This window comes from Delftia deserti (genome assembly GCF_042653485.1).
In the GTDB taxonomy this organism is placed as follows: domain Bacteria; phylum Pseudomonadota; class Gammaproteobacteria; order Burkholderiales; family Burkholderiaceae_C; genus Comamonas; species Comamonas acidovorans.
This window is the reverse complement of sequence record NZ_JBHSIH010000001.1, coordinates 2,719,597-2,947,106: the sequence shown is the minus strand read 5'-3', so window position 1 is coordinate 2,947,106 and position 227,510 is coordinate 2,719,597. Positions and strand designations below refer to the sequence as shown.

Genomic DNA, 227,510 nt, shown 5'->3' with positions numbered 1-227,510 from the left:
GCTGGTCAGCGACGTGACCCTCACCCCCATCGAGGGCGACGTGGTCGAGCGCAACAACATCCGTCCCTTCTTCGGCTCCAGCGGCAGCACCCTGGTCACCGAATACCAGAAGGTGTCGTTCTCCGTGGAATTCGCGGGTGTGGCCGCAGCGGGCGAGCGTCCCGGCGTGACCGACCTGTTGCGTGCGTGTGCCGCCAGCGCCAGCACCGAGACTGGCGTGAAGACAGTCTTCTCTCCCGTGACCGACGGCATCCAGAGCGTGACCATCTACGGCAACGTGGACGGCACCCTCTACAAGATGCATGGTGCACGCGGCGAAGTGGAATTCAGCACCGATGCCAAGGCCATTCCCAAGTGGAAGTTCGAGTTCACGGGCTCCTTCGTCCCCGCCGTGGATGAGGCCCTGCCGGCAGTGGACTACAGCGACTTCGTCGCTCCCCTGGGCGTCAACAAGACCAACACCCAACTGACCCTCGACGGCCTGGCGGTGGCCTGCAGCGCCTTCAGCTTCAAGTGCGGCAACCAGGTGGTCAAGCGCGACCTGATGAATGTGGACACCGTGGAAATCACGGACCGCAAGTCCACGGGCAGCGTCACCTTCGAGAACACCAGCGTGGCCACCAAGGACTGGATCGGCCTGGCGCGTGCCAGCGCCATCGTGCCCGTCACGCTCAAGCATGGCCCCGGCACCACCAACACCGTCAGTTTCAAGAGCGCGCGCGCCCAGATCGGCAAGCCGACCTACAGCGACAGCGATGGCGTGCAGATGATCACCATCCCCCTGTCGTTCATTCCCTCCGACGCGGGCAACGACGAGTGGTCCATCGAGATCTGACGCCTCACCTCCCTGCCTGACAACTACACATCCAAGGATCACCATGGCCGTCAAGATTTCCGGGCTCAAGCCCACCATCTCCGTTCCCGCAACGCTGTACCTGCCCGTCGATGAGGGCAGGTTCGGAGCCCATCACTTTGCCGTCGTGTTCAAGCGCCTGGGCAAGGCGCGGCGTGACGAGATCAATGAACTCATCGTCGTCGGCAAGCCCGCCACGCAGCCTGATGGCTCGCAGGAGGTACGGCGCATGACCATCCCTGAACTGCTCGACGAAGTGGTTGTGGGCTGGGAGGGGATGCTGGGCGACGAAGGAACACCCGTGCCCTACAGCCGCGACGAGCGCCTGGCGGCCGAGGAGGCCTACCCGGGACTGGAGCAGGCCATGGCCGTGGCCTGGTTCGACGGACTCAACGTGCACCAGCGGGATGCCGCCACAAAAAACTCCGTGGCGCTGTCCGGCATCACCTCGGCCTCGACGGCGCAGACCGCTATCTCGTAGACGACGAGCTGCGCGCCCAGTGCGCGCAGATGGGGATCGACCCCGACCGGATGGTGCCCGGCGATCTGCAACGCCAGCATCCCGAGGACTACGAACTGTGGCCGGAGCATGCGATGGCCTGGAGCGTGTACCTCGGCTGCTCCACCCAGTGGTGCAGGACGGCCACGCCCTGGGGCCAGTGGCACTGGGACGGGCTGGACTACGCCGGGGTCGAGATCGTGATGCGCCGCTACGCGGTGCCCGCCGCGCAGCGCGGCGAGGTGTTCGCGCAGTTGCAGGTACTGGAGGCGCAGGCGCTGCGCCAGCTCAACCGGGGCTGAGGCATAGGGGCCTCGGCTCCGGCCTTTCAAGACAAACACAAGCGGTCAAGCATACCGAACAGAGATCAGCATGAGTACAGCGGTCAAAAGCATAGGCATCGCCGAGACGCCCAGCCTGAGCGAGCTGCGTGCGCAGAATGCCCAGTTCTCCCAGGAGCTCGACAAACTCCACGGCAAGCTGCAGCAGGCGTATGCCGACATGTCGCAGTTCGCAGGTGCCTCAACGGATACGGGACTTGTGTCGGCGCGTGCCAGCATCGATATCGAGAGCCTGTCTACTTCCATGGGCAAGATTGCCGGCCGTGCCAATGCCATGCTGGAGGTGGCGGGTTCGGCGGCCAAGGTGGGAGAGGCCCTCTACACGGCCAGTGCCCAGACAGAGAATCTGCGTACGCGACTGGATCTTGCCACCGGCGGCAAGGGCGCGCAGGAGCTGGCCTATGTCACGGCCCTGGCCGATCGGCTGGGCCTGCAGCTCAACGCCACCGGCCAGGCCTACGCCGACTTCGCCACCAAGGCGCGTGGTACGGCGCTGGAAGGCGCGCAGGTGCAGACCATCTTCACGGGGATTGCCTCGGCCAACGCGGCCATGGGCCTTTCCGTGGAGCAGGGCAATGCCTCGTTGGCAGCCGTACTCGACCTGATGGGCAAGGGGACGATAGGCGCGTCGGACTTCAGCGAGAAACTGGGACATATCCCGGATGCGGCGCTGGTCGGCGCTCAGGCCCTGGGTGTGACACAGGAGCGGTTCTCCCAGATGCTGCAGACCGGCGAGATCGTGACGCAGGACTTTCTGCCCCGTTTCTCGCAGGCGCTGCAAAGCTCCCTGGGAGAGGGGACCGACAAGGCGGCGGACAGGCTGGATGCCGGCACTCAGCGCATGGCCAACGCCTGGGACAAGCTCAAGTCCGCCGTGGGTGATTCCGGCATCAGCCAGATGATCTCCTTTGGCATGAATGCAGCGGCCAACGACATGAACGCCTTTTCGGAGTCCATGTCGCGCGCGCGTGACAACGGGTCGGGCTTCCTGGGCCAGATCAGCAGCGGCCTGGGCAACATAGCCGGGCGCGCGGTGGGCTTGCAATACATCAGCACGGCCTTCCAGTCGAATGCGGAAAAGGCAGCCTATCTGGCCAAGGAGCTTCCGCGCGCCAGGGCTGAATTGGAGATGCTGCAAGCCAAGGGGGCAGCGACATCGCGCAATGTGTGGGTGCGCACGGCCCATGACGATGCCCAGCGCCTGGTCGAGAAGCTTCAACAGGTGCAGCGCGAGTTGATGGCTGCACAGGGTCAGCGCAATGCAGGCGGCGGCCGCGGGTTCATCAATCCGCCACTGGTGGGACAGCCACAGCCGCAGGAGCAAAGCAAGAAAACCGACGCGCCTGCGCAGAAGAAAGAGCCGCCTGCGGTACCCCGGACCGTCAGCTACGCGCCACCGGCCGTGCCAGCCAGAACGCAGCAGGACAATGAGGAGCTCAAGCGCGACCAGGAACTGCAGAAAAGGCAGCAGGAGGTGGCGCAACTCGTCAAGGAGCACCAGACCAAGGCCGTACTGGCCGAAAAGAACCTGGACCTCGCCCGGCAGGAAACGCGCGCGATCGGCCTGACCGGGGAGGCGCTGGGACAACTGCGCCAGGAGCAGGTCGAGAAGACCATCGCGGAGCTGGAAGACAACGCGGCCGGGCAAGAGAGTGTCCGCTGCTCCAGGGAGGTCGCCGAGGCCGTTGGCAAAGAGGTCGAGGCCACGCGCGAACTCGCCCGAGTCAAGGGCTACAACGAGTCTGCCAGCAAGGTGGACGAGTACACCAAAAGCGTGAAGGCGGCCAGTGAGGCGGTGCAGTTCGAGCAGTCTCTGGCAGCCATGTCGGAACGCGACCGCAAGATCGCGCTGGAGCAGTACCAGGTCGCGATCGAGCTCAAGAAAAAGCTCGAAGACATCTCGGCCAAGAATCCGGATGATGCGGCTGGCGCCCAGAAACTCAAGGACGACGCCACGGCCGCAGCCAACCAGGCCAAGGCCAATGTTGCCGAACGTGTCCGCATGCAGGAGACTCAGAAATCGGTCGACCAGATGGACGAGATGTTCCGCAAGGGCTTCACGGACATGCTGGCCAACGGCACCGAAGGCTGGCGTACCTTCACCAAGAGCCTGAGTGCGACGTTCAAGGCCTCTGTGGCCGATGAGATGTACAAGGCGTTTGCGCGGCCGTTTCTCGTGCCTGTCTTCGCTCAGCTCAGGGGGTTCGTCGGCAACTTCCTCGGTCAAGGCGGTGCTCCGGGAACAGCGGGCGCTGGTGATGCGCAGGGCACGGGCCTGGGCGGTGGATTGACGGACTGGTCCACCTGGGGAACCTCGGCGCAGAAGTACCTGAATGAATCCGCACTCAAGCTCATGTCCAATGGCTGGAACATCGCCGGTGAAGCACTGCAGGACCTGGGCAAGACCGTAGGCCGGTTCGACACCTGGCTGAAAGACATTCCCGGTTTCCAGGGAGGGATTGGCTCTGCTGCCGGTTACCTGGGAAGCCTGTACAGCCTGTCCCAAGGACAGTACGGAGCCGCTGTGGGTCAGGCGGTGGGAACCTGGATTCTTCCGGGCATCGGTTCGATGATCGGCAGCTTCCTCGGTGGAGCGCTCGACAAGGCCTTCGGCTCCCGCGGCGCCAACCATGGCGGCGCGGCTTACAGCACGGCCGGCATTGGCAATGACAAGGCGGCCGAGCAGCTGTTCGGCCGCGCGGCAGGCGACTGGTACGACGATCTGACACGCCGCCACAGCGATGGCATCGAAAAGCAGCTCAAGACCAGTCTGGACGGACTGGCCCTGGTCTACGGATCCCTGGGCAAGTACGCCACGGGCGGAGTGCGCGACATCGACTTGGTGGGCGGCTTTGCCGCCAACGGAAAGTACACCGACGAGGACGCCTACGGCTACGCCAAGATCATCGACAAGACGACCGGCATGATCCTGGCCGGCTTCGAAAACCGCTCGCTGGGCAACAACCCGGAAGAGGCCTACAAGGCCTTCCTGGGCCAGACCGGTTCACTGCTGGTGTCCGAACTCAAGAAGGCGGACCTGCCCAGCTGGATGCGCACCACGCTGGACTCGCTGGGCGAAGCACCCAATGTCGAGGCGTTGCAGGCCGCCTTCCAGACCATCGACCTGATCGGCCGCTCCTTCGAGGAACTGGGCAAGAAGATCACCGGCTTTGCCGACATGACCGACCTGGCTTTTGAGGCCCTCATCAAGGCCTCGGGCGGGATCGAAGCGCTCAACGCGAATACCAGCAGCTTCTACCAGAACTTCTACAGCGAAGACGAGCGCAAGACTGCTACCAAGAAAGAACTGGACAAGCAGCTCAAGGATCTGGGCGTCAACATCGATCTGGATGCCGACGACGCACAGGCGCAGTTCCGCAAGCTGGTGGAGGACAAGCTCAAGGCAGCCAGCTCCGAGGAAGCGAACTCGAAGGCGCTGGCTGAAGTCTTCTCCAAGGGCGGTGGCGCTGAAGGACTGAAGGACCTGGCCGCGACCGGCGCCTTCAAGGACTGGGCCACATCGACTGTGGGCGAGGGCACGGGAGACATAGGAAAGCTGACGGCCGATATCGAGAACCTGGCCAATACCAGCACGTCGCTCACCGAGTTCACCGAAGGCATCGACAAGCTGGTCGGCACCCTGGGTGGCACGGGCAAGTCCTCGGCCGAAACAGCGGCCGAGCTGCTCAAGCTCAACAACACCTTCAAGGCCGTCACCCGCACCACCGAGGAGGCCAAGAAGACGGCGGAAGATGCGGCCAAAGCGAAAGAGGAAGCGGCGAAGAAGGCCCAGGAAGAGGCAGAGCGGACAGCCCGTGCTGCCACGGACAAGGCCTGGGCTACGCTGGAGCGCGCCATTGACGCGGAGCGCACGGCCGCGCAGGCCCGCGTGGACGCGGCGCAGGAGCGCGTCGATGCAGAGCGCGCCCTGATGGATACCTTGCGCGAGCAGGTCAACGAGCTGCGTGGCCAGGTCGAGGCGACCCACCGCATGGCCATCGACCGCGCCGACCAGGTCATCGACCAGGCGCTGCAGACTTACCGCACCACGGGCTACCTGCCGGAGGCTGCGGAAATCGGGGAAGCCGCGTCCACCGCACGCGGCGGCATCACCACGCAGGGATACCGCTCGCGCCTGGACTACGAGGCCGCGCAGCTGATCCTGGCCAACAAGCTGGAGGTGCTGCACGATGCTGCCGGTGAGCAGCTGTCCACCGACGAGCTGATCCTGGAGCAGGAAAAGAACCAGGTCGACTATCTGGACCGTCTGCTCAAGGCCGAGAAGGAGGCACTGGACGTTGCACGCGGCATCGACACGCGGCTGCTCACCTCCGAGCAGGCCTGGGCCGAGTTCCGCGCGGCGATCATCAAGGAGAAGACGACCACCGACGATGGCAACGCGGGCACAGGTGGCAAGGGGGGCAGCTCGGGCGGCGATCTGGGCCCGCCATCCCTGCATGGCGGCTCGGGCGGGTCGGGCGCGGCCGCCAGCAAGTACAAGGTTCCCGTGGCGAGCATGGGCGATGGCGAGGCCATCTACCAGTTCGAGACGGACAAGGACAGGATCGCCCACCTGGACAAACTCGCGCCGACCTTCCACAAGTACGACGGGACGGGCGACCTGGCGGGCCTGGCGCGCGACATCAAGGCCGCCGGCGGCACGGCCAAGGATCTGGCCTACCTGTACGGCTACACGGAGAAGGACGTCAACGCGGCTCTGGATCAGTTCGGCATTCCCCGCTTCATGGGTGGTGGTGACCACTTTGGCGGCATCCGCCTGGTCGGCGAGGACGGTCCTGAGCTGGAGATTACCGGCCCCTCGCGCATCCACAACGCTCGGCAGACCCGGCAATTGCTGGCAAGCCTGCAGGGCGACGGTGGCGGCTGGTCGGAGGTTGTCCGGTCGGTGCAGGGCCTGCAGCAGCTGCTCTATGACATCGGCCGCCAGCAGCTGGTGCTGCTGCACAGCATGGAAAGCCTGGCGCGCAAGAACGACGCCCTGGGCGTCAAGCAACGGGAGTGCGCATGAACGGCGATTTCACCCACGGCATGGGATTTTTGCCACCGCTGCCGGTCTCGCTCAGCAACATGACCACCAATGTGGCAGCCAGCACCTTGCTGGCCTGGGTGGCCGGCAAGACCTACGCGCTCAACGACGAGATCATTGATGCAGACCGCGTGATCTGGCGCAGCATGGCCGACGCCAACACCGGCAACAACCCGGCCAGCTCGGACGGCAAGTGGCAAAGGCGCGGTGTCGAAAACCGCCTGCGCATGTTCGACGCCAGCCTGGGGTCGTTCACCGAGGCCGACGACATGATCGAGGTGGTCATCAAGCCTGGCCGCGTCGTTACCGACGTGATGCTGCTGGGCGTGCAGGCCCATGACGTCCAGGTGTCGATGGTCGATCCCGTCGACGGTGAGGTGTTCGACAGCGGGCAGCGCCTGATGCTCAGGCCTTCGGGCAATTCCCACTGGGGCTATTTCTTCAACCCTATCGAACGCCAGCGCAAGCTGCACATCAGCGGCCTGACAGCCTATACGCAGGCCAGCATCACCATCCGCATCCGAAACCAGGGCGCCAAGGCGCGCTGCGCCGAAGTCGTCCTCGGCCGCGCCGTGTGGCTGGGAAATACCCAGTGGCGGCCGTCCATCGGCTTCGACGACTGGAGCCTCAAGAAGCGCGACGACTGGGGCGGCTGGATGGCAGAGCCTGGCGCCTACAGCGATCGCTTAAAGCTGCAGGTCCTCGTCCAAGGCACGCAGTACGAGCGCGTGCGCAACGAAATCCTGGCGTATCGCGCCAGACCGGTCGTCTGGATAGGTGCGCGCGGCTACGGCGTGCTCACCACCTACGGCTATATCACGGGCTTCGACCAGGTTCTGGTAGCCCATGGCTTCTCCGATTGCAATCTAACCATTGAAGGACTGGAAGACGATGAACTTCACCCCCCCGCCTAGTGCGCCCGAGGAATCGGTGGCGATCCCGAATCGCCGCACGGATCCGCAGGACGTATTCGACGTCAAGACGGATGTCTATCTGAACTGGCTGACCGGCTTTCGCAACTGGACGGCCGGGCTGGTGACCTGGACGGTCACGCACCTCGCTGAAATGCTGCAGGCCATGCAGGCGGTGGAGGGCAACAAGAATGCGGCCCAGATAGCCGCTGCAGCGGCAGAGGCCAGCGCCCAGAATGCGGCCATCATCGCAGGCGCCCAGCGCTGGGCACCAGGCAACTACCAGCAAGGCGCGACTGTCTGGTCGCCTACCTCGCTGCTGACCTATCGGCGCGTGCCTGCGGGCATCACCGCCAGCGCCACGGACCCTGCGCAGGACCCCATGGGCTGGCGCCTGACCGGATCGCCGTTCTCCATGCCCCAGCAGGAGCTGACCACCACCGGCCCGCACACGCTCGTCGTCGGCATGCACTACCTGGTCAAGCATCCGCTGTGCGAATGCCTGATGCCTGCCGGCGCCGCGCCACAGGAGCAACTGCGCCTCTCCAACCAGTCGGGAGCCAACACGCCCATCCTGCGCCGCAACGGGGGCAAGTTCCTCGGCATCGAGGACGACATGCGCCTGGACAACCGCCGCGCCGACAAAGTTTTCACACAATCCGCAACCCAGGGGTGGATCTAATGCTCTCCTACAACATCCTTTTTGGAGGCGGCGCGCCGCTGCGCAGCCGGACTATCTACACTGGCCCAGACCGGCGTGTGCCCAGCTACGTCACGGCCCGGATACGGCCCTTCAAGCTGCGCCCCAAAACCAATCCGGCCTCCGTGGAAGCCTATTCCATTGCGCACAACGGATCGGTTTACATGCTTGTTCCTACGCGCCCGACCAGCAACCCGCCGTTTCCCGTGGACTACTACACGGGGACCGACACAACCACGCTGACCGTTCGCTCTGGTGACAGGGTGCAGTTCAGGCGGGTCACAGCGCTGGGCACCTTGTTTTTTGCTGAAGGAGGCGCGGGCGATGGTATCGCCCGCGTCTATCGGTCCACAGACAACGGCGCCTCGTGGACCATGTCCTGGGACTACGTCCGGAACGTCCAAGTCGCTGGAGGCAAAGCATTTATGGCTGCGTCGCGCACCGACCAGGCCATGTCGGTGTACAACGCCAGCACCGGCGCATGGGATGCCCGCGGTCTGCCAGAGGCGCCGCTCGGCGCCTGGATGGGCGTTGCCCACAACGGCACCGTGTACTGCGTGGCTTCCCCGAGCAGGGCCGCTGTCAGCACGGATGCTGTGTCCTTTTCCGTCAGTACGGGTTTCGCGGCCGTAGCAGCTGCACTGCCAATTCCCGTGTCAAGGCTCTACACCTTCGGCTCCCGGTTTATTGCGGTGGGCTTCAGCGCCAAGCACATCGTTGCCATGGTCTCCGAGGACGGCCACCTATGGAGTCAAACTGCCGCGTACCCCCTTTTGGACGCCACCTCGGCGCGCACCATCCTCCAGATTTCCTTTGTGGGTGCTGATCTCGATGGTGTGCTCTACATCGGCATTTCGTACCTGGAGAGTGCCAAGTACATCACGGGCCTGATAAGCACGGCAGACGGCAAGGATTGGCAGGTGTTTCCTGACCTCATCTCCGCCAGCGCCACCTCTTTGAATCCCCCGGAGCTTTTCGTGCGTCCTGGCACCAGCACCATCATGCTGGGCGGCACGCTGATTGATACCGACGACACTGGCGTGGAGTTGTTCTATGAACTTTGAATTTGACCTGGGCGGCTGGTTTTGCGGCACTGCCGACGATGCTCACATTCGCACGACCCTGATTGCGCCCGATGACATGTCCACAACAGTGGAGCCGGGCGCCATGCGTTCCAACTGGACCGGCACCGGCTGGGTAATGCTGCCCTACGCGCCGCTGCCGGATGTCTCCGATGTCCAGGCGCCCGAGATCGTGATCACGGACATCCAGTCTGACGTTGACAGCTTTGTGCATGCCCAGGAATTCACCGACGCCACGGTCCCTGTCGGCGGCACATTGCGCTTCACGGCCCAACTGCGCCAGGCTGGGGAGGTTCTGCTCCTGGATGACTCCTTCCGGATGCCCATCTGGTCGCGCGATGGCCGTGAGCGCGTGGTGCTGGCCTCCATGGCCCAGGGCATCATCCGCTTCTCCGTCCATTTCGAGGAGAGCCGAGTCTGGGAAGTGACCGAAGCCATGGTCAATTCCGACCTTCCTCCCGAACGCCACATGCGCTTCAAGGGCATCAAGATATTTGCCGTGGAGGCATGACTTGCTCTGAGGCATGACAAGCAACCAAGCCGGCCCCTGCCGGCTTTTTTTCGCCTGCCCGCTGGCTAGGTGTTTTCCCCCGCATGTCTTCGCCGCGACAAGCTTTCCATGCAAAATAGCACGAACGTTCGTTTTAACAAGAATTTCGCATGTCCAGCGTTTCCGCCCCACGCCGCACCACCCGTTTGACCGCTGATGCCACGGCCGATCCCAAGGCGGGCTCTTCCGCGCACGAAGCCGCTGCGCCCGCGCCGCGCCGCGCGCTGCACAAGGGGCAGCAGACCAAGGCCACCATTGTGGAGGCCGCCCTCAACCTGGCCACGCACATCGGTCTTGAGGGCCTGTCCATCGGCGCTCTGGCCGAGCTGACGGGCATGAGCAAGTCGGGCGTGTTCGCGCATTTTGGCTCGCGCGAGGAGCTGCAGATTTCCGTGGTGCATGAGTACCACGATCGTTTCGAGCAGGAAGTGTTCTTTCCCGCGCTTCAGGCGCCGCGCGGCGTGGCGCGTCTGCGGGCGCTGTTCGACAACTGGATGAAGCGCACTTCGATCGAGCTGGACTCGGGCTGCATCTATATCAGCGGCGCCGTGGAGTTCGACGACCGCACGGGGCCGGTGCGCGATGCGCTGACGGCCTCGGTCCAGACCTGGCACGCAGCCATGCGCCGCACCATCGTGCAGTGCCGCGAAAGCGGCGACCTGCGTGCCGACCTGGACGAGAACCAGCTGCTGTTCGAGATCCACGGCCTGATCCTGGCCCTGCATTACGAAGCGCGCTTCCTGCGCAACGAAGGCTCCATGCAACGCGCCATCGACGGCTTCGAGAGCATCCTGGCGCGCTACGCCCGCCCGGCCTGATTTTTCCGCTTCCACCGTTTTCACCGCATCCACCGCAAACCCCGCCATCACAGGAGAAGACAAATGCCCAGCTACAACCCGCCCCTGCGCGACATGCAATTCCTCATGCACGAGGTGTTCAAGGTCACGGACGACTACCAGCAGATGACGGCGCATGCCGAGGTCGATGCCGACACCATCAATGCCGTGCTCGAAGAGGCGGGCAAGTTCGCGGCCAATGTGACGTTCCCGCTGAACATCAGCGGCGATGCAGAGGGCTGCGTGCTCAACAAGGAAACCCACGAGGTCACCACGCCCAAGGGCTTCAAGGAGGCCTACCAGAAGTATGTGGAAGGCGGCTGGCCTTCGCTGTCCTGCGACACGGCCTATGGCGGCCAGGGCCTGCCCTTCGCGGTGAACTCGGCGGTGTACGAAATGCTCAACAGCGCCAACCAGGCCTGGACCATGTACCCGGGCCTGTCGCACGGCGCCTACGAGGCCCTGCATGTGCATGGCACGGAAGAGCAAAAGAAGCTGTACCTGCCCAAGCTGACCAGCGGCGAGTGGACCGGCACCATGTGCCTGACCGAGCCCCATTGCGGCACCGACCTGGGCCTGCTGCGCACCAAGGCCGAGCCCGTGGCCGGCGCGCCCGAGGGCACCTACAAGATCACCGGCAACAAGATCTTCATCAGCGCGGGCGAGCACGATTTCACCGACAACATCGTCCACCTGGTGCTGGCACGCCTGCCCGATGCGCCGGCCGGCTCCAAGGGCATCAGCCTGTTCGTGGTGCCCAAGTTCGTGGTCAAGGCCGATGGCTCGCTGGGCGAGCGCAACCCCATCTTCTGCGGTGCGCTGGAGCACAAGATGGGCATCCACGGCAATGCCACGGCACAGATCAATATCGACGGCGCCGTCGGCACCCTGGTGGGCCAGCCGAACAAGGGCCTGCAGGCCATGTTCGTGATGATGAATGCCGCCCGCCTGGGCGTGGGCAACCAGTCGCTGGGCCTGACCGAGGTGGCCTACCAGAACGCCCTGGCCTATGCCAAGGACCGCCTGCAGATGCGCAGCCTGTCGGGCACCAAGGCCAAGGACAAGCCGGCCGACCCCATCATCGTCCATCCCGATGTGCGCCGCATGCTGCTGACGGCCAAGGCCTATGCCGAGGGCGGCCGCGCCCTGGTGACCTATTGCGCCTTCCTGATCGACAAGGAGTTCAACCACCCCGACGAGAAGGTGCGCAAGGACAGCGCCGAGCTGGTGGCGCTGCTGACGCCCATCGTCAAGGCCTTCATCACGGACAACGGCTGGACGGCCACCACCATGAGCCAGCAGGTCTATGGCGGCCATGGCTTCATCACCGAATGGGGCATGGAGCAGTTCGTGCGCGATGCGCGCATCAACATGATCTATGAAGGCACGAACGGCATCCAGGCGCTGGACCTGCTGGGCCGCAAGGTGCTGGGCAACCAGGGCGCATCGCTCAAGAAGTTCGGCAAGCTGGTGGCGCAGCTGGTGGAGGAAGAGGGCGTCAACGAGAAGATGGCCGAGTTCATCAACCCCATCGCCTACCTGGGCGACCAGATGACCAAGTTCACCACCGAGATCGGCTTCAAGGGCATGCAAAACCCCGACGAGGTGGGTGCCGCTTCCGTGGACTACCTGCGTGTGGCGGGCCACCTGGTGTTCGGCTACTTCTTCGCCCGCATGGCCCAGGTGGCACTGCGCGAAATCGCCAAGGGCAACACCGACCCGTTCTACCAGGCCAAGCTGCAGACCGCGCGTTTCTACTTTGCCAAGCTGCTGCCCGAGACCGCCACGCTGATGCGCACGGCCCGCGCCGGCAGCAAGTCGCTGATGGACACGGACGCGGCGCTGGCCTGAACGGCTTCACTCCAACATGGGAGCGCGGGCTGTGCGCATCAGCGTGGCCTGCGCGCCTTTCTAGGCGAAAGGGGTTTGAAATGAAGGCATATCAAGCACTGGCAGCAATGGTCCTGGGCCTCACGGCCGCCGCAGCGCAGGCGCAGATGACGCCCGTGGGCCTGTGGAAGAGCGTGGACGACAAGAGCGGCGAGGCCAAGTCCGAGATCCGCGTGGCCGAGAACGACGGCGTGGTCACGGGCCGCATCGAGCAGATCCTGCGCAAGGGTGCCGATCCGGCCGCCACCTGCACCGAATGCTCGGACGACCGCAAAGCCCAGCCGCTCAAGGGGCTGGAGATCATCCGCGGCGCCAAGAAGGCCGAGGGCAAGGACGTCTGGGAAGGCGGCAAGATCCTCGACCCCGAAAACGGCAAGACCTACACGCTGCGCCTGACGCCCATCGAAGGCGGCGCCAAGCTCGAGGTGCGCGGCTCCATCGGCCCCTTCGGCCGCACCCAGACCTGGGTGCGCGTGCAGTAAACCAATCCGGGAGGCGGCCGCAGCGGCCACCTTCCTCCCACTTGTGGAACATCCATGTCCCGATTCAATGTGAAGAAAGTCGCCGTGCTCGGCGCTGGCGTGATGGGGGCGCAGATCGCGGCCCATCTGGTCAATGTCAAGGTGCCCGTGGTGCTGTTCGACCTTCCCGCCAAGGAAGGCCCGAAAAGCGGCATCGCCGAGCGCGCCATCGCCAACCTCAAGAAGCTCAAGCCTTCGCCCATCGGCGTGGCCGAGGACGCGGACCTGATCCAGCCCGCCAACTACGAGGAGCACCTCAAGCTGCTCAAGGGCTGCGACCTGATCATCGAGGCCATTGCCGAGCGCATGGACTGGAAGCTCGACCTGTACACCAAGATCGCGCCCCATGTGGCCAAGCACGCCATCGTGGCGTCCAACACCTCGGGCCTGTCCATCACCAAGCTGTCCGAGGCGCTGCCCGACGCGATCAAGCCGCGCTTTTGCGGCATCCACTTCTTCAACCCGCCGCGCTACATGCCGCTGGTGGAGCTGATCGCCACGCCGACCACGCAGCCCGTGGTGCTGGACCAGCTCGAAGCCTTCGTCACCAGCGGCCTGGGCAAGGGCGTGGTGCGCGCCAAGGACACGCCCAACTTCATCGCCAACCGCATCGGCATCGCCGGCATGCTGGCCACGATGAAGGAGGTCGAGAACTTCGGCCTGACCTTCGACGTGGTCGATGACCTCACCGGCAAGAAGCTGGGCCGCGCATCCAGCGGCACCTTCCGCACGGCCGACGTGGTGGGCCTGGACACCATGGCCCATGTGATCAAGACGCTGCAGGACAACCTCAGCGCCGAGACCGATCCCTTCTACGCCAGCTTCGGCACGCCGCCCGTGCTGGCCAAGCTGATCGAGCTGGGCAACCTGGGCCAGAAGGCGAAGAAGGGCTTCTACAAGAAGGTCGGCCGCGACATCCTGCAGTTCGAGCTGGACAGCGAGGACTACGTGCCCGCAGGCGGCAAGGCCGACGAGGTCTATGGCCGCATGCTCAAGAAGCCCGCGGCCGAGCGCCTGAAGCTGCTGCGCAATGCCGAGGGCGCGCAGGGCCGCTTCCTGTGGGCCATCCTGCGCAACAGCTTCCACTACGCGGCCATCCACCTGGAGAGCATTGCCGAGTCCGCACGCGACGTGGACCAGGCCATGCGCTGGGGCTTCGGCATGAAGCAGGGCCCCTTCGAGTTGTGGCAGGAAGCCGGCTGGCTGGAAGTGGCGAAGATGGTCCAGGAGGACATCGATGCCGGCAAGGCATTGAGCAAGGCACCTCTGCCCAAGTGGGTCTTCGAAGGCCCCGTGGCCGAGGCCGGTGGCGTGCACACGGCGCAGGGCTCGTGGAGCCCTGCCAAGGGCCAGTTCGTGCCCCGCCGCGTGCTGCCCGTCTACGAGCGCCAGATCTTCCCCGAGAAGCTGCTGGGCGAAGACAGCCTGCCCGACTGGAAGACGGCCGGCACCACGATCGCCGAATCCAGGGCGCTGCGCACCTGGACGCTGGACGGCCAGATCCTGATCGCCAGCATCAAGAACAAGATGCACGCCATCAGCCCCGAAGTCATGGAAGCGCTGATGGAAGCCGTGGACGTGGCCGAGACCGACTTCCAGGGCATGGTCATCTGGTCGGGCGATGCGCCGTTCAGCGTGGGCGCCGACCTGGAGGCCACCATGCCGGCTTTCGTGATCGGCGGCGCCGACGCCATCGAAAGCGTGGAGCAGGAGCTGCAAAACCTGATGCTGCGCATCCGCTACGCCCAGGTGCCCGTGGTTGCGGCCATCCATGGCATGGCGCTGGGCGGCGGCTGCGAGCTGGCCGTCTACAGCGCGCGCCGCGTGGCGCATATGGAAAGCTACATCGGCCTGGTGGAAGTCGGCGTGGGCCTGGTGCCCGGCGCGGGCGGCCTGACCTATATCGCGCGCCGCGCGGCAGAGAACGCCGCCACCAGCACGGGCAAGGACCTGCTGCCCTTCCTGACCGAAGGCTTCACGGCCGCGGCCATGGCCAAGGTGGGCACCAGTGCCATCGAGTCGCGCAAGCTGGGCTACCTGCTGGACAGCGACCTCATCGTGCCGCACAAGGACGAGCTGCTCTTCGTCGCCATCAACGAGGCCAAGTCCATGGCCGCAGGCGGCTGGCGCGCGCCGCTGCCGCGCAGCTTCCCCGTGGCGGGGCGCAGCGGCGTGGCCACCATCAAGGGCTCGCTGGTCAACATGCGCGACGGCGGCTTCATCAGCGAGTTCGACCAGCATGTGGCCAGCCTGATCGCCAACGTGGTCTGCGGCGGCGACGTGGATGCGGGCACCCTGGTGGACGAGGCCTATCTGATGAAGCTCGAACGCAAGGCGTTCTGCCACCTGATCGGCCATCCGAAGACCCATGAACGCATTCTCGGAATGCTGAACACCGGCAAGCCCGTCCGCAATTGATATGCCCCCCCTGAGTCGCTTCGCGCCTTCCCCCCAGGGGGACGACAGCCTCGCGGCGGGGCGGCCCTTGCTTGCTGTCCCTGACTTGGGACATGCGTGCGTTGCGGGCCACGAATAACTGAGATCTAGGAGCAATCTCCATGAAACAAATCCAAGACGCCTACATCGTCGCCGCCACGCGCACGCCCATCGGCAAGTCGCACAAGGGCTTTTTCCGCAACTACCGTCCCGACGACCTGCTGGCGACCACGCTGAAGGCCGCGCTGGCCCAGGTGCCGGGGCTGGACCCGGCTGCCATCGAGGACATCATCTGCGGCTGCGCCATCCCCGAGGCCCAGCAGGGCCTGAACGTGGCGCGCATCAGCGCCGTGCTGGCGGGCCTGCCCACCAGCGTGGGCGGCATCACCGTGAACCGCTTCTGCGCCTCGGGCCTGTCGGCCGTGGCCATGGCGGCGGACCGCATCCGCGTGGGCGAGGCCGACGTGATGATCGCGGCCGGCGTCGAGAGCATGAGCATGGTGCCCATGATGGGCAACGCGCCCTCGCTGTCGCCGTCCATCTTCGAGCGCGATGGCGACGTGGGCATTGCCTATGGCATGGGCCTGACGGCCGAGAAGGTGGCCCAGCAGTGGAAGGTCTCGCGCGATGCACAGGACGCCTTTGCGCTGGAGTCGCACCGCCGTGCCCTGGCCGCGCAGCAGGCCGGCGAGTTCAAGGACGAGATCACGCCCATCGAGGTCACCGACCGGGGCCTGGACCTGGCCAAGGGCGAGCCCGTGGTGCGCACGCGCACCGTGGAGCTGGACGAGGGCGCGCGCCCCGACACCAGCCTGGAAGGCCTGGGCAAGCTGCGCACCGTGTTCGCGGCGCGCGGCTCGGTGACGGCCGGCAACAGCTCGCAGACCAGCGATGGCGCAGGCGCGCTGATCCTGGCCAGCGGCGCTGCCGTGCAGCGCTTCGGCCTCACGCCGCTGGCGCGCTTCGTGAGCTATGCCAGCAAGGGCGTGCCGCCGGCCATCATGGGCATCGGCCCCATCGAGGCCATTCCGGCCGCGCTGCGCTATGCGGGCCTCAAGCAGGACGACATCGACTGGTTCGAACTCAACGAAGCCTTTGCCGCCCAGTCGCTGGCCGTGGTCAACACGCTGGGCCTGGACCCCGCCAAGGTCAACCCCATGGGCGGCGCGATTGCCCTGGGCCACCCGCTGGGCGCCACGGGCGCCATCCGCTCGGCCACCGTGGTGCATGCGCTGCGCCGCAAGCAATTGCGCTACGGCATGGTGACCATGTGCGTCGGAATGGGCCAGGGCGCCGCCGGCATCTTCGAGCGGGTCTGACCGTTGCTCAAAGCCCCGTTCGCGGGGCTTTGTTTTTTCCGCTCATCCCATCCTTTCCCATCCATGCGAGCCGGCACAGAAACGGCACCGACCAGGAGACAGCCATGGAACAACACCAACTCAGCAGCGACGGCGCCACGCTGGCGCTGCGCGTCTACACGCCCGCTGGCCCGCCGCGCGCCAGCGTGGTCATCGGCGGGGCCATGGGGGTGCGCCAGGCCTTCTACGAGGCCTTTGCCACCTGGCTTGCTGGCCAGGGCTATCGGGTGACCAGCTTTGACTACCGGGGCCATGGCGATTCCCTGCAAGGCTCTTTGCGCCAGGTGCGTGCCGACCTGTGCGACTGGGCGCGCGACTACGAGGCCGTGATCGCCCATGCCAAGGCGCAGTTGCCGGAGCAGCCGCTGTTCCTGGTCGGCCACAGCCTGGGCGCCCAGCTGCCGGGCCTGCTGCGCTCCCCGCAGCTGGTGGACGGCCTTTTGAGCATTGCCGCCGGCAGCGGCTACTGGCGTGACAACGCGCCCCGCCTCAAGCGCATGGTTCCCTATTTCTGGCATGTGCTGGTGCCCGTGGCCACGCGCCTGTGCGGCTACTTTCCGGGCCGGCGCCTGCGCAAGGTGGGCGACCTGCCGGCCGGCGTCATGCTGCAGTGGCGCCGCTGGTGCCTGAATCCGCGCTACAGCGTGGGTGCCGAGGGCGAGGCCGCCGCGCGCAGCTACGCCGCCGTGCGCTTTCCGGTGATGGCGCTGTCCATGAGCGACGACGAACTCATGACCTGGCGCGGTACCGAGCACCTGTTCGCGCTCTACGCCAATGCCCCCAGCCGCATCGAGCGCATCGAGCCCCAGGCGCTGCAACTGCGGCGCATAGGGCATTTCGGCTTCTTCCGCGCCGATATGCGCGAAGCGCTCTGGGGCCGGGCCGTGGACGTGTTCTCGGGCTGGGCCAGGTCGCCGGCTGCCGCTGCCCACCCGCGCTTTCCCTCACCCGCAGAGTCGCCGGCTTGACGGACGCGGGCCCCGCTTGCCATCACACTCTTTTGCCATGAGCACAGACATCCATCCTCTCGACCGGGCCGTGGCGCTCACGCCCACCGGCGCCGTTGGCCACTACCAGGGCCAGACCACGCAGGACTACTGGAACATGGTGGGTCCCTACGGCGGCATCACCGCAGCCGCGCTGGTGCAGGCCATCCAGCAGCATCCGCTGTGCCTGGGTGATCCGCTGTCCATTACCGTCAACTACGCTGCCGCGCTGGGCGCGGGGCGCTTCGATATCGAGGCCAGGCCCGTTCGCACCAACCGCTCCACCCAGCACTGGCTGCTGACCATCACCCAGCCTGACCAGGATGGCGATGCCCAGGTCGTCACCACGGCCACCGCCGTCACGGCCGCGCGGCGCAGCACCTGGGGCGGCACCGACCTGGCCATGCCCGAGGTGCCTGCTCCTGCCACCGTGCCGCGCGTGCCGCCGCTGGGCGGCGTGGAGTGGCTCAACCGCTACGACATGCGCTTTCTCGACGGCATCATTCCCCAGACCTGGGATGGCCGCGAGACCGACAGCCTCACGCGCCTGTGGGTGCGCGACGAACCGCCGCGTGCACTGGATTTTTGCGCGCTGGCCGGCCTGGCTGACGTATTCTTCCCGCGCGTGTGGCTGCGCCGTGCACAGCGCACCCCGGCGGGCACGGTGTCCATCACCGTCTACTTCCATGCGGGGCGCGAGGAACTGGCCGCGGCAGGCACGGGCCACCTGCTGGCCCAGGCGCGCGGCCAGGAGTTCCGCAACGGCTTCTTCGACCAGAGCGCCCAGCTGTGGAGCGAAGCCGGCGTGATGCTGGCGAGCAGCCACCAGATCGTGTATTTCAAGGAATAAAGCCAAAGGGCACAGACCATCATGAGCGAAACCACCCAGGACATCCTCGTGCACACCGAAGCCGGTGTCTGCACCATCACCTTCAACCGCGCCGACAAGAAGAACTCCATCACCGAGGCCATGTACGCCAGCATGGCCGATGCGCTGGCCCGGGCCGGCGAAGACGCCGCCGTGCGCTGCGTGGTCTTCCAGGGCGACATGGCCATCTTCAGCGCGGGCAACGACATTGCCGACTTCCTCAAGCAGTCGGCCGGCGGCGCCGCCAGGCCGGAGGGCGAGCAGCGCCCCGTCTGGCGCTTCCTGCACAACATCGCCGCCTTTCCCAAGCCCGTGATCGCCGCCGTCTGCGGCCCGGCCGTGGGCATCGGCACCACCTTGCTGCTGCACTGCGACCTGGTCTATGCGGGCGACAACGCGGCCTTCTCGCTGCCCTTCGTGAACCTGGGCCTGTGTCCCGAAGCGGCCTCCAGCCTGCTGCTGCCGCAGATGCTCGGCTACCACCGCGCGGCCGAGGCCCTGCTGCTGGGCGAGCCCTTCCTGGCCGAAGCCGCTCTGGAAGTGGGCCTGGTCAACCGCGTCGTGCCGCCCAGCGAATGCAATGCACTGGCGCAGGCACAGGCCAGGAAGCTGGCCGCCAAGCCGCTGTCGGCCCTGATCGAAACCAAGCGCCTCATGAAGGCCGGCCAGTCCGGCCTGGTGCGCGAGCGCATGGCCGAGGAGGGCGCGAGCTTCGGCAAGCTGATGAGCGGACCTGCCGCGAAGGAGGCGTTCACCGCGTTCATGGAGAAGCGCAAGCCGGACTTCAGCCAGTGCTGAAATCCACGAAGGCCTCTGCGGCGCCCGTTCAGTTCGAGCCCGAGTTCGTCGCCGGGCTGCGCGAAGTGTTCGAGCGCCAGATCGCCTTCAACCAGGTGCTGGGACTGCGCATCACCGAAGTGCTGCCCGAGCGGGTTGAAGGCCGCATCACCATGCGGCCCGAGCTCGTAGGCCATGCGGCCTACCAGCGCATCCACGGCGGCGTGATCAGCGCCGGCCTGGACTCCATGGGTGGCCTGGCCGTCATGGCGGCCATCGGTGCCAGGCACATGGAAGATGCGCCGCTGCAGCGCCTGCACCGCTTCTCGCGCCTGGGCACCATCGACCTGCGCGTGGACTACCTGCGCCCCGGCATAGGCAGCGAATTCATCCTGCGCGCCGAGGTGCTGCGGCTGGGTTCGCGCGTGGCCAATACGCGCATGGAATTCCTGGGGGCCGATGGCAGCTTGCTGTCCACGGGGACGGCGGCGTACATCGTTTCTTGAAGCATGGCCCGCTGACTGCGGGCCTTCTCTTTGCGTTTCTTCACCCCCAGCGCGCGCGCCACACGGCCCAGGCCGTGCCTGCGCCATAGGCGGCCATGGCCACGGCGACCAGGATGAACAGCGACTGGGCGCTGCCCAGGCCGCTGGACATGAGCCAGCCGCCGCCCACCACCACGATCAGCAGACGCACCGTGCCGGCCAGCACGGGAGCCCAGACGCGGCCTGCGCCCAGGGACGCGAAGTACAGCACCAGTCCCAGGCCGAACAGCCCGAAGGCCGGGCCCACGGTGCGCAGGTAGAGGTCGGCATAGGCGCGCACGGCCGGGTCGCTGGTGAAGATGGCAGACCACAGCTGCGGCCAGGCCATGACCACCAGGCCCAGCACGCCCAGCAGGGCGGCGGCCATGGCGCCGCCCGACCAGGCCACGCGGCGCGCGCGTGCCACCTGGCCGGCGCCCATGGCCATGCCCACCATGGGTACGGCGGCCATGCCCACGCCGAAGGCCATGGGAATCAAAAGAAACTCCAGCCGCTGGCCTATGCCGTAGCCGGCCAGGGCCAGCGGGCCCAGGCGGGCGACCATGCCTGTCAGCAGCAGCGCGGCCAGCGCCGTTTGCACGGGCGACAGGCAGGCCAGGGCGCCCACGCGCAGGATGTCGCGGAACATGGGCCAGGCCAGGCGCGGCGTGCGCCAGTCCAGTTGCAGGCGCTGCTGGCCCCATTGCAGGTAGGCCAGGAAGGCCGCCACGGCCAGCACCATGGCCACGATGTTGCCCACGGCCACACCCGGCATGCCCCAGCGCGGCATGGGCCCCAGGCCCAGCCCCAGGGTGCCGCCCACCACGATCTGTACCAGCGAGGCCGCAAAGATCACGGCCGAGGGCATGCGCATATTGCCCGTGCCCCGCACTACCGAGGCCAGCGTATTGCACAGCCACACCAGGATGGCGCCGCTGAACAGCACGGCGCCAAAGCCCGTGGCCGCTGCCAGCACCTCGCCGCGCCCGCCCAGCCAGCCGTAGAAGGTGGCGCCGCAGAGCACGAAGATGAGCGAGTACAGCAGGCCTGCGATGGCGCCGATCACGATGGCGTGCAGGGCCAGTGCCGAGGCACGCGCGCCGTCGCCCGCGCCCAGCGCGCGGCTGATGGCCGAGGACACGCCGCTGCCCATGGCACCGTTGCTCATCATCTGCGTGAGCATGGCCAGCGGAAACACCAGGGCCATGGCCGCCAGCGATACGGTTCCCAGCTGCCCCACGTAGTAGGTCTCGGCCACGGCGACCAGCACCGACATGCTCAGCGCCACCATGTTGGGCACGGCCAGGCGCACCAGGGTGGAGGCGATGGGTCCGCTGACCAACGGATGCGCGGACCCGCTGGCCGCAGCGCCAGGGGCTGCGGAGGGCAGGGCGGCGCTCATTCCGCGCTCTCCTGCGTGGCGGTTTCCAGCACGGGCAGCATGCCCAGCACCAGGCTTTCGAGCGCGCCGATCTGCTCGCTGCCGCACAGCTCGCGCACGCGCTGCTGGGCCTGGCGCCACAGGGCGGCGGCCTCGCGGATGCGGGCGCGGCCTTCGGGCGTGACCACCACGCAGCGGCTGCGCGCATCCGCGCCGGGAACCAGGTCGATGAAGCCGGCCTGCTGCAGCGTGCGCAGGTTGCGCGTCATCGTCGTGCGGTCGGTGTGCAACTGCTCGGCCAGGGCCGAGACGGTGGGCTGGCCGTCGGGCGCATTGCGCGCCTGCACCAGCAGGCTGAACTGCGTGCCGCGCAGGCCGCTGGGCGCCAGCGTGTCGTCATAGAGCTGGGAGATCTTGCGCGACAGGCTGCGCACCATGAAGCAGGTGCAGACCGGACTGGCGGCGCTTGAGGTGGAGGAGGTCATGGGGCGTGGGGCAGGTGGCCTGTAATGGAAATGAGTGTAGATGCACCTATTGATTTGCGCATGTCCGCTGCGCGACCTGTGCATGCGCGGTGTGTGATCGAGAAAGGCTTGCAAGCACATGAAACGGGAGAACCATCTCGTTACCGTTATTGCGAGATGCCGGCATTTGTTGCCAGTTCGTGTGCGTAGCATCGGATTTTTCCGAAGGAGACCCACCCATGGCTGTTCAGAACCCGTTCTTTGGCAAGCGCGACAACGATGCTTTCACCTCCCGCAACACCCTGGGCAGCGGCACAGGCGCTGCCAGCACGGGCGGCAGCCCTTCGGGAGCCGTCATGCCCAGCTCCAGCGTGACCAGCCCGGCATCCACCCAGCGCCAGGCCTCGCCTGTGTCGCAGGACTCCCCGGGCAGCAAGCTCACCGTGGGACCGAACATCAAGCTCAAGGGCGTGGAGATCACCGATTGCGACACGCTGGTGGTCGAAGGCACGGTGGAGGCCACCATGGACTCGCGCGTGATCCAGATCGCCGAGCAGGGCGCCTTCCATGGCACGGCCGAGATCGACATCGCCGAGATCCATGGCGTGTTCGACGGCACGCTGACCGTGCGCGAGAAGCTGGTCATCTACGGCACGGGCAAGGTCAGCGGCAAGATCCGCTACGGCAAGGTGGTGATCGAGGAGGGTGGCGAGCTCACGGGCCAGATCGAGGCCGGTTCCTCGCCGCGTTCATCTTCGGGTTCGGCCGTGGCATCCAGTGCCTCCAGCCTGTCCTCTTCCTCGTCGGCCGCCTCCAGCGACAGCGCCGCCAGCAGTTCCGCTGCCCTGGCTGCGGCCACCGCAGCGGCTTCGCTGCAGCCGCGCGTCACGCCGTCGCTGGCATGAGCCATCTCTGCTGCCGGAAATGAAAAAGCGACCTGCGAAGGTCGCTTTTTTCATGGCTGCAGAGGCGCAGGCGGGTTCAGCCGGCCTGCTGCTGCTTGCGTTCTGCATTGCGCTCGGCCGATGCGCGCCAGGAGCGCACCTGGTCGTTGTCCGGCAGTGACTGGGGCTTGCCCTGGCCGTCGATGGCCACGTAGGTCAGCAGGGCTTCGGTCACCTTGACGAAGCGGCCCTGGTCGGCAAAGCGCTCGGCATAGACCTCGACATCGACCGTGACCGAGGTGCGGCCCACGCGTTGCACGCTGGAGTAGAACGACAGGATGTCGCCCACGCGCACGGGCTGCTTGAAGATGAACTCGTTCACGGCCACGGTGACCATGCGGCTCTGGCCCAGGCGCGAGGGCAGCACGGAACCTGCCAGGTCAACCTGCGCCATGACCCAGCCGCCGAAGATGTCGCCATTGGCGTTGACATCGGCGGGCATGGGAATGACCTTGAGAACCAGCTCCTTGTCTGCGGGCAAGGGATGGGGCGGGAGGTCGGGGCGGGGTGGCATGGGCACAATCGGGTCAATATAACAACCGAGAATTGTCTTTCATGCGACGCGAGAGCGCTTCCCCTACGGATTTACCCTTAGTCCCAACCCCGGCACCGTCGCGGGACTGGAACGCGCTGCGGCGCCTGCTGCCCTACCTGTGGCAATACAAGTGGCGCGTGCTGGCGGCGCTGGGCTTCATGATCGGGGCCAAGCTCGCCAACGTGGGCGTGCCAGTGCTGCTCAAGCACCTGGTCGATGCGCTGGATCTGAAGGCCGGCGACGCCCGGGCCGTGCTCGTCGTGCCCGTGGCCCTGCTGCTGGCCTACGGGCTGCTGCGCTTTTCCAGTTCGCTGTTCACCGAGCTGCGCGACCTGGTCTTTGCCAAGGCCACGCAGGGCGCCTCGCGGGCGATTGCGCTGTCCACCTTCGAGCACCTGCATGCGCTGAGCCTGCGCTTTCACCTGGAGCGCCAGACCGGCGGCATGACGCGCGACATCGAGCGCGGCGTGCGCAGCACCGAGTCGCTGATCTCGTATTCGCTCTACAGCATCCTGCCCACCTTCATCGAAATGGCGCTGGTGCTGGGCATCCTGGCGCTGCGCTTCGATATCTGGTTCGCGGTCATCACGCTGGCGGCGCTGGTGTTCTACATCACGTTCACGGTCACGGTGACCGAGTGGCGCACGCGCTTTCGGCGCGAGGCCAATGCCCAGGAGTCGGCGGCGCACACCAAGGCCATCGACTCGCTGCTGAACTACGAGACCGTCAAGTACTTCGGCAACGAGGGCTTCGAGGCGCGGCGCTATGACGAGAACCTGGAGGCGCTGCGCCGCGTGCGCCTCAAGAGCCAGACCACGCTGAGCATGCTCAACTGCGGGCAGCAGCTGATCATCGCCACGGCCCTGGTCGCCATCCTCTGGCGCGCCACGCAGGGCGTGGTGGACGGGCGGCTGTCGCTGGGCGACCTGGTCATGGTCAATGCCTTCATGATCCAGCTCTACATCCCGCTGGGCTTTCTGGGCGTGATCTACCGCGAGATCAAGCAGAGCCTGACCGACCTGGAGCGCATGTTCACCCTCATGGACAAGGAGCGCGAGGTGGCCGACGAGCCCGGCGCCCGGCCCCTGCCGGCCGACGGCGCGCCGCCCGAGCTGCGCTTCGAGCATGTGGACTTCGCCTATGACCCCGAGCGGCCCATCCTCAAGGACGTGAGCTTCACCATTCCGGCCGGCAAGACCGTGGCCGTGGTCGGCCCTTCGGGCTCGGGCAAGAGCACGCTGGCCCGGCTGATCTTCCGCTTCTACGACGTGCAGTCCGGCCATGTGCGCATCGCCGGGCACGACCTGCGCGAGCTGACCCAGGACAGCGTGCGCGGCGCCGTGGGCATCGTGCCGCAGGACACGGTGCTCTTCAACGACACGGTGGAATACAACATCGCCTACGGCCGCCCCGGCGCCAGCCGCGACCAGGTGGTGGCCGCCGCGCGCGCCGCGCGCATCCACGACTTCATCGAGGCCACGCCCCAGGGCTATGCCACGCGCGTGGGCGAGCGCGGCCTCAAGCTGTCGGGCGGCGAAAAGCAGCGTGTGGCGATTGCGCGCACCCTGCTCAAGGACCCGCCCATCCTGATCTTCGACGAGGCGACGTCGGCGCTGGACTCGGCCAACGAGCGTGCCATCCAGGCCGAGCTGCAAAGCGCCGCGCGCAACAAGACGGCGCTGGTGATTGCCCACCGCCTGTCCACCGTGGTCGATGCGCACGAGATCCTGGTCATGGACGCGGGCCGCATCGTCGAGCGCGGTACCCACGCCCGGCTGGTCGCGGCGGGCGGGCGCTATGCGGACATGTGGGCGCTGCAGCAAAGCGGGGAGCCCGCCGTGCTGTAGCGCTGTGCGGCCGGGCGACCGGGGGGCCGGGCGCCTGGACGGCTTCAGGGCTTGAGGTGCGTGACCAGGAACTGCTCCATGGCCTCGTAGAACTCGAACTTGTTCTCGTCGTTGTGAAAGCCGTGGCCCTCGTTGTCCTTGACCATGTACTGCACCTCCACGCCGCGCTCGCGCAGCGCCTTCACCACCTGGTCGCTCTCGTCCTTGTTCACGCGCGGATCGCGCGCGCCCTGGGCGATGAACAGCGGCGCCTTGATGCGCTCCACATGCAGGGCCGGCGAGGTGGCGGCCAGGCGCTCCCTGTCGCGCTCGGGATCGCCCACCATGGCGTGCATCTGGTCCAGCAGCGGCTTCCAGTAGGGCGGAATGGTCTTCATGAAGGTGAACAGGTTGGACACGCCCACATAGTCCACGGCCGCCGCATACAGGTCGGGCGTGAAGGCCACGCCGGCCAGCGTGGCATAGCCGCCATAGCTGCCGCCGTAGATGCCGATGCGCGCAGGGTCGGCAATGCCCTGGTCGATCAGCCAGTGCACGCCGTCCGTGATGTCGTCCTGCATCTTCAGGCCCCACTGGCCGAATCCCGCTTCCCAGAACGCGCGGCCATAGCCCGTGGAGCCCCGGAAGTTCACCTGCAGCACGCAGAACCCCCGGTTGGCGAGGAACTGCACCTCGGGGTTGTAGCCCCAGCCGTCGCGCGCCCAGGGGCCGCCGTGCGGGTTGATGATGCAGGCCAGGTTCCTGGGCTCGCGGCCGGCCGGCAGGGTCAGGTAGCCGTGGATGGTCAGGCCGTCGCGGCTGGTGTAGCTGACGGGCTGCACGCGCGACATGGCGGACTCGGGGATGGCCGGGTTGATGTCGGCCAGCTTGGTCAGCGCATCGGCGGCCGCGTCGTAGATGTAGCGCGCGCCCGGCGTGCGGTCGTTGAAGGCGGCGACGATGAACTTGTCCTCGGCGCGGTTGGCGCCCTGGATGGCGAAGTCGTAGCCCGGCAGCTGCGCGGCCAGCCGGCCGTACAGGGCTTCGGTCTCGGCATCGAAGAAACGGTACTGCGGCTTGTCGGTCTGGTAGGCGGCCAGGGTCAGCACGCGGCGCTTGCGCGAATAGGCCGCCGCGCCCAGATCGACTTCTTCGGGCACGAAGATTTCCTCTTCCTCATCGGGCCGGGCCGGGTCGATGACCACCAGGGCCAGCTTGTCGCGGCCCCGGTTGGACAGGGCGTAGAGCTTGCGGTCATCGAAGGTGAAGAAGGCCGGGCTGACGCTGGTGCGGTAGTCGGTGGTGATCAGGGGCTGGAACTCGCCGGCCTCGTCGTCGCGGTAGAGCAGGGCGCTGTTCAGGCCGTCGCTGGCCACGGCGGCCCGCACGCGGCCCGCATGGTCGGTCTGCCAGCCGACGATGTTGCCGGGGTTCTGCGCCACCAGTTGCGCCGCGCCCGTGTGCACATTCACGCGGTACACGTCGAAGACCTCGGCATCGCGCCGGTTGTGGCTGATCAGCACATGGTCGGGGTCGTCTTCCAGGTCGTCCTCGATGCTGGCGCGCACGCCGTCCCAGGGCGTCAGGTCGGTGGCTTCGCCGCTGCGCGCGTTGACCGCCAGCACGTGGAAGTTCTCGTCGCCGCCGAAGTCCTTCTGGTAGAGCACCACGTCCGGGCCCTTCCAGAAGAAGTTGCTGATGTCGCGCTCGGTCTCGGCCGTGATGCGGCGTGGCTCGCCCACAGGGGTGCTGCCCTCCAGCGCCTGCACATGGATGTTCATGCGCGCCGGATGGCCGTCCACGCCGACGGGCTGCATGAAGCCCAGCGTCTTTCCATCATCGGCCAGGCGGAAGAAGCCGCGCTCCGGATTGCGGAAGAAGTCCTTGATCGGATAGGCCTGCGGTGCCTGCGCATCGGCGCTGGCATCCCGTGCCAGGTTGAGGATGTGGGCGGCCATGGCGGGGTGTCGGGAAAACGTCGGCAAGGGTGACCTCCTGGGTTGCAGCGGCAGGGGAAAAAGGGAGCCGGCCATGATGCCATGGCGATGTATACAAACAGGCGGGTCACTGTCTTTGCTGGGATTGGTTGTATACATTTGATTGGTGTTTTCCCGTGTTTTTGCGGAAAAATGCGCCATGAATCGCCTTGGATGTATACATTCACCCCATTCCATCCAGACAAAGCCCCATGAGCCCCCAGCTTGCCCCCGCCGCCTCCGAAACGGAAAGCCACTCCCAGGTCATCAAGGCCCAGCTGCAACTGCGCGAGATGATTCTTGCGGGCGAACTGCCCGCAGGCGAGCGCATCGCCGAGCTGACCGTGGTGCAGCGCCTGGGCATCTCGCGCACGCCGGTGCGCGCCGCGCTGATGCGGCTGGAGCAGGAAGGCCTGCTCGAAGCCATGGCCGGCGGGCGCGGCTACCGCGTGCGGCTGTTCTCCGAGGCCGATGTGGCCGATGCCATCGAGCTGCGCGGCACGCTGGAAGGCCTGGCCGCGCGCTGGGCGGCCGAGCGCGGCGTGGCCGAGCCGCTGCTGGCCCAGGCCGGCCGCTGCCTGGATGCCATCGACCGTGTGCTGGAGGCGCCCGACTGGGGCGATGAGGCCTTCTCGCGCTATGTGGCGCTGAACTCCGAATTCCACGACCTGCTGCACTCCATGGCCGGCAGCAGCGTCATGCAGCGCGAGCTGGAGCGCGTGGTGCGCATGCCCTTCGCCTCGCCTTCGGGCTTTGTGCTGGCGCGGGCCGAATCGCCGCGTGCGCGCCACAGCCTGATGGTGGCCCAGGACCAGCACCGCCAGGTGCTGGACGCCATTGCCGCGCGCGAGGGCGCCCGGGCCGAGGCGCTGATGAAAGAGCACTCGCGCATTGCGCGCCGCAACCTGCGCGAGGCCGTGAGCGAGCCCGGCAGCCATGCGGTTCCTGGCGTGCAGTTGATCCGAGCCTGATCCGCGCTTGATACGTGCTTGATACGCGCCGGCGGCCTCGGCCGCCCGTGCCCCAGCCACCGCAGCGCCAAGGACTGCGGACCCCAACCATAAAGGAGACCCCATGAGCACATTCCCCAAGAACACCTGGTACGTGGCCGCCACGTCCGACGAGATCCAGGACAAGCCGCTGGGCCGTCGCATCTGCGGCGAGCGCATTGCGTTCTACCGCGCGCAGCACGGCGTTGCCGCCGTGGAGGATTTCTGCCCGCACCGCGGCGCGCCGCTGTCGCTGGGCTTTGTCTGCGAGGGCAAGCTGGTCTGCGGCTACCACGGCCTGGAGATGGGCTGCGACGGCAAGACTATTGCCATGCCGGGCCAGCGCGTGCGCGGCTTTCCCGAGATCCGCAGCTATCCCGTCGAGGAGCGCCACGGCTTCATCTGGGTCTGGCCCGGCGACAAGGCGCTGGCCGATGCCGCCCTGATCCCGAAGCTGCCCTGGCACGACAACCCCGAATGGGCCTACGGCGGCGGCATGTTCCACATCCAGGCCGACTACCGGCTGATGATCGACAACCTCATGGACCTGACGCACGAGACCTACGTGCACGCCAGCTCCATCGGCCAGGCCGAGATCGACGAGACGCCCTGCAAGACCGAGACGCGCGGCGAGGGCGCCGATGTCGAGGTCGTCACCAGCCGCTTCATGAACGACATCCCCGCCCCCCCGTTCTGGAAGATGGCGCTGCGCAGCAACGGCCTGGCCGACGAGGTGCCCGTGGACCGCTGGCAGGTCTGCCGCTTCACCCCGCCCAGCCATGTGCTGATCGAGGTCGGCGTGGCCCATGCAGGCCACGGCGGCTACGACGCGCCCGACGAGCACAAGGTCTACAGCATGGTGGTGGACTTCATCACGCCCGAGACCGAGGAATCCATGTGGTACTTCTGGGGCATGGCGCGCCGCTTCAATCCGGGCGATGCCGAAGTCACCGACCGCATCCGTGAGGGCCAGCACAAGATCTTCAGCGAAGACCTGCAGATGCTGGAGCTGCAGCAGCGCAACCTCAGCGCCCACCCCGACCGCAAGCTGCTCAAGCTCAACATCGATGCGGGCGGCGTGCAGTCGCGCAAGGTCATCGACAAATGGATTGCGCAGGAGCAGCAGGCGGCGGCGGTGGCCGCAGCAGCGGCCCAGCCTGCCGCCGCCGTGGCCTGAGGCTGCCGGCATGGCCAGGCCAGCAGGCGCGGGCGGCGCCGGGGATGGGGTAACCTCGGCGGGCTTCAACCCCAGGGCCGCAAGGCCTGCCGCCACCGATGGTCCACTCCGCCTCCGATCCGCTTTCCATCGACCTCTACGACCAGCCGGGCCACCTGATCCGGCGCGCGCAGCAGATCGCGGCGCAGCTGTTCCGCGACGTGCTGGGGCCGGACGTGACGCCGGTGCAGTACGCCATCTTGCGCATGCTCCAGGAAAAGCCGGGCATCGACCAGGTGACGCTGGCACGGCTGGTGGCGCTGGACAACTCCACCACGGCCGACATCGCTGCGCGCCTGGAGGCCAAGGGCTGGGTGCTGCGCGAGATCCTGCCCCGGCGCCAGCGGCGCCTGACGCTCACGGCCGAGGGCGAGACCATGCTGGCCGGCTTCGTGCCCAATGTCCACGAACTGCACGAGCGCATGCTGGCCGCGCTCGAACCCCAAGAGCAGGCCGAGTTCAAGCGCCTGCTGCGCAAGTTCGTGCAGCTGCACGACGTGCGCGAATCCACGGAAACATCGTCCGCCGACTGAGGGCGGCCTGCCGGCTGCGCGCATGGCGCGCCGACCCTGATCGGGGGAAACCCGGTATTTGACGCACATCATCATTCAGTAAACTGAATCACGTTCAGCATACGTAATGAACGACTGAGAACGGCCGAAAGCGGCTGAAAACACAAGAAAGCTCGGCCAGAGCTTCCACCCCAAGGAGACCCACGATGACTGCCTGCCTGCTTGCCCCTCGCTTGCAGCGGCCCCGCGCCGCCGCATCTTCCATCCCCTTTGCGTGGGGGCTGCAGCCATGAGCGCCGATCTGCGCGCCAGCGTGGACCAGCGGCCCATGACACGCTTCCAGTGGTCGGTCATAGCCCTGTGCATGGTGCTCAACATGATCGACGGCTTCGATGTGCTGGTCATGGCCTTCACGGCCTCGGCCGTGTCGGCGCACTGGCAGCTCAGCGGCGCCCAGCTGGGCTTTCTGCTCAGCGCGGGCCTGTTCGGCATGGCGGGCGGATCGCTGCTGATCGCGCCCTGGGCCGACCGGCTGGGCCGCCGGCCGCTGATCCTGGCCTGCCTGGCCCTCTCGGGCGTGGGCATGCTGGGCTCGGCCTTCAGCCACAGCGCCATCGAGCTTGCGGCGCTGCGCGTGCTCACGGGCCTGGGCGTGGGCGGCATCCTGGCCTGCAGCAACGTGATCGCCAGCGAGTACGCCTCGCAGCGCTGGCGCAGCCTGGCCGTCACCCTTCAGTCCACGGGCTACGCGCTGGGCGCCAGCATCGGCGGCTCCATCGCGGTCTGGCTGCTGGGCCGGCATGACTGGCGCGCGGTCTTCCTGTTCGGCGGCTGCGTGACGCTGGGCGTGCTGGTCCTGGCCTGGTGGCGCCTGCCAGAGTCCATGGATTTCCTGCTGGCGCGGCGCCCGGCCGGCGCGCTGCAGCGGCTCAATGCCCTGGTGGTCCGCCTGGGCCTGCCCACGCTGGCGGCGCTGCCGCCTGCCGCGCCCTCAGCGGCGGGGCCTGCGCGGCGTGGCCCGCTGCAGCTGTTTGCGCCGGGCCTGCGCCGGCCCACGCTGCTGGTCTGGCTGTCCTTCTTCGCGGTGATGTTCGGCTTTTACTTCGTGATGAGCTGGACGCCCAAGCTGCTGGCCGCCTCGGGCCTCACGCCCGAGCAGGGCGTGACCGGCGGCGTGCTGCTGAGCCTGGGCGGCATCCTGGGCGCCACCTTGCTGGGGCTGCTGGCGGCGCGCTATCCCGTGCACCGCGCACTGGCCGGCTTCATGCTGGCCACGGCCGTGCTGCTGTGCTTCATCGTGAGCAATCCGGGCTCGCTGCTGCTGTCCTATGCGCTGGCCTTCCTGATCGGTGTCTTCGTCAACGGCTGCGTGGCGGGGCTCTATGCCATCGCGCCCATGGTCTATGGCGGCGAGGTGCGCGTGACCGGCGTGGGCTGGGGCATAGGCATAGGGCGCATCGGCGCCATCGTCTCGCCCATGGTCGCGGGCTCGCTGCTCGACGCCTCCTGGTCGGCCAGCCAGCTGTACGTGGGTTATGGCGCGGCCTTCGTGTTCGCGGCCTGCATCGTGTCGCTGCACCGGCTGCAAGGGCCCGAAGCCGGCTCGCCCGCAGCCACGGGCCGCACGCTGTCGGCGCATTGAGCGCGACTTGCAGACAAGAAGGAGAACCCCATGACCGAATGCACCACCATTGCACCTGCCTCCACGCCAGCCCCCACACCCTCCTCCACGCCCGCCTTCCCGCTGGACCAGTGGTATGTCGCCGGCTTTGCCTGGGAGCTGCAGGACGCGCCGCTGGCGCGCACCCTGCTGGGCCGGCCCGTCGTGCTGTTCCGCACGCCCGATGGCAGTGTCGCCGCGCTGGAAGACCGCTGCTGCCACCGCGAGCTGCCGCTGTCCTGCGGCACGGTGGAGCCTCGCGGCCTGCGCTGCGGCTACCACGGCCTGCTGTTCGACCGCGCCGGGCAGTGCCTGGAGATTCCGGGCCAGCAGCGCATACCGCCCAAGGCCTGCGTCAAGTCCTTCGACCTGCGCGAGCGTGACCAGATCCTCTGGATCTGGATGGGCGCCGCGCCCGATTCCGTGCCCGCGCAGGAGCCGCCCGCCTATCCCGTGCACGGCGATGCGCGCTACCGCTTCGGCGGCGATGTCTACCACTACGACGCGCCCTACCAGCTCATCCACGACAACCTGCTGGACCTCAGCCACCTGGGCTATGTGCACCTCAAGACCATTGGCGGCAATGCCGGCATCCATATGAATGCCGAGCTCAAGGTGCGCCAGGAGGGCGACAGCGTCACCGTGCTGCGCTGGATGCCCGACTCCGACCCGCCGCCCACCTATGCGGCGGCCTGGCCCTTCGCCGGACGCATCGACCGCTGGCAGGAGGTGGAGTTCCACCCCTCGCATGTGCGCATCTGGACCGGCGCCATGGATGCAGGCAGCGGCCAGCTCGACGATCCGCAGCGCGAGGGCTTTCACATGCGGGGCTTTCACGGCGTGACGCCGGAGACCGAGCATTCGGCCCACTATTTCTGGACCATCGCCACCAACCCCCATCCGGACATGCAGGACACCACGCGCCTGGTGATCGACCAGACGGCCGCCACCTTCGAGGAGGACAAGGTCGTCATCGAGGCCCAGTTCCGCAACCAGCAGCGCTTTGGCGCGCGCCCCGTCATCGACATCCACGTGGACGCGGGCCCCAACCGCGCGCGCCGAGTGATCAGCCGGCTGCGCGAGGCCAGCGCCCGTGCGCTGGCGGCGGCCTGATCTTCCGAGCCCCTTCCTTTCCGCGTTATTCCCATGCAAGCCAACCCCATCCTCCAGGTGCGCGTCGCGCGCAAATGCGCCGAGGCGCAGGACATCTGCAGCCTTGAACTCGTGCCGCTGGACGGCCAGAGCCTGCCCGCCTTCACGGCCGGCTCGCACATCGACCTGCACCTGCCCGGCGGGCTGGTGCGCCAGTACTCGCTGTGCAACGACCCGCAGGACACGGGCCGCTACGTGGTCGGCGTGCTGCGCGAAGCCGCCTCGCGCGGCGGCTCTGCCGCCGTGCACGAACAGGTGCAGGAAGGCCAGCAGATCGCCATTGGCGCGCCGCGCAACCACTTCGCGCTGCATGCGGGCGGCCCTGCGCGGCATCTGCTGCTGGCCGGCGGCATAGGCATCACGCCCGTGCTGGCCATGGCGCGCCAGCTGGCGCGCGAGGATGCCGACTTCGAACTGCACTACTGCGCGCGTTCGCGCGAGCGCATGGCCTTCACGGCCCTGCTGCAGTCCATGCCCTGGGCCGACCGCGTGCACCTGCATGTGGATGGCGAGGGCGCGCTCGACATGGCGCAGCTGCTCGGCGCCCCGCAGGCGGGCCTGCACCTGTATGTCTGCGGCCCACGCGGCTTCATGGACGCGGCGCTGGGCCTGGCACGCACGTCGGGCTGGAGCGAGGACAGCCTGCACTACGAATTCTTTGCAGGCGAGGCCGTGCAGCGCGAAGGCGATGCCGGGTTCGAGATCGAGATCGCCAGCACCGGCCAGGTGGTGCGCGTGGCGCCCGAGCAGACCGTCGTCCAGGCGCTGGCCGGCATCGGCGTGGAGGTGCAGACCTCGTGCGAGCAGGGCGTGTGCGGCACCTGCCTCACGCGTGTGCTCTCGGGCGAGCCCGAGCACCGCGACATGTACCTGACCGAAGACGAACAGGCCGCCTGCGACCAGTTCCTGCCCTGCTGCTCGCGCGCTAAATCCGCCCGGCTGGTGCTGGACCTGTAGGGCGGCACCGCGCAGGGCCCCTGGCGGGTGGACAATGGGTTTCCCCTTGCCCACAGCCCGTTGAAGCCGCTGATTTCCCCGCGGCAGCGGGCGCCGCTCTTTCGCCATGCAACCTGCCCTGCTTGTCCTGAACTTCAATACCGAAGGCCATCTGCGCCAGATGGCCCAGGCCTTTCCCTCCTTCGAGGTGCTCTACGCGCCCGACGCCAGCCAGTGCGAGGCAGTCATCGCCGAGCACGGCGCGCGCGTGCAGGCCGTGCTGACCATAGGCTCCATCGGCCTGTCGGCCGCGCAGATGCTGCGCATGCCCGCCCTCACGCTGGTCTGTGCGCTGGGCGCGGGCTACGAGAACATCGACGTTGCCCATGCGCAGGCCCATGGCATTGCCGTGGGCAATGGCGCGGGCACCAATGACGACTGCGTGGCCGACCACGCCATGGGCCTGCTGATCGCCTCGATGCGCGGCCTGGTGCGGCTGGACCGTGCCACGCGCGACGGCGTCTGGCGTACTGCGCTGGCGCTGCCGCCCAACGTCTCGCACAAGCGCCTGGGCATCCTGGGCATGGGCGCCATCGGCGCCAAGATCGCCCAGCGCGCGCTGGGCTTCGAGATGGAGATCGGATACCACAACCGCAGCCAGCGCAGCGAGCTGCCCCACCGCTACTTCGGCGACCTGCTGTCGCTGGCGCAATGGGCCGATGTGCTGCTGGTCGCCACGCCGGGCGGCCCCGGCACGCGCCACCTCGTCAATGCCCGGGTGCTGGACGCGCTGGGCCCGCAGGGCCACCTGGTCAACATCGCGCGCGGCAGCGTGGTCGATACCGCCGCCCTGGCCGCCGCCGTGCGCGAAGGCCGGCTGGCCGGCGCGGGCCTCGATGTCTACGAAAGCGAACCTGCGCCACCGGCCGAACTGCTGGACCTGGACGCCGTGGTGCTCACGCCCCATGTCGGCGGCTGGTCGCCCGAAGCCGTGCAGGCCTCGGTGGACCGCTTCATCGCCAACATGCGCTGCCACCTGGAAGGCCGCCCGCTGGTCTCGCCGGTCACGGCCTGAGGCCGGATTCAGCCCTGTGCCATCCCGGCAACTGCTGCCAGGTGCAGCAGTCCCATGACCAGGCAGATGGCGGAGGACACGTGCCAGAAGCGGTCGCTGTTGTCCGGAAAGCGTGGTTTCAGCCACGGAAAGGCCATGGCCCGCGCCACCAGCACCAGGCCGGCCCCGGCCAGCACCGGGCGCATGAAGGGCAGGGGACCCAGCAGGCCCGCGCCTGCCAGCCCATACCCCGCCAGCAGCGACAGCACCACGCCGATGGCCGCCGACACCAGCGGCGGATACCAGTGCCCGGCCTCGGCCATGCGCGCCATGCGCTCGCCGGCACCCATGAGCCGCAGTCCACGTCCCCCCCAGACGATGCAGGCGAAGTGGGCCAGCGCGGCCGCCGTGTCGAACAGGGCAGCGGCCAGGGCCAGCAGTTGCACGCCCTTCACGGCAGGGCTTCCCATGCGCCGGTGTGCTGATGCTTCTTCATGGTGTATTCCTTGGGATTTGCTGCAATGGCCGGTCACTGTAGTGCTTAAACTCCGGGCCGAAAACTCGCCTTGTGCTCAGGTTCTTCCGCATGACCTCCAATACCCCCCACACCGCTGAATCCCAGAGAAGAAGGCAGCCCGTGCAGGCGCGCGGGCAGCGCACGCTCGCAGCCATTCTCCAGGCAACGGCTCAGATTCTGGTCAAGGAGGGCGAAGCCGCGCTCACCACCAACCGCATTGCCGAGCGCGCAGGCGTCTCCATCGGCACGCTCTACCAGTACTTCCCCGACAAGCAGGCCGTCTTCCGCGCCATTGTCGATGGCCAGCGCCGTGCGGCCGTCGCGGCCATCGAGGCCTGGCTGGAGCAGGCGTCGGAACAGGGCCTGCCGCGCGAGGCCGTGGCGCGCGGCGTGGTCGCCTGCATCGTCGAGGGCTTTGCGGGTCGCACGCCTGCGCGGCGCAAGCTGGCGCGCTTTGCCTGGCGGCAGGATGGTGACGAGCGCATTGCCCTGTCCATGCGCGAGACCGCCGAGCGCATGGCCGCCCACCTGCAGCGCTGGGGTGGCCCCTCGCTGTCCTATGCGCGCCTTTACGTGGCCACGCGGGCCGTGCTGGGCACGGTGCGCTTCGCCTCGCTGGAGGCCTCGCCGCTGATTGCCTCGGGCGCACTGGAGGAGCTGCTGTGCGAGATGGGGACAGACATGTTGCTGGGTGGCGTGCAGGGCGCCGGCGCTGCTGCCTCATAGAGGCTGTCCCATTCGCCGAGGCCATCATGGGGGCATGGCGTTCGTTGATGGCGTGCCGGAGGCCCAGGCCGTTCCTGCGCAGCAGGATGGTGACCCGTCCTGCCATAGGTTGACACCTATGAAGGACACCGATCCGGCGTAATCCAGCCGGCCAGAGACGCCCGATGAACCTCATCGGGCGTTTTCAATTTTAGGGACAGGTGCGGTCTTTCCTGGTTGTAGATCTGCACGGCCTGCTGGACCATCCGGCTGGCCTGGGCCAGATCGGCAGGCCGATGCAGCAGGAACTCCATCTTCAAGATCCCGTTGACGCGCTCGGCCAGCGCGTTCTGATAGCAGTCGTAGCCGTCAGTCATCGAACAGGCAATGCCGTGGCGCCGATGAATCTCCTGATAGTCATTCGAGCAGTACTGGATGCCCCTGTCCGAGTGATGCACCAGCATTTGCTGCGTCTGGCGGCCGTTGAGCGCCACCTTCAGCGCCCGGCTGACCTGCCCGGTGTGCAGGCTGTCGTGCACATGATGGCCCACGATCTTGCGCGACCACGCATCAGTGACCAGGCTGAGATAGACGAACCCCTGGTCGGTGGGCAAGTACGTGATGTCGGCCACCCACACCTGCTCGCTGGCAGTCGCTCGGACTTGATGCGGCCCCTCCTTGAGCAAGTTGGGATGGCGTCGAAACCGATGATGGCTGTCGGTGGTTTTGTGATACGCCCGCTTCGGCGCCACCAGCATGCGCGCCTCGCGCAGCACGTCCAGCAACGCATCGCGCCCCAGGCTCGCGCCGGCGTGCTGCAGCGGCTGCGCGAGCAGATGGTGCAGCTTGCGCGCGCCCAACCGGGGCTGACGCAGGCGCACGTCGCGAACGAGCTCGATCACGGTGTCGGCACGCGCACAGCGTTGCTGCTGATGCTGCAACTGCTGGTAGTAGGCTTGGCGGCTGACGCCCCAATGGCGGCAAGCCCTCGCCACGCTCAGCCCCGGGAGGAGCTTTTGCGAGAGGACTTGCCCAAAGGCTTTTTTACGATGCGCACCCCGTAGTCCTTCTTCAGGACATCGATCACCGCCTCGAACAGTTGGGCCTTCTCGTTGGCTTCGCGAAGCTGGACTTCGAGGGCCTTGATCTTCTGCTCGGGAGTCAGCGGTGCAGCAGGTGCAGATGAGGGCTTCTTGATCGGTACTGGCATGGCAAGCCCGGATGATGCCGAACTCCAGTTTTGGCGACCATGCTTGCGCAGCCACACCAACACGGTCGAACGGCCCTGGATGCCGTAGCGCTCCTGGGCCTGTTTGTACGTGAGATCGCCTTTTTCCACCTGATCGACCACCGACAGCTTAAAAGCCAGCGTGTAGTCCCGCTGCGTGCGTTTGACCCTTGATTCCATTGACTTGCCTTTTCTGAGAGGAAAAGGTGTCAACCCAGGTCAGGACGGGTCATGGCGAAAAAAAAGGCCCCGCAGAGCGGGGCCTTTTGCTTCTACCGGAGTGTGCGATCAACCGATAGCATTCTAACGAGTTCGCGCGGCAATGGCTTTCTCCGCCACATCCACCAGGTCGGCGCCGACCTGCTGCTTCCACTTGTCGTAGACGGGGCGCGTGGCCTTGACGAAGGCTTCGCGCTCGGCCGGCGTGAGCTGGGTCACGGTCACGCCATTGGCGGCCAGGTCCTTGAGCAGGGGCTTGTCGGCCTCGATCATGCCCTTGCGTGCGATCACGATCTGCTCCTTGGCCGCGTCCACGGCGGCCTGGCGCACGATGTCCTGGTCTTCCTTGGTCCAGGTGGCCCAGATGTCCTTGTTGACCACGAAGATCAGCGGATCGTTGATGTAGCCCCACAGCGTCAGATGCTTCTGTCCCACGGACTGCAGCTTGGCGGCCATGTAGACCGAGACGGGGTTTTCCTGGCCGTCCACGGCGCCGCTGGCCATGGCGGGCTGGGCATCGGCCCAGCTCATCTGCGTGGGGTTGGCGCCCAGCGCGGTGAAGGTATCCAGGAACAGCGGCGAGCCCACGACGCGGATCTTCAGGCCCTTGAGGTCGGCAGGGGTCTTGATGGCGTGCTTGGAGTTGCTGATCTCGCGGTAGCCGTTCTCGCCCCAGGCCAGCGGCACCACGCCGGCCTTTTCCAGGCGCTGGAACAGGCGCTTGCCGGGCTCGCCATGCGTGAGCGCATCGGCGGCCGCATAGTCGGGCATGAGGAAGGGCAGGGCGAACAGGTTCAGCTCCTTGATCTGGGGCGACCAGTTCAGCGTGGAGCCCACGGCCATGTCGATCACGCCCTGGCGCAGCGCGCTGAATTCGCGCGTCTGGTCGCCCTGGATCAGGGACACGCCCGGGTAGAGCTTGATGTTGATGCGGCCGTTGGTGCGCTCGCGCACCTTGTTGGCCCAGATCTCGCCGCCCTTGCCCCAGGGAAAGGCCGTGCCCAGCACCAGCGACATGCGGTACTCGCTCTTGTACTTGGCCTGGGCATGGGCCATCAGGGGCGCAGAAGACAGGGCCAGGGCCGCTGCTGCGGCCAGGCCGCTGGCGAGGAAGCTGCGAAGTTTCATTGCGAAGGTCTCCTTGTGAAATTGGAATGATTTGTAAGTCAATGGCACCGAAAGCGATTGCCAGTCTATGCAACTGGCGCGTCCCAAGCCAGGGACGCCTAGCAAGGGCCGCCCCGCAGCGAGGGTGTCGTCCCCCTCCCGCGCAGCGAGAGAGGGGGAAGCTGCGTAGCGGCTCAGGGGGTGCTCAATAACCCAGACGGGCGGGCAGCCACAGGGCCAGCTGCGGGAAGGCGATCACGGCGATCATCACCAGGAACATGGCCAGCAGCATGGGGCCGACCCAGCGCACGGTGGACTCCATGCGCACGCCCGCGATGCGGCAGGACACCATCAGGTTCACGGCCAGCGGCGGCGTGAACTGGCCCAGCGCCACCTTGAGCGTGAGGATGACGCCGAACCACACCGGGTCCCAGTTGTAGTGCTGCATGATCGGCAGCAGCAGCGGCACGAAGATCAGGAAGATGGAGATGCCGTCCAGGAACATGCCCACGGTGATCAGCAGCAGGATCAGCAGCGCCATCACGCCGTACTCGCCCAGGCCCGAGTCCACGATGGCCTTGGCCACCGGATCGATCACGCCCAGCGTGGACAGCGAGAACGCGAAGATGCCGGCCAGCGATACCACCAGCAGGATCACGGCCGACAGCTCGCCGGCCTCGCGCAGGATGGGGTAGAGGTCGCGCAGCGTGATGGTGCGGTGGATCACCATGCCCACGAACAGGCCGTAGAACACGGCCACCACGGCGGCCTCGGTGGGGGTGAACCAGCCGGCGCGCATGCCGCCCAGGATCAGCACCGGAGCGGCCAGGCCCCAGGAGGCCTCGCGCAGGCTGCGCCAGAACGGCGGGCGCGGCATGGACGATTCCAGCGCACCCATCTTGTGCTTGCGCGACATCCACACGGCGGGAATGATCAGCGCCACGCCGGCCAGGATGCCGGGGATCATGCCGGCCGCAAACAGCGCCGGCACCGAGGCGCCGGGCACCAGCACCGAGTAGATGATGAAGGCCACGGACGGCGGGATCAGGATGTCGGTGGCCGCAGCCGCGCCCACCACGCTGGCCGAGAAGCTGCCGGGATAGCCGGCGCGGCTCATGGCCGCGATCATCACGCCGCCCACGGCGGCGGCATTGGCCGGACCCGAGCCCGAGATGCCGCCCAGGAACATGGCCACGGCAATCGCCACCAGGGGCAGCATGCCGGGGCCGCGGCCCACGATGGCCACGGCGAAGTTCACCAGGCGCAGCGCCACGCCCGAGCGATCGAAGATCGAGCCCACGAGCACGAACATCGGAATCGCCAGCAGCGGGTACTTGCCCAGGCCCGCATAGAAGTTCTGCGGCACGGCCAGCAGGCCGTACCACTGCGTGTCGGGGCTGGCCAGCGCGATGGCGGCGGCACCCGCCAGGCCCAGGGCCGCGCCGATGGGCACGCCCAGGAACATCAGGCCCAGGAAGGCGATGAAGAGCAGGGTCGCGATCATGGCGCCTTCTCCTCGTCCACGAAGGCGCCGGGGCGCCCCTGGCGCTGGAACAGTTGCAGCGCGCGCAGCGTGATCAGTGCCGAGCAGATGGGCAGCCACATCGAATACCACCACTGCGGCACGCCGATGCCGGGCGAGGTTTCCTCGAACCGGTAGTCGTCCCAGACCACGCGCACGCTCAAGGCGGCGATCACGGCGAACAGCAGGGCCACCATCAGCGTGCCGAAGCGTGCCAGGCGCTTCCTGCGCAGGGCGCTGCCGCCTTCGGCGAAGTACTCGATGCGGATATGGGCGTTGCGCGCCACGGCCGCCGAGCCCGCAACCATGGCCAGCAGGATCATCAGGAAGACCGAGATTTCCTCGGTCCAGGCGAAGGAGGAGGAGGTGAAGTAGCGCACCAGCACATTGGCGAAGGTGATCAGGGCCAGCAGGGCCATGATCACCACGGTGAGCCAGTCCTCGATGCGCAGCGAACGCGGCTCGTCCGGCTGCGAGGGCGTCTCAGCGGCGCCGTTTTCGGTGGGAGGGGATGACATGGACGCGGGGAGTCAGAAAATTACACATGGCGGGGCAGATGCAGTCACTGAGCTTCCTCGGCGTCGTGTGCCGGGGGCCGTGAGGGAAAAATGTCACATTGGGTAAATGCGGCGAAGCGCCATTATGTGCGCATACGAGCGCCGCATCAGATGGCGGTTTCCTCAGTGTGGCGGCCCATGCTGGACGTTGATACGGGCACGCCCCCGCGTGGAGGCGCCGAGGAAGGGCCGCCCCGCACCGAAGGTGCCGTCCCCCTCCCGGACAGAGAGGGGGTGCCTTCCATCACAGCGGATAATGGCGGCCATGGAAACCAAATGGCTAGAAGATTTCGTCAGCCTGGCTGAAACACGCAGTTTCAGCCGCTCGGCCCAACTGCGCCATGTGACGCAACCCGCGTTCTCGCGCCGCATCCAGGCGCTCGAAGCCTGGGCCGGCACCGACCTCGTGGACCGCAGCTCCTACCCGACCCGGCTCACGCCGGCCGGCAAGACCATGTACGACCAGGCGCTGGAGATGCTGCAGTCGCTGCAGAGCACGCGCACCATGCTGCGTGCCCATGTCAGCGCGGGCAAAGGCATGGTGGGGTTTGCGGTGCCGCATACGCTGGCCTTCACCTTCTTCCCGAACTGGGTCTCCAGCGTGCAGGCCAAGTTCGGGCCCTTCCGCAGCCGGCTATTCGCGCTCAACGTGCACGACGCCGTGATGCGCCTGGTGGAGGGCGGCTGCGACCTGCTGATCGCCTACTTCCATCCGTCCCAGCCCTTCCAGCTTGACCCGGCGCGCTACGAGATGGTCAGCCTGGGCCACGAGGTGCTCGCCCCCTACGCCAAGCCCGACGCCGACGGCCTGCCGCTGCACCAGCTGCCGGGCCGCCAGGGCCAGCCGCTGCCCTATCTGGGCTATGCGCCCGGTGCCTACCTGGGCCGGGTGACGGAGCTCATCCTCAAGGAAGCCGCCGAGGCCGTGCACCTGGAACGCGTCTACGAGACCGACATGGCCGAAGGCCTCAAGGCCATGGCGCTGGAAGGCCATGGCGTCGCCTTTTTGCCGTTCAGCGCTGTGCGCAACGAGCTGGAGGCCGGGCGACTGGTCAGCGCCGCGCCTGCGGGCGACAGCGGTTTCCGCATGGACATGGAAGTGCGCGCCTACCGTGAAAAACCCGCCAGCAAGGATGCGCCCCAGGGCGTGGCCGGCGCGCTGTGGAACTTCCTGCTGGAGCAGGGCGAGACCATCGGCTGACGCGCCAGGCGGCACGCATGAGGAAAAAAAGGGGCTCTCGCAGCCCCTTTTTGCTGCACGTTGGTGCAAGCGGGTGCCCGGCAAGAGCCCGACTTGGTGCACGGGTTATGCCTAGGGTAAACACCTATTATGCATTGCACGCATAAGGGCTTTTGCAAACGGCATTGGCTGTGCCACCGGCCCTGGCATTAGAGTGCGCGCACAGCAACCACGCCGTGTGCAGGACCGCAGGTGCGCTGGATCGGGCAGGAAACGCGTGCCATGGCACGGCAGTTGCTTGCCTGAATCCGGCTGACGTGCTGGAAAGCCCTAGCACGTGTCGGTGCTCCGGCACCGTGCGTGATTGCACAATATGTGTCACATCGTTGATAGTTCGAGCCAGCCCACAAGGCGACTCGACCGTTCTCATCAAGACCGTTTTCGTTCTCATCTCAGGAGACCCGTATGAAAAAGCATTTGTTGGCCATCGCCGTGACCGCCCTGGCTGCAGGCAGCGCTTTCGCGCAGGCTGGCGACACCCTGGCCAAGATCAAGTCCTCCGGCGCCGTGACGCTGGGCGTGCGTGAATCCTCCGGCCTGGGCTACACGCTGGGCAATGGCAAGTACGTGGGCTTCCATACCGAGATGGGCGAGCGCGTGCTGGCCGACATCCAGAAGCAGCTGGGCCTGGCCAAGCTGGACATCAAGTACCAGCCCGTCACCTCGCAAAACCGTATCCCCCTGGTGACCAACGGCACCGTGGACATCGAGTGCGGCTCCACCACCAACAGCCAGGCCCGCCAGAAGGATGTGGCCTTTGCCGTGACCACCTACGTGGAAGAAGTGCGCATCGCCGTCAAGGGCAACTCCGGCATCACCGGCATCAAGGACCTGAACGGCAAGACCATCGTCACGACGACGGGCACGACCTCGGTGCAGACCCTGCGCAAGAACAAGCGCGCCGACGGCCTGACCTTCAAGGAAGTCATGGGCAAGGACCACGCGGACAGCTTCCTGATGCTGGAAACCGGCCGTGCCGACGCCTTCATCATGGACGGCTCCATCCTGGCCGCCAACATCTCCAAGTCCAAGGCACCTGCCGACTACAAGATCGTCGGCGAAACCCTGTCGGTCGAACCCATCGCCTGCATGCTGCGCAAGGACGACCCCGCCTTCAAGAAGGCCGTGGACGATTCCATCAAGCGCCAGATCGCCGACGGCTCGCTGGCCAAGCTCTATGACAAGTGGTTCATGCAGCCGATTCCCCCGGCCAACGTGAAGGTCGGCCTGCCGCTGTCCGACGCCACCAAGGACGCATGGGCCCACCCCAACGACAAGCCCATGGAGTCGTACGAAGTCAAGTAAGCACCAGCTGAATGCCGCCCCTTCTGCCATGCGGTTGGAAGGGGCGTTTTTTGTTGCGTCGCCGGTTTTCTGCCGGCACGCATTTCGTGTTTTGAATGAAGGGGTGCTCCTATGAGTTGGGATTGGCAGGTGTTCTGCCAGGACACCATTACCCAAGAGGTCGGTCAAAGCTGCTTCGGCAAGAACGGCGATATCACCTACCTGGACTGGATGCTGTCGGCCTGGGGCTGGACCATTTCCGTGTCGCTGCTGTCGCTGGTGATCGCACTGGTCGTCGGATCGCTGATCGGCACGCTGCGCACTTTGGAAGGCCGGCCGTGGATCGTGCGGCTGGGCAATGCCTGGGTGGAGCTGTTTCGCAATATTCCGCTGCTGGTCCACATCTTCATGTGGTACCACGTGGTGCCGTCCTTTGTTCCTGCGTTGAAGTCGCTGCCGGGCTTCGTGCTCGTGGTGCTGGCACTGGGTTTCTTCACCTCGGCGCGTATCGCCGAGCAGGTGCGTTCGGGCATCCAGGCGCTGCCGCGCGGCCAGCGCTATGCGGGCATGGCGATGGGTTTCACCACGTTCCAGTACTACCGCTACGTGCTGCTGCCCATGGCGTTCCGCATCATCATCCCGCCGCTGACCAGCGAGACCATGAACGTGTTCAAGAACTCGTCCGTGGCCTTCGCCGTGTCCGTGGCCGAGCTGACCATGTTCGCCATGCAGGCGCAGGAAGAGACTTCGCGCGGCATCGAGATCTATCTGGCCGTCACCGGCCTGTATGTGATTTCCGCCTTTGCCATCAACCGCATCATGGCCTTCATCGAGAAGCGTTCGCGCGTCCCGGGTCTGATCGCTGCCAGCGGCGGAGGACACTGACATGAACCTGCAAATCGACTGGTCGTTCTTCACCTGGGACCTGTTCAGCAACTTCGTGCTGAAGGGCCTGTACTTCAGCCTGACGCTGACCGTCATCGCCACCATCGGCGGCGTGCTCTTCGGCACCGTGCTGGCGCTGATGCGCCTGTCCGGCAAGAAGTGGCTTGATGTGCCCGCCACGCTCTACGTCAACGGCATGCGCTCCGTGCCGCTGGTGATGGTGATCCTGTGGTTCTTCCTGCTGATGCCGCTGATCATCGGTCGGCCCATCGGCGCCGAGGTCTCGGCCATCATCACCTTCATCGCCTTCGAGGCGGCCTACTTCAGCGAGATCATGCGCGCGGGCATCCAGTCCATCCCGCGCGGCCAGGTCTCCGCGGGCCAGGCCATGGGCATGACCTATGGGCAGAACATGCGCCTCGTGGTGCTGCCGCAGGCCTTCCGCAACATGCTGCCCGTGCTGCTGACACAGACCATCATCCTGTTCCAGGACACCTCGCTGGTCTATGCCATCGGTGCCTACGACATGCTCAAGGGCTTCGAAGTGGCGGGCAAGAACTATGGCCGTCCCATCGAATCCTATCTGGCCGCTGGCGTGACCTACTTCGTGCTGTGCTACTCGCTCTCGTGGGCAGTCAAGCGCCTGCACAAAAAGATTGCCATCATTCGATGACACACCACCCCCTGAGTCGCTTCGCGCCTTCCCCCTTCAAGGGGGACGACGGCCTTGGCTGCGGGGCGGCCCTTGCTGGCCGTCCCGCCCCCATGACCGCGCCCCTTGTCGGCGCGGCGATGGACAACTGACACGAGTCGGAGTGAACCAATGATTGAACTCAAGAACGTTTCCAAGTGGTACGGCAGCTTCCAGGTGCTGACCGACTGCTCCACCAACATCCAGAAGGGTGAGGTCGTGGTGGTCTGCGGCCCTTCGGGCTCGGGCAAGTCCACGCTGATCAAGACCATCAACGCGCTGGAGCCCTTCCAGAAGGGCGAGATCTTCGTGGACGGCGTGGCCGTGCACGATCCCAAGACCAACCTGCCCCAGCTGCGCAGCCGCGTGGGCATGGTGTTCCAGCACTTCGAGCTGTTCCCGCACCTGTCGGTGACCGAGAACCTGACCATCGCCCAGATCAAGGTGCTGGGTCGCAGCCCGGACGATGCCAAGAAGCGCGGCCTGAAGATGCTGGACCGCGTGGGCCTGACGGCGCACAAGGACAAGTTCCCGGGCCAGCTGTCGGGCGGCCAGCAGCAGCGCGTGGCCATTGCGCGCGCGCTGTCCATGGACCCCATCGTGATGCTGTTCGACGAACCCACCTCCGCGCTGGACCCCGAAATGGTCGGTGAAGTGCTGGACGTGATGATCGGCCTGGCCAACGAAGGCATGACCATGATGTGCGTGACCCACGAAATGGGCTTCGCACGCAAGGTGGCCAGCCGCGTGATCTTCATGGACGTGGGCGGCAAGATCCTGGAGGACTGCTCCAAGGACGAATTCTTCGGCAACCCGGAAGCGCGCCAGCCCCGGACCAAGGAATTCCTCAACAAGATCCTGCAGCACTGAGCAGGCTCGGCCCCCACGGGGCATTGCAGGGAAAGGGCGCTTCGGCGCCCTTTTTTCTTTTCTTTGGCCCGGCCTAGGCTTTCCTGGTTCTGGCGCGGGCAGCGCCCGTGCGCGGCTCGGCCTTGATCAACTGGTGGTTGAACTCCCGCCACAGGCCATCGCGCCGGGCCAGCGCCTCGGACACGTCCTTGTGGCGCAACTGGGCCACGGCCGAGACCAGGGCATTGCACAGGTAGAAGGCGGCCGTGTAGGAGTGGAAGGGCGAGGCATTGGCCGTGCGCACCTGCAGCCAGTGGTGGGCCACGGTGGCCAGGGGGGCCGTGGGGCTGTCGGTGATGGCCAGCACCCGGGCGCCGGCTTCCGAAAATCGCTGCGCCACCTCGTAGGTGCCGCGTGAATACTGGCTCACGCTGAAGGCCAGCAGCGTGTCCGCAGGGCCTATCCAAAGCAATTGGTCGGTCGGCGCGATGGCGCCCGCGTCCAGCTGCTGCACGCCGGGGCGGCACATGTTCAGGTGCAGGGCCAGCCAGGCGGAGACCGGCGAGCTGTTGAGCTGGGCCAGCACGAACACGCGGCCCTCGTCCTGCGCAAGCTTGCGGGCCATGGCCTCGAAGGCCGCCATGTCCAGCCCTTCGCGCGTGGCCTGGATGTTGTGCTGGTCGTGCAGCAGCGCATCGTCCACGCACTCGCTCAGGCTGCGCTGCGCGCCCAGCAGCACGGGCGCGCGCTGGGCGGCCGTCTGCAGCAGCGCCGTCACCTCGCCGCGCGCCTCGCGCTGGGCCTCGGCATAGCTGGCATAGCCGAGCTTGGCGAACAGGCGCACCACGGTCGAGGCGCTGGTGCCTGTGCGCGCTGCCAGGGCGGTGGCCGATTCCAGCAGCGCATGCGGGTAGTCGCTGCCCAGGGTCTGGGCCAGCGTCTGCTCGCTGGCCGTCAGGTCCGCGCCCTGCTGCGCCAGGCGCTGCGGCAGCAGCAGCGCGGCTTTTTGCAATGGTGATTTCATGTTTTTCTTGTATATGCAATGTGTATTGCAAAATAGGGGGTCGCGTGCAACACTGCATGCACTCTGGAGATTCCACCATGCACGATACCCTCGAACAAAGCCGCGTGCAGCAGCGCGCGAGACTGCTGGACTGGCTGGGCGGCCAGCAGCAGGCCATGCAAGACCTGTTGCACAGGATTGTCGATATCGACAGCGGCAGCCGCGATGAAGCCGGCATCCTGGCCGTGGCCCAGGCCCTGCGCGAGCGGCTGGAGGCGGCCGGCGTGGCCGTGCGCTTCGAGGACGTGCCCGGCTACGGCGTGCTGCTGCATGCCGACGTGTCCGGGCCCGGCGAGGGCGCTCCCATCTATCTGATGGGCCACATGGACACCGTCTTTCCGGCCGGCACCGTGGCGCGCCGCCCCTTCCGCGTGGAAGACGGCCGGGCCTACGGTCCCGGCGTGGCCGATATGAAATCGGGCCTGGTGCTCAACGTCTTCGTGGCCGAGGCCTTTGCGCGCTGCGGCGGCCTGGGCGCGCCGCTCAAGCTGTTCTTCTCGTGCGACGAGGAGATCGGCTCGCCGGCCACGCGCCAGACCATCATGGACACGGTGCGCGGTGCGCGCGCCGTCTTCAATGCCGAGCCGGGCCGCGCCAGCGGCAACCTGGTGACCAGCCGCAAGGGATCGATGGCCGTGGAGTTCGAGGTGCAGGGCGTGGCCGCCCATGCGGGCATCAACCACGCGGCCGGCGCCAGCGCGCTGGAAGCCATGGCGCGCAAGCTGCTGGCCCTGCATGCGCTGACCGATCCCGCCACGGGCACCACCACCAATGTGGGCGTGCTGCAGGGCGGCATCGTGCCGAACATGGTGGCGCCCCACGCCAAGGCCGAGCTCGATGTGCGCTACACGGCCCAGACCGATCCCGATGCGCTGATGGAGCGCATCCGCGCCATCGTGGAGGAAGAATCCGTGCCCCGCACCCAGGGCCGCGTCACCGCCGTGCGCCGCACCCTGCCCATGGCGCCCACGCCTGATGCGCTGCTGCAGTTGTACCGTCGCGGCGCGCAGTCGCTGGGCTTTGATGTGCAGGGCGAGTTCACGGGCGGTGCGGCCGACAGCGGCCTCACCGCCTCGGTGGGCGTGCCCACGCTGTGCGCCACCGGCCCCGTGGGCGGCCATCCCCATACCGAGCGCGAGTACTGCGAGCTGGCCACCTTCGTGCCGCGCGCCCAGGCCGTGGCCCTCGCCATCTTCGACCATCCTTGACTCCGCTGATACCCATGAAAAACCTGTCCGTGAACGCATCCCTCCCCACCCGCCGCAAGCTGCTGGGCGCAGGCCTTGGCCTGGCGGGCCTGTCCGCGCTGGCGCCGCTGGCCGCGCGCGCCGATGACAAGTACCCCTCGCGCCCGATCACGCTGGTCGTGCCGTTTCCGCCCGGCGGCTCGGTGGACATCATGGGCCGCCAGTACGCCGAGCCCCTGTCGCGCATCCTGGGCGCGCCCATCGTGGTGGAGAACCGGCCTGGTGCCGGCGGCTCGGTGGCCACGCAGTACGTGTCGCGCGCCAAGCCCGATGGCTACACCCTGGTCGTGTCCTCGCAGAGCAGCCACCTGGCCAATCCGCTGACCCAGCCCAAGATCGGCTACGACCCCATCAAGGACTTCGAGAACATCGCGATCCTGGGACGCCAGCCCAATGCGCTGATGGTGCATTCCAGCCTGCCCGTGAAGAACTTCCAGGAGTTCATCGAGTACGTGAAAAAGCGTCCCGGCCAGGTCAACTACGGCAGCGCCGGCATCGGCAGCATGGGCCAGCTCAATGTGGAAATGCTCAAGGCCGCCACGGGCATCTTCGCCACGCACATCCCCTATCGCGGCGGCTCGCCGCTGGTCACGGCGGCCATCGGCAACGAGGTGCAGTTCATCCTCGACAACCTGGTCTTCATGCTGCCCCACGTGCAGTCGGGCAAGGTGCGCGCCCTGGTCGTGGCCTCCGAGCAGCGCCTGCCCATGCTGCCCGACGTGCCCACCATGGCCGAGGTCGGCTATCCCCAGCTCAACATGAGTTCCTGGACCGGCATCGCTGCGCCTGCGGGCACGCCCGACGCCATCGTCCAGACGCTGTACAAGGCCATCCGCCAGGCGGCCACGGCGCCGGCCATGGTGGCCAGCCTCAAGGAGCGCGGCGTGGTCGCCCCCGAGGAGATGAGCCCCGCCGCCTTCGAGAAGATGATGGCCGAGCGCCTGAAGCTCTTCGGCGAGGTGGTGCGCAAGGCGCATATCGTCGCCGAGTGAGCCTGGCCCTCCGAGGGCCTGCGGCTCAGTCCAGCTGCACGCCCACCTCGCGCACCAGCCGCCCCCAGTCCGCCAGATCCTGGCGCAGCGTGTCGGCGAATTGCGCGGGCGTGGTCCGGGGCAGGTCGGTCAGGTTGAGCTCGGCCAGCTTGCCGGCCGTGGCCGGGTCCTGCAGCAGCTGGTTGATGGCGGCGTTGAGCTTGTCCACGATGGGCTGCGGCGTCCTGGCCGGCGCGAACAGGCCGTACCAGGAATAGTTGTGGAACGGGTAGCCCGCCTCGGTCAGGCTGGGCAGGTCCGGCTGGCTGGGAATGCGCTTGTCGCCGCTGTGCGCGATGGCGCGCACGCGGCCCGCACGCACCAGCTCCACGGTGGACGAGGTGTCCGCAAACGCGGCCTGCACCTGTCCGCCCAGCAGCCCCTGCACGCAGGGGCTGCTGCCCTTGTAGGGCACATGCTGCATTTGCAGGCCGGCCTGCTTGAGCAGGAATTCCATGGTCAGGTGCCCGCCCGAGCCCTGGCCCCAGGAGCAGTAGCTGAGCTGGCCGGGCCGTGCGCGTGCATAGGCCACGAACTCCTTGAGGGTGTGCACGGGCAGCTCGCGCGAGACCAGCAGCAGATTGCCCGCGCGGCCTATCTGCGCAATGGGGGCGAAGTCCTTGATCGGGTCATACGGAACCTTGCGGTAGAGGCTGGGGTTCACGGCCATGGACGCCGTGTAGGTGAACAGCAGCCGGTAGCCGTCCGGCGCACTGCGCGCGGCCTGCTCCACGCCGACAAGGCCGTTGGCGCCGGGCCGGTTGTCCACCACGAAGGGTTGCCTGAGCAGCCGGGTCAGGCCTTCGGCAAACACCCGCGCGATGGTGTCCGTGCCGCCGGCGGCGGCCGTGGGCACGATCAGCGTGACGGGGCGGGCGGGGTAGTTGCCGGCATCCTGTGCCGGCTGGGCGTGGCCTGTACAGGCCATGGCCAGCAGCAGGGCCCAGGCCATGCCGTGCTTCTTCATCGTCTTCATGCACTTGTCTCCTTGTGTCGCCTTGTGTCGCCTTGCCTGTGCGCGGCCCCGTCAGCGCAGCCCCAGGCGCGCCTGCCGGCCCTGCTCGATCATGTCGGCCCCCACGCGGTAGAGGTTGCGCGAGACATAGCTGTCCACCTCGCGCGCACGCTCGCGCAGCCAGGCGGCCTTCAGGCGCCGGGCCTGGGCGATCTCGGGCGCGTCGCCATCTGCCGTGGCCAGCACGTCGATCACATGCAGGGCCAGCTGCCACTGGCCCGCGTCTGCCAGCGCCTGGGCGCTGGCCACCAGGCCGGGCTTGTCGGTGATGGCATCGGCAATGGCGGCGCTTGCGGCTTCGGGCGGGGCCGGGTGCAGCGTGGTCGGGTTGCGGTCCCACCAGCCGTTTTCCGAACGGTAGATGTCGCGCACGATGTAGCTGGGGTCGCCATAGGTGGGCTTCATCCACTCCACGCCGAACAGTTCCTGCGGATAGTCCATGGCCGCGAGCACCTGCTGCTCGTTCAGGCCCTCGTTCATCAGGCGCACGACTTCGGCGCGCAGCCAGCGCAGCGCCTGTGCGGTGTGCAGCAGCACCTGCTGCACGGCCTGCTCGCCCTCGATCACGGGGCCGAACTCGCGCACGGCCTTGAGCGGGCGCAGCGCGGCCATGGCCAGCAGCGTGTCGGCCCAGCGCACGGTGTCGCGCAGCGTGCGAAAGGGCGTGCCGATGTTCGGGATGGAGTCCAGCAGCGCCGCGCCGCCGTACAGCACGCGCTGGCTGGGGCTCCACAGCGCGATGGCGTCGTCGGTCTCGGACGGCGCCCAGAACAGCTCGATGCGGCTGTCCCCGCTGCCTATCTCCAGCCGTGTGTCGAAGGTTTCGGTGGGCTCGTGCATGTCCAGCCGGTGCTCGAAAAAGCCCGCGCTGCGGTTGAACTGGATCTCGGCCATGCGGTGCTGCAGCGCCCGGGTCTCGCGGTAGCGTGCCTGGCGGCGCGGCAGGTTGCGGTGGGCGATCAGGCGCGGCACTGGCTCTCCGCGCTCGGCCGCATGCTCCAGCCAGGCGGGCACGCCCGCGTTGTAGCCGATGTGGCCGTGGCTATAGCACAGCGCATGCACGGGCGCGTCGCTGAGCTGGCGCAGGCTGGCGATCATGTCCTGGCTGACCTTGCCGCCGGGGCCGGCGTCGATCACCACCAGGCCCACGTCGGTCTCGGCCACGAAGGACTGGCCCTGGCCGCGCAGTATGTGCAGGCCCGGCGCCACGGTTTCGCTGCCGGTGCCCACCAGCAAGAAGGGCTTGTCGTCGTCTCTGGCGTTCATGGGGTCTCCTGTTCTGGTTCGATGGGGGGCAGGGCATAGCGGCCGTCCAGCAGTTCGGGCTGGGGCATGTAGGCGCGCAGGCACAGGTAGAAGCCTTCGCGCGGCGCGGGCAGCCAGTTGGAGCGGTGGTCTTCGCTGGCCGGTGGCGCGTGGCTGATGTGGATAGTCAACCCGCCATCGCCATCGCCATCGCCGTAGCCATCAGCGTCGGGGCGCAGGCCCGGCGTGCGGTCGCCGATCGCATGGCGGTCGATGGGGTTGTCCACCAGCATGCAGTCGTGGGCGCCGTAGAGGGTCAGGGACCAGAAGGCCTGCACGGGCGGCAGCGCGCCCGGTGCAAAGCGCAGCCGGTAACGGCGGCTGCCATGCAGGGGCCGGCCCCGGGCGTCATGCCAGGCCAGCGGGTAGATGGCCTCGCGGCTTTCCAGCATGCCGATGTACTTGAGCGCAATTTCGGCGCGGGCCTGGAAGTTGTCGCCAAAACTGCCTTCGACCAGGGCGGGGAGTTCCCAGCCCGAGTCCAGGCGCCGGCCCGTGCTGGCCGCGCGCAGCCGGGGCAGCACGCTGTCCAGGGCGCGCTGCAGTGCGGCTTGCTGTTGCGCATCGGGTGCGCCCAGCCCGGCGCCCAGGCCCACGGCCGCAAAGCGCGCGACCCGTGCGGTGTGTTCCTCTGGTGGCGGGTTGTCGCGCAGCGCGGCATTCACCTGGGCTGCATAGTGCTCGGCATTTGGCGGGGCCTGGGGGTCGCAGTCCGGGTCGAAGGCGCGGGCCTGCGAGGACGTGCCCGCCTGCCAGTCGGCCAGCGGGCGCACCGCAAAGCCGTCCTGCAGCGCGTGCACGGCGGGCAGGTCATGCTCGCCATCGACCAGGATGCGGCCTATCACCCACAGCCAGGGCGTGGGCGCGGCAATGTGTGCGCCGGGCGCATCGAACGGTGGCGGCAGCGCCCCCTGCCAGCCGGGCGGCGTGACCAGGAAGGAGCGCGCCGCCGTGCCCGTCAGGCGCTGGCCCAGGTGGGCGAAGGGGTTGGTGAAGAAGTCCAGCAGGCCCAGCACGTAGTAGCGGCCGGCCGTGTCGGGCACGTCGATCACCAGCGGCCCGGCGCCCAGGTCCAGCCAGGCGTTGGTGTAGAGCGTGTCGTTGTTGGGCGTGACCACGCGGCTGGTGCCGGCGCGCAGCAGCTGGCGCGCATGCACGAACTGGTTGCACCAGCGCAGCGGTGCGGGCGCGGCCTCGCCCGCCGCATTGCGCCGGGGCGAGGTGGCCGCGCGCATGCGGCGCATCTCGTACAGCGGGCAGGTGTGGATGACGGCCTCTTCGGCCAGGGCGCTCAGGTCCATGGCGTGTCTCATGCGGCCACGGGCTGCAGGGGCGGAACAGGCCATTGGTGCGCGCCTGCCTGCGGGTGGTACATGCGCAGGATGAGGTAGAAGCGCCCGTGCGGCGTGGGCAGCCAGTTGGCGGCGCCCTGTGCCGGTCGGGCATGGCCCAGGTCGATCTGCAGGCTGCCGTCGGCCTCGCGCAGCAAGCCCGGCGTGCGGTCGCCGATGGAGTGGCGGCCGATCTCGTTGCCGTAGAGAAAGCGGTCGGCGTCATACAGGGTGACGGACCAGAAGGCATCGGCCGGCGGCATGTCGGCGGCATTGAAGCGCAGCACATAGCGCTGGCTGCCGTCCAGCGGCTGCAGGCCTGCGTCGTGGTGGGCGGCGGCGTAGATGGCCTCGCTGGTGGCCAGCGCCCCCAGGCCCAGGTAGGCGGTGCGTGCGCGGCCCAGGTACTCGCTGCCGTAGCGGCCGGTGGACGGCGTCATGGTCCAGGGCCGGGGACGGCGGTTGCGCCCCATGGCGGCCACGGTGCGCACGCCGTCGGCAAAGCCCTCGGTCAGGCCTTCGCGCACGGGCTCCTCCAGCTGCTCCCACGCCATGTGGGCGCTGGCCACCAGGCCGGCCTGGCCGAACCAGGACAGCAGCCCCTGGTCCTCCTTGCGGCCAGGCGCCTCGGCCAGCGCATGGCAGAGGTTGGCAAAAAATCGCGGCGCGACCTCGGCCGCAGGCTCCTGGTTCTCGAAGGCGGCCGCCATGGCGTCCACGGGCGGGCCGACCCAGTTCGCGACGGCGGCCGGGCGGCCTCCTTTCGGCGTGCCTGGCGCGGGCTCCAGCCGGATGTCGGCCTGCAGTGCGCGGGCTGCAGGCCAGTCGGGCGCATCGCCCACCACGGTCCGGCCTATCAGCCAGACCAGGTTGCTGGGGCAGTGCACCAGGCGGTGGCCGGCCAGGTGTTCCGGCACCTGGCCGCCCGGCCCGACCAGGACCACGGTCTCGCCTTCGGGCGCGCAGTTGCGCGGTCCCAGGTTCTCGAAATTCTCGGTATAGGCGTCGTACAGGGCCAGCACGAAATAGCGGCCCGGATGTGCGGCGCTGGAGGGCACGGTCAGCAGGCGCGGGCCGTCGGCCAGGTGGATCCAGGCCAGCGAGTACAGCAGGTCGTTGGCGGGCGTGACCACGTCGCGGTCCTCATGGGTGGAGGGGCGCTGGCTGTGGTGCAGCGTGTCGAAGTCGCCGCGCATGTCCAGGCCCAGACCCACACTCAGACCGGTAGCGCGCGCGGCGCCGGCATCGGTCTGCAGGCGGCAGGTGCGGTAGGTCTCTATCAGCGGATAGCCGTAGACAAAGGCGGCCAGGCCGATGGAGCGCGCCAGGGCGCGGCGGACTTCGGGCAGGGAGGGAGGGGTCGGGTTCATGTCCATTGTTTTCTTCAGGGGAGGAGGGGGTCAGTCGAGGGTCACGCCCGTGGAGCGCGCCAGGTCCAGCGCCACGGGCAAAAAGGCGGCGTAGGCGGCGCTGGCCTCGGCCGGGCTGTTGCCCTGGGCCTCCAGGCCCAGCGCCTCGACACGCTGGCGCACCTGGGGCTCGCGCATCACGGCGGCGACCTCGCGGCCCAGGCGTTCGACGATGGCGTCGGGCGTGCGCGCGGGCGCCATCAGCGAGATCGATCCCGTGATGGCGTAGACGGGCTCGCGGTAGCCCTGCTCGGAAAAGGTGGGCACATCGGGCAGGGCCTTGCTGCGGCGCGGTCCGGCCACGGCCAGGGCGCGCAGCTTGCCGGCGTCGATGAAGGGCTTGAGCGTGGCGGCCGAGCCCAGCGTCATCTGGATCACGCCGCTGATCAGGTCGATGGACATGGGCCCCTCGCCCTTGTAGGCCACGTGCATCGTTTGCAGGCCGTAGGCCTTGTCCATGAAGACCTGGACCTGGTGCGGCTGCGTGCCCGCCCCCCAGGAACCCATGGCGTACTTGCCCGGCGACCGGCGCACGGCCTCGACCAGACCCTTGAAATCCCTGGCCGGCACGGCCGGATTGACGGCCATCACCATGGAGGGCGAGACCACGTCCGAGACCATGCGCAGCTCGGTGCGGGGGTCGTAGGGCAGCTTCTTGTAGAGCACCAGGTTGGCCGTGATGGGCCCGGGCACGGTCAGCAGCAGGGTGTGGCCGTCGGGCACGCTCCTGGCCACATGCTCGGTGCCGATGATGCCGCCCGCGCCGCTGCGGTTGTCCACCACCACGGGCTGGCCCAGGCGCTTGGCCAGGCCCTCGGCCAGGATGCGCGCCACGGTGTCGGTGGAGCCCCCGGCCTGGTATTGCACGACGATGCGAACGGGACGGGAGGGATAGCCGTCCTGGGCCAGCGCGGCGCTGCAGGCCAGGGCAAGGCAGGTCAGCGCGGCGGTGCGCAGCAGGGGTGTGTTCATGGAGGCCTCCGGGCGGGAGATGGAATGGGCATTGGCTTTCATGCAGCCTCCCTGCCGATGACCAGCGCATCGACGGCCACGCAGCCGCCGTCCGCGCGCGGGCGGGCGATCAGGGGGTTGATCTCGGCGCTTTCCAGCGTGGCGCCTGCGCGCTGCGCAAAGCCGGCCAGGGCGCACAGCGTGTCGGCAATGCTGTCCAGGTCCACGCGGGGGCGGCCGCGCGCGCCGTCCAGCACGGCAAAGGCCCGCAGCTCGCGCACCATGGCCAGCGCGTCGTCGCGCGCGATGGGCAGCAGGCGCAGCGAGACATCGCGCAGGATCTCGGCATGAATGCCTCCCAGCCCGAACATCAGCACCGGGCCGAATACCGGGTCGCGGTGCACGCCCGCGATGCACTCCACGCCGCCCTGCACCATGGGCGCGGCCAGCGCGCCGTCGATCAGGGCATCGGGCCGGGCCTGGCGCGCGTTGGCCAGGATGCGGTCGAAGGCGGCCTGGGCGCCGGCCGCATCCGCCAGGTTCAGTGCCACGCCGCCCACGTCGGACTTGTGGGCGATGGCATCGCTGCAGACCTTGAGGGCAATGCGTCCGCCCATCTCCTGCGCGGCCTGCGCTGCCTCGGCCGCCGTGCGCACCAGCCGGTGCGGCACCACGGGCACGCCGGCCTCGGCCAGCAGGGCCATGCTGCGCCACTCCGACAGCGTGCCCGCCGGCAGGTGCAGTGGGCTGCCTGCCTGCGCCCCGGCAGCCAAGGCCTGAGGGGCTTCATGCAGGCGGGCCAGCGCCCCAATGCAGCGTATGGCCGCGCCCGGGTCGGCAAACACCAGGCAGCCCAGCGCCTCCAGCGCATCGCGGCGCTCGGGCGGGCACAGCGTGCTGACGGCCAGCAGGGTATCGGGATGGTGGGTGCGCAGCGTCTGCACCAGGCTTTGCAGCACGGGCCAGAAGGCGTCGGACAGGCCTCCTGCCGCGAAGAAGCCCAGCCAGCTGTCGAACTGCCGGTCGGCCAGCATCAGGCGGGCGCTGCGCTCCAGCAGCGTCATGTCGTTGGTGACCTGGCCCGTGATGTCCACGGGGTTGCGCGGCGCGGCAAACGGCACCCATTCGCGCAGCTGGCGCTGGGCCGCGTCGGACAGCGGTGCCACGTCCAGGCCGGCTGCGCTGGCGTCGTCGGCCATCATGGCGCCCACGCCGCCCGAGACCGTGAACAGTCCGATGGACCGCCCCTTGGGGGCCCGCGCGATGGAGGCACTGGCCGCCAGCGCGAAGAAGTCGGTGATGGAATGCGCGCGCAGCACGCCGTAGCGGCGGAACACCGCGTCATAGACGGCATCGTTGCCCGCCAGCGAGGCCGTGTGCGATGCGGCGGCGGCCGCGCCCAGGGCGCTGGTGCCCACCTTGCACATGACCACGGGCTTGCCGCGCTCCTGCGCCAGGGCCAGGGCCGCGCGCAGCCGGGGGCCGTCGCGGCAGCCTTCCATGTAGGCCATGATCACGTCGGTCTCGGGGTCCTGGGCCAGCCAGGCCAGGCCATCGGCCAGTTGCACATCGGCCTCGTTGCCCGTGGTGGCCCACAGCGACAGGCCCAGCCCGCGCTCGCGCGCCAGGCTGTAGGCATAGGCCCCGAAGGCGCCCGACTGGCTGACCATGCCGATGCGCCCGGGCCGCACCAGGCCGCCGCCCGGCGCGGGCGAGAACGTGGCGTAGACCTGGTGGCCGGGCCGCATGAAGCCCAGGCAGTTCGGGCCGATGAGGCGTATGCCCGCCTCCTGCGCGCGCCGCGCCAGCGCCTGCTGGGCGGCCGTGCCGTCGGCGCCGGTCTCGGCATAGCCCGAGGAAAACAGCACCATGGACTGCACGCGCGCGGCGGCCGCATCCTCCAGCACGCCGGCCACCTGCGATTGCGGCACGGCGACGATGGCCAGGTCCACCGGCGCGCCGATGGCGGCCAGCCGCTCGTGCGCGGGCAGGCCCTGCACGCGGCTGGCGCGCGGGTTCACCGCATACAGCGCGCCGCCGTAGCCGAAGCGCAGCAGGTAGTCCAGCGGAATGCCGCCGATCTTGCTGGCCTGGTCCGAGGCGCCGACCACGGCGATGGAGCGCGGCGCGAACAGCGCGTCGAGCCGGGAAGTGTCGAAGCAATGGCTGTCGGTCATGTGTGTCCCTCAGAAGTTGTGGCGCACGCCCAGCGCCAGGGACCGCACGCCGTCGCCGCTGTTGGCGGCCACCGGCACGTTGGCGATGGCGGCCGAGGCATTGGCCGCGTTGCCCAGCTGCAGCCAGCGCGCGTAGAGCACGGTGCGCTTGCTCAGCGCGTAGTCGTAGCCCAGCGTCCAGGTGTTCTGGGCGCGGTCCGTGCCGCCCACCTCGCGCCGCGCCACCGAGACCAGCAGCCTGGAGCGCGCATCCACGCTCCAATCGGCGCCCAGCTGGGCCAGCTTCGCCTTGGGCGTGCCTGCACGGTCCACGCGGTTGATGACGTAGTTGCCCGTCAGGCGCAGCCCGTCCAGGGCTTCCCAACTGGCCGACAGTGCCTGGTACTGGCTGGTGGCGGGCGCGGCCACGGGCGCGGCGGCGCTGCCTTCCACGGACTTCTGGAAGCTGTAGGCCAGGAACCAGGGCTTCTGGTTCCAGCCCAGCGTGGCGCCGTAGAGGCGGCCGTTGCTGCTGTTCGGCGAAGCCGCTTCGCCAAAGGAATAGGCCAGGTCCGCCAGCCAGGGCTGGCCGGCCGGCGTGCGGTAGCGCACCAGGTTGTTGGCCCGCGCCGCAAACGGCCGCAGGCCGGCCTGGGCATCGGTGGCCGACACCAGGTTCAGCGAGGAAAACAGCGCGTTCATGCCCAGCGGATCGGCCCGGAACAGCGCACCGAACATGGGCGTGTACATGCGGCCCATCTCCACGGCGCCCCAGCCGCTGTTCAGTCCCACCCAGGCCTGGCGCGTGAAAGCCAGGCCCGGGCCTGGAATGGTGCCCAGGCCCGTGTCGGGTGCCACGCCGGCCTCCAGCATGAACTGGGCGCGCAGGCCGCCGCCCAGGTCCTCGCTGCCGCGAAAGCCGATGCGCGATGCCGCGCTGCCTCCGTCCTCCAGCCGGCTCAGGCGCGTGGCGCCCGACCTTGCGCTGTTGATGTGGGCGTCGACGATGCCGAACATTTCCACGCTGCCCTGGGCCCCCGCGGTGGCTCCCAGGGTCGCCATGCCTGCGGCGGCCAGCCAATGCTTGTGCTTCACGAACTTGTCTCCTTGGTAGCGCCCCGGATGCTTTGCCCGGTGGCTTGCTTGCTACTATCCCGAGCGACAGGGGATGCACTCTGTCAAGCCATTGACAAATGGCGGTACATGGGCACCGGACTAACCCGGGGCCTTCGACAACGTGAGAGAACCATGCGCTCCAAGCCTGCTCCCGTGGCCGACCCGTCGGCGCTGATCCGCCGCGCCCTGGGCCTGTGCCGCATGCTGCGCAACTGGCCGCCCGAGGTGCTGGACGAGCTGACGGCGCTGTCCCGCCTGGGCCGCTACGAGCGCCACCAGCAGGTGCGCGCCGCCGACCCCAAGCGGCGCGAGGTGCTGGTGGTGGCTTCGGGCTGCGTGGAAGTGGGCGGCGTGGACGCCACGGGCTCGCGCTTCGTGCTGTCCATGCACAGCGCGGGCGACATCGTGGGCCTGGCGCGGCTGCTGGAGCACACGCAATTCGTCTACGACTACCACGCGCACCAGCCCACCGTGCTGGTGGAGATCCCCGGCGAGTCCTTCCTGGCCTTGCTCGACGCGCATCCGCTGCTGTGGAAGGACATCTGCCTGCTGGTGCTGGCGCGCATGCACGAGCTGATCGTCGTCCAGCAGCGCCACGCCTTCAGCAACATCGACAACCGCGTGGCCGAGCTGCTGGCGCGGCTGGCCCCCACGCATGGCCAGCCCGCGCCCGACGGGCAGGGCGTGGTGCTGCGCATCTCGCAGAGCGACCTGGCCGCCATGCTCTCGGTCTCGCGCCAGACCATCAACAAGGAGCTGCGCCTGCTGGAGCAGCGCGGCCTGCTGCACGCGGCCTATGGGCGGCTGACGCTGGTCGATCTTGCCGGCCTGGGGCGCGCGGCCGCAGCCGGCCCGGCAATGGGACAATAGCGCACCATGACCGCCTCCACCGACACCCTCACGATCACCCGTCCCGATGACTGGCACCTGCACGTGCGCGATGGCGAAGCCATGCGCAGCGTGGTGCCGCATACGGCCGCGCAGTTCGCGCGCGCCATCATCATGCCCAACCTCAAGCCGCCGGTGACCACCGCCGTGCAGGCGCTGGAGTACAAGCAGCGCATCCTCTCGGCCGTGCCCGAGGGCATGGCCTTCGAGCCGCTGATGACGCTGTACCTCACCGACAACCTGCCGCCCGAGGAAATCGTGCGCGCCAAGGCGGCCGGCGTCGTGGCCTGCAAGCTCTACCCGGCAGGTGCCACCACCAACAGCGACCACGGCGTCACCGACCTGCGCAAGATCTACCCCACGCTGGCAGCCATGCAGCGCGAAGGCCTGCTGCTGCTGGTGCACGGCGAAGTCACCAGCAGCGACATCGACCTGTTCGACCGCGAAGCCGCCTTCATCGACCAGCACCTGATCCCGCTGCGCCGCGACTTCCCCGAACTCAAGATCGTCTTCGAGCACATCACCACGCGCGAAGCCGCCCAGTACGTGACCGAGGCCGACCGCTTCGTGGGCGCCACCATCACGCCCCAGCATCTGCTGTTCAACCGCAACGCCATCTTCACGGGCGGCATCCGTCCGCACTACTACTGCCTGCCCGTGCTCAAGCGCGAGACGCACCGCCTGGCCCTGGTGGAGGCAGCCACCAGCGGCCTGCCCAAGTTCTTCCTGGGCACCGACAGCGCGCCGCACGCGGCCCATCTCAAGGAGCACGCCACCGGCTGCGCGGGCTGCTACAGCGCCCACGCCGCCATCGAGATGTATGCCGAGGCCTTCGACAATGCCGGCGCGCTGGACAAGCTCGAAGCCTTCGCCAGCTTCAACGGCCCGGACTTCTACAGCCTGCCGCGCAACACCGGCAAGATCACCCTGGTGCGCGAAAGCTGGACGCCGCCGGACAGCTTCGCCTTCGGCGAGGCGCAACTGAAGCCCCTGCGTTCCGGCGAAGCCTTGCCCTGGAAGCTGGTTTAAGCTGGCGGGACTGCCACCCGCCAGAGGATTGCCATGCCTGAGCCGCAACCGCGCATCGCCCTGCTGATCGACGCCGACAACGCGCCGGCCGAGATGATCGACGAGATCCTGACCGAGCTGTCGACCTTCGGCGTCATCGACATCCGCCGCGCCTACGGCAACTGGACCAAGCATTCGCTCGGCGGCTGGCAGCGCAAGCTGCTCGATTTCGCACTGCGGCCCATGCAGCAGTTCGACTACTCCAAGCACAAGAACGCCACCGACATGGCGATGACCGTGGATGCCATGGAGCTGCTCTACACCGAGCGGCCCGACGCCTTCGGCATCGTCTCCTCCGACGCCGACTTCACCCCGCTGGTCATGCACCTGCGCTCCAAGGGCGCGGCCGTCTACGGCTTCGGCATGGCGCAGACACCCCAGCCCTTCGTCAATGCCTGCTCGCGCTTCCTGTACCTGGAGGCGCTGGGCGAGGCGGCGCCCGCCAACGGCAATGGCCAGGACGCCGCGCATGAGGCGGGCCAGGCGGCGGTGCCGCCCGTGGCTGCAGCTGCGGTGGCTACCGCTCCCCAGCCGCCGAACGGCGCTGGAAAGGAGCGTGCGCCGGCCCAGGCCGAGAACGAACCCTCGGCAGAACCCCAAGCCCAGCCCCAGCGTCCCTGTCTGCGCGTTCCTAGCCAGGAACTGCGCCAGGACAAGCGGCTGCTGGCCATGCTGCGCAGCGCCGTCAACGCCACGCAGGATGAAAGCGGCTGGGCCCATGTGGGCGCCGTGGGCGCGCAGATCGGCAACAAGGCCTCGTTCGATGCGCGCAACTACGGCTACGCCACGCTCACCAAGCTGCTGGCGGCCACGCAGGCCTTCGAGATGCGCGACGAAGGCACCTCGCGCGTGGCCGTGCGCGACAAGCGCCTGGCCAAGGCGCAGTCCAGGCCGTCCGGCAATTGACGTTCCCCATCGACTGGAGTGCGCCCTGGCTGCAGGGGCTGCAAACGCAGGGCAGGGCGGCCTGCCTGCAGGTGACCCAGGGCCGGCCGGTCTGGCAGGCCTTGCAGTCACTGGCCGACGCACAGGCGCTGCCCTGGCGCTTTGTGCCCCAGCACGACCTGCCCGAAGGCACGGCCTACGAGCAATTCATCTTCGAGACGCGCTGCATCCCCACGCGCGACAACCTGCATGACTTCTTCAACGGCCTGATCTGGCTGCGCTGGCCCGCGCTCAAGCAGCGCTGCAATGCCCTGCAGGCCGGCGCCATTGCCCAGGCGGGCGTGGGTTCGCAGCGCGGGCCGCTGCGCGATGCAGTCACCGTGCTGGACGAGAACGGCGCCCTGCTGCTGGCGCCGGCCGCGCTGTGCGAGGCGCTGCGCCACCGGCGCTGGCACCAGCTCTTCGTTGAGCAGCGCGCGCTGTGGCGCCAGGCCAGGCTGCTGCCCATAGGCCATGCGCTGCTGGAAAAGCTGGTGCAGCCGCGCAAGCCCATCACGGCCCATGTGCTGTGCGTGCACACGGATGGGGCAGGCGCCACGCCGGCTTCTGCCGCAGCGGATATCGACACCTGGCTGGCCGCCAGCGCCTGGCTGGAGCCGGACACGCTGGCGGCCAAGCCTTTTGCACCCTTGCCCGTGCTGGGCGTGCCCGGCTGGTGCCACGAGAACGAGAACTTTTCCTTCTATGATGACTCTCTCGTGTTCCGGGCGCCCCGTTCCGTACAAGCATCACAACAAGGAATGACAACGGCGCAGGACCCGGCTTGAAAACAGCCGGTGGGGCCCTCACTTTTCAACGCTGCAGGGCCCAGATCCTTCCCCCTTTCCCCACTTTGTGGAGAACCCACTGATGAAACGCATCGCACTTTTTCTTTTGACCAACGTCGCCGTCGTGGTGGTGCTGGGCATCGTCGCCAGCCTGCTGGGCGTCAACCGCTTCCTGACTTCCAATGGCCTGAACCTCGGGGTCCTGCTGGGCTTCGCCTTCATCATGGGCTTTGGCGGCGCCATCATCTCGCTGCTGATCTCCAAGCCGCTGGCCAAGTGGAGCTCGGGCGTGCACGTGATCAACGAGCCGCGCAACGCCGATGAGGCCTGGATCGTCAACACCGTGCGCGGCTTCGCCGACCGTGCCGGCATCGGCATGCCCGAAGTCGGCATCTACGAGGGCGAGCCCAATGCCTTCGCCACCGGCGCCTTCAAGAACTCGGCCCTGGTGGCCGTGTCCACGGGCCTGCTGGAAGGCATGACGCGCGAAGAGGTGGAGGCCGTGATCGGCCACGAGGTCGCCCACATCGCCAATGGCGACATGGTGACCATGACACTGATCCAGGGCGTGATGAACACCTTCGTGGTCTTCCTGTCGCGCGTCATCGGCTATGCCGTGGACAGCTTCCTGCGCAAGAACGACGAAAGCAGCTCGGGCCCCGGCATCGGCTACTACGTGACCACCATCGTGCTGGACATCGTGCTGGGCTTCCTGGCCGCCATCATCGTGGCCTGGTTCTCGCGCCAGCGCGAGTTCCGCGCCGACGCGGGCGCCGCCCAGCTCATGGGCCGCAAGCAGCCCATGATGAATGCCCTGGCCCGCCTGGGCGGCATGCACCCCGGCGAGCTGCCCAAGAGCGTGGCCGCCATGGGCATTGCCGGTGGCATCGGCAAGCTGTTCTCGACCCACCCGCCGATCGAGGAGCGCATTGCCGCGCTGCAAAACGCGCAGAACCTCTGATTCAGGATCAGGTTAGACACGCTGGAGCCTGTCCAGTGGGAGCCCGGTCATCGACTGGGCACCGCTTACCGAAGCCCCATCAGAAATGCTTGTCCGGTGCTGCATTTATACGAATGTAGTAACGTACAAGCATTTTCTTTGACGGAGGTGCGTCATGCAGATTTCGACCTTCAGCAGCCGTGAATTCAACCAGCATGTTTCCGCTGCCAAGAAAGCGGCCAGCGGTGATGACGTGGTCTACATCCTGGACCGGGGGCAACCTGCCCACGTGCTGATGAGCATTGAGAAATTCCGTGAACTGTCGGGGCAGACCCGGAACATTCTTCAATTGCTGGCCATGCCCGAGGCCGCCGATATCGATTTCGACATTGAGCGTACGAAGGATTTGCCGCGCGCCGTGGACCTGTCCTGATGTATCTGGTGGACTCCAACATCGTTTCCGAACTGCGCAAGGCATCGTCTGGCCGCGCGAACGATGGCGTTGTGGCCTGGGCGCAATCGGTCGCGGCCACGGCAAAGGTGCATGGCTTGTGCGTGGTCACTCGCAACATCAAGGATTTCGAGCCGTTCCATGTTCATGGAGTGCGCGTCTTGAATCCTTGGATATAGGGCCCGTCTCAACCTCACGTACAGCCAGACTTGATCTTTACCCAGGCTTCACAAGCCCCTGTCAACAACCGGCAGGGGCTTTTTCGTTGTATCTGCATGGCCGCCCAAAGTGCGGCCAGGAGTGCATCGTGAAGTCTGTATCGATTCAAACGCCGGGCCGTCGCCTGGTTTCGGCCCTGGTCCTGGCTGCCGCCACCGTGGCATTGACCGGCTGCGTGGTGGCGCCTGCCTATCCCGTAGGTCCTTCGGGCGAGGTGGTCTACGCGCCCATGGCGCCGCCGCCGCTGCAGACCGAGGTCATTCCGGTCGCTCCCTCACCGGTGCATGTCTGGATCGGCGGCTCCTGGGGCTGGGGTGGCGGCCGCTATGCCTGGCGCCCCGGCTACTGGGCCGCGCCGCCGCATCCCGGCTATGCCTGGCGCCCGCACGGCTGGGACCATGGGCCGCGTGGCTGGTACCAGCGCCCGGGCGGCTGGTACCGTCGCTGATTCAGGTGGCGGCAGCGTCGCCGCTGCCGCTGCCACCCTGGCCGGCCTTGGCCAGCAGGAAGTCGATGCAGGTGCGCACGGCCCGCGTCTGGTGGCGGTCGGGCAGGTACAGCAGGTACATGTGGGTGCCGAAGATGCTCAGGCGGTACTCCTGCAGGGTCAGCACCACCTCGCCGCTGGCCACCTTGTCCTGCACCACGTAGTCGGGCACCAGGCCCACGCCCAGGCCCGCCAGAATGCCCTGGCGCAGGAACGGGAAGTGCTCGGAGATCATGGTCGGCGCCAGCAGCACCTCCTGGCGGTCCGTTCCCTGGTAGGCCGACAGGCGCAGCTGGCGGCCCATCACGCCGGCCGTGATCAGCGGGCTGTTGCGCAGCTCGTACAGCGTGGCGGGCAGGCCGTGCTGCTGCGCATACTCGCGTGAGGCGCAGGCCACGTAGTGCACATTGCCCAGGCTGCGCGCAATCACCGACAGCGGCGGCTCCTGGATCACGCGGATGGCGATGTCCACCTCGTCGCGCAAATGGTCGGCCCGGTTCTCGAACAGCACATCCAGCACGATGGCCGGATACAGCCGCTTGAACTCGATCAGCCAGTCGCTCATCACGATCTGCCCATAGCCGCTGGGCACGCTCAGCCCCACGCGGCCTGCCATCCCCTGGCCCAGCGACGTGATCGTCTCGCGCGCCGACATCATCTCGTTCTGGATCGCGCGGCCATGCTCGTACATCCGCAGCCCCACCTCGGTCGGCTCCACGCGCCGCGTGGTGCGCCGCACCAACTGCACCCCCACCGATTTTTCCAGCTGCGTCAGGTGATAGCTCACATTGGCCCGCGTCATCTTCAGCTTGCGCGCCGCCTGGCTCAGATTGCCGCTATCGATGATTTCCACCAGCAGGGTCAGCGAGTTCAGATCCATAGGTATGTCCAGATACTTTGCTTCGCCCACAGCCTATGAAACTGGCGCGCTCCAAAGCCAGGGGCAGCGAGGAAGGGCCTACGCCGGCCGCGCCGCCCCGCACCGAGGCTGTCGTCCCCCTCCCTTGCGAAGCAAGCAGAGAGGGGGAAGGCGCGCAAGCGCCTCAGGGGGTGTTCAACACTGTCAAATACGTTTTTACAGTCTGTCAATCATTCATGGGATTGTAAAGAACCATTGTCGTAGCAAGAATGGATGTTTTGAGTGGAAAACCCAAGTTCGGAGACATGCAGATGAGCGAACAAGCCCAGGCTTCCGTGGTCCAGACCCGCCTTGACGGCGCCGTGCTGGTGGTCAGCATCAACAACCCCCCCGTGAACGCCCTGGGCCAGGCCGTGCGCGCCGGCCTGCTGGCCGCCGTGGAGCAGGCCGAATCGGATGCCGCCGTCAAGGCCGTGCTCATCGTGGGTGAGGGCAAGGCCTTCATCGCCGGAGCAGACATCCGCGAATTCGGCAAGCCCGCCATGCCGCCCTCGCTGCCCGAGGTGCTCAATCGCCTTGAAGCCTCCGACAAGATCGTGGTCGCCGCCATCCATGGCCCGGCCCTGGGCGGCGGCCTGGAAGTGGCCATGTCGGCCCACTACCGCCTGGCTTTGCCGGCTGCCAAGCTCGGCCTGCCCGAAGTCAACCTGGGCCTGCTGCCCGGCGCTGGCGGCACGCAGCGCGCACCGCGCCTGATGGGCGTGAAGGCGGCCGCCGACCTCATGCTCAGCGGCAAGCACCTGTCGGCCAAGGCCGCGCTGGCTGCCGGCCTGGTGGACAAGCTGGTGGACGGCACCGACGCCACGGCCGCAGGCCTGGCCTACGCCAACGAGCTGCTGGCATTCAATACCGCGCCGCGCCGCACGCGCGACATCGAGATTGCCGACAAGGCCGCCGCCCTGGCCGAACTCGACGCGCTGGCCGCGGACACCGCCAAGAAGAGCCGCGGCCTGTTCTCGCCGCTGAAGATCGTGGAATGCGTGCGCGCCGCTGTGGAGCTGCCCTTCGACGAAGGCATCACCAAGGAGCGTGCCCTGTTCGTGGAATGCCTGAACAGCCCGCAGCGCGCCGGCCTGATCCATGCCTTCTTCGCCGAGCGCGAAACCGCCAAGATTCCCGAAGCCAAGGCTGCTGCGCCGCGCCACTTTGCCAAGATCGCCGTCATCGGCGGTGGCACCATGGGCGCCGGAATCACGGTGTCCGCGCTGGACGCGGGCCTCACGGTGACCATGATCGAGCGCGACGCCGAGTCCATCGCGCGCGGCCAGGCCAATGTGGAGAAGGTCTACAACGGCCTGATCGCCAAGGGCCGCATGACCGAGGAGGCCAAGGCCGCCGTCATGGCGCGCTACACGCCCAGCACCTCCTATGACGACATCAGGGACGTGGACCTGGTGATCGAGGCCGTGTTCGAGGACCTCGAAGTCAAGAAGGCCGTGTTCAAGGAACTGGACCGCGTCTGCAAGCCGGGCGCCGTGCTGGCCACCAACACCTCCTACCTGGACATCGACGCCATTGCCGCCGCCACCTCGCGCCCGCAGGACGTGATCGGCCTGCACTTCTTCAGCCCCGCCAACATCATGAAGCTGCTGGAGATCGTGGTGCCCGCCAAGGTGGCGCCCGACGTGGTGACCACGGCTTTCGAGCTGGCCAAGCGCATGAAGAAGGTGCCCGTGCGTGCCGGCGTCTGCGACGGCTTCATCGGCAACCGCATCCTGGCCGTCTACAAGCAGGCTGCCGACTACATCATGGAAGACGGCGCCAGCCCCTACGAGATCGACGAGGCCGTGCGCGGCTTCGGCTACCCGATGGGCCCGTTCCAGGTCACCGACCTGGCCGGCGGCGACATCGGCTGGGCCACGCGCAAGCGGCGGCGCGCGGCGGCACTGGAATCGGGCGATCCCAAGGCCCGCTACGTCGAAGTGGCCGACCGCGTCTGCGAGCGAGGCTGGTTCGGCCAGAAGACGGGCCGTGGCTTCTACCTCTACCCGCAGGGCGCGCGCGTCGGCCAGCCCGACCCCGAAGTGCTGGCCATCGTCGATGCCGAGCGCGCCAAGAAGGGCGTGACGCCGCGCCAATTCACCCCTGAGGAAATCATGCGCCGCTACATGGCGGCCATGGTCAACGAAGGCTCCAAGGTGGTGGAGGAGGGCATTGCCCTGCGCCCGCTGGACGTGGACGTGACCTTCCTGTCCGGCTACGGCTTCCCGCGCTTTCGTGGCGGCCCCATGAAGTGGGCCGACATGCAAGGTCTGGACAAGGTGCTGGCCGACATCCGCGAATTCGCCAAGGAAGACGCGCTGTTCTGGAAGCCCGCTCCCCTGCTCGAAAAGCTGGTCGCCGAAGGCCGCGATTTCGAAAGCCTGAACAAGGCGGCGTAACTGATCACCCCCTGAGCCGCTGCGCGGCTTCCCCCTCTCTCGCTACGCGGGAAGGGGACGACACCCTCGGTGTGGGGTGGCGCGGCCGGCGTAGGCCCTTCCTCGGTGTCCCTCACCTGGGCCGCGCCGGCAACAAGTAATAGAAATTCCCAAGAGACAAGCAAGGACCGACCATGCGCGAAGCCGTCATCGTTTCCACTGCCCGCACGCCCCTGACCAAGTCGCACCGCGGCGAGTTCAACGTCACGCCCGCCGCCCAGCTGGCGGCCTTCTCGGTCAAGGCCGCGGTCGAGCGCTCGGGCATCGACCCGGCCATGATCGAGGACCTGATCCTGGGCTGCGGCAACCCCGACGGCTTCCAGGGCCGCAACCTGGGCCGCCAGACCGTGCTGCGCGCCGAGTTGCCCCTGTCCATCGCGGGCACGACCATCACGCGCTTTTGTGCCTCGGGCCTGCAGTCCATCGCCATCGCGGCGGGCCGCATCGTGGCCGAGGGCGTGGACGCCATGCTGGCAGGCGGCATCGAGACCATCTCGGGCATCCGCCCCGGCAACAACCTGCCCACCGACATGGACCCCTGGCTGGTCGAGCACAAGCCCGCGCTGTACATGGCCATGATCGACACGGCCGACATCGTGGCGCGCCGCTACGGCATCAGCCGCGAGGACCAGGACGCCTTCTCGCTGCAAAGCCAGCAGCGCACGGCCGCCGCCCAGGCCGCCGACCTTTTCAAGGACGAAATCATTGCCTGCGCCACACGCATGGCCGAGAAGAACAAGGACACGGGCGAGATCACCTACCGCGACGTGGTCGCCACCAAGGACAACTGCAACCGCGCCTCCACCACGTTGGAAGGCCTGGCCAAGCTGGAACCCGTCAAGGGCCCGGACCAGTTCATCACGGCCGGCAATGCCTCGCAGCTGTCCGATGGATCGTCGGCCTGCGTGCTGATGGAAGCCAAGCAGGCCGAGCGCCTGGGCCTGTCCCCGCTGGGCGCCTTCCGCGGCTTTGCCGTGGCCGGCTGCGAGCCTGACGAAATGGGCATCGGCCCCGTCTTCGCGGTCCCCAAGCTGCTGGCGCGCCACGGCCTCAAGGTCGAGGACATCGACCTGTGGGAACTCAACGAGGCCTTCGCCTCCCAGGCCCTGTACTGCCAGCGCAAGCTGGGCATTCCCAACGAGCGCCTGAACGTCAACGGCGGCGCCATCTCCATCGGCCACCCCTTCGGCATGACGGGTGCGCGCCTGGCGGGCCACATCCTGCTGGAAGGCCGGCGCCGCAAGGCCAAGTGGGGCGTGGTCACCATGTGCATCGCAGGTGGCATGGGCGCCGCAGGCCTGTTCGAAATTTATTGAATAAGCACCCCCTGAGCGGCTGGCGCCGCTTTCCCCTCTCTCGCTTCGCGGGAGGGGAACGACGCCCTTGCTGCGGGGCGGCCCTTGCTCGGCGTCCCTCGCTTAGGGCACGCCAATTTCAGGGCTGCAAACGGCTTACAACGCCACGGATTACTGGGGAATAGCAATGGATTTGCAATTTACGACTGAAGAACTGGCCTTCCGCGACGAGGTTCGCGGCTTCCTCAAGGACAAGCTGCCCGAGGACCTGTCGCACAAGGTCAAGAACGGCCTGCAACTGAGCAAGCAGGACATGGAGCGCTGGCACGCCATCCTCAACGAGCGCGGCTGGCTGGCCAACCACTGGCCCGAGCAGCACGGCGGCCCGGGCTGGAGCGCGGTGCAGAAATTCATCTTCGAGCATGAATGCGCACTGGCGGGCACGCCGCGCATCGTGCCCTTCGGGCTGAGCATGCTGGGCCCCGTCCTGATCAAGTACGGCAACGAGGCGCAGAAGGCCCACTGGCTGCCGCGCATCCTCAATGGCGCCGACTGGTGGTGCCAGGGCTATTCGGAGCCGGGTTCGGGCTCGGACCTGGCCTCGGTCAAGACGTCGGCCGTGCGCGATGGAGATCACTACATCGTCAACGGCCAGAAGACCTGGACCACGCTGGGCCAGCACGCCAACATGATCTTCTGCCTGGTGCGCACCAACCGCGAGGCCAAGGCGCAGCAGGGCATCAGCTTCCTGCTGGTGGACATGAACTCGCCCGGCGTGCAAGTGCGCCCCATCATCACGCTGGACGGCGAGCACGAGGTCAACGAAGTCTTCTTCACCGACGTCAGGGTGCCCGTGGAGAACCTGGTCGGCGAGGAGAACAAGGGCTGGACCTACGCCAAGTACCTGCTGACCTACGAGCGCACCAACATCGCGGGCGTGGGCTTCTCGGTGGCCGGCCTGGAAAAGCTCAAGGCCGTCGCCGGCCGCATGCTGCGCAACGGCAAGCCGCTGACGCAGGACCCGCTGTTCGCGGCCCGCCTGGCCAAGGTCGAGATCGACCTGGAGAACATGAAGACCACCAACCTGCGCGTGATCGCCGCCGTGGCCGGCGGCGGCGTGCCGGGCGCCGAAAGCTCCATGCTCAAGATCCGCGGCACCGAGATCCGCCAGGAAATCCTGTCCCTGGTGCGCCGCGCCATGGGCCCCTACGCCGCGCCCTTCATCGAAGAGGCCCTGCAGGCCGGCTACGACCAGCCTGCCATCGGCGACGCGGCTGCCGCCACGGCCGCCGCCGCGTACTTCAACTACCGCAAGCTGTCGATCTTCGGCGGCTCCAACGAAATCCAGAAGAACATCATCTCCAAGATGATCCTGGGCTTGTAATGAACACCCCCTGAGTCGCTTCGCGCCTTCCCCCGTTGCACGGCGCCCCTGAAGGGGGACGACGCCATCGCTGCGGGGCGGCGCGGCCGGCCTAGGCCCTTGCTGGGCGTCCCTGGCTTGGGCCTGCGCCCGAGCATGTGCAGCAGGCCCGCCGAGCGATATGGATAAACCCGATGGGAAGAAAGAAGAGTCTTCAATGAACTTCGAACACACCGAAGACCGCCGCATGCTGGCGGACAGCCTCAACCGCTTCGTCTCCGAGCAGTACGCCATCGAGGCGCGCAACCACGTCGCCTATGGCGAGGAAGGCCACAGCCCGCTGCTGTACGGGCAGTTCGCGGACATCGGCGCCATCGGCGCGCTGTTCCCGGAAGACGCTGGCGGCTTCGGCGGCCAGGGCTTCGACATCAGCGTGGTCTTCGAATGCCTGGGCCGCGGCCTGGTGGCCGAGCCGCTGCTGGGCGCCCTGGTCGTGGGCCAGGCCCTGATCGCGGCCGGCAGCGATGCGCAAAAGGAACAGCTGGCAGCCATCATCGGCGGCACGTCCATCGCGGCCCTGGCCCATGACGAGCCCGGCAGCCACTACGAGCTCAACAACGTCGCCACCACGGCCGTGCGCAGCGGCGACGGCTGGGTGCTGAACGGCGCCAAGGGCGTGGTCGCCTTCGGCGAGAAGGCCGACCTGCTGCTGGTCTCGGCCCGCACCTCGGGCAGCCAGTACGACGAGGCCGGCATCAGCCTGTTCCTGGTCCCCGGCAATGCCGCAGGCATCCAAAAGCGCGGCTACAACCGCATCGAAGGTGGCCGCGCCGCCGAGCTGGTGCTGGACAAGGTGCAGGTCGGCGCAGACGCCCTGCTGGGCGAAGAAGGCCAGGGCCTGTCCCTGCTGGAACGTGTCAGCGGCTACGCCGTGCTGGCGCTGACCGCCGAGGCCGTGGGCGCCATGGACGTGGCCAAGGACCAGACGCTGGAGTACCTGCGCACGCGCAAGCAGTTCGGCGTGCCCATCGGCAGCTTCCAGGCCCTGCAGCACCGCATGGCCGACCTGCTGCTGGAAGTGGAGCAGGCGCGCTCGGCCGTGATCAACGCGGCCGCCGCCATTGCGGACGAAGACCGCGTGGCGCGCGAGAAGGCCCTGTCGGCCGCCAAGTACAGCATCGGCCGCATCGGCACCCTGGTGGCCGAGGAAAGCATCCAGATGCATGGCGGCATCGGCATGACCTGGGAGCTGCCCCTGGCCCACTACGCCAAGCGCCTGGTCATGATCGACCACCAGTTCGGCGACGAGGACCACCACCTCTCCCGCTACATCGCCCTGGGCGCCCAGCACTGAGCCAAGGAAAGCCGCCATGACCGAAGCGAACCAAGTCCTGCTGACCCGCCGCGAAGGCGCCGTGCTGGTGCTGTCCAACAACAATGTGGCCGCGCGCAATGCGCTGTCGCCCGAGTTCTACGCGGCCGTCACGGCGGCGCTCAGGAGCGCGGCGACCGACCCCACCGTGGGCGCCGTGGTGCTCACGGGCGAGGGCGGCCACTTCTGCGCGGGCGGCGACCTGCGCCAGCTGGCCAAGCGCCGCGAGCTGCCTGTGCAGGAGCGACGCGCCAAGCTCGAAGGCCTGCATGACCTGATCCGCAGCGTGCGCGACTTTCCCAAGCCCGTGATCGCCGCCGTCGAAGGCGCGGCGGCCGGCGCGGGCCTGTCGCTGGCCCTGGCCTGCGACATGCTGGTGGCGGCGAAGAACGCCGTGTTCTCGGTCGCCTACGTCAAGGTCGGCCTCACGCCCGATGGCGGCGCCACCGCCTTCCTGGCCGAGTTCGTCTCGCGCCAGGTGCTGACCGAGCTGTGCCTGACCGGCGAGCGCATCAGCGGCGAGCGCCTGCATGCCCTGGGCCCCGTCAACCGCCTGTCCGAACCGGGCCAGGCCCAGGCCGACGCCGTGGCGCTGGCCGCCCAGGTGGCCACCGGCCCCGACCAGGCCATGGCCCTGATCAAGGACCTGTGCCGCCAGGCGCCGCGCAACACGCTGGAAGAACAGCTGGAGCTGGAGGCGCAGTACATGGTGCGCTCGCAGGAGAGCGAGGAATCGCGCGAAGGCATTGGCGCCTTCCTCGAAAAGCGCAGCGCCGACTTCACCAAGCTGCGCGGCTGAAATGAAGCACCCCCTGAGCGGCTGCGCCGCTTCCCCCTCTCTCGCTACGCGGGAGGGGGACGGCGCCCTCGCTGCGGGGCGGCCCTTGCTAGGCGCCCCGGGTTTGGGCCACGCCAGTTGCAAGGGTTATGAGCCGTATGGACGTTGTTGAATAGAGGAATCTCAAGGAGACAAGATGGCAAGCAAGGAAAAATCGGGCGACATCGACTTCCCGCTGGAGGGTGTGCGCGTGCTCGACCTCTCGCGCGTGTTCGCGGGGCCGCTGTGCGGCATGGTGCTGGCCGACTTCGGCGCCGAAGTGGTCAAGGTCGAGCACCCGGGCCGCGGCGACGACACGCGCGACTGGGGCCTGCGCATCGGCAAGACCGAGACCACCTACTACAACAGCATGAACCGCAACAAGCGGTCCATCACGCTGGACCTGCAGACCCCCGAGGGCGTGAAGATCGTCCACGACCTGCTGCCCCAGTTCGACGTGGTCATCCACAACTTCAAGACCGGCGGCGCCGAGAAGCTGGGCCTGGGCTACGAGCAGCTCAAGGCCATCAAGCCCGGCATCATCTACTGCGCCGTGGCCGGCTATGACAGCAGCGGCCCCGAGGCCAGGCGCCCCGGCTACGACCTGGTCATCCAGGGCGAGGCCGGCCTCATGGCCCTCAACGGCGAGGCCGGCACGCCGCCGCTCAAGTTCGGCGTGGCCGTGGTCGATCTCATGACCGGCATGTACGCGGCCCAGGCCATCCTGGCCGCGCTGTTCCGCCGCGAGCGCACGGGCAAGGGCCGCCTCATCGAGATGGCGCTGTACGACAGCGGCATCATGATCACCGGCTACTACGGCCTGGACGCCATGCAGCTGGGCCACGACCCCGAGCGCTACGGCAATGCCCACCCTTCCATCGTTCCCTACGGCATGTACGAGGCGGCCGACGGGCCGCTGATCATCGCCGTGGGCAACAACGCCCAGTTCGACAAGTTCTGCCGCCAGGTGGTGATGCGCCCCGACATCGTCGAGGACGAGCGTTTCTCCACCAACGTCAACCGCGCCAGGAACCGCCTGGAACTGGGCCCCATGCTCAAGGAACTGATCCGCTCCTTCCCGCGCGATCTGCTGCTGGAGCGCCTGACGGCCGCCGGCATCCCCTGCGGCCGCGTGGCCGGCCTGCACGAGGCCCTGACCAGCGAGCGCACGCGCCGTGGCGGCCTGCTGCAGGACATGCCCCACCCCGTGGTCGGCACCACGCCCGTGTTCGCGCCGCCCTACCGCCTGGACGGCCAGCGCCTGCCCATCCGCCATGCACCGCCCACGCTGGGCGAGGGCACGCGCGAGGTGCTGCACCGGCTGCTGAGCATGAGCGACGAGCAGCTGCAGCAGCTGCAGTCCAAGGGCGTGCTGACCCTGCCTGAGACCCCCGCGCAACAGGGATAAGAGGACCGATCCCGCGACTGATTCCACGGGGGCCATTGATGCCCGGCCCCCGACCCGCCAGGTTTGCATGCCGCACCAAGACGGCACCCATAGACAGCAACACCCAGGAGACAAAGCCATGAGCAACCAAGTCACACGCCGCGACATTCTTCAAGGGCTGGCCGCCATCGGCGGCACCAGTCTGCTGGCCACGGGCGCCACCAGCGCCCTCGCACAGGCCGGCAAGCCGGCAGCGTGGCCCACCAAGCCCATCCGCGTGGTCGTGCCCTTCAACGCGGGCGGCGCCACCGACATCATTGCGCGCACCATCGGCGAGGCCCTGGCCAGGCGCGTGGGCCAGCCCGTGGTCATCGACAACCGCGCGGGTGCGGCCGGCATCCTGGGCACGGACGCCGTGGTCAAGGCACCTGCCGACGGCCACACCCTGCTGGTCTCGCTCAGCACCTCCATGCTGATCAACCAGTTCCTCTACACCAAGCTGCCCTACAACCCGCAAAAGGACATCGCCCTGGTCACCCAGATCGCGGCGGCGCCCGTCACCCTGGTGGTCCATCCCTCGGTGCCGGCCAACAACATGAAGGAGCTGCTGGCCTACGTGAAGGCCAACAAGGGCAAGCTCTCGTACGGCTCCTGGGGCGTGGGCTCGTATGCCCACCTGGCCGGTGCCTACATGAGCAAGACCATGGACGCCGACATGACCCACGCCGCCTACAAGGGCGAGGCACCCATGATCCAGGAGCTGATCGGCGGCCAGCTGCAGATGTGCTTTTCCAGCGCGCTCAACACCAAGCCCTTCATCGACTCGGGCAAGCTCAAGGCCATCGGCGTCACCGGCAAGGAGCGCATGGAAATCCTGCCCAAGCTGCCCACCATCCATGAACAGGGCGTCACCGACGACGCCTACGCCATCTACGGCTGGGTGGCCATGGGCGCACCGGCCGGCGTGCCCAAGGAGATCGTGGACCAACTCTACGGCCACCTGCGCGAAATCGCCAAGGACCCCAAGGTGCTGGAGCGCACCGTGGGAGCAGGCTTCATGCCGCTGATGAACAGCCCGCAGGCCTTCCGCGAGAACTACCAGCGCGACATGCCGATCTGGAAGGCGCTGGTGGAGGAAGCCGGCGCGAAGCTTGATTGAACCCCCTGAGTCGCTTCGCGCCTTCCCCCTGAAAGGGGGACGACACCCTCGGTGCGGGGCGGCCCTTCCTCGGTGTCCCTGGGGTTGGGCTGCGCCGGTTTCATGGACTGCAGGCGGCGCGAGCGCCATGGATAGCTGATATGACTGGATTTTTCCGGCCCGCGGCAGCGGGCCGCCACCGACGACTGCTGAGACAGCTTTGAGAGGAGACTTCATGTACACGCGCAATCCCGCATCCCCGGCACGCCCCACGCGGCGCAGCGTTCTGGCCCTGGCCGCAGCCCCGCTGCTGGCCGGCTTGGCCGGCGGCGCCCTGGCCGAGACCGGCTGGCCCAGCAAGATGCTGCGGCTGGTCGTGCCCTTCCCGGCGGGCGGCCCCACCGACACGGCATCGCGCATCGTGGGCCAGAAGCTGGGCGAGCGTCTCAAGCAGACCGTGGTGGTGGAAAACCGCCCCGGCGCCTCCGGCTCGATCGCGGCCGTGCAGGTCGCCAAGAGCCCGGCCGACGGCTACACGCTGATGATGCTGGCCACGCCCACGCTGCTGGCGCCTCACCTGTACAAGAAGGCCGGCTACGACACCGTCAAGGACTTCACGCCCGTGGCCACGGTCTATGACCTGCCCATCGTCATCGTGGTCAATCCCACGCTGCTGCCCGATGTCACCGACCTCAAGAGCCTGATCGCCCATGCCAAGGCGCAGAAGGTCGCGCTCAACTACACCAGCTCGGGCGCAGGCAGCTTCGGCCACCTGAGCATGGAGCTGCTCAAGCAGATGGCCGGCTTCGACATGCAGCACGTGCCCTACAAGGGCGGCGTGCCCGCCATCACCGACACCATCGGCGGCCAGGTGCCCATCATGTATGCCGACCTCGTGGCCGCGCTGCCCCACATCCAGGCCGGCAAGCTGCGCGCCATCGCCGTGGGCTCGCCCCAGCGCGTGGCCATGCTGCCCGACACCAGGACCATTGCCGAGCAGGGCATCAAGGGCTACGACGCCGTCTCCTGGGGCGGCCTGCTGGCGCCCAAGGGCACGCCCAAGGCCGTGGTCGACCGCATCGCCAGCGAAGTGCAGCAGATCCTGGCCGACAAGGACATCCAGGAAAAGCTGCTCAACGCAGGCGCCATCGCCGCCTACCAGAACCCCGCCCAGCTGGGCCAGCGCATCCAGCAGGACTACACGCGCTGGGGCCAGCTGATCCGCGACAAGGGCATTGCAGTGGAGTGACATCGACATGAAGACACGCATCACCGAACTCTTTGGCATCGAGCATCCCATCATCCAGGGCGGCATGCACCATGTGGGCCTGGCCGAGCTGGCCGCCGCCGTCTCCAACGCGGGCGGCCTGGGGCTGATCACGGGCCTGACCCAGCGCACGCCCGAGCTGCTGGCGCGCGAGATCGCGCGCTGCCGCGAGATGACGGACAAGCCCTTCGGCGTCAACCTGACCTTCCTGCCCTCGGTCAACCCGCCCGACTACCCGGGCTACGTCAAGGCCATCATCGAAGGCGGCGTCAAGGTCGTGGAGACGGCGGGCAACAACCCGCAGAAATGGCTGCCCGCGCTCAAGGAAGCCGGCATCAAGGTCATCCACAAGTGCACCTCGGTGCGCCATGCGCTCAAGGCCGAGGCCATCGGCTGCGACGCCATCAGCGTGGACGGCTTCGAATGCGGCGGCCATCCGGGCGAGGACGACATCCCCAATTTCATCCTGCTGCCGCGCGCGGCCGAAGAACTGAAGATTCCCTTCGTCGCCTCGGGCGGCATGGCCGACGGCCGCTCGCTGGTGGCTGCGCTGGCGCTGGGCGCCGAGGGCATCAACATGGGCACGCGCTTCATTGCCACGCAGGAAGCGCCCGTGCACGACAACGTCAAGCAGGCCATCGTCGCGGCCAGCGAGCTGGACACGCGCCTGGTCATGCGCCCGCTGCGCAACACCGAGCGCGTGCTGACCAACCCGGCCACCGAGCGCCTGCTGCAAAAGGAGCGCGAGCTGGGCGCGGCCATCACCTTTGCCGACATCGCGCCCGAGGTGGCCGGCGTCTATCCGCGCATCATGCATGACGGCGACATGGACGCGGGCGTCTGGTCCTGTGGCATGGTGGCCGGCCTGATCCACGACGTGCCCACGGTCCAGCAGCTGATCTCCGGCATCATGGACCAGGCCCATGCACTGATCAACGAGCGGCTGGCCGGCCTGGCCCGCTGACCGCCCATCTTCACAGGACTTACGCAAACAGGATGCGACAACGTGCTGCGCCCCATGGCAAGCCGCTTGCCTTGTTCCTTCTTGCGTAGGTCGTACTTCAAAAACCAGGAAAGAGCTTTCTCATGAAAATCCTTGTACCCGTCAAACGTGTCGTGGACTACAACGTGAAGGTCCGCGTGAAGTCGGACGGCACGGGCGTGGACATCGCCAACGTCAAGATGAGCATGAACCCCTTTGACGAAATCGCCGTCGAAGAAGCCGTTCGCCTCAAGGAAAAGGGCGTGGCCACCGAGGTCATCGCCGTCTCCTGCGGCGTGGCCCAGTGCCAGGAAACCCTGCGCACGGCCATGGCCATCGGTGCCGACCGCGGCATCCTGGTGGAGACCACAGAGGAACTGCAGCCCCTGGCCGTGGCCAAGCTGCTCAAGGCCCTGGTGGACAAGGAACAGCCCGGCCTGATCATCCTGGGCAAGCAGGCCATCGACGACGACGCCAACCAGACCGGCCAGATGCTGGCGGCCCTGGCCGACCTGCCGCAAGCCACCTTCGCCTCCAAGGTCGAGGTCGCTGGCGACAAGGTGAATGTCACGCGTGAAGTGGACGGCGGCCTGGAAACCCTGGCCCTGAGCCTGCCGGCCGTCATCACCACCGACCTGCGCCTGAACGAGCCGCGCTACGTCACGCTGCCCAACATCATGAAGGCCAAGAAAAAGCAGCTGGACACGGTCAAGCCTGAAGAGCTGGGCGTCGATGTCGCCCCGCGCCTGAAGACGCTCAAGGTGGCCGAGCCCGCCAAGCGCGGCGCTGGCGTGAAGGTGCCGGACGTTGCCACGCTGGTGTCCAAGCTCAAGAACGAAGCCAAAGTGATCTAAGGAAGACAGCGACATGACATCCCTCGTTATTGCAGAACACGACAACGCTTCCATCAAGAGCGCCACGCTCAACACCGTCACTGCGGCCCTGGCCTGCGGCGGCGACGTGCATGTGCTGGTGGCGGGCGAGAACGCCGGCGCCGCTGCGCAGGCTGCGGCCCAGATCGCCGGCGTTGCCAAGGTCATCCACGCCGATGGCGCCAGCCTGAAGGACGGCCTGGCCGAGAACATCGCAGCGCAAGTGCTGGCGATTGCCTCGAACTACAGCCACATCCTGTTCCCCGCCACCGCCAGCGGCAAGAACGCCGCGCCGCGCGTGGCCGCCAAGCTGGACGTGGCCCAGATCAGCGACATCACCAAGGTGGACAGCGCCGACACCTTCGAGCGCCCCATCTACGCGGGCAACGCCATTGCCACGGTGCAAAGCAGCGACAAGATCAAGGTCATCACCGTGCGCGGCACGGGCTTTGACGCAGCCGCTGCCACGGGCGGCAGCGCCCAGGTGGAGCAGCTGGCCGCCGCTGGCGACAACGGCAAGAGCAGCTTCGTGGGCCGCGAGGTCACCAAGAACGACCGCCCGGAACTGACGGCCGCCAAGATCATCGTCTCCGGTGGCCGTGCGCTGGGCAGCAGCGAGAAGTTCCAGGAAGTCATCACGCCGCTGGCCGACAAGCTGGGCGCCGCCATCGGCGCATCGCGCGCAGCGGTGGACGCAGGCTATGCGCCCAATGACCTGCAGGTGGGCCAGACCGGCAAGATCGTGGCGCCCCAGCTGTACATTGCGGCCGGTATTTCCGGCGCCATCCAGCACTTGGCCGGCATGAAGGACTCCAAGGTGATCGTGGCGATCAACAAGGACCCCGAGGCGCCGATCTTCTCGGTGGCCGACTACGGCCTGGAGGCCGACCTGTTCCAGGCCGTGCCCGAGCTGGTGCAGTCGCTGTAAGAATGCAAGGCGCCGCACCGGGAGGCGGTGCCAACGGGCCCGGGTGAAGTATCCGGGCCCTGGCCAGAGCGGCACACAAGGCATGTGCCCCGGCCCCACCTGGTTCAGAGATGCAGGAGACAGATATGCAGATTTCCATTGGCCGCCGCAGCCTTGCGCTTGCGGCTGTTGTCTTTGTGGCCACCACGGGCGCGAGTGCACCGGCATGGGCCCAGGCCAGCGACTTTCCCACGCGCCCGATCACGCTGATCGTGCCTTTCCCCGCAGGCGGCTCCACCGACCGCCACATGCGCACCCTGGCCGACATCGCGGGCAAGCAGCTGGGCCAGACCATCATCGTGGAGAACAAGCCCGGCGCGGGCGGCACGCTGGGCCCGGGCAACATGTCCCGCACGGCCAGGCCCGATGGCTACACCATCACCCAGTTCCCCATGTCCATGCTGCGCATGGCGCACATGCAGAAGACGGCCTGGAATCCGCTCACGGACTTCACCTACATCATCGGCGTCTCGGGCTACACCTTCGGCTTCACGGTGCGCTCGGACTCGCCCTACAAGAGCTTCAACGAATACATTGCCGCCGCGCGCAAGAGCCCCGGCAAGATCGAGTACGGCTCCACCGGCATAGGCTCCTCGCCCCACCTGCTGATGGAGGAGCTGGCCGAGAACGCCAAGGTCACGCTCAACCACGTGCCCTTCAAGGGCAACGCCGACCTGCAGCAGGCCCTGCTGGGCGGCCACGTGGCCGCGCAAAGCGATGCCTCGGGCTGGGACACCTATGTGGATGGCGGCCAGATGCGCCTGCTCATGACCTTCGGCGAAAAGCGCACCCAGCGCTGGCCCGACGTGCCCACGGCCAAGGAGCTGGGCTATGGCGTGGTCTCCACCTCGCCCTACGGACTGGCCGGCCCCAAGGGCATGGACCCGGCCGTGGTGCGCAAGCTGCACGACGCCTTCAAGAAGGCCATGGATGACCCGCGCCACATCGAGGTGCTCAAGCAGCTGAACCAGGACGCCTGGTACCGCTCCGGCGCCGACTATGCGCAGTGGGTGCGCGAGGCCTATGCCAAGGACAAGGTCCTGATCGACCGCCTGGGCCTGGCCGCCAAGTAGGCCCCTCCTCCAATGCGCCCGCAGGGCCAGGGGGCTGGCGGGCGCAGTCCGCTTGAGATTCGTGAATTCGTGAAACGGAGTCCCTCATGACTGTCTCCCTGCCTTCGCCCGATGCGCCCTTCACCACGCTGGCCGAGCTGATCCGCAGCCACGCGCGCCAGCAGCCGGCCCATGCCGCCCTGCGCGACGACCAGCAGACCTTGAGCTATGCGCAGCTTGACGCCCTCATGGACCGCGTGGCTGCCGCGCTGCAGCGCGACGGCGTGCAGCCTGGCCAGGCCATCGCCATCTGCGCGTTGAACTCGGTGCGCTATGCCGCGCTGTTCCTGGGCGCCTTGCGCGCGGGCGTGGTGGTTGCGCCGCTGGCGCCGTCCTCCACGGCCGACAGCCTGGCCTCCATGCTGCGCGATGCCCAGGCGCGCCACCTGTTCCTCGACAAGGCGGCCCAGGACCTGGTGCCAGCAGACAGCGCCCTGCAATGCATCTCGCTGGACGGCGCCGCGCCCGGCCGGGCCTTTGACGACTGGCTGGCGCCCGAAGGCGCGCAGCCCGCGCCCGTGAGCGTGGAGCCGGCCGCGCCGTTCAACATCATCTATTCCTCGGGCACCACGGGCACCCCCAAGGGCATCGTGCAGTCGCACGGCATGCGCTGGGCCCACATCAACCGGGGCAGCGTCTACGGCTACGGCCCCGAGGGCACGACGCTGCTGGCCACGCCGCTGTACTCCAACACCACGCTGGTGGTGTTCTTCCCCACGCTGGGCAGCGGCGGCTGCGTGGTGCTGATGCCAAAATTCGACGCGGCCCGCTACCTGCAGCTGGCCCAGCAGCACCGCGTCACCCACACCATGCTGGTGCCCGTGCAGTACCAGCGCATCATGGCGCTGCCGCAGTTCGGCGAGCATGACCTGTCCAGCTTCCGCGCCAAGTTCTGCACCAGCGCGCCGTTCCGGGCCGAGCTCAAGGCCGACGTGGTGGCGCGCTGGCCCGGCAGCCTGACCGAGTTCTACGGCATGACCGAAGGCGGCGGCACCTGCATCCTCGAAGCCCATCTGCACCAGGACAAGCTGCACACCGTGGGCAAGCCCGCCGAGGGACATGACATCCGCCTCATCGACGAGGACGGCCGCGAGGTCGCCCCCGGCGAGGATGGCGAGGTCGTGGGCCATTCGGCCAGCATGATGACCGGCTACCACGGCCAGCCCGCCAAGACGCGCGAGGCCGAATGGTTCGACCCCACGGGCAAGCGCTTCATCCGCACGGGCGACGTGGGCCGCTTCGATGCCGATGGATTCCTCACCCTGTTCGACCGCCGCAAGGACATGATCATCAGCGGCGGCTTCAACATCTACCCCAGCGACCTGGAAACCCAGCTGCGCGCCCACCCGGCCGTGGACGACGTGGCCGTGGTCGGCGTGCCGTCCGAGCAATGGGGCGAGACGCCCGTGGCCTACGTGGTGTCGCGCGCGGGGCAGCCGGCCCTGCCCGAAGACATCATGGGCTGGTACAACCAGCGGGCCGGCAAGACCCAGCGCCTGGCGGACCTGCGCTTCATTGCCGAGCTGCCGCGCAGCGCCATCGGCAAGGTGCTCAAGCGCGAGCTGCGCGACCAGTACGCGACGGGGCGCTGAACCGGCGGATGCTTTCTCCAAACGATGTCCACCACGATGTCCACCAAGAGGTACACCCCATGAGCAACGACACCACGATGTCCGAGGTCCGCCGCCAGGTGACGGCCGAGGAATGGCAGACCCGCATCGAGCTGGCCGCCGCCTACCGGCTGGTCGCCCACTTCGGCTGGGACGACCTGATCTTCACCCACATCTCGGCGCGCGTGCCGGGCCAGCCCGACCAGTTCCTGATCAACCCCTACGGCATGCTGTTCGACGAGATCACCGCGTCCAGCCTGGTCAAGGTGGACCACGAGGGCCGGCCGCTGATGGAGACCGAGTACGACGTCAACCCGGCCGGCTTCGTCATCCACAGCGCCATCCACGACGGCCGCCCCGAGGTGCAGTGCGTGCTGCACACGCACACGCGCTATGGCGTGGCCGTCTCGGCGCAGAAGGAGGGGCTGCTGCCCATCTCGCAGCAGTCCATCTTCCCGCTGGCGCGCCTGGCCTACCACGACTACGAAGGCGTGGCCCTGCGCGACGACGAGAAGCCGCGCCTGGTCGATGACCTGGGCGCCAGCAACTTCCTCATCCTGCGCAACCACGGCCTGCTGACCTGCGGCCGCAACGTGGCCGAGGCCGTGCTGGCCATGTACACGCTGGAGTCGGCCTGCCGCATCCAGATCCTGGCGCAGTCGGGCGGCGGCGAGCTCACGCGCATCCCGCAGGACATCATTGCCGATGCGGTCAACCAGTCGCGCCAGGTCACCAAGGGCAAGGGCGCAGGCCTGGCCTGGCCCGGCCTGCTGCGCCGTCTTGATCGAATCGATCCAAGTTACAAGGACTAACACCCCCTGAGTCGCTGCGCGCCTTCCCCCGTGTGCACGGCGCCCTCTCTCGCTTCGCGGGAGGGGGACGACACCCTCGCTGCGGGGCGGCGCGGCCGGCATAGGCCCTTGCTTGGTGTCCCGCGCTTGGGCTGTTGCTGTTTCGCAGGCAGCGAACAGTGCTCAGATTCATGGAGAAATCAATGGGAATTCTGGTCAACATCCATCCGAGCATGGGCGCGCCCATCGTCGATTCTCTGCGCGCGCTGGCGCCCGGCGTGCAGGTCTGGGGCCACCGCGAAGAGGCGCCGGCCGATGCGGTCGAGGCCATGCTCGCCTGGAGCCTCAAGCCGGGCGTGCTGCCGGCCTATCCGGGCCTGAAGCTGCTGTGCGCGCCCAGCGCGGGCGTGGACAAGCTGCTGGCCGTGCCTGACCTGCCGGCCGGCCTGCCCGTGGCGCGCACGGTCGATCCGCAGCAGCATGTGGAGATCGCCCAGTACGTGGTGGGCACCGCGCTGCGCCACACGCGCGAGCTGGACCTGTTCGCGCGCCAGCAGCAGGCCGGCGACTGGCTGCGCCGCCCCGTGCGCGCCAGCGCCGACTGCCGCGTGGGCATCCTGGGCCTGGGCGAGGTCGGCCGCTTCGTGGCCGGCGCCATGCAGGCCATCGGCTACCCCGTCGCAGGCTGGAGCCGCAGCGCCAAGAGCATTGCAGGCCTGGCCACGCACAGCGGTGCCGAAGGTCTGAAGCAACTGCTGTCCACCAGCGACATCCTGGTCTGCGCCTTGCCGCTCACGCCCGAGACGCGCGACCTGCTGGACCGCCGCACCCTGTCCCTGCTGCCGCGCGGCGCCTACTTCATCAACGTGGGGCGCGGCGAACAGGTGGTGGAAGACGACTTGCTGGCCCTGCTCGACGAAGACCACCTGGCCGGCGCCGCGCTGGACGTGCTGCGCGACGAACCGCCCCAGCCCGGCAACAGGGTCTGGGGCCATCCCAAGGCCTTTGTCACGCCGCACATCGCGGCCCAGGCCTCGGCCGACACCGTGGCCCGCCAGTGCCTGGAGAACCTGCGCCGCCTGCGCGCGGGCGAGCCGCTGCTCAACCTTGTGGATGTGGCGCGGGGGTATTGAGCCTTGTTTTCCATCCGACGCTGCGCTGTTGCGTGGCGTTTTTTCATCGCCGGGCCGCCCCAAGATGAAAAGCGGCCCCCTTGGGGGGCAGCGGACCTTGCGCAGCAAGGGTAGCGTGGGGGCGTTTTTTCATCGCCGGGCCGCCCCAAGATGAAAAGCGGCCCCCTTGGGGGGCAGCGGACCTTGCGCAGCAAGGGTAGCGCGGGGGCCATTTTTCAACTGAGAAGAATCCAGAGACACCATGCCTTCGACTTCCCGCCGCGGCTTTTTGCAATCGACCGCCGCCGCCGCCGCTGCAGCAGCCAACACCGTGCTGGCCCCCTCGGCCTGGGCCCAGAGCCCCTGGCCTTCCAAGCCCATCCGCATCATCGTTCCGTACACGGCAGGCGGCTTCACCGACCAGATGGCGCGCCTGCTGCAGGTCGGCCTGCAAAAGGCCCTGGGCCAGCCCGTCATCGTGGAGAACAAGCCCGGCGCCAACAGCATCATCGGCGTGGACCAGGTCGCCAAGGCCGCGCCGGACGGGCACACCTTCGGCGTGGTCATCGCGGCCTATGCGGCCAACACCACGCTCTATCCCAAGCTGCCCTACAACCCGAAGAAGGACCTGGTCGGCGTCTCGCTCATGGGCGTCTCGCCCCTGGTCGCTGCCGTGGCCATGAACGCGCCCTTCAAGACCACGCCCGAGCTGATCGCCTATGCCAAGGCCAATCCCGGCAAGGTGGGCTTCGGCTCCTCGGGCAGCGGCTCCAGCGCCCACCTGACCACCGAGCTGATGAAGCTGCTCACCAAGACGGACATGGTCCACGTGCCCTACAAGGGCGCCGCGCCCGCGCTGGCCGACCTCATGGGCGGCCAGATCCCGCTGTTCCTGGACCCGCCGCCCAACCTCATCCAGCCCGCCAAGGCCGGCCGCATCCGCCTCATCGGCGTGGCCAGCGACAAGCGCCTGGCCGCGCTGCCCGACGTGCCCACCTTCGTGGAGCAGGGCTACGACGGCCTGCTGGGCAGCACCTGGGCGGCCATGATCGCGCCGGCCGGCGTGCCGCGCGAGATCGTGCAGCGCATGTCCGCCGAGGTGTCGCGCATCATCCGCAGTGCCGATGTGTCGCAGCGGCTGGAGCAGGTGATGGGGACGTTTGCGGAGGGGTCCACGCCTGAGGAATGCGATCGGTTCATCGCTGCCGAGACGGAGAAGTGGGGGAGGGTGATTCGGGAGGCCAAGGTGACGGTGGATTAGGCTTTTCCTGTTCTCGGGGCTGTTTTCTGGGCCCCTGCCGTGCCGAATCCAGCCTCGAAAAGCAACCCCCGGCAGGAAATGAAGCAGACCCTGGGGTGCTAACCCGGCTTCCCCAGCCCGGGATACATGGCCCGGTCTCCACCGACACAAGCCCTGAATCCATACGCCTCGTAAAAGCGCTGCAGCTGCGCATCGTCAATCAGGACATGGGTGGTGGCAATGTCGTCGCGCTGGGGCTGCCCGGCACGCTGCTGGAGATAGTTGTCCAGTTCCGGGTGTCCACAGGTGAAGCTGGCGCGATCATGGAGGCGGCCATCCAGAAGTATGTGTCGAGGGGGGCAGGGTCGGCCATGTCTGCCTCAGGGATTGCCGGAAGGCCAGGCCGGTGAGCGTTTGGCCATGAAGGCGGCCATGCCCTCGCGGGCGTCGGCGGTGGCGGCGACATTGCCGAAATGCTCAACGGCCGACGCCACGCCGCGGCGGTACTCCACGTCCAGTGCCTTGTAGAAGGCCTGGCGTCCGAGCCTCATGACCAGCGGTGACTTGGCTCCGAGCAGGCGGGCCACGGCCCGCGCGCGTTCCAGCACCAGGGCCTCGGGTGCTAGCTCGTTGACGAGGCCCAGCTGCAAGGCCTCGGCTGCGGTAAAGCTGCGGCCGGTGAACAGCAGCTCGAATGCACGGTGCTTGCCGATGATGCGCGGCAGGTGGGTGTAGTGGATGGCGGGGGTGACGCCCACATCGATCTCGGGGTAGCCGAAGGTGGCGCTATCGCTGGCGATCAGCATGTCGCACGAGACGGCCAGCGTCATGCCGCCGCCGCGCGCCGTGCCACCGACCGCAGCGATGCAGGGCTTGCCCAGCCGGGTCTGGGCATCGAAGAGGCCGGTGTACAGCTTGTCGACCAGGCAGAGCTTGTGCTCGAAGCTGGCGGCGCCCATCTCGTTCAGGTGCAGGCCGGCGCAGAACCGACCGGGGACGGCGCTGCCCAGGATGACGGCCTTGACGGTCGCATCCCGCGCGGCGCGGTCCATGTGCTGCAGCAACTGATCCATCATGGCTTCGGTGATGGCGTTCACTGGCGGGCTGTTCAGCACGATCTCGGCGACGGCGTTGTGGACGGTGTAGGTGACGGTGTGCTTCATGGCGCAGAGGTTTTCATTCGGTCGTGGCTACGATGCGGTTCGCCAGCAGCGCATCGATCTCGCTGTCGCCATAGCGCGCACCGCGCAAGATCTGCCGGGTATGCTGGCCCAGCAGCGGCGGCGCCGCTGCTGGGCCACGTGGCGCATGGTTGAAGGTGATCGGCAGATTCACGCTGGGCAGGGGCCCCAGCGTGGGGTGGACGCTTTCGCCGATCACCTGGCGTTGCTTCAGCTGGGGGTGCTCCAACGCCTGCGCCAAGGTCTGGATGGGGGAGCAGGGCACCCCGACGGCCTGCAGCCGCTGTACCCAGTGGGTGACGGATTGCCGTCCGATTTGCTGCTGTACCAAGGCCACGGTTTCGGAAAAATGGGCGACGCGCGCGGCATTGGTGGCGAAGCGGACGTCTTCCTGCCAGGGCTCCAGACCCGCCACGGGACAAAAGCGCTGCCACTGGCTGTCATTGCCCACGCCGATCATCACCGGCCCGTCACTGGCCTCGAAGACCTGGTACGGTGCCATGGCTGGATGGGCGGTGCCCATGCGCTGCGGCAGCTTGCCGCTGCACCAGTAGTTCTGTGCCAGGTAGCCCATGAAGCCCATGGCCGTGTCCAGCAACGAGACCTCCACCAGAACCCCTTGTCCGGTCCGCATGCGCTCTACTACCGCAGCCAGCACGCCACCAAAGGCCATCATGCCGGTGCCCAGGTCCACTGGAGAGAAGGTGGCGCGCACCATGGGGCCGCCAGGATCACCCATCACCGCGACCATGCCGCAGAAGGCCTGCAGCATCACGTCGTAGCCGGACTCCTGGCCCAGCGGGCCATCGCGGCCGTAGCCTGAGATATCACAGTAGATCAGGCGCGGATTGAGCGCGTGGAGCGTGGCGTGGTCGACGCCGAGTTTCTCGGCCGTGCCGGCGCCAAAGCCCTGCAGCGCGATGTCGGCCTCGGCCACCAGGCGGTGAACAACGGCTTGGCCTTGCGGGCTCTTGAGGTCCACGGCCAGGCTTTGCTTGTTGTGATTGACCGCAAGAAACGTCGCGGACTGTCCTTCGCGCTGTGGCAGCCAATGCCGGGTATCGTCGCCTACGCCGATCGGCTCCACCTTGATGACCTCGGCACCCAGATTGCCCAGGTATTGCCCGCACAAGGGGCCTGCCAGTACCTTGCTCAGGTCTACGACCTTCATGCCTTTCAACGGCTGCATTTCATGCTCCAACAGTTTGCGTTCGATCCAGAGGCAACGAAGGTCAGATCGGGCGGATATCGATCTGTCGGCCGAGCGAGGCCCAGTGCTCCGTATCCTTGAGCACGAAGTCATGCACCTGGTCCGGCGCAATCGCCAGCCCCTCGGCGCCACGCGCGATGAGCGAGGCCAGGTACTCGGGGCTGGTAATGCTGCGGTAGACGGCGGCGCGCAGCCTGTCCACCACCGGCATGGGGGTCTTGGCATGGATCTGCAACGACAGCCAGAACCGCAAGTTGACCGCCGGGTAGCCGGATTCCTGCAGGGTCGGGATGGCCGGCAGCTGCGGGGACCGGCCCGCCGACGTGATGGCCAGGCCTTTGAGGCGCTTGCCCTGGATGGCGCCGAGCGAGGTGGTCATGCTGTCGAACAGAAAGTCCACATTCCCCGCCATCACGTCGGCGCTGGCCGGCGCGCTGCCTTTGTAGGGCACGCCCACGGCCTCGATGCCTGCGTTTTTGAGCAACAGCGCCGCATAGATGTGCGGCGAACTGCCCGAGCCAAAGGTGGCATAGCTCAGTTGGCCGGGTTTGCGCCTGGCCAGATCGACCAGATCGGCCAACGTGTCTACCTCGAGCTTGTTCGGATGCACCACCAGAACGTTGGGCACGACGCTGACGATGCCAAGGGTCAGGAAATCTCGTGTGGGGCTGAAGCGCAGCTGCGGGGACAGCAATGGATTGATGGCCTGCATGCCCACGGTATTGAGCAGCACGGTGCCGCCGTCGGCCGGGGCATCCGCTACCAGTTGGGTGCCGATATTGCCGCCCGCGCCAGGCTTGTTTTCCACGATCACGTTCTGGTCCAGTTCCTTGGCCAGATGGACGGCCGCGAGCCGGGCCGAGAAATCGCCCGGGCCGCCGGGGGCGAAGGGCACGACGATGCGCAGAGCTTTGTCCGTGCTGGCGTGGGCCAGCATGTGCGGACCTGTCCCCCATAGAGCCAGGCCCATGCCCGTCAACGCGGATCGGCGGTTCAGTGTCATTCTGATGTCTCCTGTCGGATCGTTGGCGAGACTCCAATGTGGTCAGAACTGATATAACCGTCAAAGATGAGATTTTGATGATGGGTATCAATATTGATTATGGCCATGCAGTGTGAGCCCATCGATGTCTGCGTGGCCGTACACCTTGGCGGCGTGGCCGCGTCCACATGTCCATAGACCTGCGAAACCTGCAATGCTTTCTGGCGGTATGCGCGGCCGGCTCGATCTCGAAGGCGGCCCAGACCGTGTACATTGCCCAGCCAGCGATGAGCATGCACATCAAAGGGCTGGAGGAGGACCTGGGACTGCAGCTGTTCGAGCGCAGCGCACAGGGCGTGAAGCCAACGGAGGCGGGGCTGCGGCTGGAGCAGCATGCGCGCGCGCTGCTGGCCCAGTTGGCCCATGCGCTGGACGATGTACGGCGCATGGAAACGGTGCCTGGCGGTCCGCTGAACGTGGGGCTGCCTCAATCGATGGCCAAGCTGCTGACGGTTCCCTTGGTGAAGGGCACGCTCGCCCGGTGGCCGCAGGTGCGGCTGCAGGTGACGGAACTGAGCACCGGCTACATCCCCCAGCAGTTGCTGCAAGGGCAGATCGACATAGGCATCACTTTCCAGAAACATGGCAGCAGCGGCGTGGTCTACGAGCTGCTGGCCGAAGAGACCCTTGTGCTGATTGCCCCGCCGGGCCAACTGGCTGCGAAGGGCAAGAAGCTTTCCCAGGTGCGCCTTGCCTCGTTGGCGCACTATCCGCTGATCCTGCCGGCACCGGAGCATGGGCTGCGCATCCTGCTGGACAAGCTGTCTTCCGTACACCGCTTGCAGTGGGTGCCGGTGGCGCAGGTGAATGCCATCCACCAAATCATCGACCTCGTGGCGGATGGCGTCGGCTGCAGCCTGTTGTCCTATGCATCGGTGTTTCAGGAGATCAGGAGCGGCAAGCTGTCAGCTGCCGAGATCACCGACCCTGCCATATCGCGCCCCGTCTACATCGCTCGCCGCTGCACCGATGGCCCCAGCATGGCGCAGTCAAGCGTATGCAATCTGCTCAGGGCCATCACGGCCGAACTGATCGGTGACGGCCGCTGGCCCGCCCGGTTGATGAAGGAGGGCTGAACGCGATCTCGTTCAGATGCGCGTGTCTTGCCCTGGGCCTGTGTCGGGCGTGGTGCACGGGTAGTTGTTCTCGCCGAACGACAGGCATCCACACTCATGCGCGCAGTGCCATGTCGATGCATTGGTGTGGCCTTGCTTCATGTGCTACCTTGTATGTGCCCTGTAACACATAGGAGGCCACACCATGAGCGAGGCAACTTTCACATTCCGGGTCGATGAGGCCTTGAAAAGCGACTTTGCGATCGCGGCCAAGGCATGCGACCGCACGGGCGCGCAGTTGCTGCGTGATTTCATGCGTTCATTCGTGCAACAGCAGGAACAGGCCGCAGCACATGACAGATGGTTGCGCGAACAGGTGCAAGCCGGCATCGACGCGGCCAACGCGGGCGAGGTGCTGTCCGCCGATGAAGTGGAAGCAGAGGCCCAGGTGTGGCGGACCGAGATGCGGCGCAGGATTGCCGCATCGTGAAGCTGGTGTGGACGCGTCCAGCAGCAGCCGACAGGCGGGAAATCCGCGCCTATGTCGCCCATGACAATCCATCCGCCGCGCTGGCCCTTGACGAGCGGTTTTCCGAGATTGCAGGGTGCCTGATCGACCATCCCCTGCTGGGTCGAGTCGGGCGCGTTGCCGGCACGCGCGAACTGGTGGTGCATCCCAACTACATCCTGGTCTATGACGTGATCGCAGACAGCGTGCGCGTGCTGCGCGTGCTGCGCGTTCTGCATGCGGCTCGCCAGTGGCCATCGCAGCAGGCATAGACGTCTCCTGACAGAGGAGATCTGGTAGGCGCAAGGCATCGACGCAATGCTGGAGTCGTTGTTCAACGTCCCTGGAGAAGGGGTGGTGAAGCCTCCGTGCCTGCAGTCATCCCGGTCATGGGTTCGACCCTCCACCGCCTCCTGGGCGCCCTCAACGCATGCCTTTCCCGATAGGCCGCAGGCGCCATCCCCACATACCGCAAGAACACCCGCCGAAACGCCGAGGCATCCCCATACCCGCAAGCCAGCGCCACGGACGGCACGCTCTCCAGCGTGATCTCCAGCAGCACCCGGGCCCGCGCGCAGCGCAGGCGGTGCAGGTGGTCCAGCGGGCTGTGGCCCAGTTCCTGCTGGAAGTGGCGCAGCAGGGTGCGCGGGCTGGTGGATGCCGCGTGCGCGAGCGCCTGCAGGTCATAGGGCTGCTCCACGCGCGCCTCCAGCCAGGCGATGGCATGGGCCAGCACGCTGTTGCGCGTGGCGGGTATGCGGCGGTCCTGCAGGGCGGCGCGGGTGGCGCGTTCGCGTTGTGCATCGGGCTGCAGCACGGCGGCCAGCGCTGCGGCGAGGTCGTCGCCGAAGGCATGGCGCGTGAGCGCGATGGCCATGGGCGCCAGGGCCTCGGGGTGGGAGGCGCTGAGCCAGGGCCTGTCGTCCACGAAGGGCTGTCCCTCGGCCAGTTCGATGCCCGGGAAATCCAGGCCGAAGCCGCCCATGAAATACCAGGGCAGGGCCACGCGCCGGCCCTGGCAGCGGCCCCCGGCTGCCGCAAACCAGGCGGCGCTGCCCAGCGTGCATACGGCCAGGCCCTGGTCGAAGGCCGTGGTGATGCGCCGAACGAGGGCCGGATGCGCGGCGACGATGTCGCGGATGGAGGGAATGTCGGGGCAGTGCAGCGCGCTCACGAAGAGGGCATGCGCCGGGCCTTCGGCTGCTGCGCCTTCGTCCGCGTGCGGCATGGCGGGCAGGGTCCGGCCCTGGCCATCGACCCAGCGCCAGCCAAAGCGCGTTGCGCGCCGGCCCAGGCGCAGGCTGGCGACCAGGTTGGCGCTGCGCAGCATCTCCACCAGGTGCGCGGCATGGCCGATGGCGCTGTGCTCCAGGCAGGGCAGCTCGATGACGAAGGCACGGGGCATGGCGGTTCTGGCTCCTCGAATGGCGATTTTGACGTGTCCGTCATACGTGCTTCACTTTTAGCATGGCTGCTTGTGCCACTTTCCAGGACCACGAAGATGCTCCACACCAGCGCCGAGACAAGGCTCTCCTCCCTCCCGCGCACAGGCTTGCGCTCCATCGCCCTGGCCGGGCTGCTGGCCTGCGGCCTGCCACTGGCGGCCAGCGCCCAGGGGCTCGATGCCCAGGGCCTGGCGGCCCTGGACGCGGCCATCCAGCCGCTGGCGCCCAGGATGCTGGAGTGGCGCCGCGACATCCACCAGCACCCCGAACTGTCGGGCCAGGAAGAGCGCACGGCCAAGCTGGTGGCCGATCACCTGCGCCGCCTGGGCATGGAGGTGCAGACTGGCGTGGGCGGCACGGGCGTGGTGGGCGTGCTGCGCGGCGGCCAGCCGGGCAAGACCGTGGCGCTGCGTGCCGACATGGATGCGCTGCCTGTAGCCGAGAAGACCGGCCTGCCCTTCGCCTCCAAGGCCAATGCCCAGTACATGGGCAAGGAGGTGCCGGTCATGCATGCCTGCGGGCATGATGCCCACGTGGCCATGCTCATGGGCGCGGCCGAGGCGCTGGCCGGCATGCGCGCAAAGCTGCCCGGCACGGTGAAGTTCATCTTCCAGCCCGCCGAGGAAGGCGCCCCGGTGGAGGCCGATGCCCACGGCCATGTGCCCAGCTTCGGCGCCAAGGCCATGGTGGAGGCCGGCGTGCTCAAGGATGTGCAGGCCATCTACGGCCTGCACATCACGGCCAACCTGCCCTCGGGCATGGTGGGCTATCGCAGCGGGCCGCTGATGGCGGGCTCGGACAGCCTGAGCATCCAGGTCGAGGGCCGGGGCGGCCATGGCTCGTCGCCGTGGAATGCGGTCGATCCCATCGTCGCGGCCAGCCAGGTGGTGCTGGGCCTGCAGACCGTGGTCAGCCGCCAGCTCAACATCAGCCTGGAGCCGGCCGTGCTGACAATCGGCTCCATCCAGGGCGGCACGCGCTACAACATCATCCCGGACAACGTGGAGATGCAGGGCACGCTGCGCACCTTCGACGAGGACATGCGCCAGGAGGCACACAAGCGCATCACCGCCACGGCCGAGCAGATCGCGGCCTCCAGCGGCGCCAAGGCCAGGGTGCGTTTCGGCCCCGTGGCCTATCCGGTGACCACCAACCCCGCCGCACTGACCGAGGCCTCGCTGCCCGCGCTCAAGCTGGCCATGGGCGGCAAGGCCATGGTGATTCCCAAGGTCAGCGGCTCCGAGGATTTCTCGGAATTCCAGAAGGTGGTTCCGGGCTTCTTCTACTTCCTGGGCGCGCCGCCGGCAGGCCAGGACTTTGCCAAGGCGCCGTCCAACCACTCGCCGCTGTTCGACATCGACGAGAAGCAACTGCCCACGGGCGCGCGTTCACTGGCCGCGCTGGCCGTGGACTATCTGCAGCGCAACCCATAGTTATTGGACTCCCCCTGAGCGGCGGACGCCGCTTCCCGTTGCACGGCGCCCCCTCTCTCGCTACGCGGGAGAGGGACGGCACCCTCGCTGCGGGGCGGGGCGGGGCGGGGCGGCCGGCGCAGGCCCTTGCTCGGTGCCCCTGGCTTGAGATCGAGTCCGTGCGAATCGCGTCGGCTTTATTTGGCGCTAGCGATTGCCGATGGGCCTTTCCACCACCGGGCGATGGCGAGCCGGAAGGGCAGCAGCAGCGCCACGCCCAGCACCAGCTTGACGCCCAGGTCGCCCAGGGCCCAGGTCACCCAGGGCTCGGCGGCGCCTGCGAAGGCGATGCTCCAGAACAGGAAGGTGTCCAGGCAGGCGGCCAGCAGCGTGGCCACCAGGGGTGCACGCCACCAGCGGCCCGCACGCAGGCGGTGGAACACGCCGATGTCCAGCCACTGCGAGGCGATGAAGGCCGCGCCCGAGGCCAGCGCGATGCGCGGCGGCGCCAGCACCAGCGAGGCGGCCACGGCCACAGCAAAGCCCACCCAGGCCACGCGCCGGGCCTGCTGCGGGCCGAAGCTGCGGTTGACCAGCTCGCTCACCAGGAAGGCGAACGGATAGGTGATGGCACCCCAGGTCAGCCAGTCGTTGATGGCGTACTGCACCAGGATGTTGGACGACAGCACCACCACGCCCATGGCCGCAATGGCGGCCAGCAGCTGGGTGCGCGAGGGGGCGGCGAAACGGTGCGGACGCGGTGTCATGCTGCGCCACCGGAGCCGCGTGCGCCCGACGAGGGCAGGGGCAGCCCGAGGATGGCGCAGGCCACGGCCTCGCCCACCTTGACGCCGTCCACGCCGGCCGACAGGATGCCGCCCGCGTAGCTGGCGCCTTCGCCGGCCGGGTACAGACCGCGCGTGTTCAGGCTGTGGAAGTCCGCGCCGCGCTCGATCTTCACGGGCGAGGAGGTGCGCGTTTCCACGCCGGTGAGCACGGCATCGTGCATGTCGTAGCCGCGGATCTTCTTGCCGAAGGCGGGCAGGGCCTCGCGCATGGCCTCGATGGCGTAGGCCGGCAGCACGTGGTGCAGGTTGGTCAGCGTGATGCCGGGCTGGTAGGAGGGCTCGACCTCGCCCAGCGCGGCCGATTCCTTGCCCGCGATGAAGTCGCCCACCAGCTGGCCCGGCGCGTTGTAGTTGCGCCCCCCCAGCAGGTAGGCCTTGGTCTCCAGCTGGCGCTGCAGCACGATGCCCGACAGCGGGTGCAGCTCGCCGTCCTTGAGGTCTTCCACGCCATGGGTCTTGCCGTCGAAGGCCCAGGCAAAGCTCTTGGCATCGCGCGGATAGTCGGAGGGGTCGATGGCGCAGACCATGCCGGCGTTGGCATTGCGCTCGGCACGCGAGTACTGGCTCATGCCGTTGGTAACCACGCGCTCGGGCTCGCTGGTGGCCGCCACCACGGTGCCGCCCGGGCACATGCAAAAGCTGTAGACCGCGCGCCCGTTGCTGGCGTGGTGCACCAGCTTGTAGTCGGCCGCGCCCAGCAGCGGGTGGCCGGCATGCCTGCCCCAGCGCGCCCGGTCGATCAGGCCCTGCGGATGCTCGATGCGAAAGCCCACCGAGAACGGCTTGGCCTCCATGTGCACGCCGCGTTCGTAGAACATGGCGAAGGTGTCGCGCGAGCTGTGGCCCAGGGCCATCACGGCATGGTCGGTCTCCAGCCACTGGCGCTCGCCGCTGTCCTGGTCCAGCACTTCCAGGGCGGTGAGATGGCGGTCCTCGCCCTCGCCCTCGATGCGCATGTCGCACACGCGCTGGCCGAAGCGGATCTCGCCGCCCAGGCGGATGATTTCCTCGCGGATGCCCTCGACCACCTTCACCAGCTTGAAGGTGCCGATGTGCGGATGCGCGGCATAGAGGATCTCGGGCGGTGCGCCGTGGGTGACGAACTCCTGCATCACCTTGCGGCCCAGGTGGCGCGGGTCCTTGATCTGGCTGTAGAGCTTGCCGTCGGAGAAGGTGCCTGCGCCGCCTTCGCCGAACTGCACATTGGACTCGGGCACCAGCTCGCGCTTGCGCCACAGGCCCCAGGTGTCCTGGGTGCGCTCGCGTACCGAGCGGCCGCGCTCGATCACGATGGGCCTGAAGCCCATCTGCGCCAGCACCAGGGCCGCAAAGATGCCGCAGGGCCCGAAGCCCACCACCACGGGCCGGCGCTGCAGGTCGGCAGGCGCCTGGCCCACGGCATGCCAGCGCATGTCGGGCGTGGGGTTCACATGGGCATGGCTGGAGAACTGCTCCAGCAGTGCGGCTTCCTGGCTCTCGTCGGCCAGCGTCAGGTCCACGATGTAGACCGCCAGCAGCTCGGACTTGCGCGCATCGAAGCTGCGCTTGTGCACGTGCACGGAGGCAATGGCCTCCTCGGCAATGCCCAGCTGGCGCGCAGCCAGGGCGCGCAGCGGCTCCAGGGGCAGGTATTCGGTGTGGCTGTCGGGGTGGTATTGCACCGCCGACAGGGGCAGTTTCAGTTCGGAGACGCGGATCATGGCTTGTACCTATCAAGCAGAGGGCCGGCGATGGTAAGCCAAAGCGGGCGACCGCACAGGCTGCGGGCCGCACAGCCTTGGGATGTGCTCGGGTTCGGATTTTCCGCCAGATATTCCTGGTCCTGGTGCTTTCCCGATCCGGGCACGGACCTTGCATGCAGGGCCGGCCATCCGTGAGCGGGGCCCTCCAGCCCCGCTCTGACGGGGGTGGCTGCATCTGCGCGAAGTGGTGGTGGAACGGATGTAAGCTCGCGGCAAGCCTGCGGGCGGGTGCTGCCCCTGGTGAACAAGATCAACGCATTCCACGCACCACAAGGAGACATTTCATGAAGCAACCCCCTTCCAGGCAACGCCTGCCTGCATGGCAGTGGATCGGCCTTGCGGCCGCCACGCCGCTGTTCCTCGCATCGTGCGGAGGCGGTGGCAATGGCGGATCGGGCCAGGATGAACTGGCGGCCTGCGCCATCACCTCGGGCGATGGCAGCGTGGTCGTGGGCTCGGGCCTGCCCGGTGATCCGGCCGCACCCGAACCCTCGTCGGGCTACCGCCTCGGCAAGAAGGCCCTGCACACCTCCAAGTACATGGTGGTCACGGCCAACCCGCTGGCGTCCAAGGCCGGTTGCGAGGTGCTCAAGGCCGGCGGCTCGGCCGTGGATGCGGCGGTGGCCGTGCAGATGGTGCTGGGCCTGGTGGAGCCGCAGTCCAGCGGCATCGGTGGTGGCGCCTTCATGCTCTATCGCGATGCAGCCACGGGCAAGGTCGTGGCCTATGACGGCCGCGAGACCGCGCCGGCCGCCGCCACGGAAAACTACCTGCGCTACGTGGACGACACCGCCGACCAGACCGCGCCCAAGCCCTCGGCGCGCGCCAGCGGCCGCTCCATCGGCACGCCGGGCGTGGTGCGCATGCTGGAACTCGCGCACAAGGACTACGGCAAGACCGCGTGGCCCCAGCTGTTCAATTCGGGCATCGACCTGGCCAGCAAGGGCTTTCCCATCAGCGGCCGCATGGCTGCGGCGCTGGACGGCTCCAAGGTGGAACTGGCGCGCGACGCCGATGCCGCCAAGCTCTACTTCGATGCCCAGGGCAAGCCGCTGGCGCTGGGCGCCAAGTTCGTCAACCAGCCCTATGCAGACACGCTGCGCAGCATCGCCAATGGCGGTGCCGACGCCTTCTACCGTGGCGACCTGGCCCAGGCCATCGTCAGCAAGGTGGGCGTGACGCAGACCGTCTCGGACGGTGCGCCCATCACCCCCGGCAAGACCACGCTGCAGGATCTGGCCAGCTACGAGGCCAAGCGCCGCGAGGCCGTCTGCACCACCTACCGCACGCGCTACATGGTCTGCAGCATGCCGCCGCCGTCGTCGGGCGGCATCGCCGTGGCACAGGCCATGGGCATTCTGGAGAACTTCGATCTCAAGGCCTATGCGCCCACGGCCATCGATGGCGAGGGCGGCAAGCCCTCGGTGATGGGCGTGCACCTGGTCAGCGAAGCCCTGCGCCTTGCCTATGCAGACCGTGACAAGTACGTGGCCGACACCGACTTCGTGCCCCTGCCCGGCGGCTCGCCGGCGCTGATGCTGGACAAGAGCTACCTGCGCCAGCGCGCCGCCCTCATCTCCACCACCAAGAGCATGGGCACGGCCCAGGCAGGCAACTTCGGCACGCCTTCGCAGGGCGTGGTCGATGTCAAGGAGGCCGGCACCACGCACATGAGCATCGTCGATGCCAAGGGCAACGCGCTGAGCATGACGACCACGGTGGAGTCCAGCATGGGCTCGTTCCACGTCACGCGCGGCTTTGTGCTCAACAACCAGCTGACCGACTTCGCGGCCATCCCCAGCACCGCCGACGGCCCGGTCGCCAACCGCGTGCAGCCCGGCAAGCGTCCGCGCAGCTCCATGGCGCCCACGCTGGTGTTCGATCTGAAGGCCGACGGCACCGCCGGCGACTTCAAGATGGCCACCGGCTCGCCAGGCGGCAGCACCATCATCCAGTACGTGACCAAGACCCTGGTCGGCGCGCTGGACTGGGGGCTGGATGCGCAGCAGGCCACCTCGCTGGTGGACTTCGGCGCGGCCAACAGCCCGACCACCAACGTGGGCGGCGAGCACCCCAACATCAACACGGCCAATGGCGGCAACGACGATCCGCTGGTCAGCGGCCTGCGTGCCCTGGGCCATGTGGTGTCCATCAGCGCGCAGTCCAGCGGCATCGGCACCATCTTGCGGGTGCAGCGCAATGGGCAGGCGCAGCTGGAAGGTGGGGCTGATCCGCGCCGTGAAGGGCTTGTTCTGGGCGATACCGTTCGCTGATTTTGGTCTGATGATTGACTGAGGAAGGCGCTGCTGGCAGGGATGCTGGTGGCGCTTTTCTTTTATGGGGTCCATAGCCTGCCCCTGCCGGGTGGTTGTTTCTCGAGGCCGGGCCGAGACCCGGCCTCGAGAAACAACCCCCGGCAGGGACAAAAAAACATCCCTGAATGGCAGCCGCTCTGAAGGCATACGCCCCGTAACTGTCACGTCAAAGACATGCCCCAATCACCGCGATGCGCACAAAAAGCAGCCCACAAACTCTGCAAACCAAGTAACCACGTCACCCTCCGCTATAGAGTTCCACTCCCCGCACCCACGCTGCGCGTTTTCCCCACAAGCCCCAACGCTACGGGCTTGCCCGAGTCCATGGTTGGCATGCATCCATCTAAATTGAACAGCAGCAAGTTCGATGGTCGTGAGCCTCTGAGGAAGATGGAAATGCAAAGACGAGTGTTTGGCGCATGGATGTGCGCATCGGTCCTGGTGACGGGCGCAGCATGGGCGCAGGACAGCTATCCCAGCCGCCCCATCAGCCTGGTCGTGCCCTACGGCGCGGGCGGCGTGACCGACGTGGTGGCGCGTGCGCTGGCCCAGGGCATGGGCAAGCAGCTGGGGCAGACCGTGGTGATCGAGAACAAGCCCGGCGCAGGCGCGTCCATGGGCGTGATGGAGATGCGCACGGCCAAGCCCGATGGCTACCGCCTGACGCTGGCGCCCGTGAGCATCTTCCGCCAGCCCCACATCCAGAAGGTGCAGTACGACCCGGTGCGCGATCTCAGCTACGTCGCCACCTACATGACCTATGACTTCGTGCTGGCCGTGCCCCAGGACTCGCCGTTCAAGACGGTGCAGGATCTGGTCGAGTTCGCCAGGAAGAATCCGGGTGCCGTGGATTACGGCACGCCGGGCAAGTTCACGGCCAACCACGTGGTGATGGCGCTGCTGGAGCAGGCCACGGGCGCACGCTTCACGCATGCGCCCTTCAAGGGCGATGCCGAGGCGTTGAACTCGCTGATGGCCGGCCACATCAAGTCCGGCGTGTTCGCCAACACGGTGCTGCCGTACCTGAGCTCGGGCAAGCTGCGCGCCCTGGCTTCGGCCTCCGAGGTGCGGCCCGAGGCCTTTGCCAACGTGCCCACGTTCCGCGAGGCCGGCTATGCCTTCGATGTGCCCTCGCCCCTGGGCATCGCCGGGCCGCGCGGCCTGCCGCCCGAGATCGTGCGCAAGCTCGAAGCCGCCATCAAGGCCGCCATGGACGACCCGGCCTTCCGCCAGGTCGTCGGCAACTACGGCGTGCGCACGCAGTTCCGTGGCAGCCAGGAGTACACGGCGTTCGCCAAAAAGGCGTTCGAGGACGAAAAGAAGATCGTGCAGAACATAGGCCTGGAGGATTGAGGCCGCTACGCGGGCGGCAGCCCCGCCATGGCGCGCAGGTCCACCAGCCGGTCGTACTCGGCGGCCGTGATCAGGCCCAGCGCGACAGCGGCCTCGCGCGGCGCCATGCCGCGCGCCATGGCCTCGCGCGTGATGCGTGCCACGGCGTCATAGCCCAGTAGCGGGTTGAGCGCGGTGGCCTGCAGCAGCGAATGGGCCACCTGTTGCTCCAGCCGCTCGGTGTGTGCCTGCAGGCCGGCCACCAGCTTCTCGGCGAACACGCGGCTGGTATCGCCCAGCGCGCGCATGGCGCGCAGCAAGTGGTGGATCAGCACGGGCTTGGCCACGTTGAGCTCGAAGTGCCCGGCCGAGCCCGCCAGCGTGACGGTGAGGTGGTGGCCCATGGCCTGGTAGGCGGCCTGCACCACGACCTCGGCCACGGTCGGGTTGCGCTTGCCCGGCATGATGGAGGAGCTCAGGCCGTCGTCGGGAAACACCAGCTCGCCCAGCCCGCAGCGCGGACCCGAGCCCAGCAGGCGGATGTCGTTGGCCATCTTGGCCAGCGAGCCTGCCACCACGTTGAGCGCGCCCGAGACCTCGATGAGTGCATCGTGCGCGGCCATGCCCTCGAACTTGCAGGGATTGGGCGTGACCGCCAGGCCCGTGAGCGCCTGTATCTCCTCGCAGAAAATCCGGTCGAATCCGGCCGGCGCGTTGAGCCCCGTGCCGGCTGCCGTGCCGCCCTGGGCCAGGCTCCACAGCCGGGGCTGGGTGGCCTGCAGCCGGTGGATGCCATGGCCTATCTGGTGGGCGAATGTCTCGAAGCTCTGGCCCAGCGTCATGGGCACGGCGTCCATCAGGTGCGTGCGCGCCACCTTGAGCACGCCGGCAAAGGACTGGGCGCGTTCCTGCAGGCGCTGCTGCAGCCGTTCCAGGGCGGGCAGCAGGTGGTCGCGCAGCTCCAGCGCCGTGGCCAGGTGCATCACCGTGGGAAAGCTGTCGTTGGACGATTGCGAGGCATTGGCATGGTCGTTGGGGTGGACCGGGCTGCGCGTGCCCGGGGGCTGGCCCAGCATCTGGTTGGCGCGGTTGGCGATGACCTCGTTGGCATTCATGTTGGTCTGCGTGCCCGAGCCCGTCTGCCAGATGGTCAGCGGGAAATGCGCGTCCAGCAGGCCGTCACGCAGTTCGGTGGCCGCGGCCTCGATGGCCGCGCCGCGCTCGTCGTCCAGCACGCCCAGGCGCCGGTTGGCGCGCGCTGCCGCCAGCTTCTGCAGCCCGAAGGCGTGGTACAGGCCCTGGGGAAAGCACTCCTGTCCGATGGCGAACAGCTCCAGCGCGCGCTGGGTCTGTGCACCCCAGAGACGGTCGGCTGGTATCCGGACCGGGCCGAAGGCATCGTATTCGATGCGGGTGTCGTCGGCCATGGCTTCAGTCCAGAGAAATCTTCGCGTCGGCCGCCACCTTGCGCCAGCGCTCCACCTCGGCAGCCGTGTGGCGCGCCAGGGCCTCGGGCGCGTACTGCTCGGCGGGCAGCAGGCGTATGCCCTGGGCGGCCATCCGGTCGGTCCAGGCCTTGTCGGCCAGGGCCTTGGTATAGGCCTGGTAGACCTTTTGCACCACGTCGCGCGGCGTGCCCTTGGGTGCATAGATGCCGTACCACGTGGCGGTCTCGAAGCCGGGCAGCAGCTTCTGGCCCAGCGCTGCAGCGCCCGGGAACTGGGGCATGGGCTTGTCCGAGGTGAGGGCGATGGCGCGGATGCGCTCGCCGGCCAGCTGGGGCAGGGCGGTGTTGGTCTGGTCGAACATGGCATCGACCTGGCCGGAGATCACATCGGTCATGGCCGGCGCCGCACCCTTGTAGGCCACCTGGGTGATCTCCATCTGCGCGCGGCTGGCGAACAGCGCCGCCACCAGGTGCGAGGTCGATCCCACGCCCGCGTTGCCGAAGTTCAGCCGGCCCGGGTTCTGCTTGCCGAAGGCCACCAGCTCCTCGGCCGTCTTGTACGGGGAGTTCTTGCCCACCAGCAGCACCAGCGGCGTGTCGGGGAAGCGGAACACGGCCTCGAAGTCCTTGACCGGGTCGTAGGCCAGCTTCTTGTACAGCGACGGCGCCGCGCCCATGTAGCCCATGTGGCCGACCAGGAAGCTGTAGCCGTCGGGCGCCGAGCGCGCCGCCTTGGCCGTGCCGATGGTGCCGCCCGCGCCCGGAACGTTCTCGATGATGATCTGCTGGCCCAGCTGCGTGCTGGTGCGCTGGGCGATGTCGCGCGCCATGGCGTCCGTGGGGCCGCCGGCCGCGAAGGGCACGATCCAGGTCAGCGGCTTGGCGGGATAACCGCCCTGGGCGTGCGCGGCCAGGGCGAAGGTGGTGGCGGCCAGGGCAAGGGCCAGGCGTGGCAGGTGTGGCAGGTGGGGAAGATGGAAAGGCATGGTGTTGTCTCCTGTAGTGCTGTGTTCTGTCCTGGGCCGGGGTGTCAGCGGCCGCTGGCTGCATGGGCGCGCGACAGCGCAAGGGCGCGGTCCACCATCTGCGGGGCCTCGCCCAGGTAGTTGCGCGGGTCGGTGAGGCGCTGCAGCGCCGCGCGGTCGAAATGGGCCGTGACTTCGGGCAGGCGGGCCAGCGCATCGGCCAGCGTGCCGCCCCCGGCGTTGACGCTGCGGCAGGCGGCATAGACGATGTCGTGCGCCTGCTGGCGGCCCGTGTGCGGGGCCAGGCCCATCATCACGGCCTCGGCCACGATCAGGCCGTCGGTCATGTCCAGGTTGCGGGCCATGCGTTCGGGATCGACGATGAGGCCGCCCAGCATGAAGCGCGCCTGGTGCAGGGCGCCGGCCGAGAGCACGAAGCTCTCGGGCAGCGCCACCCATTCGGCATGCCAGGGGCCGGTGGCGCGCTCCAGGTCCTGGACCATGGCGTCCAGCATCAGGCCCGCATGCTGGCGCACGGCCTTGGAGGCGGCCAGCATCAGCTCGCTGGAGATGGCGTTGCGCTTTTGCGGCATGGTGCTGCTGGCGCCGCGCCCGGTGACAAAGGGCTCGAACACCTCGCCGAACTCGGTGGAGGACAGCAGCATCACGTCGTAGGCGATCTTGCCCAGCGAGCCCGTGACCAGGGCCAGGAAATTCACCGCTTCGGCCAGGCCGTCGCGCGCCACATGCCAGGTGGTGGCGGGCACGCCCAGGCCCAGTTCTTCCATCAGCAATTGCTGCACTTCCAGGCCCCGGCCGCTCAGCGAGGCCAGCGTGCCGGCCGCCCCCGCGAACTGGCCCACCAGCACGCGCGGGCGCAGTTCCTTCAGGCGCTCGGCATGGCGGTCGAACATGGCCAGCCAGATGGCGGCCTTGTAGCCGAAGGTGATGGGCAGGGCGTGCTGAAGGTGCGTGCGGCCGGCCATGGGCGTATCGCGGTGGCGCTCGGCCAGGTCGGCCAGGATGGTGCGCAGCGCGGCGATGTCGGCATCGACCAGGTCCAGCGCATCGCGCACCTGCAGCACGGTGGCCGTGTCCATGATGTCCTGGGTGGTCGCACCCCAGTGGATGTAGCGGCCGGCGTCGCCGCACTGTTTCACCAGCTGGTGCACCAGCGGCAGGATGGGGTAGCCGACAATGTCGGTTTCCTTGCGCAGCAGCTCGAAGTCCAGCGCGTCGAGGCTGCAGCGCTGCGCGATCTCGTGTGCGGCCTCGGCCGGAATCACGCCGCAGCGGCCCTGGGCGCGCGCCAGCGCGACCTCGACCTCGATGTAGCGCGACACCAGGGCGCTGTCGGCGAAGATGGCGCGCATGGCGGGGGTGCCGAAGGCGTCGCGGAACAGCAGCGAATCGATGGCGGTGCTGGAGGTGAAGGACGGAAGGGTCATGGTGCGCAATTGCGATTAAGTTCGGACATATCGTTATTTTTATTTATGTACGTACATTACGAACATCCGGGTTTGCCTGGGGGGAAGGCCTGCGCCCATGGCTGAGACACGCTATGCCCAGGTGGCGCGTGACCTGTCCGAGCGCATTGCCTCGGGCGAATACGCCGTGGGGGGGCTTTTGCCCACCGAGCTGGAGCTGTGCGAACGCTATGGCGTGAGCCGCCACACGGTGCGCGCGGCGATTGCCGAGCTGCAGCAGTCGGGCCTGGTGTCGCGGCGCAAGAAGGTGGGCACGCGCGTGGAGGCGGCGCAGCCCCATGCGCACTATCGCCAGGCGCTGACCTCGCTGGAGGATCTGGTGCAGTTCGGCGCCACCCATGTGCGCGAGGTGCGGCGCATCGAGGAGGTGGTGCTGGACCAGGACCTGGCGGCCGAACTGGATTGCCCGGCCGGCAGCCGCTGGCTGGCCATCTGCAGCCTGCGCCGCGACGGTGCCGCGCCGCACCTGCCCATTGCCTGGACCGTGGTCTATGTGGATGCGCAGCGCTTTGACACGCAGGAGCTGGCCGAGCGCGTGCGCGCCGCGCCCGAGTTGCTGGTCAGCAGCCTGCTGGAGCAGCAGTACGGCCTGCGCATCGCGCGGGTGCGGCAGGCCGTGGTGGGGGCGCTCATTCCGGATGCGCTGTCGGAGGAATTGCAGGCTCCGGCCGGGTCAGCGGCGCTGAAGATCGTGCGCCGCTACCTGGATACCGATGGGGAGTTGATGGACATCAGCGTGACCTTGCACCCGGCCAGCCGCTACACATTGCATACGCAGCTGGACCGAGACTTGGCGAGTGTCTGACCTGTCAGTGGGGAGGTCAGCGCCATCTATAAAACTGGCGCGGCCCAATGCCAGGGACACCAAGCAAGGGCCGCCCCCCCCGCTCAGGGGGTGTAGTTCTGTTCGGCGAGGAAGCCGCCGCTCTGGTGCGACCACAGCTTGGCGTAGATGCCGCCCAGCTCCAGCAGTTGCTGGTGCGTGCCCTGCTCGACGATGTGGCCCTGGTCCATCACGATGAGCCGGTCCATGGCGGCGATGGTCGAGAGCCGGTGGGCGATGGCGATCACGGTCTTGCCGTGCATCAGGCTGTCCAGGCTTTGCTGGATGGCCGCCTCGACCTCGCTGTCCAGCGCGCTGGTGGCCTCGTCCAGCAGCAGGATGGGCGCGTCCTTGAGCATGACGCGCGCAATGGCCACGCGCTGGCGCTGGCCGCCCGACAGCTTGACGCCGCGCTCGCCCACCTGGGCGTCGTAGCCTCCACGGCCCTTGAGGTCGGTCAGCGTGGCGATGAAGTCCGAGGCCTCGGCCTTCTGCGCGGCGGCCAGCATCTCCTGCTCGGTCGCGTCGGGGCGGCCGTAGAGGATGTTGTCGCGCATGGAGCGGTGCAGCAGCGAGGTGTCCTGCGTGACCATGCCCACGGCGCCGCGCAGGCTGTCCTGCGTGACGGTGCGGATATCCTGCCCGTCGATGGTGATGCGCCCGCCCTGGGCTTCATGGAAGCGCAGCAGCAGGTTCACCAGCGTGGACTTGCCCGCGCCCGAGCGGCCGATCAGGCCGATGCGCTCGCCGGCGCGGATGTGCAGGTTCAGGTGGTCGATCACCTGCTTGCCGCCGTCCTTGTAGGCAAAGCTCAGGTCCTCGAAGGCGATGGCGCCCTGCGTGACCTGCAGCGGCCTGGCGTCGGGCGCATCCACGATGGTGCGCGGCTTGGTCAGCGTGAGGATTCCGTCCTGGATGGTGCCCACGTTCTCGAACAGGCCCGTCATCTGCCACATCACCCAGTGCGAATAGCCCATCAGGCGCAGCGCCATGGCGATCACGGCGGCCACCACGCCCGCGCTGGCCTGCCCGCCGGACCACAGGAACAGCGCCGTGCCCGTGGAGCCCAGCAGCAGCAGCGTGATCATCAGGTGGTTGGCGATCTCGAACTGGCTGACCAGGCGCATCTGCGCATAGCCCGTGGACTTGAACGCCTCCATGGCGTTGCGCGCGTACTCGGCCTCGCGGCGCGTATGGGCGAACAGCTTGACGGTGGCGATATTGGTATAGGCGTCGGTCACGCGGCCCGTCATCATGGAGCGCGCATCGGCCTGCTCCTTGCCGATCTTTCCCAGGCGCGGAACAAAGTAGAAGCAGGCGCCGATATAGGCCAGCAGCCACAGCGCGAACGGAATCATCAGCCGCCACTCGAAGCTCGCGGCCAGGATCAGGATGCCGATCATGTAGACGCTCACGCCCACCAGCACGTCGACCACCATGAAGATCACTTCGCGCACCGACAGCGCCGTCTGCATGATCTTGGTCGTGATGCGGCCCGCGAACTCGTCGGCATAGAAGGACATGCTCTGGCCCAGCATCAGCCGGTGGAACACCCAGCGCAGCCGCATCGGGAAATTGATGGCCAGCACCTGGTGCATCACTGCCGTGTGAAAGGCCAGAAGCAGCACGCTGGACAGCAGGATGGCGGCGATGCCCCAGACCGTGCCGCGCTGGGCCTGCCAGAACTCCGAAGGAGAGACATTGGCGAGCCAGTCCACCACATGCCCCATGATGGCGAACAGCGCCGCCTCATAGACGGCCAGCAGCGCCGAGGTGGCGGTCAGCAGCGCTATCCAGCCGCGCATGCCCCGGGTGCAGGCCCACAGAAAGGCGAAGAAGTCCTTGGGCGGGACCGTGGGCTCGGTGGAGGGATAGGGGGGGACGCGTTTTTCGAAAAAACCAAACAAGATCGTTGTACTCCTTGTGCCGACCATGGTAGGTCAGAGTCGGGTTTGCCCGATGCCCGAAGAGCATGACCTTTTGGCGCAACATGGTTTGTAAGAAATCTCCACACAAACGTCCTACGCGCCGCGCAGGGGCCTGCCTCACATCGGGGAGCCGCGCGCGCCAGGCGGCGATCTTGCGGGCCAGGCGGCGCGGCCCCTCGGCGGTGTGCGTGGCGTCGGGGGAGGTCAGCCAGCCGTCGGCATGGCGTGCGATCCAGTCCGGAGGCTGGCCCGACGGGCCCATGACGATCGGCGGCACAGGGCCCGCGCCGTGCGCTGCGGCAGCAGCTCGGCGCCCGCGAAGCGGACCGGCGGGGAGTCGACGCCGGGTTGCGCAGGCCTATGCACGCGAGGAAATTGCCGCATGCCGCATGCCGCATGCCGCTTGGTGCAGGTGCTGGACAAACCCTGGCCCGCGCGCTTTGCCCGCTACGGGGTGACCCTGCCCGATGCGCTGCGCAGGCCCGAGGTACGGGCCTTTCCGGATTGGGTCCTGCAAGAGGCGGAGGCTGCTGCGGGCTGATGTTCCCGGGGTGCTACCGCCCGCACGGCCTGCTCACTCCAGCGCCTTGCCCATGTCCTCCACCACCTTCTTGGCGTCGCCGAAGACCATCATGGTCTTGTCCATGTAGAACAGCTCGTTGTCCAGGCCCGCATAGCCGGCCGCCATGGAGCGCTTGTTGACGATCACCGTCTTGGCCTTGTAGGCCTCCAGGATGGGCATGCCGTAGATGGGGCTGCCCTTGACGTGTGCGGCGGGGTTCACCACGTCGTTGGCGCCCAGGATGATGGCCACGTCGGCCTGGCCGAACTCGCTGTTGATGTCCTCCATCTCGAAGACCTGGTCGTAGGGGACCTCGGCCTCGGCCAGCAGCACGTTCATGTGGCCGGGCATGCGGCCGGCCACCGGGTGGATGGCGTACTTCACGGTCACGCCCCGTTCGGTGAGCTTGTCGGCCAGCTCCTTGACCGCGTGCTGGGCACGCGCCACGGCCAGGCCGTAGCCGGGCACGATGACCACGGTCTCGGCATTGCCCAGGACGAAGGCCGCATCGTCGGCGCTGCCGCTTTTCACGTTGCGCTGCTGCTGGGAGCCTGCCGCCGCGCTGGTGGCCTCGCCGCCGAAGCCGCCCAGGATCACGCTGAAGAACGAGCGGTTCATGGCCTTGCACATGATGTAGCTCAGGATGGCGCCCGAGCTGCCCACCAGCGAACCCGCAATGATCAGCATGCTGTTGTTCAGCGAGAAGCCGATGCCCGCCGCCGCCCAGCCCGAGTAGCTGTTGAGCATGGACACGACCACCGGCATGTCCGCGCCACCGATCGGAATGATCAGCAGCACGCCCAGCAGCAGTCCCAGGGCGATGACCAGCACGATGTCCATCCAGCTTTGGCTGTGCCAGAAGCCGAAGACGAAGAAGGCCGCTGCCAGCCCCAGCACGGCGTTGAGCGCATGCTGGCCCTTGAACTGCACGGGCGCGCCCTGGAACAGGCGGAACTTGTACTTGCCGCTGAGCTTGCCGAAGGCGATCACCGAGCCCGTGAAGGTCACGGCGCCGATGAAGGCGCCCAGCGCCAGCTCCACGCGGTTGCCGCCCGGGATGGCGCCGCCCTTGGCCGTGATGGCAAAGGCCCAGGGCTCGGCCACGGCGGCCACGGCGATGAACACCGCCGCCAGGCCGATCATGCTGTGCATGAAGGCCACCAGCTCGGGCATCTTGGTCATCTCCACGCGCTGGGCCATGACGGCGCCGGCCGTGCCGCCGACCAGCAGGCCCAGCAGCACCCAGCCCAGGCCCAGGGCGTTGCCGCCGGCCAGCTGCACGATGAGCGCCGCCGTGGTCAGCACGGCGATCACCATGCCGGCCATGCCGAACAGGTTGCCGCGTATGGAGGTGGTGGGATGCGACAGCCCCTTGAGCGCCTGGATGAAGCAGACGCTGGCCACCAGGTAGAGCAATGTGACGAGGTTCATGCTCATGACCGGCCCTCCGCCTTGGCGTCCTTGCCGTCCTTGGCCGGAGCGCTCTTGCGCTCCTTCTTGCGGAACATCTCCAGCATGCGCCGCGTGACCAGGAAGCCGCCGAAGACGTTGACCGCGGCCAGCGCCACGGCCAGCACGCCCATGGTCTTGCCCAGGCCCGTTTCCGTGAGCGCCGCCGCCAGCATGGCGCCGACGATGACGATGGCCGAGATGGCATTGGTCACCGCCATCAGCGGCGTGTGCAGCGCGGGCGTGACGGTCCACACCACGTGGTAGCCCACGTAGATGGCCAGCACGAAGATGATGAGATGGATGATGGTGGGGGATACGGCTTCCATGTCATTTCCTCCGCAGCTGGCCTTCATGGGCCATCAGGCACGCGGCCACGATGTCGTCCTCCATGTCCACATGCAGGGCGCCATCCTTGTTGATGATGAGCTTGAGAAAATCGAGCACATTGCGTGCATACAGCGCCGAGGCATCGGCCGCCACCAGGGCGGCCAGGTTGGTCAGTCCCACGATGGTCACGCCATGCGTGACCACGGTCATGCCGGCCTGGGTCAGCGGGCAGTTGCCGCCGCGCTCTGCCGCCAGGTCCACGATGACGGCGCCGGGCTTCATGGCCTGCACCATCTCGGCCGTGACCAGCACGGGCGCGGGCCGGCCCGGGATCAGCGCCGTGGTGATGACCACGTCGGCCTGGGCCACGCGCTTGGCCACCTCGGCCTTCTGGCGGTCCAGCCAGCCTTGCGGCATGGGGCGGGCGTAGCCGCCCACGCCTTCGGCGGCCTCCTTTTCCTCGGCGGTCTCGTAGGGCACGTCGATGAACTTGCCGCCCAGGGATTCGACCTGCTCGCGCACGCTGGGCCGCACATCGCTGGCCTCGATCACGGCGCCCAGGCGCTTGGCCGTGGCAATGGCCTGCAGGCCGGCCACGCCCACGCCCAGCACCACGACGCGCGCGGCCTTCACCGTGCCCGCCGCCGTCATCAGCATGGGAAAGAAGCGCTGGTACTGGTTGGCCGCGATCATCACGGCCTTGTAGCCGGCGATATTGGCCTGGCTGGACAGCACGTCCATGCTCTGCGCACGCGTGGTGCGCGGAGCCGCCTCCAGCGCATAGGCCGTGATGCCCGCATCGGCCAGGCGCTGCAGGCCTGCGGGCTGGAACGGGTCCAGCATGCCGACCAGCGTTGCGCCCTTGCGGATGCCGGGCAGCTCGTCCTCCGAAGGAATGCGGACCTTGAGCACCAGGTCGGCGCCCAGGGCGCCTGCCGCATCGACGATCTCGGCGCCCGCTGCCTCGTACAAGGCATCGGGCACGCTGGCCGCCACTCCCGCCCCCGCCTGCACGCGCAGCACATGGCCTTGCGCACGCAGCTTCTTGACGGTCTCGGGGGTCGCAGCCACCCGGGTTTCTCCTGCCATGGTCTCGGCAGGCACGCCGATCAACATATACGGCCTCCTTGGGTCATCTTGTGTCATGCGAATTCGAGGATGACGTCATCCAGCGCCAGCACATCTCCGGCCTGTGCCAGGATCCGGGAAACGGTGGCCGGTGCCTCTGCGCACAGGCTCACTTCCATCTTCATGGCCTCGACGATGCACAGCACCTCGCCCGCGGCGACGCTGCGCCCCGCTTCGGCCATCACGGCCAGCACCTTGGCCGGCATGGGGCTGCGCAACTGCATGCGCGCCTGCGCGCGTTGGCGCACGGGCATGAGGCGCAGCAGCTCGGCTTCGTGCGGGCTGAGCACCCGTGCGCTGGCCTGCAGGCCTGCATGGGTGAGCAGCCAGCCCTGCTCCCCCTCGGGCGGGATGCGGCGCACCTGCACGGCCAGTGCCTGCTCATCGACACTGCCCAGCCAGGTGGGCTGGCCCGGTACCCAGGCGCTGCGCACGCTGGCGGTGCGGCCGCTGGCATGATCACGCACACGCCAGGCGCCGGGGACGCACTCCACCGTCACGGCATGCGGCTGCCCGTCCAGCAGTACCCTGCGCTCGCGCGGCGCCAGGCAGGCATCGGCGCCGCGCGGCCAGGTCAGGGCATCCATGGCCGCGGCCACGGCCGCCAACTGCGACGCGGCCGCCGCCTCGGGCGCTCGCGGTGCGAAATTGCCCTGGAATTCCTCGGCGATAAAGGCGGTGGACAGCCGGCCTTCGCACCAGCGCGGGTGCCGCATCAATGCCGAGAGAAAAGGCAGGTTGTGCGTGATGCCCTCGATCGCGAAGGCGTCGAGCGCCTGCGCCTGGGCCGCGATGGCCTGGGCGCGCGTGGGTGCATGCGTGACCAGCTTGGCGATCATGGGGTCGTAGTGGATGGAGATTTCCCCGCCTTCGAACACGCCGGTGTCGTTGCGCACGGTCACGCCATCGTGCACGCCCTCGGCCGGCGGTTGGTAGGTGGTGAGCCTGCCGGTGGATGGCATGAAGCCACGTGCAGGGTCCTCGGCATAGACGCGGGACTCGACCGCCCAGCCCGACAGCCGGATGTCCTGCTGGCGCATCGCCAGGGGTTCGCCGGCCGCCACGCGGATCATCTGCTCGACGAGGTCGATGCCGGTGACCAGCTCCGTCACCGGATGCTCGACCTGCAGCCGGGTGTTCATCTCCAGGAAGTAGAAGGACTTGTCCTGGCCGCAGACGAACTCGACGGTGCCGGCCGAGTCGTATCGCACGGCGCGTGCCAGTGCCACGGCCTGCTCGCCCATGAGCTGGCGCGTCTGCGGGTCCAGCAAGGGTGAGGGCGCTTCTTCGAGCACCTTCTGGTTGCGCCGCTGGATCGAGCACTCGCGCTCACCGAGGTAGACGATATTGCCGTGCTTGTCGCCCAGGATCTGGATCTCGATGTGGCGTGGCTGGACGATGAATTTCTCGACGAACATGCGGTCGTCGCCGAACGAGGAGGCCGCTTCCGAGCGCGAGCGCGCGAAGCCGTCCGCGACGTCCTCGGCCGAATGCGCGACGCGCATGCCCTTGCCTCCGCCGCCGGCCGATGCCTTGATCATCACCGGGTAGCCGATTTCATCGGCGATCTGCACCGCGTGCGCCGCGTCCCGGATCACGCCCAGGTGGCCCGGCACGGTGTTCACGCGGGCCGCGCTGGCGCACTTCTTGGATTCGATCTTGTCCCCCATGGCCTCCATGGCCTCGGGGTTGGGGCCGATGAAGACGATGCCGGCATCCAGCAGCGCGCGCGCGAAGGCGGCGCGCTCGGAAAGAAAGCCGTAGCCCGGGTGTACGGCCTGCGCGCCGGTCTGGCGGCAGGCCTCGACGATGCGTTCGATGGACAGATAGGATTCGGCCGCCGGGGCAGGGCCCACGCGCACGGCCTCGTCGGCCAGGCGCACGTGCAGCGAGCGGGCATCGGCGTCGGAATGGATGGCCACGGTCCGGATACCCATGCGCCGGGCCGTCTTGATGATGCGGCAGGCGATCTCCCCGCGGTTCGCGATCAGAATCTTGGTGAACATGGGAGTTCCCCTTGCAGATAGTTCCTCTGGGCCAGATGGGACAGCGCCCGGATCACGCATTCACGTGTGCGGCGCGGAGCGATCACGGCGTCCACTTCCCCAACTGCGCAGACGGCGGCGGGCTCCAGCGCCCGCGCTGCATCGGCCTCGCTGGCGCCCAGTGCCGCGGCACCCACAGCGCCGATCAGGCCGATCTGGGCCTGCGGCCATGCGTAGACGAGATCGGCACCCAGCGAGCGGGAACCCATGAGCATGCCTGCCGCGCCGAAGGCGCGCCGCAGCACCACGGTGACCAGGGGCACGCGCACGCGCGCCTGCGCCGCCATCAATGCGGCGGCCTCGCGCGCTATTCCCGCGCGCTCCTGTTCCGCGCCGGGCAGAAAGCCCGGTGTATCGACCAGGTTGAGCAGCGGCACGGCAAAGGCATCGCACCAGCGCACGAAGCGCGCCGCCTTGCGCGCGGCCGCGGTATCGATCACGCCCGCGAGCACCCGGGACTGGTTGGCCACCACGCCGACGCTGCGTCCGTCCAGGCGCACGAAGCCGATGACCAGGTGGGCCGCATGCGCGGGCTGCAGTTCCATGAAGTCGCCGCCATCGGCGATTTCGCGGATGAGCTCCTTGACGTCGTAGCCGGCTTCGGCCTGTTCGGGAATCAGCGTGTCCAGGGCCGGCGCCTCGCGCGCCGCCTCGTCGAGGCAGGGCCAGGGAGCGGTGTCGCTGCGCCAGGCGCCGTGCCGCGATTGCGGAAGAAAGGCAAACAGACGCCGCGCTTTGAGCAGGGCTTGCACGTCGTCGTCGCAGACGCCGTCGGCCAGGCCGGATTCGGCGGCATGCATGCCGGGGCCACCGAGTGTGGCGGTGTCGGTCTCCTCGCGGGTGACTGCGCGCACGGCCTGCGCGCCGCTCACGTAGAGCGCGCTGTCGTCGTTGGCCATCAGCACGAAATCGGCGAGCGAGGCCAGCAGCGCATCGGCGCCCGGGCATTCGCCCAACACCACGGCCATCTGGGGAATCTCTGCCTGCGCGCATGCGGCGCGGCGCGCGATGCCGGCGAAGCCCGCGAAGGCACCCAGGCCGGCCTCCAGCCGCAGGCCGGCCGTGTCGTACAGGCCGATCAGCGGGGCGCGGATGCGTAGCGCCTGCTCCTGCAGGCGCACGATCTTGCGTGCATGCACTTCGGCCAGCGTGCCCCGGGCCGTGGCGAAGTCCTTGGCGAAGACGCAGACGCTGCGCCCCGCGATGCGCCCCTGGACGGTGACCACGCCGTCGCCGCGGGCGTCGGGTCCGACGCCCGTGGCCAGTTCGGTCATGGACCCGGGGTCTAGCAGTAGCGCCAGGCGCTCGTGCGCGGTGAGGCGGCCGCGCGCGTGCCGGGTTTCGGCCTGGCGCTGCGCCGGGTCGGGAACACTCGTGGACATGGGAAAACTCCAACTCATCGGGAACTGCAGGAAACCGCGGCGTCGCCCGCGGCGGAGGCGGGCTTCGCACGCAGGCGCGCAAGCTTTCTTTCTGTCGCGGCTTCTATCAGCGCTTCTGCGCCGCGTAGGCGCGCAGGCGCGGAACGATTTCCCGGGCAATGATCTCGATCTGCTCCATCTCGTACTTGTAGGGCACGAAGACGAGCTTTTGCACGCCCGCATCGATGTGTTCCTTGAGCTGGGCCACGCATTCGTCCACGTTGCCCATGATGGCGCTGTCCATGGTGGATTGGCTGCCCTGGGCGATGTCGAAGTCGACATTGAGCCACTTCATCATCGTTTCCTCGACCGCCGCGCGGGAGGATCCCACCATGATGGGCAGCTGGTTGCCGTTCATCAGCGTCGCAGGGTCCTTGCCGGCCTCCAGGGCGTAGGCGCAGACCTTGGACCAGGACTCGACGAAGGCGTCTGGCTTGTAGAAGTAGGTCAGCCAGCCATCGCCTTCGACCGCGGCGCGCTTGAGCACCCGGTCGGCATAGCCGCCGATCAGCAGCGGGCAGGGCTTTTGCACGGGCTTGGGGAACATCACGCCGGCCGGGATCTTGTGCGGGCCCCATTCGCCGTTGACCATGTCCTCGGTCCACAGGCGCTTGAGGATGTCGAGGTTGTCGCCCATGATCTTGCCGCGCTGTTCGTAGGGAACGCCCACCGCGTCGAACTCGCGCTTGTACCAGCCGGCGGCCATGGCCATCAGCATGCGGCCGTTGGACAGCTGGTCCATGCTGGAGATCTGCTTGGCCAGGATGACCGGGTTGCGCAGCGGCAGCACCAGGATGCCGGTGGACAGCTTGATCTTCTTGGTGCGCGCCGCGATGGCGGTCAGCAGCGTCAGCGAGTCGATGATGGGGAAATGCGGGTCCACGCCCAGGAAGATGTGGTCCCAGACCCAGATCGAGTCGAAGCCCAGCTCCTCCATGCGGACGCCGTACTCCACCAGCGCCTGGGCGTCTGGCATCTGGGGAAAGGCCGTGAAGTTGCGGGCCGCGATGCCGAAGGTTCCGTGCAGTGTGCTCATGTGTTCTCCTGTGGATATGTGGGGGCGGCGGGGTGCCGACCGGGTGTCAGGCGATGTAAAGGCGGTCGGGGTCCAGCGTGCGCAGCGCACTCAGTTCGCGTTCGCTGGGCGGGACGGTGGTGGGGATCCTGTCGTCATGCAGCAACGTGAAGCCGGTGTTGTCCTGCACCCGTTCCAGCGTCACGCCCTGGTGCAGCGCAACGATCTTCATGTGCCGCGTGGTGTCGTCGAAACCGAAGATGCCCAGGTCCGTCACCACGCGGAACATGCCGCCCGCGGGAAGGCCGCGCTCGCGCCGCGTGTCGCCGCCATCCAGGAAGCCCGGGCTGGTGACGAAGTCCACCTTGTCCACGAAGCGGCGGCGCTCGTGCTTCATCGCCACGATCATGTGGGTCAGGCTGGAGATGTCGTTGCCGCCGCCCGTGCCCGGCAGCCGGGTCTTGGGGTTGGCGGGGTCGCCGATGTAGGAGGAGTTGAGGTTGCCGTACTTGTCGATCTGCGCTCCGCCCATGAAACCCACGTCCACATGGCCGCGCTGCAGCAGCAGAAGAACCTCGGTGCTGCTCATGACCATGTTGGCGCGCTTGGTGCAGCGCTGCTCGTTCGTCGAAGGCGGCAACTTCCCAGGCTCGATGATGGGGCCGAGCACGCCGCCTTCGAACAGGATGGTCAGCCCCGGGCAGTGCAGGCCCTGCGCCAGCGTGGCGGCCAGCAGCGGCACGCCGACGCCGGCGAACACGACCTGCCCCTCCTTGAGCAGGCGCGAAGCCATCACGGCAAGGATTTCGCTGGTGGTGCAGGCGCCGGCGGAGGCTACGGCGCAGGTGGGGGTATCAGTCATTGAGCATGCTCCTTCCGCGGCGCGCGGCGTCCAGTAGTTCCTCCAGGCCCAGCAGGCCCAGGTAGTCGGTCCACGAGGCAGGATCGCGCACGTAGCGCTGGATGTATTCCTGCATGCCGGCCACAGGGTCCGCGTTGACCTTGGCCGTGTAGAAGTCCATGTGGGAAAACAGGGGCTCGTAGACATTGGTGCATTCGTGCGGCGCGCAGCCGTAGGGCACCTCGACCACGGCATCGACGGCAATGAATGGAATCTTGGTCTGGTCGGGGTTGCGACGGATCTGGTCGTTGGACACGATGCGTTCGGTCGTCAGGATCACGCGGTTGGCAGCCAGTGCCAGGTCGATGTCCATGAAGCTCAGCCCGTCGAGCTGAGCGTTGCCGTAGGCGTCGCAGCGCTGCACATGGATCAGCGCGACGTCGGGGTTCAGTGCGGGCACCAGCAGCAGGTCCTCGCCAGTGAAGGGGCAGTGCGTTGCCATGGCCTCGGGGCGCATGCGCAGTACGTCGGAGCCCAGCATGGGCCTCATCGGCAGATAGGGCACGCCCATGGCGCCGGCGCGAAAGCGCAGGCCCATGGCCAGGTGGCTCCATTCGTCGTAGCGTGTCTGCCGGCTTTCCACATAGTGGCGCATCACCTTGGAGATGCCCCAGACGATGCCCTGGCTGAACCAGCTGGTCTGGATGCGGTCGCAGATGCCCGAGGCGAACAGCAGGTCGCCCTCGCTGGAGACGATGCTGCGTGACACGTCCAGGTGCTTCTTGCCCGAGCGGATCAGCTGCCAGATCATGGCCATCGGCGTGCGCGACAACGTACTGCCGCCGATGCCGACCTTGTCTCCGTCGCTGACCAGGGCGGCAGCCTGCTCCAGCGTCATCACTTTCTCGCGCAGGCTGCGATCGCGCCGGGCGAGATCCGCACGCAGTTCGAGATACGGTTTCACCTCCATAGGGCCTCCTTGTTCGCCGCTGCGCCAGCGGCATGCTTCTCAAAAAACGCGGGATTCCACGGCGGCCTTCCATGCGTCGGCTGCTGGAGAAATACGCGAGCGTTCCATCGGTAAACCGGACCCGGCCAGGGGCAGGTCCGTGTCCGTTGCATGGCTTGTCAATTTGTCGGCTAGTCGTACTATTGTTGGTATCTTAGCAAGATAAATTGACGCCTGTCTACATGAAAACCCTCTGGATGAAAATTATCAACTGGTCATATAGTTGTTCTATTAATAGATTCATTTAACCACGATATTCGATCTGGCGCCAAGGTCACTGGCGCGGGGCGAAGGAGAGCAGGCTTTTATGAGCAAGACGGCATGTTTGACCCGGGTGGTGCAGTTCGGAGAAGCCAAGCCGGACCTGCCCCGCGACACCTTGTTCCATGCAGGCCCTCCGTATGGGGGCATGCCGCCGCAGGCCGTGCGCAATGCAGCCCTGCAGGCCGCCGTCATCGGAGGGCTGGCGCCGGATGCGGGCTGCGCCGCGCACCTGCTGGACCAGGGTGCGTTGCGCCTTGTTCCGGCGCAGGATTTCGGCCTGGCCGTGCCGCTGGCGCAGGTGCTGGCGCCGGCCATGTGGTGCTTCGAGGTAAGTGATGGCGTGCACGCGGCCTATTCGCCGGTCGCCGAGGGCCCCCCGCCCGCGTTGCGCTTCGGCTCGGACGACCCGCTGTGCGTTGGCCGCGCCCGCGACTGGTGTTCCCGCTTCGCGGCGGCATGCAATCCGCTGCTGGCCCGACGGCCCGTTGATCCGTACGCGTTGATGTGTGGCGCGCTTGGGGAGGGCGATGACTGCCATGCCCGCACCCTGGCAGGCAATGAGCGCTTGCTGGCCGCGCTGCGGGATCTGCCCGAGGCGCTGGTCGCGCAGGTCCGTGCCAATCCGGGCTTTGTCCTGGGGGTATGGATGGCCTGGGCGGCCTGGAAGGTGCGAACCGATGGCGGCGAACTGGCCGCGATAGGGGGCAACGGCTTGCAGTTCGGCATCCGGCTGCGCGGCGAAAGCCATTGGCATACCGTGGATGCACTGCCGCCGGTGGGCGTGTATTTCCCGTCGGATACCGCGCCCCAGCCGCTCGGGGCCATTGGCGACAGCGCGCTGGTGGATGCCTGTGGCTTCGGCGGACAGGCGTTGCGGCACGCGCCGAGCCTGCTCGATGAGTGGGCTGCCGTGCTGCCGGCCGGCGCCACGGACCGGCCGCAGGCGATCCTGCACCCGCATACCGGCGTGATCGATCCCGCGCGCATCGTCGCGAGCGGCATGCCTCCGATCATCAATCTGGCGATCCTGAGCCGCAGTGGCGCAGGCATGCCCATTGGCCGTGGGCACTATTGCCCACCTGCGGCCCTGTTTCAGCGAGCAAAGGAGCGAACATGAGGATGAATGGAAAGGTCGCCATCGTCACCGGTGGCGCGATGGGCATCGGCCATGCGATCTGCGAAACGCTGGCGGCGCAGGGCGCGGCCATCGTGATTGCCGATCTGGCTGGCGCGCAGGCGGCGGCCGAGAGGCTGCAGCAGGCCGGGCACCGCGCCATCGGCGTGACGGCCGATGTGTCCAGCGAGCTGGATGCGGCACGGATGGTGGCTGACGCGCTCGACGCCTTCGGCCACGTCGACGTGCTGGTCAACAATGCCGCCATCTACTCGACGCTGCAGATCAAGCCGTTCGAGGAGTTGACGGTGGCCGACTGGAAGAAGATGTTCGACGTCAACGTCATCGGCCAATTCCTGTGTTGCCGCGCGGTGCTGCCGGCTTTGCGCCGGCAAGGCGCGGGTCGCATCATCAGCATCTCGTCCGCCGTGGCCTTCAAGGGCAATCCGGGCATGTTGCACTACGTGGCCTCGAAGGGCGCGATCGTGTCGATGACACGCACGCTGGCCACTGAGCTTGGCCCGTACAACATTCTGGTCAACAGCGTGGCCCCCGGCTTCACGCTCAGCGACGGCGTGCACCAGAACCCCGAACTTGCCGGCAAGGTCTCCGGCTTCTCGGTCCGCAGCCGTGCGCTGCAGCGCGACATGGTGCCCGCGGACGTGGTGGGTGCAGTGTCTTTCTTCGCCGGACCGGATGCGGGTTTCATCACAGGGCAGACGCTTGTGGTCGACGGCGGCGCCTATTACCACTGAGCTTGGCTTGGCCTGTGCATCAACCAAATCCGACAGGAGGTTTTCATGAAATACGTACGAAACGCGTGGTACCCGCTGGGCTGGGCCGAGGAGATCGGGCGGGAGTTGTCCCGCCACATGGTGCTGGAGGAGGCGATCGTCGTGTATCGCCGCGAGGACGGCAAGATCGCCGCGCTGCAGGATGCCTGTCCGCACCGCCTGGCGCCGCTCTCGCTCGGCCGACTGAAGGGGGACGCCATCGAATGCGGCTACCACGGCATGACATTCGACTGCTCGGGCAAGTGCGTGCGCATCCCCGGTCAGGACATCATTCCGGGCAACGCGGTGGTGCGTGCCTATCCGGTGGAGGAAAAGTATGGCCTGGCCTGGATCTGGATGGGCGACTCCGCGCTGGCAGACCGGGCCGGGCTGTTCCATCTCGAGCAGTACGACGCTCCCGGCTGGCGCGCCGTCAAGGGCGGTACCCTGCGCATCGACTGCAACTACCTGTCGCTTTGCGACAACCTGCTCGACCCGGCGCACGTCACCTTCGTCCATCCGAGCACGCTGGGCACTCCCGCCGGCGCCACCGTGCCGGTCAACAACGAGTATGGCGAGCGCAGCATCATCGTCTGGCGATGGATCCGCGACGCACCCGCCATTCCGCTGTTCGCCAAGTACGGCGGGTTCGCCACGAATGTCGACCGCTGGCACTACTACAACTACACCGCGCCGTGCTTCTACGCCATCGACATGGGCTCGTGCCTGACCGGCACCATCGCCGACATGGACAAGCGCCACGAGGGCGTGCAGATGTTCGCCTGCCACCTGCTCACGCCGGTGGATGAGAGCACGGTGCTGCAGCACTGGTTCCATGTGCGCAACTTCCGCACCGACGAGGCCGCGATGGACGCCGAACTGACCCGCGACATGGACCGCGCCTTCAACGAGGACAAGGTGGTGCTGCAGCGCATCCAGTTCGAGGAGGAGCGGGAGGCCGCGCGCGGCAAGCCGTACAAGCGCATCATCCTTGGCATCGATGCCGCGCCAAGGCGCATGCACAAGATGATCGACCAGATGATCGAGCAGGAGGAACGGGTCGCCGGGCACGGAGCCATGGCGGCCAGGCAGGAGAAGGTTACGGCCTGATCGCAGGCCTGGGCGGTGCCAAGCCCAGGCCTGCGGGTGGCGTCCGGCAGTCGTGCCGCGGCGCCGTTGCACATGCCCCGCGCGGAGACACTCAAATGGTAAATGTGACCTATATCGATCCAGCCGGCGCGTCCGTGACCGTGGGCCTGCCGCAGGGGTGGAGCCTGATGCAGGGCGCCGTGGCCAACGGCGTCGACGGCATCCTTGGCGAATGCGGCGGCTCTTGCGTGTGCGCGACCTGCCACTGCCATGTCGAAGAGGCGCGCCTGGGCGACCTGCCCGCGGCGTCCGCCGATGAGGTGGATCTGCTCGACAGCCTGCCCGAAGGCCGCCAGGCCAACAGCCGGCTGGCCTGTCAGATCAAGGCTTCTGCGGCCATCGAGGGCCTGGTGGTGACGGTGGTTCCGGTGCAGGTGTGAGCATGGAGCCGCACATCGTCATCGTCGGCGCGGGCCAGGCCGGGCTGCAAGCCGGCGAAACCCTGCGCACCGCTGGCTACGATGGCCGGCTGAGCGTGCTCGGCGATGAAGCACACCTGCCCTACCATCGCCCGCCGCTGTCCAAATCGTGGCTGGCGGGCGAGATGTCCGCGCAGCAGCTGGCCATGCGGGCCGAAGCCGCCTTGGCGCGCAAGAACATCGTCATTCGCACGAGTACGCTCGTGGTCGAGCTCGATACGGCGCGGCGCATGCTCCGCCTGGCGGACGGCGCGCAACTGCACTACACCGGGCTGCTGCTGGCTACCGGCGCCACGCCGCGCCGCCTGCCCTGTGTGCAGGAATGCGAAGAGGCGATCCATGTGCTGCGCACACGCGACGATGCCGGCGCCGTGTCAGAGGGCCTCAAGCGCTGCGCTGCGCACGGACTGCCGGTTGTGGTGGTGGGCGGTGGCTTCATCGGCCTGGAAGTGGCAGCCACGGCGCGCAAGCTGGGGCTGGCCGTGACCGTGCTGGAGTCCGCGCCACGCCTGCTGAGCCGGGTGCTTGCGCCGGTGCTGTCCGACTGGTATGCGGCGCTGCACCGCGCGCACGGCGTTGAACTGGTGCTCGATGCCGCGCGCCGGCGTGCCCCGCGGACGGGACTGGTGCTCGATGCGCGCGTCGCCGGCGTTCGCCCCTGCGGCGGGCATGCCGTGCAAGTGAGCCTGCAGGGTGGGCAATCCTATCGCGCGGGCCTGGTGCTGGCGGGCATAGGAGTACGGCCCAACGATGCGTTGGCCGAGGCGGCGGGCATCGCTTGCGAGCACGGCATCGTGGTCGATGCCTGTGGCAGGACCTCTGCGCCGGACGTCTATGCCGCTGGCGATTGCACCGCACGCCGCCTGGAGGATGGCAGCTTGCTGCGGCTGGAATCTGTCCAGAACGCCATAGAGCAGGGCCGGGCCGCCGCCGCCGGGTTGCTGGGGCGGGCCACGCCATTCACCGCGGTGCCATGGTTCTGGTCCGATCAGTACGACAGGAAGCTGCAGATCGCGGGACTATCGCAGGGCGCACAGGCCTGGGCGGTGCGCGGCGACATGCATTCCGGGGGCGCATTCTCGGTCTATCACTTCCGGCAGGGGCGGCTGGTGGCAGTCGATTCGATCAACGCCGCCAAGGAGCATCTGGCCGCGCGTGCCGTGCTGGCGCTGCCGGTGCAGCCTACGCAGGAGCAGGTGGGCAGTCCCGGTTTCGACCTGCCTGCCTTTGCCAGGGCCGCGCAGTCGGCGGCCGGCTGAGGCGTATCGGTCCGCGGCGACCGGCGTGGGCTGCGGCAACCCGGTCGCGCCAGGCATGCGGCCGGCAAGGTTGGCCCGGCAGGCTTGTGCGCACGAACCCTGGCAACGAAAGAAATCTGGATGGGTACAAACCATGGTGGGGTTAGATTGTATTGATATCTGGTTGTCCTATTGTTAGATTGACTGCTCGATAAAAAATGTGATGTCGTTCATTCGCTAAGTTCCGTTGTGTTCCATTCATGTGGCATGACCCACGAGGAGTACCAATATGGTTAAGGCATTGTTCAGGTTGGCACTTGGCACGGTGGCTGTGTGCGCCGCGCTCGGTGCGCACGCCCAGTCGGGAGAAGTCATCAAGATAGGGGTCAACCAGCCCTTGACCGGCGCGGTCGCCGCTTCCGGTAACTTCGTGACCAACGGCGCCAGGATCGCCGCGGACGAGATCAATGCCAGGGGCGGAGTCCTCGGCAGCAGGATCCAGCTGGTGATAGAAGACAACAAGAGCAATCCGACCGAGGCCGCCAACGCCACGGAAAAACTGATCGTGCGCGACAAGGTGGCGGTGCTGATGGGCGCCTGGAGTTCAACCTACACGCTCGCGGCCATGCCCAAGCTGATGGAGTACAAGGTGCCGATGGTGGTGGAGACGTCCAGCTCGGACAAGATCACCACGATGGGCAATCCGTATGTGTTCCGCATCAGCCCGACCAACGCGATGGAAGCGTTGAAGTTCAAGCGCTTCATCCAGCCGCTGGGAATCAGGAAGGTCGATTTCCTGGTCGTGCACAACGACTGGGGCCTGGGCGCCGCCCAGGAGTTCGGCAAGGTGCTGAAGGAAAACGGCGTCGACGTCGGCCGTGCGCTGCACATGGATGCTGCGGCCCAGGACATGACGGCCCAGCTGTCGACCTTGCGGGGCAGCGATGCCGACACGCTGTTCATCACCACCGGCCCGGAGCAGATGACGCTGCTGCTCAAGCAGGCCCAGTCTCTCGGCCTGAAGCGCCGCATCATCACCACCGGCGGCACACTGCCCGACCAGATGATCGAGCAGGCAGGAGGCGCTGCCGACAACACTTACCACGATGCGTTCTTCACGCCGTGGTTCCCGGAGCTTTCCTCCAATCCCGCTGCCGCCAAGTACTTCGTGGACGAGTGGAAAAAGCGCGGCATCAACATCAATGGCATGCCTGAAGGGGCCCGCGGCTACGACGGCATCCATGCCATCGCCGCCGCCATTGCCAAGGCCGGGGCTGCCGATCCGGAAAAGATCCGCGCCGCGCTTTGGCAGATCGAGGTCTCCGGCCTGACCGGCAAAGTCAGGTTCAACAAGGCCGGGCCTGCCGGCAAGGAAAGCGGCCAGAGCGTTCCCGATACGCACCTCGTGAAGATCGAGAACGGCAAGATCGTACGCGCCGAGTAGGACAACAAGGGCAAGCAAGACCGGTGCCGTGCCCGCCTCGATGGCGGGGCGGTACAGCGCAATCGATATCGCGGATCCAGCGCCTTTCGCGATTGCTTCGTTCCCAGGCGCGTGCGAGAACACCAGTGGACCAACTCATCCAGCACATTGCCAATGCGCTGATCCTTGGCGGCACCTATGCCCTCCTCGGGATCGGACTGACCTTGATCCTGGGGATCATGAAGGTCGTGAATTTCACGCACGGCGAACTGTACGCCTTTGGCGGCTTCATGGCGTACTACTTTGCCGCGCAACTCCAGTGGAACTTCTTTGTTGCATTGGCGTTCTCGATCATGCTGGGCATTGTGCTCGGTGCGGTGATCGAGCGGCTGCTGCTGCGCCGCATGCGGGGCGCGGACATCGACTCCACCATGATCGTGATGATCGGCTGCTGGATCGCGATGCAGAACCTCGCCTTGCTGGTCTGGGGCGGCGTGGCCAAGGCGATACCCACCCCATTCCCCTCAGAACCCCTGGTGATCGGCCCCGTGGCCGTCTCCTGGCTGCGCCTGTTCGTGCTGGTGGTCGCCATGGGCCTGATCCTGGCGACCTACCTGCTCATGCATCGTTCGCCACTGGGCAAGGCCATGCGCGCCACCTTCCAGGACCGCGACACCGCTTCGCTGATGGGCATCAATGTCAATGCGATCTACACCGCCACATTCGCCCTGGGCTCCGGTCTTGCGGCCGCAGCGGGGGCGCTGCTCGGCCCGGTGTTCGTGGTTACCACCACCATGGGCAACATGGCTGCCCTGAAGGCGTTCGCCATCGTGATCCTGGGTGGTCTGGGCAACATCCAGGGAGCGGCCGTCGGCGGCTTCATCCTGGCCTTTGCCGAAGAGCTGGGTTCAGGCTATATCTCGTCGGGCTACCGCGATGCCATGGGGTTCATCCTCATCATCCTGGTGCTCATGTTCAAACCCACCGGCTTGTTCAGCGTTCGAGGGGAGAGAATCGGATGAAAACCATTGCCACACTCGCGTTGCTCGCGGCGCTCCTGTCCGTGCCCTGGTGGGTGACGGACCAGTACTACCTGCACATCATCATCACCACCGGTATCTTCATCGTGGGTGCCATGAGCCTGAACCTGCTGCTGGGGTTCACGGGCCAGCTGAGTCTGGGCCACATTGCCTTCTTCGGTATCGGCGCCTATGCCAGTGCCCTGAGTTCGCTGGGTTTCGACATTCCCGTGTTCTGGGGCGACGGCCGCATCGTCCACACGCCCTGGCATCCCGCAGCCGGCCTGCTGCTGGGCACTGTACTGGCAGGCGCCTGCGGCTGGTTCGTGGGGCGGCTGTCATTCAAGATCCGCGGCGCCTATTTCGTGATCGTGACCGTCAGCTTCGCCGAGGTGACGCGCCTGGTCGCCCTCAACTGGATCGACCTCACGCAGGGCCCGCTGGCGCTGAGCAACATCCCGCCACTGGGCTACAGCCTGCCGGGTCTGGGCGAGGCGCAGTTCTGGTCCAAGGTGCCCAACTACTACCTTGTGCTGGGTCTGGGCCTGCTGTCGTACGTGCTGATCCGTCGCGTCCTGCACTCGCGCATGGGCCGGGCCATGGTCGCGCTGCGCGAGAACGAGCCCCTGGCCACCTCGGTGGGCATAGATGTGACCCGCTACCTGGTGTTCGCGGCCGTGGCCTCGGCAGCGCTGGCTGGCGCCGCGGGCGCGCTGTACGCGCACTACATCCGCATCATCGACCCCGACATCTTCCTGTTCATCTATACGGTGACCATGGTCATCATGGTGGTGACGGGCGGCAAGGGCACGCTGGCCGGCCCCATCGTCGGCGGCGTGGTCTTCGGCGCTCTGCCCGTGGGACTGCGTGCCGTGGCCGCGCCAGAGGTACAGTGGATCGTCTATGGCATCGCGATGGTGCTCGTCGTGTTCTTCCTGCCGCGCGGCATCGTGCCCGCCGTGGCCGACTGGTGGCATCGCAGGCGCGGCAGCGCGCCGCGCCACGTGCGCCAGGCGCCGGCCGATGGGCAGGTCCCTGCGGCCCCCAAGGCCGCCACGCAGCGCGCCGGGAGCCCGACATGATGGCGCCCAAGACCTCGACCTCCCCGGCCGCCCTGCTGTCCATAGACCGCGTGGCCGTGCACTTCGGCGGCCTGGTGGCGATATCGGACATGAGCTTCGACGTGAAGGAAGGCGAACTCGTCAGCCTGATCGGCCCCAATGGCGCCGGCAAGACCACCGCCTTCAACGTCATCACCGGCTTCATGCGCCCGACCAAGGGGCAGGTGCACTTCGGCGGCACGGCTTTGCACCGGCTCAAGCCGCACGAAGTGGCAGGCGAAGGTCTGGTGCGCACCTTCCAGCGCACCAGCCTGTTCACTACGAACACGGTGTTCGAGAACGTGCTGACGGGCCTGCACCTTTCGGGGCGGGCGTCCGCCTGGTCCACGCTGCTGGCCCTGCCGGGCATGCGCCGCGAGGAAGCCCGGCTCCGCGAATCCGTCTGGGAAGTGCTGGACTTCGTGGGCATTGCCCACTACGCCAATGAATTGGGCGGTGCGCTGCCCTACGGTGCGCAGCGCCTGCTGGGCGTGGCCGTGGCCCTCGCGGCGCGTCCCCGGCTGCTGCTGCTGGACGAGCCCGCGGCCGGCATGAATCCCTCGGAGACGGCCGAGTTCATGGATCTGCTGGCCAGGCTGCGCCGGCGCGGCATCACCCTCTTGCTGGTCGAGCACGACATGCCGCTGGTCATGGGCGTGTCCGACCGGATCGTGGTGCTCAACTACGGAAAAATCATCGCCGACGGAACGCCTGCGCAGATCCAGGCCAACCCCGAGGTGATCCGCGCCTATCTGGGGCAGGGGATCAAGCATGCTTGAAATAAAGAACATCGTGTGTCGCTACGGCAAGGTGGAGGCCGTCAAGAATGTATCGCTGCGCGTGGGCCAGGGCGAGTTCGTCACCATCATCGGTGCCAATGGCGCGGGCAAGTCGTCAACGCTCAAGGCGATCTCCGGGCTGCTGCCGCCGTCCTCGGGCTCCATCGTGTTCGAGGGCGTGGACATCACGCGCGCCACGCCGCAGCGCATCCTGTCGCTGGGAATAGCCCACTGCCCCGAGGGGCGGCGCGTGTTCGGGCAGATGTCCGTCCAGGAGAACCTCGAGCTCGGCGCCTTTCGCCGAAACGACAAGGCTGGCACTGCCCAGGACATGCAGCGCATCTTCGAGAGTTTCCCCAAGCTGCACGATCGGCGCCATCAGATGGCCGGCACGCTGTCAGGCGGCGAGCAGCAGATGCTGGCCATCGGCCGCGCGCTGATGTCGCGGCCCAGGCTCGTACTGTTCGACGAGCCCTCGCTGGGCCTGGCGCCCAATATCGTGCAAAAGACCTTCGAGGTTATCCAGCGCGTGCGTGCGGATGGCGCCACCGTGCTCATGGTCGAGCAGAACGCCTACGCCGCGCTGGACATGTGTGATCGCGCCTATCTCTACGAGTCGGGAGCCATGACCCTGCAGGGGACGGGCGCCGAACTGATCGACGACCCGCACGTGCGCAAGGCCTACCTCGGCGGCTGAGCGAGCGCCCCCGTGCGGGGCACACTCGGCCGGCACGCCGGGCACGCCGGGCACGCCGGGCACGCCGGGCACGCCGGGCACGCCGGGCACGCCGGGCACGCCGGCCACATCGGCCACATCGGCCACATCGGCCATTGCTCGGCGACCGCCATCGTCTCCCTGCCCCGGGCTTGGCTTCGGTTGGCTTTGCGCGCGGGCACTCGGCAAAACTGCAGCGCTTGCCAAGGCATGGGCCTGGCGGCTCACTGCGCCTTGTGATCACCGGCGCGCAGAGCCAGCGCGGGTACGTGAAATCGCATAGCGCGCTCTAGCGTCGTGAGTTGGTTTGCGCAGCGGGAAAGGGGGCGCCGCGCGCCCCGGGGAAACCGCCAAGCCTTTCAGGCGGCGCCTTCATCGAGCCAGGAGATCTGTGCGGCGAGGATGTCCTGCGCACCCTTGCCAACCAGTTCGCGGTAGACGCCCGGCGCCGTCGCGCCCTCGGTGCTGATGAGCAGCACGCTGGCCTGGGCATCGAGGCGGGTCCTCGCGCGCAGGTCGGGATCGCTCGCCAGGTGGATCAGGCCGGCCAGCCCGGCGGCCCCGGATTCCCCGCTGACCACTGGAACGTCGCCGTTGGCGTCTTGCACCTGGGCGAGCCGGCGCATGGCCGAAACGGCTTCCCCGTCTTCGATGGCAAGGAAGAAGTCCACGGCCGGCTGAAGGAATCGCCAGGCCAGCGGTGAGGTCTCGCCGCAGGCCAGTCCCGCCATGACCGAGTCGACCGAGCCGCTGGCCTGCGCGGCCTGGCCCGCGAGCGCGCTCTGGCAAAGGCAGTCGGCTTGGCGTGGCTCGACCACGATGAAGGCCGGCCGCCGGGCGCCGTACTGTTCGCAGAAATAGCTGGCGATCCCGGCCGCCAGGCCGCCTACGCCGCCCTGCAGGAATACATGGGTATAGGGGCAGGGCGCGTCGCTGGCTGCGGGGCGCTGCTCCAGGATCTCGTCCACGATGGTGCCGTAGCCCTGCATCACGTCGCGCGGGATCTCCTCGTAGCCTTCGTAGGAGGTGTCGGAGACCACCTGCCAGCCGTTGGCGCCGGCCAGGCGCGCGGCTTCCTCGACGGAGGCGTCGTAGTTGCCCTCGATGCGCACAATGCGTGCGCCATGCGAGGCGATGGCCTGCTCGCGCTCCAGGCTGACGTTCTTGTGCAGCACGATGACGCAGTGGCAGCCGATGTCGTGGGCGGCCGCGGCCAGCGAGCGGCCGTGGTTGCCGTCCGTGGCCGAGACCACGGTGAACTCCGAGAGCTGCGCGGCGTGGTGGCCGGCGAACAAGTCGTCGGCTGTGAAGGCCGCGCCCGGCCAGCGCCGCTGGATCAGGCGGATCAGGGCGATGGGCGCGCCCAGGGCCTTGAAGCTTCCCATGTGCGCACGCGTGGATTCGTCCTTGAGTTCGACCCGGGCGACGCCCATGGCGCGGGCCAGGTCGGGCAGCGGCCACAGCGGCGTGGCCGTGGGCGACAGCTGCGGCCAGCCAGCCAGCCAGCGCCGGCTTTCCCGGGCCTTGGCGATGCTCATGATGGCGCGCAGCTCGTCGCCGTAGTCGCCGCGCGTGGCGCGCATGTTCTCGATCAGCATGGAATGTCTCCTGAAGTGATGAATTGGGTGATCTCGTGGAGCGGCCGACGAACGAAGGGCTTGCCGGCATTGGCCGGATGGCCGAGCGTGATCAGTCCCTGTGGCTCCCAGTGCACCGGCAGTTCGAGCGCGCAGCGGACGGCTTCTGGGCAGAACAGCGGCGCGCAGAGCCAGCACGCGCCCAGGCCGGCCGCGTGCGCGGCCAGCAGCAGGTTCTGGCCGGCCATGGCCGTGCTTTGCACGGCCATCTGGTGTTCGTTGCGGGCGCGCTCGGAATCCGGGTAGCGGTCCATGTCCTCCATGCTCAGGCACACGACGATCACGGTCGCCGCGCCGCAGATGCGCTCGCGCGAGCGGAGCACGTCGGCCTCGATGTCCGCTTCGCTGTCGCGGTCGACCTGTCGGTCGCGCCGCAGGCGCTGGCCCATGGCATCGGCCAGTGACATCTGCCGCTCGCGCTGGCGGATGACGGCGAAGCGCCAGGGCTGGCGGTTGTGGGCCGAGGGCGCGCTGCCCGCGGCGTGCAGCAGCGCTTCGATCGTCTCGGGCGCGATCGGCTGGGGCAGGTAGCGGCGCACCGAGCGCCGCCCCAGCCAGTCGGGCATGCGCGGCTGGCCGCTGCCTGCCTGGGCATCGTTGGCCGCGTCGCTCATGGCGTGCAGGCCGCCACGAGGGTGGCGCGCGCCAGGCCCTGGCCTGCGGGGAAGTCGATGCGCACGGGCGGCAGCGGGGCGCGCTGCTGGCGCGCGCGCGCCATGGCCCCGGCGTCCGGCGCGCCATAGGAGGTGGTGCGCTGGCGTGGCGTGCGGCCCATGGAGTGCAGCAGGGCCTCCATGTCGCCCGCCGTCATTTCCTGCCCATGAGCGGCGCCAGCCGAACGGGAGATCGTCTCGTTCATCAGCGTGCCGCCCATGTCGTTCACCCCCGCGTTCAGGCAGGCCTTGACGCCTTCCGCTCCCAGCTTGACCCACGAGGCCTGGATATTGGGTATCAGAGGGTGCAGCGCCAGGCGGGCGACGGCATGCATGAGTACGGATTCACGGAAGCTGGGGCCGCGGCGCGCGCGGCCCTTGCGGTAGATCGGTGACTCCATGTGCACGAAGGGCAGGGGTACGAACTCCGTGAAGCCGCCGGTCTGCGCCTGCAGTGCGCGCAGCCGCAGCAGGTGCCGCGCCCAGTGCTCCAGCCGCTCGACGTGGCCGAACATGATGGTCGCCGTGCTGCGCAGCCCCAGGCCGTGCGCCGTGCGCATGACCTGCAGCCACTGCGCGGTGTCGAGCTTGTCGTGGCAGATCACCTGGCGTACCTCGTCATCCAGGATCTCGGCCGCCGTGCCAGGCAGCGTGGACAGGCCGGCGTCCTTGAGCCGTGCCAGGTATTCGGCCAGCGGCAGGCCCAGCGTCGCGGCGCCCTGCCAGACCTCCAGCGGCGAGAATGCGTGCAAGTGCATCTCGGGCGCCTCGGCCTTCACGGCCTTGCAGATTTCCAGGTAGGTGGCCCCGGTGTAGGCGGGATGGATGCCGCCCTGCATGCAGACCTCGGTGGCACCGCGGTCCCAGGCCTCGCGCACGCGCTGGCGGATTTCGGCCAGTGGCAGGTCGTAGGGCTTGCCGCGCAGGTCCTCGCTGCCCTTGCCCTTGGCGAAGGCGCAGAACTGGCAGCGGTAGCCGCAGATGTTGGTGTAGTTGATGTTGCGGTTGACAACGAAGCTGACCACGTCCCCGTTGACCTGCCTACGCAGCGCGTCGGCTGCGGCGCAGACGGCGCTGAATTCGGAGCCGTGCGCGCGGAACAGCCGCACGATCTCGGCCTCGGTAAGCGTGTGGCCAGCCTGGGCACGATGCAGGATGCCGTCGATGGCGGTACGCCCCGCGGCCGGGGCCGCGGAGACCAGTTGCAGATCCCGCGCCGGCGGGAGTTGCTGCGCGCCGGGCGTCCAGGCGTCGGTGCGCGCGAAGCCGTCGCTGTCCACCGCGCGCAGCACGGCCGTGCGAAGGCCCGCGTCCAGCCAGCGCTGGCCATCCCGCGCATAGGCCGGGTACAGTGCCAGGCGTTCCGTCAGCTCCTTGCCGGCAGCGCGCGTGGCCTGGGCCAGCGCGTCCAGGTGCGGCCAGGGCGCCTCGGGGTTCACGTGGTCGGGCGTGACGGGGGAGACGCCGCCCCAGTCGTTGATGCCTGCGTCCACCAGCGCAGCCAGGGCGCCGGGCTGGAGATTGGGCGGCGCCTGGATGTTCATCTCGGCGCCGAAGACCAGCCGCGCCGCGGCGATGGTCCAAAGGTGTTCCTCCAGGGAGGGAGCCGGCGTGCCTGCCATCAAGGTACCGGCCTTGGGGCGGAAGTTCTGGACGATGATTTCCTGTATGTGGCCGTGCTGCTCGTGCAGAGCGCGCAGCGCCAGCAGCGCGTGGATGCGCTCGGTGCGCGTTTCGCCGATGCCGATCAGCAGGCCTGTGGTGAAGGGCACCTGTGCAGTGCCCGCCAGGCGGATGGTCTCGAGGCGTGCCGCCGGCAGCTTGTCGGGCGAGCCGAAGTGCGGGCCACCGCGCGCGCACAGCCGCTCGGCGCTGCTCTCCAGCATGATGCCTTGCGAGACCGACACCGGGCGCAGGGCGGCGAGGCTGGCCGCATCCAGCAGGCCGGGGTTCAGGTGCGGCAGCAGGCCGGTCTCCTCGTAGACGGCGCGCGCGGCTTCGGCCAGGTAGTCCAGCGTGGTGGCGTGGCCCATGTGGTCCAGCGCCTCGCGCGCCACCTGGTAGCGCGCCTCCGGCTTGTCGCCCAGCGTGAACAATGCCTCCCTGCAGCCGGCCGCCGCGCCGGCGCGCGCGATGCGCAGCACCTGTTGTAGCGGCAGGTATGGCGCCGCGATGTGACGCGGCGCCTGCGCGAATGTGCAGTAGTGGCACACGTCGCGGCACAGCTGGGTCAGCGGGATGAAGACCTTGCGCGAGTAGGAGACGACGTTGCCGTGCGCGCTGTCGCGCCGCGCTGCCGCCGTGGTCATCAATGCCTGTGCGCCGTGCTCTGCGAGGAGGTAGGCGTCGGTGTCGTCCATGCGCTCGTGCGGCCGGGGCAGGGCAAGGCGGGGCTGGGCTGGGGAATGGGGCAGGGTCATGGTGTGGCACTCGCTCGTGAAGGACCGGGAAGGCGCGCCGCCCGGTGCAGCCGCCATGCCACGCCGCTGGACTGCAGCCAGGCGTAGGTATGCGTCTGCGCGGCGCCGGACAGCGCCATGAAGGCGCGAAGGTCGGCCGGGCGGTCGACGTCGCGGGCCAGGCGTGGCAGGCTCAGCAACAGCGGGTCGAGCCCGATGGCGCGCGCGGTCCGCACATGGCGGCGGAAGCTGTCGGGGCCGTAGCACAGGGGCAGGGCGTCCGGGGGCGAGCAGGCCAACGCATTGGTGCCGCCATCGTGGCTGGCGGCCACCAGGGTGGCGCCGCGCGCACCGCGCCGCCGGCCATGCGCCTGGGCCAGCAGCGCGAGGTCGTCGCGCGCCAGGCCGGGCAGGTCGGCGGGAACGATCAGCATGCCGTCCCGGCCGGCATCGCTGAGCGCGCGCGCGGCGCGGCGCAGCGCGGGCACCAGGCCGCAGGCGGGGCTGTCATCGAGCACCGTCGCGCCAGCGGCGCGCGCCATCGCCTGGGCCGTGGGATCGCCGCTGACGACCAGCATCCCGCCCAGGTGGGGGTGGCCCGCCAGTGCGTCCAGCACATCGCGCAGCATGACCTGGGCCAGTGCCGCGCGCTCGCTGGCGTCGAGCAGTGGCGCCAGCCGCTGCTTGGCCCGCGCCAGGGGTTTGACGGGCACGACCGCCCACAGACCGGCGTCATGCATGGCGTACTCCATGAGCGGCGGGCCGCGTCAATGCCTGGGCAAAGCCGACGACGGCCTGCGCCAGCGCGCGTTTGGACTCGGGACTGTCCATCAGCGTGGCGGCCGCATGCACCGGGATGCCCAACTCCAGTGCCTGCGCCGCATCGGCATGGTCCACCACCAAGCCGTCGAGGAGGCCCGCATAGTGCTCGGCCACGGTGCGGTTGTCTGCGCCGTGCCCCAACTCCCGCAGCATCTTGGCCGTGGGGCCCTTGACCGCCTGCCCGCCGATCAGCGGCGACACCGCCACCACGGGCGCGCGGCTGGCGCGCAGTGCCGCGCGAACGCCGGGCAGGGCGAGGATGGGGTCGATGCTCAGCAGCGGGTTGGAGGGGCAGATCACCACCATGGCCAGCGCCGGGTCGGCCAGGGCGGCGAGCAGGTCCGGATGCGGCGGGGCCGTGGCTGCGCCCGCGAAGGAAACGCCCGTGACGACTGGCCTGCAGGCGTGCCGTACGAAGTAGTGTTGCAAGGGCAGGTCGCCCTCCTGCGTGTGCACGATGGTGCGCACCGGCCGTTCGCTCATGGGCAGCAGCATGGCCTGCACGCCGCTGCGCCGCGCGAGGTCGGCCGTGACCTGTGCCAGGGTCTCGCCGGCGCGCAGGCGGCGCGTGCGCTCCACGTGCAGCGCGAGATCGCGGTCGCCGAGCGCGAACCAGTCGTCTGCGCCCCACTCGGTCAGCGCGGCCATGAAGTTCCAGGTCTCGCCCTGGCGGCCCCAGCCGCGCACGGGGTCGTTCAGGCCCGCCAGCGTGTAGAGCACGGTGTCGATGTCGGGCGCGATGTGCAGGCCCAGGTGCTCGAAGTCGTCGCCGGTGTTGACGACAATGCGAAGCGCGCCTAGAGCCTGCGAGCGCAGCAACTGCTCGAGGCCCCAGGCCAGCTTCGCGCCGCCGACGCCTCCGCACAAGGCGAGCACCCAGGGGGCGCCGGGCGATGGGCAGACGGTTGCATGCATGGCTTGTCCTCCCCTTAGCGGAACAGGTCCTGCCGCCGTGGGCGCAACAGGTCGGCGGCAGGCCGGGCCGCAGCGTCCCACCGCAGGCCACGCAGATGGACGGCAGGCTGGCCCGCGGCGGTCTGGCCCATGAGCAGCGAGGCCGCGGCCGCAATTTCGTCGGCCACGGCGATTTCGGTAATGCGCATGGCGCGGCCGAAAAGATCGTCCTGGCCCACCATGTCGAGCAGCGCGGGCAGGCCCGAGGCGCCCAGCGCCACGCCGGTCACACCCTGGCGCCAGGGCCTGCCGAAGCTGTCGTTGATGAGTACTGCGATGTCGGCGCCGAAGGCCGCGTCCAGCCGTGTCTTCAGGCGCGCGCAACTCGCGTCGGGGTCCAGGGGCAGCAGCAGCGCAAGCTCCTCGCCGTCGGGATGCTCGACATTGGACTGGTCGATGCCCGCATTGGCCATCACGAAACCCAGTCGGTGTTCGGTGACCAGCAGGCCCGGGGCGTGGCGCACGACCTCGCGGCTCTCGGACAGGATGAGCTCGACCATGCGCGGGTCCTTGCCGGTGTCCACCGCGAGCGCGGTGGCACGCAGCGAGGGCCGCACGTCGCGCAGGCGCACCAGGCGGCCCTCGGCCTTGGACACGATCTTTTGCGCCACCACCACCACGTCCTGGCTGGCCGGCGCGATGCCGGCGCGCCGCAGCGCGGCGATCAGCAGCCCGGCCAGATCGTCACCGGGCCGCACCAGCGGCATGTCCGGCAGCGCCGTCAGGGCCAGCGTGGCGCCATGCAGCTGGCCCCGTGCGGGGCGAAGGGGGGCGGCGACGACCGTCATCGCGCGATGCCGGTGATCTGGATGCCGGCGCAATCGACCCCGTAGCGCCGGTTGATGCCGATCAGCAGGGAGGTCATGGCCTCGGCGGCGGCCGCGTTGGCGATGGGTCCGGCGTCGATGCCGCGGGTGCCTGCGGCCGCGGCGAGCGCGAGCACGGTACCGCGCGCCTCGGGGTCGTTGCCGCAGACCAGCACGTCGCAGGCGATGGGACCGCCGGCCTGCAGCTTGGCGGCACCCACGTTCTGGAACGCAGACACCACGCGCACATCGTCGCCAAGGCGCTGCTGGGCTATCTGCCCGGCTGATCCCTCGGGCGGCAACTGCACCACGGCCACCCTGGGCGGCACCAACGGCACCACGGCATCGACCACGATCTTGCCGGCGACCACATCTTTGATCTCGGCCAGGGTCGCCTCGTGGTGAGAGAAGGGCACGGCCAGCACCACCACCTCGGCCGCCGCCGCAGCGCCGGCATTGCTGTCGGCGCGCACGGGCGGCGCGCCATGGCCGGTGGCGATCAGGGCCGCGGCCGCGCGGGCCTTGTCGGGGGAGCGCGAGCCGAGGATGACGGGATAGCCCGCCGCGGCCCAGCGCATTGCCATGCCGGAGCCCAGGGCCCCGGTGCCGCCGAGGATGGCGATGATGGGAAGCAGTTGCTGCATGGATGGCTCCTTGGGGTGTGTGGCTGTCAATCCAGCGCCATCTCGGTCAGGGGAACGATCTTCACGCCCGCGGCCTCGAGGCCGGCGCGCACGGCGGCGGACAGGGCCAGGGCGGTGGGTTCGTCGCCATGCACGCATAGCGAATCGATGCGGCGCTTGATGCGCTTGCCGTTGCGAGAAATGATTTCGCCCTCGGTCACCATGTGCACGACCTGGCGCGTGGCCTGGGCCGCGTCCTTGATGACGGAGCCCGGCACCTTGCGCGAGGTGAGGTTGCCGTCGTCCTCGTACAGGCGGTCGCAGAAGCCCTCGCGGGCCAGCGGCAGATCGAGTTGCTGTGCTGCCTTCTCCATCTCCGAGCCGGACAGCGCGACGTAGATGAGGTCACGGTCCACGGCCTTGATGGCGCGGCCGATGGCCATGGCGTAGTCCGCGTTCTCGGCGGCCATGTTGTTGAGCGCGCCGTGCGGCTTGACGTGCGTGACCTTCTCGCCGCAAAACGATGCCATGGCCTGCAGGGCGCCGATCTGGTAGGCGATCAGGTTCTCCAGGTCGTCGGCGCGCATGTCGATGCGCCGGCGCCCGAAACCCCATAGGTCATTGAAGCCCGTGTGCGCACCGATGCTCACGCCCTGCGCCTTGGCGTTTTCAACCACGCGGCGCATGGTCAGCGGATCGCCGGCGTGGAAGCCGCAGGCGATGTTGGCCGAACGGATGATCTTGAGGATGCCATCGTCGTTGCCGATGTCGTAGGCGCCGAATCCCTCGCCCATGTCTGCATTGAGGTTCACGGAAAGTGTCACTGCCTTCTCCTTTTGCGCGCTTGTGGAGCGTTGCTGAAATCACCGCCCTGCGGGGCTTGGGTGTACGTGAATCTTAGTATAAGATACCAACAATAGTAAGACAATATAAATTTGATCGGTCAAGGATGTGGTGCTCGCGGCGTGCTTGCCGTACACGAGGAGATGAGATGGATGTCCGTTTGCTGAGCGCTGGCGATGCCGCGCTGGTGGTGGAGTTCGGTGACCGTATCGAGCGCGGTCTGAGCGAGGCGGTGCTGCGCCTGGCCGAGCGCTTGCGCCTGGCCGGCGTGGCCGGTGTGGTCGAGACGGTGCCCACCTACCGCTCGTTGATGGTTCACTACGATCCGCTGCGCACCAGCCACGAGGCGCTGGAGCAGGCGCTGGGCGGCTTGCTGGAAGACGGCGGCGGCGCTGCCGCGCCGGGCCGCCGCTGGCGGCTTCCCGCGTGCTACGAGGCGCCTCACGCGCCCGATCTGGCGCAAGTGGCCGAGCGCACGGCCATGTCGACTGCGGACGTGGTGCGCCAGCATGCCGGCACCGAATTTCATGTGTACATGCTGGGCTTTGTGCCCGGCTATCCCTATATGGGCGACCTGCCCGAGGCGCTGGTGCTGCCGCGCCGGGCCGACCCGCGCGTGCGCGTGCCGCCGGGCTCCATCGCCATCGCCTCCACGATGACGGCCATCTATCCCGTCGAGAGCCCGGGCGGCTGGCACCTGATCGGTGCCACGCCCGTGCGGCTGTTCGATCCCGCACGCGAGTCGCCAGCGCTGCTCAGTCCCGGAGACAAGGTTTTCTTCGAGCCGGTAGGCATGGCGCGTTTCGACGAACTGCGCCGCGCCAGCGCCGCCGGCGACTACCTGCCCGACAGCGAAAGGATTTGCCCATGACCGCCTGCCTGCTCGTACGCCAACCCGGCATCCACACCACGGTGCAGGACCGTGGCCGTACCGGATTCCAGAACGTGGGCGTGCCGGTCTCGGGCCCGCTCGATGGCGTGAGCCTTGCGCTGGCCAATGCCCTGGTCGGCAACGCGGCCGGCGAGCCCGCGCTGGAGATGTTGCTGCAGGGGCCCGTGCTCGAAGTGGCCTGCGCCTCCGTGCGCGTGGCACTTGTTGGCGGCGACGTGGCGCTCGAGATCGGCGGCACGAATGCGCGCCGGGTTTCGCCCGGCACCAGCGCGCGGCTGGTGCGCGGCGAGACCCTGGCGGTTGCGCGGCTGGGTGCCTCGGCCTGCGCCTACCTCGCCGTGGAGGGCGGCATACAGGTACCCCTGTGCCTGGGCAGCGCATCCACGTATGTGCGCGGCGGCCTCGGGGGAGTCGATGGCCGGGCGCTGCGTGCCGGCGACCATCTGCCGCTGGCCCGCGACTGCGTGCCCGCGCGCGGCGAGAAGCGCCTTGCCCAGGTGCCGGCCCTCGGCCTGGACCAGGCCATCCGCGTGGTGCTCGGCCCGCAGGCGGACTTCTTCGATGCGCAGGCCATCTCCATGTTCCTGTCCGGCGAGTACCGGGTATCGGCCCAGGCCGACCGCATGGGCTTTCGGCTCGACGGTCCCGCGCTGCGACATGTCAGGGGAAGCGACATCGTCTCCGACGGCATCGTGGCCGGTTCCATCCAGGTGCCAGGCTCGGGCCAGCCCATCGTGCTCATGGCCGACGCCCAGACCACGGGAGGCTATCCAAAGATCGCCACCGTCATCTCGGCCGATGTTTCCGTGCTGGGACGGCGAAGGCCAGGCAGCATGGTGCGCTTCGCCGAGGTGAGCGTGGCCGAGGCACAGGCCTTGCGCCGCAGCCAGCAGTCCGAGATCGAGCGGCAGGTTGCTGCGCTGCGCGACGCTGCGGCGCCGGCCATCGTGGATGTGGCCGCACTGCACACGGCCAACCTTGTCAGCGGCGTGGCCAGTGCCCGGTGTGAGCCCATGTGAGATCGCCAGCACGTTCTGGGGCGCTTGCGCGGTGGTGAGGCCGCTTGCGGGTATTCTGTCGTTCTATTGATGGAATGGCTGAATGACCAGTATGAAAACCCTGAACAGTACGGAACGCCGGGGCAAGATCCCCGCCTACATCCAAGTGGCCGCCGCGCTGCGGCGCCGCATCGAGACCGGTGAATGGAAGCCGGGCGAGCAGATCTCTACCTTGGAGCAACTGGAGGTCGAGTTCGGCGTGGCCCGCGTGACGGTGCGCCAGGCCATTGAGCTGCTTGAGAGCGAAAGTCTGGTGCGGCGCCAGCAGGGGCGCGGCACCTTTGTCAACGACACCGTCAGCGACAAGCGCTGGCTCGAGCTGGAAACCTCATGGGAGATGGTGCTGGAGTCGATCCGCCACAACGTGCCCAAGTTCATCAAGGTGCCCAATCCGCCGCCAGTCCCGCTGTTGCGCCAGGCGGAGGGACGGCTCGCCGAGGAATACGTGTTCCTGCGCAGCGTCCAGCTCAAGGACGGCAAGCCCTATGGCGTGGTCAACCTGCACCTGTCCAAGCCCGTCTTCGAGCGCGAGAAGGCCCGGTTCCTCAAGCACACGGCCTTGCCCATCGTGGCAGACATGGGCCTGAACATCGCGCATGCGCACCAGGTCCTGGTCATCGGCACTGCCGCGCCCGAGATCGCCGAACTGCTCGAGGTATCGCTGAGCGCCCCGACCGCGGAAGTGCGCTGGGTGTTGCGCGACGATTCGGATACGGCCATCTACGTGGCCGACATCATCTACCGCAGCGACTGCGTGAAGATGTCCACCGATTTTTTCCACCCTCATCGTCCCAAGGAAGAGGTTCGCAAATCCAAAAAGAACTAACATCCTATAAATAGTATGTTATATTGATCCGACATGATGCCGAGAAGGCGCCCGGCCTGCTCCGGACGCCGCTCGCGCCGACAAGAAGTCAGTCACTGAAGGAGACAAAGCCATGTCGGATCAAGGTGTTGGAGCCAGCCCGTTGCGCAAGGAGGATGATCGCCTGATGCGCGGGCGCGGCCAGTTCGTGGCGGATATTCGCCTGGCGGGCCTGCAGGATGTCGTGTTCGTGCGAAGTCCGCTGGCACATGCGCGCATCGCCGGGGTGCAGGTGCCGCCCGGACATTCGGACCGCGTCTACTGCGCGCAGCATCTGGATGGCGTCAAGCCCGTGCGCGCCGTATCGGGCCTGCCGGGCTTCAAGGTCTCGGAGCAATCGGTGCTGGCCGTGGGCAAGGTGCGCCACGTGGGCGAGAACGTGGCCATCTGCGTGGCGCCCACGCGCGCCGAGGCCGAGGACATTGCGGCCCTGGTGCGGCTGGATCTGGAGGAGCTGCCCGTGGTGCATGACATGCTGGCCGCTCGCGAGTCCGCCAGCGGTCTGCTGCATGAGCACTGGGACGACAATGTCTTCCTTGAAACCCAGGTGCACGTCAATATGGAGGCGGTGAGCGACGCCGCCTTCCAGGTCACGCGCGAGATCCGCACCTCACGCCAGTGCATGGCCCCCATGGAAGGCCGCGGCGCGGTGGCGCACTGGGACTCGCGCCTGGAGCAGCTCGTGCTCTACACCTCCACGCAGATACCCCACATCGTGCGCAGCGGCCTTGCCGAATGCCTGGGACTGGAGGAAGGCCAGGTGCGCGTGATCACGCCCGATGTGGGCGGCGGCTTCGGCTACAAGGGCATCTTGCTGACCGAGGAGGTCGCGCTGGGCTGGCTGGCCATGCGGCGCGGCCATCCCGTGCGCTGGATTGAAGACCGGCGCGAGCACCTGACGGCCAGCGCCAATTGTCGCGAGCACCACTACCACATCACCGGCTACGCCGACGCCCAGGGCCGCCTGCTGGGCCTGCAGTGCGAGGCCACGGTCGATTCGGGCGCCTATTCGTCCTATCCCTTCTCCGCCTGCCTGGAGGCCGCGCAGGTCGCCAGCATCCTGCCCGGTCCCTACGACTTCGCGGCCTACAGCTGCAAGACCTGGTCGGTGGCGACCAACAAATGCCCCATCCTGCCCTACCGCGGCGTCGCCCGTACCGGGGTGTGTTTCGCGCTGGAGTTGCTGCTGGACGACCTGGCGCGCGAGGCAGGGGTCGAGCCCTACGAGCTGCGGCTCCGGAGCCTGGTGCGTCCCGAGCAGATGCCGTTCGACAACATCACGAACAAGCATTTCGACAGCGGCGACTACCCCGAAGCCCTGAGCCAGGCCGTGGCGGCGATCGACGTCACAGCCATCCGCGCGCGTCAGCGGCGCGGCGAGCCCGACGGTCGGCTCATCGGCGTGGGCCTGGCCGTGTACTGCGAACAGGCCGCGCATGGCACCTCGGTCTACGCAGGCTGGGGCATACCGATGGTGCCCGGCCATGAGCAGGCCACGGCGCGGCTCACCCCCGATGGCGGGCTGGAGTTGCGCATCGGCGCGCATTCGCACGGCCAGAGCCTGGAGACCACGCTGCCCCAGGTGGCCCACGAGATCCTGGGCATCGACATTGCCCGGATCAGGCTGGTCCATGGCGATACCGCCTACACGCCCTATTCCACGGGGACCTGGGGATCGCGCTGCATGGTGATGTCGGGTGGAGCCGTGGCGCGCGCCTGCCGTACGCTGGCGCGGCGCCTGGCCCATATAGGCGCCTCCATGCTGCAGGTGGCGCCCGAGCAGGTCTGCGTGCGCGACGGGCTGGTGGCAGGCCCGCAGGGCAGCGTCACCATCGCGGATGTAGCCCGGCTGTGGTATCGGCGGCCGCAGGATGTACCCCCTGGTGCCGACGCGGGAGGCCTCGAAGTCACCGAGGGCTACAAGCCACAGCGGGACTCGGGTACCTTCGGCTACGGCGTGCATGCGGTGCTGCTGGCGCTGGACCCCGAGACTGGCGACGTCGAGATCCTCGACTACGTGATCGTCGAGGACGGCGGCAAGCTGGTCAATCCCATGGTGGTCGATGGCCAGATCTACGGCGGTACGGCGCAGGGCATAGGCACGGCGCTGTATGAGGAGATGGCGTTCGACGCCTCTGGCCAGCCGCAGGCATCGACTTTCGCCGACTACCTGCTGCCCGGGCCGACCGAAGTGCCCGAGCCGCGGCTGATCCACATGGAGACGCTGTCGCCATACACCGAATTCGGCGTCAAGGGCATCGGCGAAAGCGGCGCCATCCCGCCGCCGGCGGCCATAGGCAACGCCATCAACGACGCGCTGCATCCGCTCGGAGCGCAGTTGCACGTATCGCCAGCGACGCCTCGCCGCATCCTGGAGGCCATCGCCCGGGCCCAGGGCGCCTCCGACATTGCGGCAGCCCGTGCCGAGGCTGCCGCACGCATGGACAAGGAGTTCGCATGAAGCCCGCCCGCTTCGACTACGAGCGCCCCGCGGACCTGGGGGCTGCCCTGGCCCTGCTGCGGCAGCAGGATGCGGTCGTGAAGATCGTGGCCGGCAGCCAGTCACTGGGGCCCATGCTGAACCTGCGTCTGGTGCAGCCCGACCTGCTGGTGGACATCACCGGCCTGCCCGAACTCAAGCGCGTGGAAATCGGTGACACGCACATCGTCATCGGTGCCTGCGTCACGCATGCCGACATCGAGGACGGCCGCGCGCTCGACGCCGGCGACGCGACCGGCGCCGTGCTCTCGCTGGTTGCGCGCGGCATCGCCTATCGCGCCGTGCGCAACCGCGGCACGCTGGGGGGCAGCATCGTGCATGCCGATCCGTCGGCCGACTGGATCTCCAGCCTTTGCGCGCTGGGAGCCGAGGTGGTGATCGCCGGCGCCGGTGAACGGCGCACCATGCCGCTGGCGGACTTCATGACTGGCGTGTTCGAGGTCGATCTGGCATCCGACGAAATGCTGGAGGCGGTGCGCATACCGCGCCTGTCGCGGCAGGCGCGCTGGGGCTATCACAAGCTGTGCCGCAAGACCGGCGAATTCGCCCATGCCATCGGCGTGGTGCTGCACGATCCCGAGCGCAGCGTATGCCGCGTCGTGCTGGGCGCCACCGAATCGCGACCCATCGTCGTGGCTCAGGCAGAAGGTCTGTTCGGCGAAGGCCGGACGCTGCGCACTCAAGCCGCGCACGCCCTGCTGGTCGATGCCGGCCATGTCGATGCGCTCCACAATCAGACCCACCTGGCCGCCCTCAAGCGCGCCGCGCTCAAGGCACAGCAGCCATGAAAGTCATCAATCTCACCGTGAATGGCCAGGATGTGCGCGAGGCATCTGTCGAACCGCGTACGCACCTGGCGGACTTCCTGCGGGACACCCTGAACCTGACAGGCACCCACCTGGGCTGCGAGCATGGCGTGTGCGGCGCCTGCACGCTGATGGTCGATGGGGTGCCCGCGCGCTCGTGCATCACGCTGGCCGTGGCGTGCGATGGCGCCAAGGTCACCACCATCGAGGGCATGGACGACGACGAGGTCATGCGCGCGTTGCGCGCGGCCTTCACGCGCGAGCATGCGCTGCAATGCGGCTACTGCACACCCGGCATGTTGGCCTCGGCCCATGATGTGGTGCTGCGCATGCCCGAGGCCACCGAGCGCGACATCCGCTATGCGATGAGCGGCAACCTGTGCCGGTGCACGGGCTATGTGGGGATCGTGCGCGCCGTGCAGAGCGTGATCACGCAGCGCCGTGCCGCTGGCCTGGGATCGCCGGTACGGCTGCGCCAGGAACTCGGGCCCGTGGGCTCGGGGCATGCGCAGCCCATGGCTGGCGGCGGCCCGGTCGGCAGGCGCGAGGAGGCGGGGGCTCCGGTACCGGCGCCCCAGTCCGGCGTGCCGCGCGAGGCAGTGCCTGCTGCGGCAGGTGGCGGCAGGCAGCTGACCACCTTGCACCAGAGCTTCAGCGTGGATTTCCCGCGTGACGAGGTCTGGGCCTTTTTCGGCCGGCTGGGCGAGGTCACGACCTGCCTGCCTGGTGCGTCGCTGCTGGCGCCCGCCACCGAGACGCACGTCGAGCCCAAGCTGCGCATCAAGGTCGGTCCCATCGTGGCCGACTTCGAGGGCGCGGCCGACATGCAGCGCGATGAGGCCAGCCACACGGGCACCATCCATGGCAGCGCGCGTGACACCAGATCGGCCTCGGCCACGCGCGGCGAGATCCGCTACGTGCTGACCGAGGAGAAGGAGGGCGCGGCCACCCGGGTCGAGGTGCAGGTGGGCTTCGCGCTGACGGGACCGTTGGCCCAGTTCAGCCGCTCCAGCATCGTCAAAGACATCGCCCAGCGCATGACCGATGCCTTCGCGCAGAACCTGAGCGCTCGCCTGGGCCAGCCGGATGGCGGCGAAGCCCCTGCCGCTGCAGCGGAACTCAATGCTGGCGCCCTGGTGCTTTCCGTGCTGCGCGCGCGCATCGCGGGCCTGTTCGGGAAGCTGTTCAGGCGCAGGTGACGCCGTGCGCCGGGCGCCATGGAAAAAGGCCCTGTGAAGGGCCTTTTGTACATGCGCTGGGCCGGCGCCCTCAGGCCGGCAGGAAGCCTTCCACGGACAGGTAGCGCTCGCCCGTGTCGTAGTTGAAGCCCAGCACCTTGGCGCCTGCGGGCAGCTCGGGCAGCTTTTGCGCAATGGCGGCCAGGGTGGCGCCCGAGGAGATGCCGACCAGGATGCCTTCCTCGCGGGCCGAGCGGCGTGCGTACTCGCGCGCGGGTTCGGCCTCGACCTGGATCACGCCGTCCAGCAGGCTGGTGTCCAGGTTCTTGGGCACGAAGCCTGCGCCAATGCCCTGGATGGGGTGGGGCGAGGGCTGGCCGCCCGAGATCACGGGCGAGGCGGCAGGCTCCACGGCAAAGACCTTGAGCTGGGGGAACTTGGCCTTGAGCACCTTGGCCACGCCGGTCAGGTGGCCGCCCGTGCCCACGCCGGTGATCAGCACATCCAGGCCTTCGGGGAAGTCGGCCAGAATTTCCTGGGCCGTGGTGCGCACATGCACATCGATGTTGGCGGGGTTCTCGAACTGCTGGGGAATCCAGGCGCCGGGCGTCTGGCTGGCCAGTTCCTGGGCGCGGGCGATGGCGCCCTTCATGCCCTTTTCCTTGGGCGTGAGGTCGAAGCTGGCGCCGTAGGCCAGCATCAGGCGGCGGCGCTCGATGCTCATGCTCTCGGGCATGACCAGCACCAGCTTGTAGCCCTTGACGGCGGCCACCAGGGCCAGGCCCACGCCGGTATTGCCGCTGGTGGGCTCGATGATGGTGCCGCCGGGCTGCAGGGCGCCGGACTTCTCGGCGTCCTCGACCATGGCCAGGGCGATGCGGTCCTTGATGGAGCCGCCGGGGTTGCCGCGCTCGGACTTGATCCACACATTGGCACCGGCGCCGAACAGGCGGTTGATGCGCACATGGGGCGTGTTGCCAATCGTTTGCAGGATGTTGTCAGCTCTCATCGGACCTCCGCGAGTTGGGGTGGTGGTTGGACAGTCGGGGGTGGTGCGCAGACGCTGCGCGAAAACCAAGCATTCATTGTGCACGCAGCTGTTCTATGCATGGGCTATATCGATATGGCCTGGACGGCTAACATCGCCGCATGAATCTACGGTTCCTGGAAACCTTTGTCTTGCTGGCCGAGCTGCGCAATTTCCGCATGACGGCCGAGCGGCTGTACACCACGCAGGCCGCCGTCTCCAGCCGCATCGCCACGCTGGAGCAGGAGTTCGGCGTGCGCCTGTTCGACCGTGGCGTGCGCGAGGTCACGCTGACGGCCGACGGCGCCAAGGCCCTGGTCCATGCCGAGCGCATGCTGCGCCTCATGCGCGAGATGCGCGAGGACATGCTGGACAAGCAGGCCTATGCGGGCGTGATCCGCATCGGCGCCATCGAGTCCATCGTGCACAGCTGGTTCCCCGATTTCCTGGCGCTGCTGCAGCAGCGCTATCCGCGCCTGCAGGTGGAGATCGCCTGCGACACCACGCTGCACATGTCCGAGCAATTGGTGAAGGGCCAGCTGGACCTGTCGCTGCAGGCCAAGCCCGTGACGGCGGCCGGCGTGGGCCATCTGTCGCTGGGCGAATTTCCCATGGCCTGGGTGGGCAGCCCCAAGCTGGGCATTGGCGACGAGACCCTGAGCCTGGCCGAGCTGGCGGCCTTTCCCATCATGTGCTTTGCGCGCGGCTCCGAGCCCTATGCGGTGATCGAGCAATTGTTCTCGTCCGAAGGCATTGCCTCGGTGCACCTGAACTGCATCGCCTCGGTGGCCACCATGATCCGCGTGGTCTGCGACGGCCTGGGCGTGGCCGCCGTGCCGCCGGCCATCATCCAGCGCGAGCTGGCCGAGCAGCGCCTGCGCCTGCTGCGCGTGGACCGGGAGTTCCCTTCGCTGCCGCTGGTGGCCTGCTACCGCAACGACCACCAGAACCCGCTGACCGAAGTGGTGGCGCGCGCGGCCGAGGAGACCGCCGCCGCCTTTGCGCTGAACCACGGCCAGGCCGTGGCTCGGCTGCCGGGCAGCGGCCTGGGCGGCTAGGCCCGAGGCCGCCTGGTCGATCAGCCCTGCGCCGAAGCCAGCAGCTGCTCCACGGCCAGGGCCACGGACAGCAGTCGCCGGTCCTGCCCGCCGAGGCCGGCCAGGCTCAGGCCCACGGGCGCCTCGCCTGCGCGGTGGCAGGGCAGGGAGATGGCGCAGCCGTCGAGGAAGTTGATCAGCGTGGGGTTGCGCAGGATCAGGCCGTTGGCGCCGAAGTAGGCTTCGTCGCTCTGCGTGAGGTCGGCGATCCTGGGGGCGACCACGGGCACGGTGGGCATGACGATCAGGTCATGGTCGGCCATCTGGTCGCTGACGGCGGCGATCCACTGCCTGCGGCGTGCCAGCAGGTCGATGTAGTCGGCCGCGCTGATGTCCTTGCCGCGCAGGATGCGCGTGCCCACGCGCGGGTCGTACTCGGACAGGCGCGTGGCGATGTGGTGGCGGTGCCAGGCCCAGGCCTCGGCGGCCGTGAAGCCGCCCTTGGAATTGATGTCGGCCAGCTCGCCGAAAGGCGCGACCACGGCATGGGTGATGCGGGCGCCCGCCTGCGACAGCAGGGACAGGGCGCGCTCCCAGGCGGCGGCCACGGTGGCGTCCATGCCGTCCAGCACCACGTTGGTGGGTGCCAGCAGGCGCAGGCCCTGCAGCGGCGCGGCATGCAGCTCGCCCAGCGGCTCGCCGCTGAGGATGGCGTCCAGCGTGGCGCAGCAGCGCACGCTGGGGGCCAGCGGGCCTATGGAGTCCAGGTTGGCCGACAGTGGCAGCACGCCCTTCATGCTCACGCGGCGCGCCGTGGGCTTGAAGCCCGTGAGCCCGCACAGCGCCGAAGGAATGCGCACCGAGCCGCCCGTGTCCGAGCCGATGGCCGCCATGGCCATGCCATCGGTGACCGAGATGGCCGCGCCCGAGGACGAGCCGCCCGGGATGCGGCCGCCGTCCTCGTCACGCTGCCAGGGATTGCGCGGCGTGCCGTAGTGCGGGTTGATGCCCAGGCCCGAGTAGGCGAACTCGGTCATGTTGGTCGTGCCCACGATGACGGCACCGGCCTGGCGCAGGCGCTGCACCACTTCGGCCGTGCGCTGCGCGGGCGGTGCGTCGGCCAGCAGGCGCGAGCCGCCCAGCGTGGGAAAGCCGGCGATGTCGAACAGGTCCTTGACCGAGACCGGCAGGCCCTCGATGGGCGAGCGCGCCAGGCCGGCCGCACGCAGCACGTCGCTGGCGCGGGCCTCGGCCAGGGCCGCGCCCTGGAACACGCGCGTGAACACCTTGGGGCCTTCCCCCGACATGGTGCGGGCCAGGGCCTGCTCGGTCAGCTGCACCGAGGTGGTTTCGCCGCCATGCAGGCGCTGTGATGCCAGTTCCAGGCTGGGCAGGGGGAGGGCTTGGGTCATGTGGGAAGTCCTGTGGGTGAAGGCGGGCGTGGGTGGATCGGAGTCGCGGCTCAGGCCACGACGTCCAGCAGTTCGCTGCGGTAGCTGTGGCGGATGGAACGCTGGCTGCGGGGATCGTACAGCTCCATGGAGAACTGCGTCGAGGGGCGGATGCCGCCGATGGCGCCCACCGTGCCGCAGGTCATGCCGCAGCCTGCGGGCAGCAGATCCTTGCCGCCCGTGAAGCCTGCGATCAGGTCCTGGGGCGTGCGCAGGCTGGCCAGCGTGCCTTCCTGGTAGAGCACCTCGCGGCCGTCTTCCACGATCCACGAGCGCACGACCAGCTCGTCCCAGTGGCCGGCCACGTCGGCAAAGCGCCAGGCCTGGGTGGCCACGGGCTTGACGCAGGCCTGCTTGGAAAAGGCCACGCTGTAGGCCTCGAGCTTGCGGTCCGTGTGGTCGGAGGCCAGGCTCACGAACATCTCGCCTTCGTGCGTGAACACGAAGACCTCGACCTCGCCGGAGGAGTCCGGGCCCAGCACCTGCAGCGCGCTGCGCTGGCTCAGCTGGTTGCTGGAGATGCGGTAGTACAGCGGCACGGCGCTGGGGCGCGGGATGCCGATGGCGGCGAGCTCCTCGATGTGGTGCTCGATGGCATCGCGGTCGCGGCCGGCCCAGCCGGCGACGATCAGGGTGTCGAATTCAGGGGCGAAGGTCTGGCCCTCGGGGGTGGTGAACTGCAGTTGCATGGCAGGCGATCCAGGGAAAGGGCGGGGCCGCAGGCCCCGGTGGGAAAGAGGAGGGGGCGGTGGCGCGCGCGGTGCGGCGCGCAGGCATCACTGCTTCTTGACGAAGAGCACGACCAGGAAGGCGGCCATGAATTCCAGCGCGGCCACGAAGTACAGGCCCGAGGACAGCGACCCCGTGCTGGTCTTGAGCGCGCCGATCATGTAGGGCGCCACGAAGCCGGCCAGGTTGCCGATGGAGTTGATCAGCGCAATGCCGCCGGCCGCCGCCGTGCCGGCCAGGAAGGCGGCAGGAATCGACCAGAACACGGGAAAGGCCGCGAGGATGCCGATGGAGGCCAGCGTCAGCGCGCACAGGGCGAGCACGGCGTTGTGCAGGAACAGGCCCGTGAGGATCAGGCCCGCCGCCGCGATCAGCGCGGACAGGGCGCAGTGCATGCGGCGCTCGCCGGTCTTGTCCGAATGCATGCCGTTCCAGACCATGGCCAGGGTGCCGGCCAGGAAGGGAATGGCCGAGATCAGGCCGATCTGCAGCGTGTTCTGGATGCCGATCTCCTTGATGATGGACGGCGACCAGAAGGCAATGGTGGCGTTGCCGCTGACGATGCAGAAATACACGGCAGCGCACAGCCACACGCGGTAGTTGCGGCAGGCATCCAGGAAGGACACATGCTTGTGGCCGCCCTGGTTCTCTGCCTCCACGGCGGCGGTCACGGCGCGCTGCTCGGACGCGCTCAGCCACCTGGCGTTGGCGGGCTTCTCGGGCAGGTACAGCAGCACGAAGAAGCCGGCGATCACCGAAGGAATGCCTTCCAGGATGAACAGCCACTGCCAGTTGGACAGATGGCCCACGCCCTGCATGCCGTTCATGATGGCGCCCGCAATCGGGCCGCCCACGGCGCCTGCAATGGCGAACGAGGTCATGAACAGGCCGTTGACGCGCGCCCGGTGGCGGGCCGGGAACCAGTAGGTCAGGTACAGCACCACGCCGGGGAAGAAGCCGGCCTCCACCACGCCCAAGATGAAGCGCAGCACGTAGAACATGGTGGGCGTGGTCACATAGGCCATGGCCATGGAGGCGCCGCCCCACAGGATGGTGATGCGCGCCAGCGTCTTGCGTGCGCCGATCTTCTCCAGCAGCAGGTTGCTGGGCACTTCGAACAGAAAGTAGCCGATGAAGAAGATGCCGGCACCCAGGCCGTAGATGGCCTCGCTGAACTGCAGGTCGTCCAGCATCTGCAGCTTGGCGAAGCCGACGTTGACGCGGTCTATCCACGCCAGGATGAAGAGCAGCACCAGAAAGGGGATCAGGCGCCAGGCGATCTTGCGGTAGGTGGCGTCCATGTCGGGCGGCGATGCCTGGCCGGCGCCGTGGGCGGGGGAATGTGCGGCGGATGCCGGACTGCTCATGGGGTGTCTCCTGTCTTCGACGGTGCAGCGGGCACACGGACCGGGGCGGGGCCCGTGTGTCGTAGGGGCTTCAGGCGCTGGCGGGTCTGCAGTGAGACCGGCCAGGGCGCCTGGGGCTGTTCCTGTGGCGGCAGTATCGAAAGGCGGGACAGGGCTGTCCAACAAGAAATTATGAGCAGGCCTGAATGCAAATTCTTATGGGCAGAGCTGGTGCGGGCGCCGCACCGGCATGCAGCATGCGTGCACCATTTGCGCTCGGGAAAACCCTGATTTCTTCAGGCGGTGGCGGCGGCGCGCGGTGCGCGCAAAGGCTGCTTCCACAGCTCGGCCAGCAGCAGGCCGCCGATGGTCAGCACGCCGCCCACGGCGTGGTAGGCCGCCAGCGGCTCACCCAATGCCATGAAGGCGATCACGGCCGTGAAGATGGGCACCAGGTTGAAGAACATGCTGGAGCGGCCCGGGCCGATGCGCGCCACCGACATCATCCAAAGCAGCGGCGCGGCGATGGAGGCCATGATGCCTGCAAAGCCCACCAGCGGCAGGTTGGCCGCGTTCAGCCCCGTGTGCGGCGCCAGCAGGAACAGTGGCAACTGGGCGATCACGGCCACCAGGATCTGCAGGTACAGCAACTGCACCGTGGCCAGGCGCGGCATGGGCCAGCGCTTGAGCAGGATGTTGTAGACCGCATAGGCCAGCATGGCCACGAACATCAGCGCATCGCCGCCATTCAGACCCTGGGTGAGCAAGGTGGCCGGCTGGCCCGAGGACACGACCAGGGCCACGCCTGCGATGGCCAGCACGCTGCCCAGCACGGCGCCCCGGCTCAGCGCCTGGCCCAGCATGGCGGTGGACAGGCCCAGCACCATCATGGGCGTGAGCGAGCCGATCAGTCCCATGTGCGTGGCAGTGGTCATGTGGGCCGCGTAATAGGCCAGGCTCTGGTAGATCACCATGCCGAGCATCCCCAGCACGATGAGGCGCGGCAGCAGCGGCCGGATGTCGGCGCGCTGGCGCCAGATGGATGGCAGCAGGAAGGGCGTGAACAGCACGGCCGCCACCAGCCAGCGGTAAAAGCCGATCTCGGCCGCGCCTATGCTGTCGGCCGCCATCTTGCTGACCACGGTGTTGACCGACCAGATGATGACGGCGGTCAAAGGGAAAAGATAAGACCCCATGGGAAAACTCCTAAGACTGGTCCTATCATGGCTCTGTCCGACTTGGAGTGCATCCCTGGTTCCGGACAATCGATAGCGCAACCCGGACCATCCGCCATGCCCAGCCCCAGCAAGCCCATGCGCATCCAGAACGTGGAGGACGTGCCGGGCCAGTACTTCTTTCGCTATGACGAATTCGGCACCCATACCGAGGCGCCGCCGCACAGCCACAGCTGGGGACACCTGAACTATGTGCCGCACGGCAGCATGCGCATGGAGACACCGGGCGTGCGCTGGGTCGCGCCGCCGCAGTACGGCATCTGGATACCGCCGGGCGTGGTGCACAGCTGCTACGTGGCCCATGCCGTGGTCTACCGTTCGGTCTACCTGGCGCCTGCGCTGTGCGAGGCCCTGCCCGGGCAGCCCTGCTCGCTGCGCATAGGGGCCATCATCAAGGCCATCCTGGCCGACTTTGCCGTGCGCGACGTGCATATTCCGACCTCCGACGCCGACCTGCGCCTGGCGCGCGTGCTCTACGACCAGTTGCTCGCCGTGCCGGTGGAGCCGGGCTACCTGCCGGCCGCCGAGCATCCGGCCCTGGTGGAAGTGCTTTCGGCCATGCGCGCCGCGCCGCACGACCATCGCAGCCTGGCGCAATGGGCGGCCAGCGTGCACATGACCGAACGCACCCTGGCGCGCCACTGCCAGCGCGAACTGGGCATGGGCCTGGGCGAGTGGCGCCAGCGCATGCGCTACCTGCAGGCCATCGACGCGCTGGAGGCCGGCCTGAGCGTGCAGCAGATCGCCTACGACCTGGGCTACAGCACGCCTTCGTCCTTCATCGCCATGTTCCAGCGCGAGGCCGGCACTTCGCCCGAGCAGTTCCGCCGCGAGTTCTGCATGCCGCCGTGAGGCCGTTGCGCCATCTGCCTGCAGCCCGGCCCAAGCCGCGAGATAATGGCGCCCGTGAAGCACGCCAGACCGCCGCTGGTGCAATCGTGGAAACACGGCACTGGAGGAACGTCCGGACTGCACAGGGCAGCGTAGCAGCTAACGGCTGTCCACCGTGAGGTGAGGATCAGAGCAACAGAGACGAGTCGGGGACATGTGCCGCCAACTTGGTGTTCTATGGGGTGCCAGCACAAGCTGGCGACGGCTGGCGCAAGCCAGACGCCCAGGCGAAAGCCTGGGCCCCATAGCCACCCGGGGACGCGGGACGCGTCCCCGGGTGAAACGGGCAATCTCTACGCGCAGCAATACCAAGTAGGCACACGTTGACGGGGCCCCCGGAGTGTGCGGGTAGGTAGCACCGAGCCGGGCGGCGACGCCCGGCCCAGATTAATGGCGGTCACATGCGGGCAACCGCGTGCACAGAATCCGGCTTATCGGCGCGCTTCACACTTTCTTTCATGCCCCGCCACCGGCGGGGCATTTTCATGGGCGGGTCAGAACTGGTAGCGAGCGGTCAGCAGGAGCTTGCGCGGCACGCCGAAATAGTTGCCGCCGTTGTTCGTGCCCAGGGTCTCGAAATAGCGGCGGTCGAACAGGTTGCTGATGTTCATCTGCAGGTCCAGCTGCCGGTTCACCCGATAGCCGATGACCAGGTCGGCCACGGCATAGGCGGACTGGCGGATTGCATAGCCTTCGGCGCTGGTCAGCGACTCGGACGTGGTGCGGCTCTGGTAGCGCAGGCCGCCGCCCACGCGCCATGCGCCCAGCTCGCCGCCCAGGTGGTACATGGCCGACAGCTTGAGCTGGTGGCGCGGCGTGTAGCTGGCGTAGGGCGCGCCCTTGGCGCCGTCGGTGCTGTCGCTGGCGATCTCGGCCTGGGTGAAGGTGTAGCCAAGGCCGGCGTTCAGGCGCGGCAGGATCTCGCCGCTGATGTCCACGTCCAGCCCCTTGCTCTTGACCTTGCCGACGGAGCGGTAGCAATTGGTCTTCACCGTGCAGGAGTTGATGTCCGCGATGGCCTGGGGCAGGTTGTCCTGCGTGGTGTTGAACACGGCAACGGCCAGGTTCACGCGCTCGTCCAGGTAGCTGCCCTTGAGGCCCAGCTCGAAGTTGCGTCCCTCCACCGGCGCCAGCATGCTGCCCGAGACATCGAGAAAGTCCTGGGGCCGGAAGATGCTGGTGTAGCTGGCATAGGCCGAGTAGGTCTTGCTGATGTCATAGGTCAGCGCGGCATAGGGCGTGGCATGGGCTTTCTCGCTGAATTCGCGTTCACGGCTCCAGCTGCCCTGGCGCTGGGTGTTGGTGAAGTCATACCAGTCCAGCCGTGCACCGGCGATCAGGTTCAGCGGTTCGGCCAGCAGGAAGCGGCCGGTGGCATAGGCCGAGGTCAGCGTGGTCTTCTGGCGGCGCGTCCACAGGTCTTCGGCCAGCAGGCTGGAGCGGTCCAGCGAGTCGGGGTTCCAGGTGTAGGGATCGACGCCATTGGCGATCAGCCAGTCCCCCGTGGGCGACAGGTAGCTGTAGCCCTGGTCGCTCCAGCGGATGGTGCGGCGGCTGAGGCCAAAGGCCAGGTCATGCTCGCGGCCGAACAGGCGCACGGGGCCCTGGGCCGAGGCATCGAGGCTGAGCTGGCGCTTGTCGTAGTCGTAGAGGCCGCCGGCCACGTCGTAGCGCGTGCGGCCCTGGTCGTCCAGGCCGCCCGAGACCAGGTAGGCGCCGTCCAGCGCGGACTTGGCCTGCAGCGCGCGCGCGGCCAGCCTGGCCTTCCAGCCGCTGTCGAAGCGGTGCTCCAGGTCGGCGAACAGGCTGACTTCCTTCTTGTCCCATTTGCTCCAGGAGGGCGAGAAACGCCTGGATCGCGCAATGTCGAGGAAGGAGCCATCGAAGCCCATGGGCACGCCCATCCATTGGGAGCCAGGATTGTCTTCGTTGACATAGGAGCCGCCCACGCTCAGCGTGGTGTCGCGTCCCAGGTCGAACTCTGCGGTGCCGTACAGCAACTGGCGGCGGCTGCCGTAGCCATCGATGAAGTGGTCGCGCGACTGGGCGGAGGCCACCACACGCCCGCGTGCCGTGCCGTCCTCGTTGAGGGCGCCGCCCACATCGACCTCGCCCACGGCCTGGTTCCAGCTGCCGCCGCGCAGGGTGACCGAGCGCTGGGTGGTGCGCGGCGCGCGCTTGCGCACGAAGTTGATCGTGCCCGAAGGGTCGCCCACGCCCGTCATCAGCCCCGTGGGGCCGCGCACGACCTCCACGTGGTCGTACATGGCCATGGTGTCGTAGGTGGCGGTATCGGTTTCATACGAGACGGGCACGCCGTCCTGCAGGAAGGAGCCGATCACGAAGCCGCGCGAGAAATAGCGCGCCCGGTCGTCGCTCCAGCGGTTGATGGTGATGCCGGTGGCGCTGTTGGCCACGTCGTCGATGGACAGCATGCCCTGGTCGTCCATCTTCTGGCGCGTGACCACGGTGAGGGACTGGGGTGTCTCGCGGATGGACAGCGGCAGCTTGGTCGAGGTGCTCATCAGCCCCGTGGTGTAGGAGCCCGAGCCCTCGGTGGTCGTGGTCTCGCCCACGGCGGAGACCGTGACTTCGGGCAGGGCGACGGTGCCGGCAGGCTTTTCCACCACCAGCGTGCCCTGGCTCACATGGCCTTCCAGCCCGCTGCCGCGCAGCAGCCGGGCCACGGCGGCGGCGGTGCTCAGGCGCCCTTCCACGGCGGGCGCGCGGCGGCCCTGTACCAGTTCAGGCGCGGCCAGCAGCTGCAGGCCGGCCTGGCGGGCGAGCTGGGCCAGCGCCTGGTCCAGCGGCTGGGCGGCGATGTGGAAGTCGGTGCTGGCTGCCGTGGCTGTGGCCGGTGCCGCCTGGGCCAGAGCGGCTGGAGACAGCTGCAGGGCCAGCAGTGCGATGGCCGTCGCAACGGCATGGTGGCGGGCAAGGCAGTTAGGTTTGGAGAGGGATGAAGGCATGGAAAGTCCCGTGGCGGATCTGGGCAATGGCGATTCCCGGGCTGCGAATGCGTCGCGTTCCCGGGTCCTCATGCCTATACGAACGGGCGCAGACATTCCCTCACGCCTGGTGCGCACGTGCCGTGCATTCCGGGGCCATGGGCGCATCAGCTGCGGCGGCGGATGACCAGGGTGCGCCCGGTTCCCGGGCCCTGTTCCTCTTCCTGCACGCTGACCGGCAGGGTGCGCGGGAGCATGCGCAGCCAGCCCTGGGCCGCCGCAATGCGCACGCGCCCCAGCACGGGCAGGGCGGCGGCGTCGGGCTCCACGCGCAGTGGCTGCAGGCTGTAGCGCTCCAGGCGGCGGGCGACCTCGGCCAGCGGCGTGTTCTGGAAGTCCAGCCAGCCCTCGCGCCAGGCGGCCACCGCCGCAACCGTTTGCACGGCGGCCGTCTGACCTGGCGCCAGGCGCAGCATCTGGCCTGCACCCAGTTCATGCCGGGCGCCGCTGCCGTCGCGCACCTGCACGCGGCCCGCATCGACGGCGACCAGCACCGCATCGTCCTCCAGCGCCACCTCGAAGCGCGTGCCCAGCACGGTGACCTGTACGTCCGCGGCCTGGACCACGAAGGGCCTTTCCGTGTCGCGCGCCACGGCGAAGAAGGCACTGCCGGCCAGCAGCCGCACCTGGCGGCGCGTGGCGTAGAAATCCACCTCGGCGCGGCTGGAAGCGTCCAGCGTCAGGGTGCTGCCGTCGGGCAGGGGCTGGTTCAGCAGGCGGCCGGTGGCGGTGGCCAGCCGCACCTGATATTGCGGCATCCATTGACGCCAGGCCAGCCAGAGCGTCGGGCTGCCGACACCCAGGCCCGCAATCCCCAGCAGGGTGGACAGGGCACGGCGGCGGCCCGTGCGTGGTGCGGGTGCGGCGGTATCTCCGCGCCAGCGGCGCAGCGAGGCTTCCACGCTGTCCATGGCGCGCATGACCTCGCGTTCCACGGTTTTGACCGAGACGCCGTGGCGCTCGGCCAGCTCGGCATGCGAGGCGCCCGCTATGCGGTCGGCCAGGAAGATGTCGCGGCAGCGCGCGGGCAGTTGCGCCAGCGCGCCTTCGACCGCGGCCAGGGCCTGGCGGTAGGAATGAGTGTCGGCCACATCGGGGCTGAGGGGGGAGGGCGGCTCGCCTTCCCTCGCGCTGGTGTCGAAGCGCTCGGCCGTGCGCTGGCCATGGCGCAGGTGGTCGATGGCGATGTTCTCCATCACCGCGTAGAGATAGGCGCGGCTGGCGCCTGGCGGACTGTCCGGCGCGGCGGGCGCATCGCTTTCGCCGCGCTGGCGTTCGGCCAGGCGTATCCAGGCGTCATGCACCAGGTCACGCGCGGCCTGCGGGCCGGCGCGGCGCGCCACGAAGCGCACCAGCTCGTGGTAGCTGTCCTGGAAGGTGCTCAGCAGGGAAGAAGAGGAAGAGGCGGGCGCAGGCATGCGGGAGGCCCGAAGGCAGCACGGGAATTCCGCATTCTATGAAATGATTCTCATTTGCCGAATGTGCTGCCCGCCGCGCACCCGGCAATGCCGGCCTAGAACCGCTCCCAGGGCATCAGGTAGCGCCACTGGCCTTCGGGCACCTTGGCCAGAGAGAGGCGGCCAATGCGCAGGCGGCGCAGGCTGACCACGCGCAGGCCCACTTCGGTGCACATGGCGTCGATCTCGTCGGGAGCGATGCCCTTGAGCGCAAAGCGCAGATGGTTCTCGTTCTGCCAGCTCACGCGGCAGGGCGGCAGCTGGCGCTTGCCGATCGGCAGGCCGGCCTTCATCAGCTCCAGGCCGTCCTCGTGGATCTGGCCCTCGACGCCGACGATGCATTCCTGCTCCAGCCACATGCCTTCCTCGCCCAGCTTGCGCGCCACGCGCTTGTCCTGGGTGTAGACGATGAGGCCGCTGGCCGGCAGCGGCAGGGGCAGGAAGGATTCGAGGTTCTTGAAGTGCTGGGCCAGCACCAGCAGCGGCATGGGCGTGTCCACCGCGGCCATGCTGGCTTCGCCCAGCAGGGAGTGGGCGCTGCGCACCCGGCCATAGGGCCGGCCCTGGGTGTAGCCCGCAGGCTTGTTCATCAGCAGGGTGACGGGCGGCACGGCCTCGGGCTGGGCGCCGCTGCGCAGCGTGACCTGCTGCTCGGGGCGCACGCGCGTCTCGGGCAGTTGCACGACCTTGCCGTCCACCTGGACGTTGCCGGCGGTGATATGCAGTTCGGCCTCGCGGCGCGAGCATTGTTCCTGTTCGGCCAGGCGCTTGGCCAGGCGAACGCTTTCAGATTCAGACATGCGCGCAGCTTAACCAGATACCAGGCCCCGCGCGCGTCGTCGGTCATTGCCGGTCATTGCCGCCCGCACAGCGCACGGATGCGCTCCACATGCGCCAGCAGCGAGCGCTCGGCAATCGGCCACAGCTGCGGCGGGGCGTCGTCATAGGCCAGGCGCACCCAGTCCTGCACGCTGCCGTCGGGCTGTCTTTGCATGGCGGCCAGCACCTTGGCCTCGCGCGCCAGCCGATGGGCCTTGAGTTTGGCGATCGCCTGGCGCGCAAAGCCCAGCACATAGCCATGGGCCGGCAGGATGAAGCGCGCATCGTGCGCGGCGCACAGCGCGTCGAGCTTGTCCAGCGAATCGATGTAGTCGCGCATGTTGCCGTCAGGCGGATCGATGATGGTGGTGCTGCCGTTGAGGATGTGGTCGCCGCTGAACAGCAGGGCGTCTTCCTCCAGCACAAAGCACACATGGTTGGCCGCATGGCCGGGCGTGAACACGGCCTGCAGCGTGTGGGTGGTGCTGCCTTGCGCATCCTGCAGCACGATGCGCTGGCCGTCGGCCAGTGCGTAGTCGGGGGTGAAGCGGCTGGCCGGCCGGGCCGTGGGCGCCGAGGGCAGGCCGCCAATGGCGGGCCTGGGCCTGCCGGCCTGCACCGCCAGCGCCTGCAGCAGCGCGGCGCCCGGCGAGTGGTCGGCATGGGAATGCGTGCACAGGATGTGGCGTATGTCGCCGCCCGCCGCATCGAACAGGCGCTGCACATGGGCGGCATCGGCCGGACCGGGGTCGATGGCGGCGTAGCCCGTGGCGGCATCGCCCACCAGATAGCTGTTGGTACCGGGGCCGGTCATCACGCCAGGGTTGGGTGCCGTCAGGCGCAGCAGGTTCTTGCGCAGGGGCACGGCGCGCTCGCTTTGCCAGTCCAGCGTGTGCAGGATCTGGCCGTCGGGGCAGACCATTTCCAGCTCGCCGAAGGGGGCCTCGTCCTCCATGTGGCGGGCTTCCTTGCCATCGAGAAAGCCTGTGCGCGGGCAGCACTGCCACAGCGGCTGCTCGCCTTGCAGGGCGGCGAACACGGCTTCGGTGCCCGCGAAGCGGCTGAGCCGGTCCAGCGTGCGGATGGTGGGGAAGATCATGGGGAAGCTGCCCGCGCGGTGGCGCTCCAGCGCTTCCTGCGGGCGCACCCAGATGGGCTCGAACTGTTCCGATCCGTCGGCGTCGGGTTCCTGATCTTCGGGCATGCGCGCCACGAAGAAGGGCACATCGAAGCGCCTGGGCTGGTCGCGGTCGGCCGTCCAGTGGGCCAGGTACCACAGCGCATCCACGGCCAGGCGCAGGCCGCGTGCCTCGCACTGGGGCACCAGCGGCGCCTTGCGGTCCAGCGTGGCCAGCTCGGCGGCAGATACCGGCCGGCCCTGGGCGTCGTGGGCCAGCAAAATGCCCAGTTCCTCGAAGGTCTCGCGCAGCCCGGCGATGGCCTGGGTGATGCGCAGTCCGTCGCCGGCCTGCGCGGGGCGGGTGCTGGCGCAGGCATGGGCGGCCTCGGCCGCGTCCTGGGCCTCGATGCCGCCGCCCGGGAAGACATAGGCGCTGGGCACGAAGCTGGCCTTGGGCGAGCGCCGCGTCATCAACACCTCCAGCCCCTGGCCATCGGCGCGGTCGCGCAGAAGCAGGACGGTGGAGGCCTTGAGCGTGTCTACAGGCTGGCGCTGGGGGTGCAGGAGCTGGCTGGGGCGGGTCATGGGGGCATTATGCGGATTGGCCTGCATCCTGCTGTTGCGCCGGAGACGCAGGCGGCGGGACGGCGGTCTGCACCGGCGCATGCCCGGATTGCGCCATGACGGCGCCGTGCAGAGGATAATCGCGGGATGCAGATCCGCTTTACCAAGATGCAGGGCGCTGGCAACGATTTCGTGGTCCTCGACGAAACCGCCGGCCCGCTGGGCCTGAGCGCAGCCCAGTACCGCTTTCTGGCCCATCGCCAATTCGGCGTGGGCGCCGACCAGATCCTCACGGTGCGGCCCTCGCCCGCCGAAGGCATCGACTTCGAATACGTGATCCACAACGCCGACGGCGGCGAGGTCGAGCAGTGCGGCAACGGCGCGCGCTGCTTTGCGCGCTATGTGCACGACAAGGGCCTGACGGAAAAGTCCGTCATCCGCGTGCAGACGCTGGCCGGCCTCATCGCCCCCGAGCTGCATGCCGATGGCCGCGTCACCGTGGACATGGGCCAGCCCGTGCTGGAGCCCGCCCTGGTGCCCTTCGACGGCACAGGCCTGGTTCCCCGCCCGCTGGGTGCGGCGCAGCAATGGCCCCTGCAGCTGGGCGACGAGGCCACGGTCTGGATCGCTCCCGTTTCCATGGGCAACCCGCATGCGGTGCAACTGGTGGACGATGTGGACCACGCCCCCGTGGCCACCTGGGGCCCGCTGATCGAGCGCCATGCACGCTTTCCCCAGCGCGTCAATGCGGGATTCATGCAGATCGTCGATCGCGGCCAGATCCGGCTGCGTGTGTACGAGCGCGGTGCCGGCGAGACGCTGGCCTGCGGCACGGGCGCCTGCGCGGCCGTGGTGGCCGGCATTCGCTGGGGACTGCTCGACGCGCGCGTCGATGTGCACACCCGCGGCGGCCGGCTGACCATCGAGTGGGACGGCGGCGCAGTGCGCATGACCGGCCCCGCAGAGTTTGTTTTTGAAGGACAGATCGAGGTTCCCGACCAGCCATGAACAGCACTACCGATATCGCCGTCACCGAAGAGACGATTGCCGACTACCTGCTGAACCATCCGGAATTCTTCGAGCGCCACGCCGAGATGCTCGCGCGTGTGCAGCTGGTCAGCAGCCACAGCCCGCGTACCGTCAGCCTGCAGGAACGCCAGGCCGAGATGCTGCGCGAGAAGATCAAGGGCCTGGAGCACCGCATCATGGACATGATGCGCCACAGCAGCGAGAACGCCTCCATCGGCGACAAGCTGCATGCCTGGAGCTGCGCCCTGGCCAAGGTCCAGGACCTGCGCGAGCTGCCCCACGCCCTCACGGCCAGCCTGCAGCATGTCTTCGAGGTGCCCCAGGTGGCCCTGCGCCTGTGGAACGTCTCCGGCGCCCAGACCAGCAGCATCTACACCATGGGCGTCAGCGAGGACGCCAGGTCCTTTGCGGCGTCGCTGACCATGCCGTTTTGCGGCCCCAACATGGGCTTCGAGCCCGGCGGCTGGCTGGTCGATCCCGATGCGGCCCAGTCCCTGGCCCTGCTCACGCTGCATGACGGCGACAGCATCAGCCCGGCCAATGCCTTCGGCATGCTGGTGCTGGGGTCTCCCGATCCGCTGCGCTTCGAGGCCACCATGGGCACGGAATTCCTCTCGCGCATCTCGGCCCTGGCCAGCGCGGCCCTGTCGCGCATGCGGCCCGTGCCGCTGACCCTGGCGCGCGGCTGACCGGCTGAAAGCCCATGCCGGGAGCATCGGACATGGACGGGCTCCCGGAAGGCGACCTTCCGGCAGAGGATCTGGCGGCAGAGAACCTGACGGTGCTCCCCGCCGCCGTCCATGCCTATCTGGAGCATGTGCGCGTGCAAAAGCGCCTGGCCGACCGCACCTGCGCACTCTATGCGCTGGACATGGCCCGGCTTTGCGCCATGGCCCGCGACGCCGGCCAGGAGCTGCTGGCGCTGCAGCCCGCCCACATCCGCCGCTTCGTGGCCCAGATGCATTCCCGGGGCCGCAGTCCGCGCGGCATTGCGCTCATCCTGTCTGGCTGGCGCAGCTTCTTCCGCTGGGCAGCCCGGCAATCGCTGGTGCCCTTCAATCCCGTCGAGGGCGTGCGCGGTCCCAAGGCCCCCAAACCCCTGCCCAAGGCATTGGGCGTGGATGATGCCGTGCAACTGGCCGCCTTCGGCAGCGCCGACGCCGACCCCTGGATCGAGGCACGTGACGCTGCCATCACCGAACTGCTCTACAGCTGCGGCCTGCGCGTGGGCGAGCTGGTGGGCCTGGACGTGGCGCCCGGCCAGGATACGCAGCGCCAGGGCCGTGGCTGGATAGATTTGCAGGCCGCCGATGCCCATGTGCAGGGCAAGGGGGGCAAGCGGCGCACCGTGCCCGTGGGCGCCGCCGCGCTGCAGGCGCTGCAGCGCTGGCTGGCCTTGCGGGAGACGGGCCTGGCTGGCGCGGCGGCCCAGGCGGCGCAGCAGGAGCCGGCGCTGTTCATCGGACGGCGTGGTGAACGCCTGGGCGCGCAGTCGGTCTGGGCGCGGCTGCGCCGGCGCGGCCAGCAGGCCGGCCTGTCGGCCGGCGTCCATCCCCATGTGCTGCGGCATTCGTTCGCCAGCCACATGCTGCAGTCCAGCGGCGACCTGCGCGCCGTGCAGGAATTGCTGGGCCACGCCAGCATCTCGACCACGCAGATCTACACGCGCCTGGATTTCCAGCATCTGGCCCAGGCCTACGAGAGCGCCCATCCGCGCGCGCGGCGCCAGAGTGGGGACGGCCGCGACAGTGGCGATGGCAATGGAGATAGCGATGAAAAGGGCAGCCTCCGATAAAAAAGGCCAAGCCCTCTGGCAAAACGGCACTTGACAGGCTCGCTAAACTTATTCGGAACGTCTTTTCGACAAGGCCCGTCCGTGGTGGACGGGCCTTGCCGCTTCCCTTTGCTGAATTTTCTGAAAGCAATTCCATGGCACTGATTCCCGTCACCATCCTCACCGGCTTCCTGGGCTCGGGCAAGACCACGCTGCTCAAGCGCGTGCTCAGCGAGTCCCACGGCATGAAGATCGCCGTGATCGAGAACGAGTTCGGCGAAGAGAACATCGACACCGACATCCTCAGGACGGAGTCCAAGGAGCAGATCCTGCAGATGAGCAACGGCTGCATCTGCTGCACCATCCGCGAAGACCTGCGCGAAACCCTGCAACTGCTGGCCGCCAAGCGCCGCAAGGGCCTGGTGGAGTTCGACCGCATCGTGATCGAGACCACGGGCCTGGCCGATCCCGGCCCCGTCGCCCAGACCTTCTTCATGGACGACGAGATCGCCGAAACCTATCTGATCGACTCCATCCTCACCCTGGTCGATGCCAAGCACGCCAACCAGCAGCTGGACGACCGCCAGGAGGCGCGCCGCCAGGTGGGCTTTGCCGACCAGCTGTTCCTGTCCAAGACCGACCTGGTCAGCGAGGACGAGAAGAACGCGCTCATCCACCGCCTCAAGCACATGAACCCGCGCGCGCCCATCCGCGCCGTGCATTTCGGCGAAGTGCCCCTCAACGAGGTCTTCGACCTGCGCGGCTTCAACCTCAATGCCAAGCTGGACATCGATCCCGACTTCCTCAAGGAAGACGACCACGACCACGGACATGACCATGGCCACAAGCATGAGCATGACGAGCACTGCGGCCACGACCATGGCCATGAGCACGACGAGAACTGCGGGCACGACCACGCCCATGACCACGAGCATGGCGAGCACTGCAAGCATCCGCACCACCATCACCACGATGACGACGTCAAGAGCTTCGTCTATCGTGCCGACCGTGCCTTTGACCCGGCCCGCCTGGAGGACTTCCTGGGCGCCATCGTCAACATCTACGGCCCGCGCATGCTGCGCTACAAGGGCGTGCTGAACATGCAGGGCACGGAGCGCAAGGTCATTTTCCAGGGCGTGCACCAGCTCATGGGCAGCGATCTGGGACCGCAGTGGGCCGAGGGCGAAAAGCGCCAGAGCAAGATGGTCTTCATCGGCATCGACCTGCCCCAGGACATCTTCCTGCAGGGCCTGGAGCAGTGCCTGGTCTGATTTTTTGTGAACCTTTGTGGGCAATCGGAGGGCTTTTTGCTGACATCTGATTGACACAGGGGCCGCCACGCATGCGTGGGCGGCCCCTTTGCATTCCTGTGGGGTATGTGCAACGGCTTGCGCTCCTGTAGAGCATCGATACAATCGCGCCCCTGAAGAGAGCCCCCAAGCCCAATGGACTGCCCCGCAGGGGTCGCCCATACCGTGAGGAGACAGCAAGTGAGCGCCGAATCCAGCAAGAAGCCGTCAGTGGCCGCACCGGCCCCGGCTGCGAGCCAGAAGGCTGCGGTCCGCACTGCGGTCGGCGTTGCCGACCCGGCGTCCCTTGCTGACCGCAAAAGGGCTCTTTGCACGCCCGCCGCACGGCCTGGATTGCCGCGCCCCGCCGCACGGGGAAGCCGGCAGGTTCCGCAACTGCGGCGATCGGCTGTCCTACACGGCATTCGACCCGGGTGCCCCGATTGACAGTACCATCCATGGCCCCGTCCGAAGCCCTCGGCGCGGACTAAGTTAGCGAAACCAACACTATGCCTACCACTACGCAAACGCCTTCGTCGGGATCGACGAAACGAGACCCCAAGCTGGCCAATGCCTGGAAGACCAAGTCGGTGGAAGAACTGACGGATGCCGAAGTGCTGGCCATGTCGGATGACGACTACATGAATGAGAAGCAGATGGCGTTCTTCCGCCTCAAGCTGCTCACTCTCAAGCACGACATGCACACCAACGCGGGCGAGACGGCAGAAAACCTGCGCGAGGACACCGTGGTGGTTCCCGATCCGGCCGACCGTGCCACCATCGAGGAAGAGCATGCGCTGGAGCTGCGCACGCGCGACCGCGAACGCAAGCTGCTCAAGAAGATCGAGCAATCCATTGCACGCATCGACGCAGGCGACTACGGCTACTGCGACGAGACCGGCGAGCCCATCGGCGTGGGCCGCCTGCTGGCCCGTCCCACGGCCACGCTGTCGCTGGAAGCCCAGCAGCGCCGCGAGCTCAAGCAGAAGATGTATGGGGATTGAGTTGCAGCAACGGCCTGCAGGCCGTCGGTGCTAATCTGACTCGCCATGGCAAAAGAAGAGAGCAGCAAATCGGGGGGATTGTTGTCCAAGGTGGTGCGCTTTGTGCGCCACCCCACGGTCAATTGGTCCGACCTCGACGGCCTGGACGGGGAGCAGGAAAGCCAGTACAGCAAGCAGGCGCTCAAGGAGATGATCGAGCGCAAGCGCCGCAACGATTTCGTGCGCAAGCGCGAGTTCGACCAACTGCGCCGCCTGCGCCAGGCCGAGCTGCAACAGGCCTCCAGGCCGGGCAGCGCACCGGTCGGTGTGCCCGGCCCCGCCGCCCAGGGCTCGCAATTCCTCAGCAGCCTGCTGAGCTCCAAATCCTCCGGCGAACGCGCCGTCACGCTCAAGAAGATCGACGAGATCGAGGCCCAGATGTCCCAGCAATGGTGGCGGGGCAAGCAGGCGGCCGATGCAACCACCATCCCCATGACGCTGCCCGCGGGCGGCAACCCCGCTCCGGCCTCGTTTCGCAGGCAGCCGCCGCCGTCCGGGCAGATTCCCATGCTCAGCGACGTGGTGCCGCCCGCCATTGCCTCGGCCGGCGACGCGGCAGCCTTTGCCACCACCTTGCCCATGAGCCTGGCACCTGCGCCGCAGGTACCCTCCGTCTCTACGGCTCCCATCATCGACCCCGCGCCCATGGCCCGCCCCCTGCGGCCATTGGAGGGGGCGACCGATTTCCTGCCGGCCTTCGCGGCCACCGAGGTCTCCCCGCCGCAGCCCATGGACATGGTGCCGCCCTCCTTCGTGGTGTTCGAGCACGATCCCGACCTGGAAGAGCCGGCGATCCTCTTTGCCAATGGCGATGTGGATGGCGCCGAGCAGGGCATGCTGGAGCTGATCGACCGGCGCGATGTCCCCGCGCAGCTGCCGGTCTGGCTGGCCTTGCTGGACCTGTACCGTGCGGCCGACCGCCCGCTGCAGTTCGACAAGGCGGGCATCGAATTCGCGGCGCGCTTCGGCCGCTCCGCTCCCCAATGGTTTGCGATGCCGCAACAGCGCACCGCCCCGGTGGTGTCCATGCCGGGCGCAGCGGCAGGGCGCGGCTGGCGCTGGAGCGCACCTGCACAGATCACGCCGAGTGCCGTGACGGCGCTGAAGGCCTCCCAGGCCAAGGCTTCCAGCCCCTGGAACCTGGACTGGGCTGCCGTGGCCGGCATCGACGATGCAGCGGCCACGCCCCTGGAGGCGCTGCTGCAGCAATGGGCGGACTCCCAGGGCGTGTTCGTGCTGCTCAATGCGGACCGGCTGCTGGCGCTGCTGGGCACGCTGGCTCCCTCGGGCGATTCCAGTGTGGATACGCTGTGGTGGAGGTTGCGCATGGCGGTGCTGCGTTTGATGAACCGGCAGGATGATTTCGAACTGGTGGCGCTGGACTACTGCGTCACCTTTGAGGTCTCGCCTCCCCCGTGGGTGGACCCGGCCTGCCAGTGCCTGACGCAAGCCAGCGAAGCCGAGGGCGCGGATGCAACCCTGCAGGCAGGCATTGCCGCCACGGCGGACGCCGTGCGATTTGCGCTTGTCGGCACCATCGAAGGCGATGCCTCCACCTGGCTGGACCCGGTGCAGGAAGGGGCCAGCCTGGGCGAGCCCGTGTTCATCGACTGCACCCAACTGGTGCGCATGGACTTTGCGGCGGCCGGCTCGGTGCTCAACTGGGCTGCCCACATGCAGTCGCTGGGCCATGTGCTGCAGTTCGGCCAGCTGCACCAGCTGGTGGCGGTGTTCTTCAACGTGATCGGCATCCAGGAGCACGCGCAGGTCACTCCACGGCGGGACTGATCCTGCCGCGCAGCGGCTGCGACATATACCCCTTCCGGCAGGACGGCGCACCCGCCGCGAACAGGGCGTGGGCATTCTTTGAGCAGACCCTTGAGAAGGCCGCCTTCGCCCTCATCTGGCACCGCTATGGAACAGTATCACGGCACCACCATCATCAGCGTGCGCCGGCAGACCCCCGAAGGCGTGCAGGTCGCCATCGGTGGCGATGGCCAGGTCACATTGGGCAACATCGTCGTCAAGGGCACGGCACGCAAGGTGCGCAAGCTCTACCACGGCAAGGTGCTTGCCGGCTTTGCCGGCGCCACGGCCGACGCCTTCACGCTGTTCGAGCGCTTCGAGGCCAAGCTGGAAAAGCACCAGGGCCACCTGACGCGCGCGGCCATCGAGCTGACCAAGGACTGGCGCACCGACCGCGTGCTGCGCCGGCTGGAGGCCATGCTGGCCGTGGCCGACGCATCGGCCTCGCTGATCATCACCGGCAACGGCGACGTGCTGGAGCCCGAGCAGGGCATCGTGTCCATCGGCTCGGGAGGCGCCTATGCGCACTCTGCGGCCAAGGCGCTGCTGACCAACACCGAGCTGTCGGCCGAGGAGATCGTGCGCAAGTCGCTGGCCATTGCCGGCGAGCTGTGCATCTACACCAACATGCACCACACGGTCGAGACGCTCTGAGACCCTCGCGGCGCGGGCGGTTCTCGCCCGGCCATTGAAACGGATAGTCGCCAGCGGCCAGGCAACGGTAACGGAAGCGGGGCTGGCGGCGGAATGCATCGAATACACACCATGTCCTTTGCCATGACCCCCCAGGAGATCGTCTCCGAACTGGATCGCCACATCGTCGGCCAGGCTGGCGCCAAGCGCGCCGTTGCCATCGCGCTGCGCAACCGCTGGCGCCGCCAGAACGTGGCCGACGGCCTGCGCCAGGAGATCACGCCCAAGAACATCCTCATGATCGGTCCCACAGGCGTGGGCAAGACCGAGATCGCGCGCCGCCTGGCGAGGCTGGCCGATGCACCCTTCATCAAGGTCGAGGCCACCAAGTTCACCGAAGTGGGCTACGTGGGCAAGGACGTGGATGCCATCATCCGCGACCTGGCCGAGGTGGCCGTCAAGCAGACGCGCGAGGCCGACATGAAGAAGCTGCGCCTGCGCGCCGAGGACGCGGCCGAGGATCGCATCCTCGACGTGCTCGTGCCCCAGGCCCGCAGCGGCGAGGTGGCCGCCGACAACACGGCACGCCAGGTTTTCCGCAAGAAGCTGCGCGAGGGCCAGCTCGACGACAAGGAAATCGAGATCGACGTCGCCGACGCGCCGCCCCAGGTGCAGATCATGGGCCCCCAGGGCATGGAAGAGATGGCCGAGCAGCTGCGCGGCATGTTCAGCCACATGGGCCAGGAAAAGCGCAAGACACGCAAGCTGCGCATTGCCGAGGCCATGAAGCTGCTGACCGACGAGGAGGCGGCAAAACTGGTCAACGAGGAAGACGTGCGCACCCGCGCCATCGCCAATGCCGAGCAGAACGGCATCGTCTTCATCGACGAGATCGACAAGGTGGCCACGCGCCAGGAAACCAGCGGCTCCGACATCTCGCGCCAGGGCGTGCAGCGCGACCTGCTGCCCCTGGTCGAAGGCACCAGCGTCTCCACCAAGTACGGCGTGGTCAAGACCGACCACATCCTGTTCATCGCCTCGGGCGCCTTCCACCTGTCCAAGCCCAGCGACCTCATCCCCGAGCTGCAGGGGCGCTTCCCGATCCGCGTGGAACTGGACTCGCTGTCGGTCCAGGACTTCGAGGCCATCCTCACCCAGACCCATGCCTCCCTGGTCAAGCAGTACCAGGCGCTGCTGGCCACCGAAGGCGTCACGCTGGAATTCACGCCCGAAGGCATCACCCGGCTGGCCGGCATCGCCTTCGAGGTCAATGAGCGCACCGAGAACATCGGCGCGCGCCGCCTGTCCACCGTGCTCGAGCGCCTGCTGGACGAGGTCAGCTTCGATGCGGCCAAGCTTTCGGGGCAGACCATCACCGTCGATGCGGCCTACGTGGACCAGCGTCTGCAGTCCCTGAGCCAGGACGAAGACCTGTCTCGCTTCATTCTCTGAAGCCTGTCCCGGCGGCCGAGCGGCTGCCACCGAAGTGACTGCCCGCATTGCCGGGCAGTCACTTTTTGTAGGAGGGTCACCCGAGTTGCAACCGGTCGCCGGCGAATTGAATCGTTGCAATTGCGTGCAGGCTTTGAGAGATCACTTGCAGTCAGTCATCTAAGTGCTTGTAAAGCCAGGGATTTTTGTCATGACTCACATTGCGTTCGGCCTCTAAGTTGTTGATTTCATTGCAAATAATTGTCCATTCCCGGGTTGTGAAACACCAAATTGCTGCTACAGTGCAAAAAAGTGCAATTAAGTGGTGAAAGTTGCCTTTGTGCCCCGATTTCCGGGACGCGATGGCTCCAACCGACCGGGGTGACTGACCGTGTTTCAAGGGGCGTCCTCGCTGAATCTCGATGGAAAGGGGCGGCTGTCTGTGCCGACCCGGCATCGTGACGCCCTCATGGCCATGGCCCAGGGCCAGGTCACCCTTACCAAACATCCCCATGGTTGCCTGATGCTGTTCCCGCGCACGGAGTGGCTGCAGTTTCGCGAGCGGATCGCGCAACTGCCCATGTCGGCGCAGTGGTGGAAGCGCATCTTCCTGGGTAACGCCATGGACGTGGACATGGATGCCACCGGCCGCGTGCTGGTGTCGCCCGAGCTGCGTGAGGCCGTGGGTCTGGCCAAGGAAGTCGTGCTGCTGGGCATGGGTAACCATTTCGAGCTGTGGGACAAGGCCACTTATGAGGCACATGAAGCGAAGGCCATGCAGGAAGAAATGCCCGCGGCCTTCCAGGATTTTGCTTTCTAGGAAAGAGGCGTTTTCTTGAATCAGCCGTTGCAACACATCACCGTTTTGCTCGACGAGGCCGTCGATGCGCTGCTGGACGGCGCCGCACAGCCCGTTGCCGGGCAATGGGTGGACGCGACCTTCGGGCGAGGCGGGCATTCCCGGCGCATCCTGCAGCGGCTGGGGCCGGATGGGGCCTTGCTGGCGTTCGACAAGGACCCGGACGCGATCGAAGAGGCAGCGCGCATCACCGATGCGCGTTTTTCGATTCGGCACGAAGGGTTTCGCCACCTCGGCGAGCTGCCGGCCGGCAGCGTGCAGGGCGTGCTGATGGACCTGGGCGTGAGCTCTCCCCAGATCGACAACCCCGAGCGCGGCTTCAGCTTCCGCTTCGAGGGTCCGCTGGACATGCGCATGGACACCACGCGCGGCCAGAGCGTGGCGGACTGGCTGGCGGAAGCCGATGCCCAGCAGATTGCGGAGGTGATACGTGACTACGGCGAAGAACGGTTTGCTGGCCCCATTGCAAAGGCGATTGTTGCTCGGCGCGAAAGCCAGGGGCCCCTTCGCAACACCGCGGAGCTTGCCGAGCTCGTGGCTGGCGCGGTCCGGACCCGCGAGGCTGGGCAGAACCCAGCGACACGCACATTCCAGGCTCTTCGGATTTTCATCAATGCCGAGCTTGAAGAGCTCGAACAGGCGCTAGAGGCCAGCCTGCGCGTGCTGGCGCCGGGCGGACGCCTGGTGGTGATCAGCTTCCACTCGCTGGAGGACCGCATCGTCAAGCAGTTCATCGCCAGGCACTCCAAGGAAGTCTATGACCGGCGCGCACCCTTTGCCGCGCCCACGCCCATGCGCCTTGAAGCGCTGGGCCGCATCAAGCCCAGCGAGGCCGAGGTCGCCGCCAATGCGCGCTCGCGCTCGGCCGTGATGCGCGTGGCCCGCCGCACCGGGGTGCCTGCATGAGGCGCATGCACCGTCTGGCGCAAGAGGAGGGCGTGGAATGCTGCGCCTGAACCTCGTGCTGCTGCTGGCGGTGATGGCCAGCGCCATCTTCCTGGTGCACAACCAGTATGAATCGCGCCGCCTGTTCACCGAACTGGACCGCGCCGTGGCCGAATCGCGTCGCCTGGCCACCGAGCAGCAGCGCCTGCAGGTGGAAAAGCGCGCCCAGGCGACGCCGCAGCGCATCGAGGTCATGGCGCGCGAGCGCCTGCAGATGAAGCCGGCCACGCCGGCCATCGCCCAGTACGTCAATGACGATGCGCGCACCGGAGTGGCTCCATGACGCGCAGCGTGCTCTACACCTCCAGTCCCCTGCTGGCGTCCAAGACACCCTTGTGGCGCAGCAAGATGATTGTGGCCATGCTGGGCCTGGGCTTTGTCGGCCTGGGCGCGCGCGCCGCCTATGTGCAGGTGTTCGGCAACGACTTCTTCCAGCGCCAGGGCCAGGTGCGCTTTGCGCGTACGCTGGAGCTGCCGGCCAACCGTGGCCGCCTGCTGGACCGCAATGGCCTGATCCTGGCCTCCAGCGTTCCTGCCGCCAGCATCTGGGCCATCCCCGAAGACGTGGACCACGACGACCCCGAGGTCAAGGCCAAGCTCAAGCAGCTGGCGGTGCTCATGGAGATGCCGTTGCCCGCGCTGATGGAAAAGCTGGCCGACGAGGACAAGACCTTCGTCTGGATCAAGCGCCAGCTCGACTGGGACGTGGGCCAGCAGATCCATGCCCTCAATATCAAGGGCATCTACCAGCGCAAGGAATACAAGCGCCAGTACCCGGAGGGCGAATCGGCCGCCCACATCGTGGGCTTCACCAATGTGGAAGACCACGGCCAGGAAGGCATGGAGCTGTCGTTCGACAAGGAGCTCGGCGGCAAGCCCGGCTCGCGCCGCGTGATCAAGGACCGCCTGGGCCGCGTGGTCGAGGGCGTGGGCGAGGAAGTTCCGCCGCAGGACGGCCGCGACATCCAGCTGTCCGTGGACAGCAAGGTCCAGTACTTCGCCTACCAGAAGCTCAAGGAGCAGGTCATCGCGCACAAGGCCAAGGCAGGCAGCGTGGTGGTCATGGATGCGCACACCGGCGAATTGCTGGCCCTGGCCAACTATCCCAGCTACGTGCCCGACAAGCGCAAGAACCTGACGGGCGAGCAGTTGCGCAACCGAGCCATCACCGACACCTTCGAGCCCGGCTCGACCATGAAGCCCATCACCATCGGCCTGGCGCTGGAGTCGGGCCGGTTCAAGCCGGAGACGCCCATCGACACCACGCCGGGCCGCGTCAACGTCACGGGCTCGACGATCTCCGACACCCACAACTACGGCCTGCTGACCGTGGCCGGCGTGATCCAGAAGTCCAGCAACGTGGGCACGACCAAGATCGCGCTGCAGATGCCGGCCAAGGAAATGTGGGAAACCTTCTCGGCCGTGGGCTTCGGCCAGAAGCCGCAGATCGCTTTCCCTGGTGCTGCCAGCGGGCGCCTGCGTCCCTACAAGACCTGGAGGCCGGTGGAGCAGGCCACCATGGGCTATGGCTACGGCCTGTCCGCCAGCCTGCTGCAGATGACGCGCAGCTATACCGTCTTCGCCAACGGCGGGCGCGTGATTCCGGCGACCATGCTCAAGACCGACGAGCCGCCCGTGGGCGTGCCCGTGTTCTCGCCGCGCACGGCCAATGAAGTGCGCAAGATGCTGGCCCTGGCAGCCGGCCCTGGCGGCACGGGCCAGCGCGCCCAGACCATCGGCTACTCGGTGGGCGGCAAGTCGGGCACGGCCCGCAAGCAGCAGGGCAAGGGCTATGCGGCGGGCAAGTACCGCGCCTGGTTCACGGGCATGGCGCCCATCGAGAATCCGCGCATCATCGTCGCCGTGATGGTGGACGAGCCCAGTGCCGGCACCATCTACGGCGGCACCGTGGCGGCGCCCGTGTTCAGCGAAGTGGTGCAGCAGACGCTGCGCCTGATGGGCGTGCAGCCCGATATGGAAGTCAAGCCCTTGATCGTCGCCAACCCCGTGGAGGAGCCCTCGCTATGAGTTCCTCCCAAGCCCTGCGGGTGCTGTCCACGGCCTCCGAGGCTGTCCAATGGCTGGCCGCCCGCCTGCAAGGCCGCGGCACGCTGCAGACCGACAGCCGCAAGGTCCGGCCGGGCGACGCCTTCATCGCCTGGCCCGGTGCGGCCACCGATGGCCGCACCCATGTGGCCTCGGCGCTGGAGCGTGGTGCGGTGGCCTGCCTGGTCGAAGCGCAGGGTGTGGACGCCTTCGGGTTTTCCGGCGAGCACATCGCGGCGCTTCCCGGCCTCAAGGCCGCCACGGGCCTGATCGCCGACCAGTGGTTCCAGCATCCCAGCGCCCAGATCGACGTGCTGGCCGTGACCGGTACCAACGGCAAGACCACCACCGCCTGGTGGCTGGCGCATGCGCTGGCCCAGGTGAAGCTGCAGGAACGCAGCGGCTGCGCCCTGGTGGGCACGCTGGGCGTGGGCATTCCGCCCGCCATGGAATCCACGGGCATGACCACGCCCGATCCGGTGCGGCTGCAGCGCGCGTTCCGCGAGTACGCCGATGCGGGCCTGGCTGCCTGCGCCATCGAGGCGTCGTCCATCGGCATCGTCGAGCACCGCCTGGACGGCACGCGCATCCGCGTGGCGCTGTTCACCAATTTCACGCAGGATCACCTCGACTATCACGGCAGCATGCAGGCCTACTGGGATGCCAAGGCCGCGCTGTTCGGCTGGCCCGGCCTGCAGGCCGCCGTCGTCAATGTGGACGACGCGCATGGCGCACGCCTGTGGGCCACGCTGCAGTCGCGCAGGCCGCCTGCCGCGCTCGACGTCTGGAGCATTTCCATCGAAGGCGCGGCGCGCCTGCAGGCCAAGGACATCGCGCTGGGTGCCGAGGGCCTGAGCTTCACCGTGATCGAGGCCGGCCACAGCCTGCGCATGCACACGCGCATGGTGGGCCAGTACAACGTATCCAACCTGCTGGGCGTTCTGGCCGCGCTGCGCTGCCTGGGCCTGACCCTGGACCAGGCCGTCGCCGCCTGCGCCCACCTGGAGCCCGTGCCCGGCCGCATGCAGCAGATCGTCCAGCCCGGCCAGCCGCTGGTGGCCGTGGACTACGCCCACACGCCCGACGCGCTGGACAAGGCCCTGCGCGCCCTGCGCCCGGCCGCCGAGCAGCGCCGTGGCCGGCTGTGGTGCGTGTTCGGCTGCGGTGGCGACCGCGATGCCACCAAGCGGCCGCTCATGGGGCAGGCCGCCCAGAAGAATGCCGACTGTGTGCTGGTCACCAGCGACAACCCGCGCAGCGAAGTGCCCGAACGCATCATCGACCAGATCCTGGCCGGCATGCAGCCGGGCGAGAACCTGCAGTCCCAGGCCGATCGCGCAGCGGCCATCGCCCAGGCGATTGCGCACGCCAGCGAACGCGACGTGGTGCTGATCGCCGGCAAGGGACATGAGGACTACCAGGAGACGGCGGGCCAGCGCCATCCGTTCTCCGACATGGCCGAGGCGCACAAGGCGCTGGCGGCCCGCGAAGGAAAGAAGCGGTCATGATGACCTTGCAACAAGCGCTGGAGCTGATCCAGTCGCATATTCCCCAGGCACGGCTGGTCGGCAACGGCCAGGCCGTGCTCACGCGCGTGCACACCGACACCCGCACGCTGCAGGCCGGGGATCTGTTCGTCGCCTTGAAGGGCGAGCGTTTCGATGCCAACCAGTTCCTGGCCCAGGCCCGCGAGGCCGGCGCTGCCGCAGCCCTGGCCCATGGCGGCCTGGAGGCCGCGGGCCTGTCCGGCATCGAGGTGCCCGATTCGCTTGCCGCCCTGGGCGCGCTGGCCACGGCCTGGCGCGCGCGCTTTGCGCTGCCGCTGATCGCCGTCACCGGCAGCAACGGCAAGACCACGGTCACGCAGATGGTGGCCTCCATCCTGCGCGCCCATGCGGGCGAGGCGGCCCTGGCCACGCGCGGCAACTTCAACAACTCCATCGGCCTGCCGCTGAGCCTGATGCGCATGACCGCCCGGCACCGCGTGGCCGTGCTGGAGATGGGCATGAACCATCCCGGCGAGATTGCCGAGCTGGCCGCCATCGGCCAGCCCACGGTGGCCCTGGTCAACAACGCGCAGCGCGAGCACCAGGAATTCATGCATACGGTCGAGGCCGTGGCACGCGAGAACGGCAGCGTGCTGCTGTCCCTGCCCGCCGACGGCGTGGCCGTGTTCCCGGCTGGCGACACCTATACGCCGCTGTGGCGCGAGCTGGCCGCTGCGCGCCAATGCCTGCTGTTCGGCGAGTCTGCCGATGGCGCCCAGGTGCATGCGCGCGATGCGCTGTGGCTGGGCGATGCCTGGCAGTTCACCCTGGTCACGCCCGAGGGCGAGGCCTCGGTGCGCCTGCACATTGCCGGCCGCCACAACGTGTGCAATGCGCTGGCCGCTGCGGCCTGCGCCCAGGCAGCCGGTGTGCCGCTGGCCGACATTGCTCGCGGCCTGAGCGTGTTCGAGCCCGTGCAGGGTCGCTCGCGCGCACTGGTCGTTTCGGTGCAGGGCCGCACGGTCACCGTGATCGACGACAGCTACAACGCCAATCCCGACTCGGTGGCCGCGGCCATCGAGGTGCTGCGCGAACTGCCCGCTCCCCAGCTGCTGGTGCTGGGCGACATGGGCGAGGTCGGCGACCAGGGGCCGCAATTCCATGCCGAGGCGGGCGCGCTGGCGCGCAGCCTGGGCATTGCCCGGCTGTTCACGCTGGGCGCGCAAAGCACATCCGCCGCCACCGCATTCGGTGCAGGTGCGCGGCATTTCGAAGACATGGCCTCGCTGCAGCAGGCAGCCTGTGCCGCGCTGCCCGAGGTGGGCAGCATTCTGGTCAAGGGTTCGAGGTTCATGAAGATGGAGCAGGTGGTTCAGGCGGTCGAGGCGGCCGGCAAGGATGACGGTTGCAAGAAGGAGGCCGCATGCTGCTGATGCTGTCCCAATGGCTGCAGGGCCTGTCCCCCGAGTTCGGCTTTCTGCGCGTCTTCCAGTACCTCACGATGCGCGCCGTGATGGCCGCGCTCACGGCCCTGGTCATCGGACTGCTGGCCGGGCCGCGCCTGATCCGCATGCTGACCTCGCTCAAGATCGGTCAGCCCGTGCGCGGCTACGGCATGGAGACCCATCTGGCCAAGAGCGGCACGCCCACCATGGGCGGCGCGCTGATCCTGCTGTCCATTGCCGTGTCCACGCTGCTGTGGTTCGATCTGTCCAACCGCTTCGTCTGGATCGTGCTGCTGGTCACGCTGGGCTTTGGCACCATCGGCTGGGTGGACGATTGGCGCAAGGTGGTCAACAAGGACCCCGAAGGCATGCGTTCGGGCGAGAAGTATTTCTGGCAGTCCGTCATCGGCCTGCTGGCCGCGCTGTACCTGGTGTTCTGCATTTCCGAGAATTCCAATGCCCAGGTCTTCGAGCTGTTCGTCACCTGGGTGCAGTCCGGCTTTGCGCTGGACCTGCCGCCCAAGGCGGGCCTGCTCGTGCCTTTCTTCAAGGAAGTCAGCTACCCGCTGGGCGTGCTGGGCTTCGTGATCATGACCTACCTGGTCATCGTGGGCGCCAGCAATGCCGTGAACCTGACCGACGGGCTGGACGGCCTGGCGATCATGCCCGTGATCATGGTGGGCTCGGCCCTGGGCATCTTCGCCTACGTCACCGGCAATGCCGGCTACGCCAAGTACCTGCTGTTCCCGCACATCCCGGGTTCGGGCGAACTGCTGGTGTACTGCGCGGCCATGGCCGGTGCGGGCCTGGCCTTCCTCTGGTTCAACGCCCACCCGGCCCAGGTGTTCATGGGCGACGTGGGCGCGCTGGCGCTGGGCGCCTCGCTGGGGACCATTGCCGTCATCGTGCGCCAGGAAATCGTGCTGGCCATCATGGGCGGCATCTTCGTGGTGGAGGCGCTGTCGGTGATGCTGCAGGTCACCTGGTTCAAGTTCACCAAGAAGCGCTATGGCCAGGGCCGCCGCCTGCTCAAGATGGCGCCGCTGCACCACCACTTCGAAAAGAGTGGCTGGAAGGAGACCCAGGTCGTGATCCGCTTCTGGATCATCACCATGCTGCTGTGCCTGCTGGGCCTGTCCACGCTGAAGCTGAGGTGAGTGCATGAACACCGAAGACTTCAAGACCGACCTCCACGCACTGCCGGCCACCGAGCCCGCCGTGCCGGCGTCCCCTGCCGAGCTTGCCGAGCTGGCGGACCCGGCCGGAATGCCGGGCCTCGCTCCCGAGGGGCAGGTGGTTGCGGACCCGGTCCTGGACGATTCACCGGCTCCCGCGCCAGCCGGCGACGGCGAGGCGGAGCCTCCGGCCGCCGAGGTGACGCAGGCGGCGCAGGTGCCGCAGGTGCCTGTGGCCCTGACCGAGCCCGTGCCCGACATCGCCACGCTGACTGCGGCCAAGGATGCTGCCGCCTTCGTGGCCCAGATCTTTGCCGACCCCAGCATCTCCGACTCGTCCGATGCCGAGGTCACTCCCATTGCCGCCGAAGCGGCGGTTGAAACCGAACAGGTGCTGCCGCCCGTGGCTGCCGGCTGGCCCGGCGAGCAGGTCCAGCACCTGCAGGGCCAGCGCGTGCTCGTGCTGGGCCTGGGCGCCTCGGGCCTGGCCATGGCACGCTGGTGCGTGCGCTGCGGCGCCGAGGTCATCGTGGCCGATACGCGCCAGGCACCGCCCCAGCTGCAGCAGCTGTCCACCGAATTGCCCCAGGTGCGCTTCGTGCCCGGCGAGTTCACGGCGCAGCTGGTGGACGGCCAGAGCCTGGGCCTGGTCTACCGCTCGCCCGGCCTGAGCCCGGCCGCCGTGGCGCCCGTGGTCGATACCGCGCGCGCCCAGGGCCTGCCCGTGGGCGGCGAGCTCGATCTCTTCGCCATGGCGCTCAAGGCCCTGGCCGCAGCCCATGGCTACCGTCCCACGGTGCTGGGCATCACCGGGACCAATGGCAAGACCACGGTCACCTCGCTGACCGGCCAGCTGCTGGAGCATGCGGGCCTGCGCGTGGCCGTGGCCGGCAATATAGGTCCCACGCTGCTGGACACGCTGACCCGGGCCATCGATGCCGAAGCGCTGCCCCAGGCCTGGGTGCTGGAGCTGTCCAGCTTCCAGCTCGATGGCGTGCAGATGTTCGAGCCCACGGCCGCCGCCGTGCTCAACATCACCCAGGACCATCTGGACTGGCACGGCAGCCTGCGCGCCTATGCCGATGCCAAGGCCTGCATCTTCGGCAGCAGCGGCACCATGGTGCTCAACCGCGAAGACCCCGAGGTCATGCGCATGCTGCCGGCGCCCGTGGTGCCGCCGGGCAAGCGCCAAAAGCCCCAGCAGCGCGCCCACATCACCTTCGGCGGCGACATGCCGCGCCGCCCCGGCGACTTCGGCCTGGAAGTGGTCAGCGGCATGACCTGGCTGGTGCGCGCCCATGAGGCCGACGAAACCGCCAAGGGCAAGAACGCCGAAGACCTGTACATCCAGCGCCTCATGCCTGCCGACGCACTGCGCATCCGCGGCCGGCACAACGCCATCAACGCCCTGTCCGCCCTGGCCCTGGCCAGCGCGGGCGGCTGCACGCTGGCGCCGCTGCTCTATGGACTGCGTGAATACCGGGGCGAGCCGCACCGCGTCCAGCCCATTGGCCGCGTCAACGGCGTGGAGTACTACGACGACAGCAAGGGCACGAACGTGGGCGCCACCGTGGCCGCGCTGTCCGGCCTGGGGCCTGACCACCGCATCGTGGTCATCCTGGGTGGCGACGGCAAGGGCCAGGATTTCTCTCCGCTGGTCGCGCCCGTGTCGCGCCATGTGCGCACGGCCGTGCTGATCGGCCGCGACGCCGGCCGCATTCGCGCCGCCCTGCAGGACTGCGGCGTGCCCCTGGTCGATGCCACCACCATGGCCGACGCCGTGGAGCTGGCCGCCTCGCGCGCCCAGGAGGGCGATGCCGTGCTGCTGTCGCCCGCCTGCGCCAGTCTGGACATGTTCCGCAACTACGAGGACCGGGCCCACCAGTTCGTCGATGCCGTGCGCGCGCTGGCGCTGGATGCCGGGCATGAACTCGGAGGTGCTGCATGACCGCCGTATCGCAGGTCCTGGGCCGCATGCGCTCCTGGTTCGGAGGCGCGCAGGAGAAGGCCATCGACGTGCTGCCCGTGCGGCTGGGCGGTCCCCAGTACCACCGGCCCACGCAGACGCCGGCCAGCGTGCTCGGCCTGGACCAGGCCCTGATCTGGGTGGTCATCGGCCTGCTGGCCTGGAGCCTGATCATGGTGTATTCGGCATCGATCGCCATGCCGGACAATCCGCGCTTCGGCAAGATCGCGCCCACCCATTTCCTGATGCGCCATGCCATGTCCATCGGCATGGCCTTCGTCGGCGCGCTGCTGGCCTTCCAGGTGTCCATGGCCACCTGGGAGCGCATGGCGCGCAAGCTCTTCCTGGTGTCCCTGGTCCTGCTGGTGGCCGTGCTGATCCCGCATGTGGGCACCGTGGTCAACGGCGCGCGGCGCTGGCTGTCGCTGGGCATCATGAATTTCCAGCCGTCCGAACTGGCCAAGTTCGCCGTGCTCATCTATGCGGCCGACTACATGGTGCGCAAGATGGAGGTCAAGGAGCGCTTCTTCCGCGCCGTGCTGCCCATGGGACTGGCCGTGGTGCTGGTCGGCGTGCTGCTGCTGGCCGAGCCCGACATGGGCGCCTTCATGGTGATCGTGGTGATCGCCATGGGCATCCTGTTCCTGGGCGGCGTGAATGCGCGCATGTTCTTCCTGATCGCGGCCCTGGTGGTGCTGGCCTTCGTGCTGATCATCGCCACCTCCGAATGGCGGCGCGAGCGCATCTTTGCCTACCTCAATCCCTGGGATGAAAAGCACGCCCTGGGCAAGGGATACCAGCTGTCGCATGCGCTGATCGCCATCGGGCGCGGCGAGATCTTCGGCGTGGGCCTGGGCCGCAGCGTCGAGAAGCTGCACTGGCTGCCCGAGGCGCACACCGACTTCCTGCTGGCCGTGATCGGCGAGGAATTCGGCCTGGTCGGCGTGCTCTTGATCGCCGTCACCTTCCTGTGGCTGACGCGCCGCATCATGCTCATAGGGCGGCAGGCCATTGCGCTGGACCGGGTGTTCTCCGGCCTGGTGGCCGAGGGCATTGCGATCTGGATGGGTTTCCAGGCCTTCATCAACATGGGCGTGAACCTGGGCGCGCTGCCGACCAAGGGGCTGACGCTGCCCCTGATGAGTTTCGGGGGCTCGGCCATTTTGATGAATCTGATAGCGATAGCGGTGGTGTTAAGGGTGGACTACGAGAACAAGTTGCTGATGAAGGGAGGGCATGCATGACACAGCAGCCCACCTCCCAACGCACGCAACGCCAGCGCACGGCCCTGATCATGGCCGGCGGCACGGGCGGACATATCTTCCCGGGGCTGGCCGTGGCCCAGGCCCTGCGCGAGCGAGGCTGGAACGTGCGCTGGCTGGGCGCGCCCGGCTCCATGGAGTCGCGCATCGTGCCCGCCCAGGGCTTCCCGCTGGAGACCATCGAGTTCTCGGGCGTGCGCGGCAAGGGCATCATGACCCTGGCCTTTTTGCCCATGCGCCTGCTGCGTGCCTTCTGGCAGGCGCTGGCCGTGGTGCGCCGGGTCAAGCCCGACGTGGTCGTGGGCCTGGGCGGCTACATCAGCTTTCCCGGCGGCATGATGGCCGTGCTGGCCGGCAAGCCCCTGGTGCTGCATGAGCAGAACTCCGTGGCCGGCATGGCCAACAAGGTGCTGGCCAGCGTTTCCCACCGGATCTTCACGGCCTTCCCCAACGTGTTCCCAAAGGGCCGCTGGGTCGGCAACCCGCTGCGCCGGGCCTTCACCGAGCAGCCTGCGCCCGAGCAGCGCTTTGCGGGCCGCAGCGGTCCGCTGCGCCTGCTGGTGGTGGGCGGCAGCCTGGGCGCCAAGGCGCTCAACGAGATCGTGCCCCAGGCGCTGGCCCTGATTCCTGCCGATGTGCGGCCCGTCGTGCTGCACCAAAGCGGCGCCGCGCAGATCGATGCCCTGCGCGCCAACTACGCGGCGGCAGGCGTGCAGGCCGAGCTGACGCCCTTCATCGACGACACGGCGCGCGCCTTTGCCGAGGCCGATGTCATCGTCTGCCGCGCGGGCGCCAGCACGGTCACCGAGATCGCGGCCGTGGGCGCCGCAGCCATCTATGTGCCCTTCCCGTCCGCCGTGGACGACCACCAGACCACGAACGCGCGTTTCCTGGTCGATGCCGGTGGTGGATGGTTGATGCAACAAAGCGCACTGACTGCCCAAAGCCTGGCCGAAATGCTACAAAATATGCAGCGTGCGACGCTGCTGGAGCGCGCTGGAAAAGCCAAGAAAATGCAAAAGACCGATGCCACCGCCGAGGTGGTCGCCGCCTGTGAGGAACTGGCCGCATGAAGCACGCCATTCATCACATCCATTTCGTCGGCATCGGCGGCGCCGGAATGAGCGGCATCGCCGAGGTGCTGCACAACCTGGGTTACGCCATCTCGGGCTCGGACCTGTCCGACAGCGCCACGCTGCGCCGGCTCGCCGGCCTGGGCATCGCCACCCACGTCGGCCATGCGGCCGCGCACATCGAGGGGGCTGACGCCGTCGTCACCTCCACCGCCGTGCAGTCCGACAATCCCGAGGTGCTGGCCGCGCGCGAGCGCAAGATTCCCGTCGTGCCGCGTGCGCTGATGCTGGCCGAGCTCATGCGCTTCAAGCAGGGCATCGCCATCGCGGGTGCCCATGGCAAGACCACGACCACCAGCCTGGTGACCAGCGTGCTGGCCGAGGCCGGGCTGGACCCGACCTTCGTCATCGGCGGCAAGCTCAACAGCGCGGGTGCCAACGCCAAGCTGGGCCAGGGCGACTACATCGTGGTCGAGGCCGACGAGTCCGATGCCTCCTTCCTGAACCTGCTGCCCGTGATGGCCGTCGTCACCAACATCGACGCCGACCACATGGAAACCTACGGCCATGACTTCGGCCGGCTCAAGGGCGCCTTCGTCGATTTCCTGCACCGCATGCCGTTCTACGGCCGTGCCATCCTTTGCGTGGACAGCCCGGCCGTGCGCGAGATCCTGCCCCAGGTGGCCCGCCCCGTGACCACCTACGGCTTTGCCGAGGACGCCCAGGTGCGCGCCCTCAACGTGCGCGCCGAGGCGGGCAGCATGCATTTCACGGTGCGCCGCAGCAACGGCCAGAGCTATCCCGACCTGGACGTGGTGCTGAGCCTGCCGGGCGAGCACAACGTGCTCAACGCGCTGTCGGCCGTGGCCGTGGCCATGGAGCTGGAGATCTCCGACGACGCGCTGCTGCGTGCCTTCGAAAGCTTCAAGGGCGTGGGCCGGCGCTTCCAGCGCTACGGCGAACTGGCGGCTGCCGACGGCGGCAGCTTCACCGTCATCGACGACTATGGCCACCACCCCGTCGAGATGGCGGCCACGCTGGCCGCCGCGCGCGGCGCCTTCCCGGGCCGTCGCCTGGTGCTGGCCTTTCAGCCGCACCGCTACAGCCGCACGCGCGACTGCTTCGAGGATTTCGTCAAGGTCATCGGCCTGGCCGACGCCGTGCTGCTGACCGAGGTCTATGCGGCCGGCGAGGCGCCCGTGGTGGCGGCCGACGGCCGCTCGCTGACACGCGCCCTGCGCGTGGCCGGCCGTGTCGAGCCGGTGTTTGTGGAAAACGTTGCCGAGCTGCCGGCGGCCATTGCCGTCCATGCACGCGATGGCGACGTGTTGTTGTGCATGGGGGCAGGCTCGATTGGCGCCGTGCCCGGAAAGTTGGTCGAAATGCTTCAGAAACAAGAGCTGCAGGCGCAGCAGGAGGCTGCGCAATGAGCAGCTTCGGCACCCAGATCGATGTCAAGGCCCTGGGCAAGGTGGCCGTGCTGTTGGGCGGCCGCTCGGCCGAGCGCGAGGTCTCGCTGATGTCGGGCACGGGCGTGCTCAAGGCCCTGCTGTCGCAGGGCGTGGACGCCCATGCCTTCGACCCCGCCGAGCGTGACCTGGGCGAATTGAAGAAGGACGGGTTCGACCGCTGCTTCATCGCGCTGCATGGCCGCTACGGCGAAGACGGCACGGTGCAGGGCGCGCTGGAGCTGCTGGGCATCCCGTACACGGGCCCCGGCGTGATGGCCTCGAGCATTGCCATGGACAAGATCATGACCAAGCGCATCTGGCGCTTCGAGGGCCTGCCCACGCCGGACTGGCGCCTGGTCGCCAGCGCAGGCGAGACGCGCGCCGCGCTGCAGGCGCTGGGCGCGCCCATGATCGTCAAGCCCTCGCGCGAGGGCTCGACCATCGGCCTGACCAAGGTCTGGACGGCCGAGGAATGCGAGCAGGCCTATGTGCTGGCCTCCCGCTACGACCCCGAAGTGCTCTGCGAGGAGTTCATCGAGGGCGACGAGACCACCTGCCCCGTGCTCGGCACGGGCGAGGGCGCCCATGCGCTGCCCGTGATCCGCATCGTCGCCCCCGAAGGCAACTACGACTACCAGAACAAGTACTTCACCGACGACACCCAGTACCACTGCCCCAGCGGACTGCCCGCCGAGGAAGAGGCCGAGATCCGGCGCATCGTCGTGCGCGCCTTCCGCACGCTGGGCTGCCGCGGCTGGTCGCGCGCCGACATCATGATCCGCGCCAGCGATCGCAAGCCCTTCCTGCTGGAGATCAACACCTCGCCGGGCATGACCGGCCACTCTCTGGTGCCCATGTCGGCCCGCGCCATCGGAGTGAGCTACGAAAACCTCTGCCTGGGCATCCTGGCCAGCGCCGCGCTGGACGCCGCGCAACCGGAGCAGGAGCACGCATGAGCTACTCCCTGCCGGCCCCCTTCGACGTCAAGCTCATGAACGTGACCGCCACGGTCCTGTTCGTGGGCGTGGCTGCGCTGGGGCTGGCAGCGGTGAGCTGGTGGGCGCTGCGCCACCCGGCCTTCAACATCGGCCGCATCGTGGTCGAGGGCGAGCTGGTGCACAACAACACGGTGACCTTGCGCGCGAATGTGGCGCCCGTGCTCACGGGCAACTTCTTCACCGTGGACCTCAAGGGCGCCAAGGCGGCATTCGAGCAGGTCCCCTGGGTGCGCGAGGCACAGGTGCGACGCGACTACCCCAACAGCCTGCGCGTCATCCTGCACGAGCATGTGGCCGAGGCCTTCTGGGGGCCTGATTCGGGTACCGGCCTGGTCAACAGCTTTGGCGAGGTCTTCGAGGCCAACCTGGGCGAGCTCGATCGCGACGGCCTGCCGCGCCTGCAGGGCCCCGAGGACAGCGCCCCGCAGATGCTGCAGATGTACCGGCTGCTGGTGCCGGCGCTGGGGCCGCTGGATGTGGAGATCGACGGGCTCACGCTCAATGCACGCGGAAGCTGGCAGCTCAGGCTGGCCAATGATGCACAGATCGAACTGGGTGGCGGCAGCGTGGAAGCCGTGCTGCAGCGCGTGCAGCGCTTCGTGCGCACGCTGCCCCAGATCACGACCCAATACAAGCGCAAGGCCGACGCCATCGAGTCGGCCGACCTGCGCTACGAAGACGGATATGCGCTGAGGCTGCGCGGTGTGACCACCGGCACGGCCAAGGCGCCGGCTGCAGTGCGTCCCCGACGCTGAAGACGAGGGAGGAAAGACCTATGTACACGCACACCATGCAGCGACACAGCGACAGGACAGAACCAACCGGGGGCGGATGCTGATATGGCAAGAGAATACAAAGATGTGATCGTCGGACTGGACATCGGCACGGCCAAGGTCATGGTCGTGGTCGCCGAGGTCCTGTACAACGGCGAACTCAAGCTCGCCGGCCTCGGCGTGGCCCCGAGCAACGGACTCAAGCGGGGCGTGGTGGTGAACATCGACGCCACGGTGCAGAGCATCCAGCAGGCGCTGAAGGAGGCCGAGCTGATGGCCGACTGCAAGATCCAGCGCGTGTGCACCGGCATCACCGGCAGCCACATCCGCGGCCTGAACTCCAGCGGCATGGTGGCCATCAAGGACAAGGAAGTCACGGCCACCGACGTGGCGCGGGTGATGGAGACGGCCAAGGCCATCAACATCTCCTCGGACCAGCGGCTGCTGCTGGTCGAGCCGCAGGAGTTCGTGATCGACGGCCAGGAAGTGCGCGAGCCCATCGGCATGAGCGGCATCCGCCTGGAGGCCAAGATCCACATCGTCACGGGTGCGCAGAGCGCGGCCGAGAACATCATCAAGTGCGTGCGCCGCTGCGGCCTGGAGGTCGAGCAGCTGCTGCTCAACCCGCTGGCATCGAGCCAGGCCGTGCTCACCGATGACGAGCGCGAGCTGGGCGTGGCCGTGGTCGACATCGGCGCGGGCGCCACCGACGTGGCCATCTTCACGGGCGGCGCCATCCGGCACACGGCCGTCATCCCGATCGCGGGCGACCTGATCACCAGCGACATCGCCATGGCGCTGCGCACGCCGACCAAGGACGCCGAGGACATCAAGGTCGAAAGCGGCTATGCCAAGCAACTGCTGGCCGACCCCGATGCCCAGGTCGAAGTGCCGGGCCTGGGCGACCGCAGCCCGCGCATGATCAGCAAGCAGGCGCTGGCCGGCGTGATCGAGCCGCGCGTGGAAGAGATCTTTTCTTTGGTGCAGCAGGTGGTGCGCGATTCCGGCTACGAGGAAGTTCTGTCCTCGGGCATCGTGCTGACCGGCGGCAGCGCCGTCATGCCGGGCATGGTGGAACTGGGCGAGGACATCTTCCTCAAGCCCGTGCGCCGCGGCATCCCCAAGTATTCGAGCGCTCTGGCAGACATGGTGGCCCAACCCCGCGCCGCCACCGTGATGGGATTGCTCGAAGAGGCCCGCCTGGCTCGCCTGCGCGGTTTCAAGGTGGCACAAAAGAGTGGGTCGATGAAGACCGCTTTTGGCCGTTTCAAAGACTTCATCGTGGGGAACTTTTGATATGTGCTTTCATCGACTGCGCATTACCGGCCCGCCCACCGGCTTCCGAATACCGGACAGAAGACAGAATTTTCCCCAGACGGTGGTGACCACTTACAGAGAGCTACAGGAGAACCAACATGCCCATCGACATGATTGAAGTTGAAGAATTCAACCAGGGTACGCAGATCAAGGTGATCGGCGTTGGCGGCGGCGGCGGCAATGCCGTGGAGCACATGATTGCGCGCAACGTGCAGGGCGTGGAATTCGTCTGCGCCAACACCGACGCGCAGGCGCTGCTGCGCAGCAGCGCCCACCGCACCATCCAGCTCGGTGGCAGCGGCCTGGGCGCAGGCAGCAAGCCCGACAAGGGCCGCGAAGCCGCCGAGCTGGCCGAGGACGACATCCGCACCGCCATCGAAGGCGCGCACATGCTGTTCATCACGGCCGGCATGGGCGGCGGCACGGGCACGGGCGCTGCGCCCGTGATCGCGCGCGTGGCCAAGGAAATGGGCATCCTCACCGTGGGCGTGGTCACCAAGCCCTTCGAGTGGGAAGGTGGCCGACGCATGGCCAACGCCGACAGCGGCCTCAACGAGCTCGAAGCCAATGTCGATTCGCTGATCGTCGTGCTCAACGAGAAGCTGCTGGACGTGCTGGGTGACGACATCTCTCAGGACGAGGCCTTTGCCCATGCCAACGACGTTCTCAAGAACGCCGTGGGCGGCATTGCCGAAATCATCAACGAGTACGGCCATGTGAACGTCGACTTCGAAGACGTGCGCACCGTCATGGGCGAGCCCGGCAAGGCCATGATGGGCACGGCCAAGGCCGCCGGCCCCGACCGCGCGCGCATCGCCGCCGAGCAGGCCGTGGCCTGCCCGCTGCTGGAAGGCATCGACCTGTCGGGCGCCAAGGGCGTGCTGGTGCTGGTCACGGCCGCCAAGGGCAGCCTGAAGCTGTCCGAGTCGCGCCTGGCCATGAGCACCATCAATGCCTATGCCTCGCCCGATGCGCATGTGATCTACGGCGCCGCCTACGACGACACCCTGGGCGACGAGATCCGCGTCACCGTGGTCGCCACCGGCCTGTCGCGCCCCAGCGCACGCCGCCAGAACATGCAGGTGGTGCAGGGCGGTCTGCGCACCGGTACCGACAACATGAGCTACCAGCTGCCGTCGGCCTCCATGGGTGCCGCCACGGCAGCCGGCGGCCTGGTCGGCGGTGCCGCTGGCGGTGCCGACTATGCCAACAACATGTCGGTGCCCAGCGTCTGGCGTACCAACCGCACGCAGGCCGCTGCCCGCGTCGATGCCCTGGCCTCCGGCGGCATGGACGATCTGGAAATCCCGGCCTTCCTGCGCAAGCAGGCCGACTGAGCAGCGGCCGATACGGTCGCTGCATGGTTGTGATAGCGAATGCCGTGCCAGGGCCATGCCCTGCGCACGGCTGACGCACTTTAAAATAGCCGGATGCTCCAACAACGCACCATCAAGACGATCACCCGTGCCGTTGGCGTGGGCCTGCACAGCGGCCAGCGCGTCGAGTTGACGCTGCGACCCGCGCAGCCCGACACCGGCATCGTGTTCCGTCGCGTGGATTTGCCGGAACCCGTGGACATCCCGATCTCGGCCGAAGCCGTCACCGACACGCGCATGGCGTCGACCATCGGCACCGGCGGCGCCAAGGTGCATACCGTGGAGCACCTGATGTCGGCGATTGCCGGCCTCGGGCTCGACAACATCTATATAGACATCACCGCCGAGGAAGTGCCCATCCTCGACGGCTCCTCCGCCTCTTTCGTGTTCCTGCTGCAAAGCGCGGGCATCGAGCTGCAGAAGGCTCCCAAGCGCTTCATCCGCGTCATCCGCCCCGTCGAGGTGCGCGAGGGCGAGGGCCAGAACCTGAAATGGGCGCGCTTCGACCCCTACCACGGCTTCAAGCTGCGCTTCGAGATCGACTTCGCCCATCCGGCCGTGGACTCCACGGGCCAGTGCGTGGAGTTCGACATGGGCGAGGACAACTACACGCGCGACATCGCACGCGCGCGCACCTTCGGCTTCACCAAGGACGTGGAAATGCTGCGCAGCCATGGCCTGGCGCTGGGTGGTGGCATGGACAACGCCATCGTCATGGACGACTACAAGGTACTCAACAGCGACGGCCTGCGCTACGACGACGAGTTCGCCAAGCACAAGATACTCGACGCCATCGGCGACCTGTACCTGATCGGCAGGCCGCTGCTGGCCGCCTACAGCGCCTTCCGCTCGGGCCACGGCATGAACAACCAGTTGCTGCGTGCCCTGCTGGCCCAGCCCGACGCCTGGGAACTGGTCAGCTTCGACAGCGAGCGCCAGGCGCCCAAGGGCTTCGCCCAGCCCGCGCGGGCCTGGTGAGGCGAGCGCCGCCATGCTGATCTTCCGCTGGCTGGCCACCATGCTGCTGCTGGCCTCGGCCGTCTCCTTCGCGTTCTACCTGGGCACGGGCCGGCCGCACTACAAGCGCTGGGGCTTCATCATCCTCAAGTGGACCGTGATTGCCGGCGTGACGTTTTTTGCCGTTCTGTTCTTCGGCCGCATTGTCTGAGGGCGGCCCTGACTCGCATCCCATTCAACGCAGTTAAGGTAGCGAGATCGAGACCATGGCGTCTGCGGGGGGCGCTCAGGCGAGAGACAGGAGAGACAGCAAGCAAGGGCCGCCCCGCAGCTAGGCTGTCGTCCCCCTCAGGGAGAAGGCGCGCAGCGCCTCAGGGGGAGTCAATACACCCTGCCGCCCTTGTAGACGGCATGCTGGCGGCGCTGCAGCTGCGTGACCTCGGCCATCTTCGACATGGCGGCGCCCGCATGGGCGTGGGTGATGGCCAGGCCCAGGGCGTCGGCCGCGTCGGTGCCGGGCAGGCCGGGCAGTTGCAGCAGGCGGCGCACCATTTCCTGGATCTGGCTCTTGGCCGCGCGGCCGTGGCCGGTCATGGCCTTCTTCATCTGCAGTGCCGTGTATTCGGCGACCGGCAGGCCCGCGTTGACCAGGGCCGTGAGCGCGGCGCCGCGCGCCTGGCCCAGCAGCAGCGTGGACTGGGGGTTGACGTTGACGAAGACGATTTCCACGGCCGAGGTGTCGGGTTGGTAGCGGCTGGCGACTTCCGAGATGCCGTCGAACAGCAGCTTGAGCCGGCCCGGCAGGTCGCCGAGCGCGATGCCGGTGGTGCGGATGGTGCCGCTGGCCACATAGGCCAGGCGGTGGCCGTCGACGTCGATCACGCCGAATCCCGTGGTCTGCAGCCCGGGGTCGATTCCAAGAATGCGCATGGCGTGACTGTAGCCGTTCAGGGGACGACGGCGCTGGGCATTCTTTGCATGACCGTGCGCGTGCGCTGCAGCAGATAGCCGGAGTTGGGCAGCTTCTCGAAGCGCTTGGGCTGGGGCAGCATCACGGCCAGGCGTGCGGCCTCGGCCGCGATGAGCTGGGAGGCGCTCTTGCGGAAGTAGTGGCGGGCTGCAGCCTCCGCGCCAAACACGCCCTGGCCCCATTCCACGCTGTTGAGGTAGATCTCCAGGATGCGCTGCTTGCTCAGCATCAGTTCCAGCAGCTGGGTCAGCACCAGTTCCTGGCCCTTGCGCAGCAGGCTGCGTTCGCCCGACAGCAGCAGGTTCTTGGCCAGCTGCTGGGTGATGGTGGAGCCGCCGTAGATCTTGGGCGCCTTGCCGTTGTCTGCCTTCTGGGCACGGGCTTCGGCGCGCTGGTTGCGCTGCCAGGCCTTCTCGATGGCCTCCCATTGCACCCCGTGGTGTTCGGTGAAGCTGTCATCTTCGGAGGCGATGACGGCACGCTTGAGCGTGGGCGCGATGCGGTCGTAGGGCAGCCATTGCTGGCTCCAGTGCAGGCCTTCGGAGCTGCGCAGCAGCTGCCAGGCCTCGGAGCGCTGAAAGGCCGTGGATTCAGGATCGACCACCACCATCAGCGCAATGCGCAGCACAAAGAACAGCTGCAGCAGCAGGCCGGCGCACAGCACCAGCAGCAGGGCGCGTGCCAGGGATTTCATAAAGCGCTCAGCCGCCTTGAGCAATATGGGCGCGCAGCTCGTTCAGCACCTGGGCCGAGGGCGGGCGCACGCCGCGCCACAGCGCGAACGATTCGGCGGCCTGCTCCACCAGCATGCCCAGCCCGTCGCGGGCCTGGGCGCCATGCTGCTCGGCCCATTGCAGGAAGCCCTGGGCTGCGGCGCCGTACATCATGTCGTAGGCCAGGCTGCCAGGCCGCAGCACGCGGGCCGGCACGGGCACCTCGGCACCGGCCAGGCTGCTGGCGGTGGCGTTGATGACCACGTCGAAATCCTCATCCACGGCCTGCTGCTCCAGCGCCACCAGTTCCACGCCATGGTGCGCGGCGATGGCGGCATGGCGCTGCACCAGGGCCTGGGCGCGCTCGAAGGTGCGGTTGACCACGGCGATGCGGCGCGGGCGCTCGGCAAGCAGCGAGCCCAGTGCGCCGGCTGCGGCACCGCCCGCGCCCAGCAGCAGCAGGTCGCGCCCGGCCAGCGGCACGCCCGCATTGCGCACGATGTCGGCCACCAGGCCCAGGCCGTCGGTGTTGTCGGCATGGATGCCGTCCGCCGCCAGCACCAGGGTGTTGGCGGCGCCGGCCAGTTGCACGCGCTCGCTGGAGGTGGTGGCCAGCTGTGCGGCTTCCAGCTTGAAGGGCACGGTGACATTGCAGCCGCGCCCGCCTGCCGCGACAAAGCCGCGCACGGCCTCGGCAAAGCCTTGCAGCTCCACATGCTGGCGCTCGTAGTGCAGGTCCTGCCCGCACAGTTCGGCAAAGCGGGCATGGATCCAGGGCGAACGGCTGTGCGCGACGGGGTTGCCCATGACGCAGTAGCGGTCGGAGGAGGTGGCGGCGGAAGTCATGTCGGAATAGGAGGGTGCGCGAAGACAAGAGGAGGGCGCTACTGCACGGTCGTCTGCAGCGTCTGCTCGCGGGTGAACTTGAAGCGCGAGACCACGGCGATCTGGTCGGCCTTGGCACGCATGGCGGGGCCGAAGTGGCCGAAGGGGCCGGCCGCACGCGCGATGGCCTCGGCCCGGGTGTCCAGCAGGCGGTTGCCCGAGCCCTGCACGATCTCGGTGGACAGCACCCGCCCGTCGTGGTTGACGGTGAGGATCATGACCAGCTCGCCGTAGAGCTTCTTGCCGGCCTGCTCGGGGAAGTTCTCCGTGCCCTTGTCCTCGACCTTGCGGCGCAGGCCGTCGTAGTAGATGGCGTAGACGGCCTCGCGCGTGGACGGGCTGATATAGCGCTTCTTGGGGCGGGCGTTTTCCTCGTTGATGCGCTTTTCGATCTCGGCCAGCAGCTTGACCAGCTGCTGGCGCTTTTCCTGCTGGGCCTGCTGCTCCTTGGTCTGCTTGGCCGCCTCGCGCGGGTCCAGCGGCGGCAGGGCCGCGACCTGCTTGCGCAACTGCGTCAGCAAGACGGTCTGCTGCTCCTGCATGGAGTCGATCTGGCGCTGGCGTTCCTCGAAGTCGTCGCCCACGGCCGTGAGTGCCGAGTAGGGCATGGGGCTGGAGGCCCGGCCCTTGTCGGCCTCGCCGCCACCGGCCAGCGAGGTCTGTGCGATGGCCTGCGCCTTGTCGGGCTGCTCGTTGGCGCGGGCATTGACCAGGATGACTTCCAGCGGCGTGTCCTGGAACACGCGGTCGAAGCGCTCCGGGTCGATGAACCGGAACGAGAACAACCCGGCATGCAGGGCGATGGAAACGCCCAGTGCCAACTGCAGCGTGCTCAGGGAACGGAGGGCGGTAGGCAGTTTCACGTCAGATCTAAGGCAGTTGCTCGGATGCGAGGCAGGTCAGGACTGGGCGGGGTCGGCCGCCGGTGTGCCATCGGTCTCGTTCATGTCCACGGCGATGGCGATGGGGCCGGCCACGGCTTCCTCGTCATCCTCGGCACTGTCTTCGGCGCCATCGGCAGCGGCCGCCGCATCGCCATCCAGGCGCTCGATCAGCGTGCCCGAGACATCGAGCGCGATCTCGTCGATCTCGCCCAGGCGCACGCGCACATGGGCGCCGCGCGGCAGGCCGGTGACGCCCAGCACGGGGAAGACCAGGGGCAGGTCATCGGCGCGCACCAGCAGGCCGCCGCCCATGCCTTCCTTGATGACGGTGGCCGTCAGCTCGGTGATGGCGTGCTGCTGCAGGTACTTGAGCGTCCAGAACCGCTCCATGCCGGCCTGGTAGCCGTTGTAGGCGCTGTAGGCGCCATCGAAGCTGCTGATGATGCCGAACAGCTCGGCATCCTTGGGCTTGAACGGCGCGGCCAGGGCGGCGGTCTTGCCGTGGCGCGCGCAGGCAATGATCTGCCACTGGTTGACCAGGTCCACGTAGCGGCGCAGCGGCGAGGTGGCCCAGGCATAGCTCTTGACGCCGATGCCTGCATGGGGCTGCGCCTTGGTGGACATGCGCACCTTGATGCCGGGCGTCAGGCTGGCCTGGCTGCGGTAGATGCCGGGCACGCCGAGCTCGGCCATCCAGCCGCCCCAGGTGCTGTTGGCCACGATGGCGGCCTCGGCCACGATCAGGTCCAGCGGCGCGCCGCGCTTGCGCACGCTGATCTCCACCTGCTCGTTGCCGCGGGGCTCCGCGCTGTCGTTGCCCACCAGGCGGAAGTTGTAGTCGGGACGGTTGAAGTTCTCGGGCTTGCCGCGCACCAGTTCGCGCCCGGCCTTCAGGTGCTTGGCCCAGCGCTGCAGGAACGTCAGTTCGGCGCGCTTGCCTTGCAGCACTTCGGGCGTGCCCTCGACCTCGAAGGAGGGGTCGGCCAGCCACTGCTCGGTGACGATGTGGTCCAGCTTGTCATGGCGGAAGTTGACCTGCACGGGCACGCGCTCCAGGCGCGTCTCGCTGGCCGTGGTCTCCAGCGTGGCCTCGTCCACCGTGACGTACAGCGACACGGCGGGGTTGGCGCGGCCTTCGTCCAGCGTGTAGATCTGCACCACCTCGTCGGGCAGCATGGTGATCTTGTAGCCGGGCATGTAGACGGTGGACAGACGCGAGCGGCCGAGCTGGTCCAGCGGCGTGCCCGGCACGATGGCCAGTCCGGGCGCGGCAATGTGGATACCCACGGTGACCGTGCCCGTGCCCAGGCCGCGCACCGACAGCGCATCGTCGATTTCGGTGGTGGCCGAGTCATCGATGGAAAACGCCTGGACCTCGGCCAGCGGCAGGTCGGCCGGTGGCTGGGGTGCCTGCAGGGCCGGGAACTGCGTGCCCTTGGGGAAGTGGTCGAACAGGAAGCGCTTCCAGTGGAACTCGTAGGCCGATTCAATGGCGCCGGCCCTGTGCAGCAGGTCCAGCGGTGCCAGTCGCGTGGCGCGGCTGGCCTCGACCACGGCCTTGTATTCGGCGGCGTTCTTGTCGGGGCGGAACAGGATCTTGTAGAGCTGCTCGCGGATGGGGCCGGGGCATTCGCCGGCGCCCAGCTGCTCGGCCCAGGCCGTGATCTGGGCCTGGATCTGCTTTTTCTTCTCTATGCCGGCCAGCGCCTGCTGCAGGATCTCGGCCGGTGCCTTCTTGAAGCGGCCCTTGCCGGAGCGGCGGAAGTAGTGCGGGGCGTCGTACAGGCGGAACAGCGCGCCGGCCTGCTCGGCCAGCGTGGCCTTGTCCGAGAAATAGTCGCGTGCAAGGTCGGCGAAGCCGAATTCCTCCTCGGGGGCGAATTCCCAGGCCAGGTCCAGATCGATCTGGGCGGCCTGCGCCTGGGCCTGGGCGATCAGTTCGGCAGGCGCCGGCTTGTCGAACTTGAGCAGGATGTTGGCCGACTTGACCTTGACCCGTTTGCCCGAGTCCAGCTCCACCTGGGCGGAGGTGTCGGCTTCGGAGAGGATGCGGCCGGCCAGGAACTTGCCGGATTCTTCAAACAATGCGTGCATAGCCCGACATTCTCCCATGCTGCGGCTGGCAGCTGCCGCGCAGTCTTGCGCGGCATCAGGCCAGATTCAGGAACTCGTCCAGCTGGGGCAGGTACTCCTCGAAGCTGCTCAGCGCGTGATCGCCGCCCTCCTGGATGATCTGCAGCGCATGCGGATAGCGTGCGCTCATCTCGCGCCAGTCCAGCACCTCGTCGCCCTCGGCCGCCAGCAGCATTTCGGGGGCGGCCGGTGTCATATGGCGCGTGTCCAGCGCGCGCAGCTCCTCGATGTATTCGCGGCGGAAGAAGAAACGCTCCTCCGGGTTGTGCCAGGAAGTCTGCTCGCCGATGTACTTTTCAAGATCGCGCGCCGGGTTGACGGCCGGGTTGATCATCACGCTGCGGCAGCGCGCCAGCTGGGCCACCCAGCTGGCGTAGTAGCCGCCCAGCGAGGATCCGATCACGGCCATGGTCTCGCGCGGCCAGCTGCCGATGCCATCGGCAATCAGGGCAGCCGCTTCGCGCGGGGAAGGGGGCAGTTGCGGGCTCCACCAGCGCACATGGGGATGGCGCGTGGCCACATGCTCGGCCAGGCGCCGGGCCTTGGTGGATTGGGGAGAGGAGCGAAAGCCGTGCAGGTACAGCAAATGGGTGGTGGTCATGGCGGGCGCTCTCCTTTGCGTTGCTGGGGCCGGGCGCGGGATGCGGCCCGGACGGCTCATGGCCCATTGTGGCCGCTGCGGCAGGCGGCGCCCAGCAGGGAAGGCCCGGGCCGACAGCTGGATGACAACCGCCTCCGTGGGCAACCCTGCGCCGGGCTCGGCCGCATGCGCCACGGGATAATGGCGGCCCGTGCCCGCGACCGACCATCCCCGTGACCGAATTCGACAAGCCCTCCCTCTGGCAACGTGTTGCCCCGCTGCTGCGGGGCTTTGACTTCTGGTTGCTGCTGTTCGTGGGCATGCTGGCGTCGGCGGGGCTGATCGCCATGTACTCGTCGGGCTTCGACCACGGCACGCGCTTCACCGACCATGGGCGCAACATGCTGATCGCGGCGGCCATCCTCTTTGTCGTGGCCCAGATTCCCCCGCAGCAGCTCATGAAGGTGGCCGTGCCGCTGTACATGCTGGGCGTGGCATTGCTGGTGGCGGTGGCGCTGTTCGGCATCACCAAGAAGGGGGCGCAGCGCTGGGTCAACGTGGGTGTGGTGATCCAGCCCAGCGAACTGCTGAAGATCGCCACGCCGCTGATGCTGGCCTGGTGGTTCCAGCGCCGCGAGGGCCAGCTGCGCGGCACGGACTTCGTGATTGCGATGGTCCTGCTCCTGGTGCCCGTGGGGCTGATCATGAAGCAGCCCGACCTGGGCACCTCGCTGCTGGTGATGGCCGCAGGCCTGTCCGTGATCTTTTTCGCGGGCCTGCCCTGGAAACTCATCGTTCCGCCCGTGCTGGCCGGCGCCATCGGCATCACGCTTATCGTGCTGTACGAGCCCCAGCTATGCGCCGACGGCGTGCGCTGGCCCGTGCTGCATGAATACCAGCAAACCCGTGTCTGCACCCTGCTGGACCCCACGCGCGATCCGCTGGGCAAGGGATTCCACATCATCCAGGGGATGATCGCCATCGGTTCGGGCGGCGTCTGGGGCAAGGGCTTCATGGCGGGCACCCAGACCCACCTGGAGTTCATCCCCGAACGCACGACCGACTTCATCTTCGCGGCCTATTCCGAGGAGTTCGGCCTGGTCGGCAACCTGTTCATCATCGTCTCCTTCCTGCTGCTGGTCTGGCGCGGGCTGGCCATCGCCATCCAGGCCAACTCGCTGTTCGCGCGGCTCATGGCGGCGGCCGTGGCCATGATCTTCTTCACCTATGCCTTCGTGAACATGGGCATGGTCAGCGGCATCCTGCCCGTGGTCGGCGTGCCGCTGCCCTTCATCAGCTATGGCGGCACGGCCATGGTCACGCTGGGGCTGGCGCTGGGCGTGCTGATGTCGGTGGCGCGCTCGCAGCGGCAGCTGCCGGGCGAGGGCGGCGGGCCGCTCTGAATCGCACTTTGGGGTGCCAAAGGCGCCCGCAAATGTCAAAGAGTCTGGATGCCTGCGGTATGCGGCGTCGCATTCCTTCCTGCGATTTGGCTTGAAAACTGAGATCCCCAAAGCACTTGGTGCTCCTGTTTTGATAGTTTCTGCGGGAGTCTGCTCACTTGCCACCGCTGCCAGGGCAGGCTACAAAGCAGGTGTGGACATGGGCCAGCATGTTCGCCATCCATGCGGATGCATGCCTACGGAATGCCGCTCAGCCTGGTGGAGCGGCATTCCGTTCTTTTTTTATGGGTCGGCAAGCCGCTGGCCGCAGCCGTTGCACGGCGAGGGCATGGCCGGCTCTCTACAATGCGTGAATGATCTCCCGCGAACCCACCATTGAACGCTTGGCCACAGCGCGCCAGTTGCTGCTTGAGCCCTTCGGGCTCGATGAAACCCATCTCGCGCGCGCACTGGCCGAGATCCGCAGCCACCAGGTCGACGACGCCGACCTCTACTTCCAGTACACCCGCGCCGAAGGCTGGAGCCTGGAAGAGGGCATCGTCAAGACCGGCAGCTTCAGCATCGACCAGGGCGTGGGCGTGCGTGCGGTCAGTGGCGAGAAGACGGCATTTGCCTATTCCGACGATATTTCCGAAGCCTCGCTGCTGGATGCCGCGCGCACCGTGCGCTCCATCTCGGGCGCGGCCCAGAGCAAGCGCGTGCGCGCCAATGCTTCCAAGATTGCGCAAAGCCGCTCGCTGTATCCCGGTCTGGACCCCATCGCCACGCTGGACAGCACGGCCAAGGTCGAGCTGCTGGGCAAGGTCGAGAAACTGGCCCGCGCCAAGGACCCGCGCGTGGTCCAGGTCATGGCCGGCCTGGCCAGCGAGTACGACGTGGTGCTGGTGGCCCGAGCCGATGGCACGCTGGCGGCCGATGTGCGGCCGCTGGTGCGCCTGTCGGTTACCGTGATCGCCGAGCAAAAGGGCCGGCGCGAGGTGGGTTCGGCCGGCGGCGGTGGCCGTTTCGGCCTGGCCTATTTCAGCGACGAGCAGATCACCCAGTACGTGGACGAGGCCGTGAGCGCAGCCCTGACCAACCTGGAATCCCGTCCCGCGCCGGCTGGCGAGATGACCGTGGTGCTTGGCCCGGGCTGGCCCGGCGTGCTGCTGCACGAAGCCGTGGGCCACGGCCTGGAAGGCGACTTCAACCGCAAGGGCGCCAGCGCCTTCAGCGGCCGCATCGGCCAGCGCGTGGCTGCCAAGGGTGTCACCGTGCTCGATGACGGCACGCTGGCCGATCGCCGCGGCTCGCTCAACGTCGATGACGAAGGCTGCACCAGCCAGAGCAATGTGCTGATCGAGGACGGCATCCTCAAGGGCTACATCCAGGACGCGATGAATGCCCGCCTGATGGGTGTCAAGCCCACCGGCAACGGCCGCCGCGAAAGCTACGCTCACATCCCCATGCCGCGCATGACCAACACCTACATGCTCGGTGGCGACCGGGAGCCGCAGGAAATCGTGGCCTCGATCAAGAAGGGCCTGTACGCCACCAACTTCGGCGGCGGCCAGGTCGATATCACCAGCGGCAAGTTCGTGTTCTCCGCCAGCGAGGCCTATTGGGTCGAGAACGGCAAGATCCAGTACCCCGTCAAGGGCGCGACCATCGTGGGCAGCGGCCCGGAATCGCTCAAGCACATCACCATGATCGGCAACGACATGCGCCTGGACAGCGGCGTGGGCACCTGCGGCAAGGAAGGCCAGAGCGTGCCTGTGGGCGTGGGCCAGCCCACGCTGCGCATCGACGGCCTGACGGTGGGCGGCACGGCCTGACGGTCCCATGCCCGCGCCCTGCACGGCAGGCCGGGCCCTGTCCTGCCTGAGGCGGCCCGCCGCGTTCCGTGGGCGCGTCCGGCGCCGATTCCATGACCCAGCTTTCCTTTCCCTCCCGGCCAGGCCCGCAGACCTCCGTCCAACCCCTGCGCAGCCTGCCGAAGCAATGGCGTGCCTGGGCCGGCGAGTCGCGGCTGAGCCGCTTCTGGCAGCATGAGCTGATCGTGGGCGACCTGCAGCCCATGCACCAGCAACTGGCCTTGCTGGCCGTCGCGCTGGACGAGTCCGTGCGCGTGCGCTATTCGGGCAGCCCGCGCCCCGCGGTGGAAGACGCCATACAGCAGCTTGACCTGGCGGTGCTGGACCACCAGCACTTTCTCACCACGCTGGCCACGGGCTGGCATGCCCTCTACGAATTTCCTGCCTACCAGCGCCTGCTCAAAGGCTTCAGGGAGGCCGTCCACGCCTGGCAGCAGTCCGTGCTGGTGGGCGATGCCCAGGAGCCCGAGCATTTCCGCCGCTGCGAGCGCCTGGGCTGGCGTCTGCTGGGCGATGCATGCCTGCTGACGGACATGTTTGCCGAATCCGCTGCCGTGGCTGGCGAAGCCGATGTGAGCGCCATCCTGTCTGGTTACAAGGCGCGCCGATGGCAACCCTGGAGCGCCGTGCGCCGGGCCCTGCGCAGGCTGCGTGACGCATTGCTTCGACGTTGATCGCGCCCTTGCGTGACGCGCAAACGCATCATTTCCCGGGGTTTGCACGTTTTCATGGTCGATGGCAATAAAACTGCATTGCATCGTATATTTCTTCATTCAATTGGAGAATTTTTGCAAAAAACTTATAAAAAAGCAGTTTTATTGCGTCAATGATTTTGCGCTTTCCCTCTGTGGCACGGTGAAGGGCACCTTCCCCGCCTTCAAGTCCATGTTGCACTGCGAAAAATGACTGTGCTACATTCGATCCCCATGCAAGCCCGTACCTCCTTCTACTTTTACTTTTGGTTCTCCTCCCCGGCGGAAGAGAGGTAAGCGCGCGCACCCGAACAAACCTCCCTCAAAACCGCCGAAGCTGCAGAGCCCGGCGGTTTTTTGTTTTTCCCTCCCGATTCTTCGCTCCGTTTTCCACGATCCATCTTTCCTCACGAAAGCAAGCAATGACTGCTCATCAAGCTTCCCTCGCCGATTCCTGGTATCGCGGCGGTTCCCAAAAGACTGGCCAAACCGACGACGCACGTATCAAGGACATCACCGTGTTGCCCCCTCCCGAGCACCTCATTCGCTTCTTCCCCATCCGCGGTACGGCCGTCGAAACCCTGATCGGCGACACCCGCCGCACCATCCACAACATCATGGCTGGTGAGGATGACCGCCTGCTGGTCATCGTCGGCCCCTGCTCCATCCACGATCCGGCGGCCGCCATCGAGTACGCGCGCCGCCTGGCGCCCATACGCGAGCAGTACAAGGACACGCTGGAGATCGTGATGCGCGTGTACTTCGAAAAGCCGCGCACCACCGTGGGCTGGAAGGGTTTGATCAACGATCCCTACCTGGACCAGAGCTACCGCATCGACGAAGGCCTGCGCATTGCGCGGCAACTGCTGATCGACATCAACCGCCTGGGCGTGCCGGCCGCCAGCGAGTTCCTGGACGTGATCTCTCCCCAGTACATCGCCGATCTGATCAGCTGGGGCGCCATCGGTGCGCGCACCACGGAAAGCCAGGTCCACCGTGAACTGGCCTCGGGGATCTCGGCGCCCATCGGCTTCAAGAACGGCACGGACGGCAACATCCGCATCGCCACCGACGCCATCCAGTCGGCCAGCCGCGGCCACCACTTCCTGTCCGTGCACAAGAATGGCCAGGTTGCCATCGTGAACACGGCGGGCAACCAGGATTGCCACGTCATCCTGCGCGGCGGCAAGACCCCCAACTACGATGCGGCCAACGTGGCCGCTGCCTGCGAGGATCTGGAAAAGGCCGGCCTGCCTCCCACGCTGATGGTGGACTGCAGCCACGCCAACAGCTCCAAGCAGCATGAGCGCCAAAAGGATGTGGCGCGCGACATCGCCGGACAGATCAGCGGCGGCTCGCGCAGCGTCTTCGGCGTGATGATCGAGGGCCATCTCGTGGGCGGCGCCCAGAAGTTCACGCCCGGCAAGGATGAGGTGGCTGCGCTGACCTATGGCCAGAGCATCACCGATGCCTGCCTGGGCTGGGATGATTCCCTGGCAACGCTGGCCGAGCTGTCCGACGCCGTGCAGCAGCGCCGCGTCAAGCATCCCGAGCCGGCTGCGGCCCTGGTTGCCGCCTGAGCCGGAAAAGAAAACGGGGCATGCATGCCCCGTTTTTTCCATGTCCCGGTTTTCTTGCTCAGTGTGGCGGCGTGGCGTCCGGCGGGGTCAGTCCGCCCTGGTTCAGCGTGTCGTCTATGCCCAGCAGCAGGACCAGCAACTGGCGCTTGTCGAATGCCACGGGCTGGCTCCATTCATGCTCGGCCAGCGGATGCACGTGGCTTTGGCAGGGCAGCTGGCCGCGGGCATCGACCACGGCACGCAGCCGGGGCAGGAAAACCCACTGCAGCCATTCCTGCAGCTTGAGCGTGTCGTACATGAACGGCATGGTCGATGCCATGGCCTCAGGGCTGGGCGCCACGGCCGACCAGAGGCTCTGGCTGCGCAACTCGTCTTCGAGTTGCTGCAACTGGTCGAGCAGTTTCTGGTGCGTGGTGTCGGTTGTCATGCGGTGAGGTCCATGAAAAAACGGGGCCAAATCTGTCGGCCATTGTACGTTTGCACCTTTGGGCAGGCGCTGGCAGGCCTTGAAACACCTGCTGGCGGCAGTGCCGACTCCAGCGCCTGTGCCAGTCTCTGGCACTTGAGGCATGTCAGCTTGCCCGGGGTGTGGAAAAGGCGCTTGCGGTTAAGCTCAGGGCATGAGTGACAGCCCTGTCTGCATGCGCAGGCACAGGGCCTTATCCCGTAATGAAGAGAGGAGTTCCATGCGCAGCGAAGTGATTGTGGTGTTGGATGCAGGGCAAGAGTACCGCACGGACACCAGCGGGCTCACCCCCATGAGTTCCGATGAAGGACGGCACTGGCTGGACCAGCAGTTCATCTCCATGGACTGCGAACCCCTGCGCGCCAGCGGCAAGGTGCTGCTGGCCGACAAGCTGGTGGTGGTGGCGCGCGCGGCGCGTTCGCGCTCCGGGCTGTTCGACGACGAGCAATGGCGCAACAGCTATGCCGTGGCCGCCCAGGCCGTGCTGTCCAAGCCCTTGATCCGCGTGGATGTGCCGGCCATGTCCATCAGCTACTGACGACCGACAGGCATCGACACAGCAAGGAAGCCCGGGCATGACCCGGGCTTCCTTCATTGGGGACTGTGCCCGGTTCAGCCTGCGGCTTGCAGCGCCGCCAGCAGCTTGGGGTGGATGCCGCCGAAGCCGCCATTGCTCATGCACACCACGTGGTCACCGGGGCGGACGGCTGCGCGGATCTGCCCGATCAGCGCATCGATGTCTGCAGCCACCTGCGCCTTGTGACCGGCTCCCACGCCCAGGGGGCGCAGCGCCTCGGCAGCATCCCAGTCCAGGCCGGCCGTGTGGCAGAACACCAGATCGGCGCTTTCCAGGGCCCAGGGCAGTTGCGACTTCATGGTGCCCAGCTTCATGGTGTTGCTGCGCGGCTCGAATACGGCCAGGATGCGTGCCTGGCTGCCGAGCTTGCGGCGCAGGCCGTCCAGCGTGGTGCGGATGGCCGTGGGGTGGTGGGCGAAGTCGTCGTAGACGGACACGCCGCCCGCCATGCCGCGCAGTTCCATGCGGCGCTTGACGTTCTGAAAGCGCGCAAGCGCTTGGCAGGCCTGGGCCGGCGTCACGCCCACATGCTCGGCCGCTGCAATGGCGGCCAGCGCATTGAGCTGGTTGTGCTCTCCGGTCAGTGCCCATTCCAGGCGAGCGACCTTGTGGCCGCGGTGCAGCACGTCGAAGGCGCCGGGATCGCCCTGGGCACTGAAATCGCTGACCACCGCACCGAAGCTGGAGACCTCGCTCCAGCAGCCCTGGTGCAGCACGCGGGTGATGCTCTCCTCTATGCCGTTGACCACCAGCCGCCCGGAGGCGGGAACGGTGCGCACGAGATGGTGGAACTGGCGTTCGATGGCGCCGAGGTCCTCGAAGATGTCGGCGTGGTCGAACTCCAGATTGTTGAGCACGGCAGTGCGCGGGCGGTAGTGCACGAACTTGCTGCGCTTGTCGAAAAAGGCCGTGTCGTATTCATCGGCCTCGATGACGAAGACGGGCTCCGCGCCGGCCGGCCCCTGGCCTGGCGTCGGGCGCCTGGGCGCGCCCAGCCGGGCCGAAACGCCGAAGTCCAGCGGCACGCCGCCGACCAGGAAGCCCGGAGCCAGGCCTGCGCATTCGAGAATCCAGGCCAGCATCGACGTCGTGGTCGTCTTTCCGTGCGTGCCGGCCACGGCCAGCACATGGCGCGGGCAGGACGGATGGTGCAGTACCTGTTCGCAAAGCCATTGCGGACCGCTGGTGTAGGGAGCGCCGCTTTCAAGAATCGCCTCCATCAGCGGGAACTTGGGACTGCCGTCGGGCAGCCGTGCCCGGCTGACCACGTTGCCCACGACATACATGTCGGGTTGCAGGGCCATCTGGTCGGCGCCGTAGCCCTCGATCAGTTCGATGTCCAGCGCCCGCAACTGGTCGCTCATCGGCGGATAGACGCCGGCGTCGCAGCCTGTGACGCGGTGCCCTGCCTCGCGCGCCAGTGCGGCCAGTCCGCCCATGAAGGTGCCGCAGATGCCCAGAATATGTATGTGCATGGCCGGGCATTCTACGGTTGCCGTCATGTCCGGGAGGGCTGCCCTGCAAAAACAGGAGCTTGCGGCCCAGCAGGCACCGGGTCCCGGAAACACAAGGTTGCGAAATCGCCGGTGCAAGGCGCTGGCGGGAACGGGCAAAGCCCGTCTGCGGCCGGCGGTGCCGCGGCTTGGGTCACAATGGCCCGGGGCCATCCGCAGCGAAGGCCTCTTATATATATGTAGGGATACAGCGGATCGGAAAGCCATGGACCAAGCCACTGCCGAAATTGCCCAGACCGCGGCCCGCCTCGTGGTCGAGGAAGGGCTGGAATGGGGGCCTGCCAAGCACCGCGCACTTCGCCAGCTGGGGCTGCCCGCGCGCACCGCGCTGCCGGGCAACGATCTGGTGGAAGAGGCCGTGCGCGAATACATTGCCCTGTTCTGCGCCGACACCCAGCCCCAGGAACTGCAGGCCCTGCGTGAACTGGCCCTGCAATGGATGGACCGCCTGGCCGAGTTCCGGCCCCATCTGGCCGGCGCCGTCTGGCGCGGCACGGCCACCCGCCTGTCCGATATTTACCTGCAGCTGTTCTGCGACGACCCCAAGTCGGCCGAGATCGCGCTGATCAACCAGCATGTGGAGTACGAGCCCAGCACCGTCACCGGCTTTACGGGGCAGGCCGTGGAGGCCTTGAGCATCCACGCCTTCTGCCGCCCTTTGAACGAGTCCGTGGGCGTGCATCTGCTGGTGTACGACCATGATGATCTGCGTGGCGCACTCAAGCCCGACGGCCAGGGGCGCAGCCCGCGCGGCAGCGCCGATGCGCTGCGCAGGCTGTTGGATCAGGATGAAGAGGAGGCCGACCGTGGCTGATTCAGTGGATGCAGGGCAAAACACATCTTCCCGCCGCCGTTGGCTGATGGGCGGCGTTGCCGCCGCCGCAGGCCTGGGTGGGGCAGGGTTTGCGTGGTGGCGTTTTCAGCCGCACGCCATGGATGCCAGTGCCGAAGAGCAGTTGTGGCAACAGCGCTTCATCACACCCGATGGCTCGGCCATGACTCTGTCGCGCTGGCGCGGCAAGCCGGTGCTGGTCAATTTCTGGGCCACCTGGTGCCCGCCCTGTGTGCGCGAGCTGCCCATGCTCGATGCCTTCTCGGCGCGCCAAGACCAGCATGGTATTCAGGTCATTGGCCTGGCCGTGGACAAGCCGGAGGCCGTGCAGCGCTTCCTGGGTCGCACACCCCTGCGTTTCCCTGTGGCGCTGGCGGTGGAAGGCGGCCTGGGCCTGACCCGCTCGCTGGGCAATCTGCAGGGCGGACTGCCCTTCACCGTGCTGCTCGGCGAAGATGGCATGGTGCAGCAACGTAAAATAGGTGAGCTTACTATCGAAGATCTGGCTTCCTGGAGCGCAAAAGGCTGATTTTTCGCATCGTCGAAGCTGTGAAAGCTCAGGAAATGCCCTGAATTCCATGGCGACGTTGATGAAAAATATGCCTCAAAGCACGCAGAAGGGCGAAATTGGAGTAAATTCGCGCCCTATTTAGTTGTTAGCCGCTGGAGCTCCCATGGATTTGCGAAAACTCAAGACCCTCATTGATCTGGTGTCCGAATCGAACGTGTCGGAACTGGAGATCACCGAAGCAGAGGGCAAGGTCCGGATCGTCAAGAGCGAAGGCGCCGTGGTGCAGCACTATGTGGCAGCGCCCATGCAGGCTCCCATGGCCGCACCGATGGCGGCACCGGTCGCCGCTGCCGCCGCAGCGCCCGTGGCGGCACCTGCCGAGGCAGCCGTCTCCGGCCACGTGGTGAAGTCGCCCATGGTCGGCACCTTCTACCGCGCCTCCAGCCCTGGCGGCAAGCCCTTCGTGGAAGTGGGCAACCAGGTCAAGGAAGGCGAGACCATCTGCATCATCGAGGCGATGAAGATTCTCAACGAGATCGAAGCCGACAAGAGCGGCACCATCACGCGCATCCTGGGCGAAAACGGCCAGGCGGTAGAGTACGGCCAGCCCCTGTTCGTGATCGAGTAACCTGCAGGCGAGCGATGCCGCAAGCGGCACGACGCCCTGGCGCGAACGCATGCTGCGGCGCGACAGAGCAATTGGCTCAACTGACGGCTTCGGCCTGCGTACCGGCGCAGGCACCAAGTCGCGAGGACCTTCATGTTTAAGAAAATTTTGGTTGCCAACCGGGGCGAGATTGCCCTGCGCATCCAGCGCGCCTGCCGTGAACTGGGCATCAAGGCGGTGATGGTGTATTCCGAGGCCGACCGTGACGCAAAGTACGTCAAGCTGGCCGACGAGGCCGTGTGCATCGGCCCCGCGCCTTCGCCGCTGAGCTACCTCAACATGCCGGCCATCATCTCGGCCGCCGAGGTGACCGATGCCGAGGCCATCCACCCCGGCTACGGCTTTCTCAGCGAGAACGCCGACTTTGCCGAGCGCGTGGAAAAGAGCGGCTTCACCTTCATCGGCCCTACGCCCGAGAACATCCGAACCATGGGTGACAAGGTCTCGGCCAAGCAGGCCATGATCAAGGCGGGCGTGCCCTGCGTGCCCGGCTCGGATGGCGAGCTGCCTGACGATCCCGTGCAGATCCGCCGCATCGCCAAGGCCGTGGGCTATCCGGTGATCATCAAGGCCGCAGGCGGCGGCGGTGGCCGTGGCATGCGCGTGGTGCATACCGAGGCGGCGCTGATCAATGCCGTGCAGATGACCAAGGCCGAGGCCGGTGCGGCCTTCGGCAATCCTGCCGTCTACATGGAAAAGTTCCTGCAGAACCCGCGCCATGTGGAAATCCAGATCCTGGCCGACAACCACCGCAACGCGGTCTACCTGGGCGAGCGCGACTGCTCCATGCAGCGCCGCCACCAGAAGGTCATCGAGGAAGCACCGGCTCCTGGCATTCCGCGCCGCCTGGTTGAGAAGATCGGCGAGCGCTGCGCCGCTGCCTGCAAGAAGCTGGGCTACCGTGGCGCCGGCACCTTCGAGTTCCTCTTTGAAAACGGTGAGTTCTACTTCATCGAGATGAACACCCGCGTGCAGGTGGAGCATCCGGTGACCGAACTGATCACGGGCGTGGACATCGTGCGCACCCAGATCATGGTGGCCGCAGGCGAGAAGCTGCCCTTCACCCAGCGCCAGATCAATGCCCAGCTCAAGGGCCATGCGATCGAGTGCCGCGTGAATGCCGAGGATCCCTACAACTTCATGCCGTCGCCGGGCCGCATCACAATGTGGCATGCCCCCGGTGGCCCCGGCGTGCGCGTGGACTCGCACGTCTACAACAACTACTTCGTGCCGCCGAACTACGACTCCATGATCGGCAAGATCATCGTCCATGGCGACACGCGCGAGCAGGCGCTGGCGCGCATGCGCACGGCGCTGCTGGAGACCGTGGTCGAAGGCATCAAGACCAATATCCCGCTGCATCAGGATCTGATGGTGGACGCCAAGTTCATGGAAGGCGGCACCAACATCCATTACCTGGAAGAGTGGCTGGCGCACCGCAACGCCAACAAGCGTTGAGCAGGTCGCCCGATTGACCCTGCATGCTGGCCCCCGGCGACGGCGGCCAGCATTTTCATTTATTGCATAGAAAAGGATGGGCCCATGTTCGAGTTGAGCCTGCTGTGCCCGGAAGACCGGGTTGAGACCATCAGCGATGCGCTGGATGCGCTGGACGCCCTGAGCGTATCGGTGGAGGATGCCGACGCGCAGACCGAGGCCGAGCAAGCCCTGTTCGGCGAGCCCGGCATGCCGCCGCCCAAGGACGGCTGGCAGCGCAGCCGCCTGGTGGCGCTGTTCCCCTCGCAGCAAGCGGCCGAAGAGGCGCGTGATCTGCTGCTGCCCCAGGACTTCTTCGAGGGCTGCAGCATCATCGCCGTCAAGCAGGTGCCGGAGCAGGACTGGGTGCGCCTGACGCAGTCGCAGTTCGCCCCGGTGGACATCACGCCCGAATTCTGGATTGTTCCCACCTGGCACGAGCTGCCGCCCGAGGCGCGCGTGAGCATCCGCCTGGACCCGGGCCTGGCCTTTGGCACGGGCACGCACCCGACCACGCGCATGTGCCTGCGCTGGATCGCCCGCCAGCCGCAAGGCAGTCTTGGCCGCACGCTGGACTACGGCTGCGGCTCGGGCATCCTGGCCATTGGCGCTGCCAAGTTCGGTGCCACCGACATCGACGCGGTGGACATCGACCCGGCGGCCGTGGAGTCCACGCGCTACAACGCCGATGCCAACGCCGTGCAACTGAAGGCGGGCCTGCCCGATGCCGGCAACGGCGAATACCGCACCGTGCTGGCCAACATCCTGGCCACGCCGCTGAAGGTGCTGGCGCCGCTGCTGTGCGGCCGCGTGGCAGCGGGTGGAAGCCTGGTGCTGGCCGGTATCCTGGAGCGCCAGGCCGACGAACTCAAGGAGGCCTATGCGCCGTACCTGGCGCTGGAAGTGGCCGACAGCGAAGATGGCTGGATCCTGATGACCGCGCGCCGCGCGGCCTGATTTCCGGCCCTAGTCCCCGCGCGGCCGCCGCCTTCGTGGCGCGGGCCGCGAGCAGCTGCCTACAATCGATCGCTGATGAGCCAAGTCACCCGCTGTCCTGCCTGTGGAACCCGCTTCAAAGTGGTGGCCGACCAGCTGCGAATTTCGCAGGGGTGGGTGCGCTGCGGCGTCTGCCATGAAGTGTTCGATGCCTCCGAGGACCTGCAGCCCCTGCCCACGGCACCTGTGAACGCGGCCGGCACCTCGGTGGCCGGCACTCCGGTGGCCGGCGGGGCATCGCACAACCCGGCCGAATTCGAGGACGATGACATCCGCGAATTCAGGGAATCCATGTGGCTGCCGACGGCGCCGAGCGGATTGCCGGGGCGGGTTGCATCGGGTACTGCTGCACCTGTTGCGCCCTCTGTACCTGCCGCACCTGCGGCACCTGCGGTATCCACCGCAACGACGGCTGCGGCTGCCAGGGCCGAGCCTTCGCCGTCCATGCCGCCGGCCGAGGTGCCGGCTCCTGAGGCTCCGCCTCCGTCCCCTGTGACCGCGAAGGACCCCTCCGCCAGCGCCGCCGAAGAGTCGGGCAGCGCGCTGCCTGGAGCGTCGCTGGTGGACGAGATCCTGGCTGCGTCCCGGGCAGCGCCGAAGTCCCCGCCCGCCGCCCAGGCCGAGCAGGCCGTTGACGGCCTGCTCGGACCCGAGCCTGGCACTGCGGCTCCTGTGCCCGCACCGGCAAAGGATGAGGAAGGCGCGCCGTTCACACGGCCCCATAAGCCATCTGATAAGCCATCCGACAAGTCGTCCGATGCGCCTGCGCCGTCCGTGCCGACCGGCCTGCTGCGGGAATCGGAATCGGAGTTGCAGGCGCAGGCCTCCGTGCCTTCGCCGGAGTTCTCCCGCTGGCCCGACAGCGATGGCGAGGGCAGCGGTGAGGCTGCGGCCGCGCTGCCCGAGGCCGAGCCCGGCTTTGTGCGCCAGGCGCGCCGCAAGGCCTTCTGGCGCCGGCCTGCCGTGCGCGTGGCCCTGGTGCTGGGCAGCCTGCTGGGCGCGGGCGCATTGGCCGGCCAGGTGATGTGGGGCCAGCGTGATGCGCTGGCCGTGCAGCATCCTTCGCTGGCGCCCACGCTGCAGGCCCTGTGCGCCATGGCGGGCTGCGAGCTGCAGCCGCGCCGCCAGATCGGCGACGTGGTGATCGGCAGTTCGGGCTTTCGGCAGCTGCCGCGCAGCGGCCAGTACCAGTGGAGCCTGAGCCTGGAGAACCGTTCCGACTTCCCCGTGGCCATGCCCGCTGTCGAACTCACGCTCACCGATGCCCAGGACAAGCTGCTGCTGCGGCGCGTGATCCGGCTTGACCAGTTCGGCGCGCCCGCGCAGATCGAGGGCCATGGCGAGTGGAGCGTGACGGCCCCGGTCGAAGTGCAAGGCCTGGAGGCGGCCGTTGCCGGCTATCGCGCCCTGGTTTTTTATCCCTGAATCCCCCTGACTTTTCAAGAAAGCCGAGACACACCATGGCCGCTCTCATCTGCGGATCGCTTGCGTTCGACAACATCATGACCTTCGAGGGAAGGTTTGCAGACCAGATCCTGCCTGACCAGTTGCACATCCTCAATGTGTCCTTCCTGGTGCCCACGCTGCGCCGCGATTTCGGCGGCTGCGCGGGCAACATCGCCTACGCCCTGCGCTTGCTGGGCGGCGATGCCTGGCCCATGGCCATGGTGGGCAGCGACGGCGCCGACTATGTGCAGCGCCTCGACGAACTGGGCGTGCAGACCGCGCACATCGGCCAGCTGCAGGACACGCACACGGCCCAGTGCATGATCATGACGGACCGTGACAACAACCAGATCACGGCCTTCCACCCGGGCGCCATGATGCAGGCCCACGGCAACCGCATCACGCCAGAGCTCAAGGAGCAGGTGCGCGTGGGCATCATTGCACCCGATGGCCGCCAGGCCATGCTCGAGCATGCCCAGCAGTTCAAGGCGGCCGGCATTCCCTTTGTGTTCGATCCAGGCCAGGGCCTGCCCATGTTCGATGGACAGGAGCTGCGCAGCTTCATCGAGCAGGCTGACTGGGTGGCCGTGAACGACTACGAGGCCCGCATGCTCAGCGAGCGCACGGGCTGGAGCCTGGAGCAGATTTCCGGACAGGTGCAAGGCCTGGTGGTGACGCTGGGGGCAGAGGGCTGCGAGGTCTGGGTGCAAGGCGCCAAGACCCTGGTGGCGCCGGTGCAGCCCGCCGCCGTGGTCGATCCCACGGGATGTGGCGACGCATGGCGTGGCGCCATGCTGTTCGGCCTGGAGCGTGGCTGGGACCTGGTGCGTTGCGCCGAACTGGGCAACCGCCTGGGCGCGCTCAAGATTGCCAGCCGTGGCCCGCAGAACTACGTGCTGGACTTCGCCCAGCCCTGAAGCCGGGATCGCCAGGCGGCGGCGCAGCCGCCGTCTTCACAATGAAAAAAGCCCGACTCCAAAGAGCCGGGCTTTTTGCTTTGAGACCGGAAAAGTCTCAGGGCTTGTTGCCTGTGGGGAAGGGCCATGCGGCTTGGGGAGCCAGGCGGGTTTGCGCGATGGGCGCGGGTGCGGCAGCGGGAACTGCAGGCGCGGCAGCGGCGGGAGCTGCTGCGGCCTTCTTGGGGGCAGCGGCCTTCTTCGGGGCTGCAGCCTTCTTGGCGGGAGCGGCAGGAGCTGCTGCGGCCTTGGCGGGCGCTGCGGCAGGCTTGGCAGCTGCAGCGGGCTTCTTGGCAGCAGCAGGAGCGGCAGCCTTCTTGGCGGGAGCTGCGGCCTTCTTCGCGGCAGGTGCAGCAGGTGCAGCAGCCTTTGTGGCAGCAGGAGCGGCGGCCTTCTTTGCAGCAGGAGCAGCAGCCTTCTTGGCGGGAGCGGCAGCCTTCTTCGCAGCAGGTGCAGCAGCCTTCTTGGCGGGAGCGGCAGCCTTCTTGGCAGCAGGAGCAGCAGCCTTCTTGGCAGGAGCAGCGGCCTTCTTTGCGGCAGGTGCAGCAGCCTTCTTGGCAGGAGCGGCAGCCTTCTTTGCGGCAGGTGCAGCAGCCTTCTTGGCGGGAGCAGCGGCCTTCTTTGCGGCAGGAGCAGCAGCCTTCTTGGCGGGAGCGGCAGCCTTCTTCGCAGCAGGAGCAGCAGCCTTCTTGGCGGGAGCGGCAGCCTTCTTCGCAGCAGGAGCAGCAGCCTTCTTGGCAGGAGCGGCAGCCTTCTTTGCAGCAGGAGCAGCAGCCTTCTTGGCGGGAGCAGCAGCCTTCTTCGCAGCAGGAGCAGCAGCCTTCTTGGCAGGAGCGGCAGCCTTCTTTGCAGCAGGTGCAGCGGCCTTCTTGGCAGCAGGAGCTGCAGCCTTCTTCACAGCAGGTGCAGCAGCCTTCTTGACGGGTGCTGCCTTGGCAGTGGCCGTGGTTTTCTTCACGGTTTCAGCCTTGGGAGCAGCCGCCTTTTTGGCAGTGGTCTTCTTGTCGGTGGGGGCCTTGGTGGAGGCCGTCTTCTTCGCAGTTGCCATCATCTTCTCCTTCGTTGATTTGCACAAAACACTTCGGGGTACGGGGCTCCGAAGCGATCCAAAGCGATGTGGAGTGACGCATCGCAATGAACACGGAGACGCCCCACGCCGCAACACCATCGGTATTGCAAAAGCGTGAAGCGCGTCATGGTTCGCATTGTGCCTGCAGAGAAGCGATTAATCCCAGGAAAGTGCGCCTCCGGTTTGATACTCGATGACGCGTGTCTCAAAGAAGTTACGTTCCTTCTTCAAATCGATCATCTCGCTCATCCAGGGGAACGGGTTTTCCTCGTTGGGGAACAGGGCCTCAAGGCCGATCTGCGTGGCGCGGCGGTTGGCGATGTAGCGCAGGTAGCCCTTGAACATCGATGCGTTCATTCCGAGCACGCCGCGCGGCATGGTGTCCTCTGCGTAGCGGTATTCCAGCTCGACGGCCTTGACGAAAAGCGCCGTGATTTCTTCCTTGAATTCGGGTGTCCACAGCTGTGGATTTTCGAGCTTGAGCTGGTTGATCAGGTCGATGCCGAAGTTGCAGTGCATGGACTCGTCGCGCAGGATGTACTGGTACTGCTCGGCGGCGCCGGTCATCTTGTTTTGGCGACCCAGCGCAAGGATCTGCGTGAAGCCCACGTAGAAGAACAGGCCCTCCATCAGGCAGGCGAAAACGATCAGCGACTTGAGCAGGGTCTGGTCGGTCTCGAAGGTGCCGGTCTTGAAGGCGGGATCCATGATCGCTTCGATGAAGGGGATCAGGAATTCGTCCTTGTCGCGGATGGAGGGGACTTCGAGATAGGCGTTGAAGATCTCGCCCTCATCCAGGCCCAGCGACTCCACGATGTACTGGTAGGCGTGGGTGTGGATGGCTTCCTCGAAGGCCTGGCGCAGCAGGAACTGGCGGCACTCGGGCGCCGTGATGTGGCGGTAGGTGCCCAGCACGATGTTGTTGGCGGCCAGCGAATCGGCCGTCACGAAGAAGCCCAGGTTGCGCTTGATGATGCGGCGCTCGTCCTCGGTCAGGCCGTTGGGGTCCTTCCACAGGGCGATGTCGCGGTTCATGTTCACTTCCTGCGGCATCCAGTGGTTGGCGCAGGTGGCCAGGTACTTTTCCCAGGCCCACTTGTACTTGAACGGCACCAGCTGATTGACGTCGGTCTTGGCGTTGATGATGCGCTTGTCGGCGGCATTCACGCGCTTGTGTGTGGTGCTGGGCGCAGCCTCCGCGCCGCTGGGCGTGTTCGAGAGGGTGGCGTCGTCGTCAAAGGTCAGCATTGCAATTTTCTCCGGCATGCCCTGGGGCATATGTTCAGTTCATTCGGTGCGAAAGAGTCCTCTCTTTCTGCTCCGGTCAATGTAGGACCATGGGTGGCCTGGCGTGTTGAGCAGGCCCAAGGTCCATGGCGAAGATCCTGCGCATGGCGCTGGCTGGCGGGCAGGGCGCGGGGCCTGCGCCGTGGCGAGGCCCCGCGCTGCGCGGCTTACTGGCAGGCTTCGCAGCCGGGATCGTCGATGGCGCAGAACTTGATGTCCGTCGCCGGTGCCTGGGCGCGTGCGGCGGCTGCCGCGGCTTCCAGGGCGCTGGAGGTGTTCACGGCGGCAGGCTGTGCGGCGGCGGCCGAGGGCACGGCGTTGAGCACGCGGCTTTGCACCGTGGACTTCTCGATGTTGGTGGCGCTGGTGGTGCGCAGGTAGTAGGTGGTCTTCAGACCGCGCAGCCAGGCCAGCTTGTAGGTGTCGTCCAGCTTCTTGCCCGATGCACCGGCCATGTAGATGTTCAGGCTCTGGGCCTGGTCGATCCACTTCTGGCGGCGCGCGGCGGCCTCGACCAGCCAGGTGGGCTCGACCTCGAAGGCGGTGGCGTACAGGCTCTTGACGTCCTGGGGCACGCGGTCGATGGGGCGCAGCGAGCCGTCGAAGTGCTTGAGGTCCATGACCATCACGTCGTCCCACAGGCCCAGGCGCTTCAGGTCACGCACCAGGTACTGGTTGATGACGGTGAACTCGCCGGACAGGTTGGACTTGACCGACAGGTTGCCGAACGAGGGCTCGATGGAGGCATCGACGCCGACGATGTTGGAGATGGTGGCCGTGGGCGCGATGGCCACGCAGTTGGAGTTGCGCATGCCGTGCTGGCCGATCTTGGCGCGCAGCGCATCCCAGTCCAGGCGCGAGGAGCGGTCCACTTCCACATAGCCGCCGCGTGCCTTCTCCAGCAGGTTCAGCGTGTCCAGCGGCAGGATGCCCTGGTCCCACAGCGAGCCCTTGTAGCTGGAGTACTGGCCGCGTTCCTTGGCCAGCTCGGTGGAGGCCCAGTAGGCGTAGTAGCAGATGGCTTCCATCGACTGGTCGGCGAACTCCACGGCCGCGTCGCTGGCGTAGGCGATGCGCATTTCATAGAGCGCATCCTGGAAGCCCATCAGGCCCAGGCCCACGGGGCGGTGGCGCAGGTTGGAGTCCTTGGCCTTCTGCACGGCGTAGTAGTTGATGTCGATCACGTTGTCCAGCATGCGCATGGCCGTGGTGATGGTCTTTCGCAGCTTGCCGTGGTCGATGGCGCCATCGACGATGTGGCGCGCCAGGTTGACCGAGCCCAGGTTGCAGACGGCGGTCTCGGTGTCGCTGGTGTTCAGCGTGATCTCGGTGCACAGGTTGGACGAGTGCACCACGCCGGCGTGCTGCTGGGGCGAGCGCACGTTGCAGGGGTCCTTGAAGGTGACCCAGGGGTGGCCGGTCTCGAACAGCATGGACAGCATCTTGCGCCACAGGTCCATGGCCGGGATGCGCTTGAACAGCTTGAGTTCGCCGTTGTCGGCCTTGGTTTCGTAGGCCTTGTAGGCGTGCTCGAAGGCGGCGCCGAAGAGGTCGTGCAGGTCGCCGACATCGGAGGGCGAGAACAGGGTCCAGTGGCCCTTTTCCATGACGCGCTTCATGAACAGGTCGGGAATCCAGTTCGCCGTGTTCATGTCGTGCGTGCGGCGGCGGTCGTCGCCGGTGTTCTTGCGCAGTTCGAGGAATTCCTCGATGTCCAGGTGCCAGGTCTCCAGGTAGGTGCAGACGGCGCCCTTGCGCTTGCCGCCCTGGTTCACGGCCACGGCCGTGTCGTTGACCACCTTGAGGAAGGGCACCACGCCCTGCGACTCGCCGTTCGTGCCCTTGATGCGCGAACCCAGGGCGCGCACGCGCGTCCAGTCGTTGCCCAGGCCGCCGGCGAACTTGGACAGCAGGGCGTTTTCCTTGATGGACTCGTAGATGCCGTCCAGATCGTCGGGCACCGTGGTCAGGTAGCAGGAAGACAGCTGCGAGCGCAGCGTGCCGCTGTTGAACAGCGTGGGCGTGCTGCTCATGAAGTCGAAGGACGACAGCAGCTCGTAGAACTTGATGGCGCGCGCGTTGCGGTCCTCTTCCTGCAGCGCCAGGCCCATGGCCACGCGCATGAAGAAGGACTGGGGCAGCTCGATGCGCGTCTTGCGCACGTGCAGGAAGTAGCGGTCGTACAGGGTCTGCAGGCCCAGGTAGTCGAACTGCTCGTCGCGCTCGGCCTTGATGGCGGCAGCCAGGCGGGGCAGGTCGTAGTTCAGCAGCTCGGGGTTGAGCAGCTCGTTGTCCACGCCCTTCTGGATGAAGCCGGGGAAATACTCGGCGTAGGCGGCCTGGATATCGGCCGGCTGCACGTCACGGCCCATGACCTCGCGCACGATCGTGTGCAGCAGCAGGCGGGCGGTGACGTAGGTGTAGTCGGGGTCCTTCTCGATCAGCGTGCGAGCGGCCAGGATGGAGGCCTTGAAGACTTCTTCGATCGGCACGCCGTCGTACAGGTTGCGCAGCGTCTCGGCGACGATGGGGGCGGCCTGGATATCGGCGTTGAGGTTGCGGCAGGACGCCTCGATCAGCGCCAGCAGGCGGGCCTGGTCCAGCGGCACGCGCTGGCCGTTGTCGGTCACATGCAGCACGGGCGCCGGTGCGGCGGCGGCAGCCGCTGCGGCCTCGGCGGCCTTCTTTTGCTCGGCACGTTCCTGGTTGCGGCGGTCGCGGTACAGCACGTAGGCGCGCGCCACGTCGTGATGGCCGCCGCGCATCAGGCCCAGCTCGACCTGGTCCTGCACGTCTTCAATATGGAAGGTGCCGCCGCCCGGACGCGAGCGCAGCAGTGCGCGAACCACGGCCTGGGTCAGCTCGTCCACGGTCTCGCGCACGCTGGCGGAGGCCGCACCCTGGGCGCCGCGCACGGCCAGGAAGGCCTTGGTCAGCGCGACGGCGATCTTTTGTGGCGTGAAGGGCACCACATCGCCGCTGCGGCGGATGATCTGGTAGCCGTCCTGCACGGACAGGTGATGGGCGGAGGAAGGATTGGCAGCATCACCGTGCGCAGCGGGAGCCAAAGAATTCAGTGCTTCTTGCATGAGTTTCCTCAACGGGTGTTTGTGGATAGAACAGACGCGGGCCTGCACTTGGGGCAGGCTTGCTGGGAGATGGAATCGGGGTCGGATGTGCACACCGTTTTCACAGGGTGTTCACAGCTTGTGAACACTAGATATGGTGTCCAGCGTGCTTTGGAGCACTACCTGTAGTGTATCGCCGTCTCATGTACACGGGGTACTCACAGCCGGAAAACCGCTGTTTGCGCTGCGCCAAACGGGTGCGCGACATACAAGCCAATAGCAGCAGATGCCCGCTGCGCGGTGGCTTGCGGGCGATGGCCCGTCGCGAGCCGCAGCAGCCTTGACCCGGCGCCGGTCGGACCGCTGAAAGCCCCATGGACAGTGGGGCTGCGCCATATGCGTGAATTTGTAAAAAATGATCAGCCACCCGCTGCGTGCGCCTGGCGCGCCACATCGGTTGCTTTCTGGATTGACAGACCGTTTGTCCTCTGCCTGTGGACAAGCGGCATTGGCTGCAAGACCTGGCGGTGCCTGCGATGAGGGTGTGTGCTTACGTGTCGGGCTGGCCCGCGCCTGGCGGCAATTGCCAGTTCGCCGTGGCATGGTGATGGGCCAGCAGCCTGCGCAACCGCTGCCAGTCGAAGCCGGGGCCCGGATCGCATTTGCGGCCCGGCGCGATGTGCTCATGGCCTGCGAGATGGGCCACGGGGTAGCGCGCCGCGATGGCGTTGCACAGGGCATCGAGCGCCGCGTACTGGGCCGCCTCGAACCGCAGGCCCTCCAGGCCTTCCAGTTCTATGCCGATGGAGTCGTCGTTGCAGCGGTCGCGGCCCCGCCAGCGGGAAGCGCCGGCATGCCAGGCGCGCGCATCGCAGTCCACAAACTGCCAGACCTCGCCATGGCGCGTGATGAAGAAATGCGCCGACACCTCCAGGCCGCGTATGCCCTGGTAATAAGGATGGGCGTCCCAGTCGAGCTGGTTGGTGAACAGTTGCTGGACCGCGCCCGTGCCGTACTCGCCGGGTGGCAGGCTGATGGAGTGCACGACGACCAGATCGACCAGCGCCTGGGCCGGGCGCTCGCCAAAGTTGGGCGAGGGCAGGTGGCGGGCCTGCTGCAGCCAGCCGCCTTGCCAGGTCCAGGCCGGGGCCTGGGTGGCTTGTGCCTGCGGATCAGGACTCTCCATGGCTGCCTCCGTCCGCCTCGGCGCTGGCATCGCCGGGCAGGGCGATGTTCAGCCGGTCGATGCGGTAACGGATCTGGCGCAGGCTCAGGCCCAGCCGCGCGGCCGTGGCCGTGCGGTTGAAGCCGTTTTCCTGCAGCGCCTGCACCAGGATGCCGCGCTCGCGCTCGTCCAGCCAGGCCTGCAGGTCGCGAGGCAGGTCGGCATCGGATGGCTCTGGCGATGGCGGGCTGCCTTGCGGCAGGGGGCGCGAAGGTGAGGGAGAGGGCGAGGCGGATGCAGGCGGGGCTGGCGGCGTGCCGCAGGGCAGCTGCATCTCGGGATCTATGCGCAGCGGTCCGTCCTCGCCCAGCGTGATGGCGCGGTGCAGCAGGTTCTCCAGTTCACGCACATTGCCGGGCAGGGGCAGGCGGGCGATCTGCTCCACTGAGCGCTCGTCGATCTCGGGCATGGGCAGGCCGGATTCCTGCGACAGCCGTGCCAGCAGGGCGCGGCACAGGGCGGGCAGGTCTTCGCGCCGCTCGCGCAGCGGGGGCAGCAGCACCTCGATGACATTGAGGCGGTAGTACAGGTCCTGGCGGAAGCGCCCCTGCTGGACATCGGCGGCCAGGTCGCGGTGGGTGGCGCTGACGATGCGCACGTCGGCCGCTTCCTCCTGTGCGCAGCCCAGTGGGCGCACGCGTCGCTCCTGTATGGCGCGCAGCAGCTTGGCCTGCATGGCCAGGGGCAGGTCGCCGATCTCGTCCAGAAACAAGGTGCCGCCGCGCGCAGCCTGGAAGTAGCCGTCGCGGTCCTGGGTGGCTCCTGTATAGGAGCCCTTGCGCGCGCCGAAGAATTCGGCCTCCAGCAGGTTTTCGGGTATGGCGCCGCAGTTCACGGCCACCATGGGGCCGTGGGCGCGCTGGCTGCAGGCGTGCAGGGCGCGGGCCACCAGTTCCTTGCCCGTGCCCGACTCGCCATGCACCAGCACCGGTGCCATGCCGCGCGCCACCTTGGCAATGCGCTGCTTGACGGCCTGCATGGCGGGCGACTCTCCAACCATGGCATCCAGCGCCCCGCCGCCGCTGAGCACGGGGCCTGCAGCCGGCGTCGCCGAGGGGCTGCGCGCCGGCATCACGCCCGGTGCCGGCACACCGCCCACGCCCTGGGCGGCCGAGGCCACGACCAGACGGAATTGCTTGAGGTCCACGGGCTTGGTCAGGTAATCGAAGGCGCCTGAGCGCAGGGCCTCGACGGCATTCTCGGCGGAGCCGTAGGCCGTCATGACCACGCAGCGCTCGCGCCGCTGCTGGCTGCGCAGGTCCTGCAGCAGTTCCATGCCCATGCCGTCGGGCAGGCGCATGTCGGTGATGACCACGTCGAAGCGCTGGGTCTGCAACTGCTCGCGCGCCTCGCCCACGCTGGCGGCGGTTTCCACGCGGTAGCCTTCGCGCAGAAGGGTCAGTTCATAGAGGGTGCGCAGATCCGGCTCGTCGTCCACGACAAGGATCGATGCGGCAGCGGGCAGGGAGTTCAAAGGCATCACACCACAATCTGGTCAAACAGGGAGGCCGGCAGGGCCGAGGCCGGGCCGGCACGGAACACGATGCTGAAGGCATTGCCCTCGACAGGGCCGTGCGGCGTGGGCCGCGACAGCCGCTGGTAGCTGATGCTGGCATCGTAGCGCTGGCACAGCTCGCGGCAGATATACAGGCCCAGGCCGCTGGAGCGGCTTTCCGAAGAGAAGAAGGGCTCGAACAGATGGCGTTGCACCGTGGGCTCCAGCGCGGCGCCGTCGCTCCAGACCTGTAGCCAGATCTGGCCGCCTGCCGGCGCGCCGGTCAGCACTTGCAGCGTGTGTGGTTCGTGGGCGTTGCTGCGGTAGCGCCGGGCGTTGTCCAGCAGGTTCACCAGGATGCGGCGCAGATGCTCGCCATCGAACACCACGGTCTTCTCCCTGGCGTCCAGCAGGAGCTGGATGCTGCGCACGGGCTGACCCTGGGCCTGCCATTCCTGGCAAACCTGGGCCACATGCTGGTCCAGGGCCAGCAGACCGGCATGCGCCTCGCCAATGTGCTGCTGGGCCCGGGCGATGTTGAGCACGTCCTCGACGATGCGTGCCAGGCGCTCGGCATTCTGGCCCACGATGCGGCACAGCTGCTGCTGGGCCGGGTCCTGCGCCAGATCCTCGGCCAGCAGGGCATTGGCCTGGGTGATGGCGGCCAGCGGATTGCGGATTTCGTGCGCCACGGCGGCCGACATGCGACCCATGGAGGCCAGCTTTTCCGTGCGCAGCCGCGCCTCCATCTCGCGCAGATCATGCAGAAAGACCACGCACAGCTGCTGCAGCAGCGCGGGCTCGGCCGCGTGGGCGGCCTCGGACTGGGTGGCGACCTCGGTCAGCCAGGTGCGCAGGTGCAGGCCCGTCATGCCTTCCTGGCCGATGGACTGCAGATGGATGGCGGCCGAGATGGGCAGGTTCTGGGCAAAGCTCTGGGCCACGGCGTCCTGCAGTCGCTGCCAGCCGGAATGCTCCTTGAGGGCGAAGGGCAGGGCATGCGCGTCGGCCAGCCCCAGCAGGTGCAGCGCGGCCGGGTTGGCCTGCTGCACGCGGAACTGGGGATCGACCACCAGCACGCCTTCGCCCAGGTGGCGGATCACCAGGGCATTGACCTGTTCCTGGGTCTGGGCCTTGCGGCTGCTGTGCTGGGCCAGGTGGCGCTCGCGCCGCACGCGGCGCGCCAGTTCGTGCGTCAGATAGGCCACGGCGAAATAGCCCGCGCAGGCAAAGCTGGCCTGGTAGTAGGCCTGGGTGCTTTCTATGCGGCCTGCCACGTCCTGCCATGCCACCCAGCCCAGGGTCAGCAGCGTCACGCTGGCCGTGGTGGCCAGGGCCAGCGTCAGATTGCCCAGCACGGCCGAGATCAGGATGGGAATGGCCAGCAGGGCCGAATAGTTCAGCGGCCCGGTCTGCAGCATCTGCAGCAGGCAGATGGCTGCAATGTCCACGCCGATCACGGGCAGCCAGTGCACGCCGGCGCGGGGCGAGGGCGGCTGGGCGCGTGCCGTCAGCCGCAGCAGCAGCGTCAGCCCCAGGTAACCCAGGCAGACCAGCCAGACCAGGGAATTGCCAACGGGCTGCACGCTGAGCAGCGCCAGTTGCAGCAGCAAAAGCGCAGTGGCGATGAGCACGCGGCCGGTCAGGAAGCCCTGCCATAGCCGGACAAAGGGGGCGTTGGCGTCGTGCGGCGACTGCGCCGCAGCCTCGTCGATGGTGGGGGGCTGGGGGGGGGGCCGCGGCCTGCATGCTCAGCGCCGTTGCGCCAGGGCCCGGTGCTCGGCGCTGCAGTAGTTGCGGCCTGCCGCCTCGATGGCTTCGCTGCGCGGCAGGTGCAGGCCGCAGTGTGCGCATTCGACCATGTCCTGTGGAGCCGCCAGCGGCGCATTGGCCGGGTTGGCCGGGTTGCGCGGCGCAGCGGCCTGGCGCCGCTCGCGCGCCTCGGCACGGCGCTGGCTGCGCCAGATGCCGACAGCCACGACGATGACGATCAGGACCAGCAGGTACTTCATGTGGTGCGCTCCAGAAGCACTTCCATGACGAAGCGCGATCCCGCATAGGCCAGCAGCAGCAGCAGGGCGCCTGCATAGAGCATGCGCACGGCGCTGCGGCCACGCCAGCCAAAGCGCGCACGGCCGATCAGCAGCACGGCGAAGGTCAGCCAGGACAGCAGCGAGAACACGGACTTGTGGTTCCAGACCCAGGCCTTGCCATAGAGCTGTTCGCCGAACAGCCAGCCTGCGGCCAGCGTGGCCGTGAGCAGCACAAAGCCTGCGGATACGAAGCGGAAGGTCAGGCGCTCCAGCGTGAGAAGCGGCAGGCCGCTGTCATGGCCACCGCCGCCCAGCCGCATGTGCTGCTCGGCGCGTGTCATCAGCGAGGCGTGGACCACGGCGGCCGCGAACAGTCCGTAGGAGGCAATGCCCAGTGCCAGGTGCAGCGGCAGCCAGGGCGAGGCGTTGACGTGCAGGGGCGTTCCCGGAAACAGCGCGGCCATGAGCACGGCGGCCGTGCCCAGCGCGGACAGCGCCAGCTGCGCGCGCATCTTGGGGAACAGCTGCTGCTCGACGCCATAGACGGTGAGCACCAGCCAGGCCGTCATGGACAGGGCCGGTGCAAAGCCGAAGTGAGGCTGCTCCCCGAGCAGGCTCCAGGCCAGGGCCAGGGCGTGGAGCACCCAGGCCAGGCGCAAGGCAACGCGGGCGCCGGCCTGGCTGATGCGTCGGGCGCCGGCGGCTGGCACGGCATAGGCCACGGCTGCGGCAAGCGCCAGCATCCAGCCCAGGGGCGATGCGTTGGCGGAAATCAGGGGGACGGAGAGCATCGTTCAATGATAGCTGTGGCTTTCCCGGCGCCGCTTGTGCAGGCTCAGAATCCGGGTGTCATGCGGTGGTTCGGCCCGCATTTTCAGGGCTCCATGGCTGCTGCGATGCGGTTGCGCCCCTGGGACTTGGCCTGGTAGAGCAGGCCGTCCACCTTCTGCAGCCAGGCTTGCAGCGGAGCGGTCGACGGCTGCCGCACGGTGAGCACGCCGCAGCTGACAGTGAGCTGCGGCGCCGTGGGAGAGGCCGAGTGTGCGATGGACAGGCGCAGCACTTCCTGGCGGAAATGCTCGGCCATGGCCGGGGCATCGCTTTCGCCGGGCAGGATGAGCGCGAATTCCTCGCCGCCGAAGCGCGCGGCCAGATCGTAGGGCCGGCGCGCATGGCGCTGCAGCGTGGCGGCCACGGCCTTGAGCGCCTCGTCCCCCTGGACATGGCCGTAGCAGTCGTTGTATTGCTTGAAGTGATCTATATCAATGAGCGCCAGGCCCACGGATTCCCCAGTGCGCAGGCTCCGCCGGTGGGAGCGCTCCAGCATGTCGTCGAAGTGGCGCCGGTTGGCCAGGCCGGTCAGCCCGTCCACCATGGCCAGGCGCTCCAGGGCCTGGCGCTGCAGGGCCAGCCGTATCTGGTTGCGCACGCGCACCTCGACCACGGCGGGGCGTATGGGCTTGGAGACATAGTCGGCCGCGCCCAGGCGCAGGCCGTATTCCTCGGCCTCGGCATTGCTCTGGCCGGTGATGAAGACGACGGCGATATGGGCCGTGCGCTCCTGGGCGCGCAGGGCGCCCAGCACCTCGTAGCCATTCATGCCGGGCATGCCCACGTCCAGCAGGACCAGTTGCAGGCGGTGGGCTTCGCGGTGGGCGATCGCCAGGGCACCGGGGCCATCCTTTGCCAGCAGCACGCGGTAGTCGGGGCTCAGCAGCTCGGCCAGCATGCTGCGGTTCAGCCGCTCGTCGTCGACGATGAGGACCGTGGGCTGCTCCGGCCCTGTCAGGGCGTCAAGCATCTGCAGCTCCCTGCGCGCTCCCCTGTGCGCTGCTGGCCAGGACCGCCGGCGTCGGCTGGCCCAGGCTGTGCGCCAACTGGTCCAGTTCCTGCAGTGCGGCCTCGGCCTCCAGGTATTCGGTGCAGCGCTGTATGCGCTGCAGCATGGGCCCATGGCGCTCGCCCACCAGGGGGCGCAGCCGATCGAGTTCGGCCAGGGCGGCGTAGTCGCTGTCGGCGATCTGCAGCCGCAGCCGTGCCAGCGTGGACGCTACTTCGTCAACGTTCACCGGGTGCCGCTGCGGGGTGGCCGGCGCGATGGGGACGGTTGCAAGGACGGGCAGCTCTCCCTGCCCGGACAGCACGGCAATTTCCGCCAGCAGGCCCTGTAATCCATCGGCCAGTGCCTGGACCAGAGATTCCATGTGGGTGCTTGGCCGGGCGTTTGTGCCGTCGCCATCGCCGTCGCCGTCGCCTATCCGGGCGGCGTGTGCGCCGGTCTCGGCCATGGTCGACCATTGCACCAGCAGGTCCGCGCCCAGATAGCCCAGGCTGCCCTTGAAGGTATGCGCCAGCGACGCCACGGCCTCCCAGTCCCGGTGGCGTACGGCCTCGCGCAGCTTCTGCGGCGCTTCGGCAAAGTCGTGGGCAAAGCCTTCGATCACCTGCAGCATGCGCGGCGAGTGGCCGGCAAGGCATTGCCGCAAGCGCGCCGGGTCCCAGGCTGGGGCCGGAGTTGGCGCAGTGGGCGGAGTGGGCGGAGTGGGCCTGGGGGCCGGGGTCGGCGCAGGCATGGTTGAACGGGGGTGCTGCGCGGACAGGCAGCGCTGCAGTGTGTCGTAGAGCAGCACATCGTCAACGGGTTTGGTCAGATGGGCATTCACGCCTGCAGCCGCGATCTGGGCGCTGTCCTCGGCATAGGCCAGGGCCGTCAGCGCAATCACCGGAAGATGCCGCAGCGCGCTGCGCGAGCGGATGGCGCGCGTGGCGCTGAGCCCGTCCATGCCGGGCATATGCAGGTCCATGAGCACGGCGTCGAAGGGCTGGCTGTCCAGCCGCTGCAGCGCCTGCAGGCCGTCCGCCGCCGTTTGTACCGACATGCCGGCCTGCTCCAGCAGCTCGGTGGCCACCTCGCGGTTGAGGGCGTTGTCGTCCACTACCAGCACCCTGCGCCCTGGCAGGCCCGGGTAGCGCTGCTGTGGCGACAGACCGGCAGCCGGGTCCGCGGGCTGGGGCGATTCGGGGTCCTGCAGCGTCTCTCGGATCGATGCCAGCAGCGCCGATGCGGTCAATGGCTTGATCAGCAGCCCCCGCAGGCCCAGCTGTGCGGCATCGCGCTGCACTTCGTCGCGCCCGAAGGCCGTGACCATGAGCGCCGCCGGGGTCGCGGCCAGGTGCTGTTGCTTGCGCATGCGGCGTGCCAGCTCCAGTCCGTCCATGCCGGGCATGTGCCAGTCCAGCAGAGCCAGGCCATAGGGCGATTTGTGGCGCAAGGCCTCTTCCAGCATGTGCAGCGCCTGCGCGCCATCCTCGGCCGTGTCGCAGCGCATGCCCAGTTTGCGCACCATGGCAGCCAGGGCTTCGCGCGCGCTGGCGTTGTCATCGACGATGAGAACGCCGCGGCTGTCCAGGGTGCCGTGCCCGTCGTGCGGCATATCCATGGCTGGAGCGACCCTGGCTGTGAAGTGAAAGCGGCTGCCCTGGCCGGGCTGGCTGGAGACGCCGATCTTGCCGCCCATGAGCTGCACCAGCCTGTGGCAGATGGCCAGCCCCAGTCCCGTGCCGCCGTGGCGTCGCGTGGTCTGGGTGTCGGCCTGGGTGAAGGGCTGGAACAGTCGCTCGGCCCGCGAGGCATCCAGGCCGATGCCGGTGTCGCGCACGCTCACGCACAGGTGGCTGCGCGCGTGCAGTGCATCGGCATCGGTCTCGGCATCCACGGGCGACGGCGACAGGTGGATGGAAACCACCACCTCGCCATGCTCGGTGAACTTGATGGCGTTGCCGACCAGGTTGGTCAACACCTGGCCCAGGCGCAGCGGGTCGCCGCGCAGGCGCGGCGGCAGGCCCGGGTCCAGCGCGTAGACCACCTCCAGCCCCTTTTCCTCGGCGCGCAACGCGGTGGCGGCCGAGACGGTCTCCAGCACGTCGTCCAGTGCGAAGTCCACCTCCTCCAGCACCAGCATGCCGGCCTCTATCTTGGAGAAGTCGAGGATGTCGTTGATCACGGCCAGCAGCGCGTTGGCCGCGCGCTCCACCTTCTCCAGATAGCCGCGCTGGCGCGAGGTCAGCGCCGTCTGCTGCACCAGACGCGTCATGCCGATGACGGTGTTCATGGGCGTGCGGATCTCGTGGCTCATGGTGGCCAGAAAGTCGGACTTGGCGCGTTCGGCCGCTTCGGCGGCTTCCTTGGCCTGCCGCAGCGCCTGCTCGGCTTCGCGCTCGCGGGTGATGTCCAGCATGATGCCGTCCCAGACCATGCCCTCGTTGCAGCGCCGGGGCGCCGAGCGGCAGCGCAGCCAGCGGATTTCTCCGTCGGGCCTGAGCACGCGGAAGCGGCAGTCGAACACGCTCAGCGTATCGACCGAGTTTTGCATCATCTGCTGGTAGAGCGGCAGGTCCGCGGGGTGGATGGCATTCAGGTAGACCTGGCGGTCGGCCATGATGGCGCGGGCCGGCACGCCGATCAGGTTCTCGATGCCGGCACTGATATAGCTGAGCCGCAGGTGGTCCAGGCCGCCTTCGAGGCGGTAGATGGCGCCGCTGGGCAGGTTGTCGGCCAGGGCTTCCAGCCGGGCGCGGGCATCCTCGTGCTCGGAAAGGTCCTGCAGCGTGCCGCTCAGGGCGACGATGCGCCCCTGTTCGTCCCGGTGGGCACGGCCCAGGATGCGGGCAGAGAACCGCCGGCCGTCGGGACACCGATGGACCACATCGATGCTGTAGGACTGGCCGGTCGCTGCACACAGATGCACGGCAGCGGTGAGCCGGGCCAGGTCCTGGGGGCTGAGCATGTCGCGCATGGCCTGGCGTGTCAGCGGCGGGCCCTTGGGGTCCAGTCCGTTCATCACATACATCATCTCCGAGGCCTGGAAGCGCTCGGTCTCCAGATCCAGCGTCCAGCTGCCTATGCGGGCCAGCTGCTCGGCCTGGCGCAGAACGTCATAGCTTTTTTGCAGCTGGGCCTCGGTCTGGCGTATCTGCGTGATGTCGCGCGCAATGCCCAGCAAGCCCACGGTGTTGCCCCGGGCATCCCGGTAGGGGCTCTTGATGGCCTGGAAGATGCGGTGCTGTCCGCCGACCTGCAGATGCTCGTCCGATACCACGGGGACGTTGCTGTCCAGCATCCGGCGATCGCTGTCGCTGAAGTTGCTCCTGTCCTGAAAGAGCTCCTGGTCGGTTTTCCCCACGATGTCTTCGGGCGTGCGCTGGGTAAAGCGCGCCGCCGCGGGGTTGACGAAGACATACCGGCCCTGCAGGTCCTTGACGAATACCAGGTCGGGCGTCTCGCTCATGACGGCCGCCAGCAGGCGCGTCGAGTCCTGCCACAGCTGCGTGCTCTCCTTGACACGCTGCTCCAGTTGCATATTGAGCTGGCAGATCTGTTCGTCATGGCGCACACGTTCGCTGATGTCGTCCAGGGTGGCGAAGAACAGCCGCCTTCCCGATGGCGACTGGCAGTAGACATGGATCTCGGCCGGGAAACTGCTGCCGTCGCTGCACAGCAATCGGCCGGCGATGCAGGCCTGGCTGTCCACGGCCATGTCCTGCCACAGCGCGGTCAAGGGTTGTCCGGACATGTCCAGGCCGATGTCCGTCAGGCGCAGCCCAAGCAGTGTCGCCTTGTCGTGGCCCAGGCGGGAGCAGGCCTGGATGTTGGCGTCAAGCAGGCAGCCCTGGTCGTCAAACAGGAGAAAACCGTCGGGCACACGGTCCAGGAATTGGCGATACGGTGTATCGGGCATGAAGACTCCTAGGCGGTGGCAAGCCCGCATTGCGGGGTGATAGGCGCAAGCTATGGGGTAACGTGATGTTACCGCTGGCCAGGGCCCGCCGTGGGGCATGCAAGGCCGGTACTTACCCCGCCAGGGGCAGCGGGTAGAATTGCCGGGATCTGCAGGGTCCGCGCCGCGACCCGGCCCCGCCCTGTCTCCGGGCCCCGGCTGTCTGGTTGCGGCACGCCTTTTTCCTTTCCGACGACTCCAGCTCCTCCCCCGCTTATGGCCTCCGCACTGACCGACAAACTTTCGCGACTCGTCAAGGAGATGCGCGGCCAGGCCCGCATCACCGAATCCAATGTGCAGGACATGCTGCGCGAAGTGCGCATGGCCCTGCTCGAGGCAGACGTGGCCCTGCCCGTGGTGCGCGACTTCGTTGCGCGCGTCAAGGAAAAGGCGCTGGGCCAGGAGGTGCTGGGCTCGCTGCAGCCGGGCCAGTTGCTGGTGTCCATCGTCAACAAGGAGCTCGCCGCCACCATGGGCGAGGGCGTGGCCGACATCAACCTCAACGCCCAGCCGCCTGCCGTCATCCTGATGGCCGGCCTGCAGGGCGCCGGCAAGACCACGACCACGGCCAAGCTGGCCAAGCACCTGATCGAGCGGCGCAAGAAGAAGGTGCTCACCGTGTCGGGCGACGTGTACCGCCCCGCCGCCATCGAGCAGCTCAAGACCGTGACCGCCCAGGCCGGCGCCGAGTGGTTCCCCTCCACGTCCGACCAGAAACCCCACGACATCGCCGTGGCCGCGCTGGACTACGCCAAGCGCCACTTCTTTGACGTGCTGCTGGTCGATACGGCCGGCCGCCTGGCCATCGACGAGCTGCTGATGGCCGAGATCAAGGATCTGCACGCCACGCTCAAGCCGGTCGAGACCCTGTTCGTCGTCGATGCCATGCAGGGCCAGGATGCGATCAACACGGCCAAGGCCTTCAAGGAAGCACTGCCCCTGACCGGCATCGTGCTGACCAAGCTCGACGGCGACTCGCGCGGCGGCGCGGCGCTGTCGGTGCGCCAGATCACGGGCGCCCCCATCAAGTTCGCCGGCGTGTCCGAGAAGATCGACGGCCTGGAGGTCTTCGACGCCGACCGCCACGCGCAGCGCGTGCTGGGCATGGGCGACATCGTGGCCCTGGTCGAGCAGGTCACCAAGGGCGTGGACATGGAGGCCGCGCAAAAGCTGGCCGAGAAGGTCAAGAGCGGCGACGGTTTCGACCTCAACGACTTCCTGGCCCAGATCCAGCAGATGAAGCAGATGGGCGGCCTGTCCAACCTCATGGACAAGCTGCCGGCACAGCTCACGGCCAAGGCCGGCCAGGTGGACATGGACAAGGCCGAGCGCGAGATCCGCCGCAAGGAAGGCATCATCTGCTCCATGACCGCCAAGGAGCGCAAGAAGCCCGAGATCATCAAGGCCACGCGCAAGAAGCGCATTGCCGACGGCGCGGGCGTGCAGGTCCAGGAAGTCAACCGCCTGCTCAAGGAGTTCGAGCAGATGCAGGAGATGATGAAGAAGATGAAGGGCGGCGGCCTCATGAAGATGATGAAGCGCATGGGCGGCATGAAGGCCATGAAGGGAATGATGGGCGGTGGTGGCGGCATGCCGAAGCTGCCGTTCTGATAGGCACCGCCTGAGCCGCCGGGCTGAGCGCTCCTTCACGCCAAGCCGCAGCGCAGCCTGCGGCTTTTCTTTTGGCCGCTGGGGCTTTGTGAGAACATGCAGCGCCATGAAGGCTGGTGTTTCGACTTCCCTTGCGGTGTCTCCGATGACCGGGGCGCGGCTATCGCGCCGTGACTGGGGTCTGCTGGCGGCCGCCGCGCTGCTGGCTGGCTGCTCGTCCGCTCCCCGCAGGGGCGCGGGCCCGGCGCCGGTGCCTTCGCCGCAGGCGCTCAATCTGGATGGCGAATTGCGCGAGGCGCTGCTGGCGCGCACCATGCTTGTGGTCAACACGCCCTATACCTATGGCGGCAATTCGCCCGAAGGCGGTTTCGACTGCAGCGGCCTGATCCAGTGGGCCGTGGGCGGCATCACCGAAAACCGCCTGCCGCGCACCACGGCGCAGTGGGCGCAGTTCAGCAATCCCGTGGGCAGCCGCAGCCTGCAGCGCGGTGACTTCGTGTTCTTCAACACCCTGGGCGCGCGCTATTCGCACATGGGCATCTTCGTGGGCAACGGCCAGTTCGTGCACGCACCGTCCAGCGGCGGCACGGTGCAGCGGGTGCGCATGGACAACACCTATTTCGCCAAGCGCTTCACCGAGGCGCGCAGCATCTTCGCCTGAACGCTGGCCGGGCGACGGGTTTGAGCCGGGTCGTCAATCGATGAGCCAATCAAGACTCCAGGGAAATCCAGGGTTTCGGAATGCGTATCAAGCTCGAATTCGCACTGCGCCTGCACCAGGCCAGGACTGGAGCCTCGGGCCTCGGCCCAGGGAACCGGGCGTGGCCTATCTCGAACGCGAAACCTTCGATGCCTTTCTGAAGCTGCCCGCGCTGCAGCGCCAGATGATGCGGGAAGTGCTCCTCGCCTTCGCCAAGGTGCATGGCGAAGGCTGAGCACCGGGCAGGGCAGGCGGCGCACGCACCTGGCGGCAGTCACCGGACGGCCTGCTGCTGCCAGGGCATGGCATGCCAGGGGTGGCGCGGATCGGCCACCCATTGCTGCACTTGCTCGGGCGTCACGCTGCACCCCAGCACGTCGGCGCGGCCACGGGCCAGCCACTGGCTGCGGCCGCGTGCATAGGCCTGGCCGAAGGCCTGCCAGCTGTCAAAGCAATCCCGCGCGCGGCATGCGTTCAGGTGCAGGATCTGCTGGTGCAGGGCTTCGTCCACCCAGCCCAGCAGCCAGGCGCAGCGCACATGGAAGGCCACGCGCGCGCAGGCAAAGGCCATGGCGGCATGGGGATCGTCACCGGCCTGCAGGCGCTGCAGGTCCAGTGTGAACCAGCGCTGGCGCAGGCCGTCGGGCAACTGGCGTGCGATCTGGGCATCGTCCAGGTCGGTGCGCAGGCCCAGGTGGTGCAGCACCATGGGGCGCAACTGGGTGGCCAGGGCGGAGTCGGCGCCGTTGAGCTGCCGGTCCGCAAAGCCGCCCTGGATGGCGTGAAAGGCCATGGGATGGGCCAGGGCCAGTGCCCAGTCCAGTGCCGCGTCACCGCTGCGGTAGCTGCTGAAGTCCCCGCGTCGGCGCGCCGCACGCAGGCGCCGCAGGCCGGCGCGCACTGCCCACCAGAGCAGTGCAGACAGCACAACAAGGGTGAAGGCGTTCATCGCGGATTTCCTGTCCTGCCCGGTGCTGCCGGCGATCCCGCCCGGCGGCGCGCCAGCTCCAGCGACTGCTGCAGGGCCGCGCTGCGCGGCATGCGCTCGAAGGCGGGCACGGGCACGGTGTCGCGGCGTGCCGCAACCAGCCATTGCATCAGGGGCGACCGGATGTCCAACTGCTCCAGCAGCGCCGGGTGGGACTGCAGCAGCCACAGCTGTTCGGCCTCGGTGTGCAGCTCGCTGGCCGCGCACCAGGCAGTTGCGCTGCCCGTGGCCAGCGGCTGTGCCGGTCGGCGCACGATGCCCATGGCCAGGGCGTCGGCTGGCGCCTCGCCATCGGTATCGAGGTGGTTGAGCAGCGCCAGCACATCGGCCAGGTAGCGCGCAATCGGCGGGCGGTTCTGCTTGCCCTTGATCTGGTCGATGCGCAGCCGCCCGTCGTCCCGCACCTGGGCGCTGACGGTGATGCGCGGCTGGGCCGTGCCCGTGCGGTAGCTGAACAGCCGCAGCCGGCCCTGCTCGCAGGCTTCGGCGTAGTGCTCGCCATAGCCGCCGCGCAGTGCACCGCGCTCGCTGAACTGGCCCAGGCAGTGGCGCATCATCTGGCTTTCATAGGCCATTTCGGCGCGCAGGTCCGGGCTCCTTGCATCGAATTCGACGAAGACACCCAGCTGGCCGCGCAGCAGCGGGCGCACGGCGCCGGGCCGGTGTTCGGCCCAGCCGCTGTCGCTTTTCCGGGCGAAGGCCAGGTGCTCCAGCGTCCAGCGCGCCAGTGCCTGCGGGCAGTTGATGCGCTGCAGCTTGCCCTCCAGCGCGGTGCCGCACCGGGTGGACAGGAACTCCAGCAGCCGGCTCTCCAGCGCCAGCAGGGGTGCGCTGTCGGGCTCCACCCACCACAGCGGCGCGCTGCCCTCGGCCGCAGGCCTGTCCGGTGACAGCGGCTGGCGGGCCGCATGTTCGCGCAGGCGCTCCAGCGCCCAGGCGGCAGGCTCGGCGCGCCGGTGCAGGCGCTGCAGCTCGGCCTGCGTGGACACGGGCTGCACGGCAGGCGGATCGGCGTCGAGGTTGCCGATCACATGGCGGTAGAAGTGGTTGGCCAGCCAGGCGGCGATCTCCTCGCTGTCGCCGCGTGCCGCGCTGCGCTCGCGGATGCGCTGCTTGATGGCCGGCGCATTGACCACGTCGCGCGGCCGATAGGCACTGGCGGTGTTGGCACCGGCGCTCGGGTTCACCACAGCTTCCACCAGGGCTTGCTGTCCGGGCGAAGCCGGAGGCAGCGCTTGAGGCCGTCCTGGGCCATCTTGTGCTCGGCCTCGCTGTCGTCGGGCGTGAGCTTGGCGATGGCCTCGCGGTGCAGGGCCACGGCCTGGTCGATGGGGCCGCAGCTTTCCATGGCGCAGGCCAGGCGGCGCAGCGTGTAGCACTCGCCCAGGGCGCGCACTTCGGGCAGCAGGGCGTCCAGGCGCGGGCGCACCACTTCACCATGGTTTTCGGAGAAGAAGTCCAGCAGGGACATCAGCGAGGCCAGGTAGTCGCGCCGCTGTTCGCGCTGGTCGTCCTCGTCCAGTTCCTCGAACCACTGGTCCAGGCGTTCCAGCCAGATGCCGATCTCGCCTGCGCGGCCCAGCTGGTAGAGCGCCAGCGCCGCGCTGGGGAAGTAGTCCGTGGGGCAGTGGCGGCTGTAGCCGTAGTCCTGGGTGAAGTGCCACAGCTGCTCGGCCGCCGTGACGATGCCGGGGCGGTCGTCACGGCGGATGGCGCACCACAGCAGGCCGTCATGGTGTTCGGCGAAGGGGCTGCTGGACAGGCCCTTGTGGTGCAGGGCCGCCGCCTCGTCATAGCGCTGCTGCGAGCGGTACTTGATGGCCAGGTTGTTGCAGAGCATGGAGTAGACGTGCAGGTGCGCATCCTTGTACCGGCCCTGGCCGCTGGCCCAAAAGGCTTCGAAGCGGGCCAGGCCCTCTTCGTAGTAACGCTGCACCAGCGGCTCGCGCAGCTCGTCGTTCGGCACCTGCCGGCCTTCGCCCATGATGGCGGCCAGGTCGTCCTCGTCATCCAGTGTCACGCCCGCTGCATAGCACCAGTGGGCGCCATGGCCCTGGGGGAAGGGGCGCTGCAGCGCCTGCGCGGCGGGCAGCACGGCGAAGCGTGCGGCCCAGAGCATGGGCAGCAGCTCGGAGTTGGCGTGCCGGGGCTGGTCGGCCACGCCGCGCTCCAGCAGAGGCAGGGCCTGCTCCCATTGGTGGACCTTTGCCAGGCGCCAGCCGTCGATCAGGTCCAGCAGCGGGTGACCGGGCGCCTGGGTGCGCGCCAGGGCCAGGTAGTCGTCTGCGCTGCGCGGAGCAGCCGGGCTGTCTTCCAGGATCTCCTGCATGTCGGAATCCAGTCCCGCCCAGGCCAGGATCAGCGCCCAGGCCGGTGCATGGGCGGTGTCGCTGTCCACCCTGCGCAGTGCCAGCTCATAGCCCTGGCGGGCCGATCCGGGGCGGCCGTGCAGCACGCTTTCCAGCGCCAGGTCTGCCGCATCGGCCAGGCGGCCCGCCTCTTCCAGCCACTGCAGCACCAGGCCGCTGAAGGCATCGTCGGAGTCATCCACCAGGCCGAAGCGGCCCAGCGCGGCCAGCTGCAGCGCGGCCTCGGGCTGGCCCATGGCATGGCAGGCCATGGCCTGCAGCCGGGCCGCATGGACCTTGCGGTGCGTGCGCACCGCCTGCGATGCGGCGGGGCTTTCGGTGCGGGCCAGGTGCTGTTCCGCCGCCATGAGCACGGCCGGAACGCTTTGCGGGGCCAGCGGCAGGACCTCGCGCGCAAGGTGCAGCCAGTCGTCGAAGTCCACGTTCTGCTCTGCATCGGCCTGGGTCAGCTGCGCAGTGGCGGCCTGCACCTGGCGCACGGTGGCGGGCACATCGCCGCGCAGGCGGGCCAGCTCGGCCTTGCGCAGGCAGGCGCGCGCGTCGCGGCGCGCGGGAGAGGCCTCGCCATCCGGGTCACTGCGTTCATGCTGGCGCTGCAGGTCCACGCCTTGCTCGGCCAGCTCCCAGGCCTGGGCTTCGCGGGCCAGGTAGTGCCAGCCGTTCCAGTAGCGATAGGGCTCGCTGG

At 67.7% G+C, this 227,510-nt stretch carries 196 protein-coding genes, 1 other RNA gene and 1 pseudogene (2 of these 198 only partly in view); 124 read left to right on the top strand and 74 right to left on the bottom strand.

The window, feature by feature from the left end:
* From ACFPFG_RS14355 to ACFPFG_RS14275, 17 genes are all read left to right on the top strand, one after another.
* Nucleotides 1-835, top strand: the 3' portion of a protein-coding gene (locus tag ACFPFG_RS14355; protein ID WP_380107124.1) for a phage tail tube protein. It extends 92 nt beyond the left edge of the window; 835 of the gene's 927 nt are visible here — the last part of the coding sequence; its start codon lies off the left edge, out of view; the stop codon is at nt 833-835.
* 43 nt (nt 836-878) lie between these two features.
* Nucleotides 879-1,334 (top strand): hypothetical protein, encoded by a 456-nt coding sequence (locus ACFPFG_RS14350; protein ID WP_012203259.1) that lies wholly within the window; start codon nt 879-881, stop codon nt 1,332-1,334.
* A gap of 50 nt (nt 1,335-1,384) precedes the next feature.
* On the top strand, nt 1,385-1,654 hold the full coding sequence (locus ACFPFG_RS14345; protein WP_380107121.1) for a DUF1799 domain-containing protein: 270 nt from the start codon (nt 1,385-1,387) through the stop codon (nt 1,652-1,654).
* A gap of 70 nt (nt 1,655-1,724) precedes the next feature.
* Nucleotides 1,725-6,722, top strand: coding sequence for a tape measure protein (locus ACFPFG_RS14340; protein WP_380107119.1), 4,998 nt, complete (start codon nt 1,725-1,727; stop codon nt 6,720-6,722).
* Nucleotides 6,719-7,654, top strand: coding sequence for a hypothetical protein (locus tag ACFPFG_RS14335; protein WP_183020193.1), 936 nt, complete (start codon nt 6,719-6,721; stop codon nt 7,652-7,654). Before ACFPFG_RS14340 ends, ACFPFG_RS14335 begins: the two co-directional genes overlap by 4 nt.
* Nucleotides 7,632-8,333 carry a hypothetical protein gene (locus ACFPFG_RS14330; RefSeq protein WP_183020194.1) on the top strand — a complete coding sequence of 234 codons (702 nt, stop codon included), beginning with the start codon at nt 7,632-7,634 and terminating at the stop codon, nt 8,331-8,333. Before ACFPFG_RS14335 ends, ACFPFG_RS14330 begins: the two co-directional genes overlap by 23 nt.
* Nucleotides 8,333-9,415, top strand: a complete 1,083-nt coding sequence (locus tag ACFPFG_RS14325; RefSeq protein WP_183020195.1) for a hypothetical protein — start codon at nt 8,333-8,335, stop codon at nt 9,413-9,415. The genes ACFPFG_RS14330 and ACFPFG_RS14325 overlap by 1 nt, the downstream gene beginning before the upstream one ends.
* Nucleotides 9,405-9,944 carry a hypothetical protein gene (locus tag ACFPFG_RS14320; RefSeq protein ID WP_380107116.1) on the top strand — a complete coding sequence of 180 codons (540 nt, stop codon included), beginning with the start codon at nt 9,405-9,407 and terminating at the stop codon, nt 9,942-9,944. The genes ACFPFG_RS14325 and ACFPFG_RS14320 overlap by 11 nt, the downstream gene beginning before the upstream one ends.
* Before the next feature lie 149 nt (nt 9,945-10,093).
* Complete coding sequence (locus tag ACFPFG_RS14315; RefSeq protein ID WP_183020197.1) at nt 10,094-10,801, top strand: TetR/AcrR family transcriptional regulator; 708 nt, start codon at nt 10,094-10,096, stop codon at nt 10,799-10,801.
* A gap of 63 nt (nt 10,802-10,864) precedes the next feature.
* Nucleotides 10,865-12,670, top strand: a complete 1,806-nt coding sequence (locus ACFPFG_RS14310; RefSeq protein WP_312371297.1) for an acyl-CoA dehydrogenase C-terminal domain-containing protein — start codon at nt 10,865-10,867, stop codon at nt 12,668-12,670.
* Nucleotides 12,671-12,750: 80 nt separating this feature from the next.
* On the top strand, nt 12,751-13,191 hold the full coding sequence (locus tag ACFPFG_RS14305) for a DUF2147 domain-containing protein (RefSeq protein ID WP_380107114.1): 441 nt from the start codon (nt 12,751-12,753) through the stop codon (nt 13,189-13,191).
* Nucleotides 13,192-13,245: 54 nt separating this feature from the next.
* Entirely contained in the window at nt 13,246-15,648 is a 2,403-nt protein-coding gene (locus tag ACFPFG_RS14300; RefSeq protein ID WP_380107112.1) for a 3-hydroxyacyl-CoA dehydrogenase/enoyl-CoA hydratase family protein, read from the top strand.
* Nucleotides 15,649-15,788: 140 nt separating this feature from the next.
* Complete coding sequence (locus ACFPFG_RS14295) at nt 15,789-16,985, top strand: acetyl-CoA C-acyltransferase (protein WP_016446429.1); 1,197 nt, start codon at nt 15,789-15,791, stop codon at nt 16,983-16,985.
* A 104-nt stretch (nt 16,986-17,089) separates the two neighbouring features.
* Nucleotides 17,090-17,992 carry an alpha/beta hydrolase family protein gene (locus tag ACFPFG_RS14290; protein WP_380107110.1) on the top strand — a complete coding sequence of 301 codons (903 nt, stop codon included), beginning with the start codon at nt 17,090-17,092 and terminating at the stop codon, nt 17,990-17,992.
* Between the two features lie 37 nt (nt 17,993-18,029).
* Nucleotides 18,030-18,860: an acyl-CoA thioesterase gene (locus ACFPFG_RS14285; protein WP_197953326.1), complete on the top strand. Its 831-nt coding sequence runs from the start codon at nt 18,030-18,032 to the stop codon at nt 18,858-18,860.
* A 21-nt stretch (nt 18,861-18,881) separates the two neighbouring features.
* A complete protein-coding gene (locus ACFPFG_RS14280; protein ID WP_374622474.1) occupies nt 18,882-19,676 on the top strand; it encodes an enoyl-CoA hydratase in 795 nt (264 codons plus the stop codon).
* The gene (locus ACFPFG_RS14275; protein WP_183020203.1) at nt 19,670-20,161 is read left to right on the top strand and encodes a thioesterase family protein; all 492 of its coding nucleotides are present in this window, start codon (nt 19,670-19,672) and stop codon (nt 20,159-20,161) included. Before ACFPFG_RS14280 ends, ACFPFG_RS14275 begins: the two co-directional genes overlap by 7 nt.
* 40 nt (nt 20,162-20,201) lie before the next feature.
* Here the strand turns inward: ACFPFG_RS14275 and ACFPFG_RS14270 are convergent, their stop codons facing one another.
* Both ACFPFG_RS14270 and ACFPFG_RS14265 read right to left on the bottom strand, forming a co-directional pair.
* A complete protein-coding gene (locus ACFPFG_RS14270) occupies nt 20,202-21,581 on the bottom strand; it encodes an MATE family efflux transporter (protein WP_197953324.1) in 1,380 nt (459 codons plus the stop codon).
* Nucleotides 21,578-22,045 carry a MarR family winged helix-turn-helix transcriptional regulator gene (locus tag ACFPFG_RS14265; RefSeq protein ID WP_380107107.1) on the bottom strand — a complete coding sequence of 156 codons (468 nt, stop codon included), beginning with the start codon at nt 22,043-22,045 and terminating at the stop codon, nt 21,578-21,580. The genes ACFPFG_RS14270 and ACFPFG_RS14265 overlap by 4 nt, the downstream gene beginning before the upstream one ends.
* A gap of 218 nt (nt 22,046-22,263) precedes the next feature.
* Between ACFPFG_RS14265 and ACFPFG_RS14260 the strand changes: the two genes are divergently transcribed.
* Nucleotides 22,264-22,929 (top strand): bactofilin family protein, encoded by a 666-nt coding sequence (locus ACFPFG_RS14260; protein ID WP_183020205.1) that lies wholly within the window; start codon nt 22,264-22,266, stop codon nt 22,927-22,929.
* A gap of 76 nt (nt 22,930-23,005) precedes the next feature.
* Here ACFPFG_RS14260 and ACFPFG_RS14255 read toward each other — a convergent pair whose 3' ends face one another.
* The gene (locus tag ACFPFG_RS14255; protein ID WP_013804190.1) at nt 23,006-23,482 is read right to left on the bottom strand and encodes an acyl-CoA thioesterase; all 477 of its coding nucleotides are present in this window, start codon (nt 23,480-23,482) and stop codon (nt 23,006-23,008) included.
* 41 nt (nt 23,483-23,523) lie between these two features.
* Between ACFPFG_RS14255 and ACFPFG_RS14250 the strand changes: the two genes are divergently transcribed.
* On the top strand, nt 23,524-25,350 hold the full coding sequence (locus tag ACFPFG_RS14250) for an ABCB family ABC transporter ATP-binding protein/permease (RefSeq protein ID WP_380107104.1): 1,827 nt from the start codon (nt 23,524-23,526) through the stop codon (nt 25,348-25,350).
* Nucleotides 25,351-25,394: 44 nt separating this feature from the next.
* Here ACFPFG_RS14250 and ACFPFG_RS14245 read toward each other — a convergent pair whose 3' ends face one another.
* Nucleotides 25,395-27,287 (bottom strand): S9 family peptidase, encoded by a 1,893-nt coding sequence (locus ACFPFG_RS14245; protein ID WP_380110275.1) that lies wholly within the window; start codon nt 27,285-27,287, stop codon nt 25,395-25,397.
* A 230-nt stretch (nt 27,288-27,517) separates the two neighbouring features.
* On the opposite strand from ACFPFG_RS14245, the gene ACFPFG_RS14240 reads away from it, so the two are divergent.
* The 7 genes from ACFPFG_RS14240 to ACFPFG_RS14210 all read left to right on the top strand — a co-directional run bounded on the left by ACFPFG_RS14240 (nt 27,518) and on the right by ACFPFG_RS14210 (nt 34,845).
* A complete protein-coding gene (locus ACFPFG_RS14240) occupies nt 27,518-28,276 on the top strand; it encodes a GntR family transcriptional regulator (RefSeq protein WP_183020207.1) in 759 nt (252 codons plus the stop codon).
* A 103-nt stretch (nt 28,277-28,379) separates the two neighbouring features.
* The gene (locus ACFPFG_RS14235; protein WP_013804187.1) at nt 28,380-29,471 is read left to right on the top strand and encodes an aromatic ring-hydroxylating oxygenase subunit alpha; all 1,092 of its coding nucleotides are present in this window, start codon (nt 28,380-28,382) and stop codon (nt 29,469-29,471) included.
* A 98-nt stretch (nt 29,472-29,569) separates the two neighbouring features.
* A complete protein-coding gene (locus ACFPFG_RS14230) occupies nt 29,570-30,043 on the top strand; it encodes a MarR family winged helix-turn-helix transcriptional regulator (protein ID WP_047326188.1) in 474 nt (157 codons plus the stop codon).
* Between the two features lie 268 nt (nt 30,044-30,311).
* Nucleotides 30,312-31,664 (top strand): MFS transporter, encoded by a 1,353-nt coding sequence (locus tag ACFPFG_RS14225; protein WP_197953317.1) that lies wholly within the window; start codon nt 30,312-30,314, stop codon nt 31,662-31,664.
* Nucleotides 31,665-31,694: 30 nt separating this feature from the next.
* A complete protein-coding gene (locus ACFPFG_RS14220) occupies nt 31,695-32,795 on the top strand; it encodes an aromatic ring-hydroxylating dioxygenase subunit alpha (protein ID WP_197953315.1) in 1,101 nt (366 codons plus the stop codon).
* 33 nt (nt 32,796-32,828) lie between these two features.
* The gene (locus tag ACFPFG_RS14215) at nt 32,829-33,791 is read left to right on the top strand and encodes a PDR/VanB family oxidoreductase (protein ID WP_374622490.1); all 963 of its coding nucleotides are present in this window, start codon (nt 32,829-32,831) and stop codon (nt 33,789-33,791) included.
* A 106-nt stretch (nt 33,792-33,897) separates the two neighbouring features.
* Entirely contained in the window at nt 33,898-34,845 is a 948-nt protein-coding gene (locus ACFPFG_RS14210; RefSeq protein WP_183020211.1) for a 2-hydroxyacid dehydrogenase, read from the top strand.
* 8 nt (nt 34,846-34,853) lie between these two features.
* On the opposite strand, the gene ACFPFG_RS14205 is transcribed toward ACFPFG_RS14210, so the two are convergent.
* Nucleotides 34,854-35,294 (bottom strand): hypothetical protein, encoded by a 441-nt coding sequence (locus ACFPFG_RS14205; RefSeq protein ID WP_220808724.1) that lies wholly within the window; start codon nt 35,292-35,294, stop codon nt 34,854-34,856.
* 116 nt (nt 35,295-35,410) lie between these two features.
* Here ACFPFG_RS14205 and ACFPFG_RS14200 point away from each other — a divergent pair, with 116 nt between their 5' ends.
* Complete coding sequence (locus ACFPFG_RS14200; RefSeq protein ID WP_183020212.1) at nt 35,411-36,067, top strand: TetR/AcrR family transcriptional regulator; 657 nt, start codon at nt 35,411-35,413, stop codon at nt 36,065-36,067.
* A 116-nt stretch (nt 36,068-36,183) separates the two neighbouring features.
* On the opposite strand, the gene ACFPFG_RS14195 is transcribed toward ACFPFG_RS14200, so the two are convergent.
* The 4 genes from ACFPFG_RS14195 to ACFPFG_RS14180 all read right to left on the bottom strand — a co-directional run bounded on the left by ACFPFG_RS14195 (nt 36,184) and on the right by ACFPFG_RS14180 (nt 40,640).
* A protein-coding gene (locus ACFPFG_RS14195) for an IS3 family transposase (RefSeq protein ID WP_380106692.1) occupies nt 36,184-37,454 on the bottom strand; the annotation gives its coding sequence in 2 pieces (ribosomal slippage) (nt 36,184-37,092 and nt 37,095-37,454; 1,269 coding nt in all).
* A gap of 123 nt (nt 37,455-37,577) precedes the next feature.
* Entirely contained in the window at nt 37,578-38,621 is a 1,044-nt protein-coding gene (locus tag ACFPFG_RS14190; RefSeq protein ID WP_043819922.1) for a DctP family TRAP transporter solute-binding subunit, read from the bottom strand.
* A gap of 184 nt (nt 38,622-38,805) precedes the next feature.
* Complete coding sequence (locus ACFPFG_RS14185; protein ID WP_012203291.1) at nt 38,806-40,104, bottom strand: TRAP transporter large permease; 1,299 nt, start codon at nt 40,102-40,104, stop codon at nt 38,806-38,808.
* Nucleotides 40,101-40,640, bottom strand: a complete 540-nt coding sequence (locus ACFPFG_RS14180; protein ID WP_183021466.1) for a TRAP transporter small permease — start codon at nt 40,638-40,640, stop codon at nt 40,101-40,103. The genes ACFPFG_RS14185 and ACFPFG_RS14180 overlap by 4 nt, the downstream gene beginning before the upstream one ends.
* A gap of 304 nt (nt 40,641-40,944) precedes the next feature.
* On the opposite strand from ACFPFG_RS14180, the gene ACFPFG_RS14175 reads away from it, so the two are divergent.
* The 5 genes from ACFPFG_RS14175 (at nt 40,945) to ACFPFG_RS14155 (ending at nt 45,649) form a co-directional block, all read left to right on the top strand.
* Nucleotides 40,945-41,880: a LysR substrate-binding domain-containing protein gene (locus ACFPFG_RS14175; RefSeq protein ID WP_183021467.1), complete on the top strand. Its 936-nt coding sequence runs from the start codon at nt 40,945-40,947 to the stop codon at nt 41,878-41,880.
* Nucleotides 41,881-42,324: 444 nt separating this feature from the next.
* A complete protein-coding gene (locus tag ACFPFG_RS14170; RefSeq protein ID WP_183021468.1) occupies nt 42,325-43,224 on the top strand; it encodes a transporter substrate-binding domain-containing protein in 900 nt (299 codons plus the stop codon).
* Between the two features lie 111 nt (nt 43,225-43,335).
* Nucleotides 43,336-44,088, top strand: coding sequence for an amino acid ABC transporter permease (locus ACFPFG_RS14165; RefSeq protein WP_043819928.1), 753 nt, complete (start codon nt 43,336-43,338; stop codon nt 44,086-44,088).
* A gap of 1 nt (nt 44,089) precedes the next feature.
* The gene (locus ACFPFG_RS14160) at nt 44,090-44,761 is read left to right on the top strand and encodes an amino acid ABC transporter permease (protein WP_012203296.1); all 672 of its coding nucleotides are present in this window, start codon (nt 44,090-44,092) and stop codon (nt 44,759-44,761) included.
* Between the two features lie 150 nt (nt 44,762-44,911).
* Nucleotides 44,912-45,649: an amino acid ABC transporter ATP-binding protein gene (locus tag ACFPFG_RS14155; RefSeq protein WP_012203297.1), complete on the top strand. Its 738-nt coding sequence runs from the start codon at nt 44,912-44,914 to the stop codon at nt 45,647-45,649.
* Nucleotides 45,650-45,722: 73 nt separating this feature from the next.
* Here ACFPFG_RS14155 and ACFPFG_RS14150 read toward each other — a convergent pair whose 3' ends face one another.
* Nucleotides 45,723-46,652, bottom strand: a complete 930-nt coding sequence (locus ACFPFG_RS14150) for a MurR/RpiR family transcriptional regulator (RefSeq protein WP_197953307.1) — start codon at nt 46,650-46,652, stop codon at nt 45,723-45,725.
* Between the two features lie 77 nt (nt 46,653-46,729).
* On the opposite strand from ACFPFG_RS14150, the gene ACFPFG_RS14145 reads away from it, so the two are divergent.
* Together ACFPFG_RS14145 and ACFPFG_RS14140 are read left to right on the top strand one after the other, a co-directional pair.
* Nucleotides 46,730-47,899 (top strand): M20 family metallopeptidase, encoded by a 1,170-nt coding sequence (locus ACFPFG_RS14145; protein ID WP_183021472.1) that lies wholly within the window; start codon nt 46,730-46,732, stop codon nt 47,897-47,899.
* A gap of 14 nt (nt 47,900-47,913) precedes the next feature.
* A complete protein-coding gene (locus tag ACFPFG_RS14140) occupies nt 47,914-48,930 on the top strand; it encodes a Bug family tripartite tricarboxylate transporter substrate binding protein (RefSeq protein WP_183021473.1) in 1,017 nt (338 codons plus the stop codon).
* Between the two features lie 25 nt (nt 48,931-48,955).
* On the opposite strand, the gene ACFPFG_RS14135 is transcribed toward ACFPFG_RS14140, so the two are convergent.
* The 7 genes from ACFPFG_RS14135 to ACFPFG_RS14105 are packed head-to-tail and all read right to left on the bottom strand — an operon-like array spanning nt 48,956 to nt 58,231.
* On the bottom strand, nt 48,956-49,945 hold the full coding sequence (locus ACFPFG_RS14135; RefSeq protein WP_312371376.1) for a Bug family tripartite tricarboxylate transporter substrate binding protein: 990 nt from the start codon (nt 49,943-49,945) through the stop codon (nt 48,956-48,958).
* 51 nt (nt 49,946-49,996) lie between these two features.
* On the bottom strand, nt 49,997-51,250 hold the full coding sequence (locus ACFPFG_RS14130; RefSeq protein WP_380107094.1) for an alkyl sulfatase dimerization domain-containing protein: 1,254 nt from the start codon (nt 51,248-51,250) through the stop codon (nt 49,997-49,999).
* Complete coding sequence (locus ACFPFG_RS14125) at nt 51,247-52,590, bottom strand: DUF1254 domain-containing protein (RefSeq protein ID WP_380107092.1); 1,344 nt, start codon at nt 52,588-52,590, stop codon at nt 51,247-51,249. The genes ACFPFG_RS14130 and ACFPFG_RS14125 overlap by 4 nt, the downstream gene beginning before the upstream one ends.
* Before the next feature lie 8 nt (nt 52,591-52,598).
* Nucleotides 52,599-53,996, bottom strand: coding sequence for a DUF1254 domain-containing protein (locus tag ACFPFG_RS14120; RefSeq protein ID WP_380107090.1), 1,398 nt, complete (start codon nt 53,994-53,996; stop codon nt 52,599-52,601).
* A 24-nt stretch (nt 53,997-54,020) separates the two neighbouring features.
* On the bottom strand, nt 54,021-55,043 hold the full coding sequence (locus ACFPFG_RS14115) for a Bug family tripartite tricarboxylate transporter substrate binding protein (protein ID WP_380107088.1): 1,023 nt from the start codon (nt 55,041-55,043) through the stop codon (nt 54,021-54,023).
* Nucleotides 55,040-57,157 (bottom strand): acetate--CoA ligase family protein, encoded by a 2,118-nt coding sequence (locus ACFPFG_RS14110; protein WP_380107086.1) that lies wholly within the window; start codon nt 57,155-57,157, stop codon nt 55,040-55,042. The genes ACFPFG_RS14115 and ACFPFG_RS14110 overlap by 4 nt, the downstream gene beginning before the upstream one ends.
* A gap of 9 nt (nt 57,158-57,166) precedes the next feature.
* Nucleotides 57,167-58,231, bottom strand: a complete 1,065-nt coding sequence (locus ACFPFG_RS14105; protein ID WP_380107084.1) for a porin — start codon at nt 58,229-58,231, stop codon at nt 57,167-57,169.
* Nucleotides 58,232-58,384: 153 nt separating this feature from the next.
* Between ACFPFG_RS14105 and ACFPFG_RS14100 the strand changes: the two genes are divergently transcribed.
* From ACFPFG_RS14100 to ACFPFG_RS14065, 8 genes are all read left to right on the top strand, one after another.
* On the top strand, nt 58,385-59,122 hold the full coding sequence (locus ACFPFG_RS14100; protein WP_183021481.1) for a Crp/Fnr family transcriptional regulator: 738 nt from the start codon (nt 58,385-58,387) through the stop codon (nt 59,120-59,122).
* A 6-nt stretch (nt 59,123-59,128) separates the two neighbouring features.
* Complete coding sequence (gene pyrC / locus ACFPFG_RS14095) at nt 59,129-60,169, top strand: dihydroorotase (RefSeq protein ID WP_183021482.1); 1,041 nt, start codon at nt 59,129-59,131, stop codon at nt 60,167-60,169.
* A 33-nt stretch (nt 60,170-60,202) separates the two neighbouring features.
* Entirely contained in the window at nt 60,203-61,114 is a 912-nt protein-coding gene (locus ACFPFG_RS14090; RefSeq protein WP_183021483.1) for an NYN domain-containing protein, read from the top strand.
* The gene (locus tag ACFPFG_RS14085) at nt 61,111-61,920 is read left to right on the top strand and encodes a DUF3025 domain-containing protein (protein WP_380107081.1); all 810 of its coding nucleotides are present in this window, start codon (nt 61,111-61,113) and stop codon (nt 61,918-61,920) included. The genes ACFPFG_RS14090 and ACFPFG_RS14085 overlap by 4 nt, the downstream gene beginning before the upstream one ends.
* 82 nt (nt 61,921-62,002) lie before the next feature.
* Nucleotides 62,003-62,881 carry a protease HtpX gene (gene htpX / locus ACFPFG_RS14080; RefSeq protein WP_380107079.1) on the top strand — a complete coding sequence of 293 codons (879 nt, stop codon included), beginning with the start codon at nt 62,003-62,005 and terminating at the stop codon, nt 62,879-62,881.
* Between the two features lie 154 nt (nt 62,882-63,035).
* Nucleotides 63,036-63,293, top strand: a complete 258-nt coding sequence (locus ACFPFG_RS14075) for a type II toxin-antitoxin system Phd/YefM family antitoxin (protein ID WP_012203319.1) — start codon at nt 63,036-63,038, stop codon at nt 63,291-63,293.
* On the top strand, nt 63,293-63,490 hold the full coding sequence (locus ACFPFG_RS14070; RefSeq protein ID WP_374623151.1) for a PIN domain-containing protein: 198 nt from the start codon (nt 63,293-63,295) through the stop codon (nt 63,488-63,490). The genes ACFPFG_RS14075 and ACFPFG_RS14070 overlap by 1 nt, the downstream gene beginning before the upstream one ends.
* A 128-nt stretch (nt 63,491-63,618) precedes the next feature.
* On the top strand, nt 63,619-63,978 hold the full coding sequence (locus tag ACFPFG_RS14065) for a YXWGXW repeat-containing protein (protein ID WP_183021486.1): 360 nt from the start codon (nt 63,619-63,621) through the stop codon (nt 63,976-63,978).
* Between the two features lies 1 nt (nt 63,979).
* On the opposite strand, the gene ACFPFG_RS14060 is transcribed toward ACFPFG_RS14065, so the two are convergent.
* A complete protein-coding gene (locus tag ACFPFG_RS14060; RefSeq protein ID WP_197953279.1) occupies nt 63,980-64,897 on the bottom strand; it encodes a LysR family transcriptional regulator in 918 nt (305 codons plus the stop codon).
* Nucleotides 64,898-65,187: 290 nt separating this feature from the next.
* On the opposite strand from ACFPFG_RS14060, the gene ACFPFG_RS14055 reads away from it, so the two are divergent.
* The 16 genes from ACFPFG_RS14055 (at nt 65,188) to ACFPFG_RS13980 (ending at nt 84,702) form a co-directional block, all read left to right on the top strand.
* Nucleotides 65,188-67,317: a 3-hydroxyacyl-CoA dehydrogenase NAD-binding domain-containing protein gene (locus tag ACFPFG_RS14055; RefSeq protein ID WP_380107076.1), complete on the top strand. Its 2,130-nt coding sequence runs from the start codon at nt 65,188-65,190 to the stop codon at nt 67,315-67,317.
* 173 nt (nt 67,318-67,490) lie between these two features.
* Nucleotides 67,491-68,672: an acetyl-CoA C-acyltransferase gene (locus tag ACFPFG_RS14050; protein ID WP_043819975.1), complete on the top strand. Its 1,182-nt coding sequence runs from the start codon at nt 67,491-67,493 to the stop codon at nt 68,670-68,672.
* 166 nt (nt 68,673-68,838) lie between these two features.
* Nucleotides 68,839-70,035 (top strand): acyl-CoA dehydrogenase family protein, encoded by a 1,197-nt coding sequence (locus tag ACFPFG_RS14045; RefSeq protein ID WP_380107074.1) that lies wholly within the window; start codon nt 68,839-68,841, stop codon nt 70,033-70,035.
* A gap of 196 nt (nt 70,036-70,231) precedes the next feature.
* Nucleotides 70,232-71,368, top strand: coding sequence for an acyl-CoA dehydrogenase family protein (locus ACFPFG_RS14040; protein ID WP_197953274.1), 1,137 nt, complete (start codon nt 70,232-70,234; stop codon nt 71,366-71,368).
* Nucleotides 71,369-71,384: 16 nt separating this feature from the next.
* Nucleotides 71,385-72,185: an oxepin-CoA hydrolase, alternative type gene (locus ACFPFG_RS14035; RefSeq protein ID WP_374623163.1), complete on the top strand. Its 801-nt coding sequence runs from the start codon at nt 71,385-71,387 to the stop codon at nt 72,183-72,185.
* Nucleotides 72,186-72,360: 175 nt separating this feature from the next.
* Entirely contained in the window at nt 72,361-73,611 is a 1,251-nt protein-coding gene (locus ACFPFG_RS14030) for a CaiB/BaiF CoA transferase family protein (protein WP_197953256.1), read from the top strand.
* A gap of 118 nt (nt 73,612-73,729) precedes the next feature.
* A complete protein-coding gene (locus ACFPFG_RS14025) occupies nt 73,730-74,749 on the top strand; it encodes a Bug family tripartite tricarboxylate transporter substrate binding protein (protein WP_016450303.1) in 1,020 nt (339 codons plus the stop codon).
* Nucleotides 74,750-74,963: 214 nt separating this feature from the next.
* Complete coding sequence (locus ACFPFG_RS14020) at nt 74,964-75,977, top strand: Bug family tripartite tricarboxylate transporter substrate binding protein (protein WP_183021492.1); 1,014 nt, start codon at nt 74,964-74,966, stop codon at nt 75,975-75,977.
* 7 nt (nt 75,978-75,984) lie between these two features.
* Nucleotides 75,985-76,959 carry an NAD(P)H-dependent flavin oxidoreductase gene (locus tag ACFPFG_RS14015; protein ID WP_013804143.1) on the top strand — a complete coding sequence of 325 codons (975 nt, stop codon included), beginning with the start codon at nt 75,985-75,987 and terminating at the stop codon, nt 76,957-76,959.
* A gap of 122 nt (nt 76,960-77,081) precedes the next feature.
* Nucleotides 77,082-77,831, top strand: coding sequence for an electron transfer flavoprotein subunit beta/FixA family protein (locus tag ACFPFG_RS14010; protein WP_012203332.1), 750 nt, complete (start codon nt 77,082-77,084; stop codon nt 77,829-77,831).
* A 13-nt stretch (nt 77,832-77,844) separates the two neighbouring features.
* Nucleotides 77,845-78,777: an electron transfer flavoprotein subunit alpha/FixB family protein gene (locus ACFPFG_RS14005; protein ID WP_380107069.1), complete on the top strand. Its 933-nt coding sequence runs from the start codon at nt 77,845-77,847 to the stop codon at nt 78,775-78,777.
* Nucleotides 78,778-78,902: 125 nt separating this feature from the next.
* A complete protein-coding gene (locus tag ACFPFG_RS14000; protein WP_197953252.1) occupies nt 78,903-79,889 on the top strand; it encodes a tripartite tricarboxylate transporter substrate binding protein in 987 nt (328 codons plus the stop codon).
* Nucleotides 79,890-79,975: 86 nt separating this feature from the next.
* Nucleotides 79,976-81,520, top strand: a complete 1,545-nt coding sequence (locus ACFPFG_RS13995) for a class I adenylate-forming enzyme family protein (RefSeq protein WP_312371447.1) — start codon at nt 79,976-79,978, stop codon at nt 81,518-81,520.
* 59 nt (nt 81,521-81,579) lie between these two features.
* A complete protein-coding gene (locus ACFPFG_RS13990; RefSeq protein ID WP_012203336.1) occupies nt 81,580-82,350 on the top strand; it encodes a class II aldolase/adducin family protein in 771 nt (256 codons plus the stop codon).
* Between the two features lie 182 nt (nt 82,351-82,532).
* On the top strand, nt 82,533-83,462 hold the full coding sequence (locus ACFPFG_RS13985) for a 2-hydroxyacid dehydrogenase (RefSeq protein ID WP_183021496.1): 930 nt from the start codon (nt 82,533-82,535) through the stop codon (nt 83,460-83,462).
* Between the two features lie 241 nt (nt 83,463-83,703).
* Nucleotides 83,704-84,702, top strand: a complete 999-nt coding sequence (locus ACFPFG_RS13980; RefSeq protein WP_380107066.1) for a tripartite tricarboxylate transporter substrate binding protein — start codon at nt 83,704-83,706, stop codon at nt 84,700-84,702.
* A gap of 359 nt (nt 84,703-85,061) precedes the next feature.
* On the opposite strand, the gene ACFPFG_RS13975 is transcribed toward ACFPFG_RS13980, so the two are convergent.
* Genes ACFPFG_RS13975 through ACFPFG_RS13965 form a run of 3 tightly spaced genes read right to left on the bottom strand, consistent with a single transcriptional unit; the run spans nt 85,062 to nt 88,075 of the window.
* Nucleotides 85,062-85,844, bottom strand: coding sequence for an enoyl-CoA hydratase/isomerase family protein (locus ACFPFG_RS13975; protein ID WP_380107064.1), 783 nt, complete (start codon nt 85,842-85,844; stop codon nt 85,062-85,064).
* A 13-nt stretch (nt 85,845-85,857) separates the two neighbouring features.
* A complete protein-coding gene (locus ACFPFG_RS13970) occupies nt 85,858-87,051 on the bottom strand; it encodes a CaiB/BaiF CoA transferase family protein (RefSeq protein ID WP_380107062.1) in 1,194 nt (397 codons plus the stop codon).
* A 43-nt stretch (nt 87,052-87,094) separates the two neighbouring features.
* Nucleotides 87,095-88,075: a Bug family tripartite tricarboxylate transporter substrate binding protein gene (locus ACFPFG_RS13965; RefSeq protein ID WP_380107060.1), complete on the bottom strand. Its 981-nt coding sequence runs from the start codon at nt 88,073-88,075 to the stop codon at nt 87,095-87,097.
* A 167-nt stretch (nt 88,076-88,242) separates the two neighbouring features.
* On the opposite strand from ACFPFG_RS13965, the gene ACFPFG_RS13960 reads away from it, so the two are divergent.
* The 3 genes from ACFPFG_RS13960 (at nt 88,243) to ACFPFG_RS13950 (ending at nt 89,949) form a co-directional block, all read left to right on the top strand.
* On the top strand, nt 88,243-89,190 hold the full coding sequence (locus ACFPFG_RS13960; protein WP_183021501.1) for a LysR family transcriptional regulator: 948 nt from the start codon (nt 88,243-88,245) through the stop codon (nt 89,188-89,190).
* 184 nt (nt 89,191-89,374) lie between these two features.
* Nucleotides 89,375-89,659, top strand: coding sequence for a CopG family ribbon-helix-helix protein (locus tag ACFPFG_RS13955; protein WP_183021502.1), 285 nt, complete (start codon nt 89,375-89,377; stop codon nt 89,657-89,659).
* The gene (locus ACFPFG_RS13950; protein ID WP_183021503.1) at nt 89,656-89,949 is read left to right on the top strand and encodes a type II toxin-antitoxin system RelE/ParE family toxin; all 294 of its coding nucleotides are present in this window, start codon (nt 89,656-89,658) and stop codon (nt 89,947-89,949) included. Before ACFPFG_RS13955 ends, ACFPFG_RS13950 begins: the two co-directional genes overlap by 4 nt.
* A gap of 62 nt (nt 89,950-90,011) precedes the next feature.
* Here ACFPFG_RS13950 and ACFPFG_RS13945 read toward each other — a convergent pair whose 3' ends face one another.
* The gene (locus tag ACFPFG_RS13945; RefSeq protein WP_312371465.1) at nt 90,012-91,082 is read right to left on the bottom strand and encodes a GlxA family transcriptional regulator; all 1,071 of its coding nucleotides are present in this window, start codon (nt 91,080-91,082) and stop codon (nt 90,012-90,014) included.
* Between the two features lie 96 nt (nt 91,083-91,178).
* On the opposite strand from ACFPFG_RS13945, the gene ACFPFG_RS13940 reads away from it, so the two are divergent.
* Nucleotides 91,179-92,555 (top strand): amidohydrolase, encoded by a 1,377-nt coding sequence (locus ACFPFG_RS13940; protein WP_380107057.1) that lies wholly within the window; start codon nt 91,179-91,181, stop codon nt 92,553-92,555.
* Between the two features lie 176 nt (nt 92,556-92,731).
* Here ACFPFG_RS13940 and ACFPFG_RS13935 read toward each other — a convergent pair whose 3' ends face one another.
* Entirely contained in the window at nt 92,732-93,301 is a 570-nt protein-coding gene (locus ACFPFG_RS13935) for a VUT family protein (RefSeq protein ID WP_034390445.1), read from the bottom strand.
* Complete coding sequence (locus tag ACFPFG_RS13930) at nt 93,298-95,082, bottom strand: NAD(P)/FAD-dependent oxidoreductase (RefSeq protein WP_013804133.1); 1,785 nt, start codon at nt 95,080-95,082, stop codon at nt 93,298-93,300. Before ACFPFG_RS13930 ends, ACFPFG_RS13935 begins: the two co-directional genes overlap by 4 nt.
* Nucleotides 95,083-95,408: 326 nt before the next feature.
* Here ACFPFG_RS13930 and ggt point away from each other — a divergent pair, with 326 nt between their 5' ends.
* Together ggt and ACFPFG_RS13920 are read left to right on the top strand one after the other, a co-directional pair.
* Nucleotides 95,409-97,397 carry a gamma-glutamyltransferase gene (gene ggt, locus ACFPFG_RS13925; RefSeq protein WP_374623201.1) on the top strand — a complete coding sequence of 663 codons (1,989 nt, stop codon included), beginning with the start codon at nt 95,409-95,411 and terminating at the stop codon, nt 97,395-97,397.
* A 438-nt stretch (nt 97,398-97,835) separates the two neighbouring features.
* A complete protein-coding gene (locus tag ACFPFG_RS13920) occupies nt 97,836-98,792 on the top strand; it encodes a tripartite tricarboxylate transporter substrate binding protein (RefSeq protein WP_380107054.1) in 957 nt (318 codons plus the stop codon).
* Nucleotides 98,793-98,797: 5 nt separating this feature from the next.
* Here ACFPFG_RS13920 and ACFPFG_RS13915 read toward each other — a convergent pair whose 3' ends face one another.
* Genes ACFPFG_RS13915 through pcaB form a run of 3 tightly spaced genes read right to left on the bottom strand, consistent with a single transcriptional unit; the run spans nt 98,798 to nt 102,631 of the window.
* Nucleotides 98,798-100,198, bottom strand: a complete 1,401-nt coding sequence (locus ACFPFG_RS13915) for a class II fumarate hydratase (protein ID WP_380107052.1) — start codon at nt 100,196-100,198, stop codon at nt 98,798-98,800.
* Nucleotides 100,199-100,202: 4 nt separating this feature from the next.
* A complete protein-coding gene (locus tag ACFPFG_RS13910) occupies nt 100,203-101,204 on the bottom strand; it encodes a tripartite tricarboxylate transporter substrate-binding protein (protein ID WP_312371484.1) in 1,002 nt (333 codons plus the stop codon).
* Nucleotides 101,205-101,248: 44 nt separating this feature from the next.
* Nucleotides 101,249-102,631, bottom strand: coding sequence for a 3-carboxy-cis,cis-muconate cycloisomerase (gene pcaB, locus ACFPFG_RS13905; protein WP_380107050.1), 1,383 nt, complete (start codon nt 102,629-102,631; stop codon nt 101,249-101,251).
* A gap of 97 nt (nt 102,632-102,728) precedes the next feature.
* Between pcaB and ACFPFG_RS13900 the strand changes: the two genes are divergently transcribed.
* Nucleotides 102,729-103,475 (top strand): GntR family transcriptional regulator, encoded by a 747-nt coding sequence (locus ACFPFG_RS13900; protein ID WP_380107048.1) that lies wholly within the window; start codon nt 102,729-102,731, stop codon nt 103,473-103,475.
* Nucleotides 103,476-103,558: 83 nt separating this feature from the next.
* Here the strand turns inward: ACFPFG_RS13900 and ACFPFG_RS13895 are convergent, their stop codons facing one another.
* Nucleotides 103,559-105,400 (bottom strand): ABC transporter ATP-binding protein, encoded by a 1,842-nt coding sequence (locus tag ACFPFG_RS13895; RefSeq protein ID WP_183021512.1) that lies wholly within the window; start codon nt 105,398-105,400, stop codon nt 103,559-103,561.
* Nucleotides 105,401-105,768: 368 nt separating this feature from the next.
* Between ACFPFG_RS13895 and ACFPFG_RS13890 the strand changes: the two are divergent.
* A pseudogene (locus tag ACFPFG_RS13890) lies at nt 105,769-105,962 on the top strand (transcriptional regulator); the annotation flags it as partial.
* A 33-nt stretch (nt 105,963-105,995) separates the two neighbouring features.
* Here the strand turns inward: ACFPFG_RS13890 and ACFPFG_RS13885 are convergent.
* From ACFPFG_RS13885 to ACFPFG_RS13850, 8 genes are all read right to left on the bottom strand, one after another.
* On the bottom strand, nt 105,996-107,420 hold the full coding sequence (locus ACFPFG_RS13885) for an NAD(P)(+) transhydrogenase (Re/Si-specific) subunit beta (RefSeq protein ID WP_012202277.1): 1,425 nt from the start codon (nt 107,418-107,420) through the stop codon (nt 105,996-105,998).
* Nucleotides 107,417-107,761, bottom strand: coding sequence for an NAD(P) transhydrogenase subunit alpha part 2 (locus tag ACFPFG_RS13880; RefSeq protein WP_183018330.1), 345 nt, complete (start codon nt 107,759-107,761; stop codon nt 107,417-107,419). Before ACFPFG_RS13880 ends, ACFPFG_RS13885 begins: the two co-directional genes overlap by 4 nt.
* A 1-nt stretch (nt 107,762) precedes the next feature.
* Nucleotides 107,763-108,878 carry a Re/Si-specific NAD(P)(+) transhydrogenase subunit alpha gene (locus tag ACFPFG_RS13875; RefSeq protein WP_183018331.1) on the bottom strand — a complete coding sequence of 372 codons (1,116 nt, stop codon included), beginning with the start codon at nt 108,876-108,878 and terminating at the stop codon, nt 107,763-107,765.
* A 26-nt stretch (nt 108,879-108,904) separates the two neighbouring features.
* Nucleotides 108,905-110,896: an acetyl-CoA carboxylase biotin carboxylase subunit gene (locus ACFPFG_RS13870; protein WP_183018332.1), complete on the bottom strand. Its 1,992-nt coding sequence runs from the start codon at nt 110,894-110,896 to the stop codon at nt 108,905-108,907.
* A complete protein-coding gene (locus tag ACFPFG_RS13865; protein ID WP_374621470.1) occupies nt 110,878-112,317 on the bottom strand; it encodes an acyl-CoA carboxylase subunit beta in 1,440 nt (479 codons plus the stop codon). The genes ACFPFG_RS13870 and ACFPFG_RS13865 overlap by 19 nt, the downstream gene beginning before the upstream one ends.
* A gap of 106 nt (nt 112,318-112,423) precedes the next feature.
* Nucleotides 112,424-113,392, bottom strand: a complete 969-nt coding sequence (locus ACFPFG_RS13860; RefSeq protein WP_312377691.1) for an LLM class flavin-dependent oxidoreductase — start codon at nt 113,390-113,392, stop codon at nt 112,424-112,426.
* Nucleotides 113,393-113,438: 46 nt separating this feature from the next.
* A complete protein-coding gene (locus ACFPFG_RS13855; RefSeq protein WP_183018335.1) occupies nt 113,439-114,233 on the bottom strand; it encodes a CoA-transferase subunit beta in 795 nt (264 codons plus the stop codon).
* Nucleotides 114,226-115,182 (bottom strand): CoA transferase subunit A, encoded by a 957-nt coding sequence (locus tag ACFPFG_RS13850; RefSeq protein WP_183018336.1) that lies wholly within the window; start codon nt 115,180-115,182, stop codon nt 114,226-114,228. Before ACFPFG_RS13850 ends, ACFPFG_RS13855 begins: the two co-directional genes overlap by 8 nt.
* Before the next feature lie 346 nt (nt 115,183-115,528).
* On the opposite strand from ACFPFG_RS13850, the gene ACFPFG_RS13845 reads away from it, so the two are divergent.
* From ACFPFG_RS13845 to ACFPFG_RS13800, 10 genes are all read left to right on the top strand, one after another.
* Complete coding sequence (locus ACFPFG_RS13845) at nt 115,529-116,602, top strand: oxamate carbamoyltransferase subunit AllG family protein (RefSeq protein ID WP_183018337.1); 1,074 nt, start codon at nt 115,529-115,531, stop codon at nt 116,600-116,602.
* Entirely contained in the window at nt 116,599-117,354 is a 756-nt protein-coding gene (locus ACFPFG_RS13840; RefSeq protein WP_183018338.1) for an SDR family NAD(P)-dependent oxidoreductase, read from the top strand. The genes ACFPFG_RS13845 and ACFPFG_RS13840 overlap by 4 nt, the downstream gene beginning before the upstream one ends.
* A 45-nt stretch (nt 117,355-117,399) precedes the next feature.
* Nucleotides 117,400-118,482 (top strand): aromatic ring-hydroxylating dioxygenase subunit alpha, encoded by a 1,083-nt coding sequence (locus ACFPFG_RS13835; protein ID WP_183018339.1) that lies wholly within the window; start codon nt 117,400-117,402, stop codon nt 118,480-118,482.
* Between the two features lie 95 nt (nt 118,483-118,577).
* Nucleotides 118,578-118,901, top strand: a complete 324-nt coding sequence (locus tag ACFPFG_RS13830; RefSeq protein ID WP_380107042.1) for a 2Fe-2S iron-sulfur cluster-binding protein — start codon at nt 118,578-118,580, stop codon at nt 118,899-118,901.
* Between the two features lie 2 nt (nt 118,902-118,903).
* Nucleotides 118,904-120,199, top strand: a complete 1,296-nt coding sequence (locus tag ACFPFG_RS13825) for an NAD(P)/FAD-dependent oxidoreductase (RefSeq protein ID WP_380107040.1) — start codon at nt 118,904-118,906, stop codon at nt 120,197-120,199.
* Between the two features lie 268 nt (nt 120,200-120,467).
* On the top strand, nt 120,468-121,622 hold the full coding sequence (locus ACFPFG_RS13820) for an ABC transporter substrate-binding protein (RefSeq protein WP_183018342.1): 1,155 nt from the start codon (nt 120,468-120,470) through the stop codon (nt 121,620-121,622).
* Nucleotides 121,623-121,747: 125 nt separating this feature from the next.
* Nucleotides 121,748-122,623, top strand: coding sequence for a branched-chain amino acid ABC transporter permease (locus ACFPFG_RS13815; protein ID WP_183018343.1), 876 nt, complete (start codon nt 121,748-121,750; stop codon nt 122,621-122,623).
* Nucleotides 122,620-123,702 carry a branched-chain amino acid ABC transporter permease gene (locus tag ACFPFG_RS13810; RefSeq protein WP_183018344.1) on the top strand — a complete coding sequence of 361 codons (1,083 nt, stop codon included), beginning with the start codon at nt 122,620-122,622 and terminating at the stop codon, nt 123,700-123,702. Before ACFPFG_RS13815 ends, ACFPFG_RS13810 begins: the two co-directional genes overlap by 4 nt.
* A complete protein-coding gene (locus tag ACFPFG_RS13805) occupies nt 123,699-124,499 on the top strand; it encodes an ABC transporter ATP-binding protein (RefSeq protein ID WP_232245921.1) in 801 nt (266 codons plus the stop codon). Before ACFPFG_RS13810 ends, ACFPFG_RS13805 begins: the two co-directional genes overlap by 4 nt.
* On the top strand, nt 124,492-125,196 hold the full coding sequence (locus tag ACFPFG_RS13800; protein WP_183018345.1) for an ABC transporter ATP-binding protein: 705 nt from the start codon (nt 124,492-124,494) through the stop codon (nt 125,194-125,196). The genes ACFPFG_RS13805 and ACFPFG_RS13800 overlap by 8 nt, the downstream gene beginning before the upstream one ends.
* A 377-nt stretch (nt 125,197-125,573) precedes the next feature.
* Here the strand turns inward: ACFPFG_RS13800 and ACFPFG_RS13795 are convergent, their stop codons facing one another.
* The 8 genes from ACFPFG_RS13795 to ACFPFG_RS13760 are packed head-to-tail and all read right to left on the bottom strand — an operon-like array spanning nt 125,574 to nt 133,932.
* Nucleotides 125,574-126,812 (bottom strand): diaminopropionate ammonia-lyase, encoded by a 1,239-nt coding sequence (locus tag ACFPFG_RS13795; RefSeq protein ID WP_380107037.1) that lies wholly within the window; start codon nt 126,810-126,812, stop codon nt 125,574-125,576.
* The gene (locus ACFPFG_RS13790) at nt 126,806-127,465 is read right to left on the bottom strand and encodes a nitroreductase family protein (protein ID WP_183018347.1); all 660 of its coding nucleotides are present in this window, start codon (nt 127,463-127,465) and stop codon (nt 126,806-126,808) included. Before ACFPFG_RS13790 ends, ACFPFG_RS13795 begins: the two co-directional genes overlap by 7 nt.
* Nucleotides 127,462-129,924, bottom strand: a complete 2,463-nt coding sequence (cofH, locus tag ACFPFG_RS13785) for a 5-amino-6-(D-ribitylamino)uracil--L-tyrosine 4-hydroxyphenyl transferase CofH (RefSeq protein ID WP_259649129.1) — start codon at nt 129,922-129,924, stop codon at nt 127,462-127,464. The genes ACFPFG_RS13790 and cofH overlap by 4 nt, the downstream gene beginning before the upstream one ends.
* Nucleotides 129,921-130,643 (bottom strand): 2-phospho-L-lactate guanylyltransferase, encoded by a 723-nt coding sequence (gene cofC / locus ACFPFG_RS13780; protein WP_183018348.1) that lies wholly within the window; start codon nt 130,641-130,643, stop codon nt 129,921-129,923. Before cofC ends, cofH begins: the two co-directional genes overlap by 4 nt.
* Entirely contained in the window at nt 130,636-131,640 is a 1,005-nt protein-coding gene (gene cofD / locus ACFPFG_RS13775) for a 2-phospho-L-lactate transferase (RefSeq protein WP_183018349.1), read from the bottom strand. The genes cofC and cofD overlap by 8 nt, the downstream gene beginning before the upstream one ends.
* A gap of 14 nt (nt 131,641-131,654) precedes the next feature.
* Nucleotides 131,655-132,467, bottom strand: coding sequence for a coenzyme F420-0:L-glutamate ligase (gene cofE, locus ACFPFG_RS13770; protein ID WP_183018350.1), 813 nt, complete (start codon nt 132,465-132,467; stop codon nt 131,655-131,657).
* Entirely contained in the window at nt 132,464-133,129 is a 666-nt protein-coding gene (gene npdG, locus ACFPFG_RS13765; RefSeq protein WP_183018351.1) for an NADPH-dependent F420 reductase, read from the bottom strand. The genes cofE and npdG overlap by 4 nt, the downstream gene beginning before the upstream one ends.
* A 26-nt stretch (nt 133,130-133,155) precedes the next feature.
* On the bottom strand, nt 133,156-133,932 hold the full coding sequence (locus tag ACFPFG_RS13760; RefSeq protein WP_183018352.1) for a LamB/YcsF family protein: 777 nt from the start codon (nt 133,930-133,932) through the stop codon (nt 133,156-133,158).
* Nucleotides 133,933-134,099: 167 nt separating this feature from the next.
* On the opposite strand from ACFPFG_RS13760, the gene pxpB reads away from it, so the two are divergent.
* The 6 genes from pxpB to ACFPFG_RS13730 all read left to right on the top strand — a co-directional run bounded on the left by pxpB (nt 134,100) and on the right by ACFPFG_RS13730 (nt 141,271).
* Nucleotides 134,100-134,822 (top strand): 5-oxoprolinase subunit PxpB, encoded by a 723-nt coding sequence (pxpB, locus tag ACFPFG_RS13755; RefSeq protein WP_197957374.1) that lies wholly within the window; start codon nt 134,100-134,102, stop codon nt 134,820-134,822.
* Nucleotides 134,819-135,862, top strand: a complete 1,044-nt coding sequence (locus ACFPFG_RS13750; RefSeq protein ID WP_183018354.1) for a 5-oxoprolinase subunit C family protein — start codon at nt 134,819-134,821, stop codon at nt 135,860-135,862. Before pxpB ends, ACFPFG_RS13750 begins: the two co-directional genes overlap by 4 nt.
* A gap of 82 nt (nt 135,863-135,944) precedes the next feature.
* Nucleotides 135,945-136,727, top strand: coding sequence for a GntR family transcriptional regulator (locus ACFPFG_RS13745; RefSeq protein WP_232245919.1), 783 nt, complete (start codon nt 135,945-135,947; stop codon nt 136,725-136,727).
* 112 nt (nt 136,728-136,839) lie between these two features.
* Nucleotides 136,840-139,227, top strand: coding sequence for a xanthine dehydrogenase family protein molybdopterin-binding subunit (locus ACFPFG_RS13740; protein WP_380107031.1), 2,388 nt, complete (start codon nt 136,840-136,842; stop codon nt 139,225-139,227).
* Complete coding sequence (locus tag ACFPFG_RS13735; protein ID WP_183018357.1) at nt 139,224-140,054, top strand: FAD binding domain-containing protein; 831 nt, start codon at nt 139,224-139,226, stop codon at nt 140,052-140,054. The genes ACFPFG_RS13740 and ACFPFG_RS13735 overlap by 4 nt, the downstream gene beginning before the upstream one ends.
* Nucleotides 140,051-141,271 (top strand): xanthine dehydrogenase family Fe-S subunit, encoded by a 1,221-nt coding sequence (locus ACFPFG_RS13730; protein WP_183018358.1) that lies wholly within the window; start codon nt 140,051-140,053, stop codon nt 141,269-141,271. The genes ACFPFG_RS13735 and ACFPFG_RS13730 overlap by 4 nt, the downstream gene beginning before the upstream one ends.
* 70 nt (nt 141,272-141,341) lie before the next feature.
* Here ACFPFG_RS13730 and cysK read toward each other — a convergent pair whose 3' ends face one another.
* The gene (cysK, locus tag ACFPFG_RS13725) at nt 141,342-142,259 is read right to left on the bottom strand and encodes a cysteine synthase A (protein ID WP_043822008.1); all 918 of its coding nucleotides are present in this window, start codon (nt 142,257-142,259) and stop codon (nt 141,342-141,344) included.
* 140 nt (nt 142,260-142,399) lie between these two features.
* Here cysK and ACFPFG_RS13720 point away from each other — a divergent pair, with 140 nt between their 5' ends.
* Nucleotides 142,400-143,335 (top strand): LysR family transcriptional regulator, encoded by a 936-nt coding sequence (locus tag ACFPFG_RS13720; RefSeq protein WP_183018359.1) that lies wholly within the window; start codon nt 142,400-142,402, stop codon nt 143,333-143,335.
* A 20-nt stretch (nt 143,336-143,355) separates the two neighbouring features.
* Here ACFPFG_RS13720 and ACFPFG_RS13715 read toward each other — a convergent pair whose 3' ends face one another.
* The 4 genes from ACFPFG_RS13715 to ACFPFG_RS13700 all read right to left on the bottom strand — a co-directional run bounded on the left by ACFPFG_RS13715 (nt 143,356) and on the right by ACFPFG_RS13700 (nt 148,036).
* Nucleotides 143,356-144,726 (bottom strand): amidase, encoded by a 1,371-nt coding sequence (locus ACFPFG_RS13715; RefSeq protein WP_380107027.1) that lies wholly within the window; start codon nt 144,724-144,726, stop codon nt 143,356-143,358.
* Between the two features lie 50 nt (nt 144,727-144,776).
* On the bottom strand, nt 144,777-145,454 hold the full coding sequence (locus tag ACFPFG_RS13710) for a DUF2848 domain-containing protein (RefSeq protein WP_061288110.1): 678 nt from the start codon (nt 145,452-145,454) through the stop codon (nt 144,777-144,779).
* Nucleotides 145,455-145,541: 87 nt separating this feature from the next.
* Complete coding sequence (locus tag ACFPFG_RS13705) at nt 145,542-146,861, bottom strand: MFS transporter (RefSeq protein ID WP_380107025.1); 1,320 nt, start codon at nt 146,859-146,861, stop codon at nt 145,542-145,544.
* Nucleotides 146,862-147,136: 275 nt separating this feature from the next.
* Entirely contained in the window at nt 147,137-148,036 is a 900-nt protein-coding gene (locus ACFPFG_RS13700) for a DMT family transporter (protein ID WP_183018361.1), read from the bottom strand.
* A 96-nt stretch (nt 148,037-148,132) separates the two neighbouring features.
* Between ACFPFG_RS13700 and ACFPFG_RS13695 the strand changes: the two genes are divergently transcribed.
* On the top strand, nt 148,133-148,927 hold the full coding sequence (locus ACFPFG_RS13695; RefSeq protein ID WP_183018362.1) for an AraC family transcriptional regulator: 795 nt from the start codon (nt 148,133-148,135) through the stop codon (nt 148,925-148,927).
* Between the two features lie 56 nt (nt 148,928-148,983).
* Nucleotides 148,984-149,416, top strand: an RNA gene (gene rnpB / locus ACFPFG_RS13690) — RNase P RNA component class A.
* Nucleotides 149,417-149,460: 44 nt separating this feature from the next.
* On the opposite strand, the gene ACFPFG_RS13685 is transcribed toward rnpB, so the two are convergent.
* The 4 genes from ACFPFG_RS13685 to ACFPFG_RS13670 all read right to left on the bottom strand — a co-directional run bounded on the left by ACFPFG_RS13685 (nt 149,461) and on the right by ACFPFG_RS13670 (nt 155,955).
* Nucleotides 149,461-151,935, bottom strand: a complete 2,475-nt coding sequence (locus ACFPFG_RS13685) for a TonB-dependent siderophore receptor (protein ID WP_380107023.1) — start codon at nt 151,933-151,935, stop codon at nt 149,461-149,463.
* A 146-nt stretch (nt 151,936-152,081) separates the two neighbouring features.
* The gene (locus ACFPFG_RS13680; protein WP_380107021.1) at nt 152,082-153,392 is read right to left on the bottom strand and encodes a sigma-70 family RNA polymerase sigma factor; all 1,311 of its coding nucleotides are present in this window, start codon (nt 153,390-153,392) and stop codon (nt 152,082-152,084) included.
* Nucleotides 153,393-153,487: 95 nt separating this feature from the next.
* The gene (locus ACFPFG_RS13675) at nt 153,488-154,231 is read right to left on the bottom strand and encodes a pseudouridine synthase (protein ID WP_183018365.1); all 744 of its coding nucleotides are present in this window, start codon (nt 154,229-154,231) and stop codon (nt 153,488-153,490) included.
* A gap of 53 nt (nt 154,232-154,284) precedes the next feature.
* Nucleotides 154,285-155,955 carry an MBL fold metallo-hydrolase gene (locus ACFPFG_RS13670; protein WP_374621417.1) on the bottom strand — a complete coding sequence of 557 codons (1,671 nt, stop codon included), beginning with the start codon at nt 155,953-155,955 and terminating at the stop codon, nt 154,285-154,287.
* Between the two features lie 126 nt (nt 155,956-156,081).
* On the opposite strand from ACFPFG_RS13670, the gene dapF reads away from it, so the two are divergent.
* The 25 genes from dapF to ACFPFG_RS13545 all read left to right on the top strand — a co-directional run bounded on the left by dapF (nt 156,082) and on the right by ACFPFG_RS13545 (nt 184,280).
* Nucleotides 156,082-156,942 carry a diaminopimelate epimerase gene (dapF, locus tag ACFPFG_RS13665; RefSeq protein WP_183018367.1) on the top strand — a complete coding sequence of 287 codons (861 nt, stop codon included), beginning with the start codon at nt 156,082-156,084 and terminating at the stop codon, nt 156,940-156,942.
* Nucleotides 156,939-157,652 (top strand): DUF484 family protein, encoded by a 714-nt coding sequence (locus ACFPFG_RS13660; RefSeq protein ID WP_183018368.1) that lies wholly within the window; start codon nt 156,939-156,941, stop codon nt 157,650-157,652. Before dapF ends, ACFPFG_RS13660 begins: the two co-directional genes overlap by 4 nt.
* A gap of 14 nt (nt 157,653-157,666) precedes the next feature.
* Entirely contained in the window at nt 157,667-158,758 is a 1,092-nt protein-coding gene (locus ACFPFG_RS13655; RefSeq protein ID WP_197957367.1) for a tyrosine recombinase XerC, read from the top strand.
* Nucleotides 158,759-158,892: 134 nt separating this feature from the next.
* Nucleotides 158,893-160,008, top strand: a complete 1,116-nt coding sequence (locus tag ACFPFG_RS13650) for a CobW family GTP-binding protein (protein WP_013804115.1) — start codon at nt 158,893-158,895, stop codon at nt 160,006-160,008.
* Nucleotides 160,009-160,535: 527 nt separating this feature from the next.
* Complete coding sequence (gene dksA / locus ACFPFG_RS13645; protein WP_183018371.1) at nt 160,536-161,030, top strand: RNA polymerase-binding protein DksA; 495 nt, start codon at nt 160,536-160,538, stop codon at nt 161,028-161,030.
* Nucleotides 161,031-161,075: 45 nt separating this feature from the next.
* Nucleotides 161,076-162,857, top strand: coding sequence for an STAS domain-containing protein (locus ACFPFG_RS13640; protein ID WP_380107016.1), 1,782 nt, complete (start codon nt 161,076-161,078; stop codon nt 162,855-162,857).
* A 126-nt stretch (nt 162,858-162,983) separates the two neighbouring features.
* Nucleotides 162,984-163,529 carry an ATP-dependent protease subunit HslV gene (hslV, locus tag ACFPFG_RS13635; RefSeq protein WP_012203389.1) on the top strand — a complete coding sequence of 182 codons (546 nt, stop codon included), beginning with the start codon at nt 162,984-162,986 and terminating at the stop codon, nt 163,527-163,529.
* 111 nt (nt 163,530-163,640) lie between these two features.
* Nucleotides 163,641-164,960 (top strand): ATP-dependent protease ATPase subunit HslU, encoded by a 1,320-nt coding sequence (gene hslU, locus ACFPFG_RS13630; protein ID WP_183018373.1) that lies wholly within the window; start codon nt 163,641-163,643, stop codon nt 164,958-164,960.
* 370 nt (nt 164,961-165,330) lie between these two features.
* On the top strand, nt 165,331-165,759 hold the full coding sequence (gene mraZ, locus ACFPFG_RS13625; protein WP_183018374.1) for a division/cell wall cluster transcriptional repressor MraZ: 429 nt from the start codon (nt 165,331-165,333) through the stop codon (nt 165,757-165,759).
* Between the two features lie 15 nt (nt 165,760-165,774).
* A complete protein-coding gene (rsmH, locus tag ACFPFG_RS13620; protein WP_183018375.1) occupies nt 165,775-166,704 on the top strand; it encodes a 16S rRNA (cytosine(1402)-N(4))-methyltransferase RsmH in 930 nt (309 codons plus the stop codon).
* Nucleotides 166,705-166,741: 37 nt separating this feature from the next.
* On the top strand, nt 166,742-167,026 hold the full coding sequence (gene ftsL / locus ACFPFG_RS13615) for a cell division protein FtsL (RefSeq protein ID WP_012203393.1): 285 nt from the start codon (nt 166,742-166,744) through the stop codon (nt 167,024-167,026).
* The gene (locus ACFPFG_RS13610; RefSeq protein ID WP_183018376.1) at nt 167,023-168,771 is read left to right on the top strand and encodes a peptidoglycan D,D-transpeptidase FtsI family protein; all 1,749 of its coding nucleotides are present in this window, start codon (nt 167,023-167,025) and stop codon (nt 168,769-168,771) included. Before ftsL ends, ACFPFG_RS13610 begins: the two co-directional genes overlap by 4 nt.
* Nucleotides 168,768-170,297 carry a UDP-N-acetylmuramoyl-L-alanyl-D-glutamate--2,6-diaminopimelate ligase gene (locus tag ACFPFG_RS13605; protein ID WP_380107012.1) on the top strand — a complete coding sequence of 510 codons (1,530 nt, stop codon included), beginning with the start codon at nt 168,768-168,770 and terminating at the stop codon, nt 170,295-170,297. Before ACFPFG_RS13610 ends, ACFPFG_RS13605 begins: the two co-directional genes overlap by 4 nt.
* The gene (locus tag ACFPFG_RS13600) at nt 170,294-171,709 is read left to right on the top strand and encodes a UDP-N-acetylmuramoyl-tripeptide--D-alanyl-D-alanine ligase (RefSeq protein WP_380107010.1); all 1,416 of its coding nucleotides are present in this window, start codon (nt 170,294-170,296) and stop codon (nt 171,707-171,709) included. The genes ACFPFG_RS13605 and ACFPFG_RS13600 overlap by 4 nt, the downstream gene beginning before the upstream one ends.
* Entirely contained in the window at nt 171,700-172,878 is a 1,179-nt protein-coding gene (gene mraY / locus ACFPFG_RS13595) for a phospho-N-acetylmuramoyl-pentapeptide-transferase (RefSeq protein WP_012203397.1), read from the top strand. The genes ACFPFG_RS13600 and mraY overlap by 10 nt, the downstream gene beginning before the upstream one ends.
* 4 nt (nt 172,879-172,882) lie before the next feature.
* Complete coding sequence (gene murD, locus ACFPFG_RS13590; RefSeq protein WP_380107007.1) at nt 172,883-174,844, top strand: UDP-N-acetylmuramoyl-L-alanine--D-glutamate ligase; 1,962 nt, start codon at nt 172,883-172,885, stop codon at nt 174,842-174,844.
* Complete coding sequence (ftsW, locus tag ACFPFG_RS13585; RefSeq protein ID WP_012203399.1) at nt 174,841-176,106, top strand: putative lipid II flippase FtsW; 1,266 nt, start codon at nt 174,841-174,843, stop codon at nt 176,104-176,106. Before murD ends, ftsW begins: the two co-directional genes overlap by 4 nt.
* Nucleotides 176,103-177,197 carry an undecaprenyldiphospho-muramoylpentapeptide beta-N-acetylglucosaminyltransferase gene (gene murG, locus ACFPFG_RS13580; protein WP_183018380.1) on the top strand — a complete coding sequence of 365 codons (1,095 nt, stop codon included), beginning with the start codon at nt 176,103-176,105 and terminating at the stop codon, nt 177,195-177,197. The genes ftsW and murG overlap by 4 nt, the downstream gene beginning before the upstream one ends.
* Nucleotides 177,194-178,627, top strand: coding sequence for a UDP-N-acetylmuramate--L-alanine ligase (gene murC / locus ACFPFG_RS13575; protein ID WP_197957360.1), 1,434 nt, complete (start codon nt 177,194-177,196; stop codon nt 178,625-178,627). The genes murG and murC overlap by 4 nt, the downstream gene beginning before the upstream one ends.
* Nucleotides 178,624-179,604, top strand: coding sequence for a D-alanine--D-alanine ligase (locus ACFPFG_RS13570; RefSeq protein WP_312377741.1), 981 nt, complete (start codon nt 178,624-178,626; stop codon nt 179,602-179,604). The genes murC and ACFPFG_RS13570 overlap by 4 nt, the downstream gene beginning before the upstream one ends.
* Complete coding sequence (locus ACFPFG_RS13565; protein WP_012203403.1) at nt 179,601-180,401, top strand: cell division protein FtsQ/DivIB; 801 nt, start codon at nt 179,601-179,603, stop codon at nt 180,399-180,401. The genes ACFPFG_RS13570 and ACFPFG_RS13565 overlap by 4 nt, the downstream gene beginning before the upstream one ends.
* An 84-nt stretch (nt 180,402-180,485) precedes the next feature.
* Entirely contained in the window at nt 180,486-181,715 is a 1,230-nt protein-coding gene (gene ftsA / locus ACFPFG_RS13560; protein ID WP_012203404.1) for a cell division protein FtsA, read from the top strand.
* Nucleotides 181,716-181,834: 119 nt separating this feature from the next.
* Entirely contained in the window at nt 181,835-183,073 is a 1,239-nt protein-coding gene (ftsZ, locus tag ACFPFG_RS13555) for a cell division protein FtsZ (protein WP_183018383.1), read from the top strand.
* Between the two features lie 93 nt (nt 183,074-183,166).
* Nucleotides 183,167-184,090: a UDP-3-O-acyl-N-acetylglucosamine deacetylase gene (lpxC, locus tag ACFPFG_RS13550; RefSeq protein ID WP_012203406.1), complete on the top strand. Its 924-nt coding sequence runs from the start codon at nt 183,167-183,169 to the stop codon at nt 184,088-184,090.
* 13 nt (nt 184,091-184,103) lie between these two features.
* On the top strand, nt 184,104-184,280 hold the full coding sequence (locus tag ACFPFG_RS13545) for a hypothetical protein (RefSeq protein ID WP_197957358.1): 177 nt from the start codon (nt 184,104-184,106) through the stop codon (nt 184,278-184,280).
* A gap of 170 nt (nt 184,281-184,450) precedes the next feature.
* On the opposite strand, the gene ruvC is transcribed toward ACFPFG_RS13545, so the two are convergent.
* From ruvC to ACFPFG_RS13515, 6 genes are read right to left on the bottom strand one after another with little or no spacing between them, the layout of a single operon-like run.
* Nucleotides 184,451-184,999 carry a crossover junction endodeoxyribonuclease RuvC gene (gene ruvC, locus ACFPFG_RS13540; RefSeq protein ID WP_012203410.1) on the bottom strand — a complete coding sequence of 183 codons (549 nt, stop codon included), beginning with the start codon at nt 184,997-184,999 and terminating at the stop codon, nt 184,451-184,453.
* A gap of 17 nt (nt 185,000-185,016) precedes the next feature.
* Nucleotides 185,017-185,733: a monofunctional biosynthetic peptidoglycan transglycosylase gene (gene mtgA / locus ACFPFG_RS13535; protein WP_380107002.1), complete on the bottom strand. Its 717-nt coding sequence runs from the start codon at nt 185,731-185,733 to the stop codon at nt 185,017-185,019.
* 7 nt (nt 185,734-185,740) lie between these two features.
* Complete coding sequence (gene aroE / locus ACFPFG_RS13530; RefSeq protein WP_063327217.1) at nt 185,741-186,598, bottom strand: shikimate dehydrogenase; 858 nt, start codon at nt 186,596-186,598, stop codon at nt 185,741-185,743.
* A gap of 38 nt (nt 186,599-186,636) precedes the next feature.
* The gene (locus ACFPFG_RS13525) at nt 186,637-187,500 is read right to left on the bottom strand and encodes an energy transducer TonB (RefSeq protein ID WP_012203413.1); all 864 of its coding nucleotides are present in this window, start codon (nt 187,498-187,500) and stop codon (nt 186,637-186,639) included.
* 36 nt (nt 187,501-187,536) lie between these two features.
* The gene (locus tag ACFPFG_RS13520; RefSeq protein WP_380106999.1) at nt 187,537-189,615 is read right to left on the bottom strand and encodes a ribonuclease catalytic domain-containing protein; all 2,079 of its coding nucleotides are present in this window, start codon (nt 189,613-189,615) and stop codon (nt 187,537-187,539) included.
* Between the two features lie 55 nt (nt 189,616-189,670).
* Nucleotides 189,671-190,255 (bottom strand): YqiA/YcfP family alpha/beta fold hydrolase, encoded by a 585-nt coding sequence (locus ACFPFG_RS13515; RefSeq protein WP_183018387.1) that lies wholly within the window; start codon nt 190,253-190,255, stop codon nt 189,671-189,673.
* 212 nt (nt 190,256-190,467) lie between these two features.
* Between ACFPFG_RS13515 and rodA the strand changes: the two genes are divergently transcribed.
* From rodA to ACFPFG_RS13495, 4 genes are all read left to right on the top strand, one after another.
* The gene (rodA, locus tag ACFPFG_RS13510; protein ID WP_013804102.1) at nt 190,468-191,637 is read left to right on the top strand and encodes a rod shape-determining protein RodA; all 1,170 of its coding nucleotides are present in this window, start codon (nt 190,468-190,470) and stop codon (nt 191,635-191,637) included.
* Nucleotides 191,638-191,990: 353 nt separating this feature from the next.
* Nucleotides 191,991-193,451, top strand: coding sequence for a metalloprotease TldD (gene tldD / locus ACFPFG_RS13505; protein WP_183018388.1), 1,461 nt, complete (start codon nt 191,991-191,993; stop codon nt 193,449-193,451).
* A 92-nt stretch (nt 193,452-193,543) separates the two neighbouring features.
* Nucleotides 193,544-194,164, top strand: coding sequence for a hypothetical protein (locus ACFPFG_RS13500; RefSeq protein ID WP_312377745.1), 621 nt, complete (start codon nt 193,544-193,546; stop codon nt 194,162-194,164).
* A 440-nt stretch (nt 194,165-194,604) separates the two neighbouring features.
* Nucleotides 194,605-195,762 (top strand): 3-deoxy-7-phosphoheptulonate synthase, encoded by a 1,158-nt coding sequence (locus ACFPFG_RS13495; RefSeq protein ID WP_012203418.1) that lies wholly within the window; start codon nt 194,605-194,607, stop codon nt 195,760-195,762.
* Nucleotides 195,763-195,820: 58 nt separating this feature from the next.
* On the opposite strand, the gene ACFPFG_RS13490 is transcribed toward ACFPFG_RS13495, so the two are convergent.
* Complete coding sequence (locus ACFPFG_RS13490) at nt 195,821-196,189, bottom strand: YqcC family protein (RefSeq protein WP_034390510.1); 369 nt, start codon at nt 196,187-196,189, stop codon at nt 195,821-195,823.
* A gap of 259 nt (nt 196,190-196,448) precedes the next feature.
* On the opposite strand from ACFPFG_RS13490, the gene ACFPFG_RS13485 reads away from it, so the two are divergent.
* Nucleotides 196,449-196,766 carry a hypothetical protein gene (locus ACFPFG_RS13485; protein ID WP_012203420.1) on the top strand — a complete coding sequence of 106 codons (318 nt, stop codon included), beginning with the start codon at nt 196,449-196,451 and terminating at the stop codon, nt 196,764-196,766.
* A gap of 74 nt (nt 196,767-196,840) precedes the next feature.
* Here ACFPFG_RS13485 and mpl read toward each other — a convergent pair whose 3' ends face one another.
* Nucleotides 196,841-198,280, bottom strand: coding sequence for a UDP-N-acetylmuramate:L-alanyl-gamma-D-glutamyl-meso-diaminopimelate ligase (mpl, locus tag ACFPFG_RS13480; RefSeq protein WP_197957353.1), 1,440 nt, complete (start codon nt 198,278-198,280; stop codon nt 196,841-196,843).
* Between the two features lie 244 nt (nt 198,281-198,524).
* Here mpl and ACFPFG_RS13475 point away from each other — a divergent pair, with 244 nt between their 5' ends.
* The 7 genes from ACFPFG_RS13475 to ACFPFG_RS13445 all read left to right on the top strand — a co-directional run bounded on the left by ACFPFG_RS13475 (nt 198,525) and on the right by ACFPFG_RS13445 (nt 205,164).
* A complete protein-coding gene (locus tag ACFPFG_RS13475; protein ID WP_197957352.1) occupies nt 198,525-199,133 on the top strand; it encodes a hypothetical protein in 609 nt (202 codons plus the stop codon).
* Nucleotides 199,134-199,179: 46 nt separating this feature from the next.
* The gene (locus ACFPFG_RS13470; RefSeq protein WP_197957464.1) at nt 199,180-199,680 is read left to right on the top strand and encodes a TlpA family protein disulfide reductase; all 501 of its coding nucleotides are present in this window, start codon (nt 199,180-199,182) and stop codon (nt 199,678-199,680) included.
* 145 nt (nt 199,681-199,825) lie between these two features.
* Nucleotides 199,826-200,290 (top strand): acetyl-CoA carboxylase biotin carboxyl carrier protein, encoded by a 465-nt coding sequence (gene accB / locus ACFPFG_RS13465; protein WP_183018392.1) that lies wholly within the window; start codon nt 199,826-199,828, stop codon nt 200,288-200,290.
* 132 nt (nt 200,291-200,422) lie between these two features.
* Nucleotides 200,423-201,787 (top strand): acetyl-CoA carboxylase biotin carboxylase subunit, encoded by a 1,365-nt coding sequence (gene accC / locus ACFPFG_RS13460; RefSeq protein ID WP_012203425.1) that lies wholly within the window; start codon nt 200,423-200,425, stop codon nt 201,785-201,787.
* Between the two features lie 84 nt (nt 201,788-201,871).
* On the top strand, nt 201,872-202,762 hold the full coding sequence (gene prmA / locus ACFPFG_RS13455; RefSeq protein ID WP_183018393.1) for a 50S ribosomal protein L11 methyltransferase: 891 nt from the start codon (nt 201,872-201,874) through the stop codon (nt 202,760-202,762).
* Between the two features lie 75 nt (nt 202,763-202,837).
* Complete coding sequence (locus tag ACFPFG_RS13450) at nt 202,838-204,226, top strand: zinc-ribbon and DUF3426 domain-containing protein (RefSeq protein ID WP_374621370.1); 1,389 nt, start codon at nt 202,838-202,840, stop codon at nt 204,224-204,226.
* Nucleotides 204,227-204,261: 35 nt separating this feature from the next.
* Nucleotides 204,262-205,164 (top strand): carbohydrate kinase family protein, encoded by a 903-nt coding sequence (locus ACFPFG_RS13445; protein WP_012203428.1) that lies wholly within the window; start codon nt 204,262-204,264, stop codon nt 205,162-205,164.
* Nucleotides 205,165-205,261: 97 nt separating this feature from the next.
* On the opposite strand, the gene ACFPFG_RS13440 is transcribed toward ACFPFG_RS13445, so the two are convergent.
* From ACFPFG_RS13440 to ACFPFG_RS13395, 10 genes are all read right to left on the bottom strand, one after another.
* On the bottom strand, nt 205,262-206,254 hold the full coding sequence (locus tag ACFPFG_RS13440; protein WP_465251922.1) for a hypothetical protein: 993 nt from the start codon (nt 206,252-206,254) through the stop codon (nt 205,262-205,264).
* Between the two features lie 174 nt (nt 206,255-206,428).
* Nucleotides 206,429-207,520: a ribonucleotide-diphosphate reductase subunit beta gene (locus tag ACFPFG_RS13435; RefSeq protein ID WP_012203430.1), complete on the bottom strand. Its 1,092-nt coding sequence runs from the start codon at nt 207,518-207,520 to the stop codon at nt 206,429-206,431.
* 206 nt (nt 207,521-207,726) lie between these two features.
* Nucleotides 207,727-210,648, bottom strand: a complete 2,922-nt coding sequence (locus ACFPFG_RS13430) for a ribonucleoside-diphosphate reductase subunit alpha (RefSeq protein ID WP_380106992.1) — start codon at nt 210,646-210,648, stop codon at nt 207,727-207,729.
* 529 nt (nt 210,649-211,177) lie between these two features.
* Nucleotides 211,178-211,813: a 1,6-anhydro-N-acetylmuramyl-L-alanine amidase AmpD gene (ampD, locus tag ACFPFG_RS13425; RefSeq protein WP_380106990.1), complete on the bottom strand. Its 636-nt coding sequence runs from the start codon at nt 211,811-211,813 to the stop codon at nt 211,178-211,180.
* Entirely contained in the window at nt 211,800-213,332 is a 1,533-nt protein-coding gene (locus tag ACFPFG_RS13420) for a sigma-54-dependent transcriptional regulator (protein ID WP_183018398.1), read from the bottom strand. Before ACFPFG_RS13420 ends, ampD begins: the two co-directional genes overlap by 14 nt.
* On the bottom strand, nt 213,332-215,062 hold the full coding sequence (locus tag ACFPFG_RS13415; protein ID WP_380110270.1) for a sensor histidine kinase: 1,731 nt from the start codon (nt 215,060-215,062) through the stop codon (nt 213,332-213,334). Before ACFPFG_RS13415 ends, ACFPFG_RS13420 begins: the two co-directional genes overlap by 1 nt.
* 36 nt (nt 215,063-215,098) lie before the next feature.
* Nucleotides 215,099-215,359, bottom strand: a complete 261-nt coding sequence (locus ACFPFG_RS13410; protein WP_380106987.1) for a PP0621 family protein — start codon at nt 215,357-215,359, stop codon at nt 215,099-215,101.
* Nucleotides 215,356-216,171: a cytochrome C assembly family protein gene (locus tag ACFPFG_RS13405; protein WP_183018401.1), complete on the bottom strand. Its 816-nt coding sequence runs from the start codon at nt 216,169-216,171 to the stop codon at nt 215,356-215,358. Before ACFPFG_RS13405 ends, ACFPFG_RS13410 begins: the two co-directional genes overlap by 4 nt.
* An 83-nt stretch (nt 216,172-216,254) precedes the next feature.
* Nucleotides 216,255-217,181 carry a GGDEF domain-containing response regulator gene (locus tag ACFPFG_RS13400; RefSeq protein ID WP_312377765.1) on the bottom strand — a complete coding sequence of 309 codons (927 nt, stop codon included), beginning with the start codon at nt 217,179-217,181 and terminating at the stop codon, nt 216,255-216,257.
* On the bottom strand, nt 217,174-221,118 hold the full coding sequence (locus ACFPFG_RS13395; RefSeq protein WP_380106984.1) for a response regulator: 3,945 nt from the start codon (nt 221,116-221,118) through the stop codon (nt 217,174-217,176). The genes ACFPFG_RS13400 and ACFPFG_RS13395 overlap by 8 nt, the downstream gene beginning before the upstream one ends.
* 255 nt (nt 221,119-221,373) lie before the next feature.
* On the opposite strand from ACFPFG_RS13395, the gene ffh reads away from it, so the two are divergent.
* Nucleotides 221,374-222,768, top strand: a complete 1,395-nt coding sequence (gene ffh, locus ACFPFG_RS13390; protein ID WP_380106982.1) for a signal recognition particle protein — start codon at nt 221,374-221,376, stop codon at nt 222,766-222,768.
* Nucleotides 222,769-222,874: 106 nt separating this feature from the next.
* The gene (locus tag ACFPFG_RS13385) at nt 222,875-223,429 is read left to right on the top strand and encodes a C40 family peptidase (protein WP_374621349.1); all 555 of its coding nucleotides are present in this window, start codon (nt 222,875-222,877) and stop codon (nt 223,427-223,429) included.
* Between the two features lie 313 nt (nt 223,430-223,742).
* On the opposite strand, the gene ACFPFG_RS13380 is transcribed toward ACFPFG_RS13385, so the two are convergent.
* The 3 genes in view from ACFPFG_RS13380 to ACFPFG_RS13370 are tightly spaced (each overlapping or abutting the next) and all read right to left on the bottom strand, a layout consistent with a single transcriptional unit that may run on beyond the window.
* Nucleotides 223,743-224,417, bottom strand: a complete 675-nt coding sequence (locus ACFPFG_RS13380; protein WP_183018405.1) for a DUF1266 domain-containing protein — start codon at nt 224,415-224,417, stop codon at nt 223,743-223,745.
* Nucleotides 224,414-225,643 carry a hypothetical protein gene (locus ACFPFG_RS13375; protein WP_380106979.1) on the bottom strand — a complete coding sequence of 410 codons (1,230 nt, stop codon included), beginning with the start codon at nt 225,641-225,643 and terminating at the stop codon, nt 224,414-224,416. Before ACFPFG_RS13375 ends, ACFPFG_RS13380 begins: the two co-directional genes overlap by 4 nt.
* A protein-coding gene (locus ACFPFG_RS13370; protein WP_380106977.1) for a hypothetical protein crosses the window boundary here: on the bottom strand, nt 225,640-227,510 show its 3' portion. 418 nt of this gene lie beyond the right edge of the window; 1,871 of the gene's 2,289 nt are visible here — the last part of the coding sequence; its start codon lies off the right edge, out of view — the gene reads right to left on this strand; its stop codon occupies nt 225,640-225,642. Before ACFPFG_RS13370 ends, ACFPFG_RS13375 begins: the two co-directional genes overlap by 4 nt.

Coding starts and splice junctions, on each gene's coding strand:
- ACFPFG_RS14350 (WP_012203259.1), top strand. CDS start 879: ATGGCCGTCAAGATTTCCGGGCTCAAGCCCACCATCTCCGTTCCCGCA.
- ACFPFG_RS14345 (WP_380107121.1), top strand. CDS start 1,385: ATGGTGCCCGGCGATCTGCAACGCCAGCATCCCGAGGACTACGAACTG.
- ACFPFG_RS14340 (WP_380107119.1), top strand. CDS start 1,725: ATGAGTACAGCGGTCAAAAGCATAGGCATCGCCGAGACGCCCAGCCTG.
- ACFPFG_RS14335 (WP_183020193.1), top strand. CDS start 6,719: ATGAACGGCGATTTCACCCACGGCATGGGATTTTTGCCACCGCTGCCG.
- ACFPFG_RS14330 (WP_183020194.1), top strand. CDS start 7,632: ATGAACTTCACCCCCCCGCCTAGTGCGCCCGAGGAATCGGTGGCGATC.
- ACFPFG_RS14325 (WP_183020195.1), top strand. CDS start 8,333: ATGCTCTCCTACAACATCCTTTTTGGAGGCGGCGCGCCGCTGCGCAGC.
- ACFPFG_RS14320 (WP_380107116.1), top strand. CDS start 9,405: ATGAACTTTGAATTTGACCTGGGCGGCTGGTTTTGCGGCACTGCCGAC.
- ACFPFG_RS14315 (WP_183020197.1), top strand. CDS start 10,094: ATGTCCAGCGTTTCCGCCCCACGCCGCACCACCCGTTTGACCGCTGAT.
- ACFPFG_RS14310 (WP_312371297.1), top strand. CDS start 10,865: ATGCCCAGCTACAACCCGCCCCTGCGCGACATGCAATTCCTCATGCAC.
- ACFPFG_RS14305 (WP_380107114.1), top strand. CDS start 12,751: ATGAAGGCATATCAAGCACTGGCAGCAATGGTCCTGGGCCTCACGGCC.
- ACFPFG_RS14300 (WP_380107112.1), top strand. CDS start 13,246: ATGTCCCGATTCAATGTGAAGAAAGTCGCCGTGCTCGGCGCTGGCGTG.
- ACFPFG_RS14295 (WP_016446429.1), top strand. CDS start 15,789: ATGAAACAAATCCAAGACGCCTACATCGTCGCCGCCACGCGCACGCCC.
- ACFPFG_RS14290 (WP_380107110.1), top strand. CDS start 17,090: ATGGAACAACACCAACTCAGCAGCGACGGCGCCACGCTGGCGCTGCGC.
- ACFPFG_RS14285 (WP_197953326.1), top strand. CDS start 18,030: ATGAGCACAGACATCCATCCTCTCGACCGGGCCGTGGCGCTCACGCCC.
- ACFPFG_RS14280 (WP_374622474.1), top strand. CDS start 18,882: ATGAGCGAAACCACCCAGGACATCCTCGTGCACACCGAAGCCGGTGTC.
- ACFPFG_RS14270 (WP_197953324.1), bottom strand. CDS start 21,581: ATGAGCGCCGCCCTGCCCTCCGCAGCCCCTGGCGCTGCGGCCAGCGGG.
- ACFPFG_RS14265 (WP_380107107.1), bottom strand. CDS start 22,045: ATGACCTCCTCCACCTCAAGCGCCGCCAGTCCGGTCTGCACCTGCTTC.
- ACFPFG_RS14260 (WP_183020205.1), top strand. CDS start 22,264: ATGGCTGTTCAGAACCCGTTCTTTGGCAAGCGCGACAACGATGCTTTC.
- ACFPFG_RS14255 (WP_013804190.1), bottom strand. CDS start 23,482: ATGCCACCCCGCCCCGACCTCCCGCCCCATCCCTTGCCCGCAGACAAG.
- ACFPFG_RS14250 (WP_380107104.1), top strand. CDS start 23,524: ATGCGACGCGAGAGCGCTTCCCCTACGGATTTACCCTTAGTCCCAACC.
- ACFPFG_RS14245 (WP_380110275.1), bottom strand. CDS start 27,287: ATGGCCGCCCACATCCTCAACCTGGCACGGGATGCCAGCGCCGATGCG.
- ACFPFG_RS14240 (WP_183020207.1), top strand. CDS start 27,518: ATGAGCCCCCAGCTTGCCCCCGCCGCCTCCGAAACGGAAAGCCACTCC.
- ACFPFG_RS14235 (WP_013804187.1), top strand. CDS start 28,380: ATGAGCACATTCCCCAAGAACACCTGGTACGTGGCCGCCACGTCCGAC.
- ACFPFG_RS14230 (WP_047326188.1), top strand. CDS start 29,570: ATGGTCCACTCCGCCTCCGATCCGCTTTCCATCGACCTCTACGACCAG.
- ACFPFG_RS14225 (WP_197953317.1), top strand. CDS start 30,312: ATGAGCGCCGATCTGCGCGCCAGCGTGGACCAGCGGCCCATGACACGC.
- ACFPFG_RS14220 (WP_197953315.1), top strand. CDS start 31,695: ATGACCGAATGCACCACCATTGCACCTGCCTCCACGCCAGCCCCCACA.
- ACFPFG_RS14215 (WP_374622490.1), top strand. CDS start 32,829: ATGCAAGCCAACCCCATCCTCCAGGTGCGCGTCGCGCGCAAATGCGCC.
- ACFPFG_RS14210 (WP_183020211.1), top strand. CDS start 33,898: ATGCAACCTGCCCTGCTTGTCCTGAACTTCAATACCGAAGGCCATCTG.
- ACFPFG_RS14205 (WP_220808724.1), bottom strand. CDS start 35,294: ATGGGAAGCCCTGCCGTGAAGGGCGTGCAACTGCTGGCCCTGGCCGCT.
- ACFPFG_RS14200 (WP_183020212.1), top strand. CDS start 35,411: ATGACCTCCAATACCCCCCACACCGCTGAATCCCAGAGAAGAAGGCAG.
- ACFPFG_RS14190 (WP_043819922.1), bottom strand. CDS start 38,621: ATGAAACTTCGCAGCTTCCTCGCCAGCGGCCTGGCCGCAGCAGCGGCC.
- ACFPFG_RS14185 (WP_012203291.1), bottom strand. CDS start 40,104: ATGATCGCGACCCTGCTCTTCATCGCCTTCCTGGGCCTGATGTTCCTG.
- ACFPFG_RS14180 (WP_183021466.1), bottom strand. CDS start 40,640: ATGTCATCCCCTCCCACCGAAAACGGCGCCGCTGAGACGCCCTCGCAG.
- ACFPFG_RS14175 (WP_183021467.1), top strand. CDS start 40,945: ATGGAAACCAAATGGCTAGAAGATTTCGTCAGCCTGGCTGAAACACGC.
- ACFPFG_RS14170 (WP_183021468.1), top strand. CDS start 42,325: ATGAAAAAGCATTTGTTGGCCATCGCCGTGACCGCCCTGGCTGCAGGC.
- ACFPFG_RS14165 (WP_043819928.1), top strand. CDS start 43,336: ATGAGTTGGGATTGGCAGGTGTTCTGCCAGGACACCATTACCCAAGAG.
- ACFPFG_RS14160 (WP_012203296.1), top strand. CDS start 44,090: ATGAACCTGCAAATCGACTGGTCGTTCTTCACCTGGGACCTGTTCAGC.
- ACFPFG_RS14155 (WP_012203297.1), top strand. CDS start 44,912: ATGATTGAACTCAAGAACGTTTCCAAGTGGTACGGCAGCTTCCAGGTG.
- ACFPFG_RS14150 (WP_197953307.1), bottom strand. CDS start 46,652: ATGAAATCACCATTGCAAAAAGCCGCGCTGCTGCTGCCGCAGCGCCTG.
- ACFPFG_RS14145 (WP_183021472.1), top strand. CDS start 46,730: ATGCACGATACCCTCGAACAAAGCCGCGTGCAGCAGCGCGCGAGACTG.
- ACFPFG_RS14140 (WP_183021473.1), top strand. CDS start 47,914: ATGAAAAACCTGTCCGTGAACGCATCCCTCCCCACCCGCCGCAAGCTG.
- ACFPFG_RS14135 (WP_312371376.1), bottom strand. CDS start 49,945: ATGAAGACGATGAAGAAGCACGGCATGGCCTGGGCCCTGCTGCTGGCC.
- ACFPFG_RS14130 (WP_380107094.1), bottom strand. CDS start 51,250: ATGAACGCCAGAGACGACGACAAGCCCTTCTTGCTGGTGGGCACCGGC.
- ACFPFG_RS14125 (WP_380107092.1), bottom strand. CDS start 52,590: ATGGACCTGAGCGCCCTGGCCGAAGAGGCCGTCATCCACACCTGCCCG.
- ACFPFG_RS14120 (WP_380107090.1), bottom strand. CDS start 53,996: ATGGACATGAACCCGACCCCTCCCTCCCTGCCCGAAGTCCGCCGCGCC.
- ACFPFG_RS14115 (WP_380107088.1), bottom strand. CDS start 55,043: ATGAAAGCCAATGCCCATTCCATCTCCCGCCCGGAGGCCTCCATGAAC.
- ACFPFG_RS14110 (WP_380107086.1), bottom strand. CDS start 57,157: ATGACCGACAGCCATTGCTTCGACACTTCCCGGCTCGACGCGCTGTTC.
- ACFPFG_RS14100 (WP_183021481.1), top strand. CDS start 58,385: ATGCGCTCCAAGCCTGCTCCCGTGGCCGACCCGTCGGCGCTGATCCGC.
- pyrC (WP_183021482.1), top strand. CDS start 59,129: ATGACCGCCTCCACCGACACCCTCACGATCACCCGTCCCGATGACTGG.
- ACFPFG_RS14090 (WP_183021483.1), top strand. CDS start 60,203: ATGCCTGAGCCGCAACCGCGCATCGCCCTGCTGATCGACGCCGACAAC.
- htpX (WP_380107079.1), top strand. CDS start 62,003: ATGAAACGCATCGCACTTTTTCTTTTGACCAACGTCGCCGTCGTGGTG.
- ACFPFG_RS14075 (WP_012203319.1), top strand. CDS start 63,036: ATGCAGATTTCGACCTTCAGCAGCCGTGAATTCAACCAGCATGTTTCC.
- ACFPFG_RS14070 (WP_374623151.1), top strand. CDS start 63,293: ATGTATCTGGTGGACTCCAACATCGTTTCCGAACTGCGCAAGGCATCG.
- ACFPFG_RS14060 (WP_197953279.1), bottom strand. CDS start 64,897: ATGGATCTGAACTCGCTGACCCTGCTGGTGGAAATCATCGATAGCGGC.
- ACFPFG_RS14055 (WP_380107076.1), top strand. CDS start 65,188: ATGAGCGAACAAGCCCAGGCTTCCGTGGTCCAGACCCGCCTTGACGGC.
- ACFPFG_RS14050 (WP_043819975.1), top strand. CDS start 67,491: ATGCGCGAAGCCGTCATCGTTTCCACTGCCCGCACGCCCCTGACCAAG.
- ACFPFG_RS14045 (WP_380107074.1), top strand. CDS start 68,839: ATGGATTTGCAATTTACGACTGAAGAACTGGCCTTCCGCGACGAGGTT.
- ACFPFG_RS14040 (WP_197953274.1), top strand. CDS start 70,232: ATGAACTTCGAACACACCGAAGACCGCCGCATGCTGGCGGACAGCCTC.
- ACFPFG_RS14035 (WP_374623163.1), top strand. CDS start 71,385: ATGACCGAAGCGAACCAAGTCCTGCTGACCCGCCGCGAAGGCGCCGTG.
- ACFPFG_RS14030 (WP_197953256.1), top strand. CDS start 72,361: ATGGCAAGCAAGGAAAAATCGGGCGACATCGACTTCCCGCTGGAGGGT.
- ACFPFG_RS14025 (WP_016450303.1), top strand. CDS start 73,730: ATGAGCAACCAAGTCACACGCCGCGACATTCTTCAAGGGCTGGCCGCC.
- ACFPFG_RS14020 (WP_183021492.1), top strand. CDS start 74,964: ATGTACACGCGCAATCCCGCATCCCCGGCACGCCCCACGCGGCGCAGC.
- ACFPFG_RS14015 (WP_013804143.1), top strand. CDS start 75,985: ATGAAGACACGCATCACCGAACTCTTTGGCATCGAGCATCCCATCATC.
- ACFPFG_RS14010 (WP_012203332.1), top strand. CDS start 77,082: ATGAAAATCCTTGTACCCGTCAAACGTGTCGTGGACTACAACGTGAAG.
- ACFPFG_RS14005 (WP_380107069.1), top strand. CDS start 77,845: ATGACATCCCTCGTTATTGCAGAACACGACAACGCTTCCATCAAGAGC.
- ACFPFG_RS14000 (WP_197953252.1), top strand. CDS start 78,903: ATGCAGATTTCCATTGGCCGCCGCAGCCTTGCGCTTGCGGCTGTTGTC.
- ACFPFG_RS13995 (WP_312371447.1), top strand. CDS start 79,976: ATGACTGTCTCCCTGCCTTCGCCCGATGCGCCCTTCACCACGCTGGCC.
- ACFPFG_RS13990 (WP_012203336.1), top strand. CDS start 81,580: ATGAGCAACGACACCACGATGTCCGAGGTCCGCCGCCAGGTGACGGCC.
- ACFPFG_RS13985 (WP_183021496.1), top strand. CDS start 82,533: ATGGGAATTCTGGTCAACATCCATCCGAGCATGGGCGCGCCCATCGTC.
- ACFPFG_RS13980 (WP_380107066.1), top strand. CDS start 83,704: ATGCCTTCGACTTCCCGCCGCGGCTTTTTGCAATCGACCGCCGCCGCC.
- ACFPFG_RS13975 (WP_380107064.1), bottom strand. CDS start 85,844: ATGAAGCACACCGTCACCTACACCGTCCACAACGCCGTCGCCGAGATC.
- ACFPFG_RS13970 (WP_380107062.1), bottom strand. CDS start 87,051: ATGCAGCCGTTGAAAGGCATGAAGGTCGTAGACCTGAGCAAGGTACTG.
- ACFPFG_RS13965 (WP_380107060.1), bottom strand. CDS start 88,075: ATGACACTGAACCGCCGATCCGCGTTGACGGGCATGGGCCTGGCTCTA.
- ACFPFG_RS13960 (WP_183021501.1), top strand. CDS start 88,243: ATGTCCATAGACCTGCGAAACCTGCAATGCTTTCTGGCGGTATGCGCG.
- ACFPFG_RS13955 (WP_183021502.1), top strand. CDS start 89,375: ATGAGCGAGGCAACTTTCACATTCCGGGTCGATGAGGCCTTGAAAAGC.
- ACFPFG_RS13945 (WP_312371465.1), bottom strand. CDS start 91,082: ATGCCCCGTGCCTTCGTCATCGAGCTGCCCTGCCTGGAGCACAGCGCC.
- ACFPFG_RS13940 (WP_380107057.1), top strand. CDS start 91,179: ATGCTCCACACCAGCGCCGAGACAAGGCTCTCCTCCCTCCCGCGCACA.
- ACFPFG_RS13935 (WP_034390445.1), bottom strand. CDS start 93,301: ATGACACCGCGTCCGCACCGTTTCGCCGCCCCCTCGCGCACCCAGCTG.
- ACFPFG_RS13930 (WP_013804133.1), bottom strand. CDS start 95,082: ATGATCCGCGTCTCCGAACTGAAACTGCCCCTGTCGGCGGTGCAATAC.
- ggt (WP_374623201.1), top strand. CDS start 95,409: ATGAAGCAACCCCCTTCCAGGCAACGCCTGCCTGCATGGCAGTGGATC.
- ACFPFG_RS13920 (WP_380107054.1), top strand. CDS start 97,836: ATGCAAAGACGAGTGTTTGGCGCATGGATGTGCGCATCGGTCCTGGTG.
- ACFPFG_RS13915 (WP_380107052.1), bottom strand. CDS start 100,198: ATGGCCGACGACACCCGCATCGAATACGATGCCTTCGGCCCGGTCCGG.
- ACFPFG_RS13910 (WP_312371484.1), bottom strand. CDS start 101,204: ATGCCTTTCCATCTTCCCCACCTGCCACACCTGCCACGCCTGGCCCTT.
- pcaB (WP_380107050.1), bottom strand. CDS start 102,631: ATGACCCTTCCGTCCTTCACCTCCAGCACCGCCATCGATTCGCTGCTG.
- ACFPFG_RS13900 (WP_380107048.1), top strand. CDS start 102,729: ATGGCTGAGACACGCTATGCCCAGGTGGCGCGTGACCTGTCCGAGCGC.
- ACFPFG_RS13885 (WP_012202277.1), bottom strand. CDS start 107,420: ATGAGCATGAACCTCGTCACATTGCTCTACCTGGTGGCCAGCGTCTGC.
- ACFPFG_RS13880 (WP_183018330.1), bottom strand. CDS start 107,761: ATGGAAGCCGTATCCCCCACCATCATCCATCTCATCATCTTCGTGCTG.
- ACFPFG_RS13875 (WP_183018331.1), bottom strand. CDS start 108,878: ATGTTGATCGGCGTGCCTGCCGAGACCATGGCAGGAGAAACCCGGGTG.
- ACFPFG_RS13870 (WP_183018332.1), bottom strand. CDS start 110,896: ATGTTCACCAAGATTCTGATCGCGAACCGCGGGGAGATCGCCTGCCGC.
- ACFPFG_RS13865 (WP_374621470.1), bottom strand. CDS start 112,317: ATGTCCACGAGTGTTCCCGACCCGGCGCAGCGCCAGGCCGAAACCCGG.
- ACFPFG_RS13860 (WP_312377691.1), bottom strand. CDS start 113,392: ATGAGCACACTGCACGGAACCTTCGGCATCGCGGCCCGCAACTTCACG.
- ACFPFG_RS13855 (WP_183018335.1), bottom strand. CDS start 114,233: ATGACTGATACCCCCACCTGCGCCGTAGCCTCCGCCGGCGCCTGCACC.
- ACFPFG_RS13850 (WP_183018336.1), bottom strand. CDS start 115,182: ATGGAGGTGAAACCGTATCTCGAACTGCGTGCGGATCTCGCCCGGCGC.
- ACFPFG_RS13845 (WP_183018337.1), top strand. CDS start 115,529: ATGAGCAAGACGGCATGTTTGACCCGGGTGGTGCAGTTCGGAGAAGCC.
- ACFPFG_RS13840 (WP_183018338.1), top strand. CDS start 116,599: ATGAGGATGAATGGAAAGGTCGCCATCGTCACCGGTGGCGCGATGGGC.
- ACFPFG_RS13835 (WP_183018339.1), top strand. CDS start 117,400: ATGAAATACGTACGAAACGCGTGGTACCCGCTGGGCTGGGCCGAGGAG.
- ACFPFG_RS13830 (WP_380107042.1), top strand. CDS start 118,578: ATGGTAAATGTGACCTATATCGATCCAGCCGGCGCGTCCGTGACCGTG.
- ACFPFG_RS13825 (WP_380107040.1), top strand. CDS start 118,904: ATGGAGCCGCACATCGTCATCGTCGGCGCGGGCCAGGCCGGGCTGCAA.
- ACFPFG_RS13820 (WP_183018342.1), top strand. CDS start 120,468: ATGGTTAAGGCATTGTTCAGGTTGGCACTTGGCACGGTGGCTGTGTGC.
- ACFPFG_RS13810 (WP_183018344.1), top strand. CDS start 122,620: ATGAAAACCATTGCCACACTCGCGTTGCTCGCGGCGCTCCTGTCCGTG.
- ACFPFG_RS13805 (WP_232245921.1), top strand. CDS start 123,699: ATGATGGCGCCCAAGACCTCGACCTCCCCGGCCGCCCTGCTGTCCATA.
- ACFPFG_RS13800 (WP_183018345.1), top strand. CDS start 124,492: ATGCTTGAAATAAAGAACATCGTGTGTCGCTACGGCAAGGTGGAGGCC.
- ACFPFG_RS13795 (WP_380107037.1), bottom strand. CDS start 126,812: ATGCTGATCGAGAACATGCGCGCCACGCGCGGCGACTACGGCGACGAG.
- ACFPFG_RS13790 (WP_183018347.1), bottom strand. CDS start 127,465: ATGAGCGACGCGGCCAACGATGCCCAGGCAGGCAGCGGCCAGCCGCGC.
- cofH (WP_259649129.1), bottom strand. CDS start 129,924: ATGACCCTGCCCCATTCCCCAGCCCAGCCCCGCCTTGCCCTGCCCCGG.
- cofC (WP_183018348.1), bottom strand. CDS start 130,643: ATGCATGACGCCGGTCTGTGGGCGGTCGTGCCCGTCAAACCCCTGGCG.
- cofD (WP_183018349.1), bottom strand. CDS start 131,640: ATGCATGCAACCGTCTGCCCATCGCCCGGCGCCCCCTGGGTGCTCGCC.
- cofE (WP_183018350.1), bottom strand. CDS start 132,467: ATGACGGTCGTCGCCGCCCCCCTTCGCCCCGCACGGGGCCAGCTGCAT.
- npdG (WP_183018351.1), bottom strand. CDS start 133,129: ATGCAGCAACTGCTTCCCATCATCGCCATCCTCGGCGGCACCGGGGCC.
- pxpB (WP_197957374.1), top strand. CDS start 134,100: ATGGATGTCCGTTTGCTGAGCGCTGGCGATGCCGCGCTGGTGGTGGAG.
- ACFPFG_RS13750 (WP_183018354.1), top strand. CDS start 134,819: ATGACCGCCTGCCTGCTCGTACGCCAACCCGGCATCCACACCACGGTG.
- ACFPFG_RS13745 (WP_232245919.1), top strand. CDS start 135,945: ATGACCAGTATGAAAACCCTGAACAGTACGGAACGCCGGGGCAAGATC.
- ACFPFG_RS13740 (WP_380107031.1), top strand. CDS start 136,840: ATGTCGGATCAAGGTGTTGGAGCCAGCCCGTTGCGCAAGGAGGATGAT.
- ACFPFG_RS13735 (WP_183018357.1), top strand. CDS start 139,224: ATGAAGCCCGCCCGCTTCGACTACGAGCGCCCCGCGGACCTGGGGGCT.
- ACFPFG_RS13730 (WP_183018358.1), top strand. CDS start 140,051: ATGAAAGTCATCAATCTCACCGTGAATGGCCAGGATGTGCGCGAGGCA.
- cysK (WP_043822008.1), bottom strand. CDS start 142,259: ATGAGAGCTGACAACATCCTGCAAACGATTGGCAACACGCCCCATGTG.
- ACFPFG_RS13720 (WP_183018359.1), top strand. CDS start 142,400: ATGAATCTACGGTTCCTGGAAACCTTTGTCTTGCTGGCCGAGCTGCGC.
- ACFPFG_RS13715 (WP_380107027.1), bottom strand. CDS start 144,726: ATGACCCAAGCCCTCCCCCTGCCCAGCCTGGAACTGGCATCACAGCGC.
- ACFPFG_RS13710 (WP_061288110.1), bottom strand. CDS start 145,454: ATGCAACTGCAGTTCACCACCCCCGAGGGCCAGACCTTCGCCCCTGAA.
- ACFPFG_RS13705 (WP_380107025.1), bottom strand. CDS start 146,861: ATGAGCAGTCCGGCATCCGCCGCACATTCCCCCGCCCACGGCGCCGGC.
- ACFPFG_RS13700 (WP_183018361.1), bottom strand. CDS start 148,036: ATGGGGTCTTATCTTTTCCCTTTGACCGCCGTCATCATCTGGTCGGTC.
- ACFPFG_RS13695 (WP_183018362.1), top strand. CDS start 148,133: ATGCCCAGCCCCAGCAAGCCCATGCGCATCCAGAACGTGGAGGACGTG.
- ACFPFG_RS13685 (WP_380107023.1), bottom strand. CDS start 151,935: ATGCCTTCATCCCTCTCCAAACCTAACTGCCTTGCCCGCCACCATGCC.
- ACFPFG_RS13680 (WP_380107021.1), bottom strand. CDS start 153,392: ATGCCTGCGCCCGCCTCTTCCTCTTCTTCCCTGCTGAGCACCTTCCAG.
- ACFPFG_RS13675 (WP_183018365.1), bottom strand. CDS start 154,231: ATGTCTGAATCTGAAAGCGTTCGCCTGGCCAAGCGCCTGGCCGAACAG.
- ACFPFG_RS13670 (WP_374621417.1), bottom strand. CDS start 155,955: ATGACCCGCCCCAGCCAGCTCCTGCACCCCCAGCGCCAGCCTGTAGAC.
- dapF (WP_183018367.1), top strand. CDS start 156,082: ATGCAGATCCGCTTTACCAAGATGCAGGGCGCTGGCAACGATTTCGTG.
- ACFPFG_RS13660 (WP_183018368.1), top strand. CDS start 156,939: ATGAACAGCACTACCGATATCGCCGTCACCGAAGAGACGATTGCCGAC.
- ACFPFG_RS13655 (WP_197957367.1), top strand. CDS start 157,667: ATGCCGGGAGCATCGGACATGGACGGGCTCCCGGAAGGCGACCTTCCG.
- ACFPFG_RS13650 (WP_013804115.1), top strand. CDS start 158,893: ATGGCACTGATTCCCGTCACCATCCTCACCGGCTTCCTGGGCTCGGGC.
- dksA (WP_183018371.1), top strand. CDS start 160,536: ATGCCTACCACTACGCAAACGCCTTCGTCGGGATCGACGAAACGAGAC.
- ACFPFG_RS13640 (WP_380107016.1), top strand. CDS start 161,076: ATGGCAAAAGAAGAGAGCAGCAAATCGGGGGGATTGTTGTCCAAGGTG.
- hslV (WP_012203389.1), top strand. CDS start 162,984: ATGGAACAGTATCACGGCACCACCATCATCAGCGTGCGCCGGCAGACC.
- hslU (WP_183018373.1), top strand. CDS start 163,641: ATGTCCTTTGCCATGACCCCCCAGGAGATCGTCTCCGAACTGGATCGC.
- ftsL (WP_012203393.1), top strand. CDS start 166,742: ATGCTGCGCCTGAACCTCGTGCTGCTGCTGGCGGTGATGGCCAGCGCC.
- ACFPFG_RS13610 (WP_183018376.1), top strand. CDS start 167,023: ATGACGCGCAGCGTGCTCTACACCTCCAGTCCCCTGCTGGCGTCCAAG.
- ACFPFG_RS13605 (WP_380107012.1), top strand. CDS start 168,768: ATGAGTTCCTCCCAAGCCCTGCGGGTGCTGTCCACGGCCTCCGAGGCT.
- ACFPFG_RS13600 (WP_380107010.1), top strand. CDS start 170,294: ATGATGACCTTGCAACAAGCGCTGGAGCTGATCCAGTCGCATATTCCC.
- mraY (WP_012203397.1), top strand. CDS start 171,700: ATGCTGCTGATGCTGTCCCAATGGCTGCAGGGCCTGTCCCCCGAGTTC.
- murD (WP_380107007.1), top strand. CDS start 172,883: ATGAACACCGAAGACTTCAAGACCGACCTCCACGCACTGCCGGCCACC.
- ftsW (WP_012203399.1), top strand. CDS start 174,841: ATGACCGCCGTATCGCAGGTCCTGGGCCGCATGCGCTCCTGGTTCGGA.
- murG (WP_183018380.1), top strand. CDS start 176,103: ATGACACAGCAGCCCACCTCCCAACGCACGCAACGCCAGCGCACGGCC.
- murC (WP_197957360.1), top strand. CDS start 177,194: ATGAAGCACGCCATTCATCACATCCATTTCGTCGGCATCGGCGGCGCC.
- ACFPFG_RS13570 (WP_312377741.1), top strand. CDS start 178,624: ATGAGCAGCTTCGGCACCCAGATCGATGTCAAGGCCCTGGGCAAGGTG.
- ACFPFG_RS13565 (WP_012203403.1), top strand. CDS start 179,601: ATGAGCTACTCCCTGCCGGCCCCCTTCGACGTCAAGCTCATGAACGTG.
- ftsA (WP_012203404.1), top strand. CDS start 180,486: ATGGCAAGAGAATACAAAGATGTGATCGTCGGACTGGACATCGGCACG.
- ftsZ (WP_183018383.1), top strand. CDS start 181,835: ATGCCCATCGACATGATTGAAGTTGAAGAATTCAACCAGGGTACGCAG.
- lpxC (WP_012203406.1), top strand. CDS start 183,167: ATGCTCCAACAACGCACCATCAAGACGATCACCCGTGCCGTTGGCGTG.
- ACFPFG_RS13545 (WP_197957358.1), top strand. CDS start 184,104: ATGCTGATCTTCCGCTGGCTGGCCACCATGCTGCTGCTGGCCTCGGCC.
- ruvC (WP_012203410.1), bottom strand. CDS start 184,999: ATGCGCATTCTTGGAATCGACCCCGGGCTGCAGACCACGGGATTCGGC.
- mtgA (WP_380107002.1), bottom strand. CDS start 185,733: ATGAAATCCCTGGCACGCGCCCTGCTGCTGGTGCTGTGCGCCGGCCTG.
- aroE (WP_063327217.1), bottom strand. CDS start 186,598: ATGACTTCCGCCGCCACCTCCTCCGACCGCTACTGCGTCATGGGCAAC.
- ACFPFG_RS13520 (WP_380106999.1), bottom strand. CDS start 189,615: ATGCACGCATTGTTTGAAGAATCCGGCAAGTTCCTGGCCGGCCGCATC.
- ACFPFG_RS13515 (WP_183018387.1), bottom strand. CDS start 190,255: ATGACCACCACCCATTTGCTGTACCTGCACGGCTTTCGCTCCTCTCCC.
- tldD (WP_183018388.1), top strand. CDS start 191,991: ATGATCTCCCGCGAACCCACCATTGAACGCTTGGCCACAGCGCGCCAG.
- ACFPFG_RS13500 (WP_312377745.1), top strand. CDS start 193,544: ATGACCCAGCTTTCCTTTCCCTCCCGGCCAGGCCCGCAGACCTCCGTC.
- ACFPFG_RS13495 (WP_012203418.1), top strand. CDS start 194,605: ATGACTGCTCATCAAGCTTCCCTCGCCGATTCCTGGTATCGCGGCGGT.
- ACFPFG_RS13490 (WP_034390510.1), bottom strand. CDS start 196,189: ATGACAACCGACACCACGCACCAGAAACTGCTCGACCAGTTGCAGCAA.
- ACFPFG_RS13485 (WP_012203420.1), top strand. CDS start 196,449: ATGCGCAGCGAAGTGATTGTGGTGTTGGATGCAGGGCAAGAGTACCGC.
- mpl (WP_197957353.1), bottom strand. CDS start 198,280: ATGCACATACATATTCTGGGCATCTGCGGCACCTTCATGGGCGGACTG.
- ACFPFG_RS13475 (WP_197957352.1), top strand. CDS start 198,525: ATGGACCAAGCCACTGCCGAAATTGCCCAGACCGCGGCCCGCCTCGTG.
- ACFPFG_RS13470 (WP_197957464.1), top strand. CDS start 199,180: ATGGGCGGCGTTGCCGCCGCCGCAGGCCTGGGTGGGGCAGGGTTTGCG.
- accB (WP_183018392.1), top strand. CDS start 199,826: ATGGATTTGCGAAAACTCAAGACCCTCATTGATCTGGTGTCCGAATCG.
- accC (WP_012203425.1), top strand. CDS start 200,423: ATGTTTAAGAAAATTTTGGTTGCCAACCGGGGCGAGATTGCCCTGCGC.
- prmA (WP_183018393.1), top strand. CDS start 201,872: ATGTTCGAGTTGAGCCTGCTGTGCCCGGAAGACCGGGTTGAGACCATC.
- ACFPFG_RS13450 (WP_374621370.1), top strand. CDS start 202,838: ATGAGCCAAGTCACCCGCTGTCCTGCCTGTGGAACCCGCTTCAAAGTG.
- ACFPFG_RS13445 (WP_012203428.1), top strand. CDS start 204,262: ATGGCCGCTCTCATCTGCGGATCGCTTGCGTTCGACAACATCATGACC.
- ACFPFG_RS13440 (WP_465251922.1), bottom strand. CDS start 206,254: ATGATGGCAACTGCGAAGAAGACGGCCTCCACCAAGGCCCCCACCGAC.
- ACFPFG_RS13435 (WP_012203430.1), bottom strand. CDS start 207,520: ATGCTGACCTTTGACGACGACGCCACCCTCTCGAACACGCCCAGCGGC.
- ACFPFG_RS13430 (WP_380106992.1), bottom strand. CDS start 210,648: ATGCAAGAAGCACTGAATTCTTTGGCTCCCGCTGCGCACGGTGATGCT.
- ampD (WP_380106990.1), bottom strand. CDS start 211,813: ATGGAGAGTCCTGATCCGCAGGCACAAGCCACCCAGGCCCCGGCCTGG.
- ACFPFG_RS13420 (WP_183018398.1), bottom strand. CDS start 213,332: ATGCCTTTGAACTCCCTGCCCGCTGCCGCATCGATCCTTGTCGTGGAC.
- ACFPFG_RS13410 (WP_380106987.1), bottom strand. CDS start 215,359: ATGAAGTACCTGCTGGTCCTGATCGTCATCGTCGTGGCTGTCGGCATC.
- ACFPFG_RS13405 (WP_183018401.1), bottom strand. CDS start 216,171: ATGCTCTCCGTCCCCCTGATTTCCGCCAACGCATCGCCCCTGGGCTGG.
- ACFPFG_RS13400 (WP_312377765.1), bottom strand. CDS start 217,181: ATGCTTGACGCCCTGACAGGGCCGGAGCAGCCCACGGTCCTCATCGTC.
- ACFPFG_RS13395 (WP_380106984.1), bottom strand. CDS start 221,118: ATGCCCGATACACCGTATCGCCAATTCCTGGACCGTGTGCCCGACGGT.
- ffh (WP_380106982.1), top strand. CDS start 221,374: ATGGCCTCCGCACTGACCGACAAACTTTCGCGACTCGTCAAGGAGATG.
- ACFPFG_RS13385 (WP_374621349.1), top strand. CDS start 222,875: ATGAAGGCTGGTGTTTCGACTTCCCTTGCGGTGTCTCCGATGACCGGG.
- ACFPFG_RS13380 (WP_183018405.1), bottom strand. CDS start 224,417: ATGAACGCCTTCACCCTTGTTGTGCTGTCTGCACTGCTCTGGTGGGCA.